Annotated in this window: 171 protein-coding genes, 1 tRNA gene and 2 pseudogenes (1 of these 174 running past the window's edge); 82 read left to right on the top strand and 92 right to left on the bottom strand. The window is 71.6% G+C overall.

What is annotated here, in order from left to right; translation table 11 throughout:
- The 3 genes in view from CHC05_RS10180 to CHC05_RS10190 are tightly spaced (at most 10 nt apart) and all read left to right on the top strand, a layout consistent with a single transcriptional unit that may run on beyond the window.
- Nucleotides 1-718: the 3' portion of a hypothetical protein gene (locus CHC05_RS10180; protein ID WP_089247108.1), read on the top strand. 86 nt of this gene lie to the left of the window's left edge; the window shows 718 of its 804 coding nt (coding positions 87-804); its start codon lies off the left edge, out of view; the stop codon is at nucleotides 716-718.
- 10 nt (nucleotides 719-728) lie between these two features.
- Nucleotides 729-2,639, top strand: coding sequence for a fumarate reductase/succinate dehydrogenase flavoprotein subunit (locus CHC05_RS10185; protein ID WP_089247110.1), 1,911 nt, complete (start codon nucleotides 729-731; stop codon nucleotides 2,637-2,639).
- Nucleotides 2,639-3,688 (top strand): succinate dehydrogenase/fumarate reductase iron-sulfur subunit, encoded by a 1,050-nt coding sequence (locus CHC05_RS10190; protein WP_089247112.1) that lies wholly within the window; start codon nucleotides 2,639-2,641, stop codon nucleotides 3,686-3,688. The genes CHC05_RS10185 and CHC05_RS10190 overlap by 1 nt, the downstream gene beginning before the upstream one ends.
- 81 nt (nucleotides 3,689-3,769) lie before the next feature.
- Here the strand turns inward: CHC05_RS10190 and CHC05_RS10195 are convergent, their stop codons facing one another.
- Nucleotides 3,770-4,207, bottom strand: coding sequence for a (deoxy)nucleoside triphosphate pyrophosphohydrolase (locus CHC05_RS10195; protein ID WP_089247531.1), 438 nt, complete (start codon nucleotides 4,205-4,207; stop codon nucleotides 3,770-3,772).
- 180 nt (nucleotides 4,208-4,387) lie between these two features.
- Here CHC05_RS10195 and CHC05_RS10200 point away from each other — a divergent pair, with 180 nt between their 5' ends.
- Nucleotides 4,388-4,699 (top strand): 4a-hydroxytetrahydrobiopterin dehydratase, encoded by a 312-nt coding sequence (locus tag CHC05_RS10200; protein WP_089247533.1) that lies wholly within the window; start codon nucleotides 4,388-4,390, stop codon nucleotides 4,697-4,699.
- A 105-nt stretch (nucleotides 4,700-4,804) separates the two neighbouring features.
- On the opposite strand, the gene CHC05_RS10205 is transcribed toward CHC05_RS10200, so the two are convergent.
- Entirely contained in the window at nucleotides 4,805-5,563 is a 759-nt protein-coding gene (locus tag CHC05_RS10205) for an SDR family NAD(P)-dependent oxidoreductase (RefSeq protein WP_089247114.1), read from the bottom strand.
- 80 nt (nucleotides 5,564-5,643) lie between these two features.
- On the opposite strand from CHC05_RS10205, the gene CHC05_RS10210 reads away from it, so the two are divergent.
- Nucleotides 5,644-6,015, top strand: coding sequence for a PH domain-containing protein (locus CHC05_RS10210; RefSeq protein ID WP_089247116.1), 372 nt, complete (start codon nucleotides 5,644-5,646; stop codon nucleotides 6,013-6,015).
- Here CHC05_RS10210 and CHC05_RS10215 read toward each other — a convergent pair.
- From CHC05_RS10215 to CHC05_RS10230, 5 genes are all read right to left on the bottom strand, one after another.
- The gene (locus tag CHC05_RS10215) at nucleotides 6,005-6,265 is read right to left on the bottom strand and encodes a YciI family protein (RefSeq protein WP_089247118.1); all 261 of its coding nucleotides are present in this window, start codon (nucleotides 6,263-6,265) and stop codon (nucleotides 6,005-6,007) included. The genes CHC05_RS10210 and CHC05_RS10215 overlap by 11 nt on opposite strands.
- Nucleotides 6,266-6,346: 81 nt before the next feature.
- Nucleotides 6,347-6,724 (bottom strand): PIN-like domain-containing protein, encoded by a 378-nt coding sequence (locus CHC05_RS43405; protein ID WP_179266114.1) that lies wholly within the window; start codon nucleotides 6,722-6,724, stop codon nucleotides 6,347-6,349.
- On the bottom strand, nucleotides 6,687-7,334 hold the full coding sequence (locus CHC05_RS10220) for a DUF433 domain-containing protein (RefSeq protein ID WP_089247535.1): 648 nt from the start codon (nucleotides 7,332-7,334) through the stop codon (nucleotides 6,687-6,689). The genes CHC05_RS43405 and CHC05_RS10220 overlap by 38 nt, the downstream gene beginning before the upstream one ends.
- Nucleotides 7,335-7,420: 86 nt before the next feature.
- Nucleotides 7,421-8,506: a redox-regulated ATPase YchF gene (ychF, locus tag CHC05_RS10225; RefSeq protein WP_089247120.1), complete on the bottom strand. Its 1,086-nt coding sequence runs from the start codon at nucleotides 8,504-8,506 to the stop codon at nucleotides 7,421-7,423.
- Nucleotides 8,507-9,508: 1,002 nt separating this feature from the next.
- Entirely contained in the window at nucleotides 9,509-10,600 is a 1,092-nt protein-coding gene (locus CHC05_RS10230; RefSeq protein ID WP_245870751.1) for an MBL fold metallo-hydrolase, read from the bottom strand.
- Between the two features lie 110 nt (nucleotides 10,601-10,710).
- On the opposite strand from CHC05_RS10230, the gene CHC05_RS10235 reads away from it, so the two are divergent.
- The 6 genes from CHC05_RS10235 to valS all read left to right on the top strand — a co-directional run bounded on the left by CHC05_RS10235 (nucleotide 10,711) and on the right by valS (nucleotide 21,034).
- Entirely contained in the window at nucleotides 10,711-12,129 is a 1,419-nt protein-coding gene (locus tag CHC05_RS10235; protein ID WP_089247122.1) for a DNA-3-methyladenine glycosylase 2 family protein, read from the top strand.
- Nucleotides 12,130-12,140: 11 nt separating this feature from the next.
- Complete coding sequence (locus CHC05_RS10240) at nucleotides 12,141-12,617, top strand: methylated-DNA--[protein]-cysteine S-methyltransferase (RefSeq protein ID WP_089247539.1); 477 nt, start codon at nucleotides 12,141-12,143, stop codon at nucleotides 12,615-12,617.
- Nucleotides 12,618-12,644: 27 nt separating this feature from the next.
- Nucleotides 12,645-14,408 carry an ABC transporter ATP-binding protein gene (locus tag CHC05_RS10245; protein ID WP_089247124.1) on the top strand — a complete coding sequence of 588 codons (1,764 nt, stop codon included), beginning with the start codon at nucleotides 12,645-12,647 and terminating at the stop codon, nucleotides 14,406-14,408.
- Complete coding sequence (locus tag CHC05_RS10250; RefSeq protein WP_089247126.1) at nucleotides 14,405-16,243, top strand: ABC transporter ATP-binding protein; 1,839 nt, start codon at nucleotides 14,405-14,407, stop codon at nucleotides 16,241-16,243. Before CHC05_RS10245 ends, CHC05_RS10250 begins: the two co-directional genes overlap by 4 nt.
- Nucleotides 16,244-16,410: 167 nt before the next feature.
- Nucleotides 16,411-18,531 carry a transglycosylase domain-containing protein gene (locus CHC05_RS10255; RefSeq protein WP_089247128.1) on the top strand — a complete coding sequence of 707 codons (2,121 nt, stop codon included), beginning with the start codon at nucleotides 16,411-16,413 and terminating at the stop codon, nucleotides 18,529-18,531.
- Complete coding sequence (gene valS / locus CHC05_RS10260; RefSeq protein WP_089247130.1) at nucleotides 18,494-21,034, top strand: valine--tRNA ligase; 2,541 nt, start codon at nucleotides 18,494-18,496, stop codon at nucleotides 21,032-21,034. The genes CHC05_RS10255 and valS overlap by 38 nt, the downstream gene beginning before the upstream one ends.
- Before the next feature lie 124 nt (nucleotides 21,035-21,158).
- Here valS and CHC05_RS10265 read toward each other — a convergent pair whose 3' ends face one another.
- Both CHC05_RS10265 and CHC05_RS10270 read right to left on the bottom strand, forming a co-directional pair.
- A complete protein-coding gene (locus CHC05_RS10265; protein WP_089247132.1) occupies nucleotides 21,159-21,815 on the bottom strand; it encodes a hypothetical protein in 657 nt (218 codons plus the stop codon).
- A gap of 77 nt (nucleotides 21,816-21,892) precedes the next feature.
- Nucleotides 21,893-22,687, bottom strand: a complete 795-nt coding sequence (locus tag CHC05_RS10270) for a hypothetical protein (protein ID WP_089247134.1) — start codon at nucleotides 22,685-22,687, stop codon at nucleotides 21,893-21,895.
- 53 nt (nucleotides 22,688-22,740) lie between these two features.
- Here CHC05_RS10270 and CHC05_RS10275 point away from each other — a divergent pair, with 53 nt between their 5' ends.
- The 3 genes from CHC05_RS10275 to CHC05_RS10285 are packed head-to-tail and all read left to right on the top strand — an operon-like array spanning nucleotide 22,741 to nucleotide 24,980.
- Entirely contained in the window at nucleotides 22,741-23,874 is a 1,134-nt protein-coding gene (locus CHC05_RS10275) for a DNA recombination protein RmuC (RefSeq protein WP_089247136.1), read from the top strand.
- Nucleotides 23,875-23,928: 54 nt separating this feature from the next.
- Entirely contained in the window at nucleotides 23,929-24,363 is a 435-nt protein-coding gene (locus CHC05_RS41385; RefSeq protein ID WP_179266115.1) for a hypothetical protein, read from the top strand.
- A 29-nt stretch (nucleotides 24,364-24,392) separates the two neighbouring features.
- Nucleotides 24,393-24,980: a hypothetical protein gene (locus tag CHC05_RS10285; protein WP_144022541.1), complete on the top strand. Its 588-nt coding sequence runs from the start codon at nucleotides 24,393-24,395 to the stop codon at nucleotides 24,978-24,980.
- On the opposite strand, the gene CHC05_RS10290 is transcribed toward CHC05_RS10285, so the two are convergent.
- Complete coding sequence (locus CHC05_RS10290; RefSeq protein ID WP_425426725.1) at nucleotides 24,969-25,961, bottom strand: 4-hydroxy-3-methylbut-2-enyl diphosphate reductase; 993 nt, start codon at nucleotides 25,959-25,961, stop codon at nucleotides 24,969-24,971. The two genes, CHC05_RS10285 and CHC05_RS10290, sit on opposite strands and share 12 nt — an antisense overlap.
- Nucleotides 25,962-26,060: 99 nt before the next feature.
- Between CHC05_RS10290 and xseA the strand changes: the two genes are divergently transcribed.
- Together xseA and CHC05_RS10300 are read left to right on the top strand one after the other, a co-directional pair.
- Nucleotides 26,061-27,308, top strand: a complete 1,248-nt coding sequence (gene xseA / locus CHC05_RS10295) for an exodeoxyribonuclease VII large subunit (RefSeq protein WP_089247142.1) — start codon at nucleotides 26,061-26,063, stop codon at nucleotides 27,306-27,308.
- Nucleotides 27,305-27,511, top strand: coding sequence for an exodeoxyribonuclease VII small subunit (locus CHC05_RS10300; protein ID WP_089247144.1), 207 nt, complete (start codon nucleotides 27,305-27,307; stop codon nucleotides 27,509-27,511). Before xseA ends, CHC05_RS10300 begins: the two co-directional genes overlap by 4 nt.
- Before the next feature lie 31 nt (nucleotides 27,512-27,542).
- Here CHC05_RS10300 and CHC05_RS10305 read toward each other — a convergent pair whose 3' ends face one another.
- The gene (locus CHC05_RS10305; protein WP_089247146.1) at nucleotides 27,543-28,310 is read right to left on the bottom strand and encodes a hypothetical protein; all 768 of its coding nucleotides are present in this window, start codon (nucleotides 28,308-28,310) and stop codon (nucleotides 27,543-27,545) included.
- Between the two features lie 89 nt (nucleotides 28,311-28,399).
- A complete protein-coding gene (locus tag CHC05_RS10310) occupies nucleotides 28,400-28,951 on the bottom strand; it encodes a DUF4245 domain-containing protein (RefSeq protein WP_089247148.1) in 552 nt (183 codons plus the stop codon).
- A gap of 145 nt (nucleotides 28,952-29,096) precedes the next feature.
- On the opposite strand from CHC05_RS10310, the gene glpX reads away from it, so the two are divergent.
- Nucleotides 29,097-30,119 carry a class II fructose-bisphosphatase gene (glpX, locus tag CHC05_RS10315; protein ID WP_089247150.1) on the top strand — a complete coding sequence of 341 codons (1,023 nt, stop codon included), beginning with the start codon at nucleotides 29,097-29,099 and terminating at the stop codon, nucleotides 30,117-30,119.
- A 128-nt stretch (nucleotides 30,120-30,247) separates the two neighbouring features.
- Here the strand turns inward: glpX and CHC05_RS10320 are convergent, their stop codons facing one another.
- The 4 genes from CHC05_RS10320 to CHC05_RS10335 form a co-directional block, all read right to left on the bottom strand.
- On the bottom strand, nucleotides 30,248-31,216 hold the full coding sequence (locus CHC05_RS10320; protein ID WP_089247152.1) for an NAD(P)/FAD-dependent oxidoreductase: 969 nt from the start codon (nucleotides 31,214-31,216) through the stop codon (nucleotides 30,248-30,250).
- A 90-nt stretch (nucleotides 31,217-31,306) separates the two neighbouring features.
- Nucleotides 31,307-31,909: a rhomboid family intramembrane serine protease gene (locus tag CHC05_RS10325; RefSeq protein ID WP_245870752.1), complete on the bottom strand. Its 603-nt coding sequence runs from the start codon at nucleotides 31,907-31,909 to the stop codon at nucleotides 31,307-31,309.
- A 27-nt stretch (nucleotides 31,910-31,936) separates the two neighbouring features.
- Nucleotides 31,937-32,698 (bottom strand): S1 family peptidase, encoded by a 762-nt coding sequence (locus CHC05_RS10330; protein WP_245870753.1) that lies wholly within the window; start codon nucleotides 32,696-32,698, stop codon nucleotides 31,937-31,939.
- A 112-nt stretch (nucleotides 32,699-32,810) separates the two neighbouring features.
- The gene (locus tag CHC05_RS10335; RefSeq protein ID WP_089247156.1) at nucleotides 32,811-33,485 is read right to left on the bottom strand and encodes an aggregation-promoting factor C-terminal-like domain-containing protein; all 675 of its coding nucleotides are present in this window, start codon (nucleotides 33,483-33,485) and stop codon (nucleotides 32,811-32,813) included.
- A gap of 250 nt (nucleotides 33,486-33,735) precedes the next feature.
- On the opposite strand from CHC05_RS10335, the gene CHC05_RS10340 reads away from it, so the two are divergent.
- Entirely contained in the window at nucleotides 33,736-34,326 is a 591-nt protein-coding gene (locus CHC05_RS10340) for a dihydrofolate reductase family protein (RefSeq protein WP_218824497.1), read from the top strand.
- A 45-nt stretch (nucleotides 34,327-34,371) separates the two neighbouring features.
- Here CHC05_RS10340 and phoH2 read toward each other — a convergent pair whose 3' ends face one another.
- From phoH2 to CHC05_RS10355, 3 genes are all read right to left on the bottom strand, one after another.
- Complete coding sequence (gene phoH2, locus CHC05_RS10345) at nucleotides 34,372-35,760, bottom strand: RNA 5'-3' helicase PhoH2 (protein ID WP_089247158.1); 1,389 nt, start codon at nucleotides 35,758-35,760, stop codon at nucleotides 34,372-34,374.
- A 396-nt stretch (nucleotides 35,761-36,156) separates the two neighbouring features.
- Entirely contained in the window at nucleotides 36,157-36,489 is a 333-nt protein-coding gene (locus tag CHC05_RS10350; RefSeq protein WP_144022542.1) for a hypothetical protein, read from the bottom strand.
- Nucleotides 36,490-36,505: 16 nt separating this feature from the next.
- A complete protein-coding gene (locus CHC05_RS10355) occupies nucleotides 36,506-36,862 on the bottom strand; it encodes a hypothetical protein (protein WP_089247163.1) in 357 nt (118 codons plus the stop codon).
- Nucleotides 36,863-37,132: 270 nt separating this feature from the next.
- Here CHC05_RS10355 and CHC05_RS10360 point away from each other — a divergent pair, with 270 nt between their 5' ends.
- The 3 genes from CHC05_RS10360 (at nucleotide 37,133) to otsB (ending at nucleotide 39,006) form a co-directional block, all read left to right on the top strand.
- A complete protein-coding gene (locus tag CHC05_RS10360; protein ID WP_089247165.1) occupies nucleotides 37,133-37,573 on the top strand; it encodes an XRE family transcriptional regulator in 441 nt (146 codons plus the stop codon).
- Nucleotides 37,574-37,754: 181 nt separating this feature from the next.
- Nucleotides 37,755-38,111: a hypothetical protein gene (locus CHC05_RS10365; protein WP_089247167.1), complete on the top strand. Its 357-nt coding sequence runs from the start codon at nucleotides 37,755-37,757 to the stop codon at nucleotides 38,109-38,111.
- Between the two features lie 73 nt (nucleotides 38,112-38,184).
- Nucleotides 38,185-39,006: a trehalose-phosphatase gene (gene otsB / locus CHC05_RS10370; protein WP_089247169.1), complete on the top strand. Its 822-nt coding sequence runs from the start codon at nucleotides 38,185-38,187 to the stop codon at nucleotides 39,004-39,006.
- Nucleotides 39,007-39,048: 42 nt separating this feature from the next.
- Here the strand turns inward: otsB and CHC05_RS10375 are convergent, their stop codons facing one another.
- Nucleotides 39,049-39,546, bottom strand: a complete 498-nt coding sequence (locus CHC05_RS10375; protein ID WP_089247171.1) for a hypothetical protein — start codon at nucleotides 39,544-39,546, stop codon at nucleotides 39,049-39,051.
- A gap of 49 nt (nucleotides 39,547-39,595) precedes the next feature.
- Nucleotides 39,596-40,222: a TetR/AcrR family transcriptional regulator gene (locus CHC05_RS10380; protein WP_179266116.1), complete on the bottom strand. Its 627-nt coding sequence runs from the start codon at nucleotides 40,220-40,222 to the stop codon at nucleotides 39,596-39,598.
- A 74-nt stretch (nucleotides 40,223-40,296) separates the two neighbouring features.
- Between CHC05_RS10380 and CHC05_RS10385 the strand changes: the two genes are divergently transcribed.
- On the top strand, nucleotides 40,297-41,286 hold the full coding sequence (locus CHC05_RS10385) for a zinc-binding dehydrogenase (protein WP_179266117.1): 990 nt from the start codon (nucleotides 40,297-40,299) through the stop codon (nucleotides 41,284-41,286).
- A gap of 7 nt (nucleotides 41,287-41,293) precedes the next feature.
- Here CHC05_RS10385 and CHC05_RS10390 read toward each other — a convergent pair whose 3' ends face one another.
- The 4 genes from CHC05_RS10390 to CHC05_RS10405 are packed head-to-tail and all read right to left on the bottom strand — an operon-like array spanning nucleotide 41,294 to nucleotide 45,965.
- Nucleotides 41,294-42,064, bottom strand: coding sequence for an isoprenyl transferase (locus CHC05_RS10390; protein ID WP_089247177.1), 771 nt, complete (start codon nucleotides 42,062-42,064; stop codon nucleotides 41,294-41,296).
- A gap of 10 nt (nucleotides 42,065-42,074) precedes the next feature.
- Complete coding sequence (locus CHC05_RS10395; protein WP_089247179.1) at nucleotides 42,075-43,229, bottom strand: geranylgeranyl reductase family protein; 1,155 nt, start codon at nucleotides 43,227-43,229, stop codon at nucleotides 42,075-42,077.
- A complete protein-coding gene (locus tag CHC05_RS10400) occupies nucleotides 43,229-44,086 on the bottom strand; it encodes a hypothetical protein (RefSeq protein WP_089247181.1) in 858 nt (285 codons plus the stop codon). Before CHC05_RS10400 ends, CHC05_RS10395 begins: the two co-directional genes overlap by 1 nt.
- 49 nt (nucleotides 44,087-44,135) lie before the next feature.
- Nucleotides 44,136-45,965 (bottom strand): phosphoenolpyruvate carboxykinase (GTP), encoded by a 1,830-nt coding sequence (locus CHC05_RS10405; RefSeq protein WP_089247183.1) that lies wholly within the window; start codon nucleotides 45,963-45,965, stop codon nucleotides 44,136-44,138.
- 402 nt (nucleotides 45,966-46,367) lie between these two features.
- Between CHC05_RS10405 and CHC05_RS10410 the strand changes: the two genes are divergently transcribed.
- The 4 genes from CHC05_RS10410 (at nucleotide 46,368) to CHC05_RS10425 (ending at nucleotide 49,637) form a co-directional block, all read left to right on the top strand.
- Nucleotides 46,368-47,126, top strand: a complete 759-nt coding sequence (locus CHC05_RS10410) for an RNA polymerase sigma factor (RefSeq protein WP_089247185.1) — start codon at nucleotides 46,368-46,370, stop codon at nucleotides 47,124-47,126.
- 123 nt (nucleotides 47,127-47,249) lie between these two features.
- On the top strand, nucleotides 47,250-47,801 hold the full coding sequence (locus CHC05_RS10415; RefSeq protein WP_089247187.1) for a GtrA family protein: 552 nt from the start codon (nucleotides 47,250-47,252) through the stop codon (nucleotides 47,799-47,801).
- Nucleotides 47,802-47,871: 70 nt separating this feature from the next.
- On the top strand, nucleotides 47,872-48,459 hold the full coding sequence (locus CHC05_RS10420) for a GtrA family protein (RefSeq protein ID WP_089247189.1): 588 nt from the start codon (nucleotides 47,872-47,874) through the stop codon (nucleotides 48,457-48,459).
- The gene (locus tag CHC05_RS10425) at nucleotides 48,456-49,637 is read left to right on the top strand and encodes a GNAT family N-acetyltransferase (RefSeq protein ID WP_089247191.1); all 1,182 of its coding nucleotides are present in this window, start codon (nucleotides 48,456-48,458) and stop codon (nucleotides 49,635-49,637) included. The genes CHC05_RS10420 and CHC05_RS10425 overlap by 4 nt, the downstream gene beginning before the upstream one ends.
- Here the strand turns inward: CHC05_RS10425 and CHC05_RS10430 are convergent.
- From CHC05_RS10430 to CHC05_RS10440, 3 genes are all read right to left on the bottom strand, one after another.
- Entirely contained in the window at nucleotides 49,634-50,194 is a 561-nt protein-coding gene (locus CHC05_RS10430) for a PH domain-containing protein (RefSeq protein WP_089247193.1), read from the bottom strand. The two genes, CHC05_RS10425 and CHC05_RS10430, sit on opposite strands and share 4 nt — an antisense overlap.
- Before the next feature lie 80 nt (nucleotides 50,195-50,274).
- Entirely contained in the window at nucleotides 50,275-51,156 is an 882-nt protein-coding gene (locus CHC05_RS10435; protein ID WP_089247195.1) for a biotin--[acetyl-CoA-carboxylase] ligase, read from the bottom strand.
- A 22-nt stretch (nucleotides 51,157-51,178) separates the two neighbouring features.
- Complete coding sequence (locus tag CHC05_RS10440) at nucleotides 51,179-51,667, bottom strand: hypothetical protein (protein WP_089247197.1); 489 nt, start codon at nucleotides 51,665-51,667, stop codon at nucleotides 51,179-51,181.
- A gap of 102 nt (nucleotides 51,668-51,769) precedes the next feature.
- On the opposite strand from CHC05_RS10440, the gene CHC05_RS10445 reads away from it, so the two are divergent.
- Nucleotides 51,770-53,359 (top strand): acyl-CoA carboxylase subunit beta, encoded by a 1,590-nt coding sequence (locus tag CHC05_RS10445; RefSeq protein WP_089247199.1) that lies wholly within the window; start codon nucleotides 51,770-51,772, stop codon nucleotides 53,357-53,359.
- A gap of 5 nt (nucleotides 53,360-53,364) precedes the next feature.
- On the opposite strand, the gene CHC05_RS10450 is transcribed toward CHC05_RS10445, so the two are convergent.
- Nucleotides 53,365-54,969 carry an LLM class flavin-dependent oxidoreductase gene (locus tag CHC05_RS10450; RefSeq protein ID WP_089247201.1) on the bottom strand — a complete coding sequence of 535 codons (1,605 nt, stop codon included), beginning with the start codon at nucleotides 54,967-54,969 and terminating at the stop codon, nucleotides 53,365-53,367.
- A gap of 81 nt (nucleotides 54,970-55,050) precedes the next feature.
- Between CHC05_RS10450 and CHC05_RS10455 the strand changes: the two genes are divergently transcribed.
- Nucleotides 55,051-55,563, top strand: a complete 513-nt coding sequence (locus CHC05_RS10455; RefSeq protein ID WP_089247203.1) for a MarR family winged helix-turn-helix transcriptional regulator — start codon at nucleotides 55,051-55,053, stop codon at nucleotides 55,561-55,563.
- Nucleotides 55,564-55,566: 3 nt separating this feature from the next.
- Here the strand turns inward: CHC05_RS10455 and CHC05_RS10460 are convergent, their stop codons facing one another.
- The 5 genes from CHC05_RS10460 to CHC05_RS43015 form a co-directional block, all read right to left on the bottom strand.
- On the bottom strand, nucleotides 55,567-56,514 hold the full coding sequence (locus tag CHC05_RS10460; RefSeq protein WP_089247205.1) for a hypothetical protein: 948 nt from the start codon (nucleotides 56,512-56,514) through the stop codon (nucleotides 55,567-55,569).
- Nucleotides 56,507-57,010: a SigE family RNA polymerase sigma factor gene (locus tag CHC05_RS10465; RefSeq protein WP_425426732.1), complete on the bottom strand. Its 504-nt coding sequence runs from the start codon at nucleotides 57,008-57,010 to the stop codon at nucleotides 56,507-56,509. The genes CHC05_RS10460 and CHC05_RS10465 overlap by 8 nt, the downstream gene beginning before the upstream one ends.
- Nucleotides 57,011-57,038: 28 nt before the next feature.
- The gene (locus CHC05_RS10470; protein WP_089247207.1) at nucleotides 57,039-57,779 is read right to left on the bottom strand and encodes a M50 family metallopeptidase; all 741 of its coding nucleotides are present in this window, start codon (nucleotides 57,777-57,779) and stop codon (nucleotides 57,039-57,041) included.
- 14 nt (nucleotides 57,780-57,793) lie between these two features.
- A complete protein-coding gene (locus CHC05_RS10475; RefSeq protein WP_089247209.1) occupies nucleotides 57,794-58,003 on the bottom strand; it encodes a hypothetical protein in 210 nt (69 codons plus the stop codon).
- Nucleotides 58,004-58,065: 62 nt separating this feature from the next.
- Nucleotides 58,066-60,234, bottom strand: coding sequence for a serine/threonine-protein kinase (locus CHC05_RS43015; RefSeq protein ID WP_218824498.1), 2,169 nt, complete (start codon nucleotides 60,232-60,234; stop codon nucleotides 58,066-58,068).
- An 83-nt stretch (nucleotides 60,235-60,317) separates the two neighbouring features.
- Between CHC05_RS43015 and CHC05_RS10485 the strand changes: the two genes are divergently transcribed.
- From CHC05_RS10485 to CHC05_RS10500, 4 genes are all read left to right on the top strand, one after another.
- Nucleotides 60,318-60,521: an acyl-CoA carboxylase subunit epsilon gene (locus CHC05_RS10485; protein WP_089247211.1), complete on the top strand. Its 204-nt coding sequence runs from the start codon at nucleotides 60,318-60,320 to the stop codon at nucleotides 60,519-60,521.
- An 87-nt stretch (nucleotides 60,522-60,608) separates the two neighbouring features.
- On the top strand, nucleotides 60,609-61,031 hold the full coding sequence (locus tag CHC05_RS10490) for a hypothetical protein (protein ID WP_144022544.1): 423 nt from the start codon (nucleotides 60,609-60,611) through the stop codon (nucleotides 61,029-61,031).
- Nucleotides 61,032-62,243: 1,212 nt separating this feature from the next.
- On the top strand, nucleotides 62,244-63,350 hold the full coding sequence (locus CHC05_RS10495) for a S8 family serine peptidase (RefSeq protein ID WP_179266118.1): 1,107 nt from the start codon (nucleotides 62,244-62,246) through the stop codon (nucleotides 63,348-63,350).
- Between the two features lie 6 nt (nucleotides 63,351-63,356).
- Entirely contained in the window at nucleotides 63,357-63,989 is a 633-nt protein-coding gene (locus CHC05_RS10500; protein WP_089247217.1) for a Maf family protein, read from the top strand.
- On the opposite strand, the gene CHC05_RS10505 is transcribed toward CHC05_RS10500, so the two are convergent.
- The 4 genes from CHC05_RS10505 to CHC05_RS10520 form a co-directional block, all read right to left on the bottom strand.
- Complete coding sequence (locus CHC05_RS10505; RefSeq protein WP_089247219.1) at nucleotides 63,933-65,135, bottom strand: MFS transporter; 1,203 nt, start codon at nucleotides 65,133-65,135, stop codon at nucleotides 63,933-63,935. The two genes, CHC05_RS10500 and CHC05_RS10505, sit on opposite strands and share 57 nt — an antisense overlap.
- Before the next feature lie 114 nt (nucleotides 65,136-65,249).
- On the bottom strand, nucleotides 65,250-66,014 hold the full coding sequence (locus tag CHC05_RS10510; RefSeq protein ID WP_089247221.1) for an ABC transporter permease: 765 nt from the start codon (nucleotides 66,012-66,014) through the stop codon (nucleotides 65,250-65,252).
- A gap of 5 nt (nucleotides 66,015-66,019) precedes the next feature.
- Complete coding sequence (locus CHC05_RS10515; protein WP_089247549.1) at nucleotides 66,020-66,979, bottom strand: ATP-binding cassette domain-containing protein; 960 nt, start codon at nucleotides 66,977-66,979, stop codon at nucleotides 66,020-66,022.
- A gap of 62 nt (nucleotides 66,980-67,041) precedes the next feature.
- Nucleotides 67,042-67,659, bottom strand: coding sequence for a PadR family transcriptional regulator (locus tag CHC05_RS10520; RefSeq protein WP_245870754.1), 618 nt, complete (start codon nucleotides 67,657-67,659; stop codon nucleotides 67,042-67,044).
- 70 nt (nucleotides 67,660-67,729) lie between these two features.
- On the opposite strand from CHC05_RS10520, the gene CHC05_RS10525 reads away from it, so the two are divergent.
- Together CHC05_RS10525 and CHC05_RS10530 are read left to right on the top strand one after the other, a co-directional pair.
- Nucleotides 67,730-69,484 (top strand): acetyl/propionyl/methylcrotonyl-CoA carboxylase subunit alpha, encoded by a 1,755-nt coding sequence (locus tag CHC05_RS10525; protein WP_089247225.1) that lies wholly within the window; start codon nucleotides 67,730-67,732, stop codon nucleotides 69,482-69,484.
- Between the two features lie 32 nt (nucleotides 69,485-69,516).
- Nucleotides 69,517-70,956, top strand: a complete 1,440-nt coding sequence (locus tag CHC05_RS10530) for a GuaB1 family IMP dehydrogenase-related protein (protein ID WP_089247227.1) — start codon at nucleotides 69,517-69,519, stop codon at nucleotides 70,954-70,956.
- A 36-nt stretch (nucleotides 70,957-70,992) separates the two neighbouring features.
- On the opposite strand, the gene CHC05_RS10535 is transcribed toward CHC05_RS10530, so the two are convergent.
- On the bottom strand, nucleotides 70,993-71,571 hold the full coding sequence (locus tag CHC05_RS10535; protein ID WP_089247551.1) for a TetR/AcrR family transcriptional regulator: 579 nt from the start codon (nucleotides 71,569-71,571) through the stop codon (nucleotides 70,993-70,995).
- Between the two features lie 69 nt (nucleotides 71,572-71,640).
- Between CHC05_RS10535 and CHC05_RS10540 the strand changes: the two genes are divergently transcribed.
- The gene (locus CHC05_RS10540) at nucleotides 71,641-72,087 is read left to right on the top strand and encodes a DoxX family protein (RefSeq protein ID WP_089247229.1); all 447 of its coding nucleotides are present in this window, start codon (nucleotides 71,641-71,643) and stop codon (nucleotides 72,085-72,087) included.
- Nucleotides 72,088-72,478: 391 nt separating this feature from the next.
- Entirely contained in the window at nucleotides 72,479-73,789 is a 1,311-nt protein-coding gene (gene nhaA / locus CHC05_RS10545) for a Na+/H+ antiporter NhaA (RefSeq protein ID WP_089247231.1), read from the top strand.
- Here nhaA and thrS read toward each other — a convergent pair.
- A pseudogene (gene thrS / locus CHC05_RS10550) lies at nucleotides 73,774-74,976 on the bottom strand (threonine--tRNA ligase); the annotation flags it as partial. The gene nhaA and the pseudogene thrS overlap by 16 nt on opposite strands.
- 205 nt (nucleotides 74,977-75,181) lie before the next feature.
- Between thrS and CHC05_RS10555 the strand changes: the two are divergent.
- Nucleotides 75,182-76,111, top strand: coding sequence for a diacylglycerol/lipid kinase family protein (locus tag CHC05_RS10555; protein WP_089247235.1), 930 nt, complete (start codon nucleotides 75,182-75,184; stop codon nucleotides 76,109-76,111).
- Between the two features lies 1 nt (nucleotide 76,112).
- On the opposite strand, the gene CHC05_RS10560 is transcribed toward CHC05_RS10555, so the two are convergent.
- The 3 genes from CHC05_RS10560 to CHC05_RS10570 are packed head-to-tail and all read right to left on the bottom strand — an operon-like array spanning nucleotide 76,113 to nucleotide 79,464.
- A complete protein-coding gene (locus CHC05_RS10560; RefSeq protein WP_089247553.1) occupies nucleotides 76,113-76,961 on the bottom strand; it encodes a transglutaminase family protein in 849 nt (282 codons plus the stop codon).
- Nucleotides 76,958-77,899: an alpha-E domain-containing protein gene (locus tag CHC05_RS10565; RefSeq protein ID WP_089247237.1), complete on the bottom strand. Its 942-nt coding sequence runs from the start codon at nucleotides 77,897-77,899 to the stop codon at nucleotides 76,958-76,960. The genes CHC05_RS10560 and CHC05_RS10565 overlap by 4 nt, the downstream gene beginning before the upstream one ends.
- Nucleotides 77,893-79,464 (bottom strand): circularly permuted type 2 ATP-grasp protein, encoded by a 1,572-nt coding sequence (locus CHC05_RS10570; RefSeq protein WP_089247239.1) that lies wholly within the window; start codon nucleotides 79,462-79,464, stop codon nucleotides 77,893-77,895. Before CHC05_RS10570 ends, CHC05_RS10565 begins: the two co-directional genes overlap by 7 nt.
- 266 nt (nucleotides 79,465-79,730) lie before the next feature.
- Between CHC05_RS10570 and CHC05_RS10575 the strand changes: the two genes are divergently transcribed.
- A complete protein-coding gene (locus CHC05_RS10575; RefSeq protein WP_089247241.1) occupies nucleotides 79,731-80,447 on the top strand; it encodes a DedA family protein in 717 nt (238 codons plus the stop codon).
- Here the strand turns inward: CHC05_RS10575 and CHC05_RS10580 are convergent.
- Nucleotides 80,404-81,807, bottom strand: coding sequence for an NAD(P)H-quinone dehydrogenase (locus CHC05_RS10580; RefSeq protein ID WP_089247243.1), 1,404 nt, complete (start codon nucleotides 81,805-81,807; stop codon nucleotides 80,404-80,406). The two genes, CHC05_RS10575 and CHC05_RS10580, sit on opposite strands and share 44 nt — an antisense overlap.
- A 45-nt stretch (nucleotides 81,808-81,852) precedes the next feature.
- On the opposite strand from CHC05_RS10580, the gene CHC05_RS10585 reads away from it, so the two are divergent.
- On the top strand, nucleotides 81,853-82,314 hold the full coding sequence (locus CHC05_RS10585; protein WP_089247245.1) for a gamma-glutamylcyclotransferase family protein: 462 nt from the start codon (nucleotides 81,853-81,855) through the stop codon (nucleotides 82,312-82,314).
- Here the strand turns inward: CHC05_RS10585 and CHC05_RS10590 are convergent.
- From CHC05_RS10590 to CHC05_RS10605, 4 genes are read right to left on the bottom strand one after another with little or no spacing between them, the layout of a single operon-like run.
- Nucleotides 82,311-83,267, bottom strand: a complete 957-nt coding sequence (locus CHC05_RS10590) for a GNAT family N-acetyltransferase (RefSeq protein WP_245870756.1) — start codon at nucleotides 83,265-83,267, stop codon at nucleotides 82,311-82,313. The genes CHC05_RS10585 and CHC05_RS10590 overlap by 4 nt on opposite strands.
- A gap of 41 nt (nucleotides 83,268-83,308) precedes the next feature.
- The gene (locus tag CHC05_RS10595; protein WP_089247247.1) at nucleotides 83,309-84,079 is read right to left on the bottom strand and encodes an SCO6745 family protein; all 771 of its coding nucleotides are present in this window, start codon (nucleotides 84,077-84,079) and stop codon (nucleotides 83,309-83,311) included.
- On the bottom strand, nucleotides 84,076-84,933 hold the full coding sequence (locus tag CHC05_RS10600; protein ID WP_089247249.1) for a hypothetical protein: 858 nt from the start codon (nucleotides 84,931-84,933) through the stop codon (nucleotides 84,076-84,078). Before CHC05_RS10600 ends, CHC05_RS10595 begins: the two co-directional genes overlap by 4 nt.
- Nucleotides 84,926-85,558: an MBL fold metallo-hydrolase gene (locus CHC05_RS10605; RefSeq protein WP_089247251.1), complete on the bottom strand. Its 633-nt coding sequence runs from the start codon at nucleotides 85,556-85,558 to the stop codon at nucleotides 84,926-84,928. The genes CHC05_RS10600 and CHC05_RS10605 overlap by 8 nt, the downstream gene beginning before the upstream one ends.
- Before the next feature lie 114 nt (nucleotides 85,559-85,672).
- Here CHC05_RS10605 and CHC05_RS10610 point away from each other — a divergent pair, with 114 nt between their 5' ends.
- A complete protein-coding gene (locus tag CHC05_RS10610) occupies nucleotides 85,673-86,686 on the top strand; it encodes a DUF4349 domain-containing protein (RefSeq protein ID WP_089247253.1) in 1,014 nt (337 codons plus the stop codon).
- Here CHC05_RS10610 and CHC05_RS10615 read toward each other — a convergent pair.
- Both CHC05_RS10615 and CHC05_RS10620 read right to left on the bottom strand, forming a co-directional pair.
- Nucleotides 86,683-88,122 (bottom strand): amidohydrolase, encoded by a 1,440-nt coding sequence (locus CHC05_RS10615; RefSeq protein ID WP_425426726.1) that lies wholly within the window; start codon nucleotides 88,120-88,122, stop codon nucleotides 86,683-86,685. The two genes, CHC05_RS10610 and CHC05_RS10615, sit on opposite strands and share 4 nt — an antisense overlap.
- A 243-nt stretch (nucleotides 88,123-88,365) precedes the next feature.
- On the bottom strand, nucleotides 88,366-89,946 hold the full coding sequence (locus CHC05_RS10620) for an acyl-CoA mutase large subunit family protein (RefSeq protein WP_089247257.1): 1,581 nt from the start codon (nucleotides 89,944-89,946) through the stop codon (nucleotides 88,366-88,368).
- A gap of 180 nt (nucleotides 89,947-90,126) precedes the next feature.
- Here CHC05_RS10620 and CHC05_RS10625 point away from each other — a divergent pair, with 180 nt between their 5' ends.
- Both CHC05_RS10625 and CHC05_RS10630 read left to right on the top strand, forming a co-directional pair.
- Entirely contained in the window at nucleotides 90,127-91,965 is a 1,839-nt protein-coding gene (locus CHC05_RS10625; RefSeq protein ID WP_281257660.1) for a protein kinase domain-containing protein, read from the top strand.
- Between the two features lie 43 nt (nucleotides 91,966-92,008).
- Nucleotides 92,009-93,655: a phospho-sugar mutase gene (locus CHC05_RS10630; protein WP_089247261.1), complete on the top strand. Its 1,647-nt coding sequence runs from the start codon at nucleotides 92,009-92,011 to the stop codon at nucleotides 93,653-93,655.
- Here the strand turns inward: CHC05_RS10630 and CHC05_RS10635 are convergent, their stop codons facing one another.
- The 3 genes from CHC05_RS10635 to upp all read right to left on the bottom strand — a co-directional run bounded on the left by CHC05_RS10635 (nucleotide 93,656) and on the right by upp (nucleotide 97,027).
- Complete coding sequence (locus CHC05_RS10635; RefSeq protein WP_144022545.1) at nucleotides 93,656-95,458, bottom strand: DUF6541 family protein; 1,803 nt, start codon at nucleotides 95,456-95,458, stop codon at nucleotides 93,656-93,658.
- Between the two features lie 191 nt (nucleotides 95,459-95,649).
- Nucleotides 95,650-96,339, bottom strand: coding sequence for a GOLPH3/VPS74 family protein (locus CHC05_RS10640; protein ID WP_089247265.1), 690 nt, complete (start codon nucleotides 96,337-96,339; stop codon nucleotides 95,650-95,652).
- A 55-nt stretch (nucleotides 96,340-96,394) separates the two neighbouring features.
- Nucleotides 96,395-97,027: a uracil phosphoribosyltransferase gene (gene upp, locus CHC05_RS10645; RefSeq protein ID WP_089247267.1), complete on the bottom strand. Its 633-nt coding sequence runs from the start codon at nucleotides 97,025-97,027 to the stop codon at nucleotides 96,395-96,397.
- Between the two features lie 106 nt (nucleotides 97,028-97,133).
- Here upp and deoC point away from each other — a divergent pair, with 106 nt between their 5' ends.
- From deoC to CHC05_RS10660, 3 genes are read left to right on the top strand one after another with little or no spacing between them, the layout of a single operon-like run.
- Nucleotides 97,134-98,084, top strand: a complete 951-nt coding sequence (gene deoC, locus CHC05_RS10650; RefSeq protein WP_089247269.1) for a deoxyribose-phosphate aldolase — start codon at nucleotides 97,134-97,136, stop codon at nucleotides 98,082-98,084.
- A 2-nt stretch (nucleotides 98,085-98,086) separates the two neighbouring features.
- On the top strand, nucleotides 98,087-99,517 hold the full coding sequence (locus CHC05_RS10655; RefSeq protein WP_089247271.1) for an aldehyde dehydrogenase family protein: 1,431 nt from the start codon (nucleotides 98,087-98,089) through the stop codon (nucleotides 99,515-99,517).
- The gene (locus CHC05_RS10660; RefSeq protein WP_089247273.1) at nucleotides 99,510-100,331 is read left to right on the top strand and encodes an aldehyde dehydrogenase family protein; all 822 of its coding nucleotides are present in this window, start codon (nucleotides 99,510-99,512) and stop codon (nucleotides 100,329-100,331) included. Before CHC05_RS10655 ends, CHC05_RS10660 begins: the two co-directional genes overlap by 8 nt.
- Before the next feature lie 309 nt (nucleotides 100,332-100,640).
- Here CHC05_RS10660 and CHC05_RS10665 read toward each other — a convergent pair whose 3' ends face one another.
- Nucleotides 100,641-101,018, bottom strand: a complete 378-nt coding sequence (locus CHC05_RS10665) for a winged helix-turn-helix transcriptional regulator (protein ID WP_089247275.1) — start codon at nucleotides 101,016-101,018, stop codon at nucleotides 100,641-100,643.
- Between the two features lie 47 nt (nucleotides 101,019-101,065).
- Between CHC05_RS10665 and CHC05_RS10670 the strand changes: the two genes are divergently transcribed.
- Together CHC05_RS10670 and CHC05_RS10675 are read left to right on the top strand one after the other, a co-directional pair.
- The gene (locus CHC05_RS10670; RefSeq protein WP_089247277.1) at nucleotides 101,066-101,812 is read left to right on the top strand and encodes a Rossmann-fold NAD(P)-binding domain-containing protein; all 747 of its coding nucleotides are present in this window, start codon (nucleotides 101,066-101,068) and stop codon (nucleotides 101,810-101,812) included.
- 33 nt (nucleotides 101,813-101,845) lie between these two features.
- Complete coding sequence (locus tag CHC05_RS10675) at nucleotides 101,846-102,406, top strand: hypothetical protein (RefSeq protein WP_089247279.1); 561 nt, start codon at nucleotides 101,846-101,848, stop codon at nucleotides 102,404-102,406.
- Here CHC05_RS10675 and CHC05_RS10680 read toward each other — a convergent pair.
- Nucleotides 102,379-104,097: an Hsp70 family protein gene (locus CHC05_RS10680; RefSeq protein ID WP_179266119.1), complete on the bottom strand. Its 1,719-nt coding sequence runs from the start codon at nucleotides 104,095-104,097 to the stop codon at nucleotides 102,379-102,381. The genes CHC05_RS10675 and CHC05_RS10680 overlap by 28 nt on opposite strands.
- Nucleotides 104,098-104,172: 75 nt before the next feature.
- Here CHC05_RS10680 and CHC05_RS10685 point away from each other — a divergent pair, with 75 nt between their 5' ends.
- From CHC05_RS10685 to CHC05_RS10720, 8 genes are all read left to right on the top strand, one after another.
- Nucleotides 104,173-107,199, top strand: coding sequence for a hypothetical protein (locus tag CHC05_RS10685; protein ID WP_245870757.1), 3,027 nt, complete (start codon nucleotides 104,173-104,175; stop codon nucleotides 107,197-107,199).
- A gap of 509 nt (nucleotides 107,200-107,708) precedes the next feature.
- Nucleotides 107,709-108,062 carry a BlaI/MecI/CopY family transcriptional regulator gene (locus CHC05_RS10690; RefSeq protein ID WP_089247285.1) on the top strand — a complete coding sequence of 118 codons (354 nt, stop codon included), beginning with the start codon at nucleotides 107,709-107,711 and terminating at the stop codon, nucleotides 108,060-108,062.
- A gap of 3 nt (nucleotides 108,063-108,065) precedes the next feature.
- Entirely contained in the window at nucleotides 108,066-108,971 is a 906-nt protein-coding gene (locus CHC05_RS10695; RefSeq protein ID WP_089247287.1) for a M56 family metallopeptidase, read from the top strand.
- 133 nt (nucleotides 108,972-109,104) lie between these two features.
- Nucleotides 109,105-110,367 carry a cytochrome ubiquinol oxidase subunit I gene (locus CHC05_RS10700; protein ID WP_089247289.1) on the top strand — a complete coding sequence of 421 codons (1,263 nt, stop codon included), beginning with the start codon at nucleotides 109,105-109,107 and terminating at the stop codon, nucleotides 110,365-110,367.
- 10 nt (nucleotides 110,368-110,377) lie between these two features.
- Nucleotides 110,378-111,376, top strand: a complete 999-nt coding sequence (locus CHC05_RS10705) for a cytochrome d ubiquinol oxidase subunit II (protein ID WP_089247291.1) — start codon at nucleotides 110,378-110,380, stop codon at nucleotides 111,374-111,376.
- Nucleotides 111,373-113,064 carry a thiol reductant ABC exporter subunit CydD gene (cydD, locus tag CHC05_RS10710; protein WP_245870758.1) on the top strand — a complete coding sequence of 564 codons (1,692 nt, stop codon included), beginning with the start codon at nucleotides 111,373-111,375 and terminating at the stop codon, nucleotides 113,062-113,064. The genes CHC05_RS10705 and cydD overlap by 4 nt, the downstream gene beginning before the upstream one ends.
- Nucleotides 113,057-114,742: a thiol reductant ABC exporter subunit CydC gene (gene cydC / locus CHC05_RS10715; RefSeq protein ID WP_089247295.1), complete on the top strand. Its 1,686-nt coding sequence runs from the start codon at nucleotides 113,057-113,059 to the stop codon at nucleotides 114,740-114,742. Before cydD ends, cydC begins: the two co-directional genes overlap by 8 nt.
- A 49-nt stretch (nucleotides 114,743-114,791) precedes the next feature.
- Nucleotides 114,792-115,463, top strand: coding sequence for a permease prefix domain 1-containing protein (locus CHC05_RS10720; RefSeq protein WP_089247297.1), 672 nt, complete (start codon nucleotides 114,792-114,794; stop codon nucleotides 115,461-115,463).
- Here CHC05_RS10720 and CHC05_RS10725 read toward each other — a convergent pair.
- Nucleotides 115,460-115,789: a PadR family transcriptional regulator gene (locus CHC05_RS10725; RefSeq protein ID WP_089247299.1), complete on the bottom strand. Its 330-nt coding sequence runs from the start codon at nucleotides 115,787-115,789 to the stop codon at nucleotides 115,460-115,462. The two genes, CHC05_RS10720 and CHC05_RS10725, sit on opposite strands and share 4 nt — an antisense overlap.
- Nucleotides 115,790-115,933: 144 nt before the next feature.
- Here CHC05_RS10725 and CHC05_RS10730 point away from each other — a divergent pair, with 144 nt between their 5' ends.
- From CHC05_RS10730 to CHC05_RS10740, 3 genes are all read left to right on the top strand, one after another.
- A complete protein-coding gene (locus CHC05_RS10730; RefSeq protein ID WP_089247301.1) occupies nucleotides 115,934-117,007 on the top strand; it encodes a DNA primase in 1,074 nt (357 codons plus the stop codon).
- A gap of 62 nt (nucleotides 117,008-117,069) precedes the next feature.
- Nucleotides 117,070-119,910 (top strand): transposase, encoded by a 2,841-nt coding sequence (locus CHC05_RS10735; protein ID WP_245870760.1) that lies wholly within the window; start codon nucleotides 117,070-117,072, stop codon nucleotides 119,908-119,910.
- A gap of 108 nt (nucleotides 119,911-120,018) precedes the next feature.
- Nucleotides 120,019-121,227: an ABC transporter substrate-binding protein gene (locus CHC05_RS10740; RefSeq protein WP_089247303.1), complete on the top strand. Its 1,209-nt coding sequence runs from the start codon at nucleotides 120,019-120,021 to the stop codon at nucleotides 121,225-121,227.
- Between the two features lie 86 nt (nucleotides 121,228-121,313).
- On the opposite strand, the gene CHC05_RS10745 is transcribed toward CHC05_RS10740, so the two are convergent.
- The 5 genes from CHC05_RS10745 to CHC05_RS10765 form a co-directional block, all read right to left on the bottom strand.
- Complete coding sequence (locus CHC05_RS10745) at nucleotides 121,314-121,922, bottom strand: GTP-binding protein (protein ID WP_179266120.1); 609 nt, start codon at nucleotides 121,920-121,922, stop codon at nucleotides 121,314-121,316.
- The gene (locus CHC05_RS10750) at nucleotides 121,903-122,280 is read right to left on the bottom strand and encodes a DUF742 domain-containing protein (RefSeq protein ID WP_089247557.1); all 378 of its coding nucleotides are present in this window, start codon (nucleotides 122,278-122,280) and stop codon (nucleotides 121,903-121,905) included. Before CHC05_RS10750 ends, CHC05_RS10745 begins: the two co-directional genes overlap by 20 nt.
- 95 nt (nucleotides 122,281-122,375) lie before the next feature.
- Entirely contained in the window at nucleotides 122,376-122,780 is a 405-nt protein-coding gene (locus CHC05_RS10755; RefSeq protein ID WP_089247307.1) for a roadblock/LC7 domain-containing protein, read from the bottom strand.
- Nucleotides 122,777-126,442: a sensor histidine kinase gene (locus CHC05_RS10760; protein WP_089247309.1), complete on the bottom strand. Its 3,666-nt coding sequence runs from the start codon at nucleotides 126,440-126,442 to the stop codon at nucleotides 122,777-122,779. Before CHC05_RS10760 ends, CHC05_RS10755 begins: the two co-directional genes overlap by 4 nt.
- 375 nt (nucleotides 126,443-126,817) lie before the next feature.
- Entirely contained in the window at nucleotides 126,818-127,891 is a 1,074-nt protein-coding gene (locus CHC05_RS10765; protein WP_089247311.1) for an adenosine deaminase, read from the bottom strand.
- Between the two features lie 26 nt (nucleotides 127,892-127,917).
- Between CHC05_RS10765 and CHC05_RS10770 the strand changes: the two genes are divergently transcribed.
- The gene (locus CHC05_RS10770) at nucleotides 127,918-128,727 is read left to right on the top strand and encodes a putative RNA methyltransferase (RefSeq protein ID WP_089247313.1); all 810 of its coding nucleotides are present in this window, start codon (nucleotides 127,918-127,920) and stop codon (nucleotides 128,725-128,727) included.
- Here the strand turns inward: CHC05_RS10770 and CHC05_RS10775 are convergent.
- The 8 genes from CHC05_RS10775 to CHC05_RS10810 all read right to left on the bottom strand — a co-directional run bounded on the left by CHC05_RS10775 (nucleotide 128,720) and on the right by CHC05_RS10810 (nucleotide 137,966).
- Complete coding sequence (locus CHC05_RS10775; protein WP_089247315.1) at nucleotides 128,720-129,400, bottom strand: DUF4272 domain-containing protein; 681 nt, start codon at nucleotides 129,398-129,400, stop codon at nucleotides 128,720-128,722. The two genes, CHC05_RS10770 and CHC05_RS10775, sit on opposite strands and share 8 nt — an antisense overlap.
- Nucleotides 129,401-129,472: 72 nt before the next feature.
- A complete protein-coding gene (locus CHC05_RS10780; protein WP_089247317.1) occupies nucleotides 129,473-130,750 on the bottom strand; it encodes a thymidine phosphorylase in 1,278 nt (425 codons plus the stop codon).
- Entirely contained in the window at nucleotides 130,747-131,439 is a 693-nt protein-coding gene (locus tag CHC05_RS10785; protein WP_089247319.1) for a cytidine deaminase, read from the bottom strand. The genes CHC05_RS10780 and CHC05_RS10785 overlap by 4 nt, the downstream gene beginning before the upstream one ends.
- A gap of 9 nt (nucleotides 131,440-131,448) precedes the next feature.
- Nucleotides 131,449-132,729 (bottom strand): ABC transporter permease, encoded by a 1,281-nt coding sequence (locus CHC05_RS10790; RefSeq protein WP_089247321.1) that lies wholly within the window; start codon nucleotides 132,727-132,729, stop codon nucleotides 131,449-131,451.
- Between the two features lie 4 nt (nucleotides 132,730-132,733).
- Nucleotides 132,734-134,026, bottom strand: a complete 1,293-nt coding sequence (locus CHC05_RS10795; protein ID WP_089247323.1) for an ABC transporter permease — start codon at nucleotides 134,024-134,026, stop codon at nucleotides 132,734-132,736.
- Nucleotides 134,019-135,521 (bottom strand): ABC transporter ATP-binding protein, encoded by a 1,503-nt coding sequence (locus tag CHC05_RS10800; RefSeq protein WP_342745628.1) that lies wholly within the window; start codon nucleotides 135,519-135,521, stop codon nucleotides 134,019-134,021. Before CHC05_RS10800 ends, CHC05_RS10795 begins: the two co-directional genes overlap by 8 nt.
- Nucleotides 135,522-135,673: 152 nt before the next feature.
- On the bottom strand, nucleotides 135,674-136,750 hold the full coding sequence (locus CHC05_RS10805; RefSeq protein WP_179266132.1) for a BMP family lipoprotein: 1,077 nt from the start codon (nucleotides 136,748-136,750) through the stop codon (nucleotides 135,674-135,676).
- Nucleotides 136,751-136,991: 241 nt separating this feature from the next.
- A complete protein-coding gene (locus CHC05_RS10810) occupies nucleotides 136,992-137,966 on the bottom strand; it encodes a hypothetical protein (protein ID WP_089247559.1) in 975 nt (324 codons plus the stop codon).
- A gap of 103 nt (nucleotides 137,967-138,069) precedes the next feature.
- Here CHC05_RS10810 and CHC05_RS10815 point away from each other — a divergent pair, with 103 nt between their 5' ends.
- From CHC05_RS10815 to CHC05_RS10825, 3 genes are all read left to right on the top strand, one after another.
- Nucleotides 138,070-138,657, top strand: a complete 588-nt coding sequence (locus tag CHC05_RS10815; RefSeq protein ID WP_179266121.1) for a TetR/AcrR family transcriptional regulator — start codon at nucleotides 138,070-138,072, stop codon at nucleotides 138,655-138,657.
- Nucleotides 138,658-138,734: 77 nt separating this feature from the next.
- Nucleotides 138,735-139,754, top strand: a complete 1,020-nt coding sequence (locus CHC05_RS10820; protein ID WP_089247331.1) for a LacI family DNA-binding transcriptional regulator — start codon at nucleotides 138,735-138,737, stop codon at nucleotides 139,752-139,754.
- A 77-nt stretch (nucleotides 139,755-139,831) separates the two neighbouring features.
- On the top strand, nucleotides 139,832-141,451 hold the full coding sequence (locus tag CHC05_RS10825) for a glycoside hydrolase family 13 protein (RefSeq protein WP_089247333.1): 1,620 nt from the start codon (nucleotides 139,832-139,834) through the stop codon (nucleotides 141,449-141,451).
- Nucleotides 141,452-141,528: 77 nt separating this feature from the next.
- Here CHC05_RS10825 and CHC05_RS10830 read toward each other — a convergent pair whose 3' ends face one another.
- The 3 genes from CHC05_RS10830 to trpS are packed head-to-tail and all read right to left on the bottom strand — an operon-like array spanning nucleotide 141,529 to nucleotide 144,023.
- On the bottom strand, nucleotides 141,529-141,969 hold the full coding sequence (locus CHC05_RS10830) for a hypothetical protein (RefSeq protein WP_089247335.1): 441 nt from the start codon (nucleotides 141,967-141,969) through the stop codon (nucleotides 141,529-141,531).
- Nucleotides 141,970-141,976: 7 nt separating this feature from the next.
- Nucleotides 141,977-142,948 (bottom strand): YihY/virulence factor BrkB family protein, encoded by a 972-nt coding sequence (locus CHC05_RS10835; RefSeq protein ID WP_089247337.1) that lies wholly within the window; start codon nucleotides 142,946-142,948, stop codon nucleotides 141,977-141,979.
- A 43-nt stretch (nucleotides 142,949-142,991) separates the two neighbouring features.
- Nucleotides 142,992-144,023 (bottom strand): tryptophan--tRNA ligase, encoded by a 1,032-nt coding sequence (gene trpS, locus CHC05_RS10840; protein ID WP_089247339.1) that lies wholly within the window; start codon nucleotides 144,021-144,023, stop codon nucleotides 142,992-142,994.
- A gap of 108 nt (nucleotides 144,024-144,131) precedes the next feature.
- Here trpS and CHC05_RS10845 point away from each other — a divergent pair, with 108 nt between their 5' ends.
- Nucleotides 144,132-144,650 (top strand): RNA polymerase sigma factor, encoded by a 519-nt coding sequence (locus CHC05_RS10845; protein WP_245870761.1) that lies wholly within the window; start codon nucleotides 144,132-144,134, stop codon nucleotides 144,648-144,650.
- Nucleotides 144,637-145,845 carry a sialidase family protein gene (locus tag CHC05_RS10850; RefSeq protein WP_089247341.1) on the top strand — a complete coding sequence of 403 codons (1,209 nt, stop codon included), beginning with the start codon at nucleotides 144,637-144,639 and terminating at the stop codon, nucleotides 145,843-145,845. Before CHC05_RS10845 ends, CHC05_RS10850 begins: the two co-directional genes overlap by 14 nt.
- Here CHC05_RS10850 and CHC05_RS10855 read toward each other — a convergent pair.
- A complete protein-coding gene (locus tag CHC05_RS10855) occupies nucleotides 145,842-146,837 on the bottom strand; it encodes a hemolysin family protein (protein WP_089247343.1) in 996 nt (331 codons plus the stop codon). The genes CHC05_RS10850 and CHC05_RS10855 overlap by 4 nt on opposite strands.
- 59 nt (nucleotides 146,838-146,896) lie before the next feature.
- On the opposite strand from CHC05_RS10855, the gene galK reads away from it, so the two are divergent.
- Nucleotides 146,897-148,048 carry a galactokinase gene (gene galK / locus CHC05_RS10860; RefSeq protein WP_089247563.1) on the top strand — a complete coding sequence of 384 codons (1,152 nt, stop codon included), beginning with the start codon at nucleotides 146,897-146,899 and terminating at the stop codon, nucleotides 148,046-148,048.
- Nucleotides 148,045-148,797, top strand: a complete 753-nt coding sequence (locus tag CHC05_RS41390; RefSeq protein WP_179266122.1) for a rhomboid family intramembrane serine protease — start codon at nucleotides 148,045-148,047, stop codon at nucleotides 148,795-148,797. Before galK ends, CHC05_RS41390 begins: the two co-directional genes overlap by 4 nt.
- 88 nt (nucleotides 148,798-148,885) lie before the next feature.
- Here the strand turns inward: CHC05_RS41390 and cysN are convergent, their stop codons facing one another.
- The 9 genes and pseudogenes from cysN to CHC05_RS10910 all read right to left on the bottom strand — a co-directional run bounded on the left by cysN (nucleotide 148,886) and on the right by CHC05_RS10910 (nucleotide 157,841).
- Complete coding sequence (gene cysN / locus CHC05_RS10870) at nucleotides 148,886-150,178, bottom strand: sulfate adenylyltransferase subunit CysN (protein ID WP_089247345.1); 1,293 nt, start codon at nucleotides 150,176-150,178, stop codon at nucleotides 148,886-148,888.
- The gene (cysD, locus tag CHC05_RS10875; protein WP_089247347.1) at nucleotides 150,178-151,083 is read right to left on the bottom strand and encodes a sulfate adenylyltransferase subunit CysD; all 906 of its coding nucleotides are present in this window, start codon (nucleotides 151,081-151,083) and stop codon (nucleotides 150,178-150,180) included. The genes cysN and cysD overlap by 1 nt, the downstream gene beginning before the upstream one ends.
- A 50-nt stretch (nucleotides 151,084-151,133) precedes the next feature.
- Nucleotides 151,134-151,922: an inositol monophosphatase family protein gene (locus CHC05_RS10880; protein ID WP_089247349.1), complete on the bottom strand. Its 789-nt coding sequence runs from the start codon at nucleotides 151,920-151,922 to the stop codon at nucleotides 151,134-151,136.
- A 25-nt stretch (nucleotides 151,923-151,947) separates the two neighbouring features.
- A complete protein-coding gene (locus tag CHC05_RS10885; protein WP_245870762.1) occupies nucleotides 151,948-153,558 on the bottom strand; it encodes a sugar transferase in 1,611 nt (536 codons plus the stop codon).
- A gap of 68 nt (nucleotides 153,559-153,626) precedes the next feature.
- Nucleotides 153,627-154,214 carry an aminoacyl-tRNA hydrolase gene (gene pth, locus CHC05_RS10890; protein ID WP_089247351.1) on the bottom strand — a complete coding sequence of 196 codons (588 nt, stop codon included), beginning with the start codon at nucleotides 154,212-154,214 and terminating at the stop codon, nucleotides 153,627-153,629.
- A 94-nt stretch (nucleotides 154,215-154,308) separates the two neighbouring features.
- Nucleotides 154,309-154,965 carry a 50S ribosomal protein L25/general stress protein Ctc gene (locus CHC05_RS10895; RefSeq protein WP_089247353.1) on the bottom strand — a complete coding sequence of 219 codons (657 nt, stop codon included), beginning with the start codon at nucleotides 154,963-154,965 and terminating at the stop codon, nucleotides 154,309-154,311.
- 199 nt (nucleotides 154,966-155,164) lie between these two features.
- The gene (locus tag CHC05_RS10900) at nucleotides 155,165-156,145 is read right to left on the bottom strand and encodes a ribose-phosphate diphosphokinase (RefSeq protein WP_089247354.1); all 981 of its coding nucleotides are present in this window, start codon (nucleotides 156,143-156,145) and stop codon (nucleotides 155,165-155,167) included.
- 34 nt (nucleotides 156,146-156,179) lie between these two features.
- Nucleotides 156,180-157,658, bottom strand: a pseudogene (gene glmU / locus CHC05_RS10905) (bifunctional UDP-N-acetylglucosamine diphosphorylase/glucosamine-1-phosphate N-acetyltransferase GlmU); the annotation flags it as partial.
- Between the two features lie 111 nt (nucleotides 157,659-157,769).
- Nucleotides 157,770-157,841, bottom strand: a tRNA-Gln gene (locus tag CHC05_RS10910).
- Nucleotides 157,842-158,013: 172 nt separating this feature from the next.
- Between CHC05_RS10910 and CHC05_RS10915 the strand changes: the two genes are divergently transcribed.
- The gene (locus tag CHC05_RS10915; RefSeq protein WP_089247358.1) at nucleotides 158,014-158,982 is read left to right on the top strand and encodes an acyl-CoA desaturase; all 969 of its coding nucleotides are present in this window, start codon (nucleotides 158,014-158,016) and stop codon (nucleotides 158,980-158,982) included.
- A gap of 108 nt (nucleotides 158,983-159,090) precedes the next feature.
- Nucleotides 159,091-159,690 (top strand): TetR/AcrR family transcriptional regulator, encoded by a 600-nt coding sequence (locus CHC05_RS10920; RefSeq protein WP_089247569.1) that lies wholly within the window; start codon nucleotides 159,091-159,093, stop codon nucleotides 159,688-159,690.
- A gap of 3 nt (nucleotides 159,691-159,693) precedes the next feature.
- Here CHC05_RS10920 and CHC05_RS10925 read toward each other — a convergent pair whose 3' ends face one another.
- The 5 genes from CHC05_RS10925 to rsmA form a co-directional block, all read right to left on the bottom strand.
- Nucleotides 159,694-160,173, bottom strand: coding sequence for a DUF4383 domain-containing protein (locus CHC05_RS10925; RefSeq protein ID WP_089247360.1), 480 nt, complete (start codon nucleotides 160,171-160,173; stop codon nucleotides 159,694-159,696).
- A gap of 35 nt (nucleotides 160,174-160,208) precedes the next feature.
- The gene (locus tag CHC05_RS10930; RefSeq protein ID WP_089247362.1) at nucleotides 160,209-160,658 is read right to left on the bottom strand and encodes a DUF4383 domain-containing protein; all 450 of its coding nucleotides are present in this window, start codon (nucleotides 160,656-160,658) and stop codon (nucleotides 160,209-160,211) included.
- Between the two features lie 79 nt (nucleotides 160,659-160,737).
- Nucleotides 160,738-162,564 (bottom strand): ABC-F family ATP-binding cassette domain-containing protein, encoded by a 1,827-nt coding sequence (locus CHC05_RS10935; RefSeq protein ID WP_089247364.1) that lies wholly within the window; start codon nucleotides 162,562-162,564, stop codon nucleotides 160,738-160,740.
- The gene (locus tag CHC05_RS10940) at nucleotides 162,564-163,517 is read right to left on the bottom strand and encodes a 4-(cytidine 5'-diphospho)-2-C-methyl-D-erythritol kinase (RefSeq protein ID WP_089247366.1); all 954 of its coding nucleotides are present in this window, start codon (nucleotides 163,515-163,517) and stop codon (nucleotides 162,564-162,566) included. The genes CHC05_RS10935 and CHC05_RS10940 overlap by 1 nt, the downstream gene beginning before the upstream one ends.
- A 32-nt stretch (nucleotides 163,518-163,549) precedes the next feature.
- The gene (gene rsmA / locus CHC05_RS10945; RefSeq protein ID WP_089247368.1) at nucleotides 163,550-164,413 is read right to left on the bottom strand and encodes a 16S rRNA (adenine(1518)-N(6)/adenine(1519)-N(6))-dimethyltransferase RsmA; all 864 of its coding nucleotides are present in this window, start codon (nucleotides 164,411-164,413) and stop codon (nucleotides 163,550-163,552) included.
- A gap of 82 nt (nucleotides 164,414-164,495) precedes the next feature.
- On the opposite strand from rsmA, the gene CHC05_RS10950 reads away from it, so the two are divergent.
- Nucleotides 164,496-164,870, top strand: a complete 375-nt coding sequence (locus CHC05_RS10950) for a VOC family protein (RefSeq protein ID WP_089247370.1) — start codon at nucleotides 164,496-164,498, stop codon at nucleotides 164,868-164,870.
- A gap of 4 nt (nucleotides 164,871-164,874) precedes the next feature.
- Here the strand turns inward: CHC05_RS10950 and CHC05_RS10955 are convergent, their stop codons facing one another.
- Complete coding sequence (locus tag CHC05_RS10955) at nucleotides 164,875-165,768, bottom strand: TatD family hydrolase (protein WP_089247372.1); 894 nt, start codon at nucleotides 165,766-165,768, stop codon at nucleotides 164,875-164,877.
- A gap of 109 nt (nucleotides 165,769-165,877) precedes the next feature.
- Between CHC05_RS10955 and CHC05_RS10960 the strand changes: the two genes are divergently transcribed.
- Nucleotides 165,878-167,152: a hypothetical protein gene (locus CHC05_RS10960; protein WP_089247374.1), complete on the top strand. Its 1,275-nt coding sequence runs from the start codon at nucleotides 165,878-165,880 to the stop codon at nucleotides 167,150-167,152.
- Nucleotides 167,153-167,173: 21 nt separating this feature from the next.
- Here the strand turns inward: CHC05_RS10960 and metG are convergent, their stop codons facing one another.
- Complete coding sequence (gene metG / locus CHC05_RS10965; RefSeq protein ID WP_089247376.1) at nucleotides 167,174-168,970, bottom strand: methionine--tRNA ligase; 1,797 nt, start codon at nucleotides 168,968-168,970, stop codon at nucleotides 167,174-167,176.
- A 135-nt stretch (nucleotides 168,971-169,105) separates the two neighbouring features.
- On the opposite strand from metG, the gene CHC05_RS10970 reads away from it, so the two are divergent.
- Complete coding sequence (locus CHC05_RS10970; RefSeq protein WP_144022548.1) at nucleotides 169,106-169,966, top strand: hypothetical protein; 861 nt, start codon at nucleotides 169,106-169,108, stop codon at nucleotides 169,964-169,966.
- Here the strand turns inward: CHC05_RS10970 and rsmI are convergent.
- Nucleotides 169,960-170,817, bottom strand: a complete 858-nt coding sequence (rsmI, locus tag CHC05_RS10975; RefSeq protein ID WP_089247380.1) for a 16S rRNA (cytidine(1402)-2'-O)-methyltransferase — start codon at nucleotides 170,815-170,817, stop codon at nucleotides 169,960-169,962. The genes CHC05_RS10970 and rsmI overlap by 7 nt on opposite strands.
- A gap of 85 nt (nucleotides 170,818-170,902) precedes the next feature.
- Between rsmI and CHC05_RS10980 the strand changes: the two genes are divergently transcribed.
- From CHC05_RS10980 to CHC05_RS11015, 8 genes are all read left to right on the top strand, one after another.
- The gene (locus CHC05_RS10980; RefSeq protein ID WP_089247382.1) at nucleotides 170,903-172,579 is read left to right on the top strand and encodes a dolichyl-phosphate-mannose--protein mannosyltransferase; all 1,677 of its coding nucleotides are present in this window, start codon (nucleotides 170,903-170,905) and stop codon (nucleotides 172,577-172,579) included.
- A gap of 10 nt (nucleotides 172,580-172,589) precedes the next feature.
- Nucleotides 172,590-173,357 carry a dihydrodipicolinate synthase family protein gene (locus CHC05_RS10985; protein ID WP_179266123.1) on the top strand — a complete coding sequence of 256 codons (768 nt, stop codon included), beginning with the start codon at nucleotides 172,590-172,592 and terminating at the stop codon, nucleotides 173,355-173,357.
- 396 nt (nucleotides 173,358-173,753) lie between these two features.
- Nucleotides 173,754-174,599, top strand: coding sequence for a hypothetical protein (locus CHC05_RS40650; protein WP_144022549.1), 846 nt, complete (start codon nucleotides 173,754-173,756; stop codon nucleotides 174,597-174,599).
- Nucleotides 174,596-177,007, top strand: coding sequence for a bifunctional polysaccharide deacetylase/glycosyltransferase family 2 protein (locus CHC05_RS10995; RefSeq protein ID WP_089247386.1), 2,412 nt, complete (start codon nucleotides 174,596-174,598; stop codon nucleotides 177,005-177,007). The genes CHC05_RS40650 and CHC05_RS10995 overlap by 4 nt, the downstream gene beginning before the upstream one ends.
- A gap of 53 nt (nucleotides 177,008-177,060) precedes the next feature.
- Nucleotides 177,061-179,283, top strand: a complete 2,223-nt coding sequence (locus CHC05_RS11000; RefSeq protein WP_089247388.1) for a helix-turn-helix transcriptional regulator — start codon at nucleotides 177,061-177,063, stop codon at nucleotides 179,281-179,283.
- Between the two features lie 174 nt (nucleotides 179,284-179,457).
- The gene (locus tag CHC05_RS11005; protein WP_089247390.1) at nucleotides 179,458-180,513 is read left to right on the top strand and encodes a hypothetical protein; all 1,056 of its coding nucleotides are present in this window, start codon (nucleotides 179,458-179,460) and stop codon (nucleotides 180,511-180,513) included.
- Nucleotides 180,514-180,604: 91 nt separating this feature from the next.
- Nucleotides 180,605-182,377, top strand: coding sequence for a dynamin family protein (locus CHC05_RS11010; protein WP_089247392.1), 1,773 nt, complete (start codon nucleotides 180,605-180,607; stop codon nucleotides 182,375-182,377).
- Nucleotides 182,374-183,846 carry a dynamin family protein gene (locus CHC05_RS11015; RefSeq protein ID WP_089247394.1) on the top strand — a complete coding sequence of 491 codons (1,473 nt, stop codon included), beginning with the start codon at nucleotides 182,374-182,376 and terminating at the stop codon, nucleotides 183,844-183,846. Before CHC05_RS11010 ends, CHC05_RS11015 begins: the two co-directional genes overlap by 4 nt.
- Before the next feature lie 14 nt (nucleotides 183,847-183,860).
- Here CHC05_RS11015 and CHC05_RS41395 read toward each other — a convergent pair whose 3' ends face one another.
- Nucleotides 183,861-184,406 (bottom strand): hypothetical protein, encoded by a 546-nt coding sequence (locus CHC05_RS41395; protein WP_089247396.1) that lies wholly within the window; start codon nucleotides 184,404-184,406, stop codon nucleotides 183,861-183,863.
- A 163-nt stretch (nucleotides 184,407-184,569) separates the two neighbouring features.
- Between CHC05_RS41395 and CHC05_RS11025 the strand changes: the two genes are divergently transcribed.
- From CHC05_RS11025 to CHC05_RS11035, 3 genes are all read left to right on the top strand, one after another.
- Complete coding sequence (locus tag CHC05_RS11025; RefSeq protein ID WP_089247398.1) at nucleotides 184,570-186,654, top strand: Hsp70 family protein; 2,085 nt, start codon at nucleotides 184,570-184,572, stop codon at nucleotides 186,652-186,654.
- A gap of 76 nt (nucleotides 186,655-186,730) precedes the next feature.
- On the top strand, nucleotides 186,731-189,463 hold the full coding sequence (locus tag CHC05_RS11030) for an AAA family ATPase (protein WP_089247400.1): 2,733 nt from the start codon (nucleotides 186,731-186,733) through the stop codon (nucleotides 189,461-189,463).
- Between the two features lie 86 nt (nucleotides 189,464-189,549).
- Nucleotides 189,550-190,770, top strand: a complete 1,221-nt coding sequence (locus CHC05_RS11035; protein WP_089247402.1) for a sensor domain-containing phosphodiesterase — start codon at nucleotides 189,550-189,552, stop codon at nucleotides 190,768-190,770.
- Here CHC05_RS11035 and CHC05_RS11040 read toward each other — a convergent pair.
- Nucleotides 190,767-191,282, bottom strand: a complete 516-nt coding sequence (locus CHC05_RS11040) for a GNAT family N-acetyltransferase (protein WP_089247404.1) — start codon at nucleotides 191,280-191,282, stop codon at nucleotides 190,767-190,769. The genes CHC05_RS11035 and CHC05_RS11040 overlap by 4 nt on opposite strands.
- Between the last annotated feature and the right edge of the window lie 154 nt (nucleotides 191,283-191,436).

The following is a 191,436-nucleotide window of genomic DNA, read 5'->3' on the forward strand; positions in this document are numbered from 1 at the left end:
AGCGCCCCTCATCACCGTGATCGGGCTGAGCGCCTGGATCGCCTACGCGACCGTCCGGGTCTACATGCACAAGTGGTTCTTCGTGGAGGACTACCACTACCTGACGCCGTTCTATTCGCCCTGTCTTACCGACAGGTGCGGCGACGCGGCGGAGTTCGGCACCTTCCTGCCGAACTGGTGGATCATCCCGGAGGCGGCCCTCACGCTGCCGTTCCTGCTGCTCTTCCGGCTGACGTGCTACTACTACCGCAAGGCGTACTACCGGTCGTTCTGGCTTTCCCCGCCGGCCTGCGCGGTGCCCGACGGGCACAAGACCTACTCCGGCGAGACGCGCTTCCCGCTGATTTTCCAGAACGCTCACCGGTACGCGTTCTACGCCGCCGGCATCATCTCGGTCATCAACACCTGGGATGCCATCAAGGCGTTCCACAGCCCCGAGGGATTCGGCTTCGGGCTCGGCAACCTCATTCTTATTTTGAATGTGGTCATGCTCTGGGCCTATACGCTCTCCTGCCACTCGTGCCGGCACATCGCGGGCGGGCGGCTCAAGCACTTCTCCCGCCACCCGGTGCGTTACCGCTTCTGGACGTTCGTGTCCAAGCTGAACACCCGGCACATGCAGCTGGCCTGGATCACTCTCGCGACGCTCGCCATCACGGACTTCTACATCATGGCGGTCTCGGCGGGATGGTTCGGCGACGTGCGGTTCATCAACTGAGGCGACTGACATGACTGAGCGAATCGAACGACACCACTACGACGTCGTCGTGATCGGCGCCGGCGGCGCCGGCCTCCGGGCGGCGATCGAGGCACGGCTGGCCGGCAAGCGGGTCGCCATCATCTCCAAGTCGCTGTTCGGCAAGGCCCACACGGTGATGGCCGAGGGTGGCGCCGCCGCGGCGATGGGCAACGCGAACTCGCGCGACAACTGGCAGGTGCACTTCCGCGACACCATGCGCGGCGGCAAGTTCCTCAACAACTTCCGGATGGCCGAGCTGCACGCCAAGGAGGCGCCGCAGCGGATCTGGGAGCTGGAGACCTACGGCGCGCTGTTCGACCGCACGCCGGACGGCAAGATCTCGCAGCGCAACTTCGGCGGCCACGAGTACCCCCGCCTCGCGCACGTCGGTGACCGCACCGGCCTGGAGCTGATCCGCACGCTCCAGCAGAAGATCGTGTCGCTGCAGCAGGAGGACAAGCGCGAGTTCGGCGACTACGACGCCCGGATCCGGGTGTTCGCCGAGACCACGATCACCGAGCTCCTGCTCGACGGCGACCGGATCGCCGGCGCGTTCGGCTACTACCGCGAGTCCGGCGACTTCCTGCTGCTGCAGGCGCCCGCGGTGGTGCTGGCGACGGGCGGCGTCGGCCGGTCCTACAAGGTCACGTCGAACTCCTGGGAATACACGGGCGACGGCCACGCGCTGGCCCTGCGCGCCGGCGCGACGCTGATCAACATGGAGTTCCTCCAGTTCCACCCGACCGGCATGGTCTGGCCGCCCTCGGTCAAGGGCATCCTGGTCACCGAGTCGGTCCGCGGCGACGGCGGCGTCCTCAAGAACTCCGAGGGCAAGCGGTTCATGTTCCAGTACGTCCCCGACGTCTTCCGCAAGCAGTACGCGGAGACCGAGGAGGAGGCGGACCGCTGGTACACCGACCCGGACAACAACCGGCGCCCGCCGGAGCTGCTGCCCCGGGACGAGGTCGCCCGCGCGATCAACAACGAGGTCAAGGAGGGTCGCGGCACCCCGGCCGGCGGCATCTACCTCGACATCGCATCGCGTCGCTCGGCGGAGTACATCCAGAAGCGCCTGCCGTCGATGTACCACCAGTTCAAGGAGCTGGCGGACGTCGACATCACCAAGGAGCCGATGGAGATCGGCCCGACCTGCCACTACGTGATGGGCGGCGTCGAGGTCGACCCCGACTCCGGCGCGGCGATGGGGCACGTGCAGGGCCTGTTCGCGGCCGGCGAGGTGTCCGGCGGCATGCACGGCTCCAACCGGCTCGGCGGCAACTCGCTGTCCGACCTGCTGGTGTTCGGCAAACGGGCCGGCGAGTACGCGGCGAGCTACGTCGACGGCATCGAGAAGCGTCCGACCGTGCCCGCGGCCGACGTGGAGGCGGCCGTCGACACGGCGCTCGCCCCGCTCACGCGGGAAGCCGGCGAGAACCCGTACAAGCTGCAGCAGGATCTTCAGGCCGTGATGGGCGACCTGGTCGGCATCATCCGCCGCAAGGGCGAGCTCGAAGACGCCCTGACCCGGCTCGCCGAGCTGCGCGAGCGGGTCGCCAAGGTCGGCACGACCGGCGGCCGTCGCTACAACCCGGGCTGGCACCTGGCCCTGGACCTGCGCAACATGCTGGTGGTCTCCGAGTGCACCGCCAAGGCGGCGCTGGAGCGGGAGGAGTCGCGGGGCGGCCACACCCGCGAGGACTTCCCCGCGATGTCCGCGAAGTGGCGGACGGTCAACCTCGTCTGCTCCCTCGACGGCGACAAGGTCCGGCTCGAGCACAAGCCGCTGCCGAAGATCCGTCCGGAGCTGATCGGGCTGTTCGACCGCACCGAGCTTTCGAAGTACCTCACCGAGGAAGAGCTGGCGGACTTCGACGCGTCTGCCGAAGGGGCTGGCAAGTAATGGGAGAGAAGCGCCAATTCAAGGTTTGGCGGGGTGACGAGACCGGCGGCGACCTGCAGGACTACCAGGTCGAGGTCAACGAGGGTGAGGTCGTCCTCGACATCATCCACCGGCTCCAGGCCACCGAGGCGCCCGACCTCGCCTGTCGCTGGAACTGCAAGGCCGGTAAGTGCGGCTCGTGCTCGATGGAGATCAACGGCATGCCGCGGCTGGGCTGCATGACCCGGATGTCGACCTTCTCCGAGACCGAGACGATCACCGTGACGCCGCTGCGGACGTTCCCGGTGATCCGGGACCTCGTCACGGACGTCTCGTTCAACTACGAGAAGGCCCGGGAGACGCCCGCCTTCGCGCCGCCGGTCGGTGTCGCGCCGGGTGAGTACCGGATGCAGCAGGTCGACGTCGAGCGCTCGCAGGAGTTCCGGAAGTGCATCGAGTGCTTCCTGTGCCAGAACACGTGCCACGTGGTACGCGACCACGACGAGAACAAGAACGCGTTCTCGGGTCCGCGCTACTTCATCCGCGCCGCCGAGCTGGATATGCATCCATTGGACGCGCGGGAAGACCGGAAGACGTACGCTCAGCAGCATCAGGGTCTCGGGTACTGCAACATCACGAAGTGCTGCACCGAGGTGTGCCCTGAGCACATCAAGATCACCGACAACGCGATCATTCCGATGAAGGAGCGCGTGGTGGACCGTAAATACGATCCGCTGGTGTGGCTGGGCAGCAAGATCTTCCGCCGGCACCCCGACGACGACGAGTTGGTACAGTCCGGCTCCAGCCATGCGGTTTCCGCGGGCCCCGCCATGACCGGCGTGGACCTTCCGGACGCACACGAACGCACCGAGGAGCAGGAAGTGGAACGAGGCGTCAACTGGCACCGGCGGGTCGGGCCCGCGCAGCTTCCGGCGGTGGGCGCCAACGGCCGCCTGGGCGTCAGCGAGGCCGCGTTCGACCGGTCCGGTGCCGCGTCCCCGTTCGGCGACGACGTGGAGTTCCCGCTGCCGCCGCGCGACCTGAACTACGCGCACCCGGACCAGGACTGAGCTTTTAGAAAGGCCCCCGGCTTCGGCTGGGGGCCTTTTGCTGTCCGTACGCGCGCCCGGCACCGGCCTTTGCCGGCCTTGTCAGTCCAGCCAGGGCCCCGCGCGGAGGGCCGCCACGATCGGGGCGTCGGCCGGGAGCCAGGCGACGTCGTCGAGCTCGTCGCGGCCCAGCCAGCGCAGGGCGGCATGCTCCAACGGCTTCGGGTCGCCGTCAACCAGTCGTGCGGCGAAAATCTTCAATACGGTACGGCGGTGCCCTAACGGGATATCGTCGCCGATGCGATCACCGACCGCGATCCGCACACCCAGTTCTTCCTGGCATTCCCGCACGAGTGCACCGGTCTCGGACTCACCCGGCTCGACCTTCCCGCCGGGAAACTCCCACATGCCGGCCAATTCCGGAGGATGCGCTCGGGCACAGGCCAAAACTTTACGCTCAGCAACGATAGCGGCACCGACGATGACGAGGATGGTCGCACTCCCCCGGCTGACGGACGGACTAGGACTTTCGGCGTGCACGACCAACCAGCGTGCCAGATGAAATGTCGTTTCGGGTGCCGGAGCCGTCCCCTAGGTCACCACAAGGGGGAAATGTGGGCGTGGACACCGGGGCCGGTCAGCGAAAGACTGAGGGCACCGAACCATGACGAGATGGCGGCGATTTGGCCACAAGCCGGCAACGACGCCTGGGAGGTGTGGATGCGAGCCCTGTGGAACGGTCGGGCCCGAGGCGACTACCTGTCAGACGCGCTCGCCCTGCTGGCCGGCTGGTCGCGCGAAGACAAGCAGCTCAAGCGGGTCTTCCAGCTCGACAACTCGCAGCACAGCGATCTCACCGAACGGGTGAAGGTCTGCGCCGACGCACTCCACCTCAGGGCTGAAATCCGCCGTCTCGATGGTTACACACAGGTCAAGCTCGCGGCCGCCGACGGGGTATCGCTCACGGAACGCGAAGTGACGCTCGCGGCGCGCATCGAAGACGCCTACCGGCTCGTCCTCAACGAGGAGTAGCCGGCGGGTGACCTACCGCCACTCGCTGCTGTGGGTATCCGGCGCCACTCTCGTGGGTTGTATTGTGGCCCTTCCTCGTCACCGACGGTTACGAAGCGGTCGCCGTCACGTACGCAGGTAGGAAGCGCCGTTGATGTCGATGACCCCGCCGGTCATCGACTCCGTGCCCGGGGTCGCCAGGAAGACCACCAGCTTCGCCACCTCGTCGACGTCGGCGATGCGCCCGATCGCGGTCTCGTTGCGGATCGCCTCGCCGCGGGGCCCGTTGAGGTAGGGCGCGGCCATGTCCGTGTCTACGTACCCGGGAGCGACCGCGGTGACGTAGATGTTGTGCTGGCCGAGCGCCTTGGCCAGCGACTGGCTGAGGCTGTTGAGCCCGGCCTTGCTCGCGCCGTAGGCGGGATGGGTCGGCTCACCCCGGAACGCGCCCCGCGAGGTGATGTTGACGATCCGCCCACCGCCGGCGGCGACCATGTGCGGGACGACCTCGTGGATCAGGTTGGCGGGCCCGGTCAGGTTGGTGTCCATCGTCCGCCGCCAAACCTCCTGCCACTGCTCGTAGGAGGTCTCGAGAACAGGATGCGGCTCGTAGGTCCCGGCGTTGTTGACCAGGACCCCGATCGTGCCGTGCCGCGCGACGACCTGGTCGACGAGCTCCTTGATCTGCGCGGGGTCCTTGAGATCGGCGGGCCGCATCTCGTGGTTTCCCGGGCCGAGACTGTCCAATGTCTCCTGCGCGGCGGCCTTGTTGGTGCCGTAATGCACGACCACCGTCGCGCCGCTGGCCGCGAGCTGTTGGGCCGCCGCCCGCCCGATCCCCCGCGAGCCGCCCGTCACCAACGCCACCACACCATCGAGACCCATGCGGACAGCATGCCGGCCCTCGCCGGTGCTGCCTAGCGTGAGAAATCTCGTCCTTGACCGTGGCCCTTAGCGTCGGTTCTATGACGACCACGAACGCCAAGTACGACCGGAAAGAGCAGTTGCGGCAGATCGAGAGCGGGCTGCTGCAGGGCGAGGAGGTCATCGCGGTCTACGACGCGATCGGCGCAGGCACGGGTTTCATCGGCGTCACCAACCGCCGCGTGATCGTGCAGGACAAGTCGTTCATCGGCAAGAAGGTCGCGATCACGAGCATCCCGTACGCGAAGATCACCAGCGTGAGCGTGGTCAGCAACAAGTCGTGGGGCGGCGCGTTCTTCTCGACGGGCTCGATCGCCATCCACGTGGGCGCGCACACGTACGAGGTCGAGTTCCGCGGCTCCGACAAGGCCCACCACGTCCACAACGTCGTGCTGCACTACATCAGCGGATGACGGGGTTCCACTCCCGCTTGGCAGCGATCGTGACGCCTGGGGCGCGGTAGTAAGGGTCGGCGGCGACAAGCGCCTCGAACTCGTCTTCGGTGTCCACGTCGAAGATCAGCAGGGCACCGGACTCATCGGCGTACGGCCCGGCCATCGCAACCTTCCCACGCTCCTTGAGGGCAGCGAGAACTTCCCGGTGCGCGGGCCGGTGCTCCAGCCGCTCGGGGTTGCCGTCGAAGGCGAGCTCGAGCAGGTACATGCGGTCATCCCCTAGCTTGTCGGAGCGGAACCAATCTTGTTCAGCCCACGCGCTTCCGTCTTGGCGTGCCGAACTCGTGAACTACGAAAAGCCTACTTGTCGATCACGTGCGTGCTGGTGGATCACCCGACGATGCGACTCGAAGCGGGCGGCCTTGGCACTCGTTGAAAGGTTGGCGCTGTCGAGGCAGTGCACGCAGCCGCGATACCGCTCGAGAAGTCTGCGAACGACGGGTTGCCGGGAGATGCGCTCGTCTTGGGTGAGCAGCGACCACCCACGACGAAGGCCGTGCTCGATCCACTCGTCGTCCCCCACTCGCTGCGCGTCGTTGGGAAAATGGTCCCCGATGACGTGCACGAGCCAACCCCACTCAATGAGAAGCGCCGGCGCCCGCCGACCGAGACACCGGTCCGCGAAGAACTCAGGCGGCGACTCTGATGAGCGCCTCGACCTGCTCAACGCTCAACCCGTATTCGTCAGCGACAGTTTCGGTGGTCTCTCCGCCTCGCCACATACCAACCACGGCGTCGACGGTCACTCTTGCCGGCTCCACGATCGGCGCACCCCACGCGAATCGCGGGTCAATGACGACCCGGGCGATGGCGGGATCGTATCGGCGCAGAACAAGACGCTGCGCGAAGCCGTCGTTGTCCCAGCTCACGTACTTCAAGTAGTCCTCGACGATCCCCCGGATCGGGATCTGCCGATCGGCCGCGCGAGCAAGCTCGTCACTGTCGAGGTAGTGAATGAAAACGTCGATGCCATCCGTAGCGATGCGTCGGGTGGCAAGGCCGTATTCGGTGCCGAAGGTGGCACGAACCTCGGCGGCCGCATCAGCGATGGCGCGAGGCGAGAGACCCAGGTCGCGGAGCGCGCGCAGCACATAAGCCTCGACCAGCGCGATGAAGGGCACAGAGGGCCACCCACGCTTCTCGGGTGGGACGCTGTGAACAAGCGGCGGCCTGTCGTTCTCCGGGCGGAGCCACCGGTACATCGTCCGCTCGGGGATCTGGAGGTGAGTCGCCGCTTCGTAGGGCGTCACCAGAGGGACCGAGAATTTGTCGACCATGTCCCCTCCCCCCGGCATCGCCCATCGGATTGGCAGTAGTTTAGCCAATCACTACCTGGTCAGGAGGCCCACGACGGCCTGATCGGCTAAACGTTGAAGCGGAACTCGACGACGTCGCCGTCCTGCATTGTGTAGTCCTTGCCTTCGATGCGGACCTTGCCTGCTGCCTTGGCCGCGCTCATGTTGCCTGCTGCCATCAAGTCGTCGTAGGAGACGATCTCGGCCTTGATGAAGCCGCGCTGGAAGTCTGAGTGGATCACGCCGGCGGCTTCCGGGGCGGTGGCGCCGACCGGGATCGTCCAGGCGCGGGATTCCTTCGGGCCGGCGGTCAGGTAGGTCTGCAGGCCCAGCGTCCGGAATCCCACCCGGATGAGCTGGTTGAGGCCCGGCTCGGGCTGGCCGATCGACTCCAGCAGCTCGCGCGCCTCGTCCTCGGGCAGGTCGATCAGCTCGGACTCGACCTTGGCGTCCATGAAGACGGCCTCGGCCGGAGCGACCAGGGCCCGGAGCTCGTCGAGGAACGCGGCGTTGTTGAGCTCTTCCTCGTCGACGTTGAACACGTACAGGAAGGGCTTCGTGGTCAGCAGGTGCAGCTCGCGGAGCTCGTCCACCTCGATGCCGGCGGCCGCCGCACCCGCGTAGAGGGTCACGCCGGTGTCGAGCAGCTCGGCGGCGGCCTTGGCCGCGGTGACCATCGCCGCGCGGTCCTTGCGGAGCTTCGCTTCCTTCTCCAGCCGCGGCAGCGCCTTCTCGATCGTCTGGAGGTCCGCCAGGATCAGCTCGGTGTTGATCGTCTCGATGTCGTCGGCCGGGGACACCTTGCCGTCGACGTGGACCACGTTGGGGTCCGAGAAGGCCCGCACGACCTGGCAGATCGCGGACGCGTCGCGGATGTTGGCGAGGAACGCGTTGCCCCGCCCCTGGCCCTTGGACGCGCCGCGAACCAGCCCCGCGATGTCGACGAACGAGACGGGGGCGGGCACGATCTTCTGCGAGTCGTACAGGGCGCCCAGCTTGGGCAGCCGCTCATCCGGCAACCCCACAACACCGACATTCGGCTCGATGGTTGCGAATGGGTAGTTCGCCGCAAGCACGTCGTTCTTCGTCAGTGCATTGAACAGCGTGCTCTTGCCGACGTTGGGCAGGCCGACGATCCCGATGGTCAGACTCACAACAGACCAGCTTACGCAGGGCGCTCCAGACCTCCATCCGGGGCGTGGGCGATCAAGAGATCAAGATCGAGCCGGGGGCGATCGTGGCCCGATCGACGGCTCGACGCAGAGCGGGTCGGGGCTGGTGCCCGATCAGGTGAGTTGCTTGTCCCCCGATGCCTGGCTGCGGCGGTGGCCATGATCGGGTGCAGCGCATCGGGTGGACGCGGTGTTCAAACCATGATCGGGTGCGCCTCATCTGGACGACGCGCGGCACTAGCGCCAGACCAGCTGCACCCGATCATGGCAGGGGGCCCGGAACACCCAGATGACGTGCACACGATCACCAGGACGGGTCCGGGCCTGGGTTTCGTGCGGCCCGGGGCCAGACGCGGGGGCCAGGCCAGGCGCGGGGCCGGGCGAGGCGCGGCCCACGCCAGGCCGGGGGCTAGGCCAGACGCAGCCCAGGCTAGACGCGGGGGCCAGGCCAGACGCGGGGGCCAGGCCAGACGCGGGGGCCAGGCCAGACGCGCCCCAGCCCAGACGCGCCCCAGCCCAGACGCGCCCCAGCCCAGACGCGCCCCAGCCCAGACGCGCCCCAGCCCAGACGCGGGCCAGGCCAGACGCGGGCCAGGCCAGGCGCGGGCCAGGCCAGGCGCGGGCCCGTCAGGGCGACGGTTTGATCTGTGTCGCGGGCTATTCGCCGGGCGAGCCACGTCTGGTCTGGCCCGCGCGGTTTGAGTCGCGCATGGTCGTGCTGTGGGCTCGTTGGAGTTCGGTGGTCGGGTTTCCGGGGCTTTGCCCCGGTCCCCGCCCGAGCTGCGGGGACCCAGGGGGAGGGAGGGGCGGGTCCCGTTGTCGGGCTTCGAAAGGGCATCAGGATCTCCGGGCGGTGACAAGGTCGTACGTCCGGTGGGGCGCTCCACCTTGTCACCGCCCGCAGATCCTGATTTGTGGGCTACGCCCGACAACGGGACCCGCCCCTAGGGTGGGGGTTTGTTTGTCGCTTGGGTCAGGGCGGGGTCAGGCGATCGCCTGCCACCAGCCGTCGACTGCGGGTGGGGCGTCTACGTCGACTCGCTCGCCCGGGCGCGGCACCGCTAGCGTTACGCCCTCGGCCTTCGCTTCGGACCATAGGCGGTCTGCTGGCTCTGACCAGTCGTGGAAGGCCAGCACGAACGTGCCCCAGTGCAGCGGGATCAAGAGCTCGCCGCGGACCGCCTGGTGGGCCCGGACCGCCTCCTCCGGCGTCATGTGGATGTCGGGCCAGCCCTCGCCGTAGGCGCCGATCTGCATCAGCGTCGCGTCGAACGGGCCGTGCGCCGCGCCGATCTCGGCGTAGCCGTCGAAGTAGCCTGAGTCGCCCGTGTAGAAGACCTTGCGGCCGTGGCCCGCGATCACCCACGACGCCCATAGGGTTTCGTCTCTGGCCAGGCCTCGGCCCGAGAAGTGGCGGGCTTCTGTCGCGGTCAGGGTCAAGCCCGCTACCGTGATCGACTCGTCCCAGTCGAGCTCGATCACGCGCTCCGGTGGGATGCCCCAGCGGGCGAAGTGTGCGCCGACGCCCAGTGGCACCACGAATGGGGCCGTCGAGATGCGGGCCAGCTCGGAGATCGACGGCAGGTCCAGGTGGTCGTAGTGGTCGTGCGAGATCACGATCGCCGCGAGGGCGGGCAGCTCGTAGAGATCCACCGGTGGCTCGTGCAGGCGGCGCGGGCCGACCAGGTGGGACGGGGAGCAGCGGTCGCTCCACACCGGATCGAACAGGACCCGGTCGCCGTTGATCTCCACCAGCGCGGACGAGTGCCCGTACCAGGTGATGTGTAGGCCCTCGGTCGTGGCGTGCGACGGGGCCGCCAGCGGGATCGGTAGGCGGGGCTTGCGGCGCTCCCGGTCGCGTAGGAACGAGCTGAGCATCGAGCCGCCCGGCTGGGTCAGCGTGCGGGCGGGGACCCGGTTGTGGAACTTGCCGTCGCGCCACTGTGGCGACGGGGCGACCCGGCGCTCCTCGGGGCTGGCTCCCATCGCCCGCGGCACGTCACGTGCCGCCCAGGCCAGCGCCGCCGCGGCGGCACCAAGGAGACCCAACGCCAAAGTCGACTTCTTCGCAGCCATGAACACAAGTGTGCAGCAACGCACCGACAAAAACCTGAGCGTCCACACAGCGAACGGCCATGTCCGAATCCCGCGAGCCAGCGGGGCCGCGGCGAGGCAGGATCGATGGCATGGAGTTGGAGTTCGAGCGCTGCTACCGCGCAGTCGACAGCCGTGACCAGCGGTTCGACGGCTGGTTCTACACGGCCGTCACGTCGACCGGGATCTACTGCAAGCCCTCCTGCCCGGCCATCACGCCAAAACGGGCAAACGTCCGCTTCTACCCCAGCGCCGCCGCTGCTCAGCGGGCCGGTTTCCGGGCCTGCCGGAGATGCCGGCCCGACGCGGCTCCGGGTTCACCCGAATGGGACGTGCGGGCCGACACGGTCGGTCGCGCGATGCGGCTCATCGGCGACGGCGTGGTCGACCGCGAGGGCGTGCCCGGGCTCGCCGCCAGGCTGGGCTACACCGAGCGCCACCTGCACCGGATGCTCACCGAGGAGCTCGGCGCGGGCCCGCTGGCGCTGGCCAGGGCCCAACGCGCCCAGACCGCCCGAATCCTGGTCGAGACCACCGACCTCGGCCTCGCGGAGATCGCCTTCGCGGCCGGCTTCGGCTCGGTGCGGCAGTTCAACGACACGATCAAGGAGGTGTACGGCGGCCCGCCCTCGACCCTCCGCGAGACAAAGACCAAAAAGAAGGAGGCCGGCGTCGTCAACCTCAGGCTCGCCTACCGCCCCCCGCTGCACGCCACCGCCCTGCTCGAGTTCCTCGCCGACCGCACCATCCCGGGCGTCGAGGAGGTCACGGACGGCACCTACCGCCGCACGCTGGCCCTGCCACACGGCCCGGGCGAGGTGGCCCTGACCCCGCTCCCCGGCCACGGCACCGGCGCGCACGTCGCTGCCACGCTGAAGCTCAAGGACGTGCGAGACCTGGCACCCGCGGTCGCCCGCTGCCGAAGGCTGCTCGACCTGGACGCCGACCCCGAAGCGATCGACGCGACGCTGGCGAAAGACCCGAAACTGACCAAGATCGTCGAGAAGGAGCCGGGGGTACGCGTCCCGCGAGCGGTCGACGGCTTCGAAACGGCGGTACGGGCGATCGTCGGCCAGCAGATCTCGGTGGCGGCGACCCGCACGATCCTCGGCCGGATCGCGGCCGCGACGGACGAACCCGGCTTCCCGAGCCCCGCGACGGTGGCGGAGCTACCCGACGAGGCCCTGCCGATGCCGGCCGCCCGAAGGGCCACGATCCGCGCCCTGGCCCGTGCGGCAGAAGACGGCACCGTCGACCTCGACCTCGCCGCCGACCGGGAGGAACTGGTCAACAGCCTGGTCGCGCTGCCGGGCATCGGCGCCTGGACGGCCGGCTACGTGGCGATGCGCGCCGCCGGCGACCCGGACGTCTTCCTGCCCACCGACCTGGCCGTCCGCCGGGGCGCGAAGAACCTCGGCCTGCCGGACGACCCGAAAGCACTGGAAGCGCACGCCGCGAACTGGCGGCCGTGGCGCTCGTACGCCCTGATCCGTCTCTGGAGGAACGCGTGAACACCACCACCATGTCCACCCCCACCGGCCCGCTGACCATCGTCGCGACCGACGCGGGCGTCGTGCGGGCCGCCGGCTTCACCGACAGCGTCGACGAGCTGATGGCCCTCGTACACCCGAGTCTGCGCGGGCATCCCCGAAAGCAAACGGACCTGGGCCCGATCAGCAAAGCAGTCGAGTCCTACTTGGACGGTGACCTGAGCGCGCTCGACACGATCGAGGTCGAGCAGGCCACCGGCGGCGACTTCCTCGGCCACGCCTGGGCGGTACTCCGCCAGGTCAAGCCCGGCGAACCGGTCACGTACACCGAGTTCGCGGAACTGGCCGGCCGCCCCACGGCGGTGAGGGCGGCCGCGCAGGCCTGCGCCCGCAACGCGATCGCGCCGTTCGTGCCGTGCCACCGGGTGCTGCGCACCGACGGCACCCTGGGCGGCTACCGCTACGGGCTGGACGTGAAAAAGTGGCTTCTCGGGCACGAGATGCGTTAGGACACTCGCAGCGTTTACCGTCACGGGGTGCGTACCAAAGGTGACCATCAGTCAGGGGTACGCAACCTGTGGCGGCTTCGCCGCTACCTCCGCCCCTACCGCCTCCAGTTCGCCTTCCTGATCCTCGCTGCCCTCGCCGGCACCGCCGTCGGCATCGCGGTGCCGCTGGTCATCCGCCGGGTCGTGGACGGGCCGATCGCCCACCACGACCCCGGCGGCCTGTTCGCGCTCGGGGCGCTGGCGCTGCTGTTCGGGGTCGCGGAGGCCACGCTCACCTTCATCCGCCGGTGGTCGCAGTCGAGCCAGGCGCTCGGCATGGAGGCCACGATCCGGCAGGACATCTACGCCCACCTCCAGCGGCTGCCGGTGGCCTTCCACGATCGCTGGCAGAGCGGCCAACTGCTGGCCCGGGTCACCGCCGACCTGTCGGTGATCCGCCGCTTCCTCTCCTTCGGGCTGCTGTTCCTGATCGTCAACCTGGCCACGTACGCCGTGGTGGTCGGCCTGTTGATCCGACTGCACTGGCCACTCGGGCTGCTGGTGGCCGCGAGCTCCGTGCCGCTGGTCGTGGTCAGTCGCCGGTTCACCCACACCTATCTGCGCACGTCGCGCCGGATGCAGGACGAGCAGGGCGACCTGGCCACCCAGGTCGAGGAGACGGCCCGGGGCCTGCGCACGGTGAAGTCGTTCGGCCGGCAGGCGTTCATGAGCGGCCAGTTCGGCAGCGGCGCCGACCGCCTGCGCGACACCGCCGTCGACAAGGGCCGCCAGCTCGCCGGCACCTCCGCCCAGTTCGACCTGGTGCCCAACCTGACCCTGGCGGCGGTGCTGGTGGCCGGCGCGGTGGAGGTCGCCGCCGGCCGGCTCACGATCGGCGAGCTCGTCGCCTTCGTCACGCTGCAGCTCATGCTGATCTGGCCGATCGAGTCGCTGGGCTGGATCATCGGCAACGCGCAGGAGGCGATGACCGCCTCGGACCGCATCTACGAGGTGCTCGACGCCCCACCCTCCATCGTGGACCGGCCTAACGCGGCGAAGGCCGCGAACGTCAAGGGCGAGGTGTGCTTCGACGACGTTTGGTTCAGCTATCCCGGCAGCGATCGACCGGTCCTGCGCGGCATCTCGCTGACCGTGCGGCCGGGCGAGACGCTCGCCGTGGTCGGCACCACCGGCTGCGGCAAGACCACCCTGGTCTCGTTGGTGCCCCGGCTCTACGACGTGACCTCGGGCCGGATCACCCTCGACGGCCGCGACATCCGCGACCTGCGGATGTGCTCGCTGCGCGAGGTGGTCGGCGTCGCGTTCGAGGAGCCGACGCTGTTCTCCATGTCGGTCCGGGAGAACCTGGCGCTGGGCCGCACCGACGCCACCGACGACGAGATCCACGAGGCGCTCGCACTGGCCCAGGCCGACTTCGTCGACGACCTGCCCTGGGGTCTCGACACCCGGGTCGGCGAGCAGGGGCTGTCGCTGTCCGGCGGCCAGCGGCAACGGCTCGCGCTGGCCCGGGCGATCCTGAGCCGGCCCCGGGTGCTGGTGCTCGACGACCCGCTGTCGGCGCTCGACGTGCACACCGAGGCGCTGGTCGAGAAGGCGCTGGCCGGGGTGCTCTCGGACACCACCGCGCTGCTCGTGGTGCACCGGCCGTCGACGATCGCCCTCGCCGACCGGGTCGCGCTGCTCGCCGGTGGGGTGATCGTCGCGACCGGCACGCACTCGGAGCTCCTGGCCACCGTCCCCGCGTACCGGGCGGTGCTCTCCGAGGCGGCCACCACCGCCGAGGCCGCATGACGGCCCACGCCTGGCGCGGCCGGGCCGCCGACCTCGATGCCGACCGGACAGCCGCCGAGGCCAGTGACCCCGCGGCGGTCGCGCGACTGCGGGTCCGCAGCCGGGTGCTGCTGGGTTCCCTGGTGCGCCCGCACCGGCGCGCGCTGGCCGCTACGGTCGTCCTGCTCCTGTTGCAGAGCGTCGCCGGCATGGCCGGTCCGTTCCTGGTAATGCTCGCGATCGACAAGGGCATCCCGCCGCTGCGCCAGGGTGACCCGACGATCCTGATCGAGGTCGGCCTGGCGTTCGTGGCGGCGTCGCTGACCGAGTACTTCGGCAAGCGCGGCTTCCTGCGGCTGTCCGCCCGGATCGGCCAGGACGTGGTGCGCGACCTGCGGCAACGGGTCTACGACCACTTCCAGCGGCTGTCGATCGGGTTCCACGAGCGCTACACGTCGGGCCGGATGGTGGCCCGGCTGACCAGCGACATGGACTCGATCAGCGAGCTGGTCGACGGCGGCATCGACGACCTCGTGCTGGCCGGCCTGTCGGTGGTCTCGGTGGCCGGGGTGCTGCTCTACCTCGACGCGCCACTGGCCCTGGTGACGCTGCTGACCTTCCCGTTCCTGCTGTTCCTGTCGCGCTGGTTCGCGCGCGCGTCGGCCGTGGCCTACCGGCGTACACGGGAAGCGGTCGCTCTGGTGATCGTCCACTTCGTCGAGTCGTTGGGCGGCATCCGGGCGGTGCACGCGTTCCGCCGCGAGCCGCGCAACCAGCAGATCTTCGACGAGCTCAACAACGACTACCGGGTGGCGTCGCTGCGCGCGTTCCGGCTGATCGCGGTCTACTCGCCGAGCATCAAGCTGATCGGCAACGTGGCGATCGCCGGTGTGCTGACGTTCGGTGGCTGGCAGGTGCTGCACGGCCGCACGGCGATCGGGGTGCTGGCCGCGTTCCTGCTCTACCTGCGCCGGTTCTTCGAGCCGATGCAGGAGCTGAGCCAGTTCTACAACGCGTTGCAGTCAGCCACGGCGGCGCTGGAGAAGCTGGCCGGCGTGCTCGACGAGCGGCCGGCGGTGCCGGAGCCAGCCCGCGCGGTGCCGCTGCCACCGGCCGCCGGCGGTCGGTCGATCACCTTCCAGCAGGTCACCTTCGGCTACCGCGACGGCCCACCGGTGCTGGCCGACTTCACGATCGAGATCCCGGCTGGCCAGATCGTGGCGTTGGTCGGTGCCACGGGCGCCGGCAAGTCGACGGTGGCCAAGCTGGTGGCGCGGTTCTACGACCCGGACGCGGGCACGGTCCGGCTCGACGGCGTCGACCTCCGCGACGTGGGCGACACCGACCTGCGCCGGGCCGTCGTCATGGTCACGCAGGAAAACCACCTGTTCGCGGGTACGGTCGCCGACAACCTGCGCTTCGGCCGCCCCGACGCGACGGACGCGGAGGTGGTGGCGGCCGCCCGGGCGATCGGCGCGCACGAGTTCGTCGCCGCGCTGCCGGAGGGCTACGACACCGACGTACACCGGCGCGGCGGGCGGTTGTCGGCCGGCCAGCGACAGCTCGTGGCGTTCGCGCGGGCGTTCCTGGCCGACCCCGGCGTGCTGATCCTCGACGAGGCCACGTCGTCGCTGGACGTGCCGACGGAACGACTCGTCCAGCGGGCGCTGCGCACCATCCTGCGCCAACGCACCGCCCTGGTGATCGCGCACCGCCTGTCCACGGTCGAGATCGCCGACCGCGTCCTGGTCGTCGACGACGGCCGGGTGGTCGAGGACGGTCCACCGAGCCGCCTGATCACCGGCGGCGGCCGCTACGCCAGGCTGCACACCCAATGGCAGGACTCTCTGCTGTGACCGCAGCGCGCTGGGTAACCACCGCTGAGCGGGGGCTGGGCGGTTGCTGGCAGACCAGTGTGAATTTGGCCCGGTAGCTGGGCATTTCCGTAGAACATACGCATCCTGAGTGAGGATCACTCAGTAGACGGCGCAGCCTGAGTGCAGGACAACTCAGGGAGGCATCGATGGCGAGATGGACGCGGTTGGCTGTCGGTGCCGGCGTAGTGGGTCCGCTGGTCGCCGCCGGAGCGCTGCCCGCCGGGCTTCTGGCCGGGTTCGTCGCCACCAAGGTCGCCGCCGCGACCACCGACCTGCCGGAGGCCCTGGCCCACCCGACCGTCCCCCAGGCCTCCCGGCTCTACGCCGCCGACGGCAAGACGCTGATCACGACGTTCACGGACCTCAACCGCAACGACGTCACGCTGGACCAGGTCGCGCCGGTGATGCGGCAGGCCATCGTCGCCGCCGAGGACACCCGGTTCTACGAGCACGGAGCGGTCGATCCACGCAGCGTGGCCCGGGCCCTGGTGGCCAACGGGCGCGGTGGCGAGGTGCAACAGGGCGCCTCCACGCTGACCATGCAATATGTCCGGAATGTGCTCAAGACCGATCCCAAGTCGACCCAGCAGGAACGCGACGCCGCCACCGAGGACACGCTCGGACGCAAGGTCCAGGAGATGCGGTACGCCGTCGCCGTCGAGAACGCGCTCAGCAAGGACCAGATCCTCGGCAACTACCTCAACATCGTGTACTTCGGCGCCGGCGCCTACGGGATCGGGGCCGCGGCGCAGACCTACTTCGACACGACGCCGGCCAAGCTGACCCTCCCCCAGGCCGCGATGCTCGCCGGCCTCGTCCAGTCCCCTGACGCGTACGACCCGATCCACGGCGACAAGGCCGCCGCCCAGACCCGCCGTGACTACGTGCTGAACGCGCTGGCCAAGGCCGGCGACATCAGCCAGGCCGACGCGGACCAGGCCAAGCAGAAGCCGCTGGGCGTCAAGCCGGGCGCCGTGCCCAACGGGTGCACCGCCGCCGCACCGGCCGACAGCCGGTTCTTCTGCGACTACTTCGTCTCCTGGTGGCAGCAGCAGGCCGCGTTCGGCGACACACCGCAGAAGCGGCTCGCCGCCCTGCGCGACGGCGGCTACCGGATCACGCTGTCAATGGACACCAAGGTGCAGCAGACCGCGACCGAGGCCGCCACCGGCGTCTACGGCTACGACTCGCCCAAGGCCCTGCCGATCGCCGCCGTGCAGCCCGGCACCGGCCGGGTGCTCGCGCTCGCCGTCAACCGCCACTACAGCGTCGCCAAGGGCGCCGGCAACACCGTCGACCAACTGGTCGCCGGCGGCGACTCGGTGACCGGCTACCAGGCCGGCTCGACCTTCAAGCTGTTCACCATGCTGGCCGCGCTCGAGAACGGCTACACGCTGGACTCCGGCTTCGACGCCCCGGCGCAGCTTAAGACGGGCTGGCGGGACAGCGGACCGGCCTCCTGCGACGGCTTCTACTGCCCGGCCAACGACAATCCATCGTGGATGGACGGCTATCGCAACATGTGGACCGGGTTCGGCCGCTCCGTCAACACCTACTTCGTCCACCTCGAGGAGCAGGTCGGCGCCGAGAAGGTGGTGGAGATGGCGCAGCGGCTGGGCATCAAGTTCCGCGCCAAGTCCGACGCCGAGCGCGCGCAGAACGACGCCGGTGACTGGGGCTCGTTCACCCTCGGCGTCGCCGACACCACGCCACTGGACCTGGCCAACGCGTACGCGACGATCGCCGCCGACGGCACGTACTGCAAGCCGTTGCCCGTCAAGGGCATCAGCGACGCCGCCGGAAAGCCGGTCCAGGCGGCCGAGCCCCAGTGCACGAAGGTCCTGGAGCCCGACGTCGCCCGCGCCGCGGTGGACGCGGCCCGCTGCCCGGTCGGCCAGGACGGCGCCTACGGCCAGTGCGACGACGGCACCGCCACCCAGGTGTCCACAATGCTCGATGGTCGGCCGGTCGCCGGCAAGACCGGCAGCGCGGAGGACAACGCCACCGAGTCGTTCGTCGGCTTCACCCCACAGGTCGCCGCCGCCGGCATCGCCGCCAACCCGACGCACCCGGCGGACGGGGTCGGCGGCGCGGTGCAGACCGAGGTCATCAAGGCCGTCACCGACGTGCTCAGCCGGGCCGTCAGCGGCCAGCCGGAGAAGGGTTTCACCCCGCCGAGCCAGGACCTGGCCTTCGAAAATGGGTCGAACCCGGCGGTACCCTGGCGCTATGACGGATACGGCGAAAGGTCGCGCCGGGATCCCTGAGAAGCCGTCCCTGGACGGCATCGAGGAGACCTGGTCGCACCGGTGGCAGGAGGCGGGCACGTACGCGTTCGACCGGTCGAAGGCCCGGTCCGACGTATACGCCATCGACACGCCTCCGCCGACCGTATCCGGCGAGCTGCACATGGGCCACGTCTTCTCCTACACCCACACCGACACCGTGGCCCGGTTCCAGCGCATGCGCGGCAAGATGGTGTTCTATCCGATGGGCTGGGACGACAACGGCCTGCCGACGGAACGCCGCGTGCAGAACGTCTACGGCGTGCGCGGTGACGCGTCCCTGCCGTACGACCCGGCCTGGACGCCGCCCGCCGCACCGGTCGACGACGCCGCGCGGAAGAACCCCACGGCCATCTCCCGGCGCAACTTCATCGAGCTGTGCGAGCGGCTGACGGTCGAGGACGAGCGCGCGTTCGAGGCGCTCTGGCGCCGGCTGGGGCTGTCGGTCGACTGGTCGCTGACCTACACGACGATCGGGCGGCACGCCCGCACCACCTCGCAGCGGGCGTTCCTACGCAACCTGACCCGGGGCGAGGCCTACACCGCCGAGGCGCCGACGCTGTGGGACGTGGGCTTCGGCACCGCGGTCGCCCAGGCCGAGCTCGAAGACCGGGAACGGCCGGGCGCCTACCACCGCCTGCGCTTCCACGGCCCTGGCGACGAGCCCGTCTACATCGAGACCACCCGGCCCGAGCTGCTGCCGGCGTGCGTGGCGCTGGTGGCCCACCCCGACGACGAGCGCTACGCGCACCTGTTCGGCAGCACCGTGCGTACCCCCGTCTTCGGTGTCGAGGTGCCCGTGCACGCGCACCCGGCGGCGGAGAAAGACAAGGGCAGCGGCATCGCGATGGTCTGCACGTTCGGCGATCTCGCCGACGTGACCTGGTGGCGCGAGCTGCGGCTGGACACCCGCGTGGTGATCGGTCGTGACGGCCGCCTGCTGCCCGAGGCGCCGCACGGCGTGGATCCCGAGAAATACGCGAAAATGGCCGGCCGCACGGTCAACCAGGCCCGCCGGGAGATCGTCACCCTGCTCTCCGAGACGCTCGACCTGATCGGTGAGCCGCGCCCGGTCACCCACCCGGTCAAGTTCTACGAGCGGGGCGACTCGCCGCTGGAGATCGTGTCGACCCGCCAGTGGTATCTGCGCAACGGCGGCCGCGACGCCGATCTGCGGGCCACGCTGCTCGACCGAGGCCGCGAGCTGCACTGGGTGCCGGCCCACATGCGGCACCGCTACGACCACTGGGTCGGCGGGCTCACCGGCGACTGGCTGGTCAGCCGGCAACGGTTCTTCGGCGTGCCGGTGCCCGTCTGGTACCCGCTCGACGCCGACGGCCGGCCCGACTACGACCACCCGCTGGTGCCCACCGAGGACCGGCTCCCGGTCGACCCGACGTCCGACGTGCCGGCGGGCTATTCCGAGGACCAGCGGGGCGTGCCGGGCGGGTTCGCCGGCGATCCCGACGTGCTCGACACGTGGGCCACCTCGTCGCTGAGTCCCCAGATCGTCGGCGGTTGGGAGACCGACCCCGACCTGTTCGCCCGGGTGTTCCCGATGGACCTGCGCCCGCAGGGGCAGGAGATCATCCGCACCTGGCTGTTCGCCACGGTCGTGCGCGCCCACTTCGAGCACGGCACGCTGCCGTGGCGCGACGCGGTGCTCTCCGGCTGGATCCTCGACCCCGACCGCAAGAAGATGTCGAAGTCCAAGGGCAACGTGGTCACGCCGATGGACCTGCTGGTCGACAACGGCCCCGACGCGGTGCGCTACTGGGCGGCCAGCGGCCGGCCGGGCACCGACCTGGCCTTCGACCCCGCGCAGATCCGGATCGGGCGCCGGCTGGCCACGAAGATCCTCAACGCGTCCAAGTTCGCGCTGAGCTTCGGCACGGCCAGCGGCGGCGTCACCGAGCCGCTCGACCAGGCGATGCTCGCGGGGCTGCGGGAGGTGGTCGGCACGGCCACCACGGCATTCGAGGCGTACGACCACACGACCGCGCTGCAGGCCGCCGAGTCGTTCTTCTGGCGGTTCTGCGACGACTACATCGAGCTGGTCAAGGAACGGGCCTACGGCGACACGACGGCGTCCGGGTCGGCCCGGGCGGCGCTGGCCACCGCGCTCTCGGTGCAACTGCGGTTGTTCGCGCCTTTCTTGCCTTACGTCACCGAGGAGGTCTGGTCGTGGTGGCGCTACGGCTCCGTGCACAAGGCGCCCTGGCCCACGGTCCACGAGCTGGCCGGCGACGCGACGCCCGAGCTGCTGCGGCTGGCCGGCGACGCGCTCTCCCAGGTGCGCCGGGCCAAGTCGGAGCGCAAGCTCTCGATGCGCACCCCGGTGCCGCTGGCCGAGGTGCTCGGTCCGGCGACGATGCTGGAGACGTTGGCCCTGGCCGCCGACGACCTCCGCGCCGCCGGCCACGTTGGCAAGCTCGACTTCCTGCCTGATCGCACCACGGAGCTAGTCGTCGCTTCGGCTTTCTAACCGAGCAGCCGAGTCAGGAGCCCGTTCAAAGCGAGTTCCTGACTCGGGTTCGCGGTGGGCGCGACCGTTGCTCCCGCCAGAGAGCGCTCCGCTTCGCTCCGCTGCCAGGTCCGCGGTGGGAAAGCTAGAACCACCAACCGCGTAGGAAGCGGATGCCGAGCAGGATGGTGACGATGCCGGGGCCGGCGGCCAGCGCGGCCGCCGACACCCGGTAGACCATGCGGTGGCGCAGCAGCTCGGCTCCGTTGCCTACTACGACCAGGCCTGCGGCCACCATGTACCAGGCCCACCAGCGGGGTTCGAGGTGGAACAGGTCGAAACGCAGGCCCTGGAAGGCCAGGCCGAGGACGACCGCGATCGTGGCCAGCATGACCAGGGTGCGGTGGAACGAGCGGCCCAGCGGGTCTTGCGGGCGCCACCAGTAGCTGCCCGCGATCGCCGCGGCCGGCAACGAGATGAGCAGCGGCCAGAACCGGGGCACGTCGCCGAACATCAGCATCACGCCGACCGCGAAGGCGATCAGGCCCAGGTTGCCGACGGCGTACCCGAGGATGCCGCCACCACGGCGCAGGGCGACGAAGCCGGCCGCGCTGATCAGCGACGTGGGAATCACCACGAACAGGGACCACCAGCGGAAGTCGTGCGCGGCCTGGGCGAGGCCGCTGACCAGCGCGCAGGCGAGCAACGCGATGCCGCTGCCGGCCAGCCAGGGTGCGGCACGGCCGGTTGCCTGGCCCGGCGTGGGCGTCGGGGTCGAGGTCTGCGGATACGTCGTGGTCACGTCACCTACTGTGCCGACCCGCGGCCCCGGGCACCATCCGGCTAGCCCTACCCGGGCAGGTCAGGCCGGCGGGTGGATCAGAAGTCGCCTCCGCCGAAGTCCCCGCCGCCGAAGTCGCCACCACCGAAGTCGCCGCCGCCGTAGTCACCGCCACCGCCGTCGCCGCCGTCGTAGCCGCCGCCATCGCCGCCATCGCCACCGTCGCCGTCGTACCCGGTGCCGTCCTGGAAGCCCTCCTGATAGCCGGCGTCGTAGCCGTAGCCCGGGTCCGCGAACGCGGGCGAGAACAGCGCGTCGGCGATCAGCAGGCCGCCGACGACGCCCACCGCGCCGCCCAGCGCCGGACGCCACCACGGCTGCGAGTACCAGCCGGACGGCACGGGCCGGCCCTGGTAGCGCCCGCCCGGGTAGTAGTAGGGCGTCTGGTTGCTCGGCTGCGGGCCGGCCGTGAACTGCTGGCCCTGCACGTCGACCGTGCGCTCCTTGGTGAGCGTGCCGACACCCCGGGCCGAGGCGAGCTGCGGCAGCTCCGGACCCGGGTCGATGCCCATGGCGGTGCGGGCCGCCCGGATGTACGTCAGGCCCTCCAGCGAGGTCTCCCGGGCCAGCTCGTACTGGCGGGGAGAGCGGGCCTGCTCGAGCTGGCTGCCCGCGGCGTTGTAACGCTCACCGGCGTCGGACAGTGCCTGGCGGACCGCCGGCTCCGAACCGTGCAGGTTCATCACCTGTCCGCCGAGTCGCTCGTACCAACGCTGGGCCTCGGCTCGCGCGTCGGTCAACTCCCGTTCGCGCCGGCCGGCCACGGAGCGCTGGTAGTAGAACACCAACGCGATGACGATCACCAGCAGCGCGATCAACCACAACCAACCCATGACACGACGGTACGTCGCCTTGTCATGTCGCACCTGTTTGGCAGTCTTACCGGATGGACCTTTCAACGGTGGCCGTGGTGGTCCTCTGCTTGGCGATCGGCGCGGTGGCCGGGTGGTTTGCGGCGGTTTCGCGCACCGCGTCCCACGTCGCCCGACTCGAGGCCACGATCGACGCCAACCGCGAAGGCGAGGGGCGCCTGGAGCAGTCGATGCGGGCGTTGTCCTTCGAGGCGACCGTGCAGTCGCAGGAGGCGGTCGCCCGGGCGGTCGCGCCGCTGCACGAGACGCTGCGCCGCTACGAGCTCCGGGTGGCCGAGCTGGAGCGCGAGCGGGTCGACGCCTACGCCGAGCTGCGCGAGCAGGTCCGGGCCATGTCGACCGTCTCCGGCGAGCTGCGCACCGAGACCAAGCAGCTGGTGGCCGCGCTGCGCGCGCCGCAGGTGCGGGGCCGATGGGGCGAGCACCAGCTCCGCCGGATCGTCGAGGCGGCCGGGCTGCTGGAGCACTGCGACTTCGCCGAGCAGGTCACCGCCTCGACCGACCACCAGGGCGTACGACCCGACCTGGTGGTCCGGCTGCACGGCGGGCGGTCGGTGGTGGTCGACGCCAAGGCGCCGTTCGACGCCTACCTGACCGCGATGGAGGCGCGCGACGAACGCACCCGCGACCAGCACCTCGACGGGCACGCCCGGGCGCTGCGCGCGCACGTCGACGGGCTGGCCGCCAAGGCCTACTGGACGGCGTTCACCCAGTCGCCCGAGTTCGTCGTGCTGTTCGTGCCGGCCGACCCGTTCCTCGACGTGGCGCTGCAGCGCGACCCGACGCTGCTGGAGCACGCCTTCGCCCGCAACATCGTGCTGGCCACCCCGGCGACGCTGGTCGCGCTGCTGCGCACGATCGCCTACTCGTGGCGGCAGGAGTCGCTGGCCCGCAACGCGGTCGCGGTGCACGAGCTCGCCCGCGAGCTCTACGGCCGGCTGGCCACCCTCGGCGACCACGTGGGCAAGCTGGGCTCGGCGCTCGGCACGGCGGTCACCTCGTACAACCGGGCGGTCGGCTCGTTGGAAGCCCGCGTCCTGGTGAGCGCCCGCAAGCTGGCCGACCTGGGCGTCTCGGGCGACGACCTGGTGGCACCGCCCCAGGTGGAGAGCATGCCGCGCCAGCTCCAGGCCCCGGAGCTCATCTAGGGGAACCCGCGCTGCGGTGGCGTGCGTCCCATTCCAATGACACACTTCGACGTCATGCGCAGGTTGACGGGTCCACTGGCGGCATTGATGGTGGTGGCCCTCGCCGGCTGCTCGGCCGGCTCCCGCGAGGGTGATCCGATCCCGGCGCCCTCGACGTCGTCAACCGCACCGACACCGTCCACCGTGCCCGCCGTCCCGCCCGCGCCGACCGTGGCCCCGACGGCGACCTTGCCTCCGCCGCCGCTCGACCCGCTCACCCCGCGCCCGTCGGGCGCCAACACGCCGAAGGTGGTCAATGTCACCGGCACGGTGACCGCGGGCGTCGAGTCGGGTTGCCTGCTACTCGAGGGCTATCTGCTGGTCAACGCGCCGACGAGCCTGGTCTACGAGGGCGTACGCGTGAAGGCGACCCTGGAGGTCCGGCCGGACCTGGTCAGCACCTGCCAACAGGGCACCCCGGCGATGATCACGTCGGCGCAGCGCCTTTGACATTTCGACTGTAATGTAAACTGCGAAGGGTGAGCCTCCTTCGCACCGCCATGACGTACGAGCGCGGCGTCTGGGTCAGCCTCTTCCGCTGGGTCTTCCGCCGCCCCGACCCGGCCGGCCCGGGTGCCCGCTTCGGCTACAGCGCCGTGACGACGCCGGTGTTCATCGCCTTCATCGCGGTCTCGATCGTGGAGATCCCGATCCTGCACTTCCTGCTGCCCTGGCGCACGGTGCAGGTCGTCGCGTTCGTGGTGAGCGTCTGGGGCCTGCTCTGGATGGTCGGCCTGCTCGGTGCCGTGCGGATCCACCCCCACGTCGTGCAGACGGAGGGTGTCCGGATCCGCTCGGGGTTCACCGTGGACGCCTTCGTGCCCTGGTCGGCGGTCGCGGCCGTGCGCACCCGCAACCGGCCGTTGGAGAGCAGCAAGGGCGTGCAGTTCGAGGAGACGGCGGACGGCCTGATCGGCAAGGTCGTGGTGCTCGGGCAGACCAACGTCGAGCTCGTGTTCACCGCGCCGATCGAGGTCGGAATGGCCCGCGGGCCGCTGATCGAGCTGCACCTCTGGGCCGACGACCCGGCCGAGCTGGCTGCGGCGACCCGGGTCCTAGTCGGCTGAGGCGGCGGCGCGCGCTGCGGCGGCGGCCTTCATGTCGCGCTTGAGCTCCTGCGGCAGCGAGAACGCCAAACGCTCGTCCACCGTGGTCACCTCGGAGACGTCCGCGAAGCCGCGCTCGACCAGGTGGTCCAGGAGCTGGTCGACGAGGTCCTCCGGCACGCTGGCGCCGGAGGTCACGCCGACCGTCGTCGCGCCGGCCAGCCAGGCGTCGTCGATCTCGCTGGCGTAGTCGACCAGGTAGGAGGCCCGGGCGCCGGCGTCGAGGGCGACCTCGACCAGGCGGACCGAGTTGGACGAGTTGCGTGAGCCGACGACGATCACCACGTCGCAGTCGGGCGCGATCTGCTTGACCACCTGCTGCCTGTTCTGGGTGGCGTAGCAGATGTCGTCGCTCGGCGGTGACTGGAGCAGCGGCAGGCGCACCTTGAGCCGCTCGACCGTCTCCAGCGTCTCGTCGACCGACAGCGTGGTCTGCGACAGCCAGACGACCTTGGCGGGATCGCGCACCGTCACCTTGTCGACACCCTCGGGCCCGTCGACGAGCTGGACGTGCGCGGGCGCCTCGCCGGCGGTGCCGATCACCTCTTCGTGGCCTTCGTGGCCGATGAGCAGGATGTCGTAGTCGTCAGCGGCGAACCGCTTGGCCTCCTGGTGGACCTTGGTCACCAGCGGGCAGGTCGCGTCGATCGCCCGGAGCTGGCGTTCCTTGGCCTGCTCGTGCACCTCGGGGGCGACGCCGTGGGCCGAGAAGACCACCGTGGCGCCCTCGGGCACCTCCGCGTTCTCCTCGACGAAGATCGCCCCTCGGCGTTCGAGCGTGGCCACCACGTGCTTGTTGTGCACGATCTGCTTGCGCACGTAGATGGGCGCGCCGTAGAGGTTGAGGGCCTCCTCCACCGTCTGCACGGCACGGTCGACCCCGGCGCAGTAGCCGCGCGGGTTGGCCAGAAGCACACGCTTACGGGCGGGTTCCTCGATCACCCGCCAATGGTACGTGGCGCGGCCGCCCCCGGCAGAATGTCGTGCGCCGGGAGTGCGCACCGCCACCGGCCGGCGGGTCGCTCGCCGTAGGGTGGTGCGGTGACCACCCCCGAGCCCAACGGCGTCCCCAAGAGCACCGCGGAGGAGCCGTGGCCGGTGCGGGTGGTGAGCCAGAAGATCAGCAGCTGGATCGCCAAGCTCGGCTGGGTCTGGGTCGACGGGCAGGTCGCGCAGATCAGCCGCCGGCCCGGCGCCACCACGGTGTTCCTCACCCTGCGTGACCCGTCGGCCGACCTGAGCCTCACCGTCACGACCAACCGGGACGTGCTCGACCTGGGCGCGCCCAACCTCGAAGAGGGCGCCCGCGTCACCGTGCACGCCAAGCCCGACTTCTTCCCCGCCCGGGGCACCCTCAGCCTGCGCGCCGACGAGATCCGCCAGGTCGGGCTGGGCGAGCTGCTGGCCCGCCTCGAACGGCTGAAGAAGCTGCTGGCCGCCGAAGGGCTCTTCGACCCCCGGCGCAAGCGGCGGCTGCCGTTCCTGCCGGGCCGGATCGGGCTGCTCACCGGGCGCGCCTCGGCGGCGGAGCGCGACGTGCTGACGAACGCGCGGCGGCGGTGGCCGTCGGTGGACTTCCGGACGATCAACGTCGCCGTGCAGGGCCCGACCGCGGTGCCGCAGATCATCGACGCGCTCAAGGTGCTCGACGCCGACGAGTCGATCGACGTGATCGTGATCGCCCGCGGTGGCGGTGGGGTCGAGGACCTGCTGCCGTTCTCGGACGAGGCGCTCTGCCGTGCGGTGTTCGCGTGCCGCACCCCGGTCGTCAGCGCGATCGGCCACGAGACCGACGCGCCGCTGCTCGACTACGTCGCCGACGTGCGCGCCTCGACGCCGACCGACGCGGCCAAGCGGATCGTGCCCGACCTGGGCGAGGAGATCCGGGTCATCGGGCAGGCCCGGCAGCGCCTCGACCGCGCGGTGCGCGGCCTGCTCGACCGCGAGCAGCACCGCCTCGACGCGGTCCGGTCGCGTCCGGTGCTGGCACGGCCGCACGTGATGGTCGACGCCCGGGCCGCCGACGTGACCGCGCTGCGCGACCGCGCCGGCCGGACGCTGGACCACCGGATCAGCGCGGCGGGTGCGGACCTGCGGCACACCGTGGCGCGACTGCGCGCGCTGTCGCCGGCCGCCACCCTGGACCGCGGCTACGCGATCGTCCAGAGCCGCACCGGCCACGTCGTACGCGCGGCGTCCGAAGTGGCCAAGGGCGACGTGCTGCGGGTCCGACTGGCCCGAGGCGAACTGTCGACCAGCGTTGACGAGGCAAGCGAGGAGAACCGGTGACCGACGAGAAGTTGAGCTACGAGCAGGCCCGCGCCGAGTTGGCGTCGGTGGTCGAGAAGCTCGAGGCGGGCGGCATCTCGCTGGAGGAGTCGCTGGCGCTCTGGGAGCGCGGCGAGCGGCTGGCGGACATCTGCCAGCACTGGCTCGACGGCGCACGCGAACGCCTCGACGCCGCCCGTCAACAGGCCGGCGCCGAGGCGTAGCGGGCGAGCGCGCGCCCGCCCTTGGCGTGCGTCAGGCCGCGGCGACCTGGTCCGCCGGCGGGGCCTTCGGTTGCGTGACGTCGCCGTACTCGAAGAACTTGACGGTGCCCTTCTGCGCCTTGACCGAGCCGCTGGCGGGGATCTCGATCACGATGGAGCTGAAGCGGCCCTCGCTGTCGAGCGTGAAGGTGACCGGGAGCGCCTTCACCTTGTCGCCGAGCGCCTTGATCGTCTCCTCGTCCTCGGTCAGGTCGAGGTCGGTGTTGACCGTGATGTCGACAGTGCCGGTGAAGGTGCCGGGCGCGGTCTCCTTGAGGTCCTTCAGGCCCTTGGTCATGCTGGTGCCCATGGCCTGCGCGCCGGCCCCGGCGAACGGCATGCCTTCCTCGTCGGCGGCGGTGGACTTCTGCCACTTGCCGAGACCCTCGGCCAGCCCCTGCATCGTCGGGTCGTCGCCCGGGTCGAGGCCGAGGTCCATCTTGGTCCAGACGTCCTCGCCGATCGCGATCACGTCGATCTTGATCTGCTGACCTTCGGACTCTCCAGTCAACGCCATCTGCACGCTCTGCGAAGGCTGGTGCCGGACGCCCTGGGCCTTCATGGAGGCCGTCTCGTAGCTGAACTTGAAGCTGCTCTCGTCGACCTTCTTGCCGGCGGCGGCGATCTGCGTGGCCGGGTCGGCGGGCGCGGTGGTGGTGGCGGCGGCCGGCGAACCGGTGCCGGAGTCGGCAGCTTGACCGCAACCGACCAGGGCAAAGAGGACGGCCGCGGTGACGACCGCCAGCTTGGGCGTACGCAAGGAGTAACTCCAAAAGACGCTCGAAATTGAAGAAGCGCCGTAGCGTACCTGGATGAGCGTTGGCTGAGCGTTGGCTGGGAGTCTCTAGATCACTTGAGCGAGCCGGCCAGCGTGCGCAGATCGGCGTCGGCGGCATCGCCGACCACGATCACGGTGCGGTCCGGGTCGAGCTTGACCAGGGCGCGCTCGCCGGGCCGGGTCGAGTAGGTCTGCCAGGAGCCGCCGGCGATCTCCGCGGTGCCCTGCGCCCGTGCCTCGCTCGTGAGCTCGGCCGGGATGACCTTGGTCGAGTCCGCGTCGGTCTGCAGGACCTGGGCGCCCTTGCCGTCGGGGCTGACGAAGCCGAGGCGCAGCGCCTTGCCGCCGTCGATCTGCTGCCACCGGGCGGTGACCGTGGTCCACTCGTCGGACAGGCCGGTCGGCACGAGCACCGGGAAGGCGTTGGCGTGCCGGGCGTCGTCGATGGCCACGGCCGGGTCGACCGCGAGGGGGTCGTTGCCGTCGAAGAACACCCGGTAGACCCCGAAGGCCAGGAGAATCGGGACGAGCAGCACCAGCATGGAGATCACCATGTCGCGCGGCCGGCGCTCACTGCGCTGTGCCGACGCGACGATCTCCTCGGTGCTGGCCTGCTGCTCCACGGGGCAATTGTGCCGAGCATCGGCCGCCGCGGCCACACCGGGTCGATACCGCGACCCGAACGGACGTTCAGCGGGTGTTCATGCCAGGATCTCAGGTAACGACCGACCCGCACACTGCACCGCCGCGACGCGAGGAGGCCGCCCGATGAGCGCCAAGATTCCGCAAGATCTCGACCGCAACCTGGCCCTCGACCTGGTCCGGGTCACCGAGGCGGCGGCCATGGCCGCCGGCCGATGGGTGGGCCGGGGCGACAAGGAGGGCGGCGACGGGGCCGCCGTCGACGCGATGCGCAAGCTGATCAACTCGATCCAGATGCGCGGTGTCGTCGTGATCGGCGAGGGCGAGAAGGACAACGCCCCGATGCTGTTCAACGGCGAGGAGGTCGGCGACGGCACCGGCCCGGAGGTCGACGTGGCGGTCGACCCGATCGACGGCACCACGCTGATGAGCAAGGGCATGCCCAACGCGCTGGCCGTGCTCGCGGTCGCGGAGCGGGGCGCGATGTTCGACCCGAGCGCCGTCTTCTACATGGAGAAGCTCGTCGTCGGCCCGGACTGCGCCGACGTGATCGACATCAATGCGGGCGTGACGGAGAACCTCCGCCGGATCGCCAAGGTCAAGAAGTCGAGCGTCTCCGACGTCACGGTCTGCATCCTCGACCGGCCCCGGCACGAGCAGTTGGTCCAGGAGGTGCGGCAGGCCGGCGCCATGATCCGCTTCATCTCCGACGGCGACATCGCGGGCGCGATCTACGCGGCCCGCGACACCTCCGAGGTCGACGTGCTCATGGGCATCGGCGGCACGCCGGAGGGCATCACCGCGGCCTGCGCCCTCAAGTGCATGGGCGGCGCGATGCAGGCCAAGCTCTGGCCGCGCGACGCGGCGGAGCGGGAGAAGGCCCTGGCCGGCGGCCACGACCTCGACCGGGTGCTGCACACCGACGACCTGGTCTCGGGCGACAACGCCTTCTTCGTAGCCACGGGCGTGACCAGCGGCGACCTGCTGAGAGGCGTCCATTACCGAGCGGGCGGCGCCTACACCCAGTCGATCGTGATGCGCTCCAAGAGCGGCACAATCCGCATCATCGACTCCTACCACCGCCTGGAAAAGCTGGCCCTCTATTCGTCCGTCGACTTCGACGGCAGGCCGATCGCCGAACAGCCCTAGCCGAATTCAAATGCCAACGGCGGATTGCTCGGGTTCGCGGTGGGCGCGACCGTCGCTCCCGCCAGAGAGCGCTCCGCTTCGCTCCGCTGCCAGGTCCGCGACGGGTCGCTGCCAGACCTGAAAAGTGATCAGCCGTTGTCGCTCGAGTGGCCGGGGAAGAGGTGGGCGGCCGGGTCGATTGCTACTGCGGCGTTGTTGACCGCGGTCGCCGCCTCGCCGAAGCCTGTGGCGATGAGGCGCACCTTGCCCGGGTATTCCGTGATGTCGCCGGCCGCGAACACCCTGGGCAGGTTGGTGGCCATTGTGCTGTCGACCTTGACGTGGCGCTTGTCGAGGTCGAGGCCCCAGTCGGCCAGCGGCCCCAGGTCTGCGGTGAAGCCGAGCGCCGCCACGACCGTGTCGACCGGGATGGTCTCGGTCTCGCCACCCTTGACCGCGATGTCGGCGTGGGTGACCGCGTCCTCACCGTGGATCTTCGCGACTTCGGCGTTGACCACGATGCGGACGCTGAGGTCCTGGACGCGGGCGACGGTCGCCGCGTGGGCCCGGAACCGGTCGCGGCGGTGCACCAGGGTGACCGACTTGGCCAGCGGCTCCAGGGCCAGCGCCCAGTCGAACGCCGAGTCGCCGCCGCCGACGATCAGCACGTCGCGGCCGGCCAGGTCGGCCAGGTGCGGCACGAAGAAGACGATGCCGGTGCCCGTGAAGGTCTCGGCGGCCGGCAGCGGGCGGGGCTTGAAGCTGCCCATGCCGCCCGTGATGATCACCGCGCCGCAGCGGACCTCCTCGCCGTCGGAGAGGCGCAGCACCGGGTGGTCGTCGGCATAAGAGAGCGCGTCGGCCCGGGTGCCCAGGAGGTATTCCGGGCGGAACGGCGCGGCCTGCTCGACCAGGTTGGCGACGAGCTCGCGGCCCTTGATGCTCGGAAAGCCGCCGACGTCGTAGATCTGCTTCTCGGGATACATCGCGGTGACCTGGCCGCCGGGCTCGGGCAGGTTGTCGATCAGCGCGACCGAGAGCCCCCGAAAACCCGCGTAGTAGGCCGCGAAGAGTCCGGATGGTCCCGCCCCGATGATCGCGACGTCGATTTCCCGCATGGCTCACCAATGCCCTTCAGGAGACCCGGCCCGGTCGACATCGACGTTAGGCACAGCGATGCCACCCCGGCAAGCATCGCCACGAGTCAGTCAGCGACGGAACACGATGGCGGCGACGGCCCCGCCCAGGAAACCGAACAGATGGCCCTGCCACGACACGTGCGGGTCGGACGGCAGGATGCCGAAGAGCTGCCACCAGTACAACAGCCCGACCAGCAGCACCACGCCCAGGTTCCACCACGTGCGCTCCACGATCCCCCGGGTCAACAGGAGACCGAAGTAGCCGAAGATCACCCCACTGGCACCGACCACCACCGTGCCGGGAGTGCCGACGATCCACACGCCCAAGCCGCTGACCAGCATGATCAATGCGGTCGACCAGATGAACCGGCGTGCCCCCGCGGCCAGCACGAACGTGCCGAGCAGGATCAGCGGGACGCTGTTGCCGTAGAGATGGTCGAAGTTCGCGTGCAGCAGTGGCGAGAAGACGATCCCGTCGAGGCCGTAGACGCTGCGGGGAATGATCCCGCCGCGCGGGTCGAGCCCGAGGCCCAGCCAGTAGTCCAGCGCCTCGATCGCGAACAGCACCGGGACCACCGCGCACATCGCCACGAAGGCCCGCCCGACGGCGGCGTAGAACGGCTCGGTGCCGAAGCGCAACTGCTCTGGTTCGGTCGTCCAGTCCTGGGACACGCACTAGGGGTACCAGGCGAGGACCGTTCACGCCAGACGTGCGCGGAGCACCGCGAGACCGACCGCGATGTCGGGCCCGAACGCCGACACCTGGCTGTAGACGCCCGGGAAGTCCTTGCGCGCGCACCCGTAGCCCCAGCTCACGATGCCGATCTGCAGCCAGGACCCGTTGGCGTCGAGGCGCACCATCGGGCCGCCCGAGTCGCCCTGGCACGAGTCTTTGCCGCCCTTGCCGGCGCAGATCATGTCGGAGCCGACGATCGCCATATCGATCTTGCCGTACTTGCGGTCGCACGACGAGTCCGAGACGAAGTCGACCTCGACGGAGCGCAGCCGGGTCTGCTGGGTGAGCGAGCCTTCCTTCGTCGAGCCCCAGCCCATCACCGTGAACAGACCCTTGTCGTACGTCTGGTCCGCGGCCATGGTCAGCGTCGGCAGGTCGAACGGCTGCGCGAGTTGGATCAGCGCCCAGTCGTCGCCCGCGGCGGCGTCGGTGTAGTCCGGTGACCGGTAGACGTAGCTCGAGCGGATGGTCCGGGCCCGGCTCGACTGCAGGTCGACCGAACCGCCGGTGACCCGGATCGAGGTGTCGGTGCCGCTGCCCTTGACGCAGTGGCCCGCGGTCAGCACGACCTGGGGTGCGATCAGCGAGCCGCCGCAGCCGACCGACAACCGGACGACCCACGGGAAGATGCCCTCGTCGACCCGGCTGCCCCCGACGATCCGCTCGCGACCGGTGCCGTCGTCCGCCTGGGCCGGCCCGGCCAGCAGACCCAGGACCGCCGCCATCACTAGTGTCGCGCCTCCAAAGCGCCGCCCCCGCATGGCTCAGACACTAGAGCGCACAAAAGCCGCAGAGGGCACGAACGCGAGTGTTCGTACCCTCTGCCTCACGTTTGGTCTAGTACCAGCCCTCGTCCTCCGAGTGCGCCCACGCGCCACAGGGGTCGTCGTAGCGGCCCTCGATGTAGCCGAGGCCCCACTTGATCTGGGTGGCCGCACCGGTCTCCCAGTCGGGACCGACCGAGGCCATCTTGTTGCCGGGCTTGGCCTGTGGGATGCCGTGCGCCCCGGAGCTCGCGTTGTGCGCCTTCGGGTTCCAGCCACTCTCGCGCGTCCAGAGCTTGTCGAGGCACGGCATCTGGTCGATCTTGAAGCCCTCTTCGAGCAGCAGCGCGCAGCCGATCTTGCGGTTGCCGCTGTACTCGTTGCAGGACTCCGGGATCGGACCCGTGTACGGCCTGGCCTTCACCGGCTCCTCGGCCTCTTCGCGCTTCTGGCGGCTGGCCTCCTCGGCCCGCTTGGCCCGCTCGGCGGCCGCCTTGGCCGCGGCCTGGGCGCGCTGGGCGGCGATCGCCTCGGCGTCCCGGCGCTGGGCCATCATCGACTCGTGCTCGAGATGGTGCTCCTTGAGCAGCGCGTTCTCGGCCTGCTGGGCCTCCGCGGCGAACCGCGCATCGATCCCCTGCTCTTGGACCCTGCGGTCCTGGCCCAGGTAGTAGCCGCCGCCCACCCCGGTAACGAGGATGCCGACCGCCAACGCCCGAACCCCGAACCGGCTCCACAGCCGAGTCACGAAGTCGTTCCCTTCGTCGGGGACAAGGACAGCCCCGGCGTCCGGGGCCTCGTTCGCTCGCCAGACACCATTGCGCACAGTGAGCCGGGAGGGAAATAGGGAGACCATTGTGTGATCTGGGTCACGGGTTAAAGGCGGGTAAGTCCGGCGAAGTGCCCGCGTGGAAAAAAGGTTTCCGTAACCTGTCGATCCGCGGCCCCCTCGGACGACGCATGGGCAGACAGAGTCAGAGCTTCAGGAGGAATCGGAAATGAAGGTCAGCACTGGCGCCAGCATGTCGATCGACGGCTTCGTCTCGGGCCCCGGCGAGACCGGGTTCGAGCACCTCTTCGACTGGTACGGCAACGGCGACGTCGAGGTGCCCACCGGCCACCCGGAGATGACCTGGCACATGACCCGGGCGAGCGCGGACCGCAACAAGCGCTGGTTGGACGAGCTCGGTGCCCTGGTCGTCGGCCGCAAGCTGTTCGACTTCACGAACGGGTGGGGCGGAAAGCACCCGATGGAGGTACCGACCGTGGTGCTCACCCACAACCCGCCGACGGGGTACGAGGACAACAAGTGGTTCGCGTTCGAGACCGGCGGGATCGAGGCCGCGATCGCCCGGGCCGGCGAGTTGGCCGGCGGCAAGGGCGTCGGCCTGAACTCGGGCCGGATCGCCAGCCAGGCCCTCGACGCGGGACTGGTCGACGAGGTCTGGGTCGACCTCGTGCCGGTGCTGCTCGGCGGCGGCACGCCGTTCTTCGACCAGCTGGGCACCAAGCCGGTCCTGCTGGACGGTCCGTTGGAGACGGTCCAGGGCAACCGAGTGACCCATCTGCGGTACGCCGTGCGCAAGTGAGCGAAAAGGGGGCCCCACGTCGCGGGGCCCCCTTTTCGTCGCGGCTCAGCTGGGGATGTCCTCCAGCAGGTCGGTGACCACCTCGGCGATCGCGGAGCGCTCCGAGCGGGTCAGCGTCACGTGCGCGAAGAGCGGATGCCCCTTGAGCGCCTCTATCACCGCCGTGACGCCGTCGTGCCGGCCCACCCGCAGGTTGTCGCGCTGGGCGACGTCGTGGGTGAGCACGACCCGCGACCCCTGGCCGATCCGGGACAGCACGGTGAGCAGCACCCCGCGCTCCAGCGACTGCGCCTCGTCGACGATGACAAACGCGTCGTGCAGGCTCCGGCCGCGGATGTGGGTCAGCGGCAGCACCTCGAGCATGCCGCGGCCGAGCACCTCTTCCCGGACGTTCTCGTGCACCACCGCGCCGAGCGTGTCGAAGACCGCCTGGGCCCACGGCGACATCTTCTCGGTCTCGCTGCCGGGCAGATAGCCGAGCTCCTGGCCGCCGACCGCGTAGAGCGGGCGGAACACGATCACCTTCTTGTGCCGGCGGCGCTCCATGACCGCTTCCAGACCCGCGCACAGCGCCAACGCCGACTTGCCGGTGCCCGCCCGACCGCCCAGCGAGACGATCCCGATCGACTCGTCGAGCAGCAGGTCGAGGGCGATCCGCTGCTCGGCGGACCGGCCACGCAGGCCGAACGCCTCCCGGTCGCCGCGGACCAGTCGGACCACCTTGTCCGGCAGCACCCGGGCGAGGGCCGAGCCGCGTGACGAGTGCAGCACCAGGCCGGTGTGACAGGGCAGCTCGGCCGCCGCGTCCAGGGCCAGGTCGGCACCGCCGTACAGCTCGTTGACGTCGTCGTCGCCCACCTCGATCTCGGCCATTCCGGTCCAGGTCGGGTCGCTGGCCTGGCCGTGCCGGTATTCGTCCGCGGCGAGCCCGACCGCGGCGGCCTTGACCCGCAGCGGCATGTCCTTGCTGACCAGCGTGACCTGACGACCTTCGCCGGCGAGGTTGAGGGCTACCGACAGGATCCGCGCGTCGTTGGACTCGTTGCGGAAGCCGGGCGGCAGCACACCGTCATCGGAGTGGTTGAGCTCGACGCGCAGCGTGCCGCCGAGGTCGTTGATGGGCACCGGCTGGTCCAGCCGACCGTGCTTGATCCGCAGCTCGTCGAGCATGCGCAGCGACTGCCGCGCGAACCAGCCGAGCTCCGGATGGTGACGCTTGCCCTCCAGTTCGGTGATCACCACCAACGGGAGCACGACCTCGTGCTCGGCGAAGCGGCGAAAGGCGGCGGGGTCGGACAGCAGGACCGAGGTGTCCAGGACGTAGACCGGCCGAGGTGGCCCGTCCTCCTTGGCCGCGGCCTTGCGCCCGCGCGGGGCGCGGGCGGTCGCGGAGGTGTCCTGGGTGGCCCGGGAAGTGGTGCGCGCAGTTGTCACAGGCCTGCTCCGGCGAGCGTGCACCCGGACCGCCCGCGTGTTTCCGCCTCGTCCGGTGCCCGGGAGCACGGGGTCGGATGCGGGCCCCGTGGCGATGTCGTCGCAGGTCCAGGCCGGCCGGCTGGCGTGGGATGACCCCTCGCCATGGCTAGACGCTAACTGGCATCTGCCATCCGGGGGAAGTACACGCCGAAGTAAGACCGACTCGTTTACCGCGATTTCTTCTTCGACCACGAGGGGTTGGCCGGCCCGGCTGGCGCTAGCCGGGCCGGCCACCGGCGGCGACGCGCGCCCCTCACGCGTCGCTGCCGTCGGGATCGGGGCCACCGGACTGGCCCGATCCCTGGTGCGCGCGACCGCCCTGCCACCGGGCGGTCAGCGCTCGCGGGTGACCACTCACCCCACGGGCTGGCTCGCGATCTCGCGAACCTCCGCGGCGTGCCGTCCGCCGTCGGTTGTGGTCCCCACGAAGGAGGCGCTCAGATAGGTGGTTCCCGAACCGATCAAGGTGGTCGGGACGTCCGGTGCGGACCGTTGCCGCGGTTCCGCCCGGGCCGTTGCCGCCACCGCCCGCACCCCCTGGCGCCGGCGAAGCCCTACGCCCCGGTCGCCATCGAAAAAGCCTTGTCTGTAGCCGGTCCGGTATCCCACCCGCCCGTGCAGCCGACCAGCGGCGTAGCTGGACGAACCGAGCATCAGGACGAGGAAGATCGCGAAATACACGGTCATCGGTACGTGCTGCCCCTCACCGCTCGTCGGGATAGCGCGGTGCACGGTCGATCCGCGGATGGCCGGCCAGCAGGTGGTCGATGTCGTCCACACCGACCTCCTCGACCAGCTCGACGGCGACCCGGCACTGGTCGATGACCACCTCGGCGACCGAGGTGCGGCGCAGCTCGGCGCCGGTGTCGTAGACCCTGATCCGCAGGTCGGGGCAGCCGAGGTGGAGGCGCCACGCGTCCCACTCGGTCATGTCGGCGACCTGCAGCGATACGTATCTGGCACCGCGGGCGAGGTAGAGCCGCCACGGTGCGGTGATGCCGGCCGCGACTCCCGCCGCGATCAGCCCGAACGCCTGCTCCCGGGTGGCCAGCTCGGTCATCGCCCGGAACCCCCTGATGTCACGTACCCGTGACGCGTTTCGACACTGTTCGTCTCGTTCACGTGACACACCGTAAGGCGTATCACACGCGTGACAGCATCGGCTTTTCGGGCGATTAGCGCGGAACCTGCGTCGGCCTAGTCTGACCACGTGACGCTGCCCGAACGACCTGCTCGATCGTTTACCGGCGATCGGCCCGACCCGTCTCGCACGCGATACACACAGCCCATCTCAGGCCGGAAGATCGAGAACTGGCCGTACCGTCAGCCGGTGCCGGACACCTCCCCCGGGCGCAAGATCGCGTTCGCCGCATTCGTTCGTAAGGCGCTCGAAGACGCGCGGACGACCCGCGCCTGGAGCGGTTCCGAGGTGTCCCGTCGCACGGGCGTGTCCCGACAGACGATCAACCGCTGGGTACGCGCCGACTGGGCGAGCGACCCCGAGGCCGAACGGGTGGTCGCGTTCTGCGCGGGCCTGGGCCTCAACCCGTCCACCGCGTTCGGCGTGCTCGGCTGGGACGCCGCCACCTCCGGCCGGCCCGCGCCCACAGCTCCGCCGATGGACCCCGACGTCGAGGCGCTGCTGCGCCGGCTCGTCGACCCCAATGTGTCCGATGCGGAGAAGTTCCACATTCGAGAGACGATCCGCTATCTCGCGTACCGGCCATTGCTTCCGTCGGATCGGCCTGCCAAGCGCCGCAGGGCGGTTTAAACGTTTAAGTAGCCGTCTCGTTACGCAGATGGCGAAAGAAGCTGCGACTCGTGTGGCGAATGGCACGATCTTTACGCCCGCAGCGCAGTAGCGTGCGCGTTTGTACTGCTTGGGCTCGGGTCGGGTGGGGAGCACCGGAGGTCAGCCAAAGCCCTGCGGGACAACGAAGGAGGGGTCTGCGATGGCCCTGAAGTGGGGGGCGGTCGTCGTTGCGGCCGTCTCGGTCACGCTGTTCACGACAGCCAACATCATTGTCGGGGTGCTAGACACGAGCGAAGTTCCGTCGGCGTTCAACATGGCGACCATCGCGGTGGCGTCGGTAGGCACCGTCGTCGCGGTGCTGGCCGAGATGTACTCGCGCGTCAACAGCAGGATCGCCGCGCTCGCCGAGTTCGTGGCCATGCGGTTGAACGAGGTCGACGCGCACACGGGCGACCGCAACGCCGGATTCGTCGAGGGTTACCTGCTCAGCCACGGCGAGGAAGCGGGCGCCATCGTCCCGTTCGCACAGCGGACAGGGCGACAGCAAGATCGTTAATTGGGGGGCGGGGGCTTGTCAACCGGGTGATCCGTCGGGTCCGGCGGCGGCTCACACCCGGTAGGCTTGCCATGTGCGGGGGTCAGATCACGGCCACGGGCGCGACGACCGCCCGCTGAACGCGGAGAGCGCATGGCGCTTGACCGCGGACCGGGCCGACGAGTGCGTCCTTTTCTTCGACTTCGACGGCACGTTGGCGCCGGTGGCGGACGATCCGACCGCGGTGCGCCCGGTGCCCCGGGCGCTGTCGGCGATCGACGCGCTGGCCCGGGTCGTGCGCCGGGTGGCGATCGTCTCGGCCCGCCCGGTCGACTTCCTCCGCGACCGCCTGGGCGCCGCCGACGTCGACCTGTACGGCCTCTACGGCCTCGAACACAGCCACGGCGCCGGCCCGACGGTCACCGAGCCCGCGGCGCTGCCCTGGGTGCCGGCGATGGCCGACCTGGCCGACCGCGCCCGCGCCGAGCTACCGGCGGAGATCCTGGTCGAATACAAGCGCCTGTCGGTGGCCCTGCACTACCGCACGGCGCCGGAGCTGGCCGGCGAGGTCGAGCGCTGGGGCAACGCCGAGGCCGAGCGGCTGGGCCTGCGAATCCAGGCCGGGCGGATGGTGCTGGAGCTCAAGCCGCCGGTCGACCGCGACAAGGGCCTGGTGATCGGCGAGGCGGTCGCCTCGGCCGGCTGCGCCTGGTACTTCGGCGACGACGTCTCCGACCTCAAGGCGTTCGCGGCGCTGCGCGACCGGTCAGAACGCGACCCGTCCTTCTTCGGGGTCTGCGTCGCGGTGGCCAACCCGGAAACCGGCCAGGCCGTGGCGGGTGCCGCCGACCTGACCTTCGACTCCCCCGAGGCGCTTGGCGACTTCCTGGACGACGCCGCGGCTTCGGTGCGGTGATCTGCGATCAGCCACGCAGTGGCTCGGTGCGCTGACGCCTTGTCAGGCGCCCCAGCGGGCGCAGGCGGAGTTCAGCAGGCTCGTGTAGGCGCGTAGGTCAGGCTGGCCCGGTCGCCAGCTGGCGACCTCGTTGGCCACCTTCACCAGGTCGGCCTTGAGCTTGGAGTCACGGGCCTCCTTGGCGCGCTCCAGGATGAAGCCCGACCACTTCCGGCCGACCATCTCCTTGTCGGACTGCACCGCGTTGTCGTACGACCGCGAGTAGTCGTTCGTGGCGGTGCGGACCCGGCCGCAGACGGTGCGATCGGCCGGCGGGGTCATCTCGGTGCCGGGCACGCTGGTCGCGGTCGGCTCGGCCGCCGCACTCGGCGGCGCGGTCGGCTCGGCCGCGGGGCTCGGTGGTGCGGTGGCCGCGGCGGACTGCGGCGTGGCCGTCGACGCCGGCCCGGCCACCTGGCGGTCCACCGTGGACGTGCAGCCGAGGGCCAGCGCCCCAGCGGTGATCACGAGCCCGACCTGGAGCACTCCGCGCAGCCTCATGGCAGGAAGTGTGCCGCGCGGCATCGACGGCCGCCACCCGCCGACGGGCTCAGGCTGCCGGGCGGCGGAAGGCGCCGAACCACTCGTTGGCCGCGATCTCCCTGGCCACGGACGCGTCCTCGTCGGCGGGCCGGTTGACGACGTGGTCGGCGATCACCCGCATGCCGCCCCAGATCATCACCCGGCTGGCGGTGGGCGCGTTGAGGTCGGCCGGCGCGCGGCCGGCGGCCTGTTCGGCGACCAGCAGCTCGTGCGCCCGGTCGATGAACATCCCCAGCTGCTCTTCCCAGAACTCGCCGATCGTCCGGTCGTAGCCGGCGACCTCGAGCACGGCGGCCAGCACGTGCCGGCGGTCCCGGTAGAAGCGGATGACCCGCAGCAGGCTCGCGGCCAGCTCGTCCAGCGCCGCCGGCTCGGTCGGCGACCAGCCGCCGACCAGCGAGAACGAGACGTCGCCGAGCTGGGCGGCGAGCCGCAGCAGCAGCTCGGTCTTGTCGCGGAAGTAGAGGTAGAAGGTCGACCGCGCGACGCCTGCCTCGGCGGCGATCCGTTGCACGCCGAGCTCGGTGTAGGTCGCGCCCGCCGCCAGCAGCCGCTCGGTCGCTGCCAGGACGTCCGCCTCGACGGCGGCTCGTCGGCTGGGGTCGGCCGCCGGGCGGCGGGTGATCGAGGCCACGGTCAGATCTTAGGCAAGAGGTGTACGTTTCTGCCGGACAACGTGTCCGACAACATGTCCGACAGGAGGACGTCGTGGTAACCGAGGGTGTGGCGTGGCGGTTGTTGGCTTTTGGCGACCCACGGGAGGTGGTGCGCCAGGAACGCCTCCGGTACGACGATCCGCCGGCCGGTGAGGTGCTCGTGCGGGTACGCGCCGCCGGCGCCGGCTATCCCGACGCGATGATGGCAGCGGGCGCGTTCCCCCTGCTGGGTGAGCCGCCGTTCGGCCTCGGCGAGGAGGTCTGCGGCGACGTGGTCGCGGTCGGGGCGGACGCACCGTTCACGGTCGGCGAGCGGATCATGGGCATCACCGCCTTCCTGCGCGGCTGGGGCGGCTACGCGGAGTACGCGTACGTGCGGGCGGGCTCGGCCGTCGCGGCCCCGGCGGGCTTCACGGACGAGCAGGCGGCCGGCTTCCCGATCGCCTACCGCACCGCGTATGCCGGTCTGGTCGAACGCGCGGCCCTGCGCCCCGGCGAGCACCTGGTCGTGCTGGGCGCCGCGGGCAGCTCGGGCGTGGCCGCGATCCAGCTCGGCAAGGCCCTCGGCGCGACGGTGACCGCGGTCGCCGGCAGCCCGGAGAAGCTCGCGTTCTGCCGATCCATCGGCGCCGACCACGCGGTGAGCCGGCACAGCACCGACCTCACGAAGGAACTCCTGGCGGCGACCGGCGGCAAGGGCGCCGACGTGGTCTACGACGTGGTCGGCGGCGACACCGCCGCCGCGGCCGCCAAGGCCCTGGGCCGAGGGGGCCGGCTGGCCATCGTCGGCTTCGCCTCGGGCGCGCCGGTGACCCTCGACCCGGTCGACATGCTGCTCCGCAACTACTCAGCGGTCGGCGTACTGGCCGACGCCCACTCGCGGGAGGGCGAGGCCGTCGTCTGGGCCCGACTGGCCGAGCTGGCAGGTCAGGGAGCCCTCACCACCCCGGTAGGCAAGGTCCGGTCCTTCGACCAGGTACCCACCATGATCGCGGAACAGACCAACCCACCCGCGGGCAAAATCGTCGTACGCGTCGCCTGAGCCGAGCCTAAGCGCCGTAGCGGCGTTGGCGGCTGGCGTAGGAGCGTAGGGCGCGGAGGAAGTCGACCCGGCGGAAGTCCGGCCAGTTCGCGTCGCAGAAGTAGAACTCCGAGTGGGCCGACTGCCAGAGCAGGAAGCCCGAGAGCCGCTGTTCGCCGCTCGTGCGGATGACCAGGTCGGGGTCGGGCTGGCCGCGGGTGTAGAGGTGCTCGGCGATGTGGTCGACGTCGAGCACCTCGGCCAGCTCCTCCAGGGTGCCGCCCCGGGACGCGTGCTCCTGCAGCAGCGAGCGGACCGCGTCGGCGATCTCCCGGCGGCCTCCGTAGCCGACCGCGATGTTGACCTCGGCCCCGCCGACCCGGTCGCGGGTGCGTTCCTGGGCCGCCTTGAGCGCGGCCGCGGTCTGGGCGGGCAGCAGGTCGAGCGCGCCCACGATGCGGAGCCGCCACGGGTTCGCGTCCTCGGCGAGCTCGACCACCAGGTCCTCGATGATCTGGAGCAGCGGGTCGAGCTGGGCCGCCGGGCGGCGCAGGTTGTCGGTGGCCAGCAGGTAGAGCGTCACGTGCTCGACGCCTGATTCGTCACACCAGCCCAGCAGATGCTTGATCTTCGCCGCGCCGACCCGGTGGCCGTCGTTGGGGTCGACGTACCCCATCTCCTTGGCCCAGCGGCGGTTGCCGTCGCACATCACGCCGACGTGGCGGGGCACGGGCTTGCCGGCCAGCCGAGCAGTCAGCCGCCGTTCGTAGATCGAATAGACGAGATCACGCAGATTCATCACTTGCAGACTAGCGACCCCCGCCATGGACGAAAGGACGAGCTTGTTCTGTCCGAACGGTCAACTCGCGGGCGATGCGCCCCAGCGTACGGGGCTGTAACAGTCCGTCGCCGAGGCCGAGTTCGACGATCGAGTCGAAGACCCGGCGGTCGGCTCCGGCGGCCCGGACCGCGGCCTGGATCACCGCCGGCGTGCGGGCCAGCCAGGCCGCCGCGGCGCTGTGCCGCAGGTGCCGGCCGAGCCGGCGGCGCAGTGCCGTGGCGTACGTCCGCGCCGCGTGGGCGGGCGTGACCGCGGCCGCGTGCCCGGCCAGCGAGCCGGACAGCACCGCGTAGAAGATGCCCTCCCCGGTGAACGGATTGATCAGCGAGTGGGCGTCGCCGACCAGCACCACCCGTCCGGCACCGAGCGCCGGCCGCGAGGTCGACAACGGCAGGTGATGGGCGCGCAACCGGGTGACGTCGGCGAGATCGATCTCGGGCAACAGATCCGCCATCCGGTCGAGCAGGTGCTTGCGGCTGAGCGGCCGACCCCGCATCACCTCGCCGTAGCCCACGTTCGCCGTACCATCGCCGATCGGGAACGCCCAGGCGTACGCGGGCCACCGCGGCCCCGAGGTGACGATCCGCTGATCGGTCAGCCCCGGGAACGCCACGTAGCCGCGCATCGCGACGGCCAGGTGCCGGCCCTGGTTGGGGCGGTGGCCGAGCGCCCGGCGGACCACCGAACCGGCACCGTCGGCGCCGATCAGCACCTTGGCCGCGAGCGTGTCGTCGACCACGACCCGGTCGGCCTCCACCCGCACCGACCGGACCAGGTGCCGGCGGAGCTCCGCGCCAGCGCCGACGGCCGCGTCGACGATGCGCGCGTCCAGCACGTACCGCGGAATCGTGTAGTCGGGTCTGCGCAGTTCACCAGCGGCCACCCCGTCGGGTGTCTCCAGGCTCAGCGACCGCACCGGCGCGTAGCCCGCCGCGATGTCGTCGACGCCGAGCCCGGCCAGCACGTCGAGCACGTGCGGCGCGATGCCGTCACCGCAGGTCTTGTCGCGCGGGAAGCTGGACCGGTCGAGCAGCAGCACGCTGGCGCCGGCCCGGCGCGCGGCCACCGCCGCCGTGGCGCCGGCGGGGCCGGCACCGACGACGAGCACGTCGTAATCGATCATCACGAAACCGTATCCGGGACGGGGGCCTCCGCGCGCGGTGCCGGGACGCGGGCAGCCGCCGTGGTCCGCGAGCGCGCGACGCCCCAGAGCGTCAGTCCGGCCGCGACCACCAGCGGCACGCCGTCGCGGACCAGCCCGTCGACGCCGAGCAGCAGCCAACACAGCGGCAGGTCGACCAGCAGCACCGCGGCCGTCACGACGACCAGAGCCACCCGCGCCCAGGCCCGGTCGCGCAGCAGGAAGATGGCGATCGGCAGCAGGGCGTTGCCGACGACGATCGCGAACAGCAGCCAGCCGAGCACGAGCGGCAGCCGGCGCAGGCCGGCCTCGCCCAGCGCCACCAGCGCCGGCACCACCATCAGCGCCGGGTACGTGAACGCGGCGACCCGGGCGGTCAGCGTCCAGCCGGCGACCGGCGGCCGGCGCGGCACGCCTTCCTGCCAGCCGATGCCGCGGCGGTCGAGCACGAGCCGGTTGGGATGCCGCACGAGGTGGGCGCCCACTGTCGGCACGCGGTAGAGCAGCACGACCACCGCGAGGCAGAGCCCGGTGAGCAGCACGAAGCCGATCGCACCGGGCAGCGGCGGCACACCCGAGCGCGGCACCACCAGCCGGCCGACGGCGAAAACGGTGGTCACCGCGAGGATCAGGCCGAGCGGCTTGGCACCGGCCCGGCCACGGCGCACGTGCCAGACGAGGATCAGGAAACCGAACGAGCGGATCAGCGCCCAGCCGGTGCGCACCGCCAGTCCGAAGCCCTGCTCCGGCGCGTACGCCCAGTTGACGAGCTCGACCGCGACGGTGGCCGCGGCCGTGGCATAGAGGAGCGCGACCAACGCGCGCACCGTCGGGGGCATGCCCGTGAGTGTAGGGAGGCCCGCCCCGTCGGGCCTCCCGAAGGCAACGTCAGCTCAGGCGGGCCTTGAGGGCGTCGAGCTCCGCCCAGAGCACGCCCGGCAGCTTGTCGCCGAACTTCTCGAACCACTCGGTGACCTGCGGGAGCTCCGCGCGCCACTCGTCGGCGTCCACGCGCAGGGCGGCCGCTACGGCCTCCGGCGTCAGGTCGAGCCCGGACAGGTCGAGGGCGTCCGGCGTCGGCACGTGCCCGATCGCGGTCTCGACCGCCTCGGCCGTGCCGTCGAGCCGCTCGACGATCCACTTGAGAACCCGGGAGTTCTCACCGAAGCCCGGCCAGAGGAAGCCGCCGTCCTCGTCCCGCCGGAACCAGTTGACGTAGAAGATCTTCGGCAGGCGGGCCGTGTCGGCGCCCGCGCCCTTGCCCATCTCGATCCAGTGCGCGAAGTAGTCGCCCGCGTTGTAGCCGATGAACGGCAGCATCGCCATCGGGTCGCGGCGCACCACGCCGACCTGGCCGGCCGCGGCGGCGGTGGTCTCCGACGACAGCGTCGCGCCGAGGTAGACGCCGTGCACCCAGTCGCGGGCCTCGGTCACCAGCGGGATCGTCGTCTTGCGCCGGCCGCCGAACAGGATCGCGTCGATCGGCACACCCGCCGGGTCGGTGTACTCCGGCGCGATGATCGGGCACTGCCCGATCGGCGTGCAGAACCGGCTGTTGGGGTGCGACGACAGCTCGCCGCTCTCCGGGGTCCACGACTGGCCCTTCCAGTCGGTGAGGTGCGCGGGCGGCTCGCCCATGCCCTCCCACCAGATGTCGCCGTCGTCGGTCAGCGCGACGTTGGTGAACACCGAGTTACCCCGGGCGAGCGTACGCATCGCGTTGGGGTTGGTCCGGTAGTCGGTGCCCGGCGCGACGCCGAACAGGCCGAACTCCGGGTTGACCGCGTACAGCCGGCCGTCCTCGCCGAACCGCATCCAGGCGATGTCGTCGCCGATCGTCTCGACCTTCCAGCCCGGGATGGTCGGCTCCAGCATCGCGAGGTTGGTCTTGCCACAGGCCGACGGGAACGCCCCGGCCACGTACTTGACGACACCCTCGGGCGAGGTCAGCTTCATGATGAGCATGTGCTCGGCGAGCCAGCCCTCGTCGCGGGCCATGACGCTGGCGATGCGCAACGAGTAGCACTTCTTGCCAAGCAGCGAATTGCCGCCGTAGCCGGACCCGTACGACCAGATCTCGCGGGTCTCCGGGAAGTGCGAGATGTATTTCGTGTCGCTGCACGGCCAGGGCACGTCGGCCTCGTCCGGCGACAGCGGCGCGCCCAGCGAGTGCAGGGCCGGCACGAAGTCGGCGTCGTCGCCCATCGCGTCCAGCACCGTGGTGCCCATCCGGGTCATGATGCGCATCGAGGCGACCACGTACGCGCTGTCGGTGAGCTCGACACCGAACATCGGGTTCTCGGCCTCGATCGGGCCCATGCAGAACGGGATGACGTACATCGTCCGGCCGCGCATGCAGCCGCGGTAGAGCTCGGTCATCTCCCGCTTCATCTCGGCGGGCGCCATCCAGTTGTTGGTCGGCCCGGCGTCGGCCTCGTCGACCGAGCAGATGAAGGTGCGCTCCTCGACCCGGGCGACGTCGGTCGGGTCGGTGCGCGCCCAGAACGAGTTGGGGCGCTTGGCGTCGTCGAGACGGACGAGCGTGCCGGCCTCGACGAGCTCGTCGGTGAGGCGGGTCCATTCCTCATCGGACCCGTCGACCCACACCACGCGGTCGGGTCTGGTGAGCTCGGCGACCTCGTTGACCCAGGCGAGCAGCCGGGGATGGGAGGTGGGCGCTTCGTCGGCGCCGGGCAGGGTGGCCGGACTTGCAGTCATTGTGAACTCCTCGCGGTCGACGCTGACCTATGGGTGCACAAACCGGGCGGGCTCGCGCCACGCCAGTGCATCTCGGGGTTCAACTCAGACTAAACCGAATGACCGTTAAGGGCAGCGCGGCCGGTTGTGAAAATCTGCACAAGGGACGGACGTTTTGGATTTCCCCGTTGGATGTCACGCTCTCCCGCGCACATTCGCGCATCTCGTCCATCGACATCCCTCTTCCGGGTCGGTGACACCTGGGCGCTCGGCAGGACGCGGACCCACCCATCGGCGCCCCGGGCTGCCAAAACGCCTCTTCCCTCACGCTACGGAGTGACCTACGCTTTTCCTCATAACGAGGGTTTTCTCCCTCACATTCCCTATAGGCATTTCCGCCCCATTCCTCCCCCTGGAGGCGGCATGACCAGCCCGACGACCACAACCGACCAGCGACCGGAACCCGCTGACGGCGACGACGAGCCGTCCGACGCGGATCTTGTCGAGGCCGTCCGCTCCGGAGACACCGGGGCGTACGGCACCCTCTATGTCCGACATGCCGGAGGGGCCCGCCGCCTCGCCGGCACGCTCACCCGGGACCGCGCCGACGCGGACGATCTCGTCGCCGAGACGTTCGCCAAGGTGCTCGCCACGCTCCGGGCGGGGCGCGGCCCCGCCCGCGCCTTCCGGCCCTACCTCTACACGACGCTCAAGCACCTGCGGTACGACCGGCTCCGGTCCGAGCAGCGCGTGGAGTTCACCGACGATCTCAGCCGCTACGAGTCCGGCGTGCCGTTCGCCGACCCCACGGTGGCCCAACTCGACCGGCTCTACGCCGCCCGCGCGTTCGCCCGGCTCCCCGAGCGCTGGCGGGCCGTGCTCTGGCACACCGCGGTGCAGGGTGAGTCGCCGGCCCAGGTGGCCGGGCGGCTCGGCCTGACCCCGGGCGGGGTCGCCGCCCTGGCCTTCCGGGCCAGGGAACGCCTGCGGCAGATCTACCTGCAGGAGCACGTGACACCCGCCGACGCGCCGGCCTGCCGCCAGGTCGCCGCCCGGCTGGCCGGCTATCTGCGCGGGCGGCTGGCCCGGCGGGCCCGCAGCACGGTCGACGGCCACCTGGCCACGTGCGCGGACTGCCGGGCGGCGCTCGACGAACTGGCGGATCTCCCGGCCGCGGGCTGAGATAATCACGGGCGATGCCGGTGTGGTCACGGACCGCGCCGGCCGCGCTCACCACGATCACCGTCTGGTCACACGTTTCGGACGTCGCGAACGGGGCGTGCGCACAGACGGTAGTCTCGGCCCGTGTCCGCAACCGTTGCCGACGACGAGTCGTCATCTTCGGCCGCCCCCTCCGGGGTGGTGGCCAGACTGCGCGGCCGGTTCGGTCATCTGGTCAAAGAGCTGGGCAAGTTCGGCACGGTCGGCGGCATCGCGTTCCTCGTCGATCTGGTGATCTTCAACCTGCTGATCTCCGGCGACGGCACCCCGCCGCTGCTCGCCAAGACGATCTCCACGGTGATCGCGGCGACGCTGGCCTTCGTCGGCAACCGGTTCTGGACCTGGCGGCATCGGGAGCGCAGCGGCCTGCACCGCGAATACCTGCTCTATTTCTTCTTCAATGCTGTTGGCCTCGGCATAGGCCTGGCCTGCCTGGGTATCAGCCACTACATCCTGGGCGCGATGTGGCCGGCCGTCTTCCAGACCACGCTGGCCGACAACATCTCCGGTCAGTTCATCGGCACGGCGTTCGGCACGCTCTTCCGTTTCTGGTCCTACCGGCGCTTCGTTTTCGTCGATGCGGCAATATCGGCGCAGACACCGTCCGCATCGCTGACGGTGACCAAGGGTGACTAAGGACGTGACTTCCCACCCAGCGCCAGTCGTCCGCACGAACTGAATCGCCCGTCTCCCGTAAGGTGGCCCAATGCGCGCGGACCGGATCATGCCCGAGCGGTGGAACAAGCTCCTCCGCGAGGCGCTGAAGTTCGGCATCGTCGGTGGCGTCAACACCGTGATCAACTTCGTGGTGTTCAACGCCCTCGCGCTCACGATCTTCCACAACGGGCAGCTCAAGGCCAACGTGGTCGCGACCGTCTTCGCGACCATCACGTCGTACTTCATGAACCGGCACTGGACCTACCGCGATCGCCCGAAGTCGGCCATCCGGCGGGAAACCACCCTGTTCGTGCTGTTCAACGCCACCGGCCTGGTGATCGAGCTCGGCGTGCTGGGCATCGCCAAGTACGGCCTGGACATGCACAGCCTGCTGTGGCTCAACGTCTTCAAGTTCCTCGGCCTGGGCCTGGCCACGATCTTCCGGTTCTACACCTACCGGACCTTCGTCTTCCGGGCCGCGCCGGCACCCGAGGTGGCGCTGCCCTCCGTGGCCACGGTCAGGCAGAACGACCACCACCTCGACGGCGACGTGATCGCCACCTTCGACCCGGTGGCCGAGCTGGCCGAAGTGGTCGAAGAGTTCGAGTCCGCCGGTTCCGCGCGCCGCCACCGTTGAGAATCCGCCGGATCAGCGGCGACGAGCGGCTGACCACGTCGTTCCCGCTCCAGTCGTACGCGTTCGACAAGTCGCCGACCGAGCACGCCGTCTCCGCGCACTACCGGGAGTTCCTGCCGTACCACTCGGGCAACCACACGCTGGTCGCCGAGGAGGACGGCGTCACCCTGGCCACCGTGGCGGCCATTCCGATGCAGCAGAACGTACGCGGCCTCGTCCTGCCCATGGCCGGCGTCGCCAGCATCGCGACGCACCCGCTGGCCCGCCGTCGGGGTCTCGTACGCACGCTGCTCAACCAGCTGCTCGAGGAGATGCGCGACGACGGCAACCCGGTCTCGACGCTCTATCCGTTCCGGCCGTCGTTCTACGCCCGCTTCGGGTACGTGAACCTTCCGCAGGACCGCACCGCCACGTTCTCGCCGGACGGCCTGGCCGGCCTGCTCCGCGCCGACCTGCCCGGTGAGCTGCGCTGGCGGCGGATCGCCGACGGCTACGACGACCACCGGGCGCTGACCCTGCGGCTGCGCGACCGGCTCCACGGGTTCGCGTCGTTCCCCGACTTCCGGGCGGTCTCCCTGCGCGACGACCGCAAGTGGGTGGTCACCGCCCACGTCGACGGCGAGGTGGTCGGCTCGCTGCCGTACCGGATCGACGACCACCTCGGTGAGCTGTCCGGCGACACCCTGTTGCACACGGGTCCGCACGGCCGTGCGCTGGTGCTCAGCTTCCTGGCCCGCCACACCGACCAGGTCGACCGCGTGAAGCTCTCGGTGCTGCCGGGCGACACGCCGGAACTGTGGGCCGACGACCTGCTGGTCGAGACGACGGCCGACGCGCGGTCGCTCGGCGCGCACGCCCCGATGGCCCGCGTGCTGTCGCTCGAAGGCCTCGAAGGCATCGAGGCCGGCCCGGTCGCGATCACCGTCGAGGTGGTCGACGACGCGCTGCTGGCCGGCCGCTATCACCTGGACGGCACCGGAGGCACCCTGCTGGTCGACCGCAGCGACGCGCCGCCGGCCGCGTCGTTGTCCGCCGCAGGCCTGTCGGCGCTGGTCTACGGCGTGCTCGACCCGGTCGAGATCGGCCTGCGCGGCCTCGGCACCATCCCGCTGGAAGCCGCCGAGGCCCTGCGCGACCTGTTCCCCGCGCGGCCGCCGTACGTCTTCGCGCAGTTCTAGACGGTCTCCGCGCCGTCGGCCGACGCCTCGCGGTGCTCCCGCATGATCTCGCGCATCTCGCCCTCGTCGAGGGTGCCCTTGTCGTGGTCGGCCTCGACGAGCTCGTAGAGCAGCGTCTGCACCTTCTCGACGTGCGGGATGTCGTGCAGCACCTGCTGGCCGCGCTCCCCCGCCGACTCGATGACCAGCGTGCCGGTGCCGAGCAGGCGCTCGAGGAAGTGCTGGTTCATCGAGTGGTCGTTGACCCGGCTCAGCGGGATGTCGTGCCGGTCGCGGTTGAAGATGCCGACCTGGAGCAGGATCCGCTGATCGGTGAAGACGTAGTGGGTGGTCTGGCGGACCAGCACCGGCCGCAGCAGCAACCAGACCAGCACGACCAGCGCGGCGGCGCCGATGACGAGCTGCCCGAGGCCGCTCGGCACGAAGACCAGCGCGACCACGGCCGCCGCGACCACGAGGACGGCCAGCAGGATCGGACGGGCGAGCGTCTTCCAGTGCGGGTGCACGTGGAGCACCACGCGTTCCTCAGTGGTCAACACGTCGTCGGGAAAAGCCACGGCACACCTCCGCGCACACTTTTGTCGGGGTGAACCTACTGCCTCGCCGCATGGCGGCGTAGTCCCGGAGGTGTCGGGTGTCAGCGCAGGTGCAGCACGTCACCCGCGGCGACGGTGCGCTCTCCTTGCGCGGTACGCACGACCAGCCGGCCGCTGTCGTCGACGCCGGTCGCCTCGCCGGTGAACTCGGCACCGCCCGGCAGCAGCACCCGCACCTCGCGGCCCACCGTGGCGCAGCGGCTGAGGTAGGCGCCGCGCAGCCCGCTGGCCGAGGCGTCGCCGTCGGCCTCGCGCCAACGCTCGTACCAGGTCGCCAGGCCGCGCAGCGTGGCCCGCAGCAGTGGGTCGCGGTCGGTCACCTCGGCGCCGGCCAGCCGCAGCGAGGTGGCCTTCGGGCCGCTCGGGCGCTCGGGCAGCTCGTCGGCGCGCAGGGTCACGTTGAGCCCGATGCCGAGCACGACCGCCGGGCCGCCACCACCGTCGGGCACGCCCTCGGCCAGGATGCCGGCGCACTTCGCGTCGCCGACCAGCAGGTCGTTGGGCCATTTGAGGGCGGGCAGCACCCCGTCCGGCAGCTCGGCCAGGCGGATCACCGCCTCCGCGACCGCGACGCCGGCCAGCAGGGGCAGCCACGCGTACGCCTTCGCCGGCAGCGGCCGCCAGCCCCGCTCGGGCTCGGCGGCACCCGGACGCAGCAGCACGCTGACCGCGATCCCGGCGCGCGGCGGCGACTGCCACGCGCGACCCAGCCGGCCCCGGCCGGCGGTCTGGCGCTCGGCGACCTCGACCAACCCTTCGGGGGCTCCTTCCCGGGCGGCTTGGGCGACGTCGGCGTTGGTGGACTCGGTTTCGGTGCGCACGTCGAGGCTGGTCCACAGCTCGCCAGGGCCGACCAGCGCCCGTTCGAGCGCTCGCGCGTTCAGGGGCGGGCGGTCAAGGTCGGTGTAAGGCGAGCCAGGCACCCGACAAGCCTACGACCCGAGATCATGCCCGCCGGGCGCCGCCGTAGACCCGCCCGCCTGGGGCCGCGCGCGATGGTGCCGGATCAGGCACGGTGACCACCTTGACCCGCGCCCGCGACGGCGGCTGTTGGGCCGCTGCGCCGCGCTGCTGCCGGGTCGGCGGCGGGGTGGGCTCGGCCTCGGCCGCCCAGGCGCGGCGCCCCTGGGACGACGTCGCTTCCCGTTGCGGCGCGCGGGCACGGCGACCCGGCGGGGTCTGTGCCGCGCGGGCGCGGCGGTCCGCGGGCGGCGCTGGTTCGGTCGGCGGTGGGCGACGGGCCCGGTTGGTCGGCGTCCGAGCCCGGTCGCGCGGGTGGCGGGCCGGCCCCGGCCGGCCGCCCGCCACCGGCGTGCGCCCGGGCTTGCCCGGGCCACCGGCCGGGGCGCTCTCGGCGAGCGGCCACAGCAGCCGGTTCATCGTGAGGAGGACGCCGACGCCTCCGATCAGGAAGAACAACCCGACGACCATCATCACGTGAGCTATAACGAATGGGGCATTCGGCACGAAACGCTAGCCAGGTGTCGAGACCAACCGCACAGCCTTGATCAGGTCGAGCGTCGTTACGATCGGGCCGTGACAGATCAACGCAGCGCCGAGGTCGACATCCACACCACCGCCGGGCGGCTCGCCGACCTCGCGGCCCGGAGCGATGACGCCACCCATGCGGGCTCGGCGCGCGCGGTCGAGAAGCAGCACGCGCGGGGCAAGAAGACGGCTCGTGAACGGATCGAGATGCTGCTCGACGAGGGCAGCTTCGTCGAGCTCGACGAGCTCGCCCGGCACCGGTCGGTCGCGTTCGGACTCGACAAGACCCGCCCGTACGGCGACGGCGTGATCACCGGCTACGGCACCGTCGACGGGCGCCCGGTCTGCGTGTTCGCCCAGGACTTCACGGTCTTCGGCGGCTCGCTCGGCGAGGTCTTCGGCCAGAAGATCGTCAAGGTGATGGACCTAGCGATGAAGACCGGCTGCCCAGTGATCGGCATCAACGACTCGGGCGGCGCGCGGATCCAGGAGGGCGTGGTCTCCCTGGGCCTGTACGGCGAGATCTTCTTCCGCAACGTCCGCGCGTCCGGCGTCGTACCCCAGATCTCGCTGGTCATGGGCCCGTGCGCGGGTGGCGCGGTGTACTCCCCCGCGGTCACCGACTTCACCGTGATGGTCGACCAGACCTCGCACATGTTCATCACCGGCCCCGACGTGATCAAGACCGTCACCGGCGAGGACGTGGGCATGGAGGAGCTGGGCGGCGCGCGCACCCACAACACCCGCAGCGGCAACGCGCACTACCTCGCCAGCGACGAGGACGACGCGATCGACTACGTCAAGGCGCTGCTGTCGTACCTGCCCTCGAACAACTTCGACGAACCGCCGGTCGTCCAGGCACCCGCGACGCTGGCCGTCACCGACGAGGACCGCGAGCTCGACACGCTGATCCCGGACTCGGCCAACCAGCCGTACGACATGCAGCAGGTCATCGCCCACGTGCTCGACGACGGCGAGTTCCTCGAGGTGATGCCGCTCTACGCGCAGAACATCGTGGTCGGCTACGGCCGGGTCGAGGGCCGGCCGGTCGGTGTGGTCGCCAACCAGCCACAGCACTTCGCCGGCACGCTCGACATCGCCGCCTCCGAGAAGGCCGCGCGGTTCGTGCGCACCTGCGACGCGTTCAACATCCCGGTACTGACCTTTGTGGACGTTCCCGGTTTCCTGCCCGGCACCGGCCAGGAGTGGGACGGCATCATCCGGCGCGGCGCCAAGCTCATCTACGCGTACGCCGAGGCGACCGTCCCGAAGGTCACGGTCATCACCCGGAAGGCCTACGGCGGCGCGTACGACGTGATGGGCTCGAAGCACCTCGGCGCGGACCTCAACTTCGCCTGGCCGACAGCGCAGATCGCCGTGATGGGCGCGCAGGGCGCGGTCAACATCCTCTACCGGAGCGAGCTCGCCGACGCCGAGGACCCGGTCGCGCTGCGCGCCGCGAAGATCCAGGAGTACGAGGACACGCTGGCCAACCCGTACATCGCGGCGGAGCGTGGCTATGTCGACGCGGTCATCCCGCCGCACGAGACCCGCACGCAGATCGTCCGCGCGCTGCGGGCGTTGCGCACCAAGCGCGAGACGTTGCCGCCGAAGAAGCACGGCAACATCCCGCTCTGAGGCTTCTAGTGCGCGCCGTAGCGGGCCAGCGGCTCAACCAAGGAACGCTCCTCATAGGACAGATGGCTCAGTAGCGTGTCGGTCAGCAGGTCGACCTCGGAGCGCAGGCTCTTGAGGTCGCCCTCGCCCGCCACCAGTGCGACCAGCGCCCGGTCGACGTTCTCGATCACCTCGTGGATGACCTTGTGCTCGTCCTCCAGGCGCAGGGTCACCGGTGCGAGCCTGGCGTCGGCGCGGCGCAGGTTGGGCAGCATCGAGGCGTCCTCGATGGTGTGGTGCGTGGTGATCAGGCGGCAGTACGACTCGCAGTAGGTGCCGAGCGTCCAGTTGTTCTGCCGCAGCGTCATCTCGTTGATCGCCGAACGCGCCTCGCCGATGCCGAGCATGCCGGCCTCGACCTGGTCGATCAGGTCGCGTACCTGGGCCAGCTCCTGCCGGAGGTGGTCGTGGATGTCGATCAGCTGCTGGCCGCGCGCCCGCTCGTGCCGGCTGTACTTCCGCTCCTCGTCGATCCGCGGCGCCACGGGACGCTCGCTCTCGTCCCAGAGCGTGCGGTCGGAGAGCCGCGTGCCGTCGTCGGGGGTCGGGGTGAGGCCGAGGCCGGGGATCTCGCCGGATACGACGATCCGGTCTGGCGCCTCTTGGACCGGCGCCGTCTCCGGAGACAGCGCCGGCTCCGGAGACGGGGCCGGCGTCCTGGGGTGGGCACGTTCGGCCGCGACCAACTCGCGCACTGCCGGCACGACCTCGACCGCGAACCGCTGCGTCGTGGTCGCGTCGTCGGCGGCCAGGATGAACGCGCTCAGGCCGTGGGTCAGGGCGAGCTCGGCGAGCTGCTCGGCCCAGTCGGCGGGCGAACCCGAGACCCCGCCGCCACCACCACCGAACCCGCCGCCGGCCGCCTGCCCGAACACGCCGCTGAAGTTGGCCAGCCGGCGGATCGCCTCGGGCGCCCGACCGGCCTTGACCGCCGCGTCGTCGATCAGCTTGTTCATCTCCGGCAACTGGTCGGCCTTGACGTAGCCCAGCGTCGGCAGCCAGCCGTCCGCGAGCCGGCCGATCAGGCGCAGCATCCGCGGCTTGTAGGCGCCGACCCAGATCCCGATGTCGTGCGCCGGCTCGGGACCGACCTTGGCGCCGCGCACCTGGTAGTGCTTGCCGTTCACGCGTACCGACGGCCCGTCCTGGCCCCAGATCCCGCGGATCACCGCGATGCCCTCTTCGAGCGCCTCGACCGACTCGGCCGGGGTGCGGTGCGGGCCTCCGTTGGCGACGATCGCGTCCCAGAACGCGCCGGCGCCGAGGCCCAGCTCGACCCGGCCACCGCTGAGCAGGTCGAGGCTGGCGGCGGAGCGGGCCAGCACGGCCGGCGGGCGCAGCGGCAGGTTGGCCACGTTGGGCGAGACCCGGATCCGCTCGGTGCGACCGATGATCATCGACAGCAGGGTCCAGGTGTCCAGGAACCCGGCCTGGTACGGGTGGTCCTGCGCCGTCACCAGGTCGAGCCCGGCCTGGTCGGCGATCTGGGCGAGAGCGACGACCCGCTCGGGCGCGTCGGCGCGCGGGGTGACGAACGTTCCGAACAAGAGCTCATGCCCGTAGTCGGCCACTGGTGTACCTCCGAAGACCCGGTTGACGCGTCAACCATAACGCAACTGGCTGATACGTCAACCAATGGCTATCGTCACAGGATGGCCACCAACGCAACCCGGGCCCGGGCTCTGAGCGCGCGCGAGGAGCGGGCCTGGGACGGCTACCGCCGGATGCAGTCGCTGCTGTCCAGCCAGCTCAACCGCCAGCTGATCCAGGAGACCGGGCTCTCCCACGCGGACTACGCGATCCTGTCCGCGCTGCTCGCCGCGCCGGACCACCGCCTGCGCGGGCTCGCGCTGCGCTGTGAGGTGCAGTGGGAGAAGAGCCGGCTCTCCCATCACCTGGGCCGGATGCAGACCCGCGGCCTCGTGCTGCGGGAGGACTGCGTCGAGGACTCGCGCGGCGCCGTGTTCCGGCTCACCGAGGCCGGCCGCGCGGCGGTCGAGGCCGCCAGCGACGACCGGGTGGCCGCCGTCCGGACGTACCTGCTGGATCTGCTCACCCCCGACCAGCTCGACGCGCTCTCCGAGATCAGCGGCGCGGTGCTGGCCCGGCTCGCCCAGGACGACCCGCACCGGCGCGCGGTCGCCGAGCTCGCGCGCGGCGTCTGAGCCTCAGCAGGGCGTCGTAGCGGCGGCGCACAGCCACGCGGCGGTTCGGGCACCGAGCTTCTCGGGGCTGATCGCCTTGGCGCTGCCGCTGACCAGCTCCACGGTGGTGACCAGGTCGCCGACCCGCACCACCAGCACCGTCGACCCGCCCAGGTCCGCGTCCTGGTCGCCGGTCACGGCGGTCATCAGGTGCTGGTACAGCAGGGAGTCGTCGCCGGCGAAGCCCCGGTCGACCAACACCCAGACGTGTGAGGTGCTGACCTTCGTCCGCTTCGCCGTGTCGGCGTTGACCGAGGACACGTACTTCGGGCAGGCCTCCACGGCCTCCACGGCCTCGTCGACGAGCTGCCGCGCACCGGTGCCGGGCAGCCGCATCACCGTCTGGTGCAGCACCGCCGTCGCCGTCTCGGGTCGCCCCTCGATCGTCGGCGGATACTCGACGGTCTGCTGCCGGCGGAACTCGTACACCCCTTTGTAGGTGCGCACCTTCGGGTACGTCGGGCAGGGCGTGAGGGTGAACGCCCAGTTGCCGACCGGCTGCTTCTGGTCGGCCGTGCTGCGGGAGGCGATCAGTCCCGGGCCGATGTCCTCGGGGCTCAGCAGCGCCTCGGGCGGAATCCAGGCCGGGTCGTGCGGCCCGACGGTCTTCGGCGCCAGCGTCGGTGCGGGCGGCGGCTCCGGCGCTGCGGTCGCCGTCGATGCCGGGGCTTGCGTCGCCGCCGGAGGTGGAGCCGCTGCCGCGCCGAAGAGGTCGGCCGGCTCGGTCCGCGCCTGGAACGGCCGCATGGACGCGACCCAGACACCGGACAGCAGCAGGAGTACGGACAACGAGGCGGCCAGGGCGGACCGGCGGCTGCGACGGCGGGCGATCCGGCGCAGCGCCTCGCCCTCGGGCCACTCGACCCGGCCGAGCTCGGCGGCCAGGCGTTGGGTCAGGTCCGGATCACGCATCCGCCACCTCACCCAGCTCGACGGAGAGCAGCCCGGCCAGCGCGGCCCGGCCGCGGGCCAGGCGGGCCTTCACGGTGCCCTCGGGCGCGCCCGTCTCCCGGGCCACCTCGGCGACTGGCATGCCCATCAGGTAGTAGAGCGCGATCGCGGTGCGCTGCTCCTCCGGCAGCCGGCGCAACGCCGCCACGACCTCGACCGTGTCGGTGTTCGGCGGCGGCACCGACTCGACCGCGCCGTGCCGCAGGTAGGCGCGGGCCCGGCTGCGCAGGCTCCGCCAGCGGCTGACCGCGATCCGGGCGGCGACCACTCGCATCCACGCCTCGGGGTCGTCGTAGTCACGCACCGTCGACCAGCGCTGCCAGGCCCTGATGTAGGCCTCCTGCACGGCGTCCTGCGCCTCGGACAGATCGCCGGTCAGCACGTAGACGAAACCGAGCAGCCGCTGCCGGCTGGCCCGGTAGAACTCGTCGAAGTCCGCCCCGTCCACGAAGACCAACACGCACGAGCGGCGAAGTTGGTTGCCGCTACGTGGCGATTCCCGCAGCGCGCAGGACCGGCTCGGCCAGCAGGTAGCCGCCGACCAGCAGGGCGACGAGGGCGACCGCACCGAACAGGGTGACCCAGAGGAGCGCCGGCACGTGGGTGACCCGGGCGAGTTGGTCGGCGTCCGAGTCGGGCAGCCGGCCCCGGCTGCGCAACGTCTGGAGCTCGCCGACCGGGCGCACGCCGCCGATCAGCAGGAACCAGACCGCGAGGTACGCGAAGATCGCCTGCACCTGCGGCGAGCCGAACCAGGAGACCGCGAACACCACGGCACCGGTCAGCACGACCGAGAAGACGCCGTACGGGTTCCGGATCAGCATCAGCATCGCCAGCAGCAACACGACCGTGACCCAGAGCAGCAGCGTGATGTGGTTGCCGCCGAGCAGCAGCGCACCGCCCAGCCCGAGCAGCGACGGGGCCACGTACCCGCTGAACAGGGTGATCGCCATGCCCGGACCCGTCGGCCGCCCGGCCGACAGGGTCAGCCCCGACGTGTCGGAGTGCAGGCGCACGCCGCGCAGCCGGCGCCCGGTGAGCACGGCCGCCAAGGCATGACCGCCCTCGTGGGCGATGGTGATCGCGTTGCGGGCCACCCGCCACGGACCGCGCACCGCGACCACGGCCAGGGCCAGCAGGGCGGTCACCACGACCAGCCAGGAGGGTGGGTCGGGTTGGGCGCCGAACAGGCGATCCCAGATGTCCGTCACCTCGTCGAGCCGCATGGCCCGCGACAGTACTACGCGTCGCGGCTCATGGGCACGGCCGTGGTGGCGGGCGTGCGCCGCAGCCGCGCCGCGCAGGCGGCCAGCGCGCCGCCGGTCGCCAGGCACAGGAGGGTGATCAGCACGGTGAGTCCCGCGTTGACCACGACGAGCAAGAGGTCGCCGATCGCGACCAGCGCCCAGAGCAGATAGCTCGGAATAGAGCCGTGTCGCCGGTGAACCATCTCGTCACCTCCTTCCGTCCCGCGGGTGTCATTACCCAACGGGACCGGAGGCAATCCGGGTTTTACCGCCTGGCCGGCTTGAACCCTTCGATCATCACTTGGAGCATCGGCTGGCTGGCCCGCCACTGGCTGTCCGGCGTGCTGAGGTAGATCGAGTACGCCTGGTCGCGGGCCGTGACGAAGCCGCGGTTGAGCACGTGCAGCCGGGTGCCGCTGCTGGACGTGTAGGTGAACTCCCAGTCCGCCGCGGCACGCCAGTACTTGACCGTCTCGATCCGGACCCGGGCGTAGTTCCGGTAGCCGCTCTTGCGCGCCTGCTCGTTGTTGAGCCAGTCCTGCTTCGGGTCGGGCTTCGGGTTCCGGGTCTGGTCGATCAGCAGGAAGCGGTTGCCGTTGGGCTCGGTCCACCGGGCCCGGCCGCCGCCGTCGTTGCTGTAGGTCCAGCCCTCGGGCACCGGCACCTGGAACCCGCTGCCGTTGTCGCGCATGCGCCAGCCCGCCGGGAGCGTGAAGGCCGGCGGCGATGGAGGTGTCGTCGGCTGCGCCGGTGGCTTGGTGGTCGTCGCCGACGTCGGCGCGGGCTTCGTGGCCCCCTTGGTGGGGGCCGCCTGGGCCGCCGGGTTGGTGCGGGCCGTGTTCGGGTTCTTCTTGGTGTCTGAGTTGTCGCGGAGGAGGAGCAGGACGGCGGCCATCATGAGTACGACGGCCGCCAGCGCCGCGGCCACGATGGCCAGGGACCTGGTCCGCTGGTCTGTCCCACGTGGAGGGTTGCCCTGGTGGACCCGGCCCTGGGCGGGCGGTGGCGGTGGTGGCGGGACCGAGGCGCGGCCGGCCGGGGAGATCGGGCGGGCGACCGGGCCGCCGGGCGAGACCGGACGCGCCGCGGGCGAGACGGGGCGGGCCGCGGGTGAGACCGGGCGGGCTGCGGGCGAGACCGGGCGGGCGGCCGGCGAGGTCGGGCGGGCTGTCGGGCCACCAGGCACGACCACCGGGCGGGTTTCGTCCGCCGGTGGTGTTGGCGGCGCGGCGGGTGAGGTCGGTGTCGGGGCCGCCGGGGACGTCGGGGTGACGGCCGGAGCCGCAGCCGCCGATGAGGCCGGTGCCGCCGCCGGGCTGGTCGGTGCGGCGGTGGGGCCGGCTGGTGAGATCGGCCAGACGCCCGCGCCGGGCGGGTTGTGCGGGGTGCGCTGGCGTGGCGCCGGGTGCGGGGGCGCGCTTTGCGGAGCGGCTGTGATCGCGTTTTGGGGGGTCGCGTTCTGGTGCGCGGCCGGGCTCAGCGGAGCTGCCGGGCTTTGCGGAGTCGGCGCGGCCGGCGAGGAGGGTGCGGCCGGGAGGGGCGGGAAGCCCTGGCGGTCGCGGAGCGCGGTGGGCCGGCGTACCCCGTCGAGAAGCGGGCGACGCGCGACGGTCTTGCGGCCGGACGCGCGGCGCAATAGTCGGTCGGCCTCGTCCGGGTCGATCCGGTCGGCGGGCTCCTTGCGCAGCAGTCCACTGAGGACGGGCCGGAGCGCACCGGCCCGGCGGGCCGGAGCGGGCGGCTCGGTGGCGAGGGCGGCCAGCGTGGCCAGGGCGGAGGGCCGGGCGAACGGCGACTGCCCTTCGACCGCGGCGTAGAGCGTGGCGCCGAACGACCACATGTCGGTCCGCGGCCCGGAGGTGCCGTCGCGGGCCCGCTCGGGCGCGATGTAGGCGGGCGAGCCCAACACCAGCCCGGTGCGGGTGACGTTGGGGTCACCGGGGATCGTGGCCAACCCCCAGTCGGTGAGCACGACGCGCCCGTCTTCGGCCAGCAACACGTTGGCGGGCTTGACGTCGCGGTGCACGACCCCGGCGCGGTGCGCGGTGCGGAGGGCGGCCAGCATGCCGAGCCCGATCTCCGCGACCCGGACCACGGGAAGCGGCCCGTCGTTGGCGATCACGTCCTGGAGCGAGCGGGACGCCACGTATTCCATGACGATCCACGGATCACCGTCGGTGCGGAGAACGTCGAAGATGCGTACCACGTTGATGTGGTTGAGCCGGGCGATCGCGCGGGCCTCGCGCAACGACCGCTCGCGCATCTCCCGACGCTCGTCGTCGGTGAGCCCCGGGGGCGGGACGAGTTCCTTGATCGCCACTTCGCGGTGCAACACCTCGTCGAGGGCCCGCCAAACTCGGCCCATGCCGCCTTGACCGAGCGGTTCGAGGAGCCGATACCGGTCGGCAATGAGCTGCGGCTGAGTCATCGACATCACCCAAAACCGTACCTGTGCCCCCTGACAGCCACACGGGCGGCAGTTACTCGTGTGACGTACACCGGCCGTACGCTGGTGGGATGTCGGAGGAACCCCTGTTCAAGGTCACCCGCGGAGTGCCAACCGCCGAGCAGCTGGCGGCCCTGGTAGGCGCGCTGTCGGTCCGCCTCCGTCCGGCGCCCGGCGGGGCTTCGCCCGTTTCATCACTTTGGACGAGATCGGCCCGCCCCGGTGCGGTGCCTCCCGGTCCCGGCGCCTGGCGAGCCTCAGGCCTGCCGCGCTAAATCGCACAATCAGGGCTGCGCCCTCGAGCGCAGCAGCGCTAGCCTCACGGTCAGCAACCACTCGGTGACCACGAGGAGGGATGGCGCGTGGCTCTGTCCAACGAGGACCTCCCACCGGCCTGGCTCCGCGACTACGCAACGATCGAAGCGGACATAGGCCGAATGGAAGAGTTCGCCGCCAAGCTGGACGCGGAAGTCCGCGACAACTTCGCGCCACACGTCGCCCGCATTTATGACGACATGTCCGTCGACCTGCCTAACGCCCATGACGACTTCCCGGAGCTCGGGTCATTCCTTGACGCACACCGGGCGTCGGCGCTGGACACCGCCGACTTGATCTACTTCTATCGCGAAGCCACGGGCGCGTTCGCGACCGCAGCGGGCACGGTCAGCGCCCAGTACCGAAACGCGGACGCATTCGCGACCGCACGGGTGAGTGACGTCAACAAGGCCCTGAACGCGACGTCTGCCGCCATGCCCGTGCCTGGGTGGAACGCACCAGATGCATGACAACGACGGACTCCCCCAGCGCGAGTCAACAACGAACTGGCAGGCACACGACACTCCGTCGATGTGGCGAATGATCGAGTCACAACAGACGGACGCCCAGTGGCGACACGTGTCCGGCCTCCGCAGAATGGCGGAACTGACCGCCACACACCTCGGCCGCCTCCAGCGCTACCGCGACGGTCTCGCGGAGGCTTGGCCACCAGAGCGGAGCAAGGCCTCGCAGGCCTTCATCTCCCGCCTGGACTACTTGATCGAGCACGTCCGCAGCACCCACGAGGTAGCCGCGGCCAACTACACCACCGTCTCCACCGCCACGGCGGCCGTAGAAGCCACCCGCAGCGACATGGCAAAACTGCACGCCGAGTACCTGGCAAAACTGAAAGCTGTTAGGACCTACGAAGCTCTGGTACAAGCCGAACAAACCAGCCAACTACCTGGCACCACCATTGGCCCTCCGCCAACGACACAACTCGATCTTGAAGCCGTTAACGCGCGCGCCCGATCCGTTATGTCCGGCCTGAGCACGACGCTAGTTCTCGCCCACGTTCAACTGCGACGGCCTACTCCTTACCAGCATCGAGCGGTTATCGAGGGCGGGCCCCCAATTCCGGTGATCATCACGCGGACGGCCTCGACCGGGGTTCAGGCGGTACAGGCTGTGCGCACGCCCGACACGGGAGCAACAAATGTCAGGCGGCCCGAAGGGGACGCAATGAACCACGGGCCGACGCCGAGAGACCTCATACCATCAAACCCACACCCGGCAAGCGAGGCAAACGGGTCTCGCGGTGCGGTGATCGCCGGGAGTGGACCCGCTACCAGAGCAAGCCGTCCTGAGACTGGGCAACGAAAGGATTACCTCCGAGCAGCAGGCGCAACGCCGACCTCCGCCTTGAACGCCAACCCTGGGTCCACCGTGCCAAGGCCGGAGCGTTCTGTGGCGGGGAGTGGTCTCATAGCACCATCAGGTGCCGGCGCACGGGACCCGGAGCGGGTCAACCCCGTAGGGGGAGTAATTGGAACTCCTCAATCAGGAAGCCACCTCGCTAGTCATCCGGGAACAGGCCAAGGCCCTTCGTCACAGTCGACCCGTTCTAATACACGCAAGGACCTAGGCGAGCCTTGGCAGATCAACGAGGGCGGTCCGGCAGTGGTCATGCCACCGGCGGTGGCAGCCGGGTTCGATCCTGGACCCGCCATAGGGATCGACAAGTGAAGATCAGGTTGTTCGCCGTTGCCGCGGCCGCCGTGGTCTGCGGCGCTGTTGCAGCACCCGTCCCGGCCGTTGCCGACGAAATTCGTGACCGGCAGTGGCACCTCAACTTCCTACAAGTTAGGCGCGCTCACGCGATCAGCGATGGCACCGGCACAACCGTCGCGGTGATTGACACCGGTGTAGAGCCTCATCCGGACCTCTCGAGCAACCTTCTGGTGGGCAAAGCGTTCGGCGTCGCTGCATCCGGCGATGGCAGGCGAGACGAGGTTGGCCACGGGACCGGAATGGCCGGGATAATTTCGGCACATGGGCACGGCTCAGACGACGGCGCACTTGGCGTCGCTCCGGGGGCCCACATCTTGCCGATCATCGACAGCCCTGATGGCGCCCAAGGCGGAGCTCGCTTCACAGCTCAGGCCATCGATTGGGCAGTCGCCCAGGGCGCCGACGTAATAAACGTCTCTTCGCATGGCGGTCCTTCGGCTGAGTTGCGAATTGCCATCGCTGCCGCAATCGCGAGTGATGTCGTCGTGGTCGCCGGCGTCGGAAATCGCCCCGGCCAGAACTCAATTGGCTTTCCCGCCTTCTACCCAGGAGTGGTGGCAGTCGGCGCCACCGATCGCAGCGGCAGACTTGCTTCATTGTCTGTCACGGGCGAAGGCGTGACCCTCACTGCTCCTGGGGTGGACATCATGACGACTCGTCCGGGAGGACGTTACAGCGCAGGCAGCGGAACATCTGACTCAACGGCGATCGTTTCTGGTGCTGCAGCCTTGGTCCGAAGTCGTTTCCCCGATCTGTCTGCGGCGGAAGTCATTCGTCGCCTGACCCTCACAGCTACAGACGCGGGCGCGCCTGGGCGGGATGAGGAGTATGGCTTTGGGGTGATCAACATCGTGGCTGCGCTTACCGCTGACATTCCTCCACTGTCGCCCTCCACAGCGGCCGCCACGCCGAGCGCTACCGACATCGCCGCACCGCCTGGCGGGGGTGGGGGTGCTGCCGGGGTTGTGGCTTTGGTTGTGGGTGGGGGGCTTATCGGGGGCTTCGTACTCATCGTGCTTGCCCGTCGGCATCGCGCGAGAAGGCGACCGGTACCGTAGCTCCCCGTGCGTACGGCTGGATCTACAACCTTGGTGTTGGCGTCTGCGAGCCCCGCCCGGCGGGCGTTGCTCAACTCGGCTGGGATCGACGTGGAAGTGGTGGTCAGCGGGGTCGACGAAAGCGCCGTTCAGGAGCCCACGGCTCAAGAGCTCTGTCAGACCCTCGCAAGACTGAAGGCGACCGAAGTCGCTCGGCGACTCGGAACCGAGGGCATCGTGGTCAGTCCCGGCGGACGGCTTCTGGTGCTCGGGTGCGACTCCGTGCTCGAGTTCGACGGGCAGGTGCTCGGTAAGCCGGCCGATGCCGACGACGCGGTGCAGCGGTGGCGGAACATGCGCGGGCGGACCGGGGTCCTGCACACCGGTCACTACCTGATCGATCTCGCCGGCGTGACCGTCGGCGCTGTCGGGTCGACCACCGTCGAGTTCGCTGAGCTCACTGACGAGGAGATCGCCGCTTACGTTGGGACCGGTGAGCCCTTGCACGTCGCCGGGGCGTTCACCATCGACGGGCTTGGTGGGCCGTTTGTCGAGCGGATCGAGGGTGACCACGGGAACGTGGTCGGGTTGAGCCTGCCGCTGCTACGCCACCTGCTCGACGATCTCGGTGTGCGGCTCACCGATCTTTGGAAGAGCTAGCGACCGCGCCAGCCAGACCGTCAGGCCTACCGCGGCCGCGATGAAGGCCGGCAGCACCAGGAACGCCTCGTGGGTTCCTGATCTGTCGGCCAGCGCGCCCAGAAGCACGGGGGCCACGCCGAAGCCCAGCGCTACCGGGTAGCTGGTCAGGCCCGCCGCTCGGTCTGCCTGGCCCGGGGCGGCGGCCAGGGCCAGGGAGATCACCAGCGGGTACTGGACGGCTATCCCAAGGCCCACCACGAACAGGCCCCCAACCGCCAGCCAGGGCACGGTGCCCACCCAGAACAGGGCGAAGCCCGCCAGCGTCACGCCCAGCGACAGCAGCAGCAGGCGGATCGTCGGCACGTGCAGCGCTACCCGGCCCGCGGCCAGGCGGCCCACGAACATGCCGGCCAGCACCGCCGCGAAGCCCGCCGCGGCCGGGCCCGAGGACATGCCGGCGTGGGTGCGCAGCACGTCGACCGCCCACAGCGAGAAGCAGACCTCGATCGACGAGGTGGCGGCGAGCAGGACGAGGGTGATCCAGTACGGCCTGGGTAGGCGGCGGTCCGAGGCGACAACCGCAAACGCCTGCGCAGAGCGCACGGGGACGGGTACCCGCCAGAGCGACGTCAGCAGCAGGACGCCCAGGATAAGCAGCACCACCAGCGACAGGGCCGGTCGCCAGCCAAGGCCCGCCGCGACGAACGCTCCCACCACCAGCGGTGACACGACACCGGTGAAGGCAGCGGCCGCGTTCGCCTCGCTCAGGGCCGCCGGGGCGGCGGCGCCCTGGTGGTCGGAGAGGGCGGCGTTGACGCCGTTGACGATGAACGAGCCGAAGATCGAGGCCAGTACGGCCGCCCCGACCGTCAACGGCAGCGGGCGGGCCACCCACAGGACGCCGATCACCAGCGCCACGCCCACCAGGCCCGTCCAGATGGTGGCGCCGCGGCCGATCCGGCGGGACAGCGGCGAGAAGACGAAGCCCGCGATCAGCACGCCGACCGCGAGGCCCGTGCCGTGCAAACTGGCCAGCGCCGCGCTGACCCCCTGCTCGTCGCGGAGCAGCGGCACGACCGGGCCGAAGCCGTAGAGAAAGAAGCCCCAGACACCCAGCTGCGCATAGAGCAGGAGGGTCAGGCGGTCGTGGACGAGACGCGGCACGACCTCACGTTAGCTGGAGAACGCGCTCTCACAGATCGCCGGAAATCGGGGTGGCCTACATCTCAACCAACCGGCGGTGCCCGCGACCCCGTGGTCCGCGGGCACCCCGGAGATTCAGCGAACGCTGCGAGCGAACTCGCGCGCGGCCCACCAGACCGCCAGCACCGTCAGCACCGCGACGATCAAGAGGCCCTGCCAGACGCGGTCGTTGCCGATGTCGCCCGCGAACAGGGCGCGGGTGCCGTCGACCGCCCAAGAGAAGGGGTTCCACTTGGCCACGTCTTCGAGCCAGCCCGGGGCGAACTGCAGCGGTAGCAGGATGCCCGAGAGCAGCAGCACCGGCTGGGCGACGGTGTTCATCAGCGGCGCCAGGGCGTCTTCGCTCTTGACCGCCAGCGCGACGCCGTAGGAGACCGCCGAGGTCATCAGCGCGATCAGCGCCAGCATCAGGTAGGCCAGCAGCAGGTCGCCGATGAACACCCGCAGGTCGAAGAAGAGCGCCAGGATCGTGATGATGCCGGCCTGGGCGATCAGCGACACCACGTCGCGCAGCGACCGGCCGAGCAGCAGCGCGAAGCGGCTGACCGGGGTCACCCGGGACCGCTCGATCACACCCGCCCGTAGCTCGGCGATCAGCCCGAAGCCCTGGAACAGCCCACCGAAGATCGCCAGCAGGACCAACAGGCCGGGCACGAACACCCGGTAGGCCTCGGCGTCGCTGGTGACGCCCAGGGGTGACAACGCCGGCTTCAACAAGGGGGCAAAGAGCAATAGGTACATCACCGGCTGGAAGACACCGACGAAGACCCACACCGGGTTGCGGAGCAGCAGCTGCATCTGCCGCGCGAAGATCAGCCACGTGTCTCGGAGGAATTTCATGAGAGTCACTTCTCCCGCAGCGAACGGCCGGTCTTGGTCAGGAAGACGTCGTCGAGGCTCGGGCGGTGCAGCTCGATCGACTTGAGGGTGACGCCGTTGCGCTCGAGCTCGCGCAGCACCTGCGGCATCGCAGTGGCGCCGTCTTCGACGAACAGCCGCAGGCCGTCGCCGGTGTCGAGCTTTTCGAGCCGGGACACGAACGTGACGGAGTCGAGCAGGGTCGCGGCCTCCGCGGTCGCGCCGTTGAGCCCGACGGTGATCACGTCGTGGGAGATCTCGCGCTTGAGCGCGGCCGGCGTGCCCTCGGCGACCACCTCGCCGTTATCCATGATCGCGATGCGGTCGCAGAGCGCGTCGGCCTCTTCGAGGTAGTGGGTGGTGATGAAGACCGTCATGCCCTCGGTGCGTAGCCGGCGGATCTCGTCCCACATGTGTGCCCGGCTCTGCGGGTCGAGCCCGGTGGTCGGCTCGTCGAGGAAGACGACGCGCGGCTCGTGGATGATGCCCAGCGCGATGTCGACCCGACGCCGCTGGCCACCCGAGTAGGTCTTGCATTTGCGGTCGGCGTATTCCGACAGCTGGAAGGCGTCCAACGCACGAGCGGCACGCTCCAGAGCCACCGATTTGCCGATGCCATAGAGCCGCGCCTGGAGCACCAGCTCTTCACGCGCCGTCGAGTCGTCCCACGTGCTGCCGCCCTGCGCCACGTAGCCGATGCGGCGGCGCACCTCGCCCGGGTCGCGCATCAGGTCGACGCCCGCGACCGTGGCCGCACCACCGTCGGGAACGATCAGCGTGGCGAGCATGCGCAGCGTGGTGGTCTTGCCCGCGCCGTTGGGGCCGAGGAACCCGAAGATCTCACCCTCGTCGACGCGCAGGTCGACGCCGCGCACGGCCTCGACCGTCTTCTTCTCTCTGCCCTGGCGGGAGCGGAACGACTTCCGCAGCCCGCTGGTCTCGATGATCACGAAACACCCCCGGATCGACTGATGTCACCGGGGACTCTAACGCGATATAACTCGACTGGTCAACGTTGAGTATTGCTTGACCTTTCGAGATATTCGGCGAACTCCGGAGACTCACGGAGGGTATCGGGGGTGTATGACACTCCTGAGTCGATCAGGTCGGCGATGCGCTCACACCAGTCGATCTCGCCGGCCATCCGCGCGATGCTGAGCTCGAACATCCACGCGACGTGCGTCGGCTTGAGCTCACTGATCCACCGCGACTCCAGCGAGGCCTTCATGCCGTCGACCGTCGCTCGCAGCACGGTCGCCCGGTGCCGCAACGCGGACGTGGCCTCGGAGCGCGGCAGAGAAGGAAGAAAGGAAAGAGCGGCGAAGAAGGGGTCCGTCGGCGGAGCGGCATTCCACCACAGATCGCGCAACAACGTCTCGAACTCAGCCAGACCCTTGGACGTGATCTCGTACGACGTGCGGGCCGGTCGCCCACCCACCTGGTCGGTCCCGACCTCGCGCAGCATCGACTCCTCGGTCAGCTTGCGCAGGCCGTGATAGATCGATCCAGGTTGTACGTTCGCCCACCGGTCGGCACCCCAACTCAGCAGCTCACGCCGCACGTCGTAGCCGTGGACGGGCTGCATCAACCGCACCGCGCCGAGGATCATCATCCGGGTAGCCGACACGTGACAAGCGTTGCACATCCCACAGCTACTCCTAGGTAAGTTGATCATCCGCGCCGATACACTCCCGAATATGCGCAAGGTTCTGATCGCCAACCGCGGGGAGATCGCGGTGCGGGTCATCCGCGCCTGCCGGGACGCCGGGTTGGGCAGCGTGGCCGTGTACGCCGACTCCGACCGGGACGCCCCACACGCGGTGCTCGCCGACGAGGCCTACGCGCTCAAAGGCGAGACGGCCACGGACACGTACCTGCGCATCGACAAGCTGATCGAGGTCGCGACCCAGTCAGGCGCCGACGCCGTACACCCCGGCTATGGCTTTTTGTCGGAAAACGCGGACTTCGCGACCGCGGTGATCGAGGCGGGCCTGACCTGGATCGGCCCCTCCCCGCAGGCGATCCGCGACCTGGGCGACAAGGTCACCGCCCGGCACATCGCCCAACGCGCCGGCGCTCCCCTCGTCCCCGGCACCCCCGACCCGGTCAAGGGCCCCGACGAGGTCATCGACTTCGCCAATAAGAACGGCCTCCCCATCGCGATCAAGGCAGCCTTCGGCGGCGGCGGACGCGGCCTCAAGGTCGCCCGCACGATCGAGGAGATCCCAGCACTGTTCGAGAGCGCCACCCGCGAGGCGGTCGCGGCGTTCGGCCGGGGCGAGTGCTTCGTGGAGCGCTACCTGGACCACCCCCGGCACGTCGAGGCGCAGGTGCTCGCCGACCGGCACGGCAACGTGGTCGTCGTCGGCACCCGGGACTGCTCCCTGCAGCGCCGCCACCAGAAGCTCGTCGAGGAGGCGCCCGCGCCGTTCCTGACCGACGACCAGCGCAAGCAGATCCACGAGAGCGCCAAGGCGATCTGCCGCGAGGCCGCGTACGAGGGTGCCGGCACCGTGGAATACCTGGTCGGCGCCGACGGCACGATCTCCTTCCTGGAGGTCAACACCCGGCTCCAGGTCGAGCACCCGGTTTCCGAGGAGACCTCCGGCATCGACCTGGTCCGCGAGCAGTTCCGGATCGCGGCCGGCGAGCCACTGCGACACACCGAGGACCCGACGCCGCGCGGCCACTCGTTCGAGTTCCGGATCAACGGCGAGGACCCGGGCCGCAACTTCCTGCCCGCCCCCGGCGTCGTGACGAAGCTGCGGATGCCCAGCGGCCCCGGCGTCCGTGTCGACGCGGGCATCACCGAGGGTGACGTCATCGGCGGCAACTTCGACTCGCTGCTCGCCAAGGTCATCGTCAGCGGCGAGACCCGCACCGAGGCGCTCGAACGGGCCCGGCGCGCGCTCGACGAGATGGTCGTCGAGGGGATGGCCACGGCGTTGCCGTTCCACCGGCTGGTGGTGCGCGACGACGCCTTCACCGAGGAGCCGTTCCGCGTACACACGCGGTGGATCGAGACCGAATGGTCCAACACCGTGGAGCCCTTCACCGCCGCCGCTTCGGCTGCGCCGGCGGCGGAACGCGAGACCGTCGTGGTCGAGGTCGGCGGAAAGCGGCTGGAGGTCAGTCTTCCCGCGGGCTTTTCCCAGGGTACGAACGCCAACTCGGGCAGCGCTCCAAATGTGCGCTCGGGTCGGCGGGCGGCGACCCGCGGCGGCGCCGGCGCGGCGGGTGGCGACAGCCTGAACTCGCCCATGCAGGGCACGATCGTCAAGGTCGCGGTGGCCGACGGTGACGAGGTGGCCGAGGGCGATCTGATCGTCGTGCTCGAGGCGATGAAGATGGAGCAGCCGATCAACGCGCACAAGGCGGGTACGGTGTCGGGGCTCGAGGCGACGGTCGGCGCGACGGTGACCGCCGGCGCCCCGATCTGCACGATCGCTTAGCGAGCCCACGTACCAGCAGGAAAGATGTTCGGGTGAGATTTCTCGACGGCAACGTGCCCAGCCACGACCTGACGTACAGCGACGTCTTCATGACGCCAAACCGGTCGGAGCTGGTGTCCCGGCTCGACGTCGATCTGTCGACGAACGACGGCAGCGGCACCACGATCCCGCTCGTCGTCGCCAACATGACCGCGGTCGCCGGCCGCCGGATGGCCGAGACGGTGTCGCGGCGCGGCGGCATGGTGGTGATCCCGCAGGACATCCCGATCGACGTGGTGGCCGACGTGGTCGCCTGGGTCAAGCAGCGGCACCTGGTGCACGACACCGCGATCGCGCTCGGCCCGACCGACACCGTCGGTGACGCCATCCACCTGCTGCCCAAGCGCGCACACGGCGCGGTCGTGGTGGTCGACGACGAGCAGCGCCCGGTCGGCGTGGTCACCGAGGCGGACCTGGTCGGCGTCGACCGCTTCGCGCAGGTGCGGCACGTGATGTCCACCGAGCTGCTGACCGTGCCGGCCGAGGCCGACCCGCGCCGCGGTTTCGACGCGCTCCACGCCAACCGGCGCCGGATCGCGCCCGTGGTCGACGTCGAGGGCCGCCTGGTCGGCGTGCTGACCCGGGCGGCGGCGCTGCGCGCCACCCTGTACCGGCCCGCGCTGGACGCGAAGGGCCGCCTGCGGATCGCGGCCGCGATCGGCATCAACGGCGACGTGGCCGGCAAGGCTTCGGCGTTGCTGGAGGCGGGTGTCGACACGCTGGTGGTGGACACGGCGCACGGGCACCAGGAACGGATGCTGAGGGCGCTGCGATCGGTCCGGGCGCTGGACCCGGGCGTGCCGATCGTGGCCGGCAACGTGGTGACCGCGGATGGCGTGCGGGACCTGGTCGACGCGGGCGCGGACATCATCAAGGTCGGCGTCGGGCCGGGCGCGATGTGCACGACCCGGATGATGACCGGGGTCGGCCGGCCACAGTTCTCGGCGGTGCTCGACTGCGCGGCGGCGGCCCGTTCGCTGGGGCGGCACGTCTGGGCCGACGGCGGCGTACGCCATCCTCGTGACGTGGCGCTCGCGCTGGCCGCGGGCGCCGCCAACGTGATGATCGGGTCGTGGTTCGCGGGCACTTACGAGTCGCCCGGGGATCTGTATACCGACCCGGACGGGCGGCGCTACAAGGAGAGCTTCGGCATGGCGTCGGCCCGCGCGGTCAGCGCCCGCACGGCCGACGACAGCCCGTTCGACCGGGCCCGCAAGGCGGTGTTCGAGGAGGGCATCTCCTCGGCCCGGATGTATCTCGACCCGGCGCGTCCGGGTGTCGAGGACCTGATCGACGAGATCGTGGCCGGGGTCCGGAGCGCGTTCACCTACGCCGGCGCGGCCTCGATCCCGGAGTTCCACGAGCGAGCGATCGTCGGCGTCCAATCGACGGCGGGCTACGCCGAGGGCAAGCCCCTACCGACAAGCTGGTAGCGGCTCGCGGCAGGTCACCTGTGCCCAGGGCGGGCTTTAGCCCGGCGCGAACAGCGGGCGGATCACCTGGCGGGCTGCCTCTTCCGGGTCGCCGCCGAGGTCCGCCGGCAAGGCACCGCTGACCCACAGGGTCGCGAAGCCGTGCACGATCGACCAGGCGGACAGGCCGGCGATCCGGGCGTCGGCACCGCGCCGCTGTGGCGCCTCGACGGTGGCCACGGCGCTGCGGAGGGCACCTGAGGCCCGATCCTGGGCCGCGAGCAGCTCCGGGTCGGTGCGGTTGAGCAGATCGGGCTGGAACATCACCGAGAAGTGCGCACGGTGCGCGACGGCGAAGCGCACGTAGCCCACGCCGGCGTCGAGCACGCCGCCGCCGGCCGCCCTGGTCCGGTCGAGCTCGTCGGCGAGCAGCCCGAAGCCCTCCGCCGCGAGCGCGGTGAGCAGCCCGGCCTTGTCGCCGAAGTGGTGTGCGGGCGCGGCGTGCGAGACCCCGGCCCGGCGGGCCAGGTCGCGCAGGCTCAACGCGGCCGGCCCGCTTTCGGTGATCGCCTCGGCCGCCGCGGCCAGCAGGGTCCGTCGTAGGTCGCCGTGGTGGTACGGCCGCGTATCTCTCATGAACACACTCTAACTTGCCACTGACAAGTTCGGCTGCTAACTTGACACCGACAAGATTGGAGTGTCGCCATGATGCCTCTCGTTTTCCTCGCCATCGGCTTCGTCCTCGCCCGCCTCACCGGCCTCGCCGGAGTCGACGCCCTCGACGGCTGGCAGCCGGCGCTGCGGGTCGGCCTGGCCCTCATGTTCGTGGTCACGGGCCTGGCCCACTTCGCACCGCGAATGCGGGCCGGCATGATCGCGATGGTCCCGCCCCGACTCCCCCGTCCGGACCTCCTGGTCACCGTGACGGGCGTGCTGGCGCTGGCCGGCGCGATCGGCCTACTGATCCCAGCGACCGCCCGCCTGGCCGCGGGGGCCTTGGCCCTGCTGATGATCGCGATGTTCCCGGCCAACGTCTCGGCGGCCCGCCGCAAACTGTCGCTGGGCGGCCGCCCAGTCCCGTCGATAGGACCCCGCACCGCCCTCCAACTGCTCTGGGTAGGCCTAGCCACCGCACTCGCCTTCGCGGCGTGATGATCTCCCCTTGCTCTGCACCCATATACGCAACACCCCTGGCGCGGGGTGGTGCGTATATGGGTGCAGAGCAAAGCGGGTGTGCAGAGCACCCGGCCGACCCGGCGGGAAAGCAGGACGCGAGGGCTGCAGGCCGACCGCCAAGGCCGCACGGAGGCACGCGGGACGCGGGCGCGGCGCACGGGCGCACGCGGCACACGCCCGAGCCAGCGCCCCGACGGCCCGGACGCCGGGCAGGGGAACGGCCGTGCGGGAACGAGGTGTCAGGAGGTGGCCGGTGCCCGATCATCGGGGCGGGCGCGATGATCCGCAGATGCAACACGCGCCACAGCTATCGCCCGTTCGATCACCGGTAGGCTTGCCGAAGGTGTGCCGGGAAGGCTGGTCGGCGATGCCGTCGCCGACCGTTGGGGGAGCCTCTGTGGCTGACAAGAAGCCAGCCGGCCGCCTGTTCGCTCGCGGCAGTCTCGTCGAGACGACGCGCGTCGCCGAGATTCTGCGCACCGAGACCGCTGGTGGGTTGTTGCTCGTCGGTGCGGCGGTGGTCGCTCTGGTCTGGGCGAACTCACCCTGGTCCGGCACGTACGAGACGATCTCGGACGCCACCTTCGGGCCGGCCGCGCTCCACCTCGACCTGAGTGCCGCCGCGTGGGCGGCCGACGGGCTGTTGGCCATCTTCTTCTTCGTCGCCGGGCTGGAGCTCAAGCGCGAGTTCGTCGCCGGTGATCTGCGTGACCCGCGCCGGGCGGCACTGCCGGTCGCCGCCGCGGTCGGCGGGATGATCGCGCCAGCGATCATCTACCTCGCGGTCAACGCCACCATGGCCGACGGTGCTCCGCGCGGGTGGGCGATACCCACGGCGACCGACATCGCCTTCGCGCTGGCCGTGCTCGGTCTGATCAACACGCACCTGCCGGCGGCTCTGCGGACCTTCCTGCTCACCTTGGCCGTGGTCGACGACCTGCTGGCCATCACGATCATCGCGGTGTTCTACACGAGCAGCCTGCACGCCGTGCCGCTGCTGCTCGCGTTGCTGCCGATCGCGGCGTTCGGCGTGCTGGTGCAGCGCCGCGTCAGATCGTGGTGGCTGCTGCTCCCGCTCGCCGTCACCGCGTGGGCGCTGGTGCACGCGTCCGGCGTGCACGCGACCGTCGCCGGCGTGTTGCTGGCCTTCACCGTGCCCGTGCGGCGCAAGGACGAAAGCGACGGGCCCGGGCTCGCCGAGCACTTCGAGCATCGCTGGCGCCCCTTGTCCGCAGGCATCGCGGTGCCGCTGTTCGCCTTCTTCGCGGCCGGTGTCACGGTGGCGGCCGCGAACGTCGGCGCGCCCGTGACCATCGGCATCGTCGCCGGGCTGGTCGCCGGCAAGACGATCGGGGTGCTCGCGTCGACCTGGCTCGTGCAGCGCTTCACCCGGGCCGAGCTTGCCAAGGGCCTGTCCTGGTGGGATGTGCTCGGCCTGTCGATGCTGGCCGGCGTCGGCTTCACCGTCTCGCTGCTGATCGGTGAGCTCGCGTTCGGCGCCGGCACCGACCGGGACGCCGACGCGAAGCTCGGCATCCTGATCGGGTCGGTGCTGGCCGCGGCCGCCGCGACCGTGCTGCTGCGGGTGCGCAACCGCCACTACCGCGAGCTCGTCGAAGAGGAGAGCCGCGACGAGGACGCCGACGGCATCCCCGACGTCTATCAGCGCGGGGACTGACCGGCGGCGGCGATCAGGCGCAGCGCGTCCGCCGCCGGCATGGGCGGGAGCTCACGGCCGCCGCGTTCGCGCAGCGCCACCTCGCCTGACGAAGCCTCTCGCGCCCCGATCACCGCCACGTACGGGACCTTCAGCGCCGCCGCGTCGCGTACCCGGGCGCCCAGGGAACCGCCTTCGGCCGCGACGTCGGCGCGCAGCCCGGCCGAGACGGCGGCGGCCGCGAAGGACGAGGCAGCCGAGGCCGCGTCGGCCGACACCGGCAGGACCCGCAGTTGCAGCGGCGCGTACCAGACCGGGAAGGCTCCCGCGTGCGCCTCGATCAGGTAGCCGAAGAGCCGCTCCATGCTGCCGACCAGGCTGCGGTGGATCAGCACCGGCCGTGCACGGGCACCGCCGGCATCCACATAAGACAGGTCGAAGCGCTCCGGTTTGTCGAAGTCGAGCTGCACGGTCGACAGGGTCCAATCCCGGCCGGCCGCGTCCGCCACCTGGATGTCGATCTTCGGCCCGTAGAAGGCAGCCTCCCCTGGGGCCTCGACATAGGGCCGGTCGCCGAGCGCCGAGCGCAACAACGACTCGGCCAGCTCCCACGACGACGAAGAGCCGATGTACTTCGAGCCCGGCCCGCGCAGCGCCAGCCGCAGGCCGCTGACCTGGACACCGAGCGCGGCATGCGCCACGTCCACCAGCCGGAGCACCGACGCCACCTCGGCACCCACGTCGGCCAGGGCGCAGAAGATATGCGCGTCGTTGAGGTGGATCGCGCGGACCCGGCTCAGCCCGCCGAGCACCCCGGACCGCTCGCTGCGGTACATGCCACCGATCTCGGCGACCCGCAACGGCAGCTCCCGGTACGACCGCCCGCGCGCGAGATAGACCAGGCAGTGATGTGGACACAGCGCCGGCCGCAGGAAGAGCTCATCGTCGTCGGAGACTCGCATCGGCGGGAACATGTCGTCCTCGAAATACCCGAGGTGCCCGGACAGCTCGAACAGCTCGCGCCGGCCCAACGGTGGTGAGTAGACGTGCTGGTAGCCGTTGCGCCGCTCCAGGTCACGCAGGTATTCCTCGACGGCGTGCCGGGCGGTGGCACCGGCCGGCAGCCAGATCGGCAGGCCCGCGCCGGAACGCGGGTCGGAGTGGAAGATCCCGAGCTCACGCCCGAGCTTGCGATGGTCGATCATTGTGCGCTCCTGACGGAAAGGGCGGCGACCCCGTCGGCGAGCAGCGAAAAGCCCCGAGCGGAGTCGCCCGGGGCTGGATCGATGACGGTAGGGTCAGCGCAGCACGCCGGGACATCCCGGCGTCGTCGTGCGTGCAGGCCCAACCATGCCGCCAGGCTAGCGAGCCGGCCGCCCGGGCCGCATCCCAATAAGACCCCCGAGGAATGGCATGCGTACGAAGCCGGAGCTGACCGCGGCGATCCGCGCGGCACGCCGGGCCGTGCTCCTGGTCAACGCCCACTCCCGCCGCGGTCGGCGGCTCTACCCGGAGGTGCTTCGCCGCGTCGAGGCGGCCGGCTTCGACCTGCTCGGCCGGTTCCCTGTCGAGGACCCGCGCGAACTGCGCAGCAGCCTCGAGTCGGCCACCGAGCTCGGCCCCGACGTGCTGATCGTCGGTGGCGGCGACGGCACGATCGGCGCCGCCGCGCGGCATCTGGCACACCGCGACGTCGCGCTCGGGCTGCTGCCGCTCGGCACGACCAACAACTTCGCCCGTACGCTCGGCATCCCGCTCGATCTGGACGCGTCGGTGGGGATCCTGACCGGTGGCAAGGTGATCGACGTCGACCTCGGGCTGGCCGGCGAGATGCCGTTCGCCAACCACGTCGGTGTCGGGATGTCCGCGGAGATCTTCGCGACCGCACCGCCCCGGTTGAAGAAGGTGGTCGGTCGGCTCGCCTATCCGGCGACCGCGCTGGCGCTGCTGACCCGGCACCGGCCGATGCGGGTCACGGTGCGGGCCGACGGGCGCTCGCACGAGTACGTGACGCACCAGCTCTACGTCGCCAACGGCGGGTTTCACGCCGGCCGCCCGATCACCGCGGATGCCGACGCCGACGATCGGCTGCTGGTCGCGTACCCCGTCGGCGATGCCAACCGCGTGCGGCTCCTGCGGGAGACGGCGCGCAACGCGGCGACCGGCCATCTGCGCTCCCACGGCGAGGAGCCGTTCCTGGCCACCGACGAGATCTGGCTGGAGACCGACCGGCCGGTGCCGATCGAGGTCGACGGCGAGCCGCGGGGCTACACACCGCTGCGGATCGGCCTGGCGCCCAACGCGTTGCGGGTGATGGCCGCGCAGGACGCGATCGACCGATAGCTCAGCGGCGCCGGGTGATCTTGACTTCGACCGCCTGGCCGGTGTTCGGCGGGCCGGCGTAGACGCCCTTGAGCGGTGGCACGTCGCCGTACTCCCGGCCGCGGCCGACGATGACGTGCCGTTCGCCGATCGCGACACCGTTCGTCGGGTCGAAGCCGCTCCACCGGCCCGCCCACCACTCCACCCAGGCGTGGCTCTGGCCGACCACCGTCTCGCCGACCGGCGCGTCCGGCGTCGGATGCAGGTAGCCGGACACGTACCGGGCCGGCACGCCCATCGCCCGCAGCAGCCCGACGGTCAGGTGGCTGAGGTCCTGGCAGACCCCGCTGCGCTGGCGCCAGGCCTGCACGGCGTCGGTCTGCACCCCGGTCGAACCGGCCACGTACGCGACCTCGGTGTGCACCCGCTCGCACGCGGCCAGGGCGGCGGCGTGCGGAGTGCGGTGCGCGCCGCGAAGCTCCTCGGCCAGCGCGGTCAGCTCTTCGTCGAGCGCGGTCCGCGGAGTCGGCAGCAGCAGCTCGTGCCAACGGTCGACAGTGTCAGACAAGGCCAGGTCGGCCCAGGTCGCCGGGGCCAGCAGGTCGCCCGGCGGCAGCGTCTCGACCGTGGCCGACGCGGTGACCGCCAACCGCTCGTGCGGGGTGTGCACGTCGAACGCCGTCACCACCGTGCCCCAGTAGTCCGCATAGCGATACGTGCTGGCCGCCGGCCACACCGCGACCCGGGCGTCGAGCACCGCCTGGTGCGGCTCGTCGCGGGGCGTCATCCGGGCCTCGTTGTAGGACGCGCCGACCCGGCCGTCGTAGCTGAACCCGGTCTCGTGCTGGATCTCCAGCCGCCAGCTGTTCACGCCACCGCCTCCGACACCCACATCACCGCGGAGGTCGCCCGGAAGTAGCGGCGGGACACCGCGTCGTTGACCTGCGAGCAGGTGCGTTCCAGCCCGGCCAGCACGCCGGCCAGGTCGTCGAGCAGCTCGTCGGCGCCGCGGAACTCGAGGTTCGTGCGGGATCGGCCGACGATCCGCTGTGCGTCGGTGGCGACGCCGGCCCGCCCCGGGCCCGGTGCAAGCTCGGCGAGGCAGGACTCGGCGGTGGACAGCGCCGCGAACACCGAGCGCGGGAAGAGCCGGTCCAGCAGCAGGAACTCGGCAGCGTGCCGGTCGTCCAGCGAGCCGCGATAGGTGCGCAGGAACGTCTCCCAGGCGCCGCACGAGCGCAGCAGGGTGAGCCAGGACGGGATCGAGCCGCCGGCCCGGGCGTGGGTGGACAGCAGCCGCGCCGACATGTCGACCCGTTCGACGCTGCGCCCGAGCACCAGGAACAGCCAGCCCTCGTCCCGGCTCATCGTCGCGTCGGCCAGGCCGGCCAGCACCGCGCAGCGTTCCCGCACCCAGCCGAAGAAGGCGTGCACGCCCTGCTGTTCGACCCGCGCCCGGGCGTCGGGCAGGCCGAGCCAGGTGGCGTTGAGGCACTCCCACATCTCCGACGAGACCGTCTCCCGGGCACCGCGGGCGTTCTCGCGGGCGGCGGCCAGGGCGCCGATCACCGAGCTCGGGTTGCCGCTGTCGAGCCCGAGCAGCGTGACGACCCGGCCCGCCGACAGCGGCATGTCGTCCGAGGTGGGAGCACCCATCACGGACAGCAGGGAGCGGCAGGCAGCGTCCTCCGCCACCCACGGGTCCGCCAGCATCTGGTGCAGGTGCACGTCGAGGATGCGGGCGGTGTCCTCGGCCCGCTCGACGTAGCGGCCGATCCAGTAGAGCGACTCGGCGATCCGGCTCAGCACGACGCACCACCCTGCTGTTGTTGTTGCTGCTGCTGGCTCGAGGTGGCGCCCGGGCCCGGGTCCGGTCGCGGTGCCGGCGAGGCGTGCGGCGCGGCGGGCCGGGGCTCCGGCGCGGGTTCGGCCGGCCCCAGCGGCGCCGCCAGCACCCAGGTGTCCTTGGATCCGCCGCCCTGGCTGGAGTTGACGACCAACGCTCCCTCGGGCAACGCGACCCGGGTGAGCCCGCCGGGCAGCACCGAGATCCGGGTGCCGTCGTTGACGGCGAATGGCCGCAGGTCGACGTGCCGCGGCCGGAGCCGGTTGCCGATCAGGGTGGGCACCATCGACAGCTTCACCTCGCGTTGCGCGATCCAGCCGCGCGGGTCGCGGCTAAGCCGGGCCCGCACCTCGGCGAGCTCGGCGTCGGTGGCCTGCGAGCCGATCACGATGCCGGCACCGCCCGAGCCGTCGACCGGCTTGAGCACGAGGGTGTCGAGCCGGTCGAGGACGTGGGCCAGCACGTCGGGGTCGGCCAGCCGATAGGTCTCGACGTTGGGCAGCACCGGATCCTCGCCGAGATAGAACCGGATCAGATCGGGGACGTACGTGTAGAGCAGCTTGTCGTCGGCGACCCCGTTGCCGACCGCGTTGGCGATCGTCACCTGCCCGGCCCGGGCGGCGTTGAGCAGCCCGGCCACGCCGAGGATCGAGTCGGTGCGGAACTGCACCGGGTCGAGGAACTCGTCGTCGATCCGCCGGTAGATGACGTCGACCCGCTGCTCGCCGGCCGTCGTGCGCATGGCCACCTGGTTGCCCGCGCAGATCAGGTCGCGCCCTTCGACGAGCTCGACGCCCATCTCCCGGGCCAGCAACGCGTGCTCGAAGTACGCGGAGTTGTGCACGCCCGGCGTGAGCACCACCACGGTCGGCTCGTCGCCGGCGCCCGCCGGGGCCGCGGCCCGCAGGGCGCCGAGGAGCTGGCTGGGGTACGACTCGACGGGCCGGATCCGGGTCGACGCGAACACCTCGGGCAACACGTGGCTCATCGCGCGCCGGTTCTCGATGACATAGCTGACCCCGGACGGCACCCGCACGTTGTCTTCCAGCACCCGGAAGACGCCTGCCTCGTCGCGCACCAGGTCGACGCCGGCGACGTGCACCCGGACGCCGTTGTGCGGGACGATCCCGGCCGCCTCGCGGTGGAAGTGCGCGCTGGTCACCACGACCGAGCGCGGCACCACCCCGGCGGCCAGCACCTCGCCGGCGCCGTACACGTCGGAAAGGAACGCCTCCAGGGCCCGGATCCGTTGCGCGACACCGGTCTCGACCACCGACCACTCGGCGGCCGCGATGATCCGCGGCACGATGTCCAGCGGGAAGGGCCGTTCGATGCCTTTGAGCGCGAACGTGATGCCCTGGTCGAGAAAGGCCCGCGCGAGCACGTCGGCCCGCACGCCGAGGTCAGCGCTCGAAAGTGGCTGAAGGGTGGCGTGCAGCGACTCGTAGGTCTCGCGCGGCATGCCCGCCGTGGCGAACATCTCGTCCCAGCCCGGTCCGAGCCGATAGTTCTCGAACAGGTCCGCCATGCGCGCACGCTACGCCCCACTCGTTGCGAGTTCGTAACACGTGCGGGGGCCGTCGGCACGGGACCTGCCGACGGCCCAGAGGTGGCGGCCCGGCACACCAGGAACGGGGGACCCGACGTGCCGGACCGCACATTCTTACGGTACGCCGCCAGCCCGTTGACGTCTGTAGGGTCGAATGCCGGACAGCGGTTGGGGGCCGCCACCGAAGTGTCCCCCATCAGGGCTTTCCGGAAACTATCCTGAGCCCGGCGGATGGAGGTTGGGGGATGGCGGACGTGCTCAGCACGGTGACGTCGCCCGTGTCCGCCTATCTGCTGTTGCTCGGCCTGCTGATCGTCGACGCCTTCGTGCCGGTCATACCGACCCAGGCCATCATGATCACGGGCGGCGCGCTGACCGCCTACGGCCACCTGAGCTTACCGACCACCATCGTGGTCGGCACCTTGGGAGTCATCGTCGGCGACTGGGCCTGCTATCTCCTGGGCCGCTCGACCCACCACCGCACCGGACCGATCGCGCGGCTGCGCAAGCGGTGCGGCATGCAGACCGACGACGTCGCCAAGGCGGCGGCCCGCACCGGCAAGGCCCGGGCGGCCGCCCGCAAGCTGACCCGCGGCCTGCGCGAGCCCGGCCCGCTGGTCATCCTGATCTGCCGGTTCGTCCCCGGTGGGCGGATGGCCGCCTGCTTCTCGGCCGGCCGCGCCCGCTATCCCTACAAGCACTTCCTGCTCTACCAGGCGCTGGCGGCGGTGGGCTGGGCCACGTACGGCACGCTCGTCGGCCACCTCGGCGGCGCGGCGCTCACCTCGTCGGGCTGGCGCCTGATCGTGGTGGCCGTCATCGCGGCGGCGGTGTTCGCCGGCGCCGGCTGGGGCCTCGCCATGTGGGGCCCGGCCAAGCTCCGCGGCGCCGGCCCGACCGCGCCGGCGCCGCTCGAGGTCACTCCGGTTCGTGCAGCATCAGCTGACGCGCCGCCTCAGTGATCGACCCCGACAGCGAGGGATAGATCGTGATGGTGTGGGCGAGCTGGTCGACGGTCATGTTGTTCTCCACCGCCAGGGTGATCGGCAGGATCAGCTCCGACGCCTTCGGCGAGACCACGACACCGCCCACCACCTGACCGCTGGCCGGCCGGCAGAACAGCTTGACGAACCCGTCGCCCAGGTCGGCCATCTTCGCGCGGGCGTTGCCGGCGAGCGTCAGCATGACCTCGCGGGCCGGCACCCGGCCGGCGTCGACGTCGTTCTGGCTGACCCCGACGGTCGCGAGCTCCGGGTCAGTGAACGCGTTGGCGGCCACCGTGCGCAGCCGCAGCGGCTGGACGGCCTCGCCGAGCGCGTGCCACATCGCGATCCGGCCCTGCATGGCGGCGACGCTGGCCAGCGCGAGCACGCCGGTGCAGTCGCCGGCCGCGTAGATGCCCGGCACGTTGGTGCGGGAGACCCGGTCGACGGTGACGTAGCCGCCCTTCGCGACCGCCACCCCGTACTCCTCCAGGCCCAGGCCCTCGGTGTTGGGCACCGAGCCGACCGCGATCAGCGCGTGTGAGCCGGTGACCGTGCCACCGCCGCTGAGCTCGACCTCGACGCCGTCAGCGGTGCGGCGGACCGCGTTGCCCCGGGCGTTGTTGAGTATGGTCATGCCCCGCGAGCGGAAGACCCGCTCGATGGCCTGCGCGGCGTCGGCGTCCTCGTGCGGCATCACCCGGTCCCGGCTGGAGACCAGGGTCACCCGCACGCCCATCGCGAGGTACGCGCTGGCGAACTCGGCGCCGGTCACCCCGGAGCCGATCACGATCAGGTGCTCGGGCAGCTCCGGCAGGTCGTAGAGCTGGCGCCAGTCCAGGATCCGCTCGCCGTCCGGCACGGCGCTGGGCAGCACGCGGGGGGTCGCCCCAGTGGCGATCAGCACAGTGCTCGCATCGACCGAGTACGGCGTGTCACCGCTCGCCGGGGTGATCTCGACCCGGTGGGTGTGACCCAACGTGTCAGCGCCGAGCCGTGCGGTGCCGGCGACGAACGTGACGCCCGCCTTGAGGAGCTTGTTGTGGATGTCATTCGACTGGGCCTGTGCGAGATTCTTCACCCGCTCGTTGACGGCCCTGGCATCGACGGTGACCGCTTCGAGACCACCCGAGTGGACGCCGAAGCGGTCGGTGTCCCGGTAGCCGGTCACCACGTCTGAGCTGGCAATAAAGGTCTTTGAGGGTACGCAGTCCGACAGCACGCAGGCGCCGCCGGCGCCCTCCGCCTCGACCACCGTCACGTCGGCGTCGAGCTGCGCGGCGACCAGTGCTGCTTCGTAACCAGCCGGGCCGCCACCCACGATAACGATTCGTGTCACGTGTCGTATTCTCCACGACCCGCCAACCGGGCTATCGTCATCGCCGTGCGTCATTACGCCGCGTACGGCTCAAACCTTGATCCCGCCCGAATGCGTGCTTACTGTCCGCATTCGCCGATGGTGGGCACCGGCTGGCTGGAAGGCTGGCGACTCACCTTTGCCGGTGAAGACGTCATCGGCTGGGAGGGCGCGGTCACCACGATCGTCGAATCACCGGGCGATCGGGTCTTCGTCGCGCTCTACGACGTGCACCCGTGGGACGCCTCCCAGCTCGACGAGGTCGAGGGGGTCACCGGGGAGACCTACCGCAAGCTGCACATGCGGGCGGTCACCCTGGACGGCGAGGAGACCGTCTGGGTCTACATCTTCAACGGGTACGAGGGCGGCCTGCCGACCGCGTGGTATCTCTCGGAGATCGCCAACGCGGCCGAGAAGGCCGGCGCCCCGGACGACTACGTGACGGAGCTACGCGGCCGCCCGACGAAGACGTCGTCGCCGGAGGTCTAGGCGGCCTTGATCTTCTGCTCGAAGATGTCGGCCTCGTAGATCGCGGTCATCCCGGCGGCGAGGTAGACGTTGGCGGCCCCGGTCGGGCTCGACAGGTCGACCCCGAGCCCGGCCTGGGTGCGTCCCTTGGCGGCGTAGACGGTGAACGCGTGCCGCAGCAGGGCGCCGCCGACCCCACGCTTGCGGAACTCGCGCAGGACCGCGAGGTTCTTGATCCAGCCCTCGTTCTGCTCGAGCTGCTGGTCGGCCGACATCAGGATGCCGGCGGGCACGCCGTCGACCTCGGCGATGAACCACTCGTCCCAGGAGACCGTGGTCAGCCCCGCGACGTAGGTGCGCCACGAGTCGTAGTCGCGCGGCTGGTAGTCGTACGCGTCGCGGAAGCCCGTGTCGTAGATCCGGTGGAACAACCGCAGGTCTTCGTCGTCGTCGGGCCGGACCAGCCGGATCGTCACTCCCGCCGGCAATGGCGTCGGGGTGACCCCGTCGAGCGAGCGCCGCATACGCGCGAAGCGCTTGACGAACTCGAAACCGGCCGCCTGGATCTCCGCGATGTAGTCGGTCTCCGCCGGCAGCGCGCCGGCCTTGGCGGTCACCTCGGCGAACCCCCGCTCGGTGGCCCGCTCGGCGACCCGGCGCACCAGCAGGTCGATCAGTGTCGCCCGGCTCGGCGCGCCGCCGTCGGGGTGCACGTAGACCTCGACGAACTCGTTGTCGCCGCCGTTCTCGTTGTCGATGTAGGCCCAGCCGCCCAGCCGGCCGTCGGGCTGGTAGGCGAGCCAACAGTCGCGCGCCGGGTCGACGTGCGGCGAGGTCAGCGCCGCCTTGATGTCGTCGGCGCTGGTCTCCGGCTCCCCCGTGGCGGCGATGTCGCTCGCCCGCATCAGCTCGAGGATCGCCGGCAGGTCGTCGAGGGTGGGCCGGCGCGTGGTCCAGCCATCAGGGAACGCCACGTGGAGTTTGTCTCACACCCGGTGGCAGCGAAGCCAACGAATTAGTCGCTCGTGGCGAGGGCGGGCTCGCTGCCGGGCGGGCGGAGGCCCTTGCGCGCGCTGTCCAGCAGCCCGAGCAGCTCGATCCGCTCCTCGACGGTCAACGTCGCGTACGCCGACGAGACGATCCGGTCGGTCACCGCCTCGGCCCAGACCCGGCGGCGAAGCAGCGGACCGACACCCGGGTACGGCGGCTGCCAGCCCCAGGCCACCGCGCCCGCCTCGCCCTCCGGCCCGGAGATGATCGCCTCCACCGGGCTGAGCCCGCTGGCCCGCACGGCGAGCAGGTGCGCGCCGGCGCGGTGCTCACGCAGCAGGTGCAACAGCACCGCCGCCTGCGCGCCCAGGTTGTCGTCGGGCACCGGCATGGCCCGCCAGGCGGCGAACAGCGGCAGCGCGGACGCGTCGGCGGCCAGCACCACCCGCTGGGTCAGGTCGACCAGCCGCTCCACCCTCGGGAAGCCACCGAGCTGCTCGACACCCCAGCGGCAGCACTCGGCCAGGTGCACCGCCGCCACCTCCGTGGGTGGCAGCACCCGGCGGGCACCGTCCCAGCCGTCGGCGACCGCCTCGGGCGCGATGAAGCCGAGGGCCGCCGCCACCGTGTCGGGCCGCACGTCGCCGAGCGCGCCGCCCCGGCCGGCGACGTAGAACGCCCAGCCGGACAGGCCGAGCTGGCGGGCCCGCCGCAGGGTCCGCGGACATTCCGCGTACGCCCCGCCCAGCTCCAACACGGCGTCCCGGGAAGCCTGCGCCGTCTGCTCAGGGGTCATTCGTCGTCGTCCAACGCTTCGAGGGCCGCCTCGACGTCGCCCACGCGGCGGCGGGCCTGGGTGGCGGCGCGTTCGGCGGCCTTGCGGGCGGCCCGCAGCCGGCCCAGCTCGGCATCCGCGTCGGCGCGGGCACGCTCCGCCTCCTGCAGGGCCGCTTCGGCCCGCTCGACCGCCGCCGCGCCGTCGGTCTCGGCCTTGCCGGCCTTCTCCAGGTCCTTGGCGGTCGACTTCTCGGCGGCCCGGGCCGCACCCAGCTCGCGCTCGATCGCCCGCCGCCGCGCGGCGCGCTCCGCCTCGGCCGCGCGTTTCGAGCCGGCGCCGGTGTCCGGCTCGTCGACGGGCTCGGGCTGCTCGTCGGTGACCAGGCGCAGGTTCGGCCGCGGCACCTCACCGAACCCGGCGTAGCTGGCGGCCCGGACCAGGCGGCCCGAGCGGACCTGCTCGGCGACCTCGGCGTCGGACACGGCGGCGGTCAGCGTCGCCTCGACCTCGGCCGCCGGCAGCTTGGCGCGGTTGCCGGGGTCGGCCTTGGCGGCCAGCGCGAGCGCTTCCTTGACGAGCGCGCCGACCGCCTCCCGCCGCTGCCTGGTCAGCTCGCGCAACGCGTCGCCCTTGAGCTGGCGCTGCGCCGAACGCAGTGCCGCGGACAGTTCGACGAGCTGGTCGACCAGCTCCGGCCGGCGGATCGCGAGGAGGTTGACCACCCAGGCGGCGACGGTGGGCTTGCGCAACTTGCCCAGCTGCTTGGCGCGGTCGGCCTGTCCCGCTGCCTTGGCCGCGGCGACCAGTTCGGCACGGGCGGCGACGAAGCCGTCCGGTGGTGCGGTGTAGAGCTCGACGACCGGGTCAGGCATCGACGCTCGCACCCGGGGCCAGGCGCTGGTAGTCGACCTTGAGCAGGCGCCCGAGGACACCGTCGACGAGCTTGCCACCGGCCTCGTTGATGATCCCGTCGTGCAGCGCGTACGCGTGGCGGGGTGCGACGGCCCGGACGAAGTCGACCGACTCGCTGATCTTCAGCCACGGTGCCGACACCGGCACGAACAGCGTCTCGACCCGGGCGCCCTCGGGCACGTCGAACGAGTCGCCCGGGTGGTAGACGGACTCGTTGACCAGGAAGCCCAGGTTGGCGATCCGCGGGATGTCCGGGTGGATCTCGGCGTGCATGCCACCGAAGGCGCGCACCGGCACGCCGGCGGCCGAGAAGGACTGTCCAGTCTCGACGGCGGTCACCATGTCGCCCAGCGCGGAGAGCTTGCCGGCGACGTCGGCGTTGGTGTGGATGGTCGCGTTCGGACGCTTGGCGAGCGCGTCGGAGACCGCGTCGACGTCGAGATGGTCGGGGTGCTCGTGGGTGATCAGCACGGCGTCGACCCCGTCGAGCGCCGCCCGTTCACTGAACCCTCCCGGATCGATGACCAGCACGGCACCGTCCTGCTCGATACGTACACAGGAATGGCCAAATTTGGTCAGTCGCATCTCGTGACCCCCTGGCTGCCGAATCGTGATGTCCCCTGGCGAGTCTGCCGGAACCGGCGCGCGCACGCTGCGCGTCTGACCGACGAACTCGCACACGATTCGGAGGGGACAGATATGGGCAGCGTACGACGGGGGCGAGCGCTGGCCGCCCTGGCGGCCGGTGGGCTCGCGGCCGGCTTGGCGTTGGCCGGCTGCGGCGCCGGGGAGGATTCGGGGAACAGCGGCAGCGCGGTCGCGCCCGCGGCCGCCGGGGCTGACTCGGCCGTCGAGGACCGCACCCAGACCAGCGGCGACGCAGGCGCGGGCGACCAGGCGAAGGCCGCCGAGGGCGCGCCCAACCAGGCTCAGGCCCAGCAGGGCGGTGCCGGCGACGTGGATCTCGCCGTCGACCAGCGCCAGATCATCTACACCGGGTCGATCATGGTCCGGGTCGAGAACGTCGAGCGCACCGCCGCCGAGATCACCTCGCTGGTGGCCGGCGCGGGCGGCTTCGTCGGTGGTGACAAGCGCACCGACGACGGCGGCCGCTCCGAGGCGGTGCTGACCCTGCGGGTGCCGGCCGACCGGTTCACCTCGGTCGTCGACGAGATCGCCGGCAAGGGCACCGACGACCGGCGCGAGATCAGCACCCAGGACGTCACCGAGGACGTCGTCGACCTCGACGCCCGGATCACCACCCAGCGCGCCCGCGTGGAGAGCGCCCGGCGGCTGCTCGGCCAGGCCAAGACGATCAACGACCTGGTCTCGCTGGAGAACGAGTTGGGCCGGCGCGAGGCCGACCTGGCGTCGCTGGAGGGCAAGAAGCGCCGGCTGGCCGACCTGACCGCCCTGTCGACGATCACGGCGACCCTGCTCGGGCCAGAGGCGCAGGCGCCGCCACCGCCGCCGGACGACGACAACACCGGCTTCCTGGCCGGCCTACGCGGCGGCTGGAACGCCTTCACGGCCACCCTTGGTGTCGCACTGACCGTGCTGGGCGCGCTGGTGCCGTGGCTGGTCCTGGTCGGGCTGGGCCTGCTGGTCTGGGTCTACGTGCGCCGCCGGCGCGCCGGGCCGGGGGTGCCGGCGGTGGCCGGGCCGGCGATACCGACCCAGCCGGTCGCGGCCGAAGAGAGCGAGAAGGTCTAGAAGGTGCCGGCGGCGAGGGCGGCCAGGGCGGTGTGCACCATGACGCGCACGCCGTAGCCGATGGCCTTCTCGTCGACGTCGAACGTCGACTGGTGGATGTCGGGCTTGACCTCGGCGCCCTGCGGCGTGGTGCCGAGCCGGATCATCGCGCCGGGCACCTGCTCGAGATAGAACGCGAAGTCTTCGCCACCCATGCTGATCTCGGCCTCGACCACCCGGTCGGGGCCGAGCGCGGCACCGGCCGCCCCGGCCACCACGGCGGTGGCCATCCGGTCGTTGATCACCGGCGGCACGCCGCGGGTGTAGGTCACCTCGACCTCGGCGCCGGTCGCGGCGACGACGTCGTGGATCAGCTTCGTGATCAGCTCGGGCGCCTCGCGCCAGGCCTCGCGGTTGAGGATCCGGACGGTGCCCTTGAGGTTGGCCACGGCGGGGATCGCGTTGTAGGCCTCGCCCGCGTGCGCCCGGCCCCAGACCATCGAGACGCCCGCGCGGGCGTCGACCCGGCGGTCAAGCAGCGACGGCACGTCGACGATCACTCGGCCCATCGCGTGCACCAGGTCGGTGGTCAGGTGCGGGCGGGCGGTGTGGCCGCCGCGGCCGCGCAGGTTGACCTCGATCGTGTCGGCGGCCGCGGTGAACGGGCCGGAGCGCACGCCGACCAGGCCGACCGGGAGTTGCGGGGCGCAGTGCAGCGCGTAGATCGCCGCGACGTCCTTGAGCCCGCCGGCCGAGATCACCTCGGGCGCACCGGAGGGGATGCACTCCTCGCCGGGCTGGAACAGCAGCCGGACCCGTCCGGGCAGCTCGTCGCGCTCGGCGAGCTGGGCGAGCGCCAGGCCCGTGCCGAGCAGGATCGTGGTGTGCACGTCGTGGCCGCAGGCGTGCGCGACGCCGTCGACGGTGGACCGGTAGGGCACGTCCTTGCCGTCCGGCAGCGGCAGCGCGTCGAGGTCGGCGCGCAGCGCGATCACCCGGTCACCCTCGCCCACGTCGCAGATCACGCCGTTGCCCTTGGGCAGCAGGCGTGGCGTCAGGCCGGCGACGGCCAGCTCCCGCGCGACCAGGGACGCGGTCTCGAACTCCTGGTGGGAGAGCTCCGGGTGGGCGTGGATGTGACGACGTACGGCTACGAGCTCGGCGCCCCGGGCGGCCAGCCAGCGGTCTAGCTGACCTGGGAGGGGGTCGGCGCCAGGCGGTGTCTCAGGCCATGAGGACGCCATCGGGCTGCTGTTGGAAGGCAGCGTCAACGCACTCGTCACGTGAAAATCTCGATCACTCTGGGCGGAATGGGACTTGGCTAGCCTAGACCTCCGACGGTGACGCTGCGCAACATCATTATGGTGATGATCAGATCGCGCAGGGTCACGAATGCCCTGGTAGGAGCCCTCGTCGAGTGGCGGGGACGCGTCAGCGGTCGACTTGAACCCTGCCAACTGTCCCACACCTCCTACAACGCGTGATGGTGGCGGCGGACACGGCCACGCCGCTGGATCGCACGTGAAATCCGGTTATCTGACGTCAATCTACCCGGCGGGTGGTCACCTTGCCGGGTGAGGCGACTTACGCTGACACGTTCCCGGGACTCAAAGCCGCACAGCCGGTGCGCCAGATCTTCATTGCTGAGCGTAACCGCGCGCTGTCCCTTCGAGGTTAACGCACCGTAACAAGGCTTCGGGTCAGAACCGCTCGACCGGGCGGTAGACCCCCCATACCTCGCGAAGGGCGTTGCAAACCTCCCCCACTGTGGCGTACGCGCGCAAGGCCTCGCGCATCGGGTAAAGCACGTTGTCGGTGCCCTGCGCCGCCCGTTTGAGCTCGGCCAGCGCGGCCTGCACCGCGGCGCCGTCCCGGGACTCCCGGATCGCGGCCAGCCGCTTGGCCTGGGCCGCCTCGATCGCCGGGTCGACCCGCAGCGGCTCGTACGGCTCCTCCTCGGCGATCGTGAAGCGGTTGAGCCCGACCACCACCCGCTCGCCGCTGTCGATCTCCTGCGCCACCCGGTAGGCCGAGGTCTCGATCTCGTTCTTCTGGAAGCCGGCCTCGATCGCGTCGACCGAGGAGCCGTAGGACGCGACCCGCTCCATCAGGGCCAGCGCCCCGGCCTCGATCTCGTCGGTCATCGCCTCCACGACGTACGAGCCGGCGAACGGGTCGACGGTCGCGGTCAGGTCGGTCTCGTAGGCGAGCACCTGCTGGGTGCGCAGGGCCAGCCGCGCCGCCTTCTCGGTCGGCAGCGCGATCGCCTCGTCGTACGAGTTGGTGTGCAGCGACTGCGTGCCGCCCAGCACCGCGCCCAGGCCCTGCACCGCCACCCGGACCAGGTTGACCTCGGGCTGCTGGGCGGTGAGCTGCACGCCGGCCGTCTGGGTGTGGAACCGCAGCATCATCGACTTCGGGTCCTGCGCGCCGAACTCGTCGCGCATCAGCCGGGCCCAGATCCGCCGGGCCGCGCGGAACTTCGCGACCTCCTCGAGCAGCGTGGTGCGGGCGACGAAGAAGAACGACAACCGGGGCGCGAAGTCGTCGACGGCGAGCCCGGCCGCGATCGCGGCGCGTACGTAGTCGACGCCGTTGGCCAGCGTGAACGCGATCTCCTGCGTGGGCGTCGCTCCCGCCTCCGCCATGTGGTAGCCGGAGATGGAGATGGTGTTCCACTTCGGCACTTCGGCCCGGCAGTACGCGAAGGTGTCGGCGACCAGGCGCAACGACGGCTTCGGCGGGAAGATGTACGTGCCGCGCGCGATGTATTCCTTCAGGATGTCGTTCTGGATCGTGCCGTTGAGCGCGCTGCCCGGGATGCCGGCCTCTTCCGCGACGAGCTGGTAGAGCAGCAACAGCACCGACCCGGGCGCGTTGATCGTCATCGACGTCGACACCTTGTCGAGCGGGATGCCGTCGAACAGCGTCTTCATGTCGGCCAGCGAGTCGATCGCCACGCCGACCTTGCCGACCTCGCCGTGCGCGACCGGGTCGTCGGAGTCGTACCCCATCTGGGTCGGCAGGTCGAACGCCACCGACAGGCCCATCGTGCCGTGCTCGAGGAGCTGGTGATAGCGGGCGTTGGACTCGGTCGCGGTGCCGAAGCCCGCGTACTGGCGCATCGTCCACGGGCGCGAGGTGTACATCGTCGGATAGACACCGCGGGTGTACGGAAACTCGCCCGGACGGCCCGTCCGCTTGTCGATGTCGCCGGGAAGGTCTGACTGGTCGTAGACCGGCTTGACCGGAAAACCCGACTCCGTCTTTCGCTGCGCCATTAACGAATCCTAAGGCTCGCCGACGTCCGCCACCGTGAGGCATTGGGCACAGACGGTTCGGGTGTTTGACACCCAACGTCGATGATCCATCACAACAGGTGATGCGGTTTCCCTTATCGGGCCGCCTCCCCCAAGATAGGGAGGTTGGTAACTGGCCCTCGACCCCCCGGCGGCTTTTCAGTGACTCAGATTCCGACGTGGAGCGGCTCCGCCACCTCCGGATCCAACAACTCAGCACCAGCTACGGCGGTCTCGGGCAGCCGTGCCGCGCCCGGCGCGATGATCGGCGGTCGCTACTCCCTCCGCGCCGCCGTCGGCCACGGCGGCATGGGCACCGTCTGGCGGGCCAACGACGTCCTGCTGCGCCGTGACGTCGCCGTCAAGGAGGTCGTGCTCCCGCCGGGCCTCGCGCCCAGCGACCGCGACTCCATGTACGAGCGGACGATGCGCGAGGCGCGCGCCGCGGCGGCCCTCCAGCACCCGTCGGTCGTCCAGGTCTACGACGTCGTCCAAGAGAACGGTCGACCGTGGATCGTCATGGAGCTGCTCGACGCCCGCAGCCTCGCCGACATGGTGATCGAAGACGGCCCGGTCGCGCCGCGCGCGGTCGCGAAGATCGGCATCGCGCTGCTCGGCGCGCTGGAGATCGCCCACGCCAACGGTGTGCTGCACCGTGACGTCAAGCCGGCCAACGTGCTCATCTGCTCCGACGGTCGGTGCGTGCTCACCGACTTCGGCGTCGCCCGGATGCCCACCGACGTGCAGCTCACCACGCCGGGCATGGTGCTCGGCTCGCCGCACTTCATCTCGCCCGAGCGCGCCATGGGCCAGGACTTCGGCCCGCCCAGCGACCTGTTCTCGCTCGGCGTGACGCTCTACACCGCCATCGAGGGGCGCCCGCCGTTCGACCGGGGCGACCCGATCGAGACGATGCACGCCGTCGTCGAGGACCCGCCGGCGCCGACCAGCCGCGCCGGCGTGCTCAACGACGTGCTGATGGGCCTGCTGGAGAAGGACCCGGCCCGCCGGTTCGACGCGAACACGTCCCGCGCCATGCTGCGCGAGCTGCTGGCCGGGCCGTTGGTCAGCAAGGCGCCGGTGCACATGATGACCGACCCGTACGCGGTCGTGCCGGCCCAGCGCTCCCCCTGGCAGGCGCCCGCGCCGCAGCCGCAGCAGGAGCGCCCGACCGGCCAGATCGGTGGCCGGGCGATGCTGGCGCCGGGCGAGTCGCTGTCCGACCGGCTCGGCGCCGGGCCGGGCAGGCCCGTCCCGCAGTCCCACGGGCCGCTGCAGGCCCCGACCGGCCAGATGCCCGCACCGAGCTGGGGTCCGCCCCCGGGCCAGCCGTCCGGCGGCGGGTCGCTGGGTGGCCTCAAGCGCCGCGGCGGCGACCTGGTCGACACGGTCAAGGGCTGGCCGCGCAAGGTTCAGCTTGGCGTCGCCGGCGGCCTCGCGGTCGTGCTGATCCTGATCGGGTTCGTCGCGCTCAACGGTGGCGGCGGCGACGAGCCGACCGGCAACACCACCCCCGTCCAGGCGGGCGGGCCGACCGGTGCGCCGGCGGCGGCCGACTTCCCCACCCAGCAGCACTCCGAGCGCGGTGTCTCCGTCAACGTGCCGAAGGGCTGGAAGAAGGCCGGCGGCGGGAAGTCCGTCTACTTCGACTACATCGATCCGGACGACTCGGGCCGCAAGGTGCGCATCCTCGTCGAAACGGTCAGCACGAAGGCCACCCCGACCGGGTTCCTCCAGGCCGCCGAGCGCGGGCTCAAGGGCAACAGCAAGTCCTGCCCCAAGCCGTACGAGCGGGTCGACCTGCGCGACGGCGAGATCGGCGGCCGGGTCTCCAGTGAGCTGGAATACACCTGCGGGGGCGAGTCGAGCCGGCACGGCGTCTGGGGCGCGGTGGTCAAGGACGGGAAGGCGTACTCGTTCTTCCTGACCAGCACCGAGGACCGGTTCGCCGACAGCAAGCCGATCTTCGACGAGATGGTCAGGTCCTTCGAGCTCACCTGATCCCGTCGGTGCCGCCCAGCGCGACACGTGCTATCAAAACGGGATGACTGACCTCGACGACCTGGAGGCCCGTGCGCGGGCGTGGCTGGCCGACGACCCCGACGAGACGAGCCGGGCCGAGCTGGCCCGGGTGCTCGACGGGCTGCCCGGCACCGCCGCCGATCTGGCCGACCGGTTCGCCGGGCCACTGACCTTCGGCACGGCGGGGCTGCGCGGCCCGCTGCGGGCCGGACCGAACGGGATGAACCTCGCCGTGGTCACCCAGGCGGCGGCCGGCCTCGTGAGCTGGCTCGGCGCCCGCGGTGCGTCCGGTCCGCTGGTCATCGGGTACGACGCCCGCCACGGCTCGAAGGAGTTCGCCGAGCGGACCGCCCGGGTCGCGACCGGTGCCGGGCGGGAGGCGCTGGTGCTGCCGCGCCCCCTGCCGACGCCGGTGCTGGCGTACGCGGTCCGCAAGCTCTCCGCCGCCGCCGGTGTGATGGTGACCGCCAGCCACAACCCGCCGCAGGACAACGGCTACAAGGTCTACCTGGGTGCTTCGCTTGGCGGGTCGCTCGGTGCCGGTGCGCAGATCGTGCCGCCGGCCGACGTCGAGATCTCGGCCGCCATCGCGGCCGTCGGTGCGCTGTCGTCCGTACCGCTGGGATCGCTCGGGGTGGTTCTCGACGAGGACATCGTCGAGTCCTATGTGGAGGCGGCGGCCCGGGTCGTCGATCCGGACGGGCCGCGTGACCTGGCGGTGGCCTACACACCGCTGCACGGCGTCGGAGCCCAGGTGCTGGCGGCGGCGTTCGCGCGGGCCGGTTTCGCCCGGCCGCACGAGGTCGCCGAGCAGACCGAGCCCGACCCGCTCTTCCCCACGGTGGCGTTCCCCAACCCGGAAGAGCCCGGCGCGATCGACCGGGTGATCGAGCTCGCCACGGTGACCGGCGCCGACATCGCGATCGCCAACGACCCCGACGCGGACCGGTGCGCGGTGGCGATCCCGGGCCCCACGGGTTGGCGGATGCTGCGCGGCGACGAGGTGGGCGTGCTGCTCGCCGACCACCTTCAGCGGCGCGGGGTGACCGGGCGCTTCGCCACGACGATCGTCTCGTCCTCGCTGCTGTCCCAGCTGTGCTCGCGGCGCGGAGTTCCTTACGGTGCGACGCTGACCGGCTTCAAGTGGATCGTGCGGGCCGGTGACGACCTTGCTTTCGGGTACGAGGAGGCGCTCGGGTACTGCGTGGCGCCCTCGTTGGTCCGGGACAAGGACGGCATCACGGCGGCGCTGCTGGTGGCCGAGCTCGCGGCGGGGTTGAAGGCGTCGCTGCGGACGATCGGCGACCGGCTGGACGAGATCGCCGCCGAGTACGGCGTGTACGCCACCGACCAGCTCTCGGTCCGCGTCGACGACCTTTCGGAGATCGACACGGCGATGGCGTACATCCGCAACAAGACGCCAGGTTCGCTGCTCGACGACGCGGTGATCTCGGTCGAGGACCTGGCGCCCGCGAACGACGTGCTGATTCTGCGCACCGAGTCCGCCCGGGTCGTGGTCCGGCCGTCGGGCACCGAGCCCAAGCTGAAGGCGTACCTGGAAGTGGTCGAACCCGTCGTGGACGGCGACGTGGCGGCGGCGCGGGAGCGGGCTTCGGCGTCGGTCCGGGCTCTGCGCACGGAGACGGCGGCGGCGCTCGGGATCTGGTGACTAACCGGTGCGCCACACCCAGGCGCCGCCGACGTCGTCGGGGATCTCGCCGGTCAGCTCGATCACCAGTTGCCTGAGCTGGCCGGCGTTGGTCTCGGTCTGCGGCAGCACCAGCGCGTCGGCGCGCCAGAAGGCCACGTCGTCCGCGAACTTGGCCCTGGTCTCGTCGGTGACCGGCGGCAGGTCGCCGGTGCGGCTGGTCTGGTCGAACAGGGCGCCGCTGAACCGGGTCGGCGCGTTGAAGATGGCCCGGTTGTCGGCGCCCTCGGTGGCGGGTCCGAGGAAGTACCCGCCGGCGATGGCGAAGCCGATCTGCGCCTGGGCGGCCCAGCGCATGCCGTCGAGGTAGATGTTGTCGGTGACGGGCACGAAAACCAGACTGCGACCGTCGGCGGCATAGTCGCGCCAGAGGCCCTGGGTGACGAACGCGGGTGTGCTGGGGACGTCGACGGTCGGGAGTTGCTTCGGCGCCAGCGGCACGAGTGCGCCGAGGATCGCCGCAGCGGTGACGCATCTGATGGCCACGGCCACGTTCGCGTTGCGCCGCGTTCGCGCGAATCGCAGCGCCTGGTCGGCGCCGAGCGCCAGCAGGGCAGCGGCGACGGGCACCACGATCAGCGAGAGGCGCGTCGGCACGACCGAGTTGAAGATCGGCAGGTTCTCCAGCCAGCGCCATGGCCCGTCGACCCCGGTGTCGTCCTGGTCGATCATGATGTGCGGCCCGAGGGAGAGGGCGCCGAAGAGCAGGCCGGTGACGACCAAGGCCCAGGTCGTCCTGCGCCGCCAGGTGAGCGCGACGCCGATCACACACATGACCAGCAGCGGCCAGCCGAGGAAGCTGTTCTCCTCGGCCGGGCCCTGGGTGAGCCGCTCGGCTGACTCGGTGCTGCCGGCGATCGAGAGGCGGGCGAAGGCCGGGTAGGCCGCGAGGTCGGTGCTGACGTCCTTCACCGCCGTGGGCACGCCGCGGTAGCTCTGCGGGCCGAAGAACTGCACCCAGAGCGGGTACGCGAGCAGGGCGCCGGCCGTCACGATCGCGATGGCGAGGCCGCCGAGGAAGCTCGGGATCCTGGCCTTGGTTTTCTTGGGGTTGAACAGGACGTAGCAGAGGACGAAGACGAACAGCCCGAGCGCGGTGTAGAGCAGGACCTCCTCGTTGACGAAGGCCTGGTAGGTGACGAGGAGGCCGAGCCAGATCCCGCGCCGGACCGCCCGGCCAGGTCGGGCGAGCCGGATGACCGCGACGACGAGCCAGGGGACGACGAACTGGGCGGTCCAGTTGACGTGGCCCTGGGCGTGGCTGACCAGCCCGGGCGCGAACCCGCAGAGCGCGCCGGCGGCGAACGCGACGAGCCGGTTGTCGACGAGGTGGCGGCTGAACACCCAGTACCAACCGAAGGCGGTGCCGGCGAGCCCGATCACCAGGAGGACCGCGAAGGCGGTCTCAGGCCCGGCGAGCAGGGTGATCGGCGACATCGGGATGCCGAGCCCGAGCACGGAGGTGTTGGCCATGAGATTGACGCCGTCGGGCATGTTGAGCGACTTGGTGGTGAAGGGATAGATCCCGTGCTCGGCCACCTGCGCGCCGTGGGCGAGGACCCACTGGAAGAAGACGTGGTCCTGCGGGTTGACGGCGGGGGTGGCCTGGCCGAGATCCACCCACAACCGCCCGGTGACCGCGAAAGCGGCACCGAGGTAGAGCAGGGCGACGCCAACTGTTACTGCCGGGCCGACCCACGTGGGCCGGGCGAGCCGCTCTGCGCCGGCCGGCGGTCCCGTTTGATCGCTGACGGCAGAGGCCACGGTTTCACAGCGTAGTGGCGCGGTCGCGCTCCGACGTGGTGTTCAGACCGCGCCCACAGCGAGTTGGCAGCCACCCGTGACCCACCGGCCTGGCCTCCAACCGGCTGCGGGCCGGGCGGCACGCCCCCACCGCGGGCCAGCAAGGCCCGCGCGACCGGCCACCGCCGCGGGCCGCGAGGCCTGGCGGTTGCCTAGTGGGTTACCGGGCGGGGGGTGCCCAGGGCGGCCTGGATGGCCTTGCCGAGCGCGATGACGACCAGGGCGACCGACGGGCGGACCGTCGACTGGTCGAGGCCGATGCCGCCCGAAAAGCCGGCGCCGCTGGCGATGCGCTCTAGCTTCTCGTGTGCGGTGGCGGCTTCGTCGCCGGTCAGGCCCAGGGCGGCCTCCATGCGGCTCGCGGCGATCAGCGTCGCCAGGGCCGCCGTGCGCTCGTCGGGGGCGCCCTCGCCGGACAGGGCGGCGGCGAGGCGGCCGCGGGTCTCGTTCTCGACCGTCGCGTCGACCGATGGGTAGCGGTGGACGTGGATGAACTCGAGCTCGACCTCGTCGACGTCGCGGATCACGCCGCGGCCGACGAGGTCCGAGAGGACGCGGTCGCGCAGGCCGTGGCGGAGCCGCTGGACCCAGGAGGCCGGGGTGTGCGGCACGTTCGACTCGATCTTGGCAAGCACCTCGTCGGCCACGGGCACGCCCGTCGGTGTCGCGTCGACCACCACGATGTTGCCGTCCGCGTACGCGATCCGGCCCGCGAGGGCCAACTCCACCAGCACTGCCGCGGCCATGCCGAGGTCGAGCCCGATCCGCGAACCGGTCGCCTTCCCGGACTCGTTGTCGTAGGCGAGCAGCAGAAGCTCCTCGGCGATCGGAACAGTGGTCATGGCCCGGAACGGTAGCCGCTTCGCGCCCGCGTCGCACTCACCGGTCGCCCATGCGTCAAAAACGGGGCATTCCGCCGAACTGGCGGTCACCCGCGTCACCCAGGCCCGGCACGATGTACATCTTGTCGTTGAGCTCGTCGTCGATCGATGCCGTGACCAGGCGCAGCGGCAGCCCCGAGCGCTCCAGGCGGGCGATGCCCTCCGGGGCGGCCAGGACGCAGATCACCGTGATGTCGGTGCAGCCGCGGTCGGCCAGGAGCCGGCAGCAGTGCTCCAGCGAGCCGCCCGTGGCCAGCATCGGGTCGAGCACCAGCACCGGAATGCCGCTCAGGTCGGCCGGGAGCGACTCCAGGTAGGCCCGGGGCTCGAAGGTGACCTCGTCGCGGGCCAGGCCGACGAAGCCCATCGACGACTCGGGTAGCAGCGCCAGCGCGGAGTCGGCCATGCCCAGCCCGGCGCGCAGGACCGGCACCAACAGCGGCGGGTTGCCCAGCCGGGTGCCCTGGGTCGGTGCGACGGGGGTCTCGATGGGGTACTGCTCGATCGGGAAGGCGCGCGCCGCCTCGTACACCAGCATCGTGGTGAGCTCGTGCAACGCTGCCCGGAAGCTGCCGGGCTCGGTGCCCGCTTCGCGCATCGCCGTCAGGCGGGTCTGCGCGAGGGGATGGTTAACAACTTGTACGTCCACGGTTGGTCAAGGTACCGGTCGCTGATGATCTGTGGGCAGGCCTGTGGATAGTGCCCCACCTGTGGATAACTCATCGACCTCACGCCGCACCCGTACACTCGTCCGCATGACAGCGACGACGGCGTCGGACCTGTCCTCAGTAACAAGCTCCGACGCGGCCCTTCGGGCATTTTTGCACGGTCTGCCCGGGGTCGACCAGGTTGGCGCGGAACAGCGCGCCGCGATGCTCGGCACCCGGTCGATCAAGACGACCGCCAAGGCATGGGCGATCGACCTGGCGATCCGCATGGTCGACCTGACCACGCTGGAAGGCGCCGACACCCCCGGCAAGGTGCGCGCGCTCTGCGCGAAGGCCCGGCGACCCGACCCGGCCGACCCGACCTGCCCGCCGGTGGCCGCGATCTGCGTCTACCCGGCGATGGTGCCGGTGGCCACCGAGGCCCTGGCCGGCTCCGGCATCCACACGGCGAGCGTGGCGACGGCCTTCCCCTCCGGCCAGGCGCCGCTCGAGATCAAGCTCGCCGACACCAAGGCCGCCGTGGCGGCCGGCGCCGACGAGATCGACATGGTGATCAACCGGGGTGCCTTCCTGGCCGGGCGCTACCTCGAGGTCTTCGAGGAGATCGCGGCGGTCAAGCAGGCCTGCGGCCCGGCCCACCTCAAGGTCATCCTGGAGACCGGGGAGCTGTCGACCTACGACAACGTCCGCCGCGCCTCCTGGATCGGCATGCTGGCCGGCGGCGACTTCATCAAGACGTCGACCGGCAAGGTCCCGGTCGCGGCGACGCTGCCGGTCACGCTGGTGATGCTCGAGGCGGTCCGCGACTTCCGCGACCTGACCGGGCGCCAGGTCGGCGTCAAGCCGGCCGGCGGCATCCGCACGACCAAGGACGCGATCAAATACCTGGTGCTGGTCAACGAGACGGCCGGCGACGACTGGCTCGACCCCGACTGGTTCCGGTTCGGCGCGTCGACGCTGCTCAACGACCTGCTGATGCAGCGCACCAAGCTCACGACCGGTGTCTACGCCGGTCCCGACTACTTCACGCTGGACTGACGATGTTCGAATACGCCCCCGCCCCCGAATCCCGCGCGGTCGTCGACATCAAGCCGTCCTACGGCCTGTTCGTCGACGGCGCCTTCGTCGACCCCGCCGACGGTGCGTACTTCAAGACGATCAACCCCGCCTCCGAAGAGGTGCTCTCGGAGGTCGCCGAGGCCGGCCCCGCCGACGTCGACCGTGCGGTCGCCGCGGCCCGGAAGGCCTACGACAAGGTCTGGTCCCGCATGCCGGGTCGCGACCGCGCCAAATACCTCTACCGGATCGCCCGGATCATCCAGGAGCGCGGCCGCGAGCTCGCCGTCCTGGAGTCGCTCGACAACGGCAAGCCGATCCGCGAGTCCCGCGACGTCGACATCCCGCTGGTGGCCGCGCACTTCTTCTACTACGCCGGCTGGGCCGACAAGCTGGCGCACGCCGGGTTCGGCCCCGCACCGCGCCCGCTGGGCGTCGCGGCGCAGGTCATCCCGTGGAACTTCCCGCTGCTCATGCTCGCGTGGAAGATCGCGCCGGCGCTGGCCGCCGGCAACACCGTGGTGCTCAAGCCCGCGGAGACCACGCCGCTGACCGCCCTGCTGTTCGCCGAGATCTGCCAGCAGGCCGACCTGCCCCCGGGCGTGGTCAACATCGTCACCGGCGCCGGCGAGACCGGCCGCGCGCTGGTCGAGCACGCCGGTGTCGACAAGATCGCGTTCACCGGCTCGACCGACGTGGGCAAGGCGATCGCGCGCTCGGTGGCCGGCTCGCGCAAGAAGGTCACGCTCGAGCTCGGCGGCAAGGCCGCCAACGTGGTCTTCGAGGACGCGCCCATCGACCAGGCCGTCGAGGGCATCGTCAACGGCATCTTCTTCAACCAGGGCCACGTCTGCTGCGCGGGCTCGCGGCTGCTGGTGCAGGAGTCGGTCTACGAGCCGGTGCTCGCCTCGCTCAAGCGGCGGATGGCCCGGCTGCGGGTCGGTGACCCGCTCGACAAGAACACCGACATCGGCGCGATCAACTCGGCCGCCCAGCTCGAGCGCATCCGCACGCTGTCCGACATCGGCGGCGAAGAGGGCGCCGAGCGCTGGTCTCCGCCGTGCGAACTGCCCGAGAACGGCTTCTGGTTCGCGCCGACCATCTTCACCGGCGTGACCCAGGCCCACCGCATCGCCCGCGAGGAGATCTTCGGCCCGGTGCTGTCGGTGCTGACGTTCCGCACGCCCGCGGAGGCCGTCGAGAAGGCCAACAACACGCCCTACGGGTTGTCCGCCGGCGTCTGGACCGACAAGGGCTCCCGGATCCTGTGGATGGCCGACCGGCTGCGCGCCGGCGTGGTCTGGGCCAACACGTTCAACAAGTTCGACCCGACGTCGCCGTTCGGCGGCTACAAGGAGTCCGGCTACGGTCGCGAGGGCGGCCGCCACGGGCTGGAGGCATACCTCGATGTCTGACGCACGCGTGGCGGTCCGCAAGACCTACAAACTGTTCATCGGCGGCAAGTTCCCGCGCAGCGAGTCCGGCCGCTCCTACATAGCACAGGACGCCAACGTGGCCCTGGCCTCCCGCAAGGACGTCCGCGACGCGGTCGTCGCCGCCCGGGCCGCGGTGAAGGGCTGGTCGGGTGCGACCGCCTACAACCGCGGCCAGATCCTCTACCGCGTGGCCGAGATGCTCGAAGGCCGCCGCGACCAGTTCATCGGCCTGGGCCTGCCCACCGCCGAGGTCGACGAGGCGATCGACCGCTGGGTCTGGTACGCCGGCTGGTCCGACAAGATCAGCCAGGTCTACGGCGGCGCCAACCCGGTCGCCGGCCCGTACTTCAACCTGTCGTCGCCCGAGCCCACCGGCGTGGTCGGCCTGGTCACCCCGCCGTCGTTCCTGGGACTGGTCAGCGTCATCGCCCCGGCCATCGTCACCGGCAACACGGTGGTCGCCCTGGCCGCCCACGACGCGCCTCTCGCGGCGGTAACGCTCGCCGAGGTCTTGGCCACCTCCGACCTACCCGGCGGCGTCGTCAACATCCTGACCGGCGACCCGGCCGAAACCGCGCCGTGGCTGGCCGCCCACATGGACGTCAACGCCATCGACCTGGCCGGCGTCACCGACCAGACCCTGGCGACGTCGCTGGAGGAAGCCGCCGCCGGCAACCTGAAGCGCGTCATCCGCCCCTCGGCGTCGACCCCCAGCTGGTCCGACGACCCGGGCCTGACCCGCATGACGGCCTTCCTGGAAACCAAGACGGTCTGGCACCCCAAGGGCATCTGACCGCCCTGCCTCGCCGCCAAACGTGGCGGCCCGCCCACCGGGCCGCCACGTACGCACAGACCGGAACGCCACGTCCGGCGGCGCGGTCGCCGACCGTGGCAACCGGACCGCGCTCGCCGGCGACATGGCCCCTACTCGGGTGCGTCGGCCGGCGGTGGTCGAGTGCGATGTCGGCTTGGTCTTCCTCGTCGTCTCGTGCGCAGCCGTCGCAGGCGATGTCGAAACACCGTCGGTGTCAGAGCGTCGTCGGTGTAGATGACCATCCAGTTCTTGGTTTCCATCGCGACCACCTCCCGGGTCACGCGGAAACTACCGGCTGCCACCGACAGAAAACTCCTGTCCGCGGGCGGCGTTGATCTCGGGTGCGTGCTCGACCGCCCACTCGCCGATCGCGATGACCAGCGGCAGCAACGAGCGGCCCAGGTCGGTCAGGGCGTACTCGACGCGCGCCGCCGTCTCCTGGCGGCTCACCAGGCCGTCGCTGACCAACGTCCGCAACGTCCGCGTCAGGATTCGGCGGCTCAGGCCGTGGATGGCGCGGTCGAGCTCGTTGAAGCCGTACGGATGCTCGCGCAACAACGCCAGCACCAGGACGCTCCACTTCTCACCGACGCGGCGCAGTACGTCCGTGGCGGCGCAGGCCGCGCGGTCAGTTTCCGTGACGGGCAACGGGAGCACAGGTGACATGGATGTGCCTTCTTTCGGACGGGCCGCGATGCCGCACAGGATCGAGTATGCGCACAGTGGTGATCGCGGGCGGCACACGCGGCATCGGCGGGGCTCTCGCCGCCCGGCTGAGGGAGCGGGGCGACAACGTGATCGCGATCGGCAGCGCCGACGCCGACCTCACGTCGGTCCGGCAGACCACCCGGCTGATCGACCGGCTGCCGGGCCGCATCGACGCGCTCGTGCTCGCGGCCGGGCGCTTCGACCAGCGGCGGGTGGAGACCGGCGAAGGGCTGGAGCAGACCTTCGCGATCTACGTGGTGAGCCGCTACCTGCTGGCCGACCGGCTGCGGCCGGCGTTGGAGGCCGCGGCGACGACACCCGTGGTGCTCAACCTCAGCGGCACGGGCGGCATCAAGGCCGGCCGCATCCATTGGGACGACCTTCAGCTCACCCGCGACTACACGATGTTCAGGGCGACGATGCAGGGCGCCCGATCCAACGACCTGCTCGGCATCGACTTCGCCGCGACCCGGCCCGGCCGCGTTCGCTACGTCCTCTACAACCCGTTGTTCGTCGACAGCGGCATGCACCGCCAGTTCCGGCAACCGCTGCGCACGCTGATCGGCACGGCAGCCGCGCTCCTCGGGACCACAGTGGACGCTGCCGCCGTACCCCTGGCCGATCTGCTCGATAATCCGCCCGACGCACCACTGACCGCGCTCCGCCGCGGGAAGCCGGTGGCATTGTCCGCGGACCCCGCTGCGGCCGCGCGCCTCCGGGCCGTCCTCACGGACCTGGTCGACCGGGTGTAGCTTTCCCGAGCGCGACAGGGAAGGCGGACACACATGGAGATCACCGAGGCACTCGCCACCGACGCGGGTATGTGGGGGCTCTGGTCGCCCACGGCCTTTCACGACGTGGTGGACTACGAGACCTGGGAGGACGCCCTCCTGGAGGACGAGGACATTCTCCGGCACGTCGTCGCCGGCGCCTTCGTGCCGATCAACATCGACGGTGACGGCGCCTACCAGTTCGTTGCCCGGGTCGGTTCCGCCTCCGAGCCGGCGGGGCTGACGGAGCGCGAAAGCGCGTACACCCTCGTGATCTCGGATCCTTATCTCTTCGTCGCCACCGCCGGCGCGGTCATCAGCGGCATCGAGCACGTCGGCGACGACCCGGACAACGGTCTGCGGATCCCGCTCGAGCCGGGTCGCTGGCAGGTGACCGTCGCCCTGGTCGACTGGACCGCCGAGCCCGGTGCGCAGGACGACGACGGTGCCCCCAAACCCGGCGCCCTGCCCGACTTCGTGGTGCTGATCAACCCCGGGACGAGCGGCGGCTACCGGGCCAAGGTGGAGACTTTCGACCGGGAAGAGGATCAGAGCCGCTTGAACTCCGCGGAGTAGTCGTCGTCGACGAAGCGCAGGGAATCACCGAAGCAGAAGTACGGATCGTCTCCGTTGACCAGGTCCAGGTTGACCGAGCTGTTCCGCGAGCTGCCCCGATACAGCACGACATCCCCGGTGCCCTTGCTGCTGGTGACGTACTCCTTCCCGCCCTTGTGGAAGACACTGGCGGTCACTTTGCCGTTTATTCGTTCTGTCCACTTCGTGCCGTTGACCGTGGCCTTCCAGGTGGCGTTCTTCCAGACGACGGTGACACGCCCGTCGGCCTGGTAGGTCATCGTCACACCCGCACCACCACTGAAGATCGTGTCGTGGCCGTTGATTTTCAGCGTCTGCTGGCCGCCGATCGACCGCCAACTTCCGACGACACAGCTGTCGACCGGGGCGGAGGACGGCGTCGGCGTCGGCGTCGGCGCGGCCGACTGCGACGGCGACAGTGGCCCCGTCGAAGCCGCGCCGACAGCGCGCCCCGTGCCGGACCCGTCCGAGCCCAGCGACGGACCCACCACGACCGCGACCGCGGCCACCGACACCACAACGGCGGAGAGCACCACGACCTGCCGGGTACGCGACGGCGACCGCGGCACCGGAGACGCGAGCACGGCCGTCGGCGACTCGGCCGCCACGGGTGGGCGCACGCTGCCCTCCGCGACCACCAGCTCCGGCTGTTCGACCAGGATCGGCGCGACCGAGAAGGCCCGGTGCAGCGCCGTGCTCACGGCTGGCATCCGGCTGGACCCGCCGGTCAGGTAAATGGCGGCGAGGTCCGCCGTGACGACCCCGGCGGCCTCGATCGCGGCCCGCGTCGCCTCGACGGTTCCGGCCAACAACGGCGCGGCCAGCTCGTCGAGCTCCTCCCGGCCCACCGTCACGTCGGAGTCGAGCAACGGCACGTGCAGGAGCGCGGACGTGGCCCGGGACAACATCTCCTTGGCGGTACGCGCGTTCTCCCACAACTGTCGGCTCGCCCGCCGATCGGCGGTGGACGCCGGATTGACCAGCCGCTCCCAGACCTCGGGCGAGGATTGGCCGACCGTCGCGCCGAGCCGCCGCACCACGGCCGCGTCGAGGTCCAGGCCGCCGCAGTCGTCCCGGCCCTCGGTGGCGAGCACCTCGAAACCGCCTGGCCCGCGTCGTACCACCGAGACGTCGAAGGTTCCTGCCCCGAAGTCGTAGACGATCGCGCACCGCCCGACCGGCACGGCCTGACTGGCCACGCCCGCGAACAGGTTGGCCGCCGCCACCGGCTCCGCGACCAGCTCGACGACCGGGAAAACCCGCTCGGCGGCCTCCGCCAGCACGCGCCGCCGTTCGGTGCCCCAGGCAGCCGGAAAGCTCAGGGTCACGGACGTCACCGGCTCACCCGCGATCCGCGTCGCCTCCTGGCCGACGCGCGACAGGGTTGCCCCGATCAGTTCCGCGACCGGCACCTCGCGATCGCCGAGCAGGACGGCGCCGTCGCCGATGCGTTGCTTGGGAAAGGGCTCGAACGCGGCGGGTACGGACAAAGCCGTGTGCCACGCGTCGCGGCCGACCAACAGACGCCCCGTGCCGTCCAGGCAGACCCCGCTGGGCAGCAGCGGCGAGCCGTCGAACAACACCGTCCGCGGCTCGCGGCCCACCTGTGCCAACACGGCGACCGTGTTGGACGTGCCGTAGTCGATGCCCAACCGCACGCCGTCGCTCGCCACGACACAACGGTAATCGATGATCACCAACGCGAACCACGGCCAAAAACGTCAGACCCCGTTCCTAATATGACCCGCATGACTGGCGATGGGCGTCGGATGCGGTGGGTGGTCGGGGCCGCCGTCGCGGTCCTGCTCGCCGCCGGTGCCGTGGTGGCTTACGGGGTCGACGGCGCGCTCGGGCTGAGCTATTCGGCTGCCGACGTCCCGGTCGAGCGGGTCGCGGAGGCCGGGCCGGCGCCGCTCGCCGCACCACCAGCGATCGCGGCGATCCGGGTTCCCGACGACCCGTTGGTGACTCGCGCGGCCGGTGTCGTCGCGGACGCGTTGGAGGCTCGCGGCCGGCCACGACCGAAAATCGGCGGGACGGGGCCGGCCCAGTTGACGGCCCGGATCGCCGCCCTTCCGGGGGCCCGCTCGCTCGAGAGTTTTCGCCTGACCAGCGCGGCCGGCGGCATCACCGTCACGGGCGTGACCGCCGCCGGCACCGCCGCAGGTCTCTACGCGGTCGCCGACCGCATCCGGTCCGGTGCCGCGATCACCGGTGACACCGTGACCGCGCCACGGCTCGGTCTCCGGCTGACCGACGCGGGCTCCGTCGGCCGCGAGGCGGCGCCCGACGAGACCGACTACTCGCTCAACACCGACGTCGTGGGCTCGGCGCTGCTGCCGGACGCCCCGTGGGTGGACAGAGCCGCCGCCGAACGAATCGGCGCCCAGTTCCGTGCGTTCGTCGACCACTCACTGAGCCAGGGCTACAACGGCATCGTCATCCCGGGCTTCCTGGAATACGTGACGTTCGAGGGCGTCGGCGTCTACGACGACGGCGATGACCACATCGGCCGCAACGAGGCGTTGGTGGCGGCGTTCGCACCGATCTTCCGGTACGCGGCCGACAGCGGCATGAAGGTCTACTTCCTCACCGACATGCTCGCGCTATCCCCGCCCCTGGAACGCTTCCTGGCCCGCACCACCGGCGGTCTCGACGCGACCGACCCGCGGCTGTGGGCCGTCTACCAGGCCGGGCTGGCCGAGTTGTTCGAGCGGATGCCGTTCGCCGGCGGCCTGATGATCCGAATCGGCGAGGGTGGGGCGGTTTACCGGCAACAGGGCTGGGACTACGAGTCCCGGCTCGCTGTCACCACGCCCGAGGCGGTGCGGGCGATGCTGACCGCGCTGCTCGCGACGGCGGGCCAGGGTGGGCGCGACATCATCTTCCGCAGCTGGACCGTCGGCGTCGGCGCCGTCGGAGACCTGCACACCAATCCGGCGTCCTACGACGAGGTGCTCGGCACGATCGACGACCCGCATCTGGTCGTGTCCACCAAATACCCGGCCGGCGACTTCTACAGCCACCTGCCACTGAACCCGACGCTGACGAGGGGCAACCAGCGCCGCATCGTCGAGTTCCAGTCGCGCCGCGAGTTCGAGGGCTTCGGCTCGCTGCCCAACGACCTGACCGCACTGCACCAGCAAGCGCTGCGCACGTTCCTGGCCGCGAACCCGCGCGTCGAGGGCAGCTGGACGTGGACCCAGGACGGTGGTCCACTGCGGGCCGGCCCGACCTCGCTCTATCTCCGTGCCGGCTTCTGGCAGCTGTACGACCTCAACACGTACGCGGCGGCTCGGCTGGCCTGGCGCCCCGACACCCCGGCCGAGGAGATCACCCGCGACTGGGTCAGGCAGACCTTCAGCACCGACCCCGCCACCGAGCGCGCGATCACGGGCATGTTGGCCCGGTCCCGCGCGGCGGTCACCAAGGGCCTCTACATCGGACCGTACGCCGACAAGCAGGTGAAGGCGCTCGGCCTCGAGCCACCGCCGATGATGTGGATCTTCGAGTGGGACATCGTGACCGGCGACTCGGCCGCGCTCGACAGCATCTACGCCGTGAGCCGGGACCGGCTCGACGAGGCGATCGCCGGCGGTGACCGGGCGGTCGCGCTCGCCGTCGAGATGCGCGACCTGGTCGCCGCGACGGATCCGGCCACCTACCGCGACCCCGCGTTGCGGCAACGACTGACCGACACCCTCGACTTCCAGGTCGACCTTTTCGAGACCCTGGCCGCCTACCGGACGACGGTGCTGCGCCATGCCCAGTGGCTCGACACAGGCGATGGCACGGCCCGCCAGCAGTGGCAGGCGGCACGGGCCGTTTACGAGACGCGCAAGGCGGGGCACCTGGCCCGCTACGGCGGAGACCGGGACCTGCCGGCCTACCAGTTCACCGCGGCCGACCTCGGCACCGATCGGGCCGACCGCGACCCCGCGATGGCCTGGCTGGCCCGCGTCCTCCTCGCGCTGGTCCTGCTGGTCGTCGCTCTCGGCGCGGCCAACCGCAACGCCGCTTGCCGCGCGCTCTGGCTGGGCGCCACCCGTCCGTGGGGGCTAGGCCGGCCGCCCGACCGCGCGACCGCCGCGAGCGTCGTTGCCATCGCCGCGGTGGCGCTCGTGGCCAGCCGCCTCGTCTACACCTGGTTCGCCGCACCGGCCCACCTGGTCCTCGTGCTGACGGCGTGGCTGGTGTTCGCGCTGATCGCCCGCGCGCTGACCGACAACCGAACCTGGGCGGTGATCGGCGGCGTGATCCTGCTCCGAACGGCCCTGCTCCTGGGCGCGCTGGCGGTCCGCGGGCCCGGCCACTACTGGTTCGAGTTCTGGACGGCGCCCACCGCCCGCGCGGTGTACATCACCGTCGCGTTCGCCGGTTTCGGCTGGCTCTTCGTCGCGGTCACGCTGGCCCAGCCCGGCACCCGCCGCCGGCGCGCGGTCGGCAACACCCTCGTGGCCGGCGGCGGGACCTTAGCGGTGCTAGCCGCCGGAATCGCGGCGCTCGGCCTCGAACGCGCCCTCACGATCTGGAACGACCAACTGGCCCTGCTCCCGTGGGGGCTGTCCCGGATCCTCGGCATCACCGTCTACCTCGGCATCCCGACCAATCTGCCGCTGGTCGCCCTCGCCGCCGGCGTGGTCACGGCCGCAGCCGGCGCGGCCGTTCGCTGGTCGGCCGCCACCGACGGAGGCGCCAGGCCCGACGGGCGGTCGGCGTCCAACACCGGCAGGCAGAGCCGGCTAAGAAGGAGGTCCGTGGCCAGGACGTCATGACGGCCGCGGCCCGCCGGGCCAGCAGGTGCCGGCCGGCCGGGGGCCAAGACTTTGACCGGCCGGGGGCCAGCACGTGGCAGCCGGCCTGGCGGCCCAGCACGTGGCAGCCGGCCTGGCAGGGGTTAGCACTTTGACCGGCCCAGCCGGCCAGTACGTGGTAGCCCGGCGCGGTGGGCCAGCACGTGCCAGCCGACCCGGCGGGCCAACATGTGCCAGCCCGCCCGGCGGGCCAACATGTGCCAGCCCGCCCGGCGGAGCCGGCTGTTTGACCGGCTCAGCGGGCCAGCACGTGCCAACCGTCCCCGGCGGCCAGCACGTGCCAGCCGGCCCGACAGGGCCAGCAGGTGCCGGCACAGCCGCTTGCTCTCCGGCTGTTGCAGAGCACGGCCGCCAAGCGGTCGACAACCACAGGCACGGCCGGCGGTTCTCTGCGGACGGTGCTGGCCGCCCGGTCGCTACCGGGAGGCGGCCGGGCGCGGGCTGGCTACTACGCAGGGTAGGATCGACGCGTGACGCGGTTGGGAGATCTCGAGCGGGCGGTGATGGACGTCCTCTGGGATCGGTCCGCGCCGGCCACGGTCCGTGAAGTCGTCGATGCGCTCAACGGGCGTGACCTGGCCTACACCACCGTGATGACCGTGCTCGACCGGCTTGCCGGCAAGGGCATGGTCGAGCGTGAGCGCACCGGCCGGGCCTGGAGCTACCAGCCGGTCGCCGGCCGCGACGCGTACATCGCGCAGCTCATGCTCGACGCTCTCGAGATGGCCGGGGAGAAGGACGCGGCGCTCGTGCGGTTCGCCCGGTCGGTGACCGGCGACGAGGCCGAGGTGCTCCGCGCCGCCCTGGGCGAAGACAAGGCTTGACCGATGCTCTACACCGCACACTTCGGCGCGGCGGTGCTGGGCTGTTATCTCGTGGCCTGGGTGATGCTCCGGTCCCGCTGGCCGGCCACCAGCCCGACCGTCGCCATCCTCTGCTGGCAGGGCATCGGCCTGGCGGTGGGGCTGTCCGCGATCGGGATCCCGATCTCGTTGGGCCTGGCACCCTACGGCCGCCCGCCGGGCACCGCTCTGCGGATCCTGGCCGACGACCTGGCCGGCGGCCGCCTCCCAGCCGAGCTCGGCGTCGGCCACCTCGCGCTGATCAGCGTCGGGCTCGGCATCGGCGTCGTGCTGTTCTGGTCGACCGGCTCCAGCCTCCGGCACGCCGCCAAGGCTCGGCAGCGCCAGCGTGACCTGCTCGCGCTTGTCGCCCGGGCCGATCCGGCCGCGCCGGGTGCGCTGGTGCTCGACCACCCGAGCGCGGCCGCCTACTGCGTGCCGGGGCTGCGCCCTCGCGTCGTGATCAGTGCCGGCGCGCTCAGTCTGCTCCGTCGTGACGAGCTCGCCGCGGTGCTCAGCCACGAGCAGGCCCACGCCAAGGAGCGGCACGACCTCGTCCTGCTCCCGTTCTCCGCCCTGGTCCGCGCGCTGCCCGGGGTGAGCTGGATGGTCCGCGCCATGGCCGCCGTCGCCCTGCTGGTCGAGATGCGCGCCGACGACCGGGCCCGCCGCCAGCACACCGACGAGCTGCTGGCGGCCGCGCTGGCCCGGTTCGCGACCGCGCCGTCGCGCGTCACCCCCGCCGGCATGCTCGCCGCCGCCGACCACGACATCGTCGCCCGGGTACGCCGGCTCCGCGCGCCGCTGGGCCCCACCCCGCTGGCGGCCCTGGTCGCCCTGGCCAGCACCACCGCGCTGGCCGCGCTCCCGGTCGCCCTGTTCCTCTCCTAAACGCCAAGCTACGACAGCACGTAGTAGAGTCATGTCCATGACTACTACACAACGTAGCACTGATAGGTAGGGAAGCTACGTGTAGCATCGCTATAACAAGCGAACCTCACTATCCCCTCGGAGGGGCTTGGTCATGGACCCCTTGCCGCTCGCGCGCCTGCAGTTCGCCACCACGACCTCGATCCACTTCCTGTTCGTCCTCGTGACCCTCGGGCTGGTGACGCTGCTGGTCTATCTCCAGACCGCCGCGTTCATCACCCGCAAGCCGGTGTACGAGCGGATGGTCCGCTTCTGGGGCACCATCTACCTGATCAACTACGTGCTCGGCATCGCGACGGGCATCGTGATGGAGTTCCAGTTCGGCCTGAACTGGAGCGGCCTGTCCCGCTACACCGGCAACGTGTTTGGCGCACCGATCGCCATGGAGACGCTGCTCGCGTTCTTCCTCGAGTCGACCCTGCTCGGCATGTGGATCTTCGGTTGGCACCGGTTGCGCCGCGGTGTGCACCTGGCGCTGCTCTACGGCGTGGCCATCACGGCGTACCTCTCGGCGTTCTTCATCATGGCCGCCAACGCGTGGCTGCAGCATCCGGTCGGCTACGAGGTCCGCGACGGGGTCGCCCACCTCACCGACTTCACCGCGTTGCTGACCAACCCCACGTTCACGATGGCGCTCGGCCACGTGACGTCCGCCGCGGTGCTGACCGGCGGGATGGTGCTGGCGGGCATCAGCGCCTGGCTGATGCTGCGCCGCAGCCCCGACTACGAGCTCCTGCGCAAGTCGCTGTGGATCGGTCTGGTCACGGTGACGATCGCGGGCGTACCCCTGATGGGCTTCGGCTTCGCCCAGTTCGGCGCCGTCGGCCCCGTGCAGCCGACCAAGTTCGGCGACGACGCGGCCAAGGCGCAGGCGGTCGCCGACTTCACGGCGCGCTTCGGACCCGGCGACTACCTGCCACCGGCGTACGCCAATGTCGGTCTCGGTTTCATGATCCTGATCGGCTTCACCCTGGCCTGGTCCTTCGTCATGCTGCCGCTCTTCTACCGCGACTGGATCGTCCGGCTGAAGTTCCCGCTGGTCATCGTCGGGCTCTGTCTGCCGTTGCCGTTCGTGGCCGCGATTCTCGGCTGGCTCACCCGCGAGGGCGGGCGCCAACCCTGGGCCGCGTACGGGCTGCTCAAGGTCGACGACGCCGTCAGCCCGATCAGCGGCGGCGTGCTGCTGGCGTCCTTCCTCGGCTTCACCGCGCTGCTGCTGACCCTCGCCGTCACCAACTGGGTGCTGATCGCCAAGCGGGCCGCCCGGGGCACCGCCGACCCCGCCCTCGGCCGCTCCCTGGCCGACATCACCGCCGAAGACGACGAGCGCCGGCCCGAGCCGGCCCTGGCCCGATAGGGGAAGACCGATGGAAATCGCCTGGTACGCGGCCCTGGGGCTGGTCTTCGCCGGCTACCTGGTGCTCGGCGGCCTGGACTACGGCGTCGGCCTGCTGCTGTCCGGCGTCCGCGACGACGCCCGGCGGCGGACCGCGCTCACCGCGGTCGGCCCGTTCTTCCTCGGCAACGAGGTCTGGCTGGTCGCGGCCCTCGGCATCCTGTTCGGCGCCTTCCCCCGGCTGGAGGGCGAGCTGCTGTCCGGCTACTACCCGGCCGTGGTCGCGGCCCTGGTCGGCGTCCTGCTGGTGACCGTCGGCGTGCAGGTGCGCGGCCGCCCGGCCGACCCGGCGGCCCGGGCCCGGTGGGACCGGGTCGTGGTGGCCGGCAGCACGCTGGCGGCGCTGGGCTGGGGTGCGCTGCTCGGCGGGCTGCTCCAGGGCCTGCCGCTGGACGCGGACGGACACGTCGCCGGCATCGGCCATCTGGCCACCCCGTTCGTCGCCGCGACCGCGATCACACTGGTGACCCTCGTCGCACTGCAGGGCGCCACCTTCCTGTCGCTGCGGATGCCGGCGGGGCAGGCACCGGACCGGGCGGGGCTCGTCCGGCGGCTCGTGCCCGTCGCGCTCGGCGCCGTCGGGCTGGCCACCCTGCTCGGCTCGCTCTCGGCGGAGGTGCGGGCGGCGGTGCACCCGCGCGTGCTCGTACCCCTGCTGCTGATGGTCTTTGCCCTGCTCGCGGCCCGTCTCCTGGCCGAGCGCAAGGCTGGCTGGGCGTTCGTCGCGAGCTCGGTGGCCCTGGTGGCGCCGGTCCTGCTGGTCGGTCTGGGCCGCTACCCGGCCGCCCTGGTGTCGACGGTCGACCCCGCAGCGACGCTGACAGTGGCCGAAGCGGCGGCCGCACCTGCGACGTTGCGGCTGCTCGCCTGGGTGGCGGTGCCGTTCGTTCCGGTGCTTATAGGCTTCCAGGCGATGTCCTGGTGGGTTTTCCGCGGGCGGATCGACGGCAAGGCCCCGGTCTACTGGTGAGCCGCCGCCGACCTTTCGACCCGCGACTGTTGCGTCGGGTGCCTGCCACCCGGCGCCACTTCGTCGTGCTCGGATTGTGCGGCGTGGCTACCGCGGTCGTCGTCGTGCTCCAGGCCACCGCGCTGGCGGCGGTGCTCGCCGCGGGCGCCGGTGGCCGGCTCGACCGCACCGCCCTCGGCCTCTTCGTCGGCCTGGTCGCCGCCCGCGCCGTTCTCGCCTGGGCGCAGGGCGCGGTCACCGCCTGGAGCGCCGCCGCCGTCAAGCAGGCGCTGCGGGTCGAACTGCTCGGTTCGGTGACCCGGCGCGACCCGGCCTGGCTCGCCGGCCAGCGCGGTGGCTCGCTGGCGACCCTGGCCGGCCGCGGCCTCGACGGTCTGGACGCCTACTTCACCGGTTACCTCCCCCAGCTCGTACTCGGCGTCACGATCCCCATCGCCGTCCTCGCCCGGCTGGTGTTCGCCGACTGGACGTCGGCCTTGATCGTCGCGGTGACCATCCCGCTGATCCCGATCTTCGGCGCCCTGGTCGGCTGGCAGGCGCAGGTCGCCACCGAGCGGCAGTGGCGGCGGCTGTCCCGACTTGGCGGCCACTTCCTCGACATGCTCAGCGGGCTGCCCACGCTGCGCGCCTTCGGCCGGGCCCAGGCGCAGGTCGACGTCGTGCGGCGGATGGCGGACGCCCACCGGGCGGCGACCATGCGGACGCTGCGCATCGCGTTCCTGTCGGCCCTGGTGCTGGAGCTGGTGGCGACGATCTCGGTCGCCCTGGTCGCGGTGCCGGTGGGGCTGCGGCTGCTGTCCGGCGGGCTGACCCTGCAGGTCGCGCTGCTCGTGCTCCTGCTGACCCCCGAGGCGTACCTGCCGCTGCGCGCCGCCGGCAGCAAGTTCCACGCCAGCCTCGAAGGGCTCACCGCCCTCGACGACGCGCTCTCCGCGCTGCCGGACGAGCCGGCGCCGGGCGAGCCGGCGCCGTCGGTGGGCACGGCGGTGGTGCGGCCCGGGCCGATCGTGCTGTCCGGCGTGACGGTCGAGTACGAGCGGACGACCGCCCTGCGCGACGTCACCCTGACCATCCAACCGGGCGAGCGGGTCGCGATCGTCGGCCCGTCCGGCGCCGGCAAGAGCACGCTGCTCGGGCTGCTGCTCGGCTTCGTGCGCCCGACCGCCGGCCAGGTGCTGGTGTCCGGCGTCGACCTGGCCACCGCGGACCTCGACGCCTGGCGCCGCACGGTCGCCTGGGTGCCACAGCGCGCCCACCTGTTCGCCGGCACCGTGGCCGACAACGTCCGGCTCGGCGCGCCGGCCGACGCCGACCTCGCCCGGGCCGCCGCCGCCGCGGCCCTCGACGAGGTGGTCGACGCGCTGCCCGAGGGCTGGCAGACCATGCTGGGCGAGCGGGGGTACGGGCTGTCCAGCGGCCAACGGCAGCGGATCGCGCTGGCCCGGGCGTTCCTGCGGGACCAGGCCGCGCTGGTGCTCCTCGACGAGCCGACCGCGCGGCTGGACGCCGCGTCCGAGGCGGCCGTGGTCGACGCGACGATCAGCCTCCTCGAGGGGCGCACCGGCGTCTTCGTCGCGCACCGGCCGGCGCTGCTGGCGGCCGCCGACCGCGTGCTGCGGGTCGAGGACGGCGTGGTGACCGAGATCTTGCGCCCGGCGCCCGCGCTGCCGACCGGGGTCGGTGGTTGACGTGACCGCCGCCGAACGCGTCGTCCTCCGGATCGCCCGGCCGTGGCTGAGCCGGCTGGTCGGTGCCGGCCTGCTGGCCGCGGGCACCGAGCTGGCCGGGCTCGCGCTGATGGCCACCGCCACCTGGCTGCTGATCACGGCCGCGGGCCAACCGCCGGTCGCCGCGCTGACGGTGGCGATCGTGGCGGTCCGGACGCTGGCGATCGCGCGCGGCGCGCTGCGCTACACCGAGCGGCTGGCGGGCCACGACGCGGTCCTGCGGATCATCACCGAGGTCCGGGCCCGGATCTTCGCCACCCTCTCGACCCGCCCGGCCCGGGCCACCGACCGCTCCGGCGACGCGCTGAGCCGACTGGTGTCCGATGTGGACGCGGTGCAGGACCTGCTGCTCCGGGTGCTCGTGCCGGGTGCCGCCGCCGGCCTGGTCGCGGTGCTGGCGGTGCTCGGCGCCGGGCTGCTCAGCCCGCTGGCCGCCCTGCCGCTCGCCGCCGGGCTGCTGCTGGCCGGCGTGGTCCTGCCGTGGCTCGCGTCGGCGCTGACCCGGCGCACGGCCGCCGAGGTGGCGCCGCTGCGCGGCGCGCTGGCCGTCGACGCGGTGGACCTGACCGCCGGCGCGGCCGACCTGGCGGCGTTCGGCGCCACCGAGGCCGCGCTGGCCAGGGCCGCGGGGCGCGCCGCCGAACTGGCCCGGCTGGAGCGCCGCCTGGCGCTGATCGGTTGGGCGGTCGACGGCGCCGGAGTGCTGCTCGCCGGCGCCACCTCGGCCGCCGTGGTGCTCACCGCCCTGCACGCCGGCACCTCCGGCACGCTGGTCGGCGTGCTCGCCGTCGGCACCATCGCCGCCGTCGAGTCGGCCCTGGCGCTGGTCGGAGCCGCCCGCCAGCGGACCCAGCTCGGCACCGCCCTGTCCCGGGTCTCCGCGCTGCTCACCGATCCGCCCCCGGCGCCCGTCGCCGGAGCGGCCGCCGGCACGCCCGGCCTCGACGCCGTCTCGGTCACCTACCGGGCCGGCGCGGAGCCCGCGCTGCGCGACGTCACACTGCGGCTGCCGGCCGGGCGGCGGGTGGCCGTCGTCGGGCCGAGCGGCGCGGGCAAGAGCACGCTGCTGGCCGTCCTGGCCGGTGCGGTCCGGCCCGACCGCGGCACGGTTGTGGGCGCGGGCGACCCGCACCGGGTGGGCGGGCTGTTCGCGGACGCGCACGTGTTCCACGCCCCGGTGCGCGACAACCTGCTGCTCGCCCGTCCCGACGCGACCGACGAGGACCTCGCCGCGGCGACCTCCGCCGCCGGCTTCCTCGACTGGGTGCGCGACCAACCGGCCGGCTGGGAGACAGAGGTCGGCGAGGACGGCGGCCAGCTCTCCGGCGGCCAGCGGCAACGGCTCGCGCTGGCCCGGGCGCTGCTGCTGCGGCCCGAGGTGCTGGTGCTCGACGAGCCGACCGAGGGGCTCGACCCGGGCGCCGCCGACGCGGTGCTCGCCGCCGTGGTGGCCGCCACCCCCGGCGCGATCGTGCTCGTCACCCACCGGTTGAGCGGTCTCGACGACTTCGACGAGATCCTCGTGCTGGACGCGGGTCGCGTGGTGCAACGCGGCCGCCACGCGGACCTGGTCGCCCGGCCGGGCTGGTACCGGGACCAGTGGTCGACCCAACAGGGCTACCTCGCCGTCGCGACTTAGGGGCAACCACCGGAGGTGGTTCGGGGCGGTGCGGTGCGAGGGTGGTGCCATGCGCTCCGGCTCCGCCAGCCTCGTCGACGAGCACCTCCAGCGGCTCGACCGCGCCCTGTCCGGGCCGCGCGGGCTCAAGCGGCGGATGCTGGCCGAGGCCCGCGACGGGCTGGACGACGCGGTGCACGACCTGCGCGCGGCCGGGCAGCCGGCGGCCAGCGCGCAACGCCAGGCGATCGCCGAGTTCGGCGCTGTCGACGAGGTGGCGCCCGCGTTCCAGGCCGAGCTCGCCGCCTCGGCCGCCCGGGTGTTCGGACTGCGGGTCATCGCCGTGTTCGCCGTGTCGGCCTTCTGCAGCGACCTGATGTGGCAGGGCGCGCCCTGGTCGGGCCCGCGACCGCCGGCGGCCTACCTGCTGCTGTCCGACAGCGTCGACTGGCTCGCGCGGGTCGCGGTCGGCGTCGCCCTGCTCGGCAGCCTCGCGCTGTGGTCGGCGACCCGCCGGGGCCGCGTGGTGCCGGCCCGCCTGCTGCGCGGTGCGCTGGGCGGCCTGGTCGCGGTGCTCACCCTGCTCGGCGCCGGCGCGCTGGCGTTGTTCGGCTGGTCCGCGGAGATGTGGACCGGCGCGCTCACCTGGCCACCGATGATCGTCGGCGGCGCCGCGATGGCGATCGCGGCCACCTGGATCGGCCGCTCGGCCGCGACCGGCCTGCGCGCGGCGCGAATTTAGACTGGCTCGGCGCCGCCGAGGAAGCGGCCGACGGTCGAGCTGAACTCGGTCCAGCTGGCCCGCTCACCGGCCAGCGCGCCGCGACCCGAGGCGGTCAGCTCGTACGTGCGACGCTCCCGACCGTTGACCGTGCTCCAGGTGCTGTCGACGAAACCGGCGCGCTCCAGCCTGCGCAGCGCCGGATAGACCGTGCCGGTGGGCAGGTTGAGCGAACCGCCGCTGCGGGCCTTGAGCGCCTCGATGACGGCGTAGCCGTGCAAGGGACCGCCCTCGAGCACCGAGAGCAGGAGCGCGTCGAGGTGGCCGTGCAGGGCCTGCGCCTTCATAGGTAGAAAGCCTACTCGTTAGGGCGCCGCCACGCCACGATCGCCACCCGGGGTGCGGGCGCCGGAGCGGACGGGAGCACACTAAGGTGTTCGTGCGCGAAGTCACCAACGCACGCCCGAAACACACCACTCCCGGAGGTCAGCGTGGCGCGCCAGTCCAACCGGTCCAAGGCCAAGCCGCCGTCCCAGGACGAGCCAGCGGCCGAGGTCGAGGAGACCACGGCCGGTGACGCGCCCGAGGCGCCCGAGCCCGCTGCGACCGACGAGCCGGTCGAGGCCGTCGACGAGCCGGTGGAGGCAAACGAGGCCGACGACACCGACGAAACCGATGACGATGTCGACCCCGCCGACCAGCGCACGTTCTGGGACGAGCTGCGGATCGACCCCATCGAGATCGCGCTGCCCTCGGGCACCGGCTTCACGCTGCGCGCCTACCGGCTGTCCAACGAGCTGACGCCGACCGACACCTCCGACCGCGAAGACGACGATCCCTTCGCGGCGCGGGCCCGACAGGACGAAGAGGACGAGGACGCCGACCTCTTCACCGACGAGGAGCTCGCCGAGCAGGCCGAAGCGGCCGGCCGGGAGGAGCGCCGCAAGGCCCGCTCCGGCGACGCCGACGAGGACGACGACGAAGCCGAGGACACGGCCGACGAAGCCGAGGAAGAGACCGCCGAGGCCGACACCGAGGACGAGGCGGCCGAGGAGGAAGAGGAAGAAGAGGAGGAGGCCGAAGAGGTCCCCGTCTTCCTCACCCACCGCGGCAAGCTCCTGCTGTTCCGCAGCGCCGAAGGCCTGGTCAGCTTCATCCGCTCGGGCGCACCGCACGACCTCGCCCAGGTCGACAGTTGGGCGACCCTGGCCGAGCGGGTCGAGCCGGTCAACATCGCCCCGCTCGACGAGGACTCCTACGAGCTCGACCTCGTGGTGGAGAACCTGCGTGGCGGCCACGACAGCTGGGACCCGCCGCTCATCATCGAGGCCGGCGAGGTCGCACGCGATCTGTCGTACGCGTTGCGCCTGCCCTCCGTACTCGACATGCTGTCACCTGGCAACAGCCTCGACGACCTCGACGAAGCACTACGTGGCGTGGTCAACGGCGGAATCAGCGGCTTCATGGCACGCCGACGACTCCGGAAAATCGGGGCACAAACGGCAAGTTTGGGCTGGCGCACGATTATCGGCAAGATCTCTGCCGCTGTGGACTGGCGCGACTGACCCCTAAACAGGGAACATCAGTCCTTGGCACACGCGATGTGCCCGGGGAGGAGGACGACAACGTGGCGCTCGTGCGGGTGTACTGCGGTCTCGCATCGGCGGAATCGACGGGTCGGCCGGCGGGTGCCGGCACCGGCCTGACGGCTGCTGTTGTCGACGACGCCGGGCGGTTGCTCGACGTCTGCGAGATCACCGACGACCCGGCGGGTTACGCCGAGCTTGGCGCTCTGCTCGCCGAGCGGGCCAACGGCCCAGGCTCCGCCGCGATCGCCGCCGACAGTGACGACCACGAGGTGACCTCGCTGCTCAGCGCGGCCGGTCGCCCCTTGGCCATCGCCGACGACGACGCGGTCGACGACTTCGCCGAGCGGTTCGCCGACGACGAGTCGATAGAGGAGATGGAGTCCCCCGCGGCCGAGCGTCGCGCGGTCGGGCTGGCCCGCGCGCTGCAGGCGGGTGCCATCTTCGCCGTCGGTCTCCCGGTGTCCCGTGACCTCGTTCCCTACCGGCCCATCCTGGCCGCGCACTCCGCGCTCGCCGGCGGCCGGCACTCCGCCGCGGCGACGCTGCGTGAGGTGCTCCGCGAGCTTTACCCCGCGGCCCTGCGTGCCTACTCCGACCCGGCCGAGCCGCTGACCCTCGCGGTGCTCGACGCGTTGCCCGAGCCCGGCATGGTCTCCGGCACCGCCGCCCGCGGTCGTGACCTGCCGCCGGCCGCCGAGGCGGTCGCCAAGCGGCTGACCGCCGAGGGGGTCGGCGACGCGGCCGCCGTCACCGAGGCGATCACCGCCCTGCGGGTCGCCATCGCCGAGACGCCGCGCCGCGGCACCGTCAACAAGAGCCTCGCCAGCGCCTCGGCCGACGCCGTCCGACAGGCGGTGGCCGCGGTGCGTTCGTGTGACGAGGGCTGCGCGGCGCTGGTCGCCACGCTGGCCGCCCGCACGACCCCCCTCGCCGCCGTGCCGCGCCGTCCGATGCGCCGCGCCGCCGCGAGCGAGCCGGCCGAGCCGGCCGCCGCCGCGACACCGGCCGGGCTGCACGCGCTGCCGTTGCCGCTGCCCGAGCGTGGCACCGGCCGTCGGCATCGCCCGGAGCCGGCCACCGCGACCACCACGCCGCGCGCGCTGACCACCCCGCCGGTCGCTCCCGCCCCCGTGGCGCCGCCGCCGACCGCACCGACGCCGCTGTCCACGACGGCCTCCGTGCCGTTCGCCGAGCCGGCGCAGCCGGCCGAGCCCCAGCGGGCCGCCAGCCCGTCGCGCCCGCCGAACGCACCGCGCCACCCCGCCACGCCGCGCACCGCGAGCCGTTCCGGCGACCGCACACCGACCCGCGGCGCCACCCGTTCGGCGGAGCCGCCCGCGGCCGCGCTCGACGCGCCCACACCAGCCGGTGGCACCCCGATGCCCTCGCGCAACCCCGGCCACGCCTGGTCGACCGGTTTCGACGGCACCAGCCTCTACCAGCCGACCGGCGAAACTCCGCACCTGCCGGAGCCGCCGACCCCGGCCACCCTGCAGCCGCCGGCACCCATGCCGGCCGCGCCGTCGTCCCCGGCCGCGCCGCGCCGCCGCGGCGCGCAGCCGGCCGCATCCGACGACCTGCCGGCCGCTCCGCTGTCACCGGCGGCGTCGCGCTTCCCGAGCGCGCCGCGCCTGCCGGGCACGCCGCACCTGCCGGAGACCCACCAGCCCCCGGCTCCGCACCTGCCGCCCGCGCCGCACCTGCCGGCCGCGCCCATGTCGCCGACGGCGACCCGGGTGCCGCTACCCGGTCGCCCGGTCTCGGCCGGCCCGGTCAACAAGCCGATCTCGTCGCCGCCACCGCCACCCGGCATGACGCCGATCCCGGCGCAGCGGCCGACCGTGCCGCCGGCCGAGGCCGGCGAGCCGTTCCGGGCGACGCTGACCAACGCGGCCATCAACTCGGCGCGCGCCGAGCGCAAGCGGCCCACCGTGATCCCGCCGCGGGCCAACGGCCGCCCGGCCGCCACGCCGCCTCCCCCGCCCGAGCCGCCGGTCACCGGGTTCCAGGCCACCGACCTGAGCGTTCCGGTGCCCGCACCGCGTCCTGAGCCGGGCGCGCGGGCCAACTGGCCGCTCGTCGACAACACCGCGGACGAGCGGGCCAACGGTTTCCCGGATCTCAACGACCTGCCGCCGAGCGAGCTCGACCGGCCCACCTACTCGTCCATCGGTGACGACGGACGGGTGCCGCCGCCGTGGCTGGCCGACGACATGCCGCCGGAGCCGCCGATCCTGCGGCTGGTCGAGCCGCCGCCGCTGGCCGACCGCGCGCTGCGTGACGACGGCCCGCGTGAGAACCGGTCGCGCGGTCGCGACGACCGGCGCAACCGCGACGACTACGCCGCCCGCTACGAGACGCCTCCGCTGCGCCTCGTGGAGACCCCGATGGACACCGGGAGCCACCCACAGCTCCCCGTCGGCATCAGCGCACCGCCGGTCTCCGACGACGACGGCGACGAAGGCCTGCTGATCTTCGCGGCGGCCCGGTCCGCCTGGTTCACCGGTCACCCCGACGAGAGTGAAGACCTCGCCTGGGCGTCGGTCGCCGACACCGGCTGGCGTGCGGCCGAGAAGGCCTCCTCGCCGTCCATCGGCCTCGAGACGCAGTCCGGTCTACCCAAGCGGGTCCCGCAGGCCAACCTGGTGCCCGGCTCGCCGTTGCGCGACGAGCGGCCACTGAGGATCGTGCGGGACGCCGCGAGCATAGCGGCGCACACCACCGGCTACTTCCGTGGCTGGCGCCGTGGCCAGGAGATCGGCGGCTACGCGGTCGGCGGTCGCCCGGGTCGCGAGGCGGCCGGTGGCTGGGACTTCAGCCGTGACCACGGTGGACGCGACGAAAGCCAGGAATACGAGTACCGGTCGGCACGTTCGTGACCTCCCGACAGGGACGACTGTGATTTGACTGCGGGCCTGCCGGCCCGGGAGCATACCCGCGTGGTATCTGGCGACGGGCGTCGCCGGTCTGTTGAAAGGCGGCACCAGATGGCGAAGCCGGCGATCGGCCGGACCCAGCTGACCCGGCGAGGGCTCCTCGTCGCGACCGCTGGGACCCTCTTCACCGCCGCCTGTGGCTCCGACGACACCAACAGCCCCGGCCCCACCACCCGAGGCTCCGAAGAGCTCATTATCGGCGCCAGCCTCGAGCTGACGGGGCCTGGCGCGGCACATGGCGTGCTGCAGGAGCGGGCGCTGCGGATCACCGTCGACACGCTCAACGAAGAGGGCGTGCCGGTCGGCAACCTGCGCCGCAAGATCAAGATGATCTACCGCGACAACGGCAGCCGCCCCGAGACCGCCGCGCAGCACGCGACCGAGTTCATCCAGAAGGAGAACGTCCACGCGATGCTCGGCGGCGTGCTGGCCGAGACCTCGCTCGCGATGCTGACGGTGGCCCAGACCGAGCAGGTGCCGTTCATCTCCCTCGCGTCGGCCAGCAACATCGTCACGCCGCTGACCGCGCGCACCTACATCTACAGGCTGCAGCCCAACGCCGAAGACATCGCCCGGATGATGCGCGACCTGCTCGCCGACCGCGACCTGGGCACCGTCGGCGTGGCCTATTCCGGCGGTGCGTACGGCAAGGGCGGCGTCGCGGCTCTGCGCGCTGCGCTCGGCAGCTCCATCAAGGTCGAGTCGGTGCTTCCGACCACTGGCACCTCCGTCGACGAGGCCATTGCGAAGGTGGTCGAGAAGAACCCGGCGGCCGTCATCATCTGGGCACAGGCACCCGACTCCGGCGCAGCCATGGCGGCCCTCCGCGCGGCGAGCTACGGCGGGCAGATCATCTTCGACCCGGGCGGCGTCGCCGACGACACGTTCTCCAGCCAGGACAGGCAGAGGCAGGCCGAGAAGGCGCTGGCCGTGCACCCCGCGTCGCTGGCCGGCACCTCGCTGACCGACACGACGATGGCCGACCTCGACCGGCGTGACTTCATCTACCGCTACATCCAGAAGCACGGCGCGTTCCGCGGCTTCGCGCCCTACAGCTCCGACGCGGTGCGGCTGCTCGCCAACGCGGCCCGCCTGGGCCGCAGTGTCGACCGCGGCCGCATCCGGGTCTACCTGGAGAACCTCATCACCGAGGGCATCGCCGGCTCCTACGAGTTCCAGCCGATCAAGCACGGCGGCATGACCGCCGACTCACTGGCCATCTTCCAGGCCACCAACGGCGCCTGGATCCGCGTCAGCTGACCCACCCCACGTCCACGAGAAAGCCCCACCGCCGAGGCGGTGGGGCTTTCTGCTGCTGTGGGTGAGGTGCCGCGGGGGTGGCCCGGTCAGGCCGGGGCCACCGCGCGCGAGCGGCGCATGCTGAGCACGTACTCGACCAGGCTGATCAGAACGTGCTTGGTCGACTCGCGGTTGCGGGCGTCGCAGGCCACGACCGGAACGTCGCTGGAGATCGCGAGCGCGTCGCGAACGTCCTGCGGGTCGTGGTACTGCACCCCGTCGAAGCAGTTTATGGCCACCAGGTACGGAAGCCGGCGATGCTCGAAGAAGTCGATCGCCGCGAAGCAGTCGGCTAGTCGGCGTGTGTCGACCAGCACGATCGCCCCGATCGCACCTCGCACCAGCTCGTCCCACATGAACCAGAACCGCGTCTGGCCAGGTGTGCCGAACAGATAGAGGATCAGGTCACGGTCGATCGTGATCCGGCCGAAGTCCATGGCGACGGTCGTCGTCGTCTTGCCCGGCACCTGCCGGGTGCCGTCGACGCCGACGCCGGCCGAGGTCATGATCGCCTCGGTGGTCAGCGGCGTGATCTCCGACACCGACCCGACCAGCGTGGTCTTGCCGACGCCGAACCCGCCGGCGATGACAATCTTCGCCGACGTCACACGGCCAGCGCTCGGGCGGTGCGTCACGTCAGAGCCTGCGAAGTCCACTCAGCACCCTCTCCAGCAGTTCAGTGCCCACCGCATCGTTCGTGTCTTCCAGTGAGGTCGGTTCGTAGACCGCGACGAGCCCGTCGGCGGCCATGTCGGCGATCAGGACCCGGGCAACACCCAGCGGGAGCTGCATCCGGGCCGCGATCTCCGCGAGCGACTGCAACCGGCCGTCGCACAACGCGGCGATGTATTGGTGCTCGCGGCCTCCCCCACCCTTGGTGGAGTTGGCGGTTCGACCGCGGACCGTTGTTTCGACGAGTGCCTCGAGCGCGATCTCGAGCCGCGGCCTCGTGCGACCGCGGGTGACGGCGTACGGCCGTACCAACGCGCCGGTTGGCTCGTCCCGGTCGGTCATCGCCACTCACCCCCTTCGCATCGTGCCGCGGGCCCGATCGATCGGGTCCCGTCGTGTGTGTGTTGTTGTCGTACGCCGTTCCGTTGCCGGAACGACTAGCCGAGCATTCCAGCGGCGGTGCGGGGCGCCGGGGTCAGTGCGTCACCGACCCGGTCGACCAGCAACGCCATCTCGTAACCGACCTGGCCGACGTCGCAGCTGCGAGCGGCCAGAACCGCGAACGAGGAGCCGTCGGAGATCGACATCAGGAAGAGGAACCCGTTGTCCATCTCGACCACGTTCTGCAGCACCGCGCCACCCTCGAAGCAGCGCGCCGCGCCCTGGGTCAAGCTGACCAGGCCGGACGAGATCGCGGCCAGCTGGTCGGCCCGGTCGCGCGGGAGGTCCCGCGACGAGGCGAGGAGCAGACCATCCGCGGAAACCGCGATCGCGTGTGCGACGCCCGGCACGCGATCGGCGAAGTTGGCGAGCAGCCACCCGAGATCTTGCGTGGTTGTCATCGTTCGTGCTCCTTCTGACCGCTCCCGGCACCCGGACCGTGGCCAGCTTGGGAGGGCTGCCCGGCCGGAGTCGTATCCGAAGTTTCGTCCTTGGGCTGGGTGCGACCGCGCTGCACACCTCGGTGGTATGCCGAGAGCAGCCCGCGGACAGCTTCCGGTGTGCGCTGCTTGACCGAGGTGGCCGACTTGTCGACCCCGCCCGGCACGAGCTGCGCCATCGGAACCCGCTTGGGCAGGCCGGCCGTCGTGGTTTCGTTCACTTCCATCTCCGAGATGGCGGAAGCTGCCCGCCATCCGTCGTCGGCAGCTGTCTGCCACGACTCCTGCGGCTCGGGCCGACGTGCGGCGGCGCCGTTGCCATTGCCGTTGTCGGAGGCACCGTTGAACCGCGGCTGCTGCGGCGGCGGCCCGCTGGGCACCGCCTGCGGACGGGTCGGCAGGCCGCTGCCCGCCGCACCATCCGCCGGGCTGGTCCCGGCTGGTGCCACCCGCGACTGCGGCGAGCTGGTGAGCCGCTGGGTGGCCTCGACGGTGGCGAACTGCTGCGTCGGTGCCGCGGTCGCTCCGCTGCCCATCCGGGCGTCGGCCGGCGCCGGCGCCGCGCTGGCTGCGGGGGCAGCGTCAGCGGCGCTCGGAGTCGACGTGAGCGAGCTCTCCTCGGCGGCGGCCCGGCGCGTGCGGAACCACGCCGACTCCAACTCGCGGAAGATCGGCAGTTCCATCGTCTCGTCGGCGAACCGGGCCTTGTTGGCGGCCGGGATGATCGGCGGGACGGCGGGCTGCTGCGGTGCGGTCGGCGGCGTCGGTGCCGCTGCCGGGCGCTCGACCCGGGGCAGCTCGCGGGTCATGTCGACGGACCCGAGGTGGTCGACGGACGGCTGCGGCTCGGCCGCGACCGGCGGCCACGCCGGCGGCGCCTGACCACCCGCCGGGGTGCCCGCGAAACCACCGTTGCCAGCGAACGCGGTCGGCTGCGGCACCGCCGCGGGCGGCGGAACGGCCGCCGGCGGCTGGCTGAAGCTCGGGTTCTCCGGCTGATCGGTCGGACGCCCGGGCAGGCCGCTGGACCGGCCCGGAACGACCGGGCTGTCCGGCATGGCGATCGGCGGACCGGCCGGCGCGCTCGGCGGCAGCGTCGGGCCACCCTGCTCCCACGGCTCGGGCTGGCGCGGCGCGGCCGCGGACCCGGGCGACGACGGGGGCACGGAGATGACCGGCGGCACCGAGATCATCGGCGGAGCCGAGAACACGGGAGACGTGCCGTTGTCGCGCGGCGTCTGGCGCGGGATCGCGGGCGAGACCTCGCCCTCCATCGCCCAGCCCTCGGACTGCCGGCGGTTCGGCAGCGACTCGTCACGCGGGCCGCCGAACGGGTCGCTGGGACGACCGCCCTGCGGACCGGCGCCGGTGAGGTCGGACCAGGCCGGCATCGCGCCGGGGCGACCGTTGCCGTTGCCGTTGGCGCCGTTGAAGCCGTTGGACGGCGCGTCGCCAGGGCGGCCACCGAACGCGCTGGCGAGCCCGCCACTCGCGCCGGCGAGCTCCCGGTCGGAGCGCGTCATCGGCCCGCTCTCCAGCGCCAGCGGCGCCGGGAACGGCGACCGGGACTGCTGCTGCGGCTGCGCCGACTGCTGCACCGGCAGCTCGTAGGCGCCCGACGTGCGGCCGCCCAGGCCCCGGGGCACGAGCACCGAGGTGGGCAGTGCGACGTCGGCGACGGTGCCGCGGTCGGAGGCGGGACGCAGCTCGACCTTGACGCCGTGCCGCGCGGCCAGGCGCGCGACCACGACCAGGCCCATCATCCGGGAGACCGCCACGTCCACCATCGGCGGTGTGGCTAGTCGCTCGTTGAGGTCGTTGAGCTGGTCGACGGTGATGCCGATGCCGCGGTCCTCGACGTAGAGCACCGCGTGCTCGCCGATCCGCCGGGCCTCGACCATGACGCTCGAGTCGGGCGGGGAGAACGCGGTCGCGTTGTCGAACAGCTCGGCGACCAGGTGCACGAGGTCGTTGACCGCGTGCGCCGCGACCTCGATGTCACGGTCGATGACGCCGAACTCGATCCGGGTGTAGTGCTCGACCTCGGACTGCGCGGCGCGCAGCACGTCGATCAGGGCGGCCGGCTCGCGCTGGATACGCGTGGAGTCGGCGCCCGCCAGCACCAGGAGGTTTTCGTCGTTGCGGCGCATCCGGGTGGCCAGGTGGTCGAGCTGGAACAGCTCGGCCAGGCGGTCCGGGTCTTCCTCACCGCGCTCGAGCCGGTCCAGGTGACCGATCAGCCGGTCGACCAGGATCTGCGAACGGCGGGCCAGGTTGACGAACATCGTCGCGACGGAGGCACGCAGGGCGGCCTGCTCGGCCGCGGTGCGGACGGCTTCGAGGTGGACCGCGTTGAACGCCTCGGTCACCTGACCGAACTCGTCCTTGCTGCGGACCGGCAGCGGCTCGGCGATCTGGTTGGCCAACTGGGCCGGCGACATCTGGGTGGACAGCGCCGGGTCACGCAGCCGGGACACCGCCTGCGGCAGACCGTACTGAGCGACCGCGAGGGCACCGTGCCGCAGCTCACGCAGCGACCGCGCCATCGACCGGGCGACCAACCACGCGAACAGGATGGCCAGCAGCAGCATGGCGAGCAGCAGGCCGGTCTCGATGAGGACCTGGCGCTGCACGTCGTCACGCAAGGTGGTGGCCGTGTCGACCACGGTGTTGTCGAGGCGGCGCTCGACGCTGCGGATCAACCGGCTGTGGCCGAGCAGCGCGCTGTCCCAGGAGTCGATTTTGAACGGCGCGTCGCCGAGAGCGCCGCTCTCGGGCATGACGCCGGTGATCCAGCCCGCGAACGCGGTCGACGACCGCAGGTCGGAGCCGGCCACGGTCTGGTTGTAGCTCTCTTCCTCGGTCACCGTCGCGACCGAGATGAACGTCTCGGCGGCCTGTAGCTGGCCGGTCTGCGAGGCGATGAACTCCTTCTTGAGGTTCTGGTTCATGCCGCCGGCGCTGTAGGCCTGCAGCACGACGAGGCGCTCCTGGGAGAGGAACTCCTTCTGCCGCGCGACGGCCGCGACCGCACGCATCCGCTCGCTCAGCGACGTGTTGGCAGCCAGCTGAGCGGCGCCGTCGCGGAGGTTGAGCAGGTTGTCGACGAGGGCGTTGTAGGCCCGGGCCGCGTCCGTGAACGCGAACTTGTTGCTCGTCACCTGGCTGCGCACGCCCGGCAGGCCCTGGAGGCCGTCGTCGATCTGCGCGAGCGTGGTGGTGAAGTTGGTCGGCAGGTCGTTGAGCGAGGCGCGCTGCGTCGAGTAGCTGTTCACCACTCGGTCGACCGCCTGCTGCGAGCTCTCGAACGCCGTCTTGTATTTCTTCTTGTCGTTGTCGGTTTCGGCGCCGAGCAGCATCGCCGCCGCGGCCCGCTCGTTCTGCAGGTTCTGAACTAGATCCCCGGACGCTTCCACCACTACGGCGAGGTCACGTGCCTGGTCCGCGTTCTCCGACGTGTCGATGTGGTCGATCAGGCCGTTGGTGCCAACCACGATCGTCGCCAGGGTCGGGACGATCATGATGAGGCCGAGCTTCGACCAGATCGGCAGATCACGAAGCCGGCTGGTTGGCCGGCGGAGACGCGACATGAAGGAGTTCGCCGTCTTCGGCCGCTTGCTCACGTCACCGCCCTCCGGTTCGGCGCCGTAGGAAATTGCGCACGGGCACCGCCGATCGGCCGACCCGGGCGGGTCGGACCCCCGGCATTCCATCACGTCCGCCGGGCAAAGAGAAAGCCCACCCTGTCCGTGATCGCCGTACTGATGCGATGTTCAGTCCGTTTGTCAGCAACGCGTTCGCCCCATGTCACCCTAGGTGAGCGTCGATCTCCCACCGTCGGTACTTCTTCCGATGATCGCGCCCCGGTCCGACCACGCCGCAATGCCTCTTATAGGGGAAGGGCACGGTGGATTAGTACGAAGGGACGATGAGAAAAAGCCGTTAAGTCTGGATTGGACTTCCGAAACGCCGGAATACGCACGTGGCGAAGACGTCCCTTACGCCAATTTCGCGTACGCGGGCTTGATCACCTCATTGATGATGCTGAGCCGCTCGTCGAAGGGGATGAAGGCACTCTTCATCGCGTTGATGGTGAACCACTGCAGCTCGCTCCAGCCGTAGCCGAACGCATCGACCAGCAGGGCCATCTCGCGCGACATGGACGTGCCGCTCATCAGCCGGTTGTCGGTGTTGACAGTGACCCGGAAGCGCAGGTCGCGGAGCAACCCGATGGGGTGCTGCTCGATCGACGGCGCGGCGCCGGTCTGCACGTTGGACGACGGGCACAGCTCCAGCGGGATGCGCTTGTCGCGCACGTAAGCCGAGAGCCGGCCGAGCACCGGGTCTCCACCGGGGGTGATGTCGTCGACCAGGCGCACGCCGTGCCCCAGGCGGTCGGCGCCGCACCACTGGATCGCCTGCCAGATCGACGGCAACCCGAACGCCTCGCCGGCGTGGATGGTGAAGTGGAAGTTCTCCCGCTGGAGGTATTCGAACGCGTCGAGGTGGCGGGTGGGCGGGAAGCCCGCCTCGGCGCCGGCGATGTCGAAGCCGACCACCCCGGTGTCGCGGTAGCGAACGGCGAGCTCGGCGATCTCCTGCGACCGCGCGGCGTGCCGCATCGCGGTGAGCAGCGTGCCCACCCGGATCTGCTGGCCCTTGGCCGCCGCCTGCTCGGTGCCCGCGGCGAAACCGCCGAGCACCGCCTCGACCACCCCGTCGAGCGTCAGACCGCGCTCGAGGTGCTGTTCGGGCGCGAACCGGACCTCGGCGTAGACCACGCCGTCGGCGGCCAGGTCGAGCGCGCACTCGGCGGCGACCCGGTGCAGCGACGCCGCGGTCTGCATCACGGCGACCGTGTGGTCGAACGTCTCCAGGTAGCGTTCGAGCGACCCGGAGTCGGCCGACTCGACGAACCACCGGCCGAGCTCCCCGGGATCGGTGGTCGGCAGGGTGTGGTCGACCTCGGCGGCCAGTTCCACGATCGTCGCCGGGCGCAGCCCGCCGTCGAGGTGGTCGTGCAGCAGCGCCTTGGGGGCCTTGACGATCTCTTCCATGCCGATTGGGACCATGGAAAGACCCTAGTGGCTGAGGATGGATGAACCGCGACGTTGTGGCGTACCTACGGTGCCCGGTGTGCCGCGAGCCACTGCACGCGCACGAGCGGACGCTGCGCTGCCCCCGGGGGCACAGCTTCGACCTGGCCCGGCAGGGGTACGCGGACCTGAGCGCCGGCCGGTCGCCGCACACCGGTGACACGCCGGAGATGGTCGCCGCGCGCGACGCGTTCCTCGCCGAGGGGCACTACGCCTTCGTCTCGACCGCGCTCGCCGAGGCGGCCGCCGGGGCCGCCGGAATCGCCGTGGACGTCGGCGGAGGCACCGGGCAGCATCTGGCGACCGTCCTCGACGCGAACCCGGCCCTGCACGGTCTCGTGCTGGACGCGTCGAAGCCCGCGCTGCGCCGAGCGGCCCGGGTGCACGAGCGGGCGGGCGCGGTCCGCACCGACGCCTGGGGCCGGCTGCCGCTGGCCGACCACGACACGGCCGTGCTGCTGGACGTGTTCGCGCCCCGCAACGGCGCGGAGTTCCACCGGGTCCTGCGACCGGACGGCCGGCTGCTGGTGGTCACGCCGGAGCCGGACCATCTGGCCGAGCTCGTCACCGCGCTCGGCCTGCTGACCGTCGACCCCGCCAAGGAGGAGCGGCTCGCGGCCAGCCTGGACGCGCACTTCACGCTGGCCCGGCGACAGTCCCTGCGCGAAACCCTGCGGCTGGACCGGGACGAGGTCGCCACGGTGGTGGGCATGGGACCGAGCGCCTGGCACCGGGACGCGGCGACGATCGACCTACCCACACCGGTGGAGGTGACCGCGGCGATCAGGCTGGACGAGTGGACACCTAGGTAGAGAGGTCCACTTCTTCCCAGCCGCCCGGCGGGTCGTGGTACGGGCCGCGGAAGACCACCGCCCACTCCAGCGCCCAGCGTCGTTGCCCGATCGCGTTCGCGTCGATCACGCCGGGCAGGTCGATCCCCCGGCGCTCCGCCTCCAGATAGCTCCAGTCGAGGCAGTAGTAGAAGTCGAGCATCGCGGCCGCTTCGGCGGCGTCGCGGGGCGCGGCCAGGATCCGCGAACGCCATGCCCGGAATGTCTCGCCTTCCGGCAGGTGCGGCAACGCGTCCATCAAGCGCTCGTCGGTCGGCGCCGTCGGGTCCAGGTGCTTGCTCATCCCGAGCAGCCAGGCCAGCGCGAAGATCGCGTCGTGGTGCAGCACGAACGACCGGCGGTCACCGCGCTCGGCCACCACGAACTGCCATTCCGGTGGCGTGACCAGCTCGACCAGGTGCGAGGTGAGCAGCCAGCTCATCGCCGCCTGGGGCGGCATGCCGAAACAGCGAGCCAGCACGAGGTGCAGGATCGCGGTGCGCGCCTCGATGTCACCGGTGTGCCGCAGCTCGACCTCGTCGCCGGGTTCCCACACCAGCGGGAAGCCGGCCGGCGGCGTCGGCAGCCGGAGTCGGCGCAGCTCATCGACACTGGCGGCCCTGATGGGTCGTGGGTCGGGAGCAGACACGGACACGGCGTTCGTTCCTCTGGCGTCGGTGATCCCCCTGGCCAGCGAGGATAGCCGTTTCAGGCGCCCAGCGGAATGTCAGGCGAGACGATCGATCACCAGTGCCGTCGGCACCGGCGGCTCGGCCGAGATCGACACCGCTTCGGCGGCGGCGGAAAGCGCCGCTTCGAACCGGTTCGGATCGTCCGTACGCAGCTCGTAGAGCGGCTCACCCGCGCGCACCGGGTCGCCCGGCTTGCGGTGCAGCACCACTCCCGCCGCGGCGGAGACCGGGTCCTCCTTGCGCGCCCGGCCGGCTCCGAGCCGCCAGGCCGCGATGCCGATCGCGTACGCGTCGACGGCCGAGACGAACCCGTCCGCCGCCGCGGTGACCGTGTGGGTCTCGCGCGCGGTCGGCAGGGCCGCGTCCGGGTCGCCGCCCTGTGCCCGGACCATCGACCGCCAGGCGTCCATCGCGCGGCCGTCGGCGAGTGCCGCCGCCGGGTCGGCGTCCGGCCGGCCCGCCGCGTCGAGCATCTCCCGGGCCAGCGCCAGGGTCAGCTCGACCACGTCCGCCGGACCGCCGCCGGCCAGCACCTCGACCGACTCCGTGACCTCGACGGCGTTGCCCACGGCCAGACCCAGCGGGGTGGACATGTCGGTGAGCAGCGCGACCGTGCGCACCCCGTGCGCGGTGCCCAGGTCGACCATCGTGCGGGCGAGCTCGCGCGCGTCGTCGAGCGACTTCATGAAGGCGCCCGAGCCGACCTTGACGTCGAGCACCAGCGCGCCGGTGCCTTCGGCGATCTTCTTGCTCATGATGGAGCTGGCGATCAGCGGGATGGCCTCGACCGTGCCGGTGACGTCGCGCAACGCGTACAGCTTGCGGTCGGCGGGTGCGAGCCCGTCGCCGGCCGCGCAGATCACCGCGCCGACGTCGCGCAGCTGCGCGATGAACTCGGCGTTGTCGAGGCGGGCCCGCCAGCCCGGGATCGACTCGAGCTTGTCGAGGGTGCCGCCGGTGTGCCCGAGACCGCGGCCGGAGAGCTGCGGCACGGCGACGCCGCAGGCGGCGACCAGCGGGGTGAGCGGCAAGGTGATCTTGTCACCGACGCCGCCGGTGCTGTGCTTGTCGGCGGTCGGGCGGTCGACCGCGGACAGGTCGAGCCGCTCGCCGCTGGCGATCATCGCGGCGGTCCACCGGGCGATCTCGGCGGGCGTCATGCCGCGCAGCAGGATCGCCATCGCGAGCGCCGACATCTGCTCGTCGGCGACCACGCCCTTGGTGTAGGCGTCGACCACCCAGTCGATCGCGGCGTCGGAGAGCACCCCACCGTCGCGCTTGGTCCGGATGACGTCGACAGCAGCAAAAGTCACTGGTCCCACCGTTTGCCGATTTCGGAAGGCGGCTCGCCCTCGCCGGCCCACCAGGTGTCGCCGGACTCGTCGACGATCACGATGCGAGCGGTGCGGGCGCGGGCCCACTCGATGCCCTCGCGGGCCGCGGACCAGGTCGGCGCCTCTTCGAGGATGCCCTTCTCCTCACCCTCGCCGGCCGACCGCTCCCAGTAGCCGGTCCAGACCAGCGCGCCGCCGGCGCTGTCGGTGTGCACGAAGACGGTGCCCCGGCCGCGCCAGCGGGCCAGCCGCTCGGGGACCTCGGGAATCGCGCCGCGGCCCCGGTCGAGGTTGGCCGGGCCGAACGCGTGCGGCAGCAGGTCGCCGACCCGCAGGGGCTCGGGCAGCGCCTCGACCAGGCAGTCCGGGCCGCCGTGCTCGAACAGGAGCTGGCGGCAGCGACCGCAGGGCATCAGGGGCTGGCCCGCGCCGTCGACGCAGGAGACCGCGACCAGCCGGCCGCCACCGGAGGCGTGCAGGGCCGAGACCATGCCGCACTCGGCGCACAGGGTCACCCCGTAGGACGCGTTCTCCACGTTGCAGCCGACCACGACCCGGCCGTCGTCGACGAGGCCCGCGACACCGACCGGGAAGTCCGAGTACGGCGCGTACGCGTTGCCCATCACCTCGACGGCAGCGGCTCGCAGCGCCACCCAGTCGATCTCCATGAGCAGACCCTAACCCTTGATGTACGGCGTCCCGTCCGCGGCGGGCGCGCGCACCCGGCCGACGAGACCGGCGACCGCGACGATCGTGGCGATGTACGGCAGCATGTTGAGGAAGCCGCTCGGGATCGGGCTGTTGATCGAGCCGAGGCTGACCGCCAGCGCGCTGCAGAAGCCGAAGAACAACGCCGCCAGCATGGACCCGATCGGGCTCCACCGGCCGAAGATCAGCGCGGCCAGCGCCACGAAGCCGAGTCCGGACGTCATGTTCTTGTTGAAGTTGGTGGTGGAGAGCAGCGTGAAGTACGCGCCGCCGAAGCCGGCCACCAGACCGCCGACCAGCACGTTGCGGTAACGCAGGGCCAGCACTTTCACGCCGAGGGTGTCCGCCGCCGCCGGGTGCTCACCGACCGCCCGCGTGCGCAGGCCCCACCGGGTGTAGAAGAGCCCCACGTGGATGAGGATCACCAGCACGATGGCGCCGTACAGGAAGATGTTGCCCTTGAAGAGCGCCGGGCCGAGCAGCGGGATCTTGGACAGCCCCGGGATGTCCCACTCCGGCACGAAGGCCGGCTGGTTGTAGCGCGACTGGTCCTTGGCCATCAGCTGCTCGTAGAGGAAGCCGGTCAGGCCCAGCGCGAACACGTTGAGCACGACACCGAGCACCACCTGGTCGACCAGGAAGCGGATGGCGAGCACCGCCAGCAGCAGCGCGATGATCAGACCGCCGATGCCGGCGGCCAGGATGCCGATCCAGACGCTGCCGGCCAGGGTCGCGAACATGGCCGCGGCGAACGCGCCCATCAGGAACTGGCCCTCGATGGCCACGTTGATCACCGCGGACCGCTCGCAGAGCACACCGGCCAGGGCGCCCAGGACCAGCGGCAGAGCCAGCGTGACGGAGCTACGCGCGACGCTGCCGAGCGCGATCGTGTTGAGGCTGTCGGGCGCCTGCGAGAGCTGCCAGCAGAGGAACGAGATCAGGGTGGCGACGATGCCGAGGCCGAGCAGCCAGTTGACCCAGCGCCGGGCGGCGACCAGCATGGCGCCGCCGGCGAGCGCGGCGATGACGCCGAACACGATCGCGCCGACGCGCCCGTTCATCCCGACCGCGCTGCCGCTGATGGTCTCGGCCAGCGTGAACTCGGCACTCTGCGCGGACGCGAGGGCGCCGAACAGCACCGCGGCCACCAGGCCCACGGCAACCAGGCCCACGCCGATCTTGCGTTGCCGGCTCCACCACTGGGTCGGTTCCGCGACCACCTGGGCCGCGTCGACGGTGCTGGCCGTCACGGTCTCACCATCCCTTGGACATGCCGGTGCCGAGCCCGCTGACCTTGGCCGGCTTGAGCCGGAACACGGTCTTCACCAGCGCGGGCGCGGCCACGAAGATCACTATCAGCGCCTGGATCACGCCGACCAGCTCGAGCGAGATCCCGGAGAACGACTGCATGCGGTTGCCGCCGGCCTGCAGCGCGCCGAAGAGCAGCGCCGCGAAGAACACGCCCCACGGCTTGGCCCGGCCGAGCAGGCCGACCAGCAGCCCGTCGAAGCCGACGCTGCCGATCACCGCGCCGGTCAGACTGACCGCGGTGCCCATCACGATGGTCGCGCCACCGAGCCCGGCCAGCGCGCCGGCGGCGGTCATCACCAGCACGTACGTCGAGCCGACGCCGATGCCGGCGGTGCGCGACGCCTCGGGGTTGAGCCCGACCGCGCGCAGTTCGAAGCCGAACGTCGAGCGGCGCAGCATCCAGGCGACCGCAGCGACCACCAGGATGGCGACCACGATGCCGAGGTTGACCCGCAGGCTGGGGCCGAGGAAGCCGAGCAGGTGGGTCAGCTGGGCCGAGCCGTCGACCGGCTTGCTGATCGCGTCGCTGCGCTCCGGGTCCTGGATGCCCTTCTGGACGATCAGCCAGCCCAGGAAGAACAGCGCGACGTAGTTGAGCATGATGGTCGTGATGACCTCGTGCGCGCCGGTGCGGGCCTTGAGGAAGCCGGGCACGAAGCCCCAGGCGCCGCCGACCGCGGCACCGAAGATCAGCGCGACGACCAGGTGGATGCCCACCGGCAGCGGCAGCAGGAAGCCGGCGAGCGCGGCGCCGACGGCACCCATGATCGCCTGACCCTGCACGCCGATGTTGAACAGGCCGCCGCGGAACGCCAGCGCGAACGCGAGACCGGTCAGCGCCAGCGGCGCCGCGTAGGTCAGCGTCTCCGAGATCGGGAAGAACACCCGCTCCCATTTGCCCGTGCCGTTGGCCGCGGCCTGCACCGCTGCCGGGTCGACGATCGAGCCCTTGAACAGCTGCGCGTACGCGTCGCTGACCTTGTCCCACGAGAGGCTGAAGAAGTCGGACGGCCGGCTGAAGAAGTAAGAGGTGGTGGCCCGGACGCTCTCGTCGGAGATCGCGATCAGGATGCCGCCGATGACCAGCGCCAGCAGCACGGCGAGGACCGTCACGGTGAACGTGTTCGCGGTCCACAGCGTGCTCAGGTAGCGACCGGCGAACGTCTTGGGCGGCGGTAGCTGGTCGGCACCGGCGGCGGCGAGATCCTCCGCGGTCGCCGTCGTCTGCTCAGTCATCGGGGTGCCCGTCCTTCGCGGTGCCGGCGCTTTCCGTCGTGACGCCGGCCATCAGCAGACCGATCTCCTCGCGCGGGGTGTCCGGCGACACCACGGCGATCACCCGCCCCCGGTACATCACGGCGATCCGGTCGGCGAGCGCCAGCACCTCGTCGAGCTCGCTGGAGACCAGCAGCACCGCCGTGCCCTCCGTGCGCTCGTGGACGATCTGGCGGTGGATGAACTCGATCGAACCGACGTCGACGCCGCGGGTCGGCTGGGCGGCGATGAACAGCTTGAGCGGCCGGGAGAACTCCCGGGCCACGATCACCTTCTGCTGGTTGCCGCCGGAGAGCGTGCCGACGGCGGCGTTGCCGGCCGCGTCGGTGCGCACGTCGAACTCCGCGATCCGGGCGCGGGAGTTCTCGGCGATCGCGTCCGGGCGGGTCACCCAGCGGGTGCCGAAGGGCTCGGTGTTGTAGATGTCGAGGACCAGGTTCTCCGCGACGGTGAAGTCCTTGACCAGGCCGTCGACGCTGCGGTCCTCGGGCACGTAGCCGACGCCGGCGCGGAGGATGTCGCGGGTCGACAGGCCCAGCGTGGGGCGGCCGTCGAGCCTGGTGCTGCCGGCGACCACCGGGCGCAGGCCCATGATCGCCTCGACCAGCTCGGTCTGGCCGTTGCCCTGCACGCCCGCGATGCCGAGCACCTCACCGGCGTGCACGGTCAGGTCGACGCCGTCGACCGCGCGGTGACCCCGGTCGTCGTTGACGGCGACTCCGGCGAGCTCCAGCACGGGCGCGCCGGGCTCGGCGGCGCCCTTCTCGACCCGCAGCAGCACGGAGCGGCCGACCATCAGCGAGGCGAGCTCCTCTTCGCTGGTGTCGGGGGCCGCGGTGCCGACGGTGCGGCCGCGCCGGATCACGGTGATCCGGTCGGCGATCGCCTGGACCTCTTTGAGCTTGTGCGTGATGAACACGATCGACTTGCCGGCGGCCTTGAGCGTCCGCATGATCTCGAGCAGGTCCGCGGTCTCCTGCGGCGTCAGCACGGCGGTCGGCTCGTCGAGGATCAGCAGGTCGACGTCGCGGGTCAGCGCCTTGACGATCTCGACCCGCTGCTGCACGCCGACCGCGAGGTCCTCGACCGTCCGGTCGGGGTCGACCTCGAGGCGGTAGCGGTCGGACACCTCGCGGACCAGCTTGCGGGCGCGCCGGCGGTCGAGGAACCCGACCGGGCCGCCGGTGGTCTGCTCGGCGCCGAGCATCACGTTCTCCGCGACGGTGAACACCGGCACGAGCATGAAGTGCTGGTGCACCATGCCGATGCCGGCCGCGATCGCGTCGCGCGGACCGCGGATCCGCACCGGCTTGTCGTCGACCAGGATCTCGCCCTCGTCGGGCTGGAGCAGCCCGTAGAGGACGTTCATCAGGGTCGACTTGCCGGCGCCGTTCTCGCCGAGCAGGGCATGGATCTCGCCGGGCTCGACGGTCAGGGATATGTCGTCGTTGGCCACGAGGTCGCCGAAGCGCTTGGTGATGCCGCGCAGTTCGAGTCTCAGCGTGACCTCCTTCAGACGGTGTGGTGCGGAGAATTGTTCACGATCGTTCCCGGCCGGGAAACAGCCGGTCCCACCAGGGTGGGACCGGCTGTTCGGCCGGACTTACGTCACTTCGGCTGGGCCGGGGAGGTCACCTTGACGGTGCCCGCGATGATGTCGGCCTTCAGCTTGTCGACCTCGGTCTTGAGCTCGGGGCTCACCTTGCTGTCGAAGTCGTGGTACGGCGCGATGGAGACGCCGTTGTTCTCGAGGGTGCCCAGGTAGGAGCCGGTCAGCATGCCGGTGCTGTCCGCACCCTTGACCGCCGCCTCCTTGACCGCCTCGGGGATGTTCTTGACGACGGTGGTCAGGAACGAGGAGCAGTACTGCTGCGCGCTCTCGCAACCGTCGACGTCGACCCAGACCACCGAGTACTTGGTGCCCGCGTTGGCCGCGGTGCCGAGGCCCGTGCCGCCGGCGACCGGCATGATCACGTCAGCGCCCTGCGCGACGAAGCCGTCCGAGAGCGCCTTGCCCTTGCTCTGGTCGGTGAAGCTCTGCGCGAACTGGCCCTTCTGCGAGGCCTTGTCCCAGCCGAGCACCTGGACCTTGTCGTTCTTCTGCGTGTTCCAGTAGGCGACGCCGTCCGCGAACCCGTCCATGAAGATCGTGACCGGGGGAATCGGGAGGCCACCGTAGGTGGCGACCTTCTTGGTCTTCGAGTAGCCCGCCGAGAGGTAGCCGGCGAGGAACGCGGCCTGCGCGGTGTCGAACTGCATCGGGTAGACGTTGGTCGCACCCGGGATCGACGAGTCGACGATCGCGAACTGCTTGTCGGTGTTGGCCGCCGCGACCTGCTTGGTCGCGTCACCCATCAGGCCGCCGACGGCCAGGGTGAAGTTGCAGTCCTGCTGGGCGAACTGCGTCAGGTTCGGCACGTAGTCGGCCTCGGCCTTGGACGAGACGTTCTTCGGGTCGGCCAGCTTGTCGCTCTCGGCCTTGGCCTCTTCGAGACCCTTCCACGCCGACGCGTTGAACGACCGGTCGTCGATGCCACCGATGTCCGTGACCATGCAGGCCTTATAGGTGCCAGCGGCGGGCGCGGCGCTGCTGTCGCCGGTCCCGCTGCTGCTCTCCGGAGCGTCACCACACGCGGCCAGGCCCGCCATCAGGCCACCCACCGCGAGGATCGAGACGATCCGCATCCCACGCATAGCGCGCAAGACGGTCTCCCTCCCATTACACACCGCAAGGGGTACGCGGTGAGTTCACGTTTTGCTCGGGAGCGTACGCCGAGCTACCGCGTGGAACGAAAACCCGGAATCAACTGTTGGATGGCCGTTACGCAGGCGTGACTTCCGAGTGAACGAAATCGCCCGGGCAGTAAGCAAGGGTCCCTTCCCAACGTTTTCCGCATAGGACGGGACCCTTGTTAACGGTTTTCGCTCAGGCCGCGACCGCCACGCGCTCGGCCGGGTCGGCGGCGGGAGCGGTCCGGCGAGTGTGGACCCCACCGGCCAAGGTCAGCAGCAGACCCACGAGGGCGTACGTGCCGAGCACCCAGGCCGGCCCCGCCGCGCCCGCGCCGTCGAAGAACGCGGTCGACCGCAGCAGCGATCCGCCGGCCCCGATCGGCAGGAACTGGCCGATCGCGCCCCACGGCTGCGGCAGGAGCTCGGGTGCGGCGCTGACCGCCGAGAGCGGGTTGCCGACGAGGAACACGGCCAGCACGCCGAGCCCGATGCCCGGCCGGCCGAGGGCCGCGCCGAGCCCGGCCACGATGCCGGCGACCGCGGTCGCGAACAGCCCGATGGCGGCGGCGTTGAGCAGGTAGTCACCGGTCAGCACGCCGAGCCACGACCCGAGGACGAGCGGACCGACGAGCCCGGCGAGCACGCCGAACACCAGCACGCCGGCGAACCGGGCCCAGCGGTCGCGCACGAGCAGGGCGAGCGCCGCGCCGGCGGCCAGGGCGGTGAGCGCGAACGGCAGGAACCCGGACGCGAAGCCGGCACCGCGCGGGTCGTCCGGCGAGCCGGGCACGACGTCGGTGACCTGGGCGTTCATCCCCGCGGCGGCCTGGCCGACGAGCTGGGCCACGGTCGGGCTGGCCCCGCTGGCGGTGTGCACGACCGGCCCGGACGGGCTCAGCACGAAGGCCGCGTACGCCTGGTTGTCGCGCAGCAGCGCGTCGGCGGCGGCCGCGTCCGGCACGCGGGTGATCTCGAAGGCGCCCGGCGGGAGGTGGGCGGCGAGCTCGTCGGCGGCGGGCGCCGGGCCGGCGACCACCACCGGGAGGTCCCGCGGGCCGAGGTTGGCGGCGGGTCCGGCGAAGAGCGGGATGAGCAGGGCCTGCACGACCACGATGCCGACCCCGATCAGGACGGCGATCAACAGCGGCGGGCGAGCCTGGCGAGGCATGACCATCTCCTTAAAACGAATGCTCGTTCTTCTTTGGTGACCCAAGCGTCCCATCGATGGCCGTCGGTAGTCAAGAACGAGCGTTCGTTTTAGGATGTGTGCCATGCCACGCGTCTCCGAAGCCCACCTCGCCGCTCGCCGCCAGCAGATCCTCGACGCCGCGAAACGGTGCTTCACCCGCGACGGCTTCCACAACACCTCGATGCAGGACGTGATCGCCGAGGCGGGCCTGTCGGTCGGCGCGGTCTATCGCTACTTCAAGAGCAAGAACGATCTGATCACCTCGATCGCCGAGTCGGTGATCGGTGACGCGTCGGCGATGTTCGAGGAACTGGCCGTGCACGAGCCGCCGCTGTCGCCGGCGGAGGCCGTCGAGCGAGCCATCGAGTTCGTCGACCGGCAGACCGGCCCCGACGGCCTGATGCGGATCGCGCTGCAGGTCTGGGCCGAGGCGATGCGCGACCCCGCACTGGCCGAGTTCGTCGCCGGCGCGTACGGCCGGATGCGCGGCCATTTCGTCCTGCTCGCCACCCGCGCCCGCGACGCGGGCAGGCTGCCCGCCGACGCCGACCCCGAAGCGGTCGGCGCCGTCCTGTTCGGCATGGTCCCCGGCTACGCGCTGCAGCGGATTCTCTCGGCCGGCCCCGACACCAAGACCTACCTCGCCGGCCTGCGCGCCCTCACCACGTAGGCGAGTTTGTTTCGAGTTCGTTGCTTGATGGCAAGGGCTTGCGAAAGACGCGAAAGACCAGCGGATATCGTGCAGCCATGCGTGCCCGCCTGTCCGACATCGCGCTCCGGGCGCGGGTCAGCGAGGCGACCGTCTCCCGGGTGCTCAACGACAAGCCGGGCGTCTCCCCGGACACCCGGGAGTCCGTCCTCGCGGCCCTCGACGCGCTCGGCCTCGAGCGCCCCGCCCGGCTGCGCAGACGCAGCGCGGGCCTGGTCGGCCTGGTGGTGCCGGAGCTGAACAACCCGATCTTCCCGGAGTTCGCGCAGACCATCGAGTCGGCGCTGGCCCAACGCGGCTACACGCTGGTGCTCTGCACCCAGACCCCCGGCGGGGCGACCGAGGACGAGTACGTGGAGATCCTGCTCGACCGCCAGGTCAACGGCATCGTCTTCGTCTCGGGGCTGCACGCCGACGCCACGGGCGACCCGGACCGCTACCGCCGGCTGGTCGCCCGCGAGCTGCCCATCGTGCTGGTCAACGGCTTCGTCGACGGGCTCGCCGCACCGTTCGTCTCGCCTGACGAGCAGGCCGCCGCCGAGCTCGCCGTGTCCTATCTCACGAGCCTCGGCCACCGGCGCATCGGGCTGATCAGCGGCCCGGACCGGTTCCTGCCGGTCCGGCGCAAGATCGCGGGCTACCGAGCCACGATGCGGAACCTGCTGGGCGCCGCGGACGCCGAGCTCGACGAGCTGGTCTCGCTGTCGCTGTTCGGCGTCGAGGGCGGCGAGGCGGCCACCCACCGGCTGCTCGACGCCGGGGTCACCGGCATCGTCTGCGGCTCCGACATGATGGCGCTCGGCGCGATCCGCAGCGTGCGGCGCCGCGGGCTGCGGGTCCCGGACGACGTCTCGGTGGTCGGCTACGACGGCTCGCCGCTGATGGCGTTCACCGACCCGCCGCTGACGACGGTCCGTCAGCCGGTCGAGGCGATGGCGGTCGCGGCGGTGCGCGCGCTGGTCGACGAGATCGAGGGCCACGCCGCACCCCATTCGGAGTATCTGTTCCGCCCTGAGCTGGTCGTCCGGTCGTCGACCGCGATCGCCAGAACGGCCTGACCGACTCCCCTTGCGCAGCTTGCGCAAGCCCTGTCGGGTCCTTGCAGAGTCAGCCTTGTTTCCGGCATGCTTCTCCGGTGCCAAAAGAACGGGGTCATTTCGCATTCAATGCGGATGAAGCAGGCGCAGGCTGGTGGCGCGACGCGGTCGTCTACCAGGTCTACGTGCGCAGCTTCGCCGACTCGGACGGCGACGGCATCGGCGACCTGGCCGGCCTGAGCGAGCGGTTGCCCTACCTCCGCGACCTCGGCGTCGACGCCGTCTGGCTGACGCCGTTCTACCGGTCGCCGATGGTCGACGGCGGATACGACGTGACCGACTACCGCGAGGTCGACCCGATGTTCGGGGACCTCGCGGACTTCGACGCGATGCTGGCCGACGCACACGCGTACGGCCTGCGGGTGATCATCGATGTGGTCCCCAACCACACGTCGAGCGCGCATCGCTGGTTCCAGGCGGCCATCGCCGCACCCGCCGGTTCGCCCGAGCGGCAGCGCTACATCTTCCGCGACGGTCGCGGCCCGGACGGCGCCGAGCCGCCCAACGACTGGGAGTCCATCTTCGGCGGCGACGCCTGGACCCGGCTGCCCGACGGCCAGTGGTACCTGCACATCTTCGACCCCGAGCAGCCCGACCTGAACTGGGAGCTGCCCGAGGTGCGGGCCGAGTTCGAGGACATCCTGCGGTTCTGGCTCGACCGGGGTGTCGACGGCTTCCGGGTCGACGTGGCGCACGGCAACATCAAGGCCCCCGGCCTGCCCGACGTCGGCTACAGCAGCAAGACCGGCCGCAACCAGCGCCAGAGCCGGCTGCTCGAAGGCACCCGGCTCCCCTACTTCGACCAGGACGGCGTGCACGAGATCTACCGCGTCTGGCGCCGGATCCTCGACAGCTATCCCGGCGGCCGGATGGCGGTCGCGGAGGCCTGGGCGTCCAGCCCGGAGCGGCTGGCCCGCTACGTCGGCAAGGACGAGCTGCACCAGGTCTTCAACTTCGACTTCCTGCACGCCACCTGGTCCGTGGACTCGTTCCGCAAGGTGATCGACACCGCGCTGGCCGAGGCGACCCTGGTCGGTGCGCCGACCACCTGGGTGCTCTCCAACCACGACAAGCAACGGCACGTCACGCGGTACGGCGGCGGCGCGCTCGGCCTGCGCCGGGCCCGGGCGGCGGCGTTGCTGATGCTCGCCCTGCCCGGCGTGGCCTACCTCTACCAGGGTGAGGAGCTCGGCCTGGACGAGGTCCTCGACCTGCCTGACGAGCTGCGCCAGGACCCGGCGTTCCGGCGCACCGGCGAGAGCCGCGACGGCTGCCGGGTGCCGCTGCCCTGGTCCGGCGACGCGGCACCGTTCGGGTTCGGCCCGGCCGGAGCCTGGCTGCCGGCGCCGACCGCCTGGGTCGCGCACACCGTGGCCGCGCAGGAGCAGGACCCGGGCTCGACGCTGGAGCTCTACCGGGCCGCCCTGCGGCTGCGCCGCGCCGAGCCGTCGCTGCGCGGTGGCGAGCTCACCTGGACCGAGGCCGAACCGGGCGTGCTGGCGTTCCGCCGCGGCGAGCTGACCTGCGTGGTCAACCTGGGCGGCGAGCCGGTCGACGTGCGCCGGTACGGCACACCGATCCTGGCCAGCGCGGCCCTCGACGGAGATTTCCTGCCCGTCGACGCGGCGGCATGGTTGAAACCGGTGCCGTTGGGGTAACCCGTTACCTACGAGACCCCTGTGGTGGGGGTGTGGTGGGTACGGTGCCCCGGTGACGAGCCGGGGCACCACCGCGTTCAGGGGTTGTCGGCGCGTGGGGCGGTGAGCTTGGCGGCGATCCGGCCCCAGCCGGCCATCACCTGGTCGGGCGTGGGCGGCACCGGCGCGTAGCCCTCGTCGTCCTCGCCGAAGTCCTCGTCGTCGGCGTCCTCGAGGTCGAGGTCGTCCAGCGAGCCGTCGGCGGGACGGTCGTCGCGGAAGGCCGAGATCCGGGCGGCCTCGATCTCACCGCGGATCTCGGCGGCGGAGATGTGCGGCATGCACGGCTCGACGACGGCCATCAACTCCTCGTCGGCGACCACCGACTGGGCCAGCGCGAGGGCGTGCGGGCGCTCGTAGGGCCCGCTCACCACCGGCTCCCAGTCCTCGTCGTCACCCAGCGGGCCGAACGTGATGATCCATGGCAGCTCGTGTAGCGGCGAGTCGTCGGGCAGCCGCAAGGTCACCAGTGCACCCATCCGACCATCATGCGCTGCCGGCCGCTCCCGGGTGTCCGTTCTCCGGGTCATCTTCGTCATGGTCGACCGGCGAGACCGTGTGCGGCGGTGCCGGCTCCGGCGGGTTCGCGCCCAGGTCGCGCACGGTGCCGTGGGTGTCGGTGGCGGCCACGGCGGCGGCCCAGATCAGGATCTGGTTGTACAGGTACAGATAGATCAACAAGCCGACGGGACCGATCAGCGCGTACGCCGCGTTGTCGCGCACCCAGTTGACGTAGAGCCGGCCGACCGAGTTGAGCACGGTCAGGCCGCCGCCGACCATGATCAACGGGATCAGCAGCCGGCGCGGGCTCATCCGGATCCGCGGGATCGCGCACAGCAGGGCGAAGGCGATCACCAGGTTGACCAGCACGGTAAGGAAATAGGTGAGCGCCATCAACCAGTCGCCGCCGTCGCCGATCGCCCAGACCAGCAGCGTCTTGAGCCCGTCGACGGCACCGACCGAGACGATCAGCATGACCAGCACGATGATCAGCACGAAGATGTCGATGATCCGGCGGACGACCAGGTTGCCCGGCTGCTGCTGGAAGCCATGCACCGCCCGCTGCGACGACCGGATCGCCTCGACCCAGCCGATGCCGGTGAAGACCAGGCCGACCAGGCCGACGATGCCGATCGGGCGCCCGGTGGTCTGCACACCGGAGACCGCGTCCTCGACGTTCTTGATGTCGAGGAACGGCAGGTTGTCGGTGAGGAAGTTGACGACCGCCTCGTTGACCTCGCCGTTGTTGAGCACGAAGCCGAACACCGCGTAGCCGACCAGGGCGAAGGCGAAGATCGCGAAGAAGCCGTAGTACGCGATGGCCGCGGCCAGCCGGCCGCCCAGCACATAGCCGAACCGGTCGGCCGTGCGGTAGAAGTGGTCGAACGCCGCCGAGCGGGCCCGCGCACGGTCGAGGCCCCGGTTGATACCGGCCTCGAGCCGTGCGAAGACGTTCACACGGGACATTCTTGCGGATCTAGCCGATCCGCGGTGGCGGGCGTCAGGCGCCGCGGCTCGGGAAGAAACCCACCCGCTCGTACGCCGTCGCCAACGTCGCGGAGGCCACCACGCGGGCCTTGTCGGCACCCATCGCGAGCAGCTTGTCGAGCTGGGCCGGGTCGTCCAGGTAGGCCTTGGTGCGCTCCTGGATCGGCTTGACGAACTCGGCCACCACCTCGCCGAGCTCCTTCTTCAGGTCGCCGTAGCCGCGGCCCTCGAACGCCGCCACCAGCTCCTCGATCGACTTCCCGGCCAGCACCGAGTACATGGTGAGCAGGTTGGAGACGCCCGGCTTGGTGGCCGGGTCGTAGACGATCTCGCGGCCGGTGTCGGTGACCGCCGAGCGGATCTTCTTCGCCGACCTGGCCGGCTCGTCGAGCAGCTCGATGATGCCCGCCGGCGAGGACGACGACTTCGACATCTTCGCGGTCGGCTCCTGCAGGTCGGTGATCTTCGCGGTGTCGCGCACGATGAACGGCGCCGGCAGCGTGAAGGTCTTGCCGAACTGAGTGTTGAACCGCCCCGCCAGGTCACGGGTCAGCTCCAGGTGCTGGCGCTGGTCCTCGCCGACCGGCACCGCGTCGGCCTGGTAGAGCAGGATGTCCGCCGCCTGCAGGATCGGGTACGTGAACAGGCCGACGCTGGCCCGGTCCGCGCCCTGCTTCGCCGACTTGTCCTTGAACTGCACCATGCGGCTGGCCTCGCCGAAGCCCGTGATGCAGCTCAGCACCCACGCCAGCATCGGGTGCTCGGGCACCTGCGACTGCACGAACAGCGTGCACCGCTCCGGGTCGAGCCCGAGCGCCAGGAGCTGGGCGGCCGAGGCCCGCGTGCGGGCCCGCAGCACCGCCGGGTCGTGGCCCGCGGTGATCGCGTGCAGGTCGACGACGCAGTAGAAGGCGTCGTGCGTCTCCTGCAGCGCCACCCACTGCCGGATCGCGCCGAGGTAGTTCCCCATGTGGAAGGAGTCGGCGGTCGGCTGGATCCCGGAAAGGACCCGGGGCCGGGCGGTGTTCGGGGTGGCGTCGGACATGCCGGCAATTCTGCCAGCCGCCTCGGGGAACCCCAGCAGCCCCTCGGAACTCGTACGGTGTGGCCAGAACCGGAAGGACGGCGATTGGCGCACGAGGACGGTGCACGGGTGACCCGCGACCAGGGCGATCGGGCGATGGAGGAGCTTTACCACGCCTGCTACCGCCGCCTGGTGGCGCAGGTCTACGCGTTCACCACCGACCTGACGGAGGCACAGGACGTGGTGCAGGAGGCATTCGCCCGGGCGCTCGCCCGGCCGCGGGGTCTCGCCGACGTGGACAACCCGGAGGCGTGGCTGCGCACGGTCGCGGTCAACGTGGTCCGCCGCCGCTGGCGGCGCCGCAAGCTGCTCGACGCGATCCTGCTGCGCGACCGCCCGGTCGCGCGGACGGTCGAGCCGGCGCCCGGGCCCGAGCGGGCCGACCTGCGCGACGCCCTGGCCGCGCTGCCGCCCAGCTTCCGCGAGGTGGTGGTCCTGCACTACTACGCCGACCTGCCGGTCGACGAGGTCGCCGCGATGCTCGGCGTGCCGACCGGCACCGTCAAGTCGCGCCTGTCCCGGGCCCGCACGGCGCTGGCGGGCCGGCTCGACGGCTACCGGACGGAGGTGACCCGTGCCCGATCTTGAAACCAAGCTCGCCCGGTCCCGCTCGGCCCTGCTCGACGAGATCGAGCAGCCGCCGCTGGCGGTCGTCCGCCGGCGCGCGACCCGCATCCGCCGCCGCCGGTCCGTGGCCGCCGGCGCCACCGCGCTCGCGGTGCTCGGCGTCATCGGCCTCGCCGCCCGGCCCTGGCACCAGGACGGCCCGCCCACCGTCACCGCCACGGACCCGCCCGCGATCGCGCCGGTCTACCGCGGCGGCGGCATCGAGATCATCGGCCTGTCCCCCACAGCCGTGTACGACCTGGACGGCCAGATCGCCGAGGTGGAGTTCGCGGACCGCGACAACGGCTTCGCGGCGGCCGGCTGCGCCCCGCGCTGCCCGGAGCTCGCCCGGACCACCGACGGCGGGCTGTCCTGGCACGAGGCCGACGTGCGACCGACCGGCGGCGGACCGGTCGACCTGCTGGCCTTCCCGGGCGGCCACTGGCTGCTGGACGGCGACCTCGACCGGTCGTCCCCGGACGGCTCCGCCTGGCGGGTCGTCAACCCGCCGCTGGCGGAGCCGCAGGCCGAGATCGGGCCCGGCATGCTGCTCCGGGTCGAGCAGCCGGGCGGCCAGGTGGTCGTGTGGAGCTGGGACCGCGGGCGGCTCGGGGACCTGACGACTCAGCCGCAGCTGTCCACGGCCCGCTGGGTGGCACCGGCACCGACGGCCGACGGCGCCTGGTGGGTCGGCGGCCTGGTCGGCACCAACCCCGCGGTCTCGGTCAGCCGCGACTCCGGCCGCAGCTGGACGACCGTCACGCTGGCCGACCCGCCCGACCCGACGGACTCGGTGACGGTCAGCACGCTGGGCACCGAGGTCTACGCGGTGGCACGCGACGAGGCCGGCCAGGTGCTCGGGATCTACCACTCGGCCGACGGCGGCAAGACCTTCACCACGACCTTCCTGGCTGGCAAGGGCGCGGCCGCGCCGTACACCGGTGACCTGGTGCCGCTGCTCGACGGTCGGCTGCTCGCCCTGCGAGGCAACGGCGCACCCAGCTCGTGGTGGGTGAGCGAGGACGACGGGCGAAGCTTCGACCCGATCCCGGATCTGCCGGCCGCCAGCTCGATCCGCCGCACGTACGCCGGCTACGTCGTCTACGGGCTCTTCAGCGGCAGTTGGGCCGCCTTCTCGCCGAACGGCACGAACTGGCAGAAGCTCCAGGTGAACTAGTCCCGCGCGGTGGCCGACTCGCGGGTGGGCAGCATCGGCATCGGGATGGTCGCGATCACCTGGGCCGGCTCGGCAGCGGGCGACGGGGCGGCGGCCTGGATGCCGACCCGGGCCACCCGGCGGCCGTCGAGCTCGAGCACCCGCAGCACCCAACCCTCGTCACCGGGGACGCGGGCCTCGTCACCGACCTCGGGCACGCGACCCAGGCTGGCCATCACATAGCCGCCGACCGTCTCGTACGGCCCGGGTGGCAGGTCGAAGCCCGCGCGCTCGGCGAAGTCCGCGAGGTTGAGCCGGCCGTCCAGGTCGGTCGCGCGGCCCGGGATCGGGTCCGGCTCGACGTCGTACTCGTCGTGGATCTCGCCGACCACCTCTTCGATGAGGTCCTCGAGAGTGACGATGCCGGCGGTGCCGCCGTACTCGTCGATCACGACCGCCAGATGGTGCCGCTCGCGGCGCATCTCGGTGAGCGCGACCAGCACCCGCTTGCTCGCCGGTATCCGCTTCACCTCCCGGGTCAGCTCGCCGACGGTCAGCCGCCCGTCGCCGTCCGGGCGGATCAGCAGGTCGCGCAGGTGCACGAAGCCGACCACGTCGTCCTGCGTGCCGTCGACCACGGGATAGCGGGTGTGGGTCTCCACCCGGATCCGCTCGGCGACGTCCGTCAGCGTCTGCCGCGCGGACAGGAAGGTGACCTCGGTGCGGGGCCGCATCACCTCGCGCACCATGGTGTCGCGGGCCACCAGCACCTCGTCGATGATCCGGCGCTCGACCGGGTCCAGGCGGGTGTTGGCGGCGACCAGGTCGCGCAGGTCGGCCTCGCTGATCTGCTCCCGCCCGGCCGACGGGTCGGCGCCGAGGGCCGCGGTCAGCCCATCGGCCGTCCGCACGACGAGGCGGGCCAGGCGCCGGGCGACCGGACCGGGATTGCGTTGGGGACGCCCCGTCGGAAAGCGCCGACGGGGCCCGGCTGTGCCGGGTTGGTCCTGCATGAAGCGATCGTAGACACGTCCTGCTCGTCCCGCCGAACCGTTGTGATGGGATGCAGGCCATGAGCTCCGTCCCCTCCCGCGCCGCCGCGGGCTTCTCATCCGCTTTCGGCGCCGAACCGGCCGGGCTGTGGGCCGCGCCCGGGCGCGTCAACCTCATCGGTGAGCACACGGACTACAACGACGGTTTTGTGCTCCCCTTCGCACTCCCGCACCGGGTGGTGGTCGGGGCGACGGCCCGGCCCGAGCCGCGGTGGCGGGTGTGGTCGGAGCAGACCGGTGAGACGGTCGAGTTCGGTGCGGCCGAGGCCGACGATCCCGGGCGCGTCGAGGGCTGGGCCGGTTACGTCGCGGGCGTGGTGTGGACCCTGCGATCCAAGGGGTACGAGGTGCCGGGCGCGGACCTGGCCGTCGCCTCCGACGTGCCGGCAGGCGCCGGGCTCTCGTCCTCGGCGGCGCTGGAGTCGGCCGTGCTGACCGCCCTCGCCGACCTCGGTGACCTGTCGGTGCCGGTCGAGGAACGCCCCGGGCTCGCGCAGCGGGCGGAGAACGACTACGTCGGCATGCCCTGCGGGATCATGGACCAGTCCGCCTCGATTCGCGCGGAGGCCGGCCACGCACTCTTCCTGGACTGCCGCTCGCTGGATATCGAGCAGATTCCGTTCGACGTCGCCTCCTCCGGGCTGGCCGTGCTGGTGGTCGACACCCGGGCGCCGCACCGGCATGCCGGCGGCGAGTACGCGACCCGGCGCCGGGCGTGCGAGGAAGCGGCGGCGTTGCTCGGCGTCGCGGCGCTGCGCGACGTGCACGACCTGGACAAGGCGCTGGCCGCGCTGCCCGACGACGTGATGCGCCGCCGGGTGCGGCACGTGGTGACCGAGAACCAGCGGGTGCTGGACACGGTCGAGCTGCTCCGCGCCGGCCGGGTACGCGAGATCGGCCCGCTGCTGACCGCCTCACACGCCTCGATGCGCGACGACTTCGAGATCACCGTGCCGGAGGTCGACCTCGCGGTGTCGACGGCGCTGTCCGCGGGTGCCTACGGCGCCCGGATGACCGGCGGCGGCTTCGGCGGCTGCGTGCTCGCGCTGGTCGACGCCGCCGACACCGAACGGGTGGCCGCCGCGGTCGCCGCCGCCTATGCCGGGCGGGGCTTCACCGAGCCGGTCTGGTTCGCCGCCCGTCCGGGCGCCGGGGCGGAACGCATCGGGTGACCGCCGCGCGGCGGATCCCGCTCACCTTGGCCGTCTTCGCGGTCACGGCGGCGTTCAGCCTGGCGCAGTTCTCCTTCCCGGCGGTACTGACCTCGCTGCAACGCACGCCGGCGATCCGCGACGGCCAGGTGTGGCGGTTGGTCACGTCGCTGCTCGTCCAGGACGGCGGCTGGTTCGGCACGATCTCGAACCTGTTCTTCCTGCTCCTGGTCGGCGCCCTGGCCGAGCTCACCGTGCGGCGGTGGCTCTGGGCGACCTGCTACCTGGGCTGCGGCCTGGCGGCCGAGCTGATCGCCCTGTCCTGGCAACCGACGGGCGGCGGCAACTCGATCGCCATCTGCGGCCTGGCCGGCGCCCTGACGGTCGCGCTCCTCGCCCGACCGCTGCGCCCGTCGGCGGCCTGGCGAACCGACGCCCTCGGCAGCGACCTACGCCCGCGCCACCTCTGGCTGCCGGCCGGCGTCGCCTGGTGGTCGGTCGCCCTCCTGGGCACCGCGTCGGAGGTGGCCCTGTACATCGGCGCGGTTGGCGGCGTAGCGGTCCAGATCGCCCTGGTCGCCGGCGGCGAGCAAGGTCGCGGCAACCGAACCCTGGGCCGAATCGTCGCGGTGGGTGCGCTGTTGGTGGGCATCGCGCTGACGGCCCTACGCAACATCCACGGCCCACCGTTGCTCCTTGGCGCCGCCATTTGCTCTGCTTCCATATACGCATCGATGCGTATATGGAAGCAGAGCAAACGCGAGCGCTGAGCCACCGCGGACCTGGCAGCGGAGCGAAGCGGAGCGGTCCCTCGCGGGAGGAACGGTCCGGACCACCGCGAGCCCGAGTCAGGAAGCTCTAACTCGCCTCGACGATCATGCCAGCGGCAACGGTCCGATTACTCGACTCATCAATGAGAATGAATCCGCCTGTCGTGCGGTTGCGGCGGTATTCGTCGGCGAGCAGGGGCGCTGTCGTGCGCAGCTTCAGCCTGCCGATCTCGTTGAGCTTCAGCTCGCCGGCTTCCTCGTCGCGGTGCAGTGAGTTGACGTCGAGGCGGTAGTGCAGGTCGCGGACGACGGCCCGCACAGAGCGCGTGGTGTGCTTGAGCGAATATTTCCCACCCACCCGCAGCGGCCGACTCTCGTCGAGCCAGCAGACCATCGCCTCGATGTCCTGGGCTACCGCCGGCGCGTTGTTGGGCCGGCAGATCAGGTCGCCGCGCGAGATGTCGATCTCGTCTTCGAGGCGCACGGTCACCGACATCGGCGGGAACGCCTCGGCGACCGGACCGTCGGCGGTGTCGATCGCGGCGATCCGGCTGGTGAGGCCCGACGGCAGCACCATCACCTCGTCGCCGGGCTTGAGCACGCCGGACGCCACCTGGCCCGCGTAGCCGCGGTAGTCGGTCACCGTCGTCGACTGCGGCCGGATCACGTACTGCACCGGGAAGCGCACGTCGACCAGGTTGCGGTCCGAGGCGATGTGCACGCGCTCCAGGTGGTGGAGCAGCGACGGGCCCTCGTACCAGGGCATGTTCTCCGAGCGCGAGGCAATGTTGTCGCCCTTGAGCGCGGAGATCGGGATCACCGAGAGGTCGGGCGCCTCGAGCTTGGCGGCGAACGCGGTGAACTCGTCGGCGATCTGCTCGAAGACCTCCTGCGACCAGTCGACCAGGTCCATCTTGTTGACGCAGAGGACCAGGTGCGGCACGCGCAGCAGGGAGCAGAGGAAGGCGTGCCGGCGGGACTGCTCGACCAGGCCCTTGCGGGCGTCGACCAGGATCAGCGCCAGGTCCGCGGTGGACGCTCCGGTCACCATGTTGCGGGTGTACTGGATGTGCCCCGGCGTGTCGGCGATGATGAACTTCCGCCGCGGCGTCGCGAAGTAGCGGTAGGCGACGTCGATCGTGATGCCCTGCTCGCGCTCGGCCCGCAGGCCGTCGGTGAGCAGCGCCAGGTTGGTGTATTCGTCGCCGCGCGCCGCGCTGACCGCCTCGACGGCCGCGAGCTGGTCGGTGAACAGCGACTTGGTGTCGTAGAGCAGCCGGCCGATCAGGGTCGACTTGCCGTCGTCGACGCTGCCCGCGGTGGCGAACCGGAGCAGGTCCATGGCGCGCTGCTCGCTGGCAGCGACGGTGGGTGCCGACATCAGAAGTAGCCCTCCCGCTTGCGGTCTTCCATCGCGGCCTCGCTGACCCGGTCGTCGCCGCGGGTCGCGCCGCGCTCGGTGATCCGGGTGGCGGCCACTTCGTCGATCACCTTCTCGACCGTGTCGGCGTGGGACTCGACCGCCGCGGTGCAGGAGGCGTCGCCGACGGTCCGGTAGCGCACCTTCGCGGTGAACGGCTGCTCGGCCCCGCGCGGCGCGATGAACTCGTTGACCGCGTACAGCATCCCGTCGCGGGAGATCACGGTGCGCTCGTGCGCGTAGTAGATCGACGGCAGGTCGAGGCGCTCCTGCGCGATGTAGTGCCAGACGTCGAGCTCGGTCCAGTTGGACAGCGGGAACACCCGGATCGACTCGCCCGGGTGGTGGCGGCCGTTGTAGAGCGACCACAGCTCGGGACGCTGGTTCTTGGGGTCCCACTGGCCGAACTCGTCGCGGAAGCTGAACACCCGCTCCTTGGCCCGCGCCTTCTCCTCGTCGCGCCGGGCACCGCCGAAGAGCGCGTCGAAGCGGTACTTCTCGACGGCGTCGAGCAGCACGGGCGTCTGGATCCGGTTGCGCGTGCCGTCGCTCGGCTCGACCACGAGACCCGACTCGAGCGCCTCGGGCACGCTGGCGACCACCAGGTGCAGACCGAGCTCGGCGACCCGGCGGTCGCGATAGTGCAGCACCTCGGGGAAGTTGTGGCCGGTGTCGACGTGCATGACCGGGAACGGGATGCGTGCCGGGGCGAAGGCCTTCTCGGCGAGCCGCAGCATCACGATCGAGTCCTTGCCGCCCGAGAAGAGCAGCACGGGGCGTTCCAGCTCGGCGACGACCTCGCGCATGACGAAGATGCTCTCCGCCTCGAGCGCCGCGAGATGGGAGACCCGGTAAGCCGGCGGCATGGAACCCCTTCGGATTGTCTAGCAGTTCACTAGGTTTTTCCCGAGCGAGCTTACCCCGGGATGTGCTGTCGCAGCGCCGCGAGCAACCGTGGTGCCAGATCCTTCCGGCAGACCACCAGATCCGGAAGGCGGGGATCGGTCTCGTTGTATTTCAGCGCGGATCCATCGATCCGGGAAGCGTGCAGACCAGTGGCGGTCGCCACAGCCACCGGCGCGGCGGAGTCCCACTCGTACTGGCCGCCGCCGTGCACGTAGGCGTCCACCTCGCCGCCGACCACGGCGGCGATCTTCACGCCGGCCGAGCCCATCGGCACCAACTCGGCGCCCAGATCCGCGGCCAGGCCGTGCAGGAAGGCCGGCGGGCGGGTGCGGCTCGCGGCCAGCCGGAGCTTCGGGTGCGGACCCATCGGCGGGTACGCGGGCGGAAAGTCGGTCGCCAGCGTCCGGTGCTGTGCCGGGATCGCGACCGCGCCGGCGAGCAGCTTGTGCGGGCTCGTGCCGTGCCGCCCCCAGAGGGCGACGTGCACGGCCCAGTCGTCGCGGCCTTCCTCGCTGAACTCGCGGGTGCCGTCGAGCGGGTCGACGATCCAGACCCGGTCGGCGGCGAGCCGGTCGGTGCCAGCGCTGCGCGCGCCCTGGTCCTCCTCGGAGAGCGCCGCGTCGGCCGGCCGCCAGCGGGCGAGTTCAGTGCGGATCAGCTCGTGTGACAGCTTGTCACCGGCCGCCTTCAGGGCGTGCGGGTCGGCGAAGCCGACCTCTTGCCGGGTACGCAGCAACAGGTCCCCGGCGCGCCCGGCCAGCCAGCGGGCGAACGCGCCGTCAATCACCGGCGGAGTCATGAGGGGTTCTCCTCGATCGGGGATGTCAGTAGGCGCCGCTCGGGCGGACGACGGCGGCGAGCGTACGCATCAGGATCACCAGGTCCAAGGAGAGCGACCAGTTCTCCACATAGCGCAGGTCCAACCGGACCGCCTCCTCCCACGACAGGTCGGACCGGCCCGACACCTGCCACAGCCCGGTCATCCCGGGCTTGACCGCGAGCCGGCGTCGCACGTCGTCGGCGTACTGCGCCACCTCGTGCGGCAGCGGGGGCCGCGGTCCCACCAGCGACATCTGGCCGAGCAGCACGTTGAACAGCTGCGGCAGCTCGTCGAGCGAGAACCGGCGCAGCCGGCGTCCCACCGGGGTGATCCGCGGGTCGTTGCGGATCTTGAACAGGACGCCGTCGTGCTCGTTGAGGTGTCGCAGCTCCGCCAGCCGCGCCTCCGCGTCGAGGTACATGCTGCGGAACTTGTAGATCAGGAACTCCCGGCCGTCGCGACCGGTGCGCACCTGTCGGAAGAGTACCGGGCCTTTGGAGTCGATCCGGATGCAGAGGGCGACGACCAGCAGCACGGGTGACAACAGCGCCACCAGCACCGCGGCACCCAGCCGATCGACGATCTCCTTCACGAACCGGGCCGCGCCCTCCAGCCGGGGATGCTCGACGTGCAGCATCGGCAGCCCGTCGACCGGCCGGATCGTGGTGCGGTCGCCGGCGACGTCGATCAGCGCGTTGGCCAGGATCAGGTCGATCTCGTCGCGCTCCAGCCGCCAGGCCAGCCGGCGCAGGGTCTGGCCGTCGATCTCGGGGCACGACAGCACGATCACGGTGTCGGCGCCGGACGCGTCGACCGCGTGGGCGACGTCGTCGAAGGTGCCGAGGACCGGGAGCCCGATGTCGCCGTCGTGCTGCGGCGGCAGGCACGCGCCGACCACCTCGAGCCCGTGGTAGCGCTCGCGGCAGAGCTGGCGGGCCAGGTGGATGACGGCGAGCTCGTGCCCGACCACGATCACCCGGCGCAGGCAGTCACCCCGCTTGCGCGCCCGGTGCAGGCGTTTGCGCAGGCCGAACCGGACCGCGACGGTGGCGAAGGTGGCGGCCGGCAGGGCGATCAGCACGTACGAGCGGGCCAGCGGGATCTCCAGCGCGTAGGAGACCATCGCGACGCCGGCGATCAACCCGAGCCCGGCCCGGATCACCCGCTGGTACTCGTCGGTGCCGACGAACAGGAACCGCGCCTCGTACGCCCGGGCCAGGCCGACCGACGCGACCAGGGCCAGCGGCAGCAGCGCCGACAGCACCACGTAGTCCCGGTTGTAGCTGGTCACCCCGTCGCCGAAGCGGAGTTTGAAGGCGAGCCCACCGGCGGCGGCACCGACCAGGAGATCGGCGAACAGCAGCGTACGCAGGTAGCGCGACTCCCAGGCCGCCCGGCGCGACAGGGCGGCGTGCCGGCCGGGGATCCGGCGGAGCAGCGAACGGCGGGGCTGCGGCGCGACGCGGGCGCGCTCCGGGCGACGGCGTTCCAGCTCGGCACCGCGCTGGGGTCGGGTCCGGACCGGGGTGTGTGGCCGGGTGTTCCGCTCGCGGGCGTCGAGGCCGCGTTCCATCAGGTCGCGCACTGCCGCCGGATCGAACCGCCCACGTTCCATCCGCGCCTCCCCCGGTTGTGCCGCCTAAGACACAACGGGCGGAACCGGGCAGGCGATACGGCCCTTGATCAGGATCCGTTATACGCGTTTTGTGCCCATTCGACACCCTTGCTGGAGACCGCCTCCGCGACATCCGCGGCGCGGTCCACCAGGAACTCGAGCTCCTTGCGCTCGGCGGCGGAGAAGTCGTTGAGCACGTAGTCGGCCGGGTCCTGCCGACCCGGCGGCCGGCCGATGCCGAACCGCACGCGGGCGTAGTCCTTGGTGCCCAGCGACTTCGACATGGAGCGCAGGCCGTTGTGGCCACCCTCGCCCCCGCCGATCTTGGCCCGGATCTGCCCGTACGGGATGTCGAGCTCGTCGTGCACCGCGATGATCTGCTCTGGCGGCACCTTGTAGAACTGGGCCAGCGCGACCGCCGGGCCCCCGGAGAGGTTCATGTAGGTCAGCGGCTTGACCAGCACGAGGCGGGGCCCGCCGAAGCCGAGCCGCCCCTCGGCGACGTCGGCGACCGCGCGGCGGTGCCGTCCGAACTTCGCGCCGATCCGCTCGGCGATCAGGTCGGCGACCATGAAGCCCACGTTGTGCCGGTTCTTGGCGTACTCCTTGCCAGGGTTGCCAAGACCGACCACGAGGAAGGGCGCTGTCGCTTCCACGCTCTCATTCTCCCCAGACACACAAGCGGTTAGCGAAAGGCCCCTCCCGGCACGCGACCGGGAGGGGCCTTTCGACGCTCAGACCAAATCTTGCTCAGGAGGCGGCGGCAGCCGGCTCCTCGCTGGCGGCCTCGCCCTCGGCCGCTTCCTCGCCCTCGGCAGCGGCTTCCTCGCCCTCAGCGGTCTCGCCCTCGAGCGCCTCGGCGCTCGGCGCGACCGTGATCACGGCGATGGTGGTCTCGGGGTCGGCGATGAGCTCGGCGCCGGCCGGCAGGGTGACGTCGGCTGCGGTGATCTTGGAGCCGGCCTCGAGGCCCTCGATGGAGACCTCGAAGTGGTCCGGCAGCCGGGTGGCGTCGGCGCTGACCGACAGCGTGTCGCTCTCGTGCACGACCAGCGTGCCGGCCGCCGCCTCGCCGATGAGCTGCACCGGGATGTCGACGGTGACCTTCTCGCCGCGGCGGACGAGCAGCAGGTCGATGTGCTCGAAGGTGTCCTTCACCGGGTCACGCTGGATCGCCTTCGGCAGGGCCAGGGCCTGGGTGCCGTCGCTGATCTCCAGCGCGAAGAGCTGGTTGGCGCCACCGTGGCGGATCGCGGCGGCGAACTCGCGCGCGGGCAGCGCGATGTGCTTGGGCTTCTCGCCGTGGCCGTAGAGGACGGCGGGCACCAGGCCGGCACGGCGCGTGCGGCGGGCACCACCCTTGCCGAACTCGGTGCGGGGCTCGGCGGCGATCTTTACCTCGGACACGGGAGAACTCCTGGATCTTGGTCTGGGCTGCGTGCAAGCGGCGGCGGTGCCGGGCGAAGGAGGCGCGCGGGCTGGCCCGGACACCGCGTCGATGACGGCGCCCGTGGCTGCTATTGAGAACCAGCTGGGTCACCCTCGCCGTGGCAACCTCAATACTCTACCGGACGGGCAGGGCACCCTACCGCCGGGGCTGCCCGAACTAGCTCAACCCGCCGAACAGTGTTGTAACGGACCCGTCGTCGAAGACCTCGCGGATCGCCCGGGCCAGCAGCGGCGCGATCGACAGCGACGTGATCTTGTCGAGGCGCTTCTCCGGCGGGAGTGGCAGCGTGTTGGTGACCACGACCTCGCTGATCCGGCTGTTCTTGAGCCGCTCGGTCGCCGGGTCGGAGAGCAGCGCGTGGGTGGCCGCGACCACGACGTCGGCGGCGCCGCTGTCGTGCAGGATCTCGGCCGCCTTGCAGATCGTGCTGCCGGTGTCGATCATGTCGTCGACGATCAGGCAGACCCGGCCCTCGACGTCACCGACCACCCGGTTGGCGACCACCTGGTTGGGCTTGAGCGGGTCACGGGTCTTGTGGATGAAGGCCAGCGGGCAGCCGCCCAGCCGGTCGGTCCAGCGCTCGGCGACCCGCACCCGGCCCGAGTCCGGCGCGACCACGGTCATCGGACGGCCGGCGTATTTCCGCTCGACGTAGCCCGCCAGGATGTCCATCGCGAACAGGTGGTCGACCGGCCCGTCGAAGAAGCCCTGGATCTGGGCGGTGTGCAGGTCGACGGTGAGGATCCGGTTGGCGCCCGCCTGCTTGAGCAGGTCGGCCACCAGCCGCGCCGAGATCGGCTCGCGGCCGCGGTGCTTCTTGTCCTGCCGGGCGTACGGATAGAAGGGCAGGACGACGGTGATCCGCTTGGCCGAGCCGCGCTTGAGCGCGTCGACCATGATCAGCGTCTCCATCACCCACTTGTTGACGCCCTCACCGGCGGACTGCACGACGAAGGCGTCGGAGCCGCGGACGGACTCCCGGTAGCGGACGAAGATCTCGCCGTTGGCGAACTCGTAGGCGTCGGTCGGCGTCGGCGCCACGCCGAGCACCTCGCCGATCTCGTTGACCAGCTCGGGAAACCCCCGGCCGGAGAAGAGCATCAGGCTCTTGCGGTTTTCGGCGACGATGCTGCCCATGGGTGAGGCGCTCCGTGAGTTCGGCGGATGTTTACTCGCTTGAAGTATCACCCGGAGCGTCGGCGGCGGCATGACCGTCTTCGGTCACGTGCAGTTGGTCACGTGCTTGCCTGGCCGCTTCGGCCGCAGCTGTGCCCGGACGTCGGGATTCGACCCATCCCTCGAAGATCCGCTGCTGGCCGCCGGAAACGGACAATGCGCCCGGCGGCACGTCGCGGCGGACCACCGTGCCGGCCCCCGTGTAGGCGCCGTCGCCGACCTCGACCGGTGCCACGAACATGTTGTCGGAGCCGGTGCGCGCGTGGCTGCCGATGACCGTGCGGTGCTTCTTGACGCCGTCGTAGTTGACGAACACCGAGGCCGCACCGATGTTGCTGTGCTCACCGATCGTGGCGTCACCGACGTAGGACAGATGCGGCACCTTGGAGCCCGTGCCGATCTCGGAGTTCTTGGTCTCCACGAACGTGCCGATCTTGGACTTCGCGCCGAGTCGGCTGCCGGGACGCAGGTACGCGTACGGGCCGACGCTCGCGCCCGGGCCGACCTCGGCCTGCACGGCGTGGGCGCGCAGCACCGTGGCGCCGGCCTCGACGACCGTGTCGATCAACGTCGTGTCGGGGCCGACCACGGCGCCCGGGCCGACCCGGGTCGCACCGCGGAGCTGGGTGTTCTGGTCGATCACGGCGTCGCGCTCGACCGTGGCCGTCACGTCGATCCAGGTGGTGGCCGGGTCGAGGATCGTGACGCCGGAGCGCATCAGGTCGGCGTTGACCCGGTCGCGGAGCCGGGCCCGCAGCCCGGCCAGCTCGACCCGGTCGTTGCAGCCCAGCGTCTCCTGCGCGTCGGCCGCGACGTGCACCGCGACCGGCTCGCCGGCGGCGGCCAGCAGGCCGAGCACGTCGGTCAGGTATTCCTCGCCCTGGTCGTTGTCGCTGGTCAGCTTGGCCAGCGCGGCCCGCAGCAGGCGGGCGTCGAAGGCGTAGATGCCGGCGTTGATCTCGCGGATCGCCTTCTCGGCCGGGCTCGCGTCGCGCTCCTCGACGATGCGCTCGAGGCCACCGGTCTCGTCCCGGATGATCCGGCCCAGCCCGGTCGGGTCGGCGATCTCGGCGGTCAGCACGGTCGCGGCGGTGCCGGCGCTCTCGTGCGCGGCGACCAGCGCCTCGACGGTCTCCCCACGCAGCAGCGGCACGTCGCCGTTGAGCACGACGACCGTGCCGGTCGCGTCGGGCACCGCGTCGAGCGCGATGCGCACCGCGTGGCCGGTGCCGTGCTGCTCCGCCTGGAGCACCGCGGTCGCCTCGGGCGCGACCTCGGCGAGGTGCGCCTCGACCTGGTCGGCGGCGTGCCCGACGACGACCAGCGTGCGCTCGGCGTCGACGGCGGCGGCGGCCTGCAGGACGTGGCCGACGACGGTGCGACCGAGCAGTGGATGCAGCATCTTCGACAGAGCCGACTTCATCCGTTTTCCCTCACCCGCGGCGAGGATGACAACGGTACGGGCTTCGGTCACGAGGGGGCTCCCGTCGGACGGATACGGCGTGCCGCCTCATGTTAGTAGGGCAGGCACGGGGCGGTCGCTGGTCACCTGAAACATCAGCTATCGGGTCCCCGACCGAGAAAGCTGGGACGCCTGGATTCGAACCAGGACCTTCCGGATTCAAAGTCCGGCGGGCTGCCGTTACCCCACGTCCCATCAAGCCGGGTAAGCCTAGCCTGTCGCGCCGTTTCAGACACACGGTGACAGGTTCCCTCTGGCGAGTTAGCCCAACCTAAATAATGCGTTGCACCAGGTGCTAACTACGGGTCCGTAAGTTACGGTGACGTAAGCGTAACTTGTTGATCACCCCCACCCGCTGCGAGGTGCCATGACCACCATCACCGCGACTCCCGACCAGACGACGACACAATCGGGCCCGAAGCCACTCACCGAGGGCAAGCAGTCGACCGGGGTGCTGGTCGCCCTCTGGGGCTTCGTCGTCCTGCCGTTCCTCGCGGTGCTCGCGGCCGTCCCGGTCGCCGTGGTGGGCGGCTGGCTGTCGTGGACCGACGCGGCGATCACGTTGGTCCTGTACGTCGTCTCGGGGCTCGGCATCACGGTGGGCTTCCACCGCTACTTCACGCACGGCTCGTTCAAGGCGAAGCGCTGGCTGCGGGTGACCCTCGCGGTCGCCGGCTCGTTCGCGATCGAGGGCAACGTGATCCAGTGGGTCGCCGACCACCGGCGGCACCACGCGTTCTCCGACGTGGAGGGCGACCCGCACTCCCCGTGGCGCTTCGGGGGTGGCGTCTGGGGTCTGACCAAGGGTCTGTTCTTCGCACACGTGGGCTGGATGTTCTCCCGCGAGCTGGGCAACCGTTCGCGCTTCGCGCCGGACCTGCTCGCCGACAAGGCGATCGCCCGGGTCGACAAGCTCTTCCCGCTGCTCGTCGTGATCTCCGTGCTCTCGCCGGCGCTGGTCGGCGGCCTCGTCACGATGTCCTGGCAGGGCGCGCTGACCGCCTTCTTCTGGGCCGGCCTGGTTCGCATCGCGGTCCTGCACCACGTCACCTGGTCGATCAACTCGGTCTGCCACGTGTACGGCGAGCGCCCGTTCGAGGTGCGCCAGGGCGACAAGGCCAGCAACTTCTGGCCGCTGGCGATCCTGTCCTTCGGCGAGAGCTGGCACAACCTGCACCACGCCGACCCGACCTCGGCCCGGCACGGCGTGCTGCGCGGCCAGATCGACATCTCGGCCCGCGTGATCTGGCTCTTCGAGAAGGTCGGCGCCGCGTACGACGTGCGCTGGCCCAAGCCCGAGCGGATCGCCGCCAAGCTCGTCAAGACGAACGCCTGAACTGATGACCGTCCTGGTGCGGGTCAGCGGCCCGCGCCAGGCGGCTGACAGGATGCACGAGTGGTAGCCGACCCGACCAACCCGGCGGGCGGCCGGTCCCGTGTCCGGATGTCCGCGGCCCAGCGTCGCGAGCAACTGATCGCGATCGGGCGTCAACTCTTCGCGGAGCGTGGCTTCGACGCCACCTCGATCGAGGAGGTGGCCGCCCGGGCCAAGGTCTCCAAGCCCGTCATCTACGAGCACTTCGGCGGCAAGGAGGGCCTCTACGCGGTCGTCGTCGACCGCGAGGTGCGCGCCCTCCTCGACCGCATCACCAACGCGCTGACCGCCGGACACCCGCGCGAGCTGCTCGAGCAGGCGGCGCTGGCGCTGCTCGACTACATCGAGCAGGAGACCGACGGCTTCCGCGTGCTGGTCCGCGAGTCACCGCTGATGTCGTCGACCGGCAACTTCAGCAGCGTGCTCAACGACCTGGCGCACCAGGCCGAGCACATCCTGGGTGCCGAGTTCAAGTCGCGGGGCTTCGACCCGAAGCTGGCCGAGCTCTACTCGCAGGCGCTGGTGGGCATGGTCGCGCTGACTGGCCGCTGGTGGCTGGAGGTGCGCAAGCCGCGCAAGGACGTGGTCGCCAGCCACCTGGTCAACCTCGCCTGGAACGGCCTGTCCCACCTGGAGTCCAAGCCGGCCCTGGTGGTCAAGGAGCGCTGAGCGTCAGCGCCGGGGCGCGGTGCGCGGTGCCGAGGTGGTCTTGAAGGCCTGCTCGGTGCGCTGCCGCTCCGGGCTGCCGGTCTTGTCGTACATCCCGGCCAGCAGCAGCACCAGGCCGAAGACCAGCGACAGGATCGCGGTCGAGACCGAGAAGTTCAGGAAGTTCGCCGGGGTCTGCATGAACGCCACCATGTAGATCCCGGTGACCATGAAGACCACCGCGCCGGCGAGGTTCGTGTAGTGCCCGACGTTGCCGCCGATCAGGTTCGCGACCAGCACGATCAGGCCCCAGATCACCGAGACGATCGCGAACGCCAGGTTGGTACGGATGCCCAGCGCCCAGTTGCTCTCCCGCGCGAACAGCGTCTCGCCGACCGTCTTGGTCAGCGAGACACAGCCGAAGATCAGGATGTACGTGCCGGTCAGCCCGGCCAGCGTCCGGTAGAGCGGCCGGAGCGGGTGGTTGAGCGGGAAGTGCGCCATGCCCCAATTGTGGGGCTAAGCGGCTTTCTTCGGGCTCAGAACTCCAGACGGGCCCGCTGCCACGCCGCGTGCTCGTCCGCGGTGCCGACTTTGCCGTACATCGCGGCCAGCAGCAGGACCTGGCCGACGCCCATCATCACGATGCTGGTCGCCAGGGTGTGGCCGAGGTAGTTGGCGTCGGTGCGCAGCGTCGCCAGCGTGATCAGGCCCAGCGCCATCAGCACCCAGCCGAACACCCGGTTGACCACGACGTCGACGTTGCGGCCGACCACGGCGCCGATCACGACGATCGCGCCGACGACCAGGCTGATCAGCGCGTTGGCCAGGTTGCTGCCCTGGCCGAGGGTCCGGCCCGCGTCCTGCGCGAAGAGGTCGCCGCTGGTCGTGGCCACGCCGATGCCGCCGAAGACGACCAGGTAGAGCCCGATCAGCCCGGCCAGCACCCGGTAGGTCGCGCGCGCGGGGTGGTTGATGGGGTTGTGCATGGTCTGTCTGCCTCCAGCGCCGATGTCGTCGGTCGGAAGAGATTGTGGCTCAACCAGCTGACGACCTGCGAATCGGGGGTTACCCGGCGTCGACCCGCTCGGCCAGCGCCAGCCATTCCTCCTCGGTCCGCTCGCGTTCCGCGCGCAGCTCACGGAGCTGGGCGTCGAGCTCGGCGACCTTGGCGTAGTCGGTGGCGTGGGCGGCCATCTGGTCGTGCAGCGCGGTCTCGCGCTCGTCGAGCCGGCTGACCGCGCGCTCGAGCCGGACCAGGTCCTTGCGGGCCGACCGCACCTCGGCGGCCGACATCCCGGCCCGATCCGGCGCCGCGGGACCGGCCGGCGTGGTCAGCGGTGGCGCCGCGCCGGGCGCCGCCACCCGCTCCAGGTACTCGTCGACGCCGCCCGGCAGGTGCACCAGCCGGCCGTCGCCGAACATCCCGTAGACCACGTCGGTGACCCGCTCGACCAGGTAGCGGTCGTGCGAGGCGACGACCAGCGTGCCCGGCCACGAGTCGAGCAGGTCCTCCAGCGAGGCCAGGGTGTCGGTGTCCAGGTCGTTGGTCGGCTCGTCGAACAGCAGCACGTTCGGCTCACCGGCCAGCAGCCGGAGCATCTGCAGCCGGCGCCGCTCGCCACCGGACAGGTCGCTGACCGGCGTCCACAGGCTCGACGTGCGGGTGCCGCCGCCGGTCGGGCGGTCGACGAAGCCGAACACCTCGGCGAGCTGGGCGGCGGAGATCTCGCGGCCGCCCAGGTTGACCCGCCGTGCCACCTCCTCGACGGCTTCCAGCACGCGCAGGTCGCCCGGCAGCTCGGACAGCTCCTGCGAGAGGAACGCGGGCTTGACCGTGGCGCCGACGGTGAACCGCCCGGCATGCGGCGTGGATCGGCCGGCCAGCAGGCGCAGCAGGGTGGTCTTGCCGGCCCCGTTGGCGCCCAGCAGCGCGACCCGGTCACCCGGGCCGACCTGCCAGGTCAGGTCGTCGAGGATCGGCTTGTCGCCGGCGGTCAGGAAGACCTGCTCCAGGTCGTAGACCTGCTTGCCGAGGCGGGCGGTGGACAGCCGCTGGAGCGAGAGCGTGTCGCGCGGCGGCGGCACGTCGGCGATCAGCGCGTTGGCGGCGTCGATCCGGAACTGCGGCTTCGAGGTGCGCGCCGGCGGGCCACGGCGCAGCCAGGCGATCTCCTTGCGCAGCAGGTTCTGCCGGCGGGCCTCGGTCGCGGCGGCGACCCGCTCGCGCTCCGCCCGGGCCAGGGTCCACGCGGCGAAGCCGCCCTCGTACGCCCGGATGGTCCGGTCGGCGACCTCCCACGTGCTGGTGCAGACCGCGTCCAGGAACCACCGGTCGTGGGTGACCACCACCAGCGCACCCTTGCGGCCGAGCAAGTGCCGGGCCAGCCAGTCCACGCCCGCGACGTCGAGGTGGTTGGTGGGCTCGTCGAGCACCAGCAGGTCGACGGGGCGCACCAGCAGCGCGGCCAGCGCCACCCGGCGCCGCTCGCCGCCGGACATCGGGCCCACGGGCTGGTCCAGGCCGAGGTGCGGCATGCCGAGACCGTCGAGGATGGCGCGTACGCCGGCGTCACCGGCCCATTCGTGCTCGGCGCCCAGGCTCTCGGCGAGCCAGGCGGTGCCGATCACGACGTCCCGCACGGTGTCGTCCGGCGCGAAGCTCATGGTCTGCGGCAGCGAGCCCACCCGCAGGTCGCGGCGCAGCGTCACCCGCCCGTCGTCCGGCTCCTCCTGCCTGGTGATCAGTCGCAGCAGGGTCGACTTGCCGGCGCCGTTGAGGCCGACCACGCCGATCCGGTCGGCGTCGTCGATCCCGGCCGAGACCCCGGTCAGCAGTGGCCCGGCCGCGCCGTAGCCCTTGGACACCCGGTCCAAGTTGACGATGTTCGCCATCAGACGACCCGGGCTCCTGCCACTGGCCCCGTGGCGGTCCGGGCCTCTTTGCAGACACCGGCCTGCTCCAGCGAGGTCGCGATCATGCTCGCCTCGGAGGCGTCGTAGGCCAGGAAGACGCAGGTCGGGCCGGAGCCCGAGACGATGCCGGCGAGCGCGCCGGCGGCCCGGCCGGCCTTGAGCACGTCGGCGAGCTGCGGGCGCAGGGAGAGCGCGGCGGCCTGCAGGTCGTTGCCGAGCGCGGCGGCGAGCACCTCGGGGTCGCGCTGGCGCAGCGCGGCGAGCAGGTCGTCGGTGCTGCCCAGCGGTGGCGGGGCGGCCCGCAGCGCGCGCAGCCGGTCGAGCTCGGCGTAGACGGCGGGGGTCGCGAGGCCACCGTCGGCGATCGCGACCACCCAGTGCCAGGTGGTCGGGCGGGCCAGCACCGGGCTGACCGTCTCGCCCCGGCCGGTGCCGAGCGCGGTGCCGCCGTACACCAGGAAGGGCACGTCGGAGCCGATCTCGGCGGCGACCGCGGCGAGGTCGTCGCGGCTCATCCCGGTGCCCCAGAGCGTGTCGCAGGCGACCAGCGCGGCGGCCGCGTCGGCGCTGCCACCGGCCAACCCGGCCGCGAGCGGGATCTGCTTGCGCAGGTGGAGGCGGGCGTGTGCGGGGACGCCGGCCTGCCGGGCCAGCGCGCGGACGGCCCGGATCGCCAGGTTGCTCTCGTCGAGCGCCAGCTCACCGGTGCCGACGCCCTCCATGGTCAGCGTCAGCGTGTCGCCGCGGCGGGCGGTCAGCTCGTCGTGCAGCGCGATCGCGTGGTAGACGGTGCTGAGCTCGTGATAGCCGTCGGAGCGGGCCGGGCCGACACCCAGGTGCAAGTTGATCTTTGCCGGGACCCTGACCTTGACCGGGCCGGATGCTCCCAGCCGAGGGCGTTCGTCGTCCTCCGGCTCCCACGCTTCGGTCACGGAGTGATGTCCCGGCTCAGCACGGCGTCAGCCTACTCGGGGGCGGCGGAGGCCACGTTGGCCGCTGCCGCGATGTCGGCGAAGGCGCCCACGCCCAGCGCCTCGCCCCGGGCGCCGGGATCGACACCGGCGGCCACCAGCACCTGCGCCGCGCGCTCGGCTCCACCGGCCCACCCGGCCAGCGCGGCCCGCAGGGTCTTGCGGCGCTGGGCGAAGGCGGCGTCGACGACCCGAAAAACATCCGCGCGGGGTACGTCGGCCCGCGGCGGCTCCCGCCGGGTGAACCCGACGAGCCCGGAGTCGACGTTGGGCACCGGCCAGAACACGCTCGGCGGCACCTTGCCGGCGGGGCGGGCGGACGCGTACCAGGCCAGCTTGACCGACGGGATGCCGTAGACCTTGCCGCCCGGCCCGGCGGTCAGCCGGTCGGCGACCTCCTTCTGCACCATGACCAGGCCGTGCCGCAGCGTGGGCAGCTCGGCCAGCAGGTGCAGCACGACCGGCACCGCGACGTTGTACGGCAGGTTGGCCACCAGGGCGGTCGGCGCCGGGTCCAGCTCCGCGGCGGTGATCCGCAGCGCGTCGGCCGCGTGCACGGTCAGGGCGCCGGCGGGCGCTCCGCGCTGCGCCGCGGTCTCGGCCAGTGCGCCGGCCAGCACCGGGTCGAGCTCGACGGCGTGCACCCGGGACCCGGCCGCGAGCAGGCCGAGGGTCAGCGAGCCCAGCCCGGGCCCCACCTCGAGGACCACCTCGTCCGGCGCGAGGTCGGCGGCCGCGACGATCCGGCGCACGGTGTTGGGGTCGTGCACGAAGTTCTGTCCGAGCCGCTTGGTCGGAGCCACCCCGAGCCGGCCGGCGAGTGCGCGGATCTCGGCCGGCCCCAGCAGTTCGGTCACGGCGCCGAGCCTATAAGGAAGGCCTGCACGCCCGGCCCGCACGTGTGACGATCGGGGTGACGACTCGTCGGAAGGGCCATCCATGTCATTCACGCCAACCCGACCGTTCAGCGGGTTCTCGGTCGACGACATTCCCGCCGCCAAGCAGTTCTACGGCGACAAGCTCGGCCTGCCGGTCTCCGAGGCCAACGGCATGCTGATGATCGACATCGGCGCCGGCGCGGAGGTGCTCGTCTATCCGAAGGCCAACCACCAGCCGGCGACGTTCACGATCCTCAACTTCCCGGTGGCCAACATCGACTCCGCGGTCGACGACCTGGCGAGCCGGGGCATCGCGTTCGAGCGCTACGAGGGCATGGAGCACGACGCGAGGGGCATCGTGCGCGGCAACGGCCCGGACATCGCCTGGTTCAGGGACCCCGCGGGCAACGTGCTCTCCGTGCTGTCCGACCGCTGAAGCGTCACCAGTGCCCGAAGGCGCGGTGGGTGGCCCCGGAGATCGCGGTGCACAGCTCGTCCACGTCGGCGCCCTTGGCCTCGGCCAGCGCCCGCACGGTCAGCGGGATCAGATAGGACGCGTTGGGCCGGCCCCGGTACGGCATCGGGGTGAGGTAGGGCGCGTCGGTCTCCACCAGCATCTGCTCGGCCGGGGTGACCGCGGCCGCCGCACGCAACGCGGTCGCGCTGCCGAAGGTCACGGTGCCCGCGAAGGAGAGCAGGTAACCGCGCCGCACGCACTCGGCGGCGAACTCCTCGTCGCCCGAGAAGCAGTGCAGCACGACGGTGTCGGGCGCGCCCTCGTCGTCGAGCACGCGGAGCACGTCGGCGTGCGCGTCGCGGTCGTGGATCACCAGCGTCTTGCCGTACCGCTTGGCGATCGCGATGTGCGCCCGGAAGCTGGCCTCCTGCGCCGGCCGGCCCTCGGCACCGGTGCGGAACGTGTCGAGGCCGGTCTCGCCGATGCCGCGCACCCGCTCGTCGGCCGCGAGGCCCTCGATGATCCGCAGCGCCTCGTCGAGGTTGGCCAGCCGGGGCGCCTCGTTCGGGTGCAACGCCACCGTCGCCACGACGGCGGAGTGCTCCCGGGCCACGGCCAGCCCCCAGCGCGAGGACTCGACGTCCACACCGACCTGGACGAGCCGGTCGACGCCGGCGTTGGCCGCCGCCGCGATCGCGCCCGAGACCGGGTCCGGGCCGAACACGTCGCGCCCGCCGCCGCCGGCCTCGCTTACCGTAATATCGATGTGCGTGTGACTGTCGGCCACCGGCACCGCCAGCGGCAGTGGCGGCGGTGGGAACTCTCCGGCACGGCGGGCGGCACGTTCCTGGCGCGACTCGTTCGGTTGCTCGGTCATCGCCGGTCAGCATCACACATAGACGGCGTGTGCCCGCGTGCGACGCCGCGCGGCGGAAGTTCACGAATTGTTCATGGCCGGATCACGCGGCGCACCTAGGGTCTGCGAGGTGGCGGTCACCCCCCAGGAGCGCACGGGCTCCGACACCCATCTGCGAGTCACCCTCGGCGACAGCACGTACCCGGCGGTGGAGATCGCCCGGGGTGCCGCGTACGAACTGTTCGGCACCGACCGCGGCGAGGGGTTCGAGCCCGACACCCGGCCCGGCGCGCGCTATCCCTTCCACCGGTACGCCCACGTCACCGAGGTCACGGCGGTCAACGGCCGGCCGGCCGACCCGCACCACCCCGACCGGGCGCACCACGACGGCCCGGAAGAGCCGGACGACCCGCTGACGCTCCCGCTGAGCCGCGCGGTCGGCTGGCGCGAGATCCACAGCCGCAGCCAGAACCCCGCGGCGGCCGGTGACCCGATCCTGATGAACCTGCGGGCCAGCGCGCACATCCGGCGCGGCACCCGGATGGTCAAGCACCTCTCGGCCCAGCAGGTGGCCGCCTACCTGCGCGGCCGGCTGCCGCACGGGTTCTGCTACCGCGAGTACGACGTCGCGCACCTGCGCACCCCGGCCGACCTGACGCTGCTGCGCACCGAGGCCGACCACGGGCGGGACCGCGAGGACATCGCGTTCGCGCTGCGCTGGCGGGCGGTCGACGCGTCCGACTTCGACCTGCCCTCGTACGACCGGTATCCGGGCCTGGTCAGCATGCCGGCGCACGACCGGATGGGCGCGCCCGTGCTCGGCACCGGCTTCGCGCCCAGCGGCCGGCACGTCATCCCCGAGTTCGTCACCAGCAACTTCACCGACCTGCCGATGACGGCCGGCGCGACGTTGGTCGCCTACACCGCCGACGGCGACGAGGCGATCCTCTACACGTTCCAGCCGGAGCAGCGCGGTTGGCTGCGGATGGCCGGGCCGCGCTGGCGGCCCCTGCTCTCGGAGTTGCCGGGCATTCCGCCCGACCAGGAGTACGTGCAGCTCGGCGACCAGCAGTCGGCGGTGCACCTGGTCGGCACGTACCGCGGCGAGGAGTGCGTCGCGGTGGCCGACCCGCCGGGCGAGTTCCGGGTGCTGGCGATGACCCGGGCGGCCCGTTACCCGGTGGAGAGCCTGGTCCGCCGCAACGAGTACGGCCGCTGGCGCGACTCGCCCTGCCTGGTCCTGCGCCAGGAGTCGGGCTGGTTGCGGCTGCGGCTGTGCCGCCCCGACCCGGAGGCGGTGGCCCGGCTGGGCGCCCAGTGCTACGAACGCGGCGTGTACGAAACCTGGGCGCCACTCACGGAGGTCACCGACCGGCAACTGGTCGACAACCGCTATGAACTCTGACGAAAGCCGCCCTGTGCTCGATTAGCCGGCCAGCCGGCTGATCTCTTCGTCCACGATCGACGGCTCCAGCTTCTTGAACACCGGCTTCGGGGCGGCCAGGGTGCGGCCGGCCTCGATCGGCGTCGACTCCCAGCGCGCGCCGACCGTGTAGTCGCCGGTCAGCACCGGGTACGCCGGGCCGCCGTCGAGGTCGGACACCTCCTCGATGGCCGGCATCGGGGCGTGCGTGCCGGTGCCGCCGAGCAGCTCGTGCACCTTCTGCGCGGAGTGCGGCAGGAACGGCGTGAGCATCGTGTTGGCGTCGCTGACGACCTGCAGCGCGACGTGCAGGATCGTGCCCATCCGCGGCTTGTCGGCCTCGTCCTTGAGCTTCCACGGCGCCTGCTCGGACAGGTACTTGTTGGCCTCGGCGACCACGCGCATCGCCTCGCCGATCGCCTGCTTCTGCCGGTGCCTCTCGATCAGGCCGCCGACCGTGCCGAAGCCGGCCTTGGCCACCGCGAGCAGCGCCTCGTCGGCCTCGGTCAGGTCCAGCGCGGGCGGGATCGCGCCGAAGTTCTTGGCCGCCATCGAGATCGACCGGTTGACCAGGTTGCCCCAGCCGGCGACCAGCTCGTCGTTGTTGCGGCGGAGGAACTCGGCCCAGGTGAAGTCGGTGTCCTGGCTCTCCGGCCCGGCCACGGCGATGAAATAGCGCAACGCGTCGGCGTCGTAGCGCTCGAGGAAGTCGCGCACGTAGATGACGACCTGGCGCGACGACGAGAACTTGCGGCCCTCCATCGTGAGGAACTCGCTGGAGACCACCTCGGTCGGCAGGTTGAGCGCGCCGAGGTCTCCGGGCGAGCCGCCGCGCGAGCCCTGGCCGGAGTAGCCCAGCAGGATCGCCGGCCAGATCACCGAGTGGAAGACGATGTTGTCCTTGCCCATGAAGTAGTACGCGGCGGCGTCCTTGCCCTCGCCGTCGGCCGACCACCACTTCTTCCAGGCGGACGGGGCACCGGTGCGACGCGCCCACTCGATCGACGCCGACAGGTAGCCGATCACCGCGTCGAACCAGACGTAGATGCGCTTGTCGTTGCGGTCGCGCCAGCCGTCCAGCGGGATCGGCACACCCCACTCGAGGTCGCGGGTGATCGCCCGCGGCTGGAGGTCGTCGAGCAGGTTGCGGGAGAACCGCAGCACGTTGGGCCGCCAGCCGTCCCGGGTGTCGAGCCAGGCGGCCAGCGCGTCCGCCACGGCCGGCAGGTCGAGGAAGAAGTGCTCGGTCTCCACGAACTCCGGCGTCTCGCCGTTGATCCGGGACCGCGGGTTGATCAGCTGCTCGGGGTCGAGCTGGTTGCCACAGTTGTCGCACTGGTCGCCGCGCGCGCTGCCGTACCCGCAGATCGGGCAGGTGCCCTCGATGTAGCGGTCGGGCAGGGTGCGGCCGGTCGACGGCGAGATCGCGCCGAGGGTGGTCTTCGCGATGATGTAGCCGTTGCGGTACAGCCCGTCGAACAGGTCCTGCACCACCTGGTAGTGGTTGCCGGTGGTGGTGCGGGTGAACAGGTCGTACGAGAGCCCGAGCCCGTGCAGGTCCTCGACGATCACCCGGTTGTAGCGGTCGGCCAGCTCGCGCGGGGTCAGGCCTTCGCTGTCGGCCTGCACCTGGATCGGCGTGCCGTGCTCGTCGGTGCCCGACACCATGAGCACGTCGTGCCCCGCCATCCGCATGTAACGGCTGAACACGTCGGCGGGGACGCCGAAGCCGGAAACATGGCCGATGTGACGCGGGCCGTTGGCGTAGGGCCAGGCGACCGCGGCGAGAACGTGACTCATGGGCGCAAGGGTAGTGAGCCCCGCCGGAGCCCGGCCAGCGAGCCCGCACACCTCCGCACGCATTGTCCGGATTTATCCGCCGACACGCCCTTTACCTGCACGAAGGGTGACGTGAGGCGTTGTCCAATGAGATTCGTGAGCGCTACGCCCGAACGACCTGAGACCGCCGGCGAGCCCGAGCTGCTCGCGTACGAGGTGGAAATCGCCCCACCCGCCAACGAGGCTGACCCGGCGCGGGACGCGGTCGGACGCGCGAGCATTCCCGCACCCACCCGCGAGCCCGCCTCGGTCAACGGCCTCGCTGCCGCCGTGCAGGGCGCGGCCCGGGCCCGCAGCGGCGGCGTGATCGAGGCCCAACTGCGGGACTCGACCCCGGCCGCGCACGGGTTGACCACCGAGGAGGTCGACCGGGACGCGTGGTCGCCGGCACGGTTGGCCGCCAAGGCCCGCTCCGCCACCCGGCCCACCCGGCACGCCGCCCGGGCCAGCCGCCGCCCGCGCAAACCGCGCCAGGTGCGCGCGGCGCTGGCCCTGCTGGTCGTGCTCGCGCTGGCCGGCACGTTCTTCGCCTGGGTCACGGCCGACCCGATCTGGCTGGCGGTCGGGCGCGCCGAGAGCGGGACGGCCACCGTCACCGGATGCGTCGGCTCCGGCCTGACCCAGCGCTGCAAGGGCTCGTTCACCTCGGCGGACGGGCGGTTCACGACCGAGGGGATCCGGGTCGTGGGCGCAGAACGGACGCAGACCGAGCCCGGCACGCAGGTCCGGGCCGAGGTGGTGCACGCCGGCAGCGCGACGGCCTACCTCACGGACGGCACCGTCATGACGTTGCGCTGGCTGCTCGGGCTGCTGCTGGTGCTGCTGTGCGGCCTCGGCATCGTGCTCGCCACCGGGGCGCTCCGGCTCGAGGACCGGCGGGCCCGGCGCACGGCCGCCGCCTTCGGGATGGCCGCGCCGCTGCTGGTGACGATCGGCTTCCTGGCCGCGGCCTACTGACGCGCCTCGTGGACGATCGTGTAGACCTCGCGGCGGCGTACCCCGTGGCGCTCCGCGACGGCCGCGATCGCGTCGCGCCGTGAGCTGCCGGCGGCCTCGGCCTCGGCGACCTCCGCCCGCAACGCCTCGTCCGGCGGCCGCGTGGCCGAAGCCGGTGGTGCGCCGGCCACCACCAGGGTGATCTCACCCTTCGGCCCGGCCTCGGCGGCCCACTCGGCGAGCCCGCCCAGCGGCCGGCGGACGATCTCCTCGTAGGTCTTCGTCAGCTCCCGGCAGACCGCGGCCGACCGGTCGGCGCCGAACGCCGTGGCCAGGTCGGCGAGCATCGCGGCCAGCCGGTGCGGAGCTTCGAAGAACACCAGCGTGCGCTCCTCGGTGGCCAGTGCCGCCAGCCGGGTCCGGCGCGCGGAGCCGGTGCGGGGCAGGAAGCCCTCGAAGCAGAACCGGTCGCTGGGCAGGCCGGAGAGGGCCAGGGCCGTGGTCACGGCGCTCGGGCCGGGTGCGGCGGTGACCGGCAGGCCGGCGTCGAGCGCGGCGCGGACCAACCGGTAGCCGGGGTCCGAGACGCTCGGCATGCCGCCGTCGGTCACCAGAGCGACGACGGCGCCGTCACGCAGCGTGTCGACGAGCTCCGGGGTACGCCGCTCCTCGTTGCCCTCGAAGTAGGAGACGATCCGGCCGGCGACGGTGATCCCGAGGTCGCGGGCCAGCCGGACGAGCCGCCGGGTGTCCTCGGCCGCCACGACATCGGCGTCGGCCAGGGCGTCCCGCATCCTGGTGGACGCGTCGGCCGGGTTGCCGAGCGGCGCGCCAACCAGAATCAACCGGCCATTCCGGCCGTCTTCCGGCATCTCATTCCCCCTCGTATCCAACCGGCCTGCTTCCAGCCTGCCTGCCGAACACCCCAATTCGGTCCTGGCAGCCTACGATCGCGGGGTGACCCTGGCGGCGACGAGCGTAGCGAGCCCCGAGGCCGGGCCCGACGAGGCCGAGGCACCGGAGCTCCCCTCTGCCATACCGGCGCGCACTGGCACGGTCTCCGACACCGTCCGGCGCCGGCTCCTGCCCTTCGACGCGCGCCGCGACCCCTGGTCGTGGGCGGTCACGGGCTTCGTCGTCGCCGTCGCCGCGCTGGTGCGGTTCGTCGGCCTGTCGAACCCGCCGGGCAAGATCTTCGACGAGACCTACTACGCCAAGGACGCCTACGGCCTGCTGAGCAAGGGCGTCGAGTGGAACTACAAGGACAACGTCGCCTCGTACGTGGTCCACCCGCCGCTCGGCAAGTGGTTGATCTCCATCGGCGAGTGGCTGTTCGGCTACCAGGACGCCGACGGGAACGTGCGCGCCGCCGGGCACCTTTGGACCGCCGCCCCGGAGCTCGGCTGGCGCTTCTCCGCCGCCGTCGCCGGCACCGTCTCCGTGCTGATCATGGTGCGAGTGGCCCGGCGGATGTTCGGCTCGACCGTGCTCGGCGGCGCCGCCGGCCTGCTGCTCGCGCTCGACGGTTTCCACCTGGTGCTGTCCCGCACCGCCATCCTCGACATCTTCCTGCTGCTGTTCATCCTCGCCGCTTTCGCCGCCCTGGTCGCCGACCGCGACAGCCGCCGGCGACGCTGGCTGACGGCGATGGAGGCCGGCCTCGACCCGACCCGGCTCGGTCGCGCGGGCCGCCTGCCGTTCGCGTTCCCCTGGTGGCGGTTCGCGGCGGCGATCCTGTTCGGCTGCGCCGTCTCGGTCAAGTGGAGCGCGCTGTTCTTCCTGCCGGCGTTCCTGGTGCTCATCCTCTGGTGGGAATACGGGGTCCGGCGCACGGTCGGCGCCCGCCACCCGATCCGCGACACGATCCTCGACGAGCTCGGCTGGGTCGGCATGTTCGTCGTGGTCGCCGCCGCGGTCTACCTGGCGAGCTGGAGCGGCTGGCTGCTCACCGACGACGGCTTCTACCGGCACTGGCTGGCCGACAGCGGGCGGCCCGAGCCCCCGGTGATCGGCGCGCTGCACAACCTGTGGCACTACCACTCGGAGGCCTTCAAGTTCCACGAAGGGCTCGACACCAAGCACACGTACCAGTCGTGGCCCTGGCAGTGGCTGTTGCTCGGCCGGCCCGTGGCGTTCTACTGGTCCAACACCGGCACCTGCGGCGCCGACTCGTGCGCCTCCGAGGTGCTGCTGCTCGGCACGCCGGTGCTGTGGTGGTCGTTCCTGCCGGCGCTGGCGGCCCTGGTCTGGCTCGGCATCGCCCGCCGCGACTGGCGGGCCGGCGCCATCCTGCTGATGGTGTTCTTCGGCCTGGCGCCCTGGTTCTGGTACGCGATCGACAACGGCCGCACGATGTTCTCGTTCTACACCGCACCCGCGCTGCCGTTCATGGTGCTGGCCGTGGTCTACGTGCTCGGCGCGATCATGTATCCGGCCGGCAAGGCCGCCGTGGCCACGACGCCGGAGGCCGCCCGGAAACTGGCCGACCGGCGCCTGGTCGGCGGAGTGATCGCCGGGGCGTACCTCGTGCTGGTCGTGCTCTGTTTCGCCTACTTCTTCAAGGTCTTCGTCGGCGACGTCATGCCGTACGCGGACTGGTCCGCGCGGATGTGGTTGGGCTCCCGCTGGATATAGCGTGTTGGTCGTGACCGATCCGCTCTGGACCGGCGTCGCGGTGGCGCTGGTGACCCTGTTCGACGACGACGGCGCGATCGACGAGCGCGCCACCGCGGCACACGCGGCCCGACTGGCCGGCGAGGGCGTCCGCGCCGTCCTGGTCGGTGGCAGCACCGGCGAGGCCGACACGCTCACCGACGCGGAGCTCGCGGGCCTCACCGCGGCCGTCCGCGCCGCCCTGCCCACCTCGGTGCCGGTGGTGACCGGCGCGAGCGGTGCCTGGCGAGGCGCGGCTGCGGCGCGCATCGAGGCCGCGGTCGGCGCCGGTGCCGACGCGGTGCTGGTCGCGCCACCCCGCCGCCCCGGCGACCTGCACGCCTACTACGAAGCCGCGGCCAAGGCGGCCGGCGATGCCCCGGTGCTGGCCTACCACTTCCCTGGCACGGCCGGCGGCGAAGTGCCTGTGCCGGCACTGCCGGACCTGCCGATCGCGGGCCTCAAGGACTCGACCGGCTCCGCCGAGCGCCTGCTCCAGGAACTGGCGGTCTGGGACCGGGCGGTCTACGTGGGTTCGAGCGCGCTGGTCCTGATGGCCGGTGCGGTGGGCGCGGCCGGCGCCATCCTGGCGGTCGCGAACTCCCATCCCGCCGAGTCGGTGGCCGCCTTCGCCGGTGACGCCGGCGCACAGCGGACCCTGCTGGCGCCGCACCTGCGGTCGAAAGAGCGATTCCCGGCGGGTCTCAAGTCAATGATCGCGGAGCGCTTCGGCACCTCGACGGCCACGCGCCTGGGCTGAAAGGCCCGGATAAAGAAAGGGCGCGCCCCGATCGCCTGCCACGGGGGAAGCGGGCGATAGGGGCGCGCACATGGGAGTTTAACGAGCGGCGATCACTGGCACAACGGGTGATGCGGAGTAGATGTGCGGTCGGATTCCCGACGCGAGCACCGCCGAACAAGACTCACATGTGTCACTTATTGGACAATGCCGATCGCACACGGTGGCCGTCACCGATGTTGACGTTGCACGTCCATCCTGGTCACGGTGGCGCGAACCCATTCGGGCACCCGTCCCGGACGGGTTACTTGTGATGGTGACGGCCGGTTCGGGCAGTTTTCCCGGACTGCCTCGGCGACGCTCAGGCGAGTGACGGACCTCTCCTCATCGCGCAGCGTGCTTCCTACGCTTCCCCGCGTGATTCCGGACCAGGAACCCCAAACCGACATCATCGTCACCGCCGCAGACCCGACGGGCCCGCTCGGCGTGACCCTCGGGCAGGACGCGCCGCCGATCTTCGTCGACGAGACCGGCCGCCGACGCCGCCTCGTGCGCTGGGCGGCGTACGGCATCGGCGCCGTCTGCCTCGGCTACACCGCGCTCGTCGGGGTCAGCATCGCCGGCGGGCCCGCGCTGCCACACGCGCTGATGCCGTTCCCCGACCGCGTGCAACAACCCGATCGGGATGGGACCCCGGCGGAAACCACCCTGCGCACCGCCTTCCGTCCACCGAACCCCGGCCCGTTCGTCGCTCCGCTGCCGCCGCCGACCGCGCCGGGCGGCCCCGGCAGCGTGCGCACCTCGACCGTCCCCGTGGCCGCCCGGCCGACGCCGAGCCCGGCCAAGGGCACGGCCCCGGTCTCACCGCCGCCGGCCACCGCCGAGCCGACCCGGCCACCGGAGAACGAGCCGACGTCGCCGGAGCCGACCCCGCCGCCGAGCACTCCACCGGTCGTCGAACAGCCGGGCGGCGGCGGCGGGAGCGGCGACACCGGCGGCGGCTCGGGAGGCGGCGGGAACGGGGGCGACCCCGGGAACGGCGGCGGTTCCGGCGGCGGCACCGGCAGCGGACCCGACAACAGCGGCGGCTCCGACACCGGCGGCGGCACCGAGACCGGCACTGCGATCGGCACCGGCAGCGACGGCACCGGCGACCCGATCGGCGACGCAGGGTCAGGCTCCGGCTCGGGCGGCGACAGCGCCCCCGAGGCGACAACCGCCACGACCGAGCCGGCGCCCACCGCGACCGTCAGCGCCGCATGAGCGCACCGACCCGTGACGAGGTTCCCGACCCGGACGCCGACACGCAGCCGATCCCGATCCCCCAGCCGCCCGCCACCGGCCGCGCCACCGTGGCCGGCCTGGATCCCCCGCCGCGCTGGCCGCTCAACCTCGCGACCCGCGTGCTGCCGAGCCAGCGCACCGGCGGCCGCCCCGACGAGGCGGCGACCGCGGTCATGTTGGCCCCGCCGCCCCCACCGGCGAGCGCGCCCCCGGTCGTACCCCCGGACCCGACCCCGCCCAAGCGGACCGCCCGCCGGGTCGTGCCCAAGTTCAAGTGGGTCGTCGCCGCGGTCCTGGTCTTCGTCTTCGTCAGCCTGCTGCTGGTCGAGGCGTACGCGAACGCCCGGTTCACCCCCGACCACGTGACCGTGGAGGGCGACAGCCAGGCCGTACCCGAGCAGATCCTGACCGGCGGCCCGATCATCAACGCGCGACCGGGTGAGGACGCACGCTCGTACCGGCTGCCGCCCAAGACCATCGCCCTCACGTTCGACGACGGCCCCGATCCCCGGTGGACGCCGAAGGTGATGGCCACGCTGGACCGATACCACGCCAACGGGACCTTCTTCGTGATCGGCTCCCAGGTGGTCCGCTATCCCGAGCTGGCCAGGGACCTGGTCGGCAAGGGCCACGAGCTGGGCGTGCACACCTTCACCCACCCGGACATCGCGACGCTCCCGCAGTGGCGACAGCGGATGGAGTACTCGCAGACCCAGCTCGCCATGGCCGAGGCGGCCGGGGTGCGCAGCTCGCTGCTGCGGTTCCCGTACTCGTCGCGGGCCGACGCCATCGACGACTCCGCCTGGGACCTGGTCACCAAGGCCGGCCGGCTGGGCTACGTCACGGTGGTCAACGACCTGGACAGCCGCGACTGGGAACGCCCGGGCGTCGACAAGATCGTCGCCAGCATGGTGCCGCAGGGCGACGACGGCGCGGTGGTACTGCTGCACGACGCCGGCGGTGACCGCGAGCAGACCGTGCGGGCGCTGGAGCGGTTCATCCCGATGATGCAGGCCCGGGGGTACAGCTTCGTCACGGTCTCCGACGGGCTGCGGCTCGCGCTGACCGATCCGGTGACCGGTGTCGCGCCGACGGTGCTGCCGAACCCGCCCGCCGCGGCCACGGACGAGCAGCGCGGCCTGGCGCTGGCCACCGCGATCCGGATCGCCGACTGGTCGCTGAAGTTCTTCGCGGTGCTCTTCCTGGTCGTCGGCGCGCTGACGCTGATCCGTACGCTGCTGCTCTTCGTGCTCTCGGGCACCCAGGCCCGGCGGCGCCGCGGCAACTGGTCGTGGGGACCGCCGGTCACCGAACGGGTCACGGTGATCGTGCCCGCCTACAACGAGCGGGAGGGCATCGAGTCGGCCGTCCGGTCGCTGGCCGGTGGCGACCACCCGGGCGGCATCGACGTGATCGTGGTCGACGACGGCTCCACCGACGACACCGCCGACATCGCCGAGTCGCTCGGGTTGCCCAACGTACGGGTGATCCGCAAGCGCAACGGCGGCAAGTCGAGCGCGCTGAACACGGGCGTCGCCGCGGCCACCACCGACATCATCGTGATGGTCGACGGGGACACGGTCTTCGAGAGCGACTCCGTGCGCCAGCTCGTGCAGCCGTTCGCCGACCCGGAGGTGGGCGCGGTCGCCGGCAACGTCAAGGTCGGCAACCGGGCCACCCTGGTCGCCCGCTGGCAGCACATCGAGTACGTGATCGGCTTCAACCTCGACCGCCGGCTGTACGAGTCGCTGCGCTGCATGCCCACGGTCCCGGGTGCGATCGGCGCGTGGCGCAAGGACGCGCTGCTGGCGATCGGCGGGATGAGCGACGACACGCTCGCCGAGGACACCGACGTGACGATCGCGTTCTGCCGCGCCGGCTGGAAGGTGGTGTACGAGGGCCGGGCCCGCGCCTGGACCGAGGCGCCGGCGTCGCTGAGCCAGCTCTGGCGGCAGCGCTACCGGTGGAGCTACGGCACCATGCAGGCGATGTGGAAGCACCGCCGGTCGCTGGTCGACGACGGTCCTTCCGGGCGGTTCGGCCGGCGCGGCCTGCCGTTCCTGGCGCTGTTCAGCATCGCGCTGCCGCTGCTCGCACCGGTGATCGACCTGCTGGCCGTCTACGGCGTGCTGTTCGCCGGCCGGCTGGAGACCGTGTTCGCCTGGCTCGCGATGCTCGGCATGCAGGTGGTGACCGGCGTGGTCGCGTTCAAGCTCGACCGGGAGCGCCTCACGCCACTGTGGACGCTTCCGCTGCAGCAGTTCGCGTACCGGCAGCTCATGTATCTGGTCCTGATCCAGTCGCTGGTCACCGCCCTGACCGGCGGCCGGCTGCGCTGGCACAAGCTGCGCCGCACCGGCGAGGCGGCAGTCGGGACACAGGTCTAGGTCAGGTATCCGTCAGCGCCGGAACATCCGACTCTCTGGCAGGCTGACGGTTTATGGCGGTCGTGATCGGGGTCGACGGGGCTGGTCGCACGCACCGGCTGCGTGCGCTCGCCCCGCCCGACGCCGTCTGGGTGACCCCCGACCAACCCGGTGTCCCGTCGTCTGCGGCGGCCATGGTGGTCGACGACCCGCACCGGCTCGACGAGCCGACCCTGCGCGCGCTGGCCGAGGTGGCCCGCCGCCGGGTGCCGGTGCTGCTCGGCCGCCGCCCGACCGTCGACCGGCCCGCTCTGGCAGAGCTCGACGAGCTGGCCGCCCGCGACGGCGTCGTGCGGCTCGGCCCGCTCGACGCCGCCGGCGTCGCGGCCCTGACCGGGCGCGCCGACCTGCACGTCCCGTCGGCCGGCTGGCCCGCCATCGCGGCCCTGCTCGCCTCGGGCGGCCTGCTCCCCCGCGTGCAACGCCGGCTCACCACCGTCTCCCCGGGTGTCGCCGAGGTCGCCCGGACCCTCGCGCTCGGCCTCGACCTGGCCGACGACGTGCTGGCCGAGGCGACCGGCCAGCCTCCGGACGCCCTCGCCGACGCTCTGCGTACGCTGCGGGACCTCGGTTTCCTGGTGCCCGGCTCAGAGCGGCCGGTGCCCGCCGTCGCGAGCGCCCTGCTCGACGACCTCGCGCCGGCCGAGCGCCGCCGGGTGCACGCCCGCGTGGCTGCCGCCCTGGCCGCCTCGGGCGCCGACCCGGTCGCCGCCGCGACCCAGCTGCGGGCCGCCGGGATCCGCACCGGCGCCGACGTCTTCCGCGCCGCCGGCGACCGCCTGCGCTTCACCGACCCGGCCGCCGCGATCGGTTGGTACGCGGACGCGGTGGACGCGGGCGCCGAGCCGGCCCTGGTCGGCGCCGGCCAGGCCGAGGCAGCCGCGCTCGTCGGGCTGCCGGTCGACCCGGGCGTGGCCGGCGACACCCACCGCCTGGCGCTGGTGGCCGGCGCCGTCGCGACGCACGACGGCCGGCCGACCCGCGCCGCCGAGGTGCTGACCGCCGCGGCGCCTCCCGGCCCACTGCTTGCCGTGCCGCCCCTCGTCGCCCTCGGCCGCGCGGCAACGGCCCAGGAGTTGTTGACCCGCGCCCTACCCGCCAAGGGGCCTTTGCTTCTGTTGGCGGAGGCCGTGCTGGCAGCGGGACGCGAGCCGGCGGCCGCGGTGCCGCTGCTGATCGAGGCCGCCGAGGCCGCGGAGCGCACTCCGCCGGCGGTGGTCCTGCCGGACACGCCGCACGCATGGGCCGCGGTCGTCGCGGTGGCCGCGGGTGACGCTGCCACCGCCGAGCACGTGCTGGGCCGCGCCCTCGAGCGCGGCGTCGGCGGACCCGTCGGCGCGCAGCGGCACCGGCTGCTGCTGGCCTGGGTGCGGCTGCGCACCGGCCGCTACGACACGGCGGCCGCAGAGCTGCGGCGCCTGGGCAGCGGACTGCCCGGGCGGGAGTTGCTGCTGGCGGCGGCCCTGCGGGCCGGACTCGCCCGCCGCTCGGGTGACATCGCGAAGCTCCGCGAAGCGTGGTCGACCGTCGAGCCGGTGCTGGCCCGGCAAGCCGTCGACCTGTTCCAGGTGGAGCAGGTCGAGGAGCTCGCCGTGGCGGCGATCCGGCTGCGCCGACCCGCCCGGATCGCGCCGGTGCTGGCCACGCTCGACGCGGCGGTCGCCGGCCTGGACAGCCCGCCGGCGTGGACGGTCGCGGTCGCGTGGGTGCGGCTCCAGCTCGGGGTGGCGGCCGACGATCCGGCCAGGGTCGCGACGGCCGCCGCGGCGATCGCCGCCGTGGGTCCCACCTCGCCACGCCAGCGCGCCCAGGTCACGGCCGCGGCGGTGTGGGAGCGCTCGATGGCGGGCGCGGTCGACGTCGCCGCGGTCCTCTCCGCCGTCGACGGGCTGGCCTCCGCCGAGCTGCCTTGGGAGGCTTCCCGACTGGCCGGCCACGCCGCGATCCGCACCGCCGACCCGGCCGCCGCCCGCCGTTTGCTGGAAGTGGCCCGCGAACTGTCCGGCGTGGAGCAGGACCGCTCCGGCTCCGGGGAGAGCAAAACGGCGGGGCTGTCCGAACGCGAGGTCGAGGTGGCCCGGTTGGTGCTGGACGGCCGCACCCACAAGGAAATCGGGGCGCAGCTCTACATCTCCCCGAAGACCGTCGAACACCACGTGGCGCGCATCCGCGTGAAGGTCGGCGCCACCGACCGCGCCGAGTTCGTCGCGGCGCTGAAATCCCTGCTCAATTCCTGACACTCTGCGTCATCAGAGGTCGATTTCGCGGTCTGCTGTGTACCGGCCGATCCCCTAACCCCTCCCCCCAGCCAGGGGGGTCTTCCCGATGTCCGGGGGGTGGGCCAGCGGCGACGCTGTATCCATACCCGCCAGACAGGCCGGGAGAGACATCCTCTGAAGGAGGAACCGGAAATGCAGAACGTCGAGCTCACCAACCTCCTGGTCAACTTCGTCAAGCAGCTGGCGAGCGACCCCACCAAGGCACTGCAGTTCGCGCAGAACCCGCAGGGCGAGCTGGTCGCCTCGGGCATCACCGAGCACGACCTGTCCGGTCTGGACATGCCCGCGATCGTGCAGCAGGCCTGCGGCGAGCCGGACTTCCCGGCCGACGCCCGCGGCGCGCTGCAGAGCTACACCAGCGGCGGCGGTGGCGGCGGCGGCGGCTACTCCCCGCCCGCCCAGCACGTGACCTCCGGGCCCCAGTCGATGGAGCAGGTCGTCCAGCACCTGACCTACGTCACCCAGGTCACCAACAACGACAACGACGTGATCACCCAGATCCTCGACCAGAGCACCAACGTCGAGGTCGGCGACGACTTCGACGGCGACATCGACGTCGACAGCAACGCCGCCAACGCGTCCGGCGCCGGCGCCGTGGCCGTCGGCGAGGCCGACGACGTGAACGCCGCGACCGGGGCCAACTCGCAGGTCGTCGACGGCGACATCGAGGGCGACAACCTGTTCAACAGCGACGGCGCGGTCAGCGTCGACGGCGACCTCGAGGCGCCCGTGGTGACCGGCACCAACACCGGCATCGTGGCCGACGGCGACGTCGACCGGGCGATCATCGGCAACAACAACGAGCAGCAGGCCAACGACGTGGACGTCGACGGCGACAACGACGGCGTCATCAACTTCGGCGACGGCGACGTCAACAACGTCAACGACTCGACGCTCGACAACTCCAACGTCGGCTCGGGCACCAACATCGCCGACAACGACGACTCCGCGATCGGCCTGGGCGACGGCGACGTCACCAACGAGGACAACGACACCACGATCACCGAGACCACGAACATCGACGCCGACGACTCGGTGGTCAACACCGAGCAAGGCCCTGGCGACCAGGACGCCGACTTCGAGGTCGAGGTCGACTTCGACCGCGGCCTGCCGCCGGTCCGGACGCTCGAGGAGTCCGACGAGCCGTCGCTGCGCGACGCCGACGACCACGAGGACGCCCCCGCCTGATCCAGCCAACTCCACATCACCGCACCGCAGCGGGCGGCCGGACCGGAAGGTCCGGCCGGCCGCTGCGCCGTACACCGAAGGGACCGCAGCGATGACCCAGCCAGCCGCCGCCCTGGTCGACCTCGGCGTCAAGGCCTGCACGGCGTACGGACGGGAGGATCTCGCCGCGCGGCTCGGCCGGACCCGCGGCGCGCTCGACGACCCGGCGGTGCACATCGTGGTGGCGGGCGAGTTCAAGCAGGGCAAGAGCTCGCTGATCAACGCGTTGCTGGGCATCGCCGTCTGCCCGGTCGACGACGACGTGGCGACCGCGGTGCCCACGTTCGTCCGGCACGGCGAGGAGAAGACCGCGACCGTGGTGCACGACGGCAACCCCCCGCGCCACGAGCAGGTCGACTTCGCCGACCTGCGCCGCCACGTCGTCGAGGGCGACGAGGGGCGCCGGCCCGCCCGGGTCGACGTGACCGTGCCGCGCAAGATCCTCAATGGCGGGCTGGTGCTGGTCGACACCCCGGGCGTCGGCGGGCTGGGTTCCGCGCATGCCGCGGCCGGGCTGGCCGCCATCTCGGTCGCCGACGCCGTCCTGTTCGTCACCGACTCCGCGCAGGAGCTCACCCGCAGCGAGGTCGAGTTCCTCCGCCAGGCCCGCGAGCTGTGCCCGACGGTCGTCTGCGTCATGACCAAGATTGACTTCTATCCGGCCTGGCGCCGGATCCGCGACCTGAACGCGGGCCACCTGCGGATGGTCGGCGAACTGCCGCTGCTGCCGGTCTCGTCGCCGCTGCGCACGCGCGCGGTGCGCGCCAACGACCAGGCGCTCAACGTCGAGTCCGGGTTCCCCGACCTGGTCAAGTTCGTGCAGGAGCGGGTCGGCGGCGGTGCCGCGGCCCGCCGGTCCGCCGACGCCGCGGCCGAGGTGCTCGCGGTCTGCGACCAGCTCACCGGCCAGTTCACGGCGGAGCGCGACGCGCTGGCCGACCCCGCCAACGCCCAGCGGATCGTCGACGACCTCAACGCCGCCAAGCGCCGGGTCGAGGAGCTGAAGACCGCCGCCGCCCGGTGGAGCGTGACGCTCAACGACGGCACCGCCGACCTGACGGCCGACGTCGACTTCGACCTGCGCGACCGGATCCGCAAGATCACGACGGAGGCCGACGACGCGATCGACGAGGTCGACCCGGCCGACATGTGGCCCGAGATGGAAGAGTGGCTGCGCGCCCGGATCTCCTACGACCTGCTCGGCAACTACACGTACCTGCGCCGCCGGGCCAAGGAGCTCAGCGAGCAGGTCGCCGGGCACTTCCACGAGGCCTCGGGTGAGGCGGTCGGCCTGCTCAAGGTCTACAACCCGACCCCGATGGTCGAGGAGCGGCCCGTCGAGCACCGGATCGAGCTCGCCCGGATGACCGCCGGCAAGCAGGCGATGGTGGCGCTGAAGAGCGCGTACGGCGGCGCCCTGATGTTCACCATGCTCGGCAGCCTGATGGGCGTCGCCCTGGGCCCGATCGGCATCGGCATCGGCGTGGTGATGGGCCATCGCGGGCTCAAGGACGAGAAGAAGCGGCAGCTGGAGAAGCGCCGCGCCCAGGGCAAGAACGCGATGCGCCGCTACTGCGACGAGATCAGCTTCGTGAGCGGCAAGGACAGCAGGGACACCGTGCGCCGTGTGCAGCGCCAGCTCCGCGACCACTACACCCGGCTGGCCGACGAGCTCAACCGGTCGACGGCGGCCGCGGTGGCCGGTGCCACCGACACCGCCAAACGCTCGCAGACCGAGCGCCAGAAACGGCTCAAGGACCTCGACGCGGAGTTGACCCGACTGGCCCAGCTCCGCGAGCGGGCGCTCAAGCTGAGTGCGGCATGACTCTGGTCGAGCGGACGCGGGCGGCGTTGACCCGGGCCGCCGGGGTCTACCGGGGCAGCGGGTTCGACGGGCGGATCGCCGAGGTGCGGGAGCGGCTCGACGAGCCGTTGCGCGTGGCGATCGCCGGTCGGGTCAAGTCCGGCAAGTCCACGTTGCTCAACGCGCTGGTGGCCGACCGGCTGGCACCGACGGACGCCGGCGAGTGCACGCGGATCGTCACCTGGTACCGCGACGGCCACACGTACCGGGTGACCATGCACCCGCACAACGGCGACGCGCGCCAACTCCGGTTCAGCCGCGACGACGGCGCCATCGAGGTCGACCTCGGCGGCATCGCGCCGGAGGACGTGCACTCGCTCGACATCACCTGGCCGTCGCAGGCCCTGCGCCGGGCCACGCTCATCGACACTCCCGGCATCGGATCGCTCTCCGAGCGGGTCACCCGGCGGGCCTGGGAGCTGCTCGCCCCCGACGACGAGGAGACGCCGGCCGACGCGGTGCTCTACCTGATGCGCCACCTGCACGCCAACGACCTGGAGTTCCTGCACGCGTTCCACGACACCGAGGTCTCCCGGCCCAACCCGGTCAACGCGATCGGCGTGCTGTCCCGAGCCGACGAGATCGGCGTCGGGCGGCTCGACGCGATGGCCTCCGCCCGGCGGATCGCCGCCCGGCTGGCCGGCGACGCCAACGTGCGGCGGGTGGTGCAGACCGTCGTACCCGTGGCCGGTCTGCTCGCGGAGACCGCGGCCACGCTCACCGAGTCCGAGGTCCGGCACCTGCGGGCCGTCGCGGCGCTCGAGGTCAAGCCGGCCGAGGAGCTGTTGCTGACCGCCGACCGCTTCGTCAACACCCTGCCGGAGCTGGGGTTGACCTCGATCGAGCGCGAGGCGCTGCTCGCCCGGTTCGGGCTGTACGGCGTCCGGCTCGCCAGCACCCTGCTGCGCCAGAACGCCCAGATCACCGCCACCGGGTTGGCCCGCCAGCTGACCGAGCGCAGTGGGCTGTCCGACCTGCAGGAGGTGCTCGGCTCGCTGTTCTTCGAGCGCCGCGACGTGCTCAAGGCTCGTTCCGCGCTGCTGGCCCTCGACTCGCTGGCCCGCACGAAGCCCCGGCCCGGCAGCCCGGCCGTGGCGGCCGAGGTCGAGGAGATCGTCGCGTCCGCGCATCCCTTCAACGAGCTGCGGGTGCTGGCCACGCTGCGCGCCGGCTGGCTGGGTGGCAAGCCGGCCGTGGTGGACGAGCTGGAGCGGGTCATCGGCGGCACCGGCACCGCGCCGCACGTGCGCCTCGACCTGCCGCCGGACGCCGCCGCGGGCCAGCTCCGCTCGTCGGCGGCCGAGGCCCTGGTGCGCTGGCAGCGCCGCGCGGAGAACCCGATGACCGCGCACGAGATGGCCGTCGCGGCCCGGGTGGCGGTGCGCTCCTGCGAGGGGCTGCTGGCCGACCTCAACGGCCGGGCCCGCTGACCATGTCCCGCCGCTCAGCCGTCGAGGTCGTCGAGGTCGTCGTCGTCTTCCGGCTCGCCCACGTCGTCAACGGCTTCGGCGTCGAGGTCGGCGAACTCCGCGGTGTCGTCCGGGTAGTCCGAAGGACCCCCGCCGACGGCGACCGGCTCGTCGTCCAGGTCGCCGCCGGGGTCCGTGTCGAGGTCGAGGTCCGGGCCCGGCCCGGAGGTGTCGCCGGAGCCGAAGGCCAGCTCGGCGGCGCCGGGGGGGTCACCGACCGGCAGGTCGAGCGGCACGTCGTCGTCGAGCTCGGTGCCACCGGGCTCGGGCGCCGTGGCCAGCAGCTCGGCCCAGCCGGCCGGCTCGTCGAGCTCCGACTCCACCGGGACGCCGCTGTGCGCGGTGACGAACGGCGCGAGGTGCTCGGCGACCTCCGCGGGCGCGCTGCCGGCGAAGCTGACGACCGCCTCCGCCATCAGGTCCGGCGGGAGGTCGTGGCCCGCTCCGGCGAGGGCCTCCGCGGCCGCCGACGGGTCACCGACGAGGTCGGTGAAAACGTCCTTCAGCGGTCGCGCGTCCATGTGCCCAACCCTAGGGTCGCCGGCCGCCCGCGGCGTCGGGGACATCCCCCTCCCGCACCCCCTTCGCCCGGCCGTGGTCGGACTCCCGACAGCATCCGGACCGCCGTCGCGCCATCAAGAACACTCGATCCAGCAACTGCCCACGACCACCGGAGCGACCGCGATGTACGCACTCGGCGTTGACCTCGGCACCACCTTCACGGCGGCCGCGACCTGGCGTGCGGGCCACGCGGAGATCGCCTCGCTGGGCAGCCGGGCGGCCGCCGTGCCGTCGGTGGTGCTGCTGCGGGAGGACGAGACGTTCCTGACCGGCGAGCCAGCCAACCGGCGCGGGCTGTCCGAGCCGCACCGGGTCGCGCGGGAGTTCAAGCGCCGGTTCGGCGACACCACGCCGATCCTGCTCGGCGGCGTGCCGTACTCGGCCGAGGCGCTGATGGGCCGGCTGCTGCGCTGGACCATCGACGAGGTGGCCAGCCGCGAGGGCGGTGCGCCCCGGGCGATCACCGTCTCGCACCCGGCCAACTGGGGTCCGTACAAGACGGACCTGCTGCGCCAGGCCGTGCGGCTGTCCGGGGTCGAGGAGCCGGTCTCGTTCATCACCGAGCCCGAGGCCGCCGCGGTCTTCTACGCGAGCCAGCAGCGGATCGACACCGGCTCCACGGTCGCGGTCTACGACCTGGGCGGCGGTACGTTCGACGCGGCGGTGCTGCGCAAGACCGCGCAGGGCTTCGAGATCCTCGGCCAGCCGGAGGGCATCGAGCGGCTCGGCGGCATCGACTTCGACGCGGCGGTCTTCCACCACGTCACCCAGGCGCTCGGCGGCAAGCTGGCCGAGCTCGACGAGGACGACCCGGCCGCCATCGCCGCGGTGGCCCGGCTGCGCGAGGAGTGCGTGGCGGCCAAGGAGGCCCTCTCCGCCGACACCGACGCGTCCATCCCGGTGCTGCTGCCCAACCTGTCCACCGAAGTCCGGCTGACCCGCGGCGAGCTGGAGGGCATGGTCCGGCCGGCCCTGTACGGCTCGATCGAGTCGCTGCGGCGGGCGCTGCGGTCGGCCGGGGTCGAGGCCGAGCAACTGCACTCGGTGCTGCTGGTCGGCGGCTCGTCGCGGATGCCGATCGTGGCCCAGCTCGTGGCCGCGGAGCTCAACCGGCCGGTCGCGGTCGACGCGCACCCGAAGCACGCGGTGGCGCTCGGCGCGGCCCGGCTGGCCGCCGCACCGCTGGGCGGCACCGCGCAGGCGCCGGACCCGGGAGCGGCGCGCGGCTCCGCCACGGTGGTCATCCACCACCCGCCGACCCGCGCCACGGGCTCGGCACCGGTGAGCGCGCCCCCGATGCCCAGCGCGCCGGTCTCCCCTGCCCGGCCGATCTCCCCCGCTCAGCCGGTCTCTCCCGCGCGGCCCGTCTCTCCCGCTCGGCCCGTCTCCCCGGCGCGGTCGGTCTCGCCCGCCCCGCGCCCGACGTCCGGCGCTCCCGTGTCACAGCCACTGTCCGGAGCTCCGCTCGCCCGACCGAGCGCGCCGCGCGCACCCCAACCGACGGAGGCCGTGCCGCGGACGCAGGCCTTCGCCCAGGGCCGCGCCGGCTCCGGCCCCGCGCCGGTCCTCGACCCCCGCCCGCACCGGGTCGAGTACTCCTACCCGTCGGCGCCGCCCGCGCCCACGCCGACCGCTCCGGCCAGGCGCGGCAGCAGCCGGACCGCCTTGGTCGCCGGCGCCCTCGTCGCGGTCCTGGCGCTGGCCGGAGCGGCGCTCTGGGTCAACCGCGACAACCTCGGGTTCGGCGGCGGCGGCGACCCGACCACGCCTCCCGGCAACACGGGAGGCGCGACCGCGGCGGTGCTGCCACCCGAGGAGCAGTGCACCGAGGCCATCCAGAGCAACGCCCGGTGGGTCTGCATCACCCAGGCCTTCGTCGACAACACGAAGTTCGTCGTCGAGTACGACGTCGAGTGGGGCGGGGCGACCCCGCAGAACGTCGGCGGCTTCCACCTGCACATCTACGGTGGCGACGGCACGAACCCGCCGGCGGAGCGGATGGGCTTCCAGTCCGACCAGCCCGGCCGCTTCTATCTCGAGGACAAGCAGCCGTCGGTGCGGTCGGTCGACGGGGGCAACTACCGCGACGTGATCGGCACCAATCCGAAGGTCTGCGCGCGCATCTCCGACGCCGGCGACTTCCTGGTCAAGGACAAAGCGGGCGGCTACGAAACAGGCAACTGCGTAACCATCCAGGACCGTCGCTAGCAAATAGCGTTTCGCTTTCGCAAAAAGGCCGGATCGGCGACCGACAACAGGCAAAACGCAAGGCAGACTCGCTGACGTGGCAGTCAACCGCGACACGGCGCCGGTCGGGCGGTCCGACGTGCTCGACCAGCTGCACGCCCGGCTCACCGCCGGCGAGAGCGTGGTCGTCTACGGACCGGCCGGCATCGGCAAGTCCACCGTGCTCGCCGCCTACCCGGCGCTCGCCGGCGACGCCCTGGTGTTGCGGGCCAACGCCGCCGAGGTCGAGTCCGGCCTGCCCTACCTGACCCTGGTCGACCTGTTCGACGGCATCAGCGGCGACGGCCTGCCCCGGCACCTGCGGGCCGCGTTCGACGGCGCCCTGCTGCGCGGTGCGGCGCCGGTCACCGCGCAGGACCAGCTCGCGGTCCGGCTCGCCACGCTCGAGGTGCTCCGCCGGCTCGCCGCCAACCGCACCGTGCTGCTGCTCGTCGACGACCTCCAGTGGGTCGACCCGCACAGCGCCGGCGTCCTGCGTTTCGTCGCCCGCCGGCTGGGCGCCGCCCGGGTGCGGCTCCTCGGCGCCGAACGGGTCGAGTCGGCCGGCCCACGGCACGCAGACCTGTGCCCGGCGCCCGTCTCCGAGCTGCTCCTCCCGCCGCTGACGGAATACGACACCGCCGACCTCCTGCGGGTCCGGTTCGGCCCGGTGCTGTCGCTGTCGACGATCGCCCGGGTGCACGAGGCCAGCCAGGGCAACCCCCTGCTCGCGGTCGAGCTCAGCCGCACCCTGGTCGCCCGCGCGGGCCCGATCGGGGTCGACCAGCCGCTGCCGGTGCCCGAGCGGCTCCGCCCGCTGCTCGCGCAACGGGTGGCCAGCCTGCCCGCGCAGAGCGGGCCGGTGCTGCTGCGGGCCGCGGCCGCCGCCCGGCCGACGGTCGCCCTGATCGGCGGCGACGGCGACGCGAAGGCCGGGCTGGAAGCGGCGGTGGAGGCCGGGGTGGCCACGGTCGGTCCCGACGACACGGTCCGGTTCGCCCATCCCCTGCTACGTGAGCTCGTCTACGCCGATGCCGCCCCGGCCGCCCGGGCCGCGGCGCACGAGCACATCGCCGGGCGCACCGACGACTCGGTCGAGCGGGCCCGGCACCTGGCGCTGGCCCGGCCGCACACCGACGAGGACCTGGCCGCGCAGCTCGTCGAGGCGGCCACCACCGCCCGCATGCGCGGCGCCCCGGCGGTCGCCGCCGACCTCGCCGAGCGCGCCGCCGAGCGCACGCCCGACTCGTTGCGCGAGGTCGCCGCCGCGCGCCGCTACTCGGCCGCCGGATATGCCGACGCCGCCGGCCTCACCGCCGACGCGCACCGGCTGGCCTCCGCGGCGCTGGCGGCCTCCGACGACCCGGCGGTACGCGTCGGCGCGCGGCTGCTCATCGTCGACCTGGCCGGCCAGGACCAGTCGGCCGTCGGCCCGGTGATCGACGCGGCGTTCGCCGACGCGGGCGACGACCCCGGGCTGCTCTGCCGGGTCCGGCACTACCGCGCGCTGAAGGCCTACTACGACGGTGACATCGAGTTCGCCGACGCCGAGCTCAAGCGGGGCGAGGAGGATGCCCGCGAGGCCGGCGCGACCGAGCAACTCGTCTCGCTGTTGGCCAGCCGCTCGTTGATCCGCGGCGCGCACGACCCGGAGAGTGCCCGGCTGCTCAGCGACGTCGCGTCGCTCGCCGCCGACCTGCCGCCGAGCACCGAGAGCGTGCACGCCGCGGCGATCTACGCGCGCGGCCGGTCGTACGCGGGCGACATCGCCGAGGCGACGCGCGTGATCGAGGCCCAGCGCGACGCGGTGCTGCGCTCCGGCACCCTGCGCGACCTGTCCAGCGTGCTGCTCGCGTCCGCCTCGATCTACTTCCGGGCGGGCCGGGGCGCCGACGCGCTGCGCGCCGGGCGCGAGACCATGCGGCTGATCCTCGACATGGAAGCGACGACGGGCCATGGGCTGGTCGCCGGCGCGATCGGCGAGACGCTGGCCGGTTCGCCCACGGTCGCGGCCGGGCTGCTCGTGCAGGCGATCGAGGCCTGCTCCGCGGCCGGCGACGAGGACTGGCTCCGGGTGGCCCGCGCGGCGTACGGCCAGGTGCTGCTCTTCCAGGGCGCGCCCGAGGCGGCGGTGGCCGAGTTCCGCAAGGCGCAGGAGCTCGAACGCCGGCACGGCCGCAACGACCCGGCGATCTTCCTGTGGCACGCCGACTTCGTCGAGGCGCTGGCCGCGGTCGGCGAGCTCGCCGAGGCGGCGGAGGTGCTGACCGAGACCCGAGCGGTGGCGGCGGCGTTCGGCCGCAGCGTCGTCCAGCTCGGCCTGTCCCGCGCCGGCGCGCTGGTCCGGGCGGCCGAGGGCGAGCCCCGGGAAGCGGCGATCGAGCTCGCGGAAGCCCTGGCCGAGGCCGACGACCACCCGTACCCCTTCGAGGTCGCCCGGGCCTGGCACACGCTCGCGACGCTGGAGCGGCGCGCGCACCGGCGGGGCGCGTCCCGGTCGGCGCTGGTCGAGGCGCTCGCCGCGTACGCCGCTGTCGGCGCGACCCCGTGGCTGGCCGCGGCGGAGGCCGAGCTGTCGCGGCTCGACGGCGGGCAGGGCCCGGGGCTGTCCGAGACCGAACGGCGGATCGTCGACCTGGTGCTCTCCGGCGCGACCAACCGCGAGATCGCCCGGGCCACCCACCTCTCGGTGAAGGCGATCGAGGCGAAGCTGACCCGGCTCTACCGGCGCCACGGCGTGCGCAACCGGGCCCAGCTGACCCGAGCGCTGGGCGGGTCCGCTCAGGGGTAGCGCGCGAATAGGGGGTCAAGGGCGCCGGGGCTTGTTACGTTCGCCAAGGGCGAGGTCTGCACTCGGCCCGAGGAGGACTGGTCGCGATGGCTGTCGAACAGCCACGGGACGACGAGTTCGAGGCGATCCTGCGTGACCGCGCGGTCTATCCGGTTTTCCAGCCGGTTGTCTCGATCGCCGACCGCTGCGTCGTCGGATTCGAGGCGCTGGCCCGCGGACCGGCGGGCCGCTACGAGGCCGCGCCCGCCCTCTTCGAGGCGGCGGCCCGGCTCGGCCGCTCGGCCGACCTCAACTGGCTCTGCGCGGGTGTGGCCGGCGAGAGCTTCCTCTCCTCGGAGTTCGCCGACCTCGCGCTGTTCGTCAACTTCGACCCGCTCACGCTGCGCGGGCCGTTCCGGGATCGGCTGCTGGGCGTGTTCGCCGACCTGATGCGGGAGCGGCAGGTGGTCATCGAGATCACCGAGCGGGCGGTGACACAGGACCCGCCGGCCCTGATGGACGCCGTCATCCAGGCGCGGCGGCTGTCCGCCCGGGTGGCGCTGGACGACGTCGGCGTCGAACCGTCGAGCCTGGCCGCGATGCCGCTCGTCAACCCCGACATCATCAAGATCGATCGCAGCGTCGTGCAGGCGCACTCCTCGACGTGGGCGGTGTCGCACGTGGTCAACGCGGTCCTGCACGAGGCCGCCCGGAGCGGCGCGCAGATCCTCGCCGAGGGCATCGAGGACGAGGGCAACCTCGAGGTGGCCAAGTCGCTCGGCGCGACCCTGGCGCAGGGCTACCTGTTCGGCCGCCCCGGGCCACTGCCGGCTTCGGCGGACCGCTCCGCGCTGGAGCTGGCCCGGGTGACGCCGCGGCAGGTGCCGGAGGAGACCCCGTTCGAGATGCTGTCCCGCACCGACGCCGTGAACTTCACGACCCCGCCGCTGCTGGCCGCGATGACGGGGCACATCGAGAACCAGGCGCTGCACACGTCGGACGCGGCCATCCTGGTGGTCAACCTCGCCGACGCCGCGAACCTCGACGACGAGGCGCGGCTGCGCTACGGCTACATCACGACCAGGGGCATCGAGGTGTACGTGCTGGGCCACGGCATCGAGCGCACCCCGGCCGGCCGGGCGCGCGGCGTGCCGCTGGCGGCGGACGACCCGCTGGTGCACGAGCGCACGGTGCTGTTCATCGGCAGCCACTACGCGAGCGGGGTGTTCGCCCGCGAGCAGGACGACGGCTTCGAGGCGGGTGTCTGCTACGACCGCGAGCGAGTGGTCGAGGCCACGCTGCCGCTCGTCCGCCGCCTGAACCGCTAAAGCTCTTTGTGATAGACGACAAAGTCGCAGTCGGTGGCGAGGCGGGGCTGCAGCACCGGATAGGCCAGCTCGAACGGATCGCGGCGAACTTCGCGATAGCCGAGCCGCGTGTACCAATCGCGCAGAAACTCCTTGACGGGGTGCGTCCAGGTGCGCGGCACGAGCAACTCGAGTTGCATGACCGGCGACCCGGCGGCCCGCGCCCACCCTTCGGCGAACGCCACCAACTCCCGCCCGATCCCCACACCACGATGTTCGGGACTGGCGACGAGCATCCCGAACTCACCCTCACCATCGGCCAGTCGCTGCACCCGCACGGCCCCGACAACAGCACCGTCAAGCCGAGCGACAGCCAACTCCCCAGCCCGAATCACCGAGTCAACCTCCGCGGTGTTCGTGCGGTCGGTGCCCGGTTGCCACAACCCCTTTTCTGCGTCGGCATAGACCCGGTTGATCAGGTCAGCAAGCTCCGCAGCGTCCGCTGAGCGTTCGACCGAGATATCCAGCGCCATTCGAAAACCGTATCGCCCGCGGGTGACCAGCCGCGAAGCTGGCAAGCGCAGCGAAGCGGAGCGATCCCCGGCGGGAGTGTCCTGTGTCAACCCTCGGGTTGTTGATCTTGGTGGAGGAGGGTTTGGAGGGCGCGGTGTCGGTTCGGGTCGTAGG

The sequence above is a fragment of the Asanoa hainanensis genome, from assembly GCF_900188485.1.
Classification (GTDB): Bacteria; Actinomycetota; Actinomycetes; order Mycobacteriales; family Micromonosporaceae; genus Asanoa; species Asanoa hainanensis.

Excerpts from the sequence above, each read along its gene's own strand:
- CHC05_RS11000 (WP_089247388.1), top strand. The coding sequence starts at position 177,061 with ATGGCGGTCGTGATCGGGGTCGACGGGGCTGGTCGCACGCACCGGCTG.
- CHC05_RS10475 (WP_089247209.1), bottom strand. The coding sequence starts at position 58,003 with ATGGTTCACCGGCGACACGGCTCTATTCCGAGCTATCTGCTCTGGGCG.
- CHC05_RS10725 (WP_089247299.1), bottom strand. The coding sequence starts at position 115,789 with ATGAAGGCGCAGGCCCTGCACGGCCACCTCGACGCGCTCCTGCTCTCG.
- CHC05_RS10400 (WP_089247181.1), bottom strand. The coding sequence starts at position 44,086 with ATGCCCCCGACGGTGCGCGCGTTGGTCGCGCTCCTCTATGCCACGGCC.
- CHC05_RS10220 (WP_089247535.1), bottom strand. The coding sequence starts at position 7,334 with ATGGTCGACAAATTCTCGGTCCCTCTGGTGACGCCCTACGAAGCGGCG.
- CHC05_RS10320 (WP_089247152.1), bottom strand. The coding sequence starts at position 31,216 with ATGCGGGAAATCGACGTCGCGATCATCGGGGCGGGACCATCCGGACTC.
- CHC05_RS10215 (WP_089247118.1), bottom strand. The coding sequence starts at position 6,265 with ATGTACCTGCTCGAGCTCGCCTTCGACGGCAACCCCGAGCGGCTGGAG.
- CHC05_RS10595 (WP_089247247.1), bottom strand. The coding sequence starts at position 84,079 with ATGACCCCTGAGCAGACGGCGCAGGCTTCCCGGGACGCCGTGTTGGAG.
- CHC05_RS10785 (WP_089247319.1), bottom strand. The coding sequence starts at position 131,439 with ATGGAGATCGACTGGGTGGCGCTGCGAGCCGCTGCCGTCGAGGTGATG.
- CHC05_RS10330 (WP_245870753.1), bottom strand. The coding sequence starts at position 32,698 with ATGGCGGCGGTCCTGGGTCTGCTGGCCGGGCCGGCCCAGGCGGACGAC.
- glpX (WP_089247150.1), top strand. The coding sequence starts at position 29,097 with ATGAGCGCCAAGATTCCGCAAGATCTCGACCGCAACCTGGCCCTCGAC.
- CHC05_RS10470 (WP_089247207.1), bottom strand. The coding sequence starts at position 57,779 with ATGCGGCTCGACGAGGTGACGGACATCTGGGATCGCCTGTTCGGCGCC.
- CHC05_RS10885 (WP_245870762.1), bottom strand. The coding sequence starts at position 153,558 with ATGGAACGTGGGCGGTTCGATCCGGCGGCAGTGCGCGACCTGATGGAA.
- rsmI (WP_089247380.1), bottom strand. The coding sequence starts at position 170,817 with ATGCCGGAAGACGGCCGGAATGGCCGGTTGATTCTGGTTGGCGCGCCG.
- CHC05_RS41385 (WP_179266115.1), top strand. The coding sequence starts at position 23,929 with ATGCGCAGGTTGACGGGTCCACTGGCGGCATTGATGGTGGTGGCCCTC.
- galK (WP_089247563.1), top strand. The coding sequence starts at position 146,897 with ATGAGCTCCGTCCCCTCCCGCGCCGCCGCGGGCTTCTCATCCGCTTTC.
- CHC05_RS10455 (WP_089247203.1), top strand. The coding sequence starts at position 55,051 with ATGGCCACCAACGCAACCCGGGCCCGGGCTCTGAGCGCGCGCGAGGAG.
- CHC05_RS11040 (WP_089247404.1), bottom strand. The coding sequence starts at position 191,282 with ATGGCGCTGGATATCTCGGTCGAACGCTCAGCGGACGCTGCGGAGCTT.
- CHC05_RS11010 (WP_089247392.1), top strand. The coding sequence starts at position 180,605 with ATGACCCAGCCAGCCGCCGCCCTGGTCGACCTCGGCGTCAAGGCCTGC.
- CHC05_RS10955 (WP_089247372.1), bottom strand. The coding sequence starts at position 165,768 with ATGACCGAGCAACCGAACGAGTCGCGCCAGGAACGTGCCGCCCGCCGT.
- CHC05_RS10575 (WP_089247241.1), top strand. The coding sequence starts at position 79,731 with ATGGCGGACGTGCTCAGCACGGTGACGTCGCCCGTGTCCGCCTATCTG.
- CHC05_RS10255 (WP_089247128.1), top strand. The coding sequence starts at position 16,411 with ATGGCGAGATGGACGCGGTTGGCTGTCGGTGCCGGCGTAGTGGGTCCG.
- CHC05_RS10655 (WP_089247271.1), top strand. The coding sequence starts at position 98,087 with ATGTTCGAATACGCCCCCGCCCCCGAATCCCGCGCGGTCGTCGACATC.
- CHC05_RS10235 (WP_089247122.1), top strand. The coding sequence starts at position 10,711 with ATGGAGTTGGAGTTCGAGCGCTGCTACCGCGCAGTCGACAGCCGTGAC.
- cysN (WP_089247345.1), bottom strand. The coding sequence starts at position 150,178 with ATGTCGGCACCCACCGTCGCTGCCAGCGAGCAGCGCGCCATGGACCTG.
- CHC05_RS43015 (WP_218824498.1), bottom strand. The coding sequence starts at position 60,234 with ATGTCGATGACTCAGCCGCAGCTCATTGCCGACCGGTATCGGCTCCTC.
- CHC05_RS41395 (WP_089247396.1), bottom strand. The coding sequence starts at position 184,406 with ATGGACGCGCGACCGCTGAAGGACGTTTTCACCGACCTCGTCGGTGAC.
- CHC05_RS10460 (WP_089247205.1), bottom strand. The coding sequence starts at position 56,514 with ATGCGTGATCCGGACCTGACCCAACGCCTGGCCGCCGAGCTCGGCCGG.
- CHC05_RS10535 (WP_089247551.1), bottom strand. The coding sequence starts at position 71,571 with ATGAGAGATACGCGGCCGTACCACCACGGCGACCTACGACGGACCCTG.
- CHC05_RS10830 (WP_089247335.1), bottom strand. The coding sequence starts at position 141,969 with ATGGGTGCACTGGTGACCTTGCGGCTGCCCGACGACTCGCCGCTACAC.
- CHC05_RS10270 (WP_089247134.1), bottom strand. The coding sequence starts at position 22,687 with ATGGGTTGGTTGTGGTTGATCGCGCTGCTGGTGATCGTCATCGCGTTG.
- CHC05_RS10275 (WP_089247136.1), top strand. The coding sequence starts at position 22,741 with ATGGACCTTTCAACGGTGGCCGTGGTGGTCCTCTGCTTGGCGATCGGC.
- CHC05_RS10525 (WP_089247225.1), top strand. The coding sequence starts at position 67,730 with ATGCGCAAGGTTCTGATCGCCAACCGCGGGGAGATCGCGGTGCGGGTC.
- metG (WP_089247376.1), bottom strand. The coding sequence starts at position 168,970 with ATGAGTCACGTTCTCGCCGCGGTCGCCTGGCCCTACGCCAACGGCCCG.
- deoC (WP_089247269.1), top strand. The coding sequence starts at position 97,134 with ATGACAGCGACGACGGCGTCGGACCTGTCCTCAGTAACAAGCTCCGAC.
- CHC05_RS10695 (WP_089247287.1), top strand. The coding sequence starts at position 108,066 with ATGCTCTACACCGCACACTTCGGCGCGGCGGTGCTGGGCTGTTATCTC.
- CHC05_RS11015 (WP_089247394.1), top strand. The coding sequence starts at position 182,374 with ATGACTCTGGTCGAGCGGACGCGGGCGGCGTTGACCCGGGCCGCCGGG.
- CHC05_RS10805 (WP_179266132.1), bottom strand. The coding sequence starts at position 136,750 with ATGCGGATCGTCTCGATCCTCGCGGTGGGTGGCCTGATGGCGGGCCTG.
- CHC05_RS10765 (WP_089247311.1), bottom strand. The coding sequence starts at position 127,891 with ATGGTCCCAATCGGCATGGAAGAGATCGTCAAGGCCCCCAAGGCGCTG.
- CHC05_RS10770 (WP_089247313.1), top strand. The coding sequence starts at position 127,918 with ATGAACCGCGACGTTGTGGCGTACCTACGGTGCCCGGTGTGCCGCGAG.
- CHC05_RS10410 (WP_089247185.1), top strand. The coding sequence starts at position 46,368 with ATGACCAGCCCGACGACCACAACCGACCAGCGACCGGAACCCGCTGAC.
- CHC05_RS10185 (WP_089247110.1), top strand. The coding sequence starts at position 729 with ATGACTGAGCGAATCGAACGACACCACTACGACGTCGTCGTGATCGGC.
- cysD (WP_089247347.1), bottom strand. The coding sequence starts at position 151,083 with ATGCCGCCGGCTTACCGGGTCTCCCATCTCGCGGCGCTCGAGGCGGAG.
- CHC05_RS10995 (WP_089247386.1), top strand. The coding sequence starts at position 174,596 with ATGAGCGCACCGACCCGTGACGAGGTTCCCGACCCGGACGCCGACACG.
- trpS (WP_089247339.1), bottom strand. The coding sequence starts at position 144,023 with ATGTCCGACGCCACCCCGAACACCGCCCGGCCCCGGGTCCTTTCCGGG.
- CHC05_RS10190 (WP_089247112.1), top strand. The coding sequence starts at position 2,639 with ATGGGAGAGAAGCGCCAATTCAAGGTTTGGCGGGGTGACGAGACCGGC.
- CHC05_RS10365 (WP_089247167.1), top strand. The coding sequence starts at position 37,755 with ATGGCCCTGAAGTGGGGGGCGGTCGTCGTTGCGGCCGTCTCGGTCACG.
- CHC05_RS10340 (WP_218824497.1), top strand. The coding sequence starts at position 33,736 with ATGAAGGTCAGCACTGGCGCCAGCATGTCGATCGACGGCTTCGTCTCG.
- CHC05_RS10855 (WP_089247343.1), bottom strand. The coding sequence starts at position 146,837 with ATGCAGGACCAACCCGGCACAGCCGGGCCCCGTCGGCGCTTTCCGACG.
- CHC05_RS10755 (WP_089247307.1), bottom strand. The coding sequence starts at position 122,780 with ATGACAACCACGCAAGATCTCGGGTGGCTGCTCGCCAACTTCGCCGAT.
- CHC05_RS10600 (WP_089247249.1), bottom strand. The coding sequence starts at position 84,933 with ATGCCTGACCCGGTCGTCGAGCTCTACACCGCACCACCGGACGGCTTC.
- CHC05_RS10705 (WP_089247291.1), top strand. The coding sequence starts at position 110,378 with ATGGAAATCGCCTGGTACGCGGCCCTGGGGCTGGTCTTCGCCGGCTAC.
- CHC05_RS10205 (WP_089247114.1), bottom strand. The coding sequence starts at position 5,563 with ATGGGTCTCGATGGTGTGGTGGCGTTGGTGACGGGCGGCTCGCGGGGG.
- CHC05_RS11025 (WP_089247398.1), top strand. The coding sequence starts at position 184,570 with ATGTACGCACTCGGCGTTGACCTCGGCACCACCTTCACGGCGGCCGCG.
- valS (WP_089247130.1), top strand. The coding sequence starts at position 18,494 with ATGACGGATACGGCGAAAGGTCGCGCCGGGATCCCTGAGAAGCCGTCC.
- CHC05_RS10355 (WP_089247163.1), bottom strand. The coding sequence starts at position 36,862 with ATGACCGAGCTGGCCACCCGGGAGCAGGCGTTCGGGCTGATCGCGGCG.
- CHC05_RS10485 (WP_089247211.1), top strand. The coding sequence starts at position 60,318 with ATGTCGGAGGAACCCCTGTTCAAGGTCACCCGCGGAGTGCCAACCGCC.
- CHC05_RS10740 (WP_089247303.1), top strand. The coding sequence starts at position 120,019 with ATGGCGAAGCCGGCGATCGGCCGGACCCAGCTGACCCGGCGAGGGCTC.
- CHC05_RS10510 (WP_089247221.1), bottom strand. The coding sequence starts at position 66,014 with ATGAAATTCCTCCGAGACACGTGGCTGATCTTCGCGCGGCAGATGCAG.
- CHC05_RS10920 (WP_089247569.1), top strand. The coding sequence starts at position 159,091 with ATGTCCGCGGCCCAGCGTCGCGAGCAACTGATCGCGATCGGGCGTCAA.
- CHC05_RS10375 (WP_089247171.1), bottom strand. The coding sequence starts at position 39,546 with ATGAGGCTGCGCGGAGTGCTCCAGGTCGGGCTCGTGATCACCGCTGGG.
- CHC05_RS10350 (WP_144022542.1), bottom strand. The coding sequence starts at position 36,489 with ATGACCGTGTATTTCGCGATCTTCCTCGTCCTGATGCTCGGTTCGTCC.
- CHC05_RS10240 (WP_089247539.1), top strand. The coding sequence starts at position 12,141 with ATGTCCACCCCCACCGGCCCGCTGACCATCGTCGCGACCGACGCGGGC.
- CHC05_RS10605 (WP_089247251.1), bottom strand. The coding sequence starts at position 85,558 with ATGCGACTGACCAAATTTGGCCATTCCTGTGTACGTATCGAGCAGGAC.
- CHC05_RS10620 (WP_089247257.1), bottom strand. The coding sequence starts at position 89,946 with ATGGCGCAGCGAAAGACGGAGTCGGGTTTTCCGGTCAAGCCGGTCTAC.
- CHC05_RS10700 (WP_089247289.1), top strand. The coding sequence starts at position 109,105 with ATGGACCCCTTGCCGCTCGCGCGCCTGCAGTTCGCCACCACGACCTCG.
- CHC05_RS10420 (WP_089247189.1), top strand. The coding sequence starts at position 47,872 with ATGCGCGCGGACCGGATCATGCCCGAGCGGTGGAACAAGCTCCTCCGC.
- CHC05_RS10540 (WP_089247229.1), top strand. The coding sequence starts at position 71,641 with ATGATGCCTCTCGTTTTCCTCGCCATCGGCTTCGTCCTCGCCCGCCTC.
- CHC05_RS10405 (WP_089247183.1), bottom strand. The coding sequence starts at position 45,965 with ATGACTGCAAGTCCGGCCACCCTGCCCGGCGCCGACGAAGCGCCCACC.
- CHC05_RS11005 (WP_089247390.1), top strand. The coding sequence starts at position 179,458 with ATGCAGAACGTCGAGCTCACCAACCTCCTGGTCAACTTCGTCAAGCAG.
- CHC05_RS10950 (WP_089247370.1), top strand. The coding sequence starts at position 164,496 with ATGTCATTCACGCCAACCCGACCGTTCAGCGGGTTCTCGGTCGACGAC.
- CHC05_RS10440 (WP_089247197.1), bottom strand. The coding sequence starts at position 51,667 with ATGATGGTCGTCGGGTTGTTCTTCCTGATCGGAGGCGTCGGCGTCCTC.
- CHC05_RS11035 (WP_089247402.1), top strand. The coding sequence starts at position 189,550 with ATGGCTGTCGAACAGCCACGGGACGACGAGTTCGAGGCGATCCTGCGT.
- CHC05_RS10720 (WP_089247297.1), top strand. The coding sequence starts at position 114,792 with ATGCGCTCCGGCTCCGCCAGCCTCGTCGACGAGCACCTCCAGCGGCTC.
- CHC05_RS10630 (WP_089247261.1), top strand. The coding sequence starts at position 92,009 with ATGACTGACCTCGACGACCTGGAGGCCCGTGCGCGGGCGTGGCTGGCC.
- CHC05_RS10810 (WP_089247559.1), bottom strand. The coding sequence starts at position 137,966 with ATGCCTCGCCAGGCTCGCCCGCCGCTGTTGATCGCCGTCCTGATCGGG.
- CHC05_RS10570 (WP_089247239.1), bottom strand. The coding sequence starts at position 79,464 with ATGGCGGACCTGTTCGAGAACTATCGGCTCGGACCGGGCTGGGACGAG.
- CHC05_RS10555 (WP_089247235.1), top strand. The coding sequence starts at position 75,182 with ATGCGTACGAAGCCGGAGCTGACCGCGGCGATCCGCGCGGCACGCCGG.
- CHC05_RS10820 (WP_089247331.1), top strand. The coding sequence starts at position 138,735 with ATGCGTGCCCGCCTGTCCGACATCGCGCTCCGGGCGCGGGTCAGCGAG.
- CHC05_RS10815 (WP_179266121.1), top strand. The coding sequence starts at position 138,070 with ATGCCACGCGTCTCCGAAGCCCACCTCGCCGCTCGCCGCCAGCAGATC.
- CHC05_RS10200 (WP_089247533.1), top strand. The coding sequence starts at position 4,388 with ATGCGAGCCCTGTGGAACGGTCGGGCCCGAGGCGACTACCTGTCAGAC.
- CHC05_RS10640 (WP_089247265.1), bottom strand. The coding sequence starts at position 96,339 with ATGACCACTGTTCCGATCGCCGAGGAGCTTCTGCTGCTCGCCTACGAC.
- CHC05_RS10930 (WP_089247362.1), bottom strand. The coding sequence starts at position 160,658 with ATGCACAACCCCATCAACCACCCCGCGCGCGCGACCTACCGGGTGCTG.
- CHC05_RS10750 (WP_089247557.1), bottom strand. The coding sequence starts at position 122,280 with ATGACCGACCGGGACGAGCCAACCGGCGCGTTGGTACGGCCGTACGCC.
- CHC05_RS10210 (WP_089247116.1), top strand. The coding sequence starts at position 5,644 with ATGACGACCACGAACGCCAAGTACGACCGGAAAGAGCAGTTGCGGCAG.
- CHC05_RS10935 (WP_089247364.1), bottom strand. The coding sequence starts at position 162,564 with ATGGCGAACATCGTCAACTTGGACCGGGTGTCCAAGGGCTACGGCGCG.
- CHC05_RS10915 (WP_089247358.1), top strand. The coding sequence starts at position 158,014 with ATGACCACCATCACCGCGACTCCCGACCAGACGACGACACAATCGGGC.
- CHC05_RS10670 (WP_089247277.1), top strand. The coding sequence starts at position 101,066 with ATGCGCACAGTGGTGATCGCGGGCGGCACACGCGGCATCGGCGGGGCT.
- CHC05_RS10685 (WP_245870757.1), top strand. The coding sequence starts at position 104,173 with ATGACTGGCGATGGGCGTCGGATGCGGTGGGTGGTCGGGGCCGCCGTC.
- CHC05_RS10900 (WP_089247354.1), bottom strand. The coding sequence starts at position 156,145 with ATGGGCAGCATCGTCGCCGAAAACCGCAAGAGCCTGATGCTCTTCTCC.
- CHC05_RS10660 (WP_089247273.1), top strand. The coding sequence starts at position 99,510 with ATGTCTGACGCACGCGTGGCGGTCCGCAAGACCTACAAACTGTTCATC.
- CHC05_RS10390 (WP_089247177.1), bottom strand. The coding sequence starts at position 42,064 with ATGAATCTGCGTGATCTCGTCTATTCGATCTACGAACGGCGGCTGACT.
- CHC05_RS10665 (WP_089247275.1), bottom strand. The coding sequence starts at position 101,018 with ATGTCACCTGTGCTCCCGTTGCCCGTCACGGAAACTGACCGCGCGGCC.
- CHC05_RS10925 (WP_089247360.1), bottom strand. The coding sequence starts at position 160,173 with ATGGCGCACTTCCCGCTCAACCACCCGCTCCGGCCGCTCTACCGGACG.
- CHC05_RS10795 (WP_089247323.1), bottom strand. The coding sequence starts at position 134,026 with ATGACTGAGCAGACGACGGCGACCGCGGAGGATCTCGCCGCCGCCGGT.
- nhaA (WP_089247231.1), top strand. The coding sequence starts at position 72,479 with ATGCCGTCGCCGACCGTTGGGGGAGCCTCTGTGGCTGACAAGAAGCCA.
- CHC05_RS10610 (WP_089247253.1), top strand. The coding sequence starts at position 85,673 with ATGGGCAGCGTACGACGGGGGCGAGCGCTGGCCGCCCTGGCGGCCGGT.
- CHC05_RS10250 (WP_089247126.1), top strand. The coding sequence starts at position 14,405 with ATGACGGCCCACGCCTGGCGCGGCCGGGCCGCCGACCTCGATGCCGAC.
- CHC05_RS10395 (WP_089247179.1), bottom strand. The coding sequence starts at position 43,229 with ATGATCGATTACGACGTGCTCGTCGTCGGTGCCGGCCCCGCCGGCGCC.
- CHC05_RS10880 (WP_089247349.1), bottom strand. The coding sequence starts at position 151,922 with ATGACTCCGCCGGTGATTGACGGCGCGTTCGCCCGCTGGCTGGCCGGG.
- CHC05_RS10675 (WP_089247279.1), top strand. The coding sequence starts at position 101,846 with ATGGAGATCACCGAGGCACTCGCCACCGACGCGGGTATGTGGGGGCTC.
- CHC05_RS10230 (WP_245870751.1), bottom strand. The coding sequence starts at position 10,600 with ATGGCTGCGAAGAAGTCGACTTTGGCGTTGGGTCTCCTTGGTGCCGCC.